Here is a 226,190-nt window from a genome sequence, read left to right on the forward strand (position 1 = left end):
CCGGGACACGGCGCCCGCGACCGGGGCGGCGTCGGGCGCGGTCCGTCAGCCACGTGCCCCGCGGCACCCGCGCGCCGGGACCGTCGCACCCCCGGCCGCCGCGCCCGCACCCGTCGGCGACCGCATGTCGCGGCGCGACCGCAAGCAGCACAACCTCGCCGTCAAGGCCGCCGCGAAGGCGGAGAAGCGCCGTCGCCGCGGGCGGATGCGGCGGATCGCCGGGACGGTCCTGGTCCTCGGCATGCTGGCCGCCGGCGGTGCGGGCGCCGTCATCGCGACCTCGAGCGACCCGACCGCGGTGGACCTGCGCAAGGTCGGCGGCGACACGGTCGACGACGTGGTCAACTCGATCTCGAGCCTGGTCGACGGCAACACCAAGTAGCCGCTGCCGCAGGGCCCCCGCGGCCGGTCACCCCGGCGTCAGGACCGTCCCCGGCGCCGCCCCCGCCCGCAGCGCCGCCTGCACCTGCGGCAACGTCCCGGCGTGGATCGCCCCCCGCAGGTCGGCCATCAGCCGGCTGACGAAGGCCAGGTTGTGGATCGTCAGCAGCCGCATGCCGGTGAGCTCGCGGGCGTGCACGAGGTACCGCAGGTAGCCCCGCGACAGGCCCACCGCGCACGCCGGGCACGGGCAGCCGTCCATGATCGGCGCGTCGTCGTCCTTGAAGCGACCCGCCGTCAGGTCCACCCGCCAGCGCTTGTCGGGATCGGGGATGAGGGCGACGCCGTGGCGGCCCAGCCGGGTCGGCATCGCGCAGTCGAAGGTGTCGATGCCCAGGCCGACGGCGGTGATCAGGTCGTCCACGTCGCCGATCCCGAGCAGGTGCCGCGGCTTGTCGGGCGCGTGGACGTCGAGCGCTGCCGTCGACCAGCCGACGACCTCGTACATCTGCGGCTTGTTCTCCCCGAGCGAGCCGCCGATCGCGACCCCCGGCGCCCGCGAGGCGGCGATGTGCTCGGTCGACTCGACGCGCAGGTCCTGGTAGACGCCGCCCTGGACGATGCCGTAGACGAGCTGATCCCGCGGACCGTGCTGGTCGTGCCAGGTCAGGCAGCGCTCGAGCCAGCGGTGCGTGCGCTCGGTGGACCGGGCGGTGTACTCGCGGTCGACGTTGAACGGGGTGCACTCGTCGAAGACCAGCGCGAGGTCGCTGTGGAGGTTCGCCTGGATCTGCATCGACGTCTCCGGCCCCATGAAGCGCTCGGAGCCGTCGATGTAGGAGCGGAAGCGGACGCCCTCCTCCTCGATCGAGAGGACTTTGCCCGCCCGGTCTGCGTGCGTGTTGCGACCCTTGATCTCGTCCGCCACGGTGCCGTGGCCCATCGAGAAGACCTGGAAACCGCCGGAGTCGGTGACGATCGGCCCGTCCCAGCCCATGAACTTGTGCAGCCCCCCGAAGCGGGCGATGCGCTCATCCCCCGGGTCGAGGAACAGGTGGAACGTGTTGCCCAGGACGATGTCGTAGCCGAGGTCCTTGACCTCCTGCGGCAGCAGCCCCTTCACCGTGGCCTTCGTCGCGAGCGGGACGAAGGCCGGTGTGCGGACCTCCCCATGAGCGGTGCTGAGCACCCCGGCACGGGCCTGCGAGGCGGGGTCACGAGCGTCGATACGCAGCGGGGTCACCCGCGGCATGGTAGGGCGCGACGCGCGATGGCCGGCAGGCGGGGCGGCGAGGACGCCGTCAGCAGGCGGGCTCGGCGCAGGCGCCTGGGGCACCGGGCGCGCCGGCACCGGGGAGCACGCGCTCCCAGGCGTCGCCGAGGAGCTCCTGCTCCTGCGGCGTGAAGCGGGAGAGGAACAGGCGGCGGACGCCGGCCAGGTGCGTGGCACGGGCCGCGGCGAGCGTCTCGACGCCGGCGTCCGTCAGCACCGCGTAGGCGCCGCGGGCGTCGCTCGAGCAGGACTGCCGGGCGACCAGGCCGTCACGCTGCAGGCGGTCGATCAGCCGCGTCAGGCCCGAGCGGCTCAGCAGGATGCAGTCCGCGAGGTCGCACATCCGCATCTTGCGGGACGGCGCGTCGTGCATGTACATCAGCACCTCGTACGTCGTGAGCGGCAGCCCGTGCTCGGCCTCGAGCTCGGCGTCGAGCGCCTTGCACATCGAGGCGTGAGCGCGGAGGAGCCCGCGCCAGGCGCGGAGCTCGCGCTCGTCGAGCGGGGCGGATGACGTGGAGGTCTGTTCGATCGTCGACATGGGGTCCCGAGGTATTTGCGTACGCAACGACCAAGGTAGCAGCAGGGGCCGCCATTGGCGACCCCATTACCGCACACCAGCCAGACGAATGCTCAGATCTTGTGACGCTGGAGCAGCTTCTTCCCGATCACCATGCGCTGGATCTCGCTCGTGCCCTCGCCGATCAGCAGCAGCGGCGCGTCGCGGTACAGGCGCTCGATCTCGTACTCCTTCGAGTAGCCGTACCCGCCGTGGATCCGGAAGGACTCCTCGACGCAGAACCGGCCGCACTCGGACGCGAACAGCTTCGCCATGCCGGCCTCGAGGTCGGAGCGCTCGCCGTTGTCCTTCATGCGGGCGGCGCGCATCGTCAGCAGACGGGCGGCGTCGATCTGCGTCGCCATGTCCGCCAGCTTGAACTGGATCGCCTGGTGCTCGGCGATCGGCTTGCCGAACGTCTTGCGCTCCTGCGAGTAGCGCAGGGCCAGCTCGAGGGCGCGCTGGGCGATGCCGACGCCGCGGGCGGCGACGTTGACACGGCCGACCTCGAGCGCGTCCATCATCTGCGGGAAGCCCTTGTTCAGGCCGCCCTCCTCGCCGCCGAGGATGTTGTCGGCCGGGCAGCGGTAGCCGTCGTACACGAGCTCGGTGGACTCGACGCCCTTGTAGCCCATCTTCTTCAGCTGGGGCGGGACGATGAGGCCCTTCCAGTCGCCCTCGTTCTCGTGCACGCCCGGGGCCTTCTCGGTGATGAAGCAGGTCATCGCCGCGTGGCGCTTCGGGTTGTCCGGGTCGGTCTTGACGAGGACGAAGACCAGGTCGGCCATGAGGCCGTTCGTGACCCACATCTTCTGGCCGTTGATCTCGTAGTGCGTGTCGTCGACCTTCTTGGCGGCCGTCTTGATGGCCTGCACGTCGGAGCCGAGCTCGGGCTCGGAGAGCGAGAACGCGGCGCGGATCTCGCCGGTCGCCATGCGCGGGAGGTAGCGCTGCTTCTGCTCGTCGGTACCGAACTTCTCGAGCAGGTAGATGCCGATGAAGTGCGTGTTGATGACGCCGGAGATCGAGATCCAGCCGCGGGCGAGCTCCTCGACGACCATCGTGTAGGTCGTGAGGTCCAGGCCGAGTCCGCCGTACTCCTCGGGGATCGTGATCCCGAAGAGGCCGAGCTCCTTCATCTGCTCGACGATGGGCTCCGGGTAGAGGTCCTCGTGGTCGTAGTGCTCGGCGTTCGGGAGGATCTCCTTGTTGGTGAACTCCCGGACCATCTCGATGATGGCCTGCTGGTCTTCGGTCATGTCCGTGGCGGACGGGACTGCGGTGGCCATTGCGGCTCCTGACGTCGTGGGCGCTGCCGAAAGAAGGCCTGGAATCCTACCGGGGGACATCGCACCAGGCGCGCCGCGTCTGCAGGACGCCCGATCGCCTGCGCGAACCGGTCGATCGTCTGGACGATCGGACGATAGCCACGCGCCCGCGCCGCGGTGAGCATCGCTCCGGAATGAGGACCGAAACGCTTCGTCTAGCCGGCGCCGCGGCCGTGTCGGCCGCCGCCCTCTTGCTCGCTGCGGTCCCGGCCGCCCCGGCCGCCGTCGCCGTTCCGCCGCCGGGCGCGCTGGTCACCGACGAGCCCGTCGTCGACCTCGCCGCGTTCGGGGACCGCATCTACGCCCGCGGGGAGTTCACCCACGCCGGCGAGTACACCGGGCCCGGAATCACGATCGACACGGGCAGCGGCGCGCTCGCCCGCTCGGTCGTCCCGCTGAACGGCCAGATCTCCGACGTCGAGCCCGACGGCGCCGGCGGCTGGTTCGTCGGCGGGTCGTTCTCGGTGTCGGGCCGCATGCCCCACCGCAACGTCGCGCACATCAGGGCGGACGGCACGACGGACGAGGCGTTCCAGGCGGGGACGAACGGCCTTGTGACGGCGCTGGCGTACGACGGACGGCGGCTGTTCGTCGCCGGCGGCTTCACCACGGTGAACGGCACGAACCGTGGCGGCGTCGCAGCGGTGGACGCCGCCACCGGGGCGACGCTGCCGTTCGACGCGAAGCAGTCGGGTGCGGCCACCGAGATGGTGCTCGCCCCCGCGACGGCCGTGCGCCCCGCGCGCCTGTTCGTGGGGATGCGCCAGATCCTGGCGCTCGACCCCGAGACGGGCGCACCGGTGCGTGGCTTCACGTCGAACATCAACGCCGACATCCGCGCCCTCGCGGTGGACGACCAGCACCTGTACGTCGGCGGCAACGGGATCGCCGCGCTGAACCCGGACACGGGCGACCGCGACCCGGCGTTCAAGGCCGACCCGCGCAACCTGGCCGACGACCCGATCTTCACCGGCACCGTGCAGACGCTGGTCCGCGACGGCGGCCGCCTGCTCGCCGGCGGGCAGTTCAACGCGCTCGGCGGTGCGGCTGGGCCGCTCGTCGCCCTCGACCCGGCCAGCGGCGTCGCCGACCGCACGTTCCGGCCGCAGATCACGGCCAGCACGGTCCCCGACCCGGACGGTGACGGCGACAGCGGCAACGACGTCCCGGACGTCGGCGTCTTCGACATCACCCGCGTCGGCAGCGCGCTCTGGGTCGGCGGGTTGTTCCAGACCGCCGGCGGCTCGACTGCCGAGAACCTGGCGGCGCTGGACCCCGCCAGCGGCGACCGGGCCGCGCCGCACTCGCTGCCGTACCTCGGCGGTCAGGTGAACGGCGTCGCCGGTGGTGCGGGCGGCAGGCTGTTCGTCGGCGGGTACATGTCGATCGCGGGTGCCCGCGAGGTGCGCTCGGGGCTGATGGCGCTCGACGGCCGGACGCTCGCGGTCGACCCGCGCTTCTCGCCGTTCGGGGACATCAGCTTCCTGCCGATGCTCCCGGGCCCGGGCCATGTCGTCTTCGCCGCGAACCGGTTCGACGGCTACGCGCACGTCAAGCGGGCGCGGTTCGAGCCGACCCGGACCACCATCGCGGTGCGCGACGCCCGCACCGGCGAGCCGGCGCCGGGCTTCGCGAAGGTGCGCAACCTGACGGGCGTCGCGCTGCTGGGCGGCAACGTCCTCGTCGCCCGGCGACTGCAGGATCGCCTGCGCTTCCCACGCAACCTGATCGAGGTCCGATCGCCCGCGACCGGGAAGGTCCTGCGGCAGTTCGTCCTCCCGCTGCCCGGATACGTCACCGGGCTGCACACGACGCCCGCCGGCGCGCTGTACGTCACCGGCAGCTTCCGGCGCTACCGGCCCGGCGGGCGGCCGGCGCACCTCGCGGTGATCCGCGTGAACCCGCTGACCGGCGCCCTGGACCCGGGCTTCGACCCGCACGCGCACGGCCCGGTGTACAGCTGGGCGACCACGAAGGGCCGCGTCTTCCTGTCCGGCCTGTTCGACCGGCTCGGCGCGCGGCGGCGGCCGGGGCTCGGGGCCGTGGCCCCGGCGACGGGCGCGGTCGACGTCGGCTTCCGCCCCACGCGGCGCCTGCAGGGCGACGCGAGCACGGTGCTCACGGGCCTGCCGAACTCGCTCCTCCAGGCCGGCTACTTCGGGGACGGCGGGCGGGTCATCGATCCCGTCACGGGCCGCCTGCAGCTGACGGGCCTCGCCGCGCTGCAGGGGCGGACGGCGGTCACGGCGCGGGCAGGCGGCGGCCTGGTCGTCGCCCAGAGCATCTCGCTGCCGCTGGGCGGCTACGACTCGGGCGAGCTGGGCTACCTGACGACCCTCCCCCGCTGACCGTCTTGCGAAGCTGAACCAGGGTTCCGCCGCTCCTGCCGCCGCAAATCTCCGGACGACGCCGCGGGCGACCGGCCCAGCGAAGCTGAACCAGGGTTCCGCGGCTTCTCGTGCCGCAAATCTCCGGACGACGCCCTTGGTCACCGGCTGCGGCGCGCGCGACAGCAGGCAGCGGCCCGGGCCGGGCACGGAGTGCCAGACTGCGCGGCGATGAACTTCGCCTGCGACGTCGTGGAGGCCGCCGACCCGACCGCGACCGCGCTCATCGAGCTGGCGCGCGACGGGAGCCGGACCGAGCACACCTTCGCCGCGGTCGCGACCGCCGCGCAGGCGTTCGCCGCCACGCTGACCGGCGCCGGCCTCGCCCGCGGCGACGTCGTCATGACCCTCGTGGGGAACCGCCCGGACTGGGTCGTCGCAATGGTGGCGTGCTTCCGGCAGGGGTACGTCGTCCTGCCCTGCACCGAGCAGCTGCGGGCGAAGGACCTCGCCCTGCGGCTGGCCGTCGCGCGCCCGGCCGCCGTGGTCGCGGACGAGCGCAATGCCGCGGTCCTCGCCGAGGCCGGCTGGGACGGGACGACGTTCTGGGTCCCCGGCCTGATGGACGCGGCGGCGCCGGACGTCGTCCCCCCGCCCGCCGACCTCACTGCCACCGACCCGTGCCTGGTCACCTTCACGAGCGGCACGTCCGGCGAGCCGAAGGCCGTCCTGCACGCCCAGCGCTACCTGACCGGGCAGCACGTCCAGGCCGAGCACTGGCTCGACGCCCGGCCCGGTGACGTCGTCTGGTGCACGGCCGCGTCCGGCTGGTCCAAGAGCGCCCGCAACGTCTTCATCGCGCCGTGGATCCGGGGCGCGACGGCACTGCTGCACGATGCGCGCTTCGACCCCGCCGAGCGGCTGGACCTGCTCGAGCGCGAGGGCGTCCACGTCCTCTGCATGGCGCCGACCGAGTACCGCGTCATCGCCAAGCGCACCACCCTGCGCGCGTTCCCGGCCCTGCGCGGGCTGGTCGCCGCGGGCGAGGCGCTGAACCCCGAGGTCCTGCGGGCCTGGGAGGCGGCCACCGGCCTGCACATCCGCGACGGCTACGGCCAGACGGAGACGGGCCAGCTGACGGGGGCGCCGCTGGGCGAGGCGGTCCGCCCCGGCTCGATGGGCCGTCCGCTGCCCGGGGTCGAGCTGTGGATCGACGACGGTGAGCTGGTCGCCGACCCGGCCACGGTCCCCACGTTCTTCGTCGGCTACCTGGGCGACGAAGACGACGACGCGTCTGTCCCCGCGATCTGGCGGACCGGGGACCGCGTCCACGAGGACGAGGACGGCTGGCTGTACTTCGAGGGCCGCACCGACGACGTGATCATCAGCTCGGGCTACCGGATCGGGCCGTTCGAGGTCGAGAGCGCCCTCGTGTCGCACCCCGCGGTGGCGGAGGCGGCGGTGGTCGCGGCGCCGGACGAGGAGCGCGGCTCGGTCGTCCGGGCGGTCGTCGTCCTGCGGGACGGCTTCACGGGCGACGCGGCGCTGGCGGGCGAGCTGCAGGACCACGTCAAGGGCCAGACCGCGCCCTACAAGTACCCGCGGATCGTGGACTTCGCGGCGGAGCTGCCGAAGACGACCAGCGGCAAGGTCCGCCGCGCGGCCCTCCGGGACGCGCCCACCACCCCCTGACCGACCCCCAGCCGCGACGAGACCCGACGGGCATCGGGCTGGGTGATGAACAACGGATCTCGGCGCCGATCGGGGGGCGGCGCGCTCGGCGGGTCCCGGCGGGTGGGGCTACGAAGAGGGCGAGGCGACGACCAGGCGGGCGTCGAGGGCGTCCAGCACCGGGCGGACCGGGGTGAAGCACATCAGGGCCTGCGGGCCGCTGATCAGCGTCACGATCCCGACCGCGCGCACCGCCCCGTCCGACCCCGGCGCGGTGTAGACCGGGCCACCGCTGTCCCCTTCACGGGCGCGGATCGTGGTGCAGCGGACCACCAGGCCCTGCAGCGCGAAGAGCGACTCCAGGGGACGCGCGACCGAGCCCCGGATCCGCCCGCACTGGTCGGCGCCGCTGGTCCGCCCGGTGAAGCACACGCGCCGCCCGGACAGCGTGCGGGCCGAGCCGACGACCGGCAGCGGCGGCTTGCGGATCCCGCGGTCGACCACCGCGGTCGCGGTCCGGCTGGTGGCGCGCGAGGCCGGGACCAGGAGCGCGTCGAGCGGCAGACGCCGGGTCAGGATCTGCAGGACGCGCCCCAGGACCACCCCGGGTTGCGGCGGCCGCCGCAGCGCGACGTTCCGCCGCTGGACCCGCCCGTCGGACCGCAGCCCGCCGCAGTGCGCGGCCGACAGGCCGGCGAGGGCGCCGCTCTTCTGGCGGACCAGGAACGCCGACGTGCAGAAGGCGGCGTCGCGCGGGATCGGCCGGCCGCCGACGATCGTCGAGCGGGACAGCACCAGCTCGCGGCCCGCGGACCAGCCGTCCAGGCTCGGCGACGTCCCGACCCGGCGGATCCGCAGTGCCCCGCGCCCGCGGACGGCGATCAGGTCGTGCGAGGACCCCGTCCGGCCGACCGGCAGCGCGCGCATCGGCGTCCAGCCGGCGGCCTCGAGCGCCGACAGCTCGCCGGCAGGGGTCTGCGCGGCGCCGACGGCAGCGGCGACCTCGCCGACAGCGCTGCAGCCCACGCGAGCCGTCCCGACGTACGTCGTCCCCGGCGCGTCGTCGCACCGCGTGTAGCTCGTGGCGCCGGCCTGGGCGACGGCCGGGACGACGGCCAGGCCGGCCACGCCGGCGGCAAGACACGCCGTGAGGCGGCCGGGACGGCGGAGGCTCATGAATCCAGTGTGGCGCCCGCGCGAGCAGCCCGTGGTGCGGAGACGAACGACGGGTCGGCCTGGCGCAGGTACCACCCGAACGAGCGCCGCACGAGCCAGCGGCGGCCGAACGCACGCAGCCCGATGGCGAGCAGCCGCGGCGGGATGGTCGGCAACAGGCGCTGCAGCTGCAGCCCGCGGCGGAAGGCCCGGGCGTGCCCTGCGCTGAAGTCGTGGTAGCGGACCAGCGCCTGCTCGGCCGTCTGCTCACCGCCGACCACGGCGCGCAGCTCGCGCCCGCACGCGAGCCCGAAGTAGAGCGCCGTGCGGATCCCCTCACCCGACAGCGGGAAGCAGTGCCCCGCGCTGTCGCCGGCGAAGAAGACGCCCGGCTCTGTCGCGTCCCGCAGGCGGTGCGGGAACCAGTTGCCCTGGTAGCGGACGGCGTCGACATCGAGGCGCTCGGCCAGCGCGTTCGTCGGGTCCTTCACGTGGTCGCGTGGCGCGTACGAGCCGACGCCGACGCGCTGCTCGCCGGCCGCGGGGACTCGCCAGCCGTAGCCGCGGCGGATCAGGTCGCGCTCGATCCAGACGTCGAGCGCGTTGTCGGGCGCCTTGTGGTGCGGATGGACCTCGAGGCCGCGCGAGAGAGGAGCGTCCGGCGGCTGGTAGCCGTCCGCCGCCAGGACCCGCCGCCAGCCGAGCGCGTCGACGATCAGCGGCGCGTGCAGGTCGCCGCGGTCGGTGTGGACGATGTTGCCGGTCCGGCCGCTCACCTTGGCCGTCTCGAACCGCGCGTCGCCCTGCGCGGCCAGGAGCAGGCAGAGCTCGCGGTAGTCGAACGCGGTCCAGCTCCACGGCAGCCGGTAGCGGGCCGACCCGTGGGGCGTGGTGAAGGTCATGTCCGGCAGCTCCTGCCGGCCGGCGGCCTGCAGCCCGAGCGCGTCGAGCCACGGTGTCGGGATCGCGCACGCGGACGTCGCCCGCTCGCCGATCTCGTAGCGGTCGATCAGCAGGACGCTGGCGCCGCTGCCCGCCAGCTCGCGGGCGACCGCCAGGCCGGCGAAGCTCGCTCCGCAGATGAGGACGTCGGCACGCGTCCCGTCGAGGGAGGTGCGGTCCGCGCCGCGGGTGGTCGCACGCTGGGCCATCTGCAGGACACTACGCGGCGCCGCGCGCAGCGGATCGCACGGCGGCGCGCCCACGTACAGGCCGGCCGCCGCGGCAGGCGCGGGGAGCGCTACGCGGTGAGATCCGCCGCCAGCTCGGCGAAGACCTCGACGTAGCGGTCGATCGCCGCCTCGGTGTGGGTCACCGACAGCGTCCACTCCTCTTCGCGGCCCGGCGTCATGAAGATGCCGCGGTTCATGTTGAAGAGCCACGCCAGGTCGGCCATCTCGGCGTCCTGATTGGCCTTGAACGTCTCGTAGTCGACGACCTTCGCCGTCGAGAACGTCACGCAGCCCTTGGAGCCGATCCCGACCGCGTAGCCCGGCAGGCCGTGCCGCTCGATGACGTCGGTGCAGCCGGCCAGGATGCGCGTGTTGAGCGCGTCGAGGTGGGCGTAGGCCTCCGGCGTCATCACCTCCAGGAGCGACGCGCGCGTGGCCGCCATGCCGAGCGGGTTCCCGTTGTAGGTGCCCACCTGGTAGACCGAGCCGTCCTCGACCGCCGACATCGCCCACTCGCTGCCGCCGATCGCGCCGACCGGCAGCCCTCCGCCCAGCGCCTTGGCCAGCGTGACGAGGTCGGGCTTGACGCCGAACTTCTCGGTCGCGCCGCCCGGCGCGATGCAGACCCCGGTCTTGACCTCGTCGAAGATCAGCACGATCTCGTGCTTCGTGCACAGCTCACGCACGGCCTGCAGGTAGCCGTCCTCGGGCAGGACGACGCCGAGGTTCATCATCGCCGCCTCCATGATCACGCAGGCCGGCTTGCGCCCGTCGGCGATCAGCCGGTCGATCCGCCGCTCCATCGCGCCCGCGTCGTTGAACGGGACCGCGACGGTCATGTCCACGGTCGCCTGCGGGATCCCGGCGCCGTACGGCAGCGACGCGAGGTTCTCGTGGTCGCCGATCTTGTCGTACTCGATCCCGATCGACACCATCACCGTGTCGTGGTGGCCGTGGTAGGAGCCGAAGATCTTGACGACGGTGTCGCGGCCCGTCAGCCCGCGGGCGATCCGGATCGCGTCCATGGTCGCCTCCGAGCCCGAGTTGACGTAGCGCCACTTCGGCAGGTCCCAGCGCCGCTGCAGCTCGGTGGCCACGACGATCGCGTCCTCGGTCGGCGCCGCGAAGTGCGTGCCGGACGCGTAGCGGGCGGAGATCGCGCGGCCGATCGCCGGGTGCGCGTGCCCCTGCACCATCGACCCGAAGCCGTTGTGGAAGTCCCACATCTCGTTGCCGTCGACGTCCCAGACCTTCGGGCCGTCCCCGCGCTCGAGGTAGATCGGCCACGGGTCGCGGGCCTGGTAGGAGGACGCGACGCCGCCGCTCAGGACCTGGTTCGCCCGCCCGTACATCGCGAGCGAGCCCTGGGTGCGCTCGTCCAGCCGCTTGGCCTCACGGGCGGTGAGCTCGGCGATGCGGGCGCGGTCGAGCGTGACGGTCGCGGGAGCGGACATGCCCCGATCGTCGCACGCGCCGCGCGGTCTTTCAGGCGGAGGCGCCCTCGGGCGCCGCGCCGGAACGGCGCACCTGCACCGGCGACACGTGCCCGGACGACGGTCCTTCGGCGATCCCGCGCTCGGGCGCCGGCGGGACCAGCGACATCGCGCGCTCGGCCAGCGCCGTGATCGACAGCGACGGGTTCACGCCGACGTTCGCCGGGATCACCGAGCCGTCGCAGACCAGCAGGTTCTCGTAGCCGAACAGCCGGTGGCGGGGGTCGACGACGCCGGTCTCGGGCGAGCCCGCGATGACCGCGCCGCCCAGGATGTGCGCGGTCGACGGGATGTTCGCCAGCGCCTCCATGACCGCCGACTGCGGGATCCCGCCGTACTCCTTGGCGATCCACGCGGCGGCCTGGTTCGCGACCGGGATGAACGTCGGGTTCGGCTTCTCGTCGTTCTGCTCGGTCTGCAGGCGGTAACGGCCGGACCGTGTCTTGACGGGACGCAGCGCGATCGCGTTGTCCAGCGTCTGCATGACGAGCAGGATGATCGTGTTGCGCGACCAGCCACGGGGGTTGAAGGTCTTCGCGGCCTGAACCGGGTGGCGCGCCATCGCCGCCAGCCACTTCAGCGGCCGCGTGGTCCGCGTCCCGTCGCCCACGAGGACGGTGTAGAGCAGGCTCATCACGCCGCCGTCGTGGCCGAAGTGGCAGGTCTCGATGTGGGTGTGGGCGTCCGGGTAGATCGAGCTCGTGATCGCGACGCGCTTGGTCATGTCCCCGATCGCGCCCTCCGGCAGCGTGACCGTGAGAATCGACTCGCTGTTGGTCCGGACGAGCTCACCCAGGCGCGGGGAGATGTTCGGCAGGCCGCCGGCCAGCCGGCAGTTCTGCAGCAGCTTGTTCGTGCCGAGCGCGCCGGCCGCGACGACGACGCCGCGGGCCGTGAAGGTCTTGCGCTGCTTGCGCAGCCAGGCGCCGGAGCGCTCGGTCGTGATCTGGTAGCCCTCGCTGCCGTCGGGCGCGCCGATCGGCGCGATGTCCATGACCTCGCGCTCGGCCATGACCTTCACGCCGAGCTTCTCGGCGAACCAGAGGTAGTTCTTGCGCAGCGTGTTCTTCGCGCCGACCGGGCAGCCGACCATGCAGCGCCCGCAGCGGGTGCAGCCCGTGCGGGCCGGCCCCTCACCGCCGAAGTACGGGTCCTGGACGGTCTTGCCGGCCTCGCCGAGGAAGACGCCGACGCGGGTCTTGCCGTAGGTGTCCTGCACGCCGAGGTGCTCGCCCAGGGCCTTCAGGACCTGGTCGGCCGGGTCGTCCTCGTCGTAGGTGACGACGCCCAGCATCCGCTCGGCCTCGGCGTAGTGCTCGGCGAGCTCCGCCTGCCAGTCGTCCGCCAGGCCGGCCCACTGCGGGTCCTCGAAGAACGCCTTCGGCGGGACATAGAGCGTGTTCGCGTAGCCGAGCGAGCCGCCGCCGACCCCGGACCCGCTGACGATCGTGACGTGCTTGAAGAAGGTCAGGCGCAGGATGCCGCGCAGGCCGGCCTTCGGCGCGAAGAAGTAGCGCTTCAGGTCCCAGGTGTTCTTCGCGAACTCGTCGTCCTCGAAGCGGCTGCCCGATTCGAGCACCGCGACCGAATAGCCCTTCTCGGCCAGGCGCAGCGCGCTGGTGGATCCCCCGAAGCCCGAACCGATGACGATCCAGTCGAAGTCGTGGGAGGTGGACTGACCCGTGGGCGACACCTGAACAGCCTAACCCGAACATGACGGAGGCGTCAACTTCGTCGATGGATCGTGTCGCACCCGCACCCGCGCCCGCGCGCCAAGCCGCAGGCCCGGGGTCGTCGCGGACCGACGAACGGTCAGACTGCGCCCATGACGCGACACGCCATGGCGGTGATCGCCGCCGCCTGGATGCTCGTCGTCCTGGGGGCGTGCGGCACCGACGACGACTCAGGTGCTGCTCGTGGCGGTGCGGGCGCGACGATAGCGAACACGGCGTCCGGGTTCGCGGCGATCGAGCGGGCGGCCCAGGGGCAGACCGTGCGCTGGTGGATGTACGGCGGCGACGACCGCCTCAACGCGTACGTGGACGACGTCGTCACGCCCGCGGCTGCGCGCGCCGGCATCACGCTCAGGCGCGTGCCCGTGACCGACACTGCTGATGCCGTGCAGCGCGTCGTCGCCGAGCGCCGCGCCGGCAAGCGGTCGGGCGGCGGCGTCGACCTGGTCTGGATCAACGGCGAGAACTTCGCCGCCGGCAAGCGCGCCGGCCTGTGGCTGAAGGACTGGGCGACCACGCTCCCCAACCGGCGGTTCGTCGATCCCGCCGACCCCACCATCACCACCGACTTCCAGACGCCCGTGGACGGGCAGGAGTCGCCGTGGAGCCGTGCCGCGTTCGTCTTCGCCGCAGACGGGGCCCGGGTGCCGGCCCCCCCGCAGAGCTTCGACGCGCTGCTGGCGTACGCCAAGGCGAACCCGGGCCGCGTGACGTACCCCGCACCCCCGGACTTCACGGGGTCGGCGTTCGTCCGCCAGGTGGTCGCGGCCAAGGGGCAGGACGGCGCGTTCGCGTACCTGAAGGCGCTCAAGCCCTTCCTCTACCGTCAGGGCCGCACGTACCCCAAGTCCGAGGACGAGCTCGCGCAGCTGCTGGGCAACGGCAAGGTCGACTTCGCCATGAGCTACGACGCCGCCTTCGTGCGCAGCCAGGTCCGCAAGGGGACGTTCCCGAAGACCGTCCGCCCGTTCCTGATCGAGGGCAGCTCGCTGCAGAACGTCTCGTTCGTGACGATCCCGGCCAACGCGTCGAGTCCTGCCGGCGCCCAGGTGCTGGCCAACCTGCTGCTGGACCCGGCCCTGCAGGCGAAGAAGGCCGACCCCGCCGTGCTCGGCATCCCCACGGTCCTCGACGCGGCGAAGGTCCCGCCCGCGTCACGCCGTCCGCTCACGGCAAGCACGTCGGGGCCGTACGTCCTGCGCGACCTCGGCCGGCCGCTGAGCGAGGTCGCCGCGGATGAGGTCGCGCCGCTGGAGGCCCGCTGGAAGCGCGAGGTGCTGCGCGGGTGAATCAGGTCTGGCGCGACCGCGCCGCAGTCGTCCCGGCCACGCTCGTGATCGCGGTGCTGTTCGGCGGCGCGATGGCGGGGGCGGTGCGGACGAGCGTCGTCCCGCTCGACGGAGCGCCGTCGCTCGACGTGTGGCGCGCGCTCTTCGACGACCCCGCGTTCCTCGACAGCCTGCGGTTCACGGCGCAGATCACCGCGCTCTCGACGGTGCTGAGCGTGCTGCTCGCGCTCGCTGCCGCCCTCGCGCTGCGGCGGAGCAGCACCCTGCTGCGGACGCTGCTGGCGCTCCCGGTCCCGGTCCCGCACCTGCTGGTCGCCGTCACCGCGGTGCTGTGGCTCGCGCCGGGTGGCCTGGCCGAGCGCGTCCTGGGCGGGCTCCCGTTCGACCTGGTCGGCGACCGCCACGGCCTGGGCGTCGTGCTGGTCTACGTCTACAAGGAGACGCCGTTCCTCGCGCTGCTGCTGCTGGCCGCGATGGGCGACGAGCTGGCGGGCCGTGAGGAGGCGGCGGCGGTCCACGGCGTGCGGCCGCTGCAGCGCCTGCGCTGGGTCGTGTGGCCCGCCGTCCGGCGGCCGCTGGTCACCGGCGCGCTGATCGTCGCGGCGTTCGTCCTCGGCGCCTTCGAGGTCCCGCTGCTGGTCGGCCCGGCCTATCCGGGCACCGTCGCCGAGTACGCCCAGCAGGCCACGAAGGGCGACCTCATCGCCGGTGAGGGGACGGCGGCGGCGGCGCTGCTCGTCACCGCTGCAGTCGCCGCGGTGCTCGCGCTGGTCGCCGTCCGTGTCGCCCGGGGTGGCCGGCGTTGACGGCCGCATCGGTGACCGTGCCGCGGTCCGGACGCGCCTGGGGCGTGGCGGTCGCCGTCGTCTTCGCGGCGCCGGGGTGCCTGCTCGTGGCCCGCGCGCTGGCGGACGTCTGGCGGGCGCCCGCCATCCTGCCGCAGCGCTGGGGGACGCGCGGCCTGGACGTCGCGCTCAGCGGCCGCGCCCTCGATGCGCTCGCGACGTCCACGGCCGTCGCCGTCACGACGACCGCGCTCGCGCTGCTGCTGGCGTGGCCCGCGGCGCGGGTCCTGGGGGAACGCCGGCTGCGCCGCCCCGGGCTCGTGCTGGCGGTCCTGGCGCTGCCGCTGCTCGTGCCGCCGTACGCGACCGGCCAGGGACTCACCGAGTGGTTCGTCCGGCTCGGCCTCGTCGACACGGCGGCGGGCCTGGTCCTCGCCCACCTGGTCGTGGTCCTGCCCTACGTCGTCGCCGCGCTGACCCCGGGCTTCGGCCCGCGCCTGCATGCGCTCGAGGAGATGGCCGCGACCGCCGGTCTCCCGCCGCGGCTCGTGTGGCGGACCGTGACGCTGCCCGCGGTGGCGCCGGCGCTCGGCGCGGCGGCGTTCCTCGGGTTCCTCGTCAGCTGGAGCCAGTACGGATCGTCGCTCGCGGTCGGCGGCGGGCGCCCGCTGCTGCCGCTGCTGCTCGTCCCGTTCGCCGGCTCGGACCCGCAGGTCGCGGCGGCCCTCGGCCTGCTGTTCGTGCTGCCCGCAGTGCTCGTCCTCGCGCTGGCCACGCGGGCGGCGCGGTCGCCGCTATGAGCGCGGAGCTGGCCGTCGAGGACGCGTGGGTGACGCTCGGCGGCACGCCGGTGCTGCGTGGCCTGTCGCTCGGCGTGGCGAGCGGGACGCGGAGCGCGCTGGTCGGGCCGAGCGGCGCGGGCAAGACGACGCTGCTGCGAGCCGTCGCCGGACTGACGCGGCTGGACGCCGGCACCGTCCGGCTCGGCGGCCGCGTGATGGACGGCACTCCCGCCCACACCCGCGGCGTGGCCGTCGTCTTCCAGGAGCCGCGCCTGCTGCCGCACCTGGACGTCGCCGAGAACGTGGCGCTGCCGCTGCGGGCGTCCGGGACGTCCAAGCGCGAGCGGCGGCAGCGGGCGGACGAGCTGCTCGGGGAGGTCGGGCTCGGGGCGCTGGCGCGGCGGCCGGTCGCCGGGCTGTCGGGCGGCGAGCAGCAGCGGGTCGCCCTGGCCCGCGCCCTGTGTGCCGATCCGCAGCTGCTGCTGCTCGACGAGCCCCTTGCGGCACTGGACCCGAACCGCCGCGACGAGCTGCGCGCGCTGCTCGTCGCGCTCCAGCAGGAGCGTCGGGTGACGATGCTCGTCGTCACCCACGACCGCGCCGAGGCCGCCGAGCTCGGGGACCGCGTCGCGCTGCTGATGGACGGCCGCATCGTCCAGGAGGGCGAGCCCCGCGCGCTGTTCGAGCGGCCGGCGAGCGTGGCCGCCGCCCGCTTCCTGGGCATGTCCAACCTGATCGCAAGCACGGTCCGCGACGGGCGCGCGGTCGTCGGGGGCGTGCCGTTCGACTGCCCGGGACCGGACGGGCCGGCGACGCTCGCCATCCGTCCGGAGCACGTCCGCCTCGGCGGCGACGGACCGCTGCGGGCCACGGTGCTGGAGGCCGTCTACACCGGCACCGCCGTGCGCGTGCTCCTGTCCGCCGCCGGCGCGCTCGAGCTGACGGTGACGGTGCCCACCGACGTCGCACCGCGGGCGGGCGAGGTGGTGCGGGTCGACCTCCCGCCGCGATCGCTGTGGCGCATCCCGGGCGAGGCGGACCCGTCGTGAACCACCGTCGCAGCGGCGCCGCGTCGTGACGGATCGCCCCGGTGCGGCTGCCGTGTGGGACCGGCAGGCCGCCCGGTATCCGGCGCAGGAGCACCGGCAGGCCCGGGCGCTGGCAGTCGCGGTCCGCCTGGCAGCGACCCGCCCGGGTGATCAGGTGATCGACCTGGCCACCGGCACCGGCGCGATGCTCCGCGCCCTCGCCGCGCTGCCGGCGGACCGCCGCCCGGCGGGTGTCGTGGGCGTCGACCGGTCGGCGGGCATGCTCGCGCGCGCGGCCGCCACAGCGCTGCCGGACGGGTGGACGACCGTGGCGGCCGACGCCCGCGCGGTGCCGCGTCCCGCCGCGGCGGCCGACGTCGTCACCTGCGCCTACCTGCTGCACCTGCTCACCGCCGACCAGAGCGCCGCCGTCCTGGCCGAGGCGCTGCGGCTGCTGCGACCCGGCGGGCGGCTGATCGTCGTCACCGTCTGGATCGACCGCTCGCGGCCGGGCGGCCGGCTGGCCGGCCTGGCCTTCGGCGCCGCGGCACGCGCGGCCCCCGCGACGCTCGGCGGGCTCAGGCCGCACGATCCGTCCGCGCTGCTGACGGGCGCCGGCTTCGTCCTGCGCCGCCGCGTCCAGGTCCCGCGCCCCGGCTACCCGTCGCTCGTGATCGCCGCCGGCCGTCCCGGCGACGGGCCCCCTCTGCGAGGGTCCGTGTCACCGTGAGCCGCGACCGACGCTACGACCTCGTGATCCTCGGCGGCGGGACGGGCGGGCTCGTGAGCGCGTTCGTCGCGGCCGGGATGGGCGCGCGGGTGGCGCTCGTGGAGCGCGACCGGGCGCCGGGCGGCGACTGCCTGTGGACCGGGTGCGTTCCGTCCAAGAGCCTGCTCGCGGCGGCGGCCATCGCCCACGACGTCGGCCGCGCCGGGGAGTTCGGCCTGCAGGCGAGCGTCGCCGCGGTCGACCTCGGGGCCGTCATGGCGCAGATCCGCGAGATCCAGGCGCGGATCGCGCCGCACGACTCGGCGGCGCGCCTCGAGGCCGCCGGCGTGACGGTCGTGCACGCGGCCGGGCGCCTGGAGGCGGGGTCGGTCCTCGTCGCGGGCGACCGCCGCCTGCGCTACCGCAAGGCGATCGTGGCGACGGGCTCCGCGCCCATGCTGCCCGACGTCCCGGGGCTCGCCGCCGCGGCGCCGCTGACCACCGACAGCGTGTGGGAGCTCACCGTCCTGCCGGAACGGCTGGTCGTCCTGGGCGGCGGCCCGATCGGCTGCGAGCTGGGGCAGGCGTTCGCCCGCCTGGGTTCGGACGTGACGATCGTGGAGTCCGCGGACCGCCTGCTGCCGCACGAGGACCCGGCCGCCTCGCGGCTGCTGACGGACGCACTCCGCGGCGAGGGCCTGACCGTCCGGACCGACGCACGCGCGGCACGGGTCGAGGCGAACACGGACGCGGGCGCCGCAGGTGCCGTCGTCACGCTCGAAGGCGGGGAGCGGCTGGCCCCCGCGACGCTGCTGGTCGCCACCGGCCGCAGGCCGCGCACCGGCGGGCTCGGCCTCGCTGCGGCCGGCGTGCAGACCGGGGCGAGCGGCGCGATCGTGGTCGACAGCGCGCTGCGGACGACGGCGCGCCACGTGTTCGCGGTCGGCGACGTGACGGGCGGGCCGGCGTTCACCCATGCCGCCGCGCACCAGGCGCGGACCGCCACGGTCAACGCCCTCGTCGGCCTGCGGCGCCGTGCCGACACCGCGCTGATCCCGCGCGTCACGTTCACCGATCCCGAGGTGGCGCACGTCGGCCTCACCGCGGCGCAGGCGCGCGAGCGCTGGGGCGAGCGCGCCGTCATCAGCGCCGTCGAGGGCCACGGACAGCTGGACCGCGCGCTGACCGCACGGGCGCAGACCGCGGCGGCGACGCTCGTGGCCGACCCGAAGCGCCGGCTGGTCGGGGGGACGATCGTCGGCCCCGCGGCGGGCGAGTCCATCGCGGAGCTCACGGCGTGGATCACCGCGGGCGAGCGGATCGCGGCCGTCTCCGAGACCGTCCACGCCTACCCGACCTTCACCGAGGCGGCGGCACGCGCCGCGGACGAGCATCTCCGCGCGCGCTACGCGGCCCCCCGGGTCCGCGCGCTCCTCCGGGTGCTGCTCGCGGGCGCGCGCCTGGTCCCCCGCCGTCGCTGACCTGCGCCGGAACCGGTCCGGCCCGGTCAGCGGAGCAGCGCCACCGCCATCCGCACCCGCTGGCCGACCGTCAGCATGACCATCGCCGCGAAGACCCACATCACGGTCGCCGCGCTGCCCGGCAGCAGGCAGAGGACGACGTAGGCGAGGATCGTCTCGGTCCCCTCGGTCAGCCCCGCGGTGAACCGGAGCGACCGCTCGTCGCCGAGGTCGAGGCCGCGCTTCTCGATCAGCGAGGCGAAGCTCAGCAGCGCCACGTTGTTCAGCAGATAGGCCGCGAGCAGCACCGTCGCCGCCACACGCGCGTCCGGCTCGGCGATGCCCACGGCGACCACGAAGCCGCCGTAGACCACGAAGTCCGCGAGGAAGTCGAGCATGCCGCCCAGGTCGGAGGGCGTCCCCTGCCGGGCGATCGCGCCGTCAAGCCCGTCGAGCGCCCGGTTCAGCAGCCACAGCACGAGCGCCGCCCACCACAGCTCGAGCGCCGCCGCCACGCAGGCGCCGACCCCGACGAGCAACCCCGTCACGGTGACCAGGCCCGGCCCGACGCCGGCCGCGGCCGCCCGCGCGGCCACGCGGTCCAGCGGCCCGCTCACCATCCGCCGCGTCCTGGCGTCGAGCATCCGGCGCGTCAGGCCTGGCCGGGAGGGCGCACGCGCGGCATCGTACCCCGGGCGACCGGGCCCTGGCCCGGGCCGCAACCTTCGCGGGCCCGGCGGGGTTGCGTCTTCGATGCCCGTCCCCCGCCTGCTGCGCCCGTTGTCCGCCGCCGTCGTCGTCCTCGCCACGGGCGCCGTCGGCACCCAGAGCGCGTCGGCGGCCTGCCCGGGCGCGCTGCCCGCCGGCACCTGCGCCTACACGGCCTCGAGCCAGATCGGCGAGCGGACCGGAGGCGTGCTGCGCTTCCCGCAGGCGGTCAGCGTCGCCGCCGACGGCGCGGTCTACGTCGCCGACCAGAAGACGCACGCCATCACCGTCTTCAACCCGGACGGCAGCTTCCGCCGCGACTACGGCTTCGCAGGCTCGAAGCCCGGGCAGCTGACGTCGGTCGGCGGCGTCGCGGTCGCGGGCGACGGCAGCGTGTTCGTGACGACCGGCGCCAATCGCGTGGATCGCTTCGCGCCCGACGGCAGCCTGATGCTCTCCTGGGGCAAGACCGGGCAGGAGGTCGGGCAGTTCGTCTTCGGGTCCGGCGGCGGCAACGACTCGCCGGCCGGCGGCGGGGTCGCCGTGACCGGGGACACGGTCTACGTCGCCGACTCCCGCAACGACCGGATCCAGCGCTTCGCCCTCGACGGGTCCGGCGGCAGCGTCATGGTCCCCCCGGGCATCCTGCAGACGCCCATGGGCGTCGCGGTGCGCAAGACACGGGTCTTCGTCGCCGACGACGAGAACCACCGCATCGCCGTCTTCGACACCGGCGGGCGGTCGCTCGGGTTCATCGGTGAGGGCGAGGGCTCCACCGGCGGCCAGCTGAAGAACCCGTACGACGTCGCCCTCGACGCGCAGGGCCGGGTCTTCGTCGCGGACGACCTGAACCACCGCATCGTCCGCTACGGCCCGCTGCCCGACTACAGCTACAAGGCCCGCTGGGGCGCGTACGGCACGGCGCCCGGGCGGCAGGCGTTCCCGCGCGGCATCGCGACGGACGCCGCAGGACTGATCTACGTCACGAACACGGGCAACGACCGCATCGACGTCTACGACAACAGCGGGCGGCTGCTGCGGTCGATGGGCCGCTCGGGCCGGGCCAGCGGCCAGTGGGACACGCCGACAGGCGTCGCGGTCGACCCGAGCGGCGTGCGCGCGGTCGCCGACAGCGTCAACGGGCGCGTCCAGTTCCTCGGTCCCGACGGCGCGATCGTGTCGATCATCGGATCCCCCAACCCGGGGCCGACGATCCTCGGCGACCCCGTCGCGACGGCGTTCGACGGCAACGGCAACGCCTACGTCCTGGACCAGCGCGGCGGCAAGATCGTCGTCTTCTCCCGCCAGAACGGGCGACCGTTCCGGACGATCGGGTCGGAGGGAACCGGCAAGGGCAAGCTGCTGAACCCGTCCGCGATCGCGATCTCCCCCGGCGGGACGATCTACGTCGCCGACACCGGCAACCAGCGCATCTCGCGCTTCACGAGCACGGGCACCGCCCTCAGCGACTTCCCGTCCGCGACGCAGGGCAAGAGCCCGCGCGGCCTGGCGATCACGCCCGACGGATCGCGGATCTACGTGGCGACGGCGTCGGACAACCGCATCCGCGCCTACGACCAGCAGGGTCGCCTCCAGGTCGAGTTCGGCGGGATCGGCAACAAGATCGGCAAGCTCGTCTCCCCCGCGCAGATCTCGCTCGACCCGGCCGGCAACGTCTGGGTGGCCGATCGCGGCAACAGCCGCGTGCAGAAGTTCGGCCGCGACGGCGAGCGCCTCGCGGCCTTCGGCGCCCGCGGCACCGGGCCCGGCGAGTTCCTGCGGCCCGAGAGCGTCGCGGTCGACTGCCGCGGCACGGTCACCGTCAGCGACACCGACAACAACCGGGTGCAGCAGTTCACGCTCGCCGAGCCGCCGTCGGGGACGTGCGACACCGCGCTGCCGCCGTTCGCGGTGCCGCCGACGCCGAAGTACCCCGTCCTCCCGGCGCCGGACGGCCCGGTCATGAAGATCAAGGTGCTGCGGCGGTCGAGCCTGCTCGGCACCCGCAACCTGCCGCTGCGCGTGCGCTGCGACACCGCCTGCACGGTCACGGCGAGCGCGACCGTCACCCCCCACGCGGCCCCGATCCGGCCGAAGAAGCCGAAGAAGGGCAAGCGGCCGCCGACCCCCAAGCGCGTCTTCGTCACGCTGAAGTCCGCGCCGAAGACGATCACCGCGGCGGGGACGGCGCAGCTGCGGCTGGCACTCGGCGCGGCCGATGCCGCCAAGCTGCGCAAGGCGCTCGGCCCGTATCGCGCGATCGACGCCGAGGTGCAGCTGACGGCCTCGGGGGACGCGGGCGACCCGACCTCCCAGGTGCTGAAGCTCAGGCTGACGCGGTAATCGCTACCGCGACAGGCCGTCGATCCGGAAGCCGTCCGGCGTCCGGACGAAGGCCACCTGCCGGCCGATCGGCTTGCCGTCCGGGCCGTTCGTGTTCGTCCCGTCGACGACCACGCGGTCCGGCAGGTCGAGGCCCAGGCGCGGGTAGACCCCGCCCAGACCCGCGACGTCGAAGCCGAAGCTGCGCGCGTACTGCTCGCACGTGGTGCCCGGGACGACGCCCATGACCGCGCGGCGGCCGTTCTCCGTCAGCAGGTCGCACGCCGCCTCGCCGTCACGGTCCCCCGCTGCCGTGACGAAGTCGCGCAGGACGTTGCGCACCTGGTCGGGATCGCGCTCGGTGGACTGGCTGGCGAAGGCGATGACGGCGACCACCGCCGCGAGGCCGAGGCAGGCCGCGGCGGCCTTCCACCAGAAGCGGTCGATGAGGGTGCAGGCACGGTCGATCATGCCCCTCGCAGGCTACCCGCGGGTCGCCCGGATCGCCGCACCGCCCCCGCCGCCAGCGGCGCGACGCGCCGGCGGACTACGATCCGCCGATCGTGAGCGACGTCGCTGACCGCATCGATCGGGGCCACCCGGCCGGGTACTTCGTCCTCGGCGACGCGCTGCGCGGCATCGCGTGCGCGGTCGTCGTGATCTACCACGCGACCCTCCTGCCGGCAGTGCGGTTCGACTCGAACCAGTTCGTGCACGACTTCGCGTTCGTCGTGCTGCGGCTGGGCTCGCCGACGGTCTACGTGTTCTTCGCCCTGTCCGGCTACCTGGTCGGCGGACCGTGGGTGCGCTCGTGGCTCGGCGACCGACCACCGCCGAAGGTCCCCAAGTACCTGGTCCGCCGCGCCCGCCGGATCCTGCCGGCGTTCTGGCTGATCCTCGCCTTCCGCCTGCTGGACAAGGGCGCCGGCGAGTACGGGCTCAGCGACGCGCAGGCGCTCGGCAGCTTCCTCGGCATCCAGACGTTCTACGGGGCCGACCACCAGGCGCTCATGTCGCAGGGCTGGACGGTCAACGTCGAGCTGTTCTTCTACCTCGTCGTCCCCGTGCTGTTCCTGACCGCCGCGCAGCTGCCCGGCCTGGCCACGGCCGAGCGGGAGACGCGGCGCCGCGCGCTGATCGGCTTCCTCGCCGCATGGTCGGTCGCGGGCATCGCGCTACGCACCCAGACCGAGCCGGACGGGCCGGTCGGCCACAGCGTCCTCGCGCTCGGCTGGGCGTTCGCGCCGGGCATGGTCGCCGCGGCCTACGAGACCGAGCTGAAGGCGCTCCTGCCCACGCGGCAGGCGCTCGGCCGAGCGTGCGGCCTCGGCCTGATCGCCGCCGCCCTCGCCGCCGAGGCCCTGGTCGTCGCCTTCCAGATCGACGACGGCAAGCTGAGCTCCGAGCTCGCGCACCTCATGTGCGGCGCCGGGTTCGTCGGCGGCGCGCTCATCTACGAGTGGTCCGGGGTGCGGATCCCACGGGCGCTGGACAACCCCGTCGTCCACGCGATGGGCCGCTGGTCCTACGGCGTCTACCTGCTGCACCTGACCGTCGGCCAGAAGCTGCTGCAGTACGGGCCGGACGACCTGGGCCCGCTGAAGCTGCTCGCGTACCTGAACATCGGGATGCTGTTCGGCACGGCGCTGATCGCCGCGGCGATGTGGCGCTACTGGGAGGAGCCGTGGCTGGACGGCTTCCTGCCCTGGCGACGGCCCGCGCCGAAGGACGAGGCCCAGCCCGCCGTCGTCACCCGATGACGGCGCCGGGGCCGCTGCTGTCCGTCTGCGTCCCCTCCCACGAGCGGCCGCTGCGCCTGCGCTGGCTACTGAACGCGCTCGCGGACCAGACCCTCGCCCGCGACCAGTGGGAGCTCGTGGTCTGCGACGACTCGCGTTCGCCCGCGGTTGCCGCGTTGCTCGACGAGCACCCGCTGCTGCGCGACGGGACCCTGCGCGTGCAGCGGCTGCCGCCCGGGAGCGGCGGCTCGGCCGCACGCCAGCGCAACGTCGCCTGGCGGGCCGCCCGTGGGCCCGTCGTCCTCTTCACGGACGACGACTGCCGCCCGCCCCGCGGCTGGCTCGCCGCCGCGCTCGCCGCCGCCGACCGTCACCCCGGCGCGATCGTCCAGGGCGCGACCCGGCCCGATCCGGACGAGGTGCACCTGATGGCCGCGCCGCACGCCCGGACGCAGAACATCGACCCGCCGGTGCCGTGGGCGCAGACCTGCAACGTCCTCTACCCGCGCGCGGTCCTGGAGGCCGCCGGGGGCTTCGAGGAGCACATGGACGCCGGCGAGGACACCGAGCTCGCGCTGCGCGCACGAGCGGGCGGCGTCCCCTACGTCGGCGACGCGGACGTCCTGACGCACCACGCGGTCGAGGCGGGGTCGCTGCGCGGCAAGCTGCGGACGATCCCGCGCTGGCGCGGCCTCGCGCTCGTGGTCCGGCGCCACCCGGAGGTCCGCGAGCACCTGAAGCTCGGCGTCTTCTGGCGCGCGTCGCACCCGCTGCTGCCGGTCGCGGCGCTCGGGCTGGCCGGTGCGCGCCGGACCCGCGGGCTGAGCCTGCTCGCGGCGCTCCCCTACGTCGCGGCGGCACGCGGCTCGTACGGCAGCAGCGTCCGTGGCCAGGTCCGCGGGCTGGCCGAGGTCCCGGGCCGCGCGGCGGTCGACGCGGCCGAGATCGTCGCGCTCGCCCGCGGCAGCGTGCAGCAGCGCACGCTCATCCTCTGACGCGTCGGACCACGCAGGACCGCCGGTCGGTTGCCATCAAAGGTCGGGCAGGGATACCTTCACAGTCCATGACCCTCGAGGAGCTCCAGGCTGCGGTCGACGAAGGCACGGTGGACACCGTCCTGCTCGGCATGACCGACATGCAGGGGCGGCTGATGGGCAAGCGCCTGCACGCGCACCACTTCCTGTCCGAGGTCGCCGCGCACGGGGCCGAGGCGTGCTCCTACCTGCTCGCCGTCGACGTCGAGATGAACACGGTCGACGGCTACCCGCTCGCCTCGTGGGAGAGCGGCTACGGCGACTTCGTCCTGACCCCGGACATGTCGACGCTCGCCGACGTCCCCTGGCAGGAGGGGACGGCGATGGTCCTGGCCGACGTCTCCTGGCCGGGCGGCGAGCCGGTAGGCCCCTCCCCGCGGCAGATCCTGCGCAGGCAACTCGAACGCCTGGCCGAGCGCGGCTGGGGCGCCCTCGCAGCCACCGAGCTCGAGTTCCTGATCTACGAGGACAGCTACGAGCAGGCCTTCGACGGCGGGTATCGCGACCTCACGCCGGCCAACCGCTACAACGTCGACTACTCGTTGCTCGGGACGGCGCGCGTGGAGCCGCTGCTGCGCCGGATCCGCAACTGCATGCACGGCGCCGGGATCACGGTGGAGGACTCCAAGGGCGAGTGCAACTTCGGCCAGCACGAGATCAACTTCCGGTACGCCGACGCGCTCACGACCGCCGACCAGCACGTCGTCTACAAGAACGGCGCGAAGGAGATCGCCGCGCAGGCCGGCCAGTCGATCACCTTCATGGCGAAGGTCGACCAGCGCGAGGGCAGCTCCTGCCACGTGCACCTGTCGCTGCGCGAGCTGGACGGCGACGCGCCCGTCTTCGCCGACCAGCCGGACGTCTTCGACGCCTTCCTCGCGGGCCAGCTGGCGTGCGTCCGCGAGCTCACCCTGCTGCTCGCCCCGAACATCAACTCCTACAAGCGCTACGCGGACGGGTCGTTCGCGCCGACCGCGGTCGCCTGGGGGGACGACAACCGCACCTGCGCGATGCGCGTCGTCGGCCACGGGCCGTCCCGCCGGATCGAGTGCCGCGCGCCGGGCGCCGACGTCAACCCCTACCTCGCGCTCGCCGCGCTGATCGCCGCGGGACTGCACGGCCTCGAGGAGCAGCTCCCGCTCCCGCCGCGGTGCGAGGGCAACGCGTACACCGCGGAGGGGACCGAGCGGCTGCCGTCGACCCTCCGCGAGGCCCGCGGGCTGTTCGCGGAGTCGGCGCTCGCCCGGGCCGCGTTCGGGGACGAGGTCGTCGACCACTACGTGAACATGGCCGACGTCGAGCTCGCCGCCTTCGACGCCCACGTCACCGACTGGGAGCGCGTCCGCGGCTTCGAGCGCCTGTGACGACCGTCGAGCCCACACCGAGCGCCCTGGGCGACACCCAGCTCCCCGCCGAGGGTCCGCTGTCGCTCGAGTCGATCTTCGCGCCCGTCCGGTCCCAGACCGCCTTCGAGGAGACGGTCGACCGCCTCGGCACCGCCATCAAGCTCGGTCTGCTGCCCGCCGGGGAGCGCCTCCCGGCCGAGCGCGAGCTCTGCCAGCGCCTCGGGATCGCCCGCTCCACGCTGCGCCAGGCCCTGACCGCCCTGGGGCAGTCCGGCTACCTGCACGCCGTGCGGGGCCGCGGAGGCGGCACGTTCGTGGTCGAGGCGCCGCCGCGCTCGGACCGGCCGGACGACGTCACGCTCGCCACCTGGCACGAGATCTGCGACGAGCGGCTGGCGATCGAGGTCGGCGTCGCGGTGCTGGCCGCCGCCCGGGCGACCCCCGACCAGCTGATGGCGCTGGACGCGCTCGTCATCGGCCTCGACGACTGCGTCGACGACTACCCCGCGTACCGGCACGCCGACGTCCGCTTCCACGTCGGGCTCGCCGAGGCGACCGGCAGCAGCCGCCTCGTGGCCGCGATGACGCAGTGCCAGGGCGCGATGAGCGACCTCATCCACCACATCGCGCACCCACCGGAGGTCCTCGCGCACGCCAACGCCCAGCACGCCCGCCTGCTGGCGGCGATCCGCGCGCAGGACGTCGGGCAGGCCGTGCAGACGATGACCGAGCACCTGCAGGGCACCGAGCACATCCTCGCGGGCCTGCTCCCACGCTGACCGGCACGCTTTGGACAACCGGTCGGTTGACGGCCGTCCGTCCCCCGGCGTACAGTCGCGCCCAAGAGGACGGACGACCACACCTTTATGGGTGCTGATCGGCACTTGCCACCACGACCGACGGGAGTTCGCATGTCCACGCTGGACAAGGGCGCGCAGCAGAGCGCCGACGAGAAGCGCCTGGCCGAGCTCGGTTACTCGCAGGAGCTCGAACGCTCCTGGACGGGCTTTCAGAACTTCGCGATCTCGTTCACGATCATCTCGATCCTGGCGGGCTGCTTCACGACCTACGGGCAGGCGTGGAACAACGGCGGCCCGGTCGCCATCTCCTGGGGCTGGCCGCTGATCTCGATCCCGATCCTGGTCATCGGCTTCTGCATGTCGGAGCTCGTGTCCGCCTACCCGACAGCCGGCGGCATCTACTGGTGGGCGGCCAAGCTCGGCGGCCCGGTCTGGGGCTGGTTCACCGGCTGGTTCAACCTCATCGGCCTGATCGCGGTGACGGCGTCGGTCGACTACGGCGCGGCGAACTTCATGAACGCGCTCTTCGGCCTCTTCGGCTTCAACCTCTTCAACGGCGAGGAGACGGGGACGCCCTACCTCCACGGCGTCTTCTTCCTGTTCCTCATCGTCCTGGCCATCCACGCGACGATCAACATCCTCGGCAGCCACCTGGTCGCCCGTGTGAACTCGATCTCGGTCTGGTGGCACGTCGGTGGCGTCGCGGTGATCCTGCTCGTGCTCATCTTCGTCCCCGAGAACCACGCGAGCGTCGACTTCGTCTTCACCGACCGGATCAACAACTCCGGGTTCGGCGGGAACATGTACTGGTTCTACGTCCTGCCGCTCGGCTTCCTGCTGACGCAGTACACGATCACCGGCTTCGACTCGTGCGCCCACGTCTCGGAGGAGACGCAGGGCGCCTCCGACGCCGCAGCGAAGGGCGTCTGGCGCTCGATCTTCTACTCCGCGGTCATCGGCTACTTCCTCCTGCTGGCGATCACGTTCACGATCACCGACGTCGATGCGGTGAACGCGGGCTTCGGCTCCTCGATCGAGGTCCTGAAGGCGGCGATGAGCGAGAGCTGGGTCAAGCTCATCCTGTTCATCTCCGTCGTCGGCCAGATGTTCTGCGGCGCAGCCTGCCTCACCAGCGCGTCACGCATGTGCTACGCCTTCAGCCGCGACGGCGCCATCCCCGGCTCGAAGATCTGGAGCAAGGTCAACTCGCGGCGGATCCCGGTCAACGCGGTGCTCTTCATGGCCGGCTGCGCCGCGCTGCTCACCGTCCCGGCGTACTTCCCCAACAGCGACGGCGTCACGGTCGCGTTCTTCGCCGTCGTCTCCATCGCGGTGATCGGGCTCTACATCGCGTACGTCATCCCGATCTACCTCCGCTGGCGGATGGGCGACACGTTCGAGCCCGGCCCGTGGAACAACGGCGCGAAGTACAAGTGGATGAACCCCTTCGCCTGCGTGTGGGTCGCGATCATCACGGTCATCTTCATCCTGCCGACGACGCCCGCGGGCACGCCCGGCCGGGACGAGTTCAGCTGGTCCGCGGTCAACTACGCGCCGCTGGTCACCGGCGGCGTCATCCTCGCCGTCGGCCTCTGGTGGGTCCTCGGCGCGAAGAACACGTTCACCGGGCCGAAGAAGACGGTCAAGGAGATCGACGCCGAGATCGACGTCCTATGACCCGGACGGCGTCCCCCGTCCCCCCGAGCAACTAGTCAGCCAGGTCCCCACATGTCAGAGACGTTGACGGTCATCGAGCCGGCCACCGAGGCCGTGCTCGCGGAGATCCCCCGGGCGGGGGCGGCGGAGGCGGACGCCGCGGTCGCCCGGGCGAAGGCGGCGTTCCCGGCGTGGCGGGCGGTCGCGCCGGCCGACCGCGCGCGGCTGCTGGCCCGCGTCGCGTCGCTCGTCCAGGACAACCTCGAGCCGCTGGCGGTGCTGGAGGCGCGCAACGCCGGCAAGCCGATCGGGGACGCCCGCGGGGAGATCGGCATGGTCGTCGACACGTTCGCCTACTACGCGGCCGCGCCCGAGCGGCTGCTGGGCGACACGATCCCGGTCGCCGGCGGGCTGGGCTTCACGGTGCGCGAGCCGCTCGGCGTCGTCGCGCTCATCACGCCGTGGAACTTCCCGCTGTGCATCGCCGCGTGGAAGATGGCGCCGGCGCTGGCGGCGGGGAACACCGTCGTCCTGAAGCCCGCCGAGCTGACGCCGCTGACCGCGCTGCGCTTCGAGGAGCTGGCGCTGGAGGCCGGGCTGCCGCCGGGCGTGGTCAACGTCGTCGCCGGGCCTGGGTCGACCGCGGGCGCGCGGCTGGTCGAGCACCCGGACGTCGCGAAGGTGGCGTTCACGGGGTCGACGGCGGTCGGCCGGTCGATCGCCGCCTCCGCGGCGCAGACCATCAAGCGCGTGACGCTGGAGCTCGGGGGCAAGTCGGCCAACATCGTCTTCGCGGACGCCGAGATCGAGCGCGCGGCCGCCGCGGCGCCGATGGCGGTCTTCGGCAACGCCGGGCAGGACTGCTGCGCCCGCTCGCGCGTCCTGGTGCAGTCGTCGGTCTTCGACACGTTCATGGACGCGCTGCACTGGGCGGCGTCGGAGGTCGTCGTCGGCGACCCGCTGGACGAGGCGACCACCATGGGCCCGCTGATCAGCGCGGCCCACCGCGATGCGGTCGCGTCGTTCGTGGACGCGGACTCACCGGTCTCGATGCACGGGGAGATCCCGGACGGCCCGGGCTTCTGGTACCCGCCGACCGTGCTCTCGCCCGTGGACCCGGCGTCCCGCGCGGCCACCGAGGAGATCTTCGGACCCGTCGTCTGCGTCATCCCGTTCCGCGACGAGGAGGAGGCGATCCGGCTCGCGAACGACACGATCTACGGCCTGTCGGGGTCGATCTGGACGCGGGACGGCGGCAAGGCGCTGCGGGTGGCGCGCGCGATGGACACCGGCGTCCTGTCGATCAACTCGAACAGCTCGGTGCGGGTGAGCACGCCGTTCGGCGGCTTCAAGCAGTCGGGGATCGGGCGTGAGCTCGGCCCGCACGCGACGGACGCCTACACCGAGAGCAAGACGATCTACTACGCCACCGAGGAGCACTGACATCGCCATGGCCGGACGACTTGAGGGAAAGGTCTGCGTCATCACCGGCGCGGCGGGCGGCATCGGGGCGGCCACGGCCGCGGTCTTCGCCGCCGAGGGCGCGACGGTCGTCGGGGTCGACCTGCACGACGGCTCCCCCGGCGACCTCGCGCTGGCGGTCGACGTCACCGAGGAGCACGCCGTGACGACCATGTTCGCGACGGTCCGCGAGCACTTCGGGCAGATCGACGTCCTCTTCAACAACGCCGGGATCAGCCCCGACGACGACGTCTCGGTCCTCGACACGTCACTCGAGGCGTGGCAGCGCGTGCAGGACGTGAACCTGAAGTCGGTCTTCCTCTGCTGCAAGCACGGGATCCCGCACCTGCTGGAGAACCCCGGCGGCGGATCGGTCATCAACACCGCGTCGTTCGTTGCGGTGATGGGCGCGGCGACCTCGCAGATCTCCTACACGGCATCCAAGGGCGGCGTCCTGGCGCTCTCGCGCGAGCTGGGCGTCGAGTTCGGGCGGCGCGGCGTGCGCGTCAACGCGCTGTGCCCCGGCCCGGTCGACACTCCGCTGCTGCAGGAGCTGTTCGCGAAGGACCCGGACAAGGCGGCGCGCCGGATGGTGCACCTGCCCATGGGCCGCTTCGCGCGGTCGGAGGAGATCGCGAAGTCGGTGCTGTTCCTGGCGTCGGACGATTCGTCGTACGTGACGGCGTCGACGTTCCTGGTCGACGGCGGCCTGTCGGGGGCCTACACGACGCCGGAGTGACCCGTTGCGGGCCTGCCCCGGGGAAAGCTGAACCCGGGTTCCGCCGCACGACGAGCCGCAGATCTCCGGATGACGCCGGCGTCATCTTCCCCGATTTAGCTGACCGAGGGTTCTGCGTTTTCCAGGGCCGCGGAACCCTGGTTCAGCTTCCCTCAGCGGCCGACCAGGGTGACGCCCGGCGCGGCCTCGCCGGCCCGTGCCAGCTCGATCGCCGCCCGGGCCTCGGGGCCGATCCCGATCACCGTCGAGTACCCGTGGGCGACCAGCGCCAGCACGGCGCCCTGCGCCTCGAGCGGACCGGTCACCCGGCGGACCTCGGCGGCCGGCGGGACGACGGCACGGGCGTCCGAGACGACCACGGCGGTGCGGACGGGGGTCGACGGGACGGGCGCCGACCCCGGTCCGGCAGCGGCGGCCACCGCCACGATCGCGGTGAAGGCGGCGGCGGTCGAGGCGGCTGCGTGAGACTTGGTAATCCACTTCATACGTATGAATCATACGTATGAAGTCAAGGGCGTGCGTGCCGCCCAAAGGCGGCGGGCCGCTGCGGGACGGCTTGCGCGGCTGGCGCCGGGGACCCCTGCCGTGGTGTGATCAGCCGCATCGGCTCCTCCCGCGTGACCTCCATCGACGTCGCCCAGCGCGCGGGCGTGTCGCAGTCGACCGTCTCACTCGTGCTGTCCGGCAAGGGCGAGGGACGCGTCGCCGCCGCCACCGCGGACGCCGTGCGGACCGCTGCCACCGAGCTCGGCTACCACCCGAACGCGGCCGCGCGCACGCTCAAGTCCGGGCTGTCGCACACCGTCGGCCTCGTCGTCCCGGACATCACGAACCCGGTCTTCGGGCTCGTCCTGCGCGGCGCGCAGCAGGCCGCGACCGCGGCCGGCTACACCGTGATCCTCGTCGACGTCGCCCGCGGGGACGGCGAGGAGTCGGTCCGCGCGCTGCGGGCGGCGTTCGTCGACGGCCTGCTCGTCTTCGCGATCGCCCCGCCCGCCGCGGCGCTCGGTCCCGGGGGTCCGCCGGTCGTCCTCATGGACATGCCCGCGACCGACCTCCCGTCCGTCACCCTCGACCTCAAGGGCGGCGTCCACGCGGCGATGGAGCACCTGCTGGGCCTCGGGCACCGCCGCATCGCCCACCTGCGCGCCGACGTCCCGACGCCGACGTTCGTCGCCCGCGCCAACGCCTGGGCGCGCGCGCTGCTGGACGCCGGGATCGACCCGGCGGACGACCTGATCGTCGGCAGCCTCTTCTCCCATACCGCCGCCCGCGTCGCCGGGCGGGACCTGCTGCAGCGCAGCCCCCGTCCCACCGCGGTGTTGTGCGACGACGACGTCCTCGCGGCCGGCCTGCTCCTCGCCGCCCGGGACCTCGGACTCACCGTCCCGGGCGACGTGTCGGTGGTCGGGTTCGACGACATGCCGCTGGCGGAGATGGTCACCCCGCCGCTGACGACCGTCGCGTTCGACGTGCCGCTGTTCGGGACGCGCGCGTTCGAGGTCCTGCTCGCCCACATCCGGGGGGACGCGGACGCGCCGCGCAGCACGTGGCTCGCGACCCGGCTCGTGATCCGCGAGTCGACCGCCCCACCCCCCACTTCCTGACCGCTCGATGTGCCACCGGGCGCCGATGTGGCGCCTGGTGGCACATCGACCGCCTTGTGCGTCGTCGGTCAGCGAGTCAGCGGCTCAGCGGCTCAGCGGCTCAGCGGCTCAGCGGCGTGTCGTCGCTGCGACCGCGCCGATCACCTCGCGCCACCACGCGCCCTCGGCGTGCGTCTCGGCCCGCTGCAGCCGCCGCTGCGCGTTCAGCGTGACCGCCTGCGGCCGACCGACGATGACGACCGGACCGGTCACCGCGTAGCGTCCGTCCTCGAGCTCCACCAGCGCTCCCGCCACGCCGTCGCGCCGCGTCCGCAGCCGCGTGATCACGGCCAGGCCGTTGATGGCCTGCGGGCGGCTCGGGTCGCCGTCGTCCTCCTGCCAGGGGCGAATCGACGAGACGGACGGCATCGACCGCCAGGCGCGAGCCGGCCGCGGCTGCGGACCGAGCGGACCGCTGCGCCACAGGTCCAGCAGCTCGGAGAACTCGATGGCGACCTCCTGGCGCACGAGCACGTGCAGCCGGTCGCCCTTCGCGATCTCGGTCGACCCACGCGGCGGGATCGCCTGCTCGCCACGGACGATCACGTTCAGCAGCGCCTCGCGCGGCAGCTGCAGGTCGCGCACGCGCACACCGACCGCCGCATCGTCGGGCAGCACCTCGTACTCGACGACCTCCGCACCCAGCCGCCGGATCGCGCCGGCGTTCGTGAGCGGGGTCGGGACGGCCTTGACGTTCGTCGTCACGCCGAGCTTCTTCGCGAACCACTCGAACGTCATCCCCTGCAGGACCGTCGACACGATCACCGCGAAGAACACGATGTTGAAGAACCGCTCGGAGTTGGGCACCCCGGCCAGCACCGGGAACGTCGCCAGCACCACCGGGACGGCACCCCGCAGACCCGCCCACCCGAGGACGAGCTGCTCGCGGACCTCGAAGCCCTGGAACATCGTCGAGACGAAGACCGACGCCGGGCGGGCGACCACCACCGCGGCGATCGCCAGCACCGTGCCCTCGAGTGCGATGTCCCCGAACTCGCTCGGGAAGACCAGCAGCCCGAGCGTGAAGAACATCGCCAGCTGCGCCACCCACGCGAGGCCCTCGTGGAAGGTGACGATCGTCCGCTTGGCCGGCAGGTCCGACGTGCCGATCGCCAGGCCGGCGAGGTAGACGGCGAGGAAGCCGGAGCCGTGGATGAAGTCGGCCGAGCCGTACGCGAGGGTGCAGATCGCGATCGATGCGACGGGATACAGGCCGGCGGAGCTGAGCCGGATGGACCCGAGGGCACGCACCGCGAGCCAGCCGATCAGCAGGCCGACGACGGCGCCGATGGCCATCTCCTCGCCCATCGCCACGAGCATGTCGACCAGGCCGTAGTCGGGCTGCTCGATCCAGTCGACGAACCCGATCACGAGCAGGATGGCCACGGGGTCGTTGAAGCCGGCCTCGCCCTCGAGGGTCCGTGCCAGGCGCCGGCGCAGCGTGGATCCGCGCAGCAGCGAGAAGATCGCGGCGCCGTCGGTGCAGGAGACGATCGAGCCGAGCAGCATGCCCTCGAGGATCGAGAGGTCGAACAGCCACGCCGCGATCAGGCCACCCCCGATCGCGGTGAGCGCGGTGCCGACGGTCGCCAGCGCGAGCGACGGCTTCAGCACCGGCCGGATCTCATTCCAGCCGGCCGCGAGCCCGCCCTCGAACAGGATCAGGACGAGCGCGATGATGCCGATGCGCTGCGTCAGCTCGTAGTCGGAGAACTTGATCAGCGCCAGCCCGTCGCTGCCGAGCAGCATCCCGAGCCCGAGGAACAGCAGCAGGCCGGGGACGCGGATCCGGGACGCGAGGACGGACGCCGCGATGCCGGCCCCGAGCAGCGTGCCGGTGACGAGGAGCAGCTCGCCGGTGTTCATGCCGGCACCCGCTCGGCGGATGGTGCGCTCGCCGGCTCGACGACCACCAGCGGGGACGTCCCGGGGTAGAGCCCGGCGATCAGCTCGCCGAGGAGCCGGAAGTCGCGGACGTTGTCGGTCGCCACCTCGCGGCCGTGCACCCAGGCACAGGCTGCGATCTGCTCGTCCAGGCGCCAGCCGGTGCGCGTGCGGCCCCGGGGCTGTCCGGCGGCGGCCGGCGCGGCGGGATGCAGCGCGCGCAGCCGGCCGGCGACGATCGCCGCCTCGCGGTCGAGCGACAGCACCTCGACGAGCTCGCCGCAGACGAGCTCGACGAACCAGTCCAGGCAGGCGGCGAGCGCCGGCCGGCGGCCCACGGCGGCCTGCAGTCCCTGGACGACCTCCATGACCGTCGGCTCGGCGATCGCCACCGGCGCGCCCATCTGAGCGCGGTGCACCAGCTCGTCCTCCAGGGCGCTGCCGGGGTGCAGCCGGGCGACGACGGTCGTGTCCCAGACCGGCATCAGCGCGGGTGCCGCCCGCCGAGCATCGCGGTATGCAGCTCGTCCGTGGCGGCGTCCGACCCGACCTCGAGGACCCGACGCCGCCCCGAGCCGGCGACGGCGGCACGGCGCTCCGCGGCCACCGCGGCGATGTGCGCGCGGCGGCTGCGTGCCTCCGCGCCCTCCTCGGCCAGCCGGACGATCGCGTCGTTGGCGGTCGTCCCAAGCTCGTCGGCGAGGCGTTCGGCCGCCTCGACGAGCGCATGCGGGACGGTCAGCGTCGTCCGGTGGCCTTCACGGCGGGGGGCACGGCGACGCTGATCCATTAGCGCATCATACGGCATCAAAAGGCGAATGTAAGTCCCAGCTTAAGCCGAGAAGCGCGCCGTCAAGACACGATGCGCGCCGCGTACCCGCCCTCGGTGACGGCGTGCTCGACGACCGCCGCGTGCGCCCGTCCGCGCGTCTGGAGGACGAGCTGCACCGCCGTCTCGCGGACGTGCAGCCCGACGCCTTCGCGCAGGTGCTCGACGTCGACGATGTTCGCCCCGGTGCCGGCGACGAGGGCGAGCAGCGTGGCGAGCGCGCCGGGGCGGTCGGGGACGCGGGTGAACAGGACCAGGCGTCGCCCCGCCTCGGTCTCGTGACGCCGCGCGACCTCGGCCAGCAGCCCCGGGTCGACGTTGCCGCCGGAGAGGATCACGCACGTCGTCCCCTCCCCGGAGGCGATGGCCTGGCCGCCGATCAGCGCAGCCGCGCCCACCGCCCCGGCGCCCTCCACCACGAGCTTCGCCTTCTCGGCCAGCTGGACGATGGCCTCGGCGATCGCGTCCTCCCCCACGACGACGACCTCGTCCACCCACTCGCGGACGAGCGGCAGCGTCAGCTCACCCGGCCGCTTGACCGCGATGCCGTCGGCGATCGTCAGCGCGCCGTCGACCCCGACGGGGGCACCCGCCGCGAGCGACCCGGGGAACGCCGCGACCGTCGCCGCCTGCACGCCGATGACGCGGACGTGCGGCAGCGCCGACTTCACGGCGATCGCCACGCCGGACGCCAGGCCGCCGCCGCCGATGGGGACGATCACCGTCGCGAGGTCCGGGATGTCGTCCAGCAGCTCGAGGCCGAGCGTGCCCTGCCCCGCGACGACGTGCGGGTCGTCGAACGGGTGCACGAAGACCAGGCCCGCGGCCGCGGCGCGCTCGCGGGCGGCAGCGACGCACTCGTCCACCGAGGCCCCGGCGAGGCGGACGACCGCGCCCAGCTCCGCGGCGCCCTCAGCCTTGGCGATCGGGGCGAGCTCGGGCATGAAGACCTCGCACCGGACACCGCGCTCGCGCGCGGCGAACGCGAGCGCCTGGGCGTGGTTCCCGGCGCTGCCGCAGACCACGCCCGCCCGGCTCGCGTCCCCGACCATCGCCAGCTTGGTCAGCGCGCCGCGGACCTTGAACGACCCCGTGCGCTGCAGGCTCTCGGCCTTCAGCACCACCGCACCGCCCCCGACCGCGCTGAGCGTGGCCGACGGGAGCACCGGGGTGTGACGGACCACGTCGCGGATGGCCGCCCGCGCGGCCGCGATGTCCGCTGCCGTCACCCGCGGGGCCGGCGGCGGCACGTCCGTCGCCTCAGCCGGCCGGCAGGGCGATGACGGCGTCGATCTCGACGTCCGTGCCCAGCGGCAGCGCCGCGACGCCGATCGCCACCCGTGCCGGCGGGTCGGCGGGGAAGTACGCCGCGTAGGCCTCGTTGATCGCCGCGAACTGGCCCATGTCGGTCGTGTAGACGGTCAGGCGCACCGCGTCGCCCAGCTGCGCACCGGCGGCGGCGCAGACGGCGGTGAGGTTGTCGAGGCAGCGGCGCGTGCGGTCCCCGATCGTCCCCTCGATGAGCTTGTTCGTCTCCGGATCCAGCGGCACCTGGCCGGAGCAGAACAGGAACCCGCCGCTCACGATCCCGTGGCTGTAGGGGCCGACCGCGCTGGGCGCGCCGAGGGCAGTGACGGGACGGCGCTGGTCGGACATGGGAGCGAAGGCTATCCGGTCGCCCACGTGGGTACGGTGGCGTGCATGCGCTTCCCGCGTTCCCTGCTCATCGGCGCCTCGGCGGCCGTCCTCGGCGGCCTGGCCGGTGCTCCCGCGGCCGGCGCCGCCCTGCCGTGGAACGAGTGCGCACCGTCCGGGTTCGAGTGCAGCACGCTCTCGGTCCCGGTCGACCGGACCGGCGGCGTCCCGGGGACGATCATCCTCTCCGCCCACCGCGCGCCGGCGCTCGCGGGCGACCGCTCAACGGCCGTCGTGGCGCTCGCGGGCGGCCCCGGCCAGGCGGCCCAGCCGATCGCGAAGGGCTTCCGGGAGCTGCTCGCGCCGCTGCTGAGCACCAGCGACCTGCTCGTGTTCGACCAGCGCGGCACCGGCCTCTCGAACCCGCTGCAGTGCGCCGCGCTGAAGAGCAACGGGGCGATCCGGACCGTGACGCGCAAGTGCGCCGAGCAGATCGGGCCCGCGCGCGCCTTCTTCACGACCGCCCAGTCGGTCGAGGATCTCGAGGCGCTGCGCATCGCCGGCGGCTACGCGAAACTGACGCTGTACGGGGTCTCCTACGGGACGAAGGTGGCGCTCGCCTACGCGGCCAGGTACCCGGCCACCACGCAGGCGCTGATCCTGGACTCGGTCGTGCGGCCCGACGGCCCGGACGCGTTCCGGCGGTCGACGCTGGCGGCGATCCCCCGGGCGCTGGGCACCGACCTCTGCGGCGGCTCGGAGTGCCGGGGCATCACGACCTCCGTGGTCGCGGACGTCAAGAAGCTCGCCGCCAAGCTGGCGGCGAACGATCTGCGCGGCCCCGTCTACAGCGGCAGCGGCCGCCGGTTCACCGCGCGCCTCAGCGTCGAGGGCCTGCTCGGCATCCTGGTCGCCGGCGACCTGGATCCCACCCTGCGCGCCGAGCTCCCCGGCTCGCTGCGCGCCGCGCTGACCGGCGACGTCAAGCCGATCCTGCGACTCAGCGCCAGGTCAGCTGGGCTGCAGAACGTGGCACGGGTCCCAGGCGACGCGCTGTCGCCCGCCCGCGGGTTCCAGCAGGCCGCGGCCGACAACGACCCGCTGTTCTTCACCACCCTCTGCGAGGAGAACACCTCGCTGCCGTGGACCCGCGGCGCACCGGAGCTCACGCGCCTCGCCCAGGCCAACGCGGCCGCGAAGGCACTGCCGGCGTCCACCTTCGCCACCTTCCCGCGCGCGGTCGCGCTGGGCGGTATCCCCTCTCTCTGCGCCGGCTGGCCCGTCGCGTCCGCCGCACCGGCGGCCCCGGGGGCGCTGCCCGACGTCCCCGTCCTGATCCTGGACGGCCAGGGCGACCTGCGCACCCCGGTCGAGGACGCCCAGGCGGTCGCGGCGAGCTTCCCGCGTGCCCAGGTCGTCGCGGTCCCCCACACCGGCCACTCGGTCCTCGGGACCGAGGCCGCCGACTGCGCCAAGAAGGCCCTCGCGGCCTTCGCGGCCGCTGCGCCCGTCGCCGCCTGCCCCGCCGTCGACAACCCGTACTCGCCCACCCCGCGCCCGCCGCTCAAGCTGAGCAAGGTCAGCGGCATCAAGGGCTACACGCCGAAGGTCGGGCAGACCGTCATCGCCGTCAACGGCACCCTCACGGACGCCCGCCGGCAGGTCATCGGCAGCGCGCTCGGCAACGGGCGCGTCCCGCAGGCCCTCGGCGGCCTGCGCCACGGCTCGCTCCGCGTCCTCAGCGCCTCGCCGCTGCGGATCCAGCTGCGGGCCTACGAGTACGTCCCGGGCGTGCGCGTGACCGGCACCTACGCGCCGTCGACCGGCGCGCAGCTGACGATCAGCGGGACGGCTGCGGCCCGGGGCACGCTCCGGTTCACGTTCACGTCCGGCCGCGACACCGTCAGCGGCACCCTGGCCGGCAAGCGCGTCAGCGCATCCAGCGGCCGGTCGCTCCGCATGCGTTCCACGGACGACGCGCTGCCGTCGCTGACCGAGGCGCTCGCCCGCGGGCGCCTCGCGGCGGCGGGTCGCTGATGCGCGGTTAGGCTGGCCGCATGGCCGACGCCAACGCCCTCGCGCAGGAAACGTCCCCCTACCTGCTGCAGCACGCCCACAACCCGGTCGCCTGGATGCCGTGGGGCGCCGCGGCGCTGGAGCGGGCCGCCACCGAGGACAAGCCGCTGCTGGTCTCGATCGGCTACTCGTCGTGCCATTGGTGCCACGTCATGGAGCGCGAGTCCTTCGAGGACGAGGCCGTCGCCGCAGTCATGAACGAGCACTTCGTGTGCGTGAAGGTCGACCGCGAGGAGCGGCCCGACGTCGACGCGATCGCCATGGAGTACGTCCAGGGCGCGACAGGTCACGGCGGCTGGCCGCTGAACGTCTTCCTGACCCCCGACCAGGTGCCGTTCCACGGCGGCACCTACTTCCCGCCGCAGGAGCGCCACGGGCTGCCGTCCTGGCAGCAGGTGCTGCTCGCCGTCGCCGAGGCCTGGCGGACGCAGGCCGACGAGATCCGGGCGACCCGGGGCAAGCTCGCCGAGCGGCTCGGCGGCGGCGCGCGACTGCGTCCCGCGCGGCGCACCTTCGACCCGGCGGCACTCGACCAGGCCGTCGGGTCGCTGAGCGAGCTGCACGATGCCGTCAACGGCGGCTGGGGCACCGCGCCGAAGTTCCCCGCCGCGTCGACGATCGAGTTCCTGCTCCGCCGCGGCGACACCAGCACGACCGTCCAGACGATGAAGTGCATGGCCGGCGGCGGGATCAACGACCAGATCGGCGGCGGCTTCGCGCGCTACAGCGTCGACGCCACTTGGACCGTCCCGCACTTCGAGAAGATGCTCTACGACAACGCCCTGCTGGCCCGTGCGTACCTGCACGGCTGGCAGCTGACCGGCGACGAGGACCTGCGCCGTGTCTGCGAGGAGACGCTGGACTGGGCGCTGCGCGAGATGCACGCGGAGGACGGCGGGTTCTTCAGCGCGCTGGACGCCGACAGCGAGGGCGTCGAGGGGAAGTTCTACGTCTGGACCGTCGACGAGCTGCGCGCGGTCCTCGGCGAGGACGCAGATGCGGCCATCCGCTGGCTCGGCGCGACCGAGCAGGGCAACTTCGTCGACCCGCACCACCCGGCCGACCCCGGCGCGCCGGGGTTGAACGTGCTCGAGGACCGCGGCCCGCGCCCGGACGACGAGACGGTCGAGCGGATCCGCGCGACGCTGCTGCGTGTCCGCGGCGAACGCGTCTGGCCCGGCCTGGACGACAAGCGGCTCACCGCGTGGAACGCGCTGATGATCAGCGCGCTGGCCGACGCCGGCGCCGTCCTGCACCGCGCCGACTACGTCGACGCCGCGCGGGACACCGCGCAGTTCCTGCTGGACCGGCTGCGCGACGCGGACGGGCGGCTGCTGCGGACCTACAACCAGGGGGCCGCCAAGCTGCCCGCCTACCTCGAGGACCACGCCTTCCTGCTCGAGGCGCTGATCACGCTCCACGAGGCCACCTTCGAGGCCCGCTGGCTCCACGAGGCCACCGCGCTGGCCGACGTGCTGCTCGCCCGGTTCATCGACAGCGAGAACGGCGGGTTCTTCTCGACCGCGGACGACCACGAGCAGCTGCTCGCCCGCCGCAAGGACCTGGAGGACTCCCCGATCCCGGCCGGCGGGTCCGCGGCGGCGTTCGGCCTGCTGCGCCTCGCCGCCCTGACCGGCGAGCACCGCTACGAGGAGGCGGGGGTGTCGCAGCTGACGCTGCTGCACGAGATCGCCGCGCGGTACCCCAGCGCGTTCGGCCACCTGCTGCAGGCGCTCGACTTCCACCTGCGGCCGACCCGGGAGGTCGCGATCGTCGGCCCCGCGGAGGGCCGGGCGCCGCTCGTCGCGGCGGTCCGGTCGACGCTCCGCGGCGACCTCGTCCTGAGCGGTGGTGACGGGACGGACGCCGCCGGGCTGGCCCTGCTGGAGGGTCGCGTCCCGGTGGACGGCCGGGCTGCCGCCTACGTCTGCGAGAACTTCGCCTGCCAGCGACCGGTGACCGACCCGGACGAGCTGCTCGCGCTGCTCGACGCGTAGCGGCTGCGAGACGACCCCGGCGCAATCTAAGGTCCCCGCAGATGCCGACGGCAACGAGGTTCTCGATTCCCCGCCACACCCGCCGCGCCGCCGTGCTCGCGGGCAGCCTGTCGGCCGCGGTCCTCGTCCCGGCCGCCGGCGCCCACGCCGCGACCGTGACGGTCAGCCAGCCGTGCCAGCTCGTGAGCTTCGGGCTGACCGCGACGCTCGCCGGCTTCACGCCGAACACGACGGTCACGCTGAGCGGGGACGGCGTGTCCGGGTCGACGCTCGTCGACGCCGCCGGCAGCGGCCGGATCCTGTTCAACGCGCCGTCGCTCGGCGCGAGCGGCCCGCTGTCCCGGCAGCTCACCGTCACCGCCCGGGACAGCACCCCGAACCCGCAGCAGGGCTTCGCGCGCTTCCGGGTCGCGACCTTCGCCTTCAGCAGCGGCGGTGGCGTGCAGTCCCCTAAGGCCCGGCGCAGCTGGCGGTTCTCGGGCCTGCAGCCCGGCCGCCCCGTCTTCGGGCACTTCCGGTTCGGCGGCAGGACGCGCGCGAACCACCGCTTCGGCGTGGCCAAGGGCCCGTGCGGCGAGCTCACCGCGACCGCGCCCGGCATCCCGGTCAAGGGCCGGGTCGACACCGGCCGCTGGACGATCCAGATCGACCAGCGGCCGGTCTACGACCGCGCGACCAAGCCCCGCCTGACCGGGAGCACGAGCGTGGTCGTCGTCTACAACCGCTGAGCGGCACCGGCGCCGGCGCCGGCGGCCACGACTGCGGGCGCGGAGCCGGGCTCCATCGGCCGGTGCAGCCGCCGCACCGCGCCCTGGCAGGCCCCGCAGTGCCGCAGGTGCCCGCGGACCGCGGTGAGGTCGGCCGCGGACACGTCTCCGGTGCCCAGCGCCCGGATCGTCGAGGCCCAGCGCGCGCACTCGCGGCCGGACTCGAGCTCCTCCCGGTGGGTCGCGATACGGCGGCGCCCTTCGACGAGCGCGCGGTTGACCTTGGTGTGCGACCAGCCCTCGCCGGTCGCGATCTCCGCGTACGAGCGACCCGCCGCCTTCAGGCAGAGCGCCCGCAGCTCGTCGGCCTTCAGCCGGGTGAGCGCTTCGCGGGTCTGGGCGATGCCCTCGCGCGTGATCGCCTGCTCCTCCGGCGACGGCAGGTGCCGTGCCTCGACCTGGTCGACCGCGAGCTCGATCTGTCCCACCGACCTCGCCCGCTGCTCGCGCAGCGCCAGCGCCTCGTTGCGGACCACCCGGAAGAGCCACCGGTCGGCGGTGGCGGGGTCCAGGCGGCCGGCGTTGCGGATCAGGATCTCGAGGCCGCGCTGACAGGCGTCCGCGGCGTCGTCGTCGCAGCTCGAGTGACGCCGCGCGACCCGCAGGAGGGTGTCCGCGTGGCGCTGCAGGATGCCCATCACGAGCGCCTCCGCCGCCGGCGTCGACCGCCGTCCCGCCTGCGTACCCGCCCCGCTCCCCGCGTCCTCCACCCCGTCCCCCTGATCTCATCCTCGGCTCTCGCCCCGCTGGTGTCCTCTCCAGCGGGGCGGCCGCGATGTGTGTCAGGAGTGGGGCGCGGCCTCGTCGTCGACGTCGCCTTCGCCGTCGTCCTCCGGCTCGGCCACGCCCAGCGCCTGCGCGACGCGGGCGGCGACGGCCGGGTCCTCCTCCGCCGCCGAGCCCGCCCGGATGCGGTCCCCGGTCGGCCGTGACCAGTTGACGAGCGCGAGGTCCAGGGCCGCCGCGGTGACGCCGCCCGCCTGCAGGAGCTCGCTCGCGCGGCGCTGCAGGTTGATCGCGTCGCCGATGCCGAAGATCCGCTTGGCGGCGAGCAGCGTGGGGTCCATCGGCTCGGCGTGGGCCAGCAGCAGCGACGACGGCTGGACGTCGAGCAGGCCGAGGCCCCCGGCGAGGACCAGGAACTCGTAGCGGGCGGCCCGCGGGAAGCGCGGCAGCGAGAGGCGCTCGAAGGCGCGCTCGAACCGGCGGGCCGGGGTCAGGGACGCCTCGGCGGAGAGCAGCGGCACCTGCCCGCCGGCCTTCTCGGCGCGCGACCGGTAGGCGGCCAGGGTGTCGGCGGCGCGGCGCGCGTCGTAGGCGGTGCGCGGTCCGGTCGCGACGCCCTCGAGGGCGGGGAGCTCGCCGCCGGCCCACGGCGTGCGGACGTCGGCGATCGCGCCGAAGGGGTCGGCGTCGTCCTCCACCGGCGAGAGGTAGGCGACGAGGAACAGCGTCCACAGCGCCTCCTCGCGGTCCTCGACGACCGCGGCGTCGGCCAGCAGGCCGGGCGGACCGGACCGCAGCTCGTCCAGGCGCGCGGTGGCGAACGCGAGCTCGGCGGCGAGCCGGCGCGCGTCCTCGGACGCCTTCAGGCCCGGGACCAGGCCGTGCTCGTAACCGTCCTCCACCGCACGGTGCTGGCGGCGGACCTTGACCTCGCCGGTGCGGGAGGTGCGGCGCTTCGCCGGCGACCCGCCGCCGGCCGTCTTCTTCGGCGGGTTGGCGCGGTCCTTGGCGAGGCGCGCAGCCGCCTGCCCGGTCACGGTGCCCGGCCTGACCCGCGGCTTGCGACTGCAGATCGGGCAGTTCTCTTCGAGGCGACCGTGACGGCAGAACGTAGGCACGACCACACAGCTTATGCGCCGGGCACCGGCGACCGTGTGTCGCCGGTGCGCACCCGCTGTGAGCTACGCAGGTCCTACTTGTTGCACTTGCGCGCCTTGCGCTTCTGGACGACCGCGTAACCGGGGCGCTTCGTCGTCCCGGCCGCGTCGACCAGGCCGGAGTCGAAGAGCAGCCCGACGTTCTCCGGGGTGCCGTTGAAGCTGTACACGTAGATCCGCTTGATCTGCTTGTACTTGTTCGCGATGTGGAACATGCAGCCGAGCGCCTTGGCGGCGAACGGCGCACCGGCGGCGACCGACCGCTTCTTGAAGGTGACCTGGCCGCCGGTCTCGGTGAGCCAGACCTGGGCCTTCGTGCCGATCTCCTTGAGGATCTCCTTCGTGCGCTGCGTCTTGTCGTCGTAGCGGTTCGTGTCGGAGTAGTTGTGCAGGCCCCAGATGGCGTTGCTCTTCGGCTTGTAGGCCTTCTTGAACGCCTTGACGTACTTGATCGCGGCCCGCGGGCTGTTGCCGTCCAGGAAGTCGAGCACGACGATCGACTTGCCCTTGAACACGCGCGCGCCGGCCTTGGTGATGTCGGACGCGAGCTTCGGGTTCTTGCAGATCTCGACGGGCTGGCCCTCGGTGCGGCCGTTCTTCTGGCAGACGTTGACCTCGTTCCAGGGCGAGATGTCCTTGATCTGGCTGCCGTAGACGGCCTTGACCTTCTTGAGCGCCGCGGTGTACTCGGCGATCGACGGCATGACCGTCTCGCGTCCCGCGGTCCGGGAGTGCTCGAAGGAGACCAGGATGCGGGCCTTCGTCAGGCGGGCGCCGATCATCCAGTCGTCGAAGCGCTTCAGCTGCGCCGCGTCGTCCATGACGTCCCACGGCGCGATGTAGCGCGCGGTCTTCATCTTCAGCGGCGCGTACAGCGGGTTGACGAACGTCTTGGCCAGCTGGTCGGAGATGCCGACGGTGACGGCCGACTGGGCCGGCGGGGCGGCAGCGAGACCGCCGACGGCGAGCGTGCAGAGCAGAGCGAGACGGCGCATGTATGCGGGTTCCCTGGGTCGAGGTCGGGTGGGGCGATCGGGTCGCGGTCGTCAGACTAATGACACGGACGCCGGGGACGCACCACTGCCCCTGCGCTTCAGCGCAGGCGCCCGATGCCGCCGACGACCAGGTCAGAGATGAACGCGACCGCTCCATCCACATCGGCGGGCTCGCGCTCGAGCATGAGCACCGCGATCTCGAACGCCGCGCCGACCATCGCCCGGGCCATGTACTCGACGTCCAGATCGGGCAGCAGGCCGGCGGCGATCCCGACACGCAGGTCCTCGGCCAGCTCGACGGTGCCCGCGCCGATCACCGGCTCGTCGTAGAGCGCGCGGATGGTGCCGGCGTTGCGCCGCAGCAGCTCGAACAGGAGCGGGTCGGACGCGAGGAACTCGAAGTACGCGCGGAAGCCGGACTCGACGAAGGACTCGAGGTCCGTGGACGACCGACGCGCGGCGCGGACGAGCACGCGGCCCTCCATCGCCGCCTGCTCGACGAGCGCCCGCAGCACGGACTCCTTGTCCGGGAAGTAGTTGTAGAACGTCCCGGTCGCGAGGTCCGTCCGGCGGACGATGTCGCGGACGGTGGCCGCGCCGTAGCCCAGCTCGCCGAAGATCTGCAGCGCGGCGTCCAGGATCGCCGCGCGGTTCGCCGCCTTCGTCTGCTCGCGCTTGCCGGCGGGCGCGTGCTCGTCGGACTCGGCCTGGGCTGCCATCGCGTGGACCCTACGGCAAAGTTGACGCAGGCGTCAATTTACTGGCGGAGCAGAACTTCGCGCAGCGGCGGGAAGGAACCGCCGTCGCCTGCGTCTTGGGGGTTAGACACCGGCCGGGCACCAGCGCCTCAGGCCCCTCACCACCTTCAGGAGAACCATCATGTCATCGCCTTCCGCCGGACGCCGTGCCCGCCGCGCCCTGGTCCTGACCGCCCTCGCCGGGGGCGCCGTCATCAGCGCGCCGGCCGCCGCGAACGCCGCCGCCGTCCCGACCGCGGCCGCCGGCGCCAACGCCGCCGCGATCCAGTCGGCCGTCGACGGCTATCGCGCGTCGCTCGGCGGCGCGCTGAACCCGAACGCCGGGGCGTCCTTCGCGAACGGGCGGCGCGAGATCAACTGGGACGGCGTCCCCGACGGTGTCGCGTCCCCCAACGCCTTCCCGGCCGGGTTCTTCTCGGTGACCTCCGCCCGCGGCGCGCAGTTCTCGACGCCCGGGGCCGGCTTCCGCGTCAGCTCGACCGAGGCCTCCGGCGTCCCGGTCCGCTTCGGAGAGCTGAACGCCAGCTACACCGCGCAGTTCTCGACGTTCTCGGCCCAGCGGCTGTTCGCGCCGGTCGGCTCGAACATCACCGACGTCGCGTTCTTCGTCCCCGGGACCCAGACGCCGGCGACCACGACGGGCTTCGGCACCGTCTTCACCGACGTCGACACCGCGGGCACCTCCAAGATCGAGGCCTTCGACGTGGACGGCCAGCTCATCGCGACCGTCGCCGCGCCGCCGAGCCCCGACCACGGGCTGTCGTTCGCCGGCGTCACCTTCAACCAGGGCGAGAAGATCCAGCGCGTGCGCATCACGACCGGCAACAAGGCGCTCGGTGCGCCGGAGGCCGGGACGGACGACCTCGTCGCGCTCGACGACTTCGTCTACGCCGAGCCGCAGAAGCAGGACGTCCGGCCGCCGGTGATCATCGAGACGAAGGTCCCCGGCCCGACCGTGGAGGTCCCGGCGCCGCCGAAGGCCGACGAGGACGCGCCGCGGCTGAGCCTGCTCGCGTTCGGCGCCTACCGGGCGATCCTCGGCGCGTCGGAGTCGTGCACCTACACCGCGACGCTGAAGCTCGACGCCGCGACGGCGCGGAGGCTGAAGCTCAAGACGACGCTGGCCACCCACGCGAGCACCAAGTGCGTCGCCGGCTCGACGGTGATCGTCTCGAAGCTGAGCAAGGCGACCGTGGCGAAGCTCCGCGCCGCGAAGGCCCGCCCGACGCTGACGGTCAAGGCCCAGGACGCGGCGCGGAACAGCCGGACGATCAGCTTCAAGCTGAGCTGACCGATCGGGCCTGCTGCGGCACTGCTCAGCGCAGGCCGGCGCGGGTGATCACCTGGTCCCGCGCGGTGATCACCTTGTCCGCCAGGCCGTAGGCGACGGTGTCCTCCGCCGTGAAGAAGCGATCGCGCTCCATGTCGGCGTGGACGCGGGACTGGTCCTGGCCGGTGTTCTCGGCGTAGATCTCCTCGAGGCGCTCGCGCAGTGCGAGCGCCTCCTTCGCGTGGATGCCGATGTCCGTCGACTGTCCCTGGAAGCCGCCCGACGGCTGGTGGATCAGGATGCGGCTGTTCGGCAGGACCATGCGCTTGCCGGGCGCGCCGGCGGACAGGATCAGCGAGCCGCCGCTCATCGCGATCCCGCAGCAGATCGTCCGCACGTCGCAGCGGATGAAGTTCATCGCATCGACCATCGCGAGCGCCGCGTAGGCGCCGCCGCCGGGGGTGTTGATGTAGAGCGAGATGTCCTTGTCGGGGTCGTCCGCCTCCAGGTGCAGGAGCTGGGCGACGACGAGGTTCGCGATCTCGTCGTCGATCTGGCTGCCGAGGAAGACGACGCGGTCGTTCAGGAGCCGGGAGTAGATGTCGAACGAGCGCTCGCCGCGCGGGGACTGCTCGACGACCATGGGAATGAGGGGCATGCGGATCTCCGGGGGTTCGTGGGCTGCGGCTATTCGCGCAACCATTTGGTTGCGTGTTCCCGAGACGCTAGCATGCGCAACCATGGAGTTGCACCAAGACATCGTCCGCCGCGAGGTCGTCCTCGACGCCGACCTCGACACCGCCTGGTCGGCGCTCGCCAGCGCCGACGGCCTCCAGACCTGGCTCGCGGAGTCGGTCGACGTCGAGATCGCCCCCGGCGCGAAGGGCACGATCACCGACCACGACGGCGTCGTCCGCGACGCGACGGTCGAGGAGGTCGTCCCCGGCCGGCGCGTGGCGCTGCGCTGGGCGGCGTCCGGCCACGAGCCGACCGTCGTCGACCTGACGCTCGAGCCGCTGGGTGACGACCGCACGCGGCTCGTCGTGGTCGAGGTCCCGGCGGCCGTCGTGCACGCGGTCAGCACGCAGCTCGTGATCGCGGGGACGTCGGCCTTCCGGGGCCCGGCGCTCGTGGCGGCGTAGGCGGTGGACGACCGCGCCGCGGGGGCGGTGTTCCACGCCCTCAGCGATCCCACCCGCCGGCAGGTGGTCCAGGCCCTCGCGCAGCGCGGCTCGCTGACCGCATCGGCGATCGCCGCCGAGCTGCCCGTCAGCCGCCAGGCCGTGACCAAGCACCTCAGCGCCCTCCGCGACGCCGGGCTCGCGACCGCCACCCCGTCCGGCCGCGAGGTCCGGTACGACCTCACCCCCGCCCCCATGGCCGAGGCCGTCGCCTGGATCACCCAGACCGGGGCCGCCTGGGACGACCGCCTGGCGCGGCTGCAGCGCTCGTTCGAGCAGCGCGCGAGCTGACCCGGTCAGGTCGGAATGGGAATCGACCGGCTGTAAGACTAGAAACGGAAATCGACTTGGTCTAAGTTCGCGCTTATGCGCTCCGCTTTCCGTCCTGTCGTGTGCGGCACCGTCCTGAGCTGCTGCCTCGCCCTCGCGGCGTGTGGCGGTGACGACTCGTCCTCGCCCGGCTCGTCGACGACCACCCCCGCGACGTCGTCCAGCACGTCGACGGCGGCCGCGGCCGCCGCCACGGCGCCAACCGTCGCCGGTGTGCTGAGCTGCCTGCAGAGCGCCGGCGTGAAGGCGGAGACGCAGACCAGCGTCGACGACTCCGAGTACGTCGGCATCGACTACGGCAGCGACCGCACGACCATCTACGTCGAGCCGGACGCAGAGGCCGCCGAGCTCAAGGCCAGCCTGGGCGAGCAGTACGGCCAGGTGGTCCGCGAGGGGAACGTCGTCGCCGTCATCGATCCGGCCGGCACGGACGACCAGGACGCCGTCGAGGCCTGCATCAAGCCCGGTGCGTCCGCCCCGGCCGCGGCCACCGCCCCCAGCACCGCGGCCTCCGACACCGACGAGGCAGCCGCCGCGGGCACTGACGACGACCCGGCGTCAGCGTCGACGACGCTCGAGGAGCCCTACGCCGTCGGTGCGCTCGCAGCGGACTTCCCCACCGACGAGCAGCTCCGCCGGTGCCTGCTGGCCAGCGGCGTCCCGGCCCGCGACAAGGGGGCCACGAAGACCGCCGGCACGGTGGAGATCGCCCACCCCGACGACACCCTCACGAGCATCTCGTTCGAGACGAACGAGGGCGAGGCGAAGGCCGTCGAGGCGGCGGTCCAGGAGTTCGGCAAGGTCCTGCGCATCGGGACCATCGTGGCCGTGATGGCCCCGGCCGGCGAGAAGTACGCGCCGGCGATCGAGGACTGCGTGCAGGGCGGCGAGTAGCCGCCCCCACCCAGCCAGGCTTAGAGGCCGGGGTTCGCCTTCGCCGGCGGGCCCTCGGGGCCCTCGTCCGCGTCCCCGCCGCCGACCAGCGCCGGCTCGGCGCCCGCAAGCGTGCTCAGGTAGCGATCGGCCATCCGGGCCGCCTGCCGACCCTCGTTGATGGCCCACACGATCAGCGACTGGCCACGGCGGCAGTCGCCGGCCGCGAAGACGCCGGGCTGCGACGTCTCGTAGGTCGGCGCCTTGATGTTCCCGCGCGGGTCCTTGCCCAGGCCGAACTGGTCCAGCAGCCCCGGCTCGGGGTGCAGGAAGCCCATCGCGAGCAGGACGAGGTCGGCCTTGAAGACGCCCTCGGTCCCCTCGACGGGCGCGAACGGCGGCGCGGGTGCAGCGCTGGCGTAGTGCAGCTCCGCGACCCCGCCGGACTCGTTGCCGACCAGGTGCGTCGTGACGATCGAGTAGTCCTGCTCGGCCTTCTCGACGGCCTTGCCCTCCTCCATCGCGTAGGAGAGCCGGTACTTCTGCGGCCACAGGGGCCACGGCGTGCGGTCGTCGGGACGGCTCGAGGGCGGTTCGGGCAGGAGCTCCAGCTGGATGACCTCCAGCGCGCCCTCGCGCAGGGAGTTGCCGACGCAGTCCGCGCCGGTGTCCCCGCCGCCGATGACGACGACGTTCTTGCCGGCGGCGGTGATCTCCTTCGGCGACACGTCACCGGCGGCCACCGCGCGGTTGCGGACGTAGAGGTAGTCCATCGCGGGGTGGATGCCGTCGAGCTCACGGCCCGGGACGTCCAGGTCGCGCGGGACCCGCGAGCCGGTGGAGAGCACGATCGCGTCGTACTCCTCCTGCAGCTGGTCGGCGGTGACGTCGACGCCGATGTCGACCCCCGTGCGGATGTCGACGCCCTCGGCGCGGAGCTGGTCCGCGCGGCGCTCGATGACCCACTTCTCGATCTTGAAGTCCGGGACGCCGAAGCGCATCAGGCCGCCGACCGCCTCGTCGCGCTCGAACAGCACCACCGTGTGGCCGGCGCGGCGCAGCTGCTGCGCCGCCGCGAGGCCGGCAGGACCGCCGCCGATGACGGCGACCTTGCGCCCGGTCTCGACGGACGGCGGTTCGGGGACGACCCAGCCGTTCTCCCAGGCGGTGTCGATGATCGAGTTCTCGACCTGCTTGATCGTGACGGCGTCGCCCTCGCGGATCTCCAGCACGCAGGCGGCCTCGCACGGGGCGGGGCACAGGCGGCCGGTGAACTCCGGGAAGTTGTTCGTCGCGTGCAGCTGGCGGATCGCGTCCTGCCAGCGGTCGCGGAACACCAGGTCGTTCCAGTCCGGGATCAGGTTGCCGAGCGGGCAGCCGTTGTGGCAGAACGGGACGCCGCAGTCCATGCAGCGGGCGCCCTGCTCGCGCAGCTCCTCGACCGGCTTGGGGACGAGGAACTCCTCGTAGTTGGAGAGCCGCTCGCTCGCGTCGCTGTACTTGACGTTCGAGCGCTCGATCTTCAGGAAACCTCCGAGCTCACCCATCAGGCGATCGCCTCCTCGGCCGCGATCTCGGAGAGCACGCGCTTGTAGTCGGTCGGGAAGATCTTCACGAACTTCTCGCGGTAGCTGTCGAAGTCGCCCAGGATGCGCTCCGCGACGGTGGATCCCGTCCGCTCGGCGTGCTCGGCGACCAGCGCGCGCAGCGTCTCGGCGTCGCCGTCGGTCAGCTCCTCGAGCTGGTCGAGCATCGCCGGGTTCACGCGCGTCTTGAACGTGTCGTCCTCGTCGAGGATGAACGCCAGGCCGCCGCTCATGCCGGCCGCGAAGTTGCGCCCGGTCATTCCGAGCACGACAACGGTGCCGCCGGTCATGTACTCGCAGCCGTGGTCGCCGACGCCCTCGACGACCGCGCTGGCCCCCGAGTTGCGGACCGCGAAGCGCTCACCTGCGAGGCCGCGGAAGAACGCCTTGCCCTTGGTCGCGCCGAACAGCACGGTGTTGCCGACGATGACGTTGTCCTCGGGCGGGAACGTCGTGCCGTCGGGCGGGGTCACGCTGACGGTGCCGCCGGAGAGGCCCTTGCCGGTGTAGTCGTTCGCGTCGCCGTGCAGCTCGAAGACGACGCCGGGCGCGAGCCAGCCGCCGAACGACTGCCCGGCCGAACCGGTGAACGTGACCTTGACGCTGTCGGGCGGCAGGCCCTCGGCGCCGCGGAGCTCCGCGATCTTGGAGGACAGCATGCCGCCGACACAGCGGTTGACGTTGCGGACGCTGGCGTCGATCTCGACGGGCTCGCCGCCGTCGATCGTCGCCATGGCCTGCTCGATCAGCTGGTGGTCGAGCGCGTCGGTGAGGACGGCGGGCGGCGGGCCGAGGCGGTTGCGGGGCGCCGACGGGTCGACGTCCTCCGGGAACGCAAGCAGGCCGGACAGGTCGACGCCGCGCGCCTTCCAGTGGTCGATCGCCGGGTCGGTGTGGAGCAGCTCGGTCCGGCCGACCAGCTGGTCGAACGTGCGCACGCCGAGCTTCGCCATGATCTGACGGACCTCTTCCGCGAGGAAGAAGAAGTAGTTGACGACGTGCTCGGGCTTGCCCTGGAACCGCTTGCGGAGCTCGGGGTCCTGCGTCGCGATGCCGACCGGACAGGTGTTCAGGTGGCAGGCGCGCATCATGATGCAGCCCGTCGCGATCAGGGGGGCGGTGCTGAAGCCGAACTCGTCGGCCCCGAGCAGCGCGCCGATGACGACGTCGCGGCCCGTCTTCAGCTGGCCGTCGGTCTGGACGACGATCCGGTTGCGCAGCGAGTTCTTCAGCAGCGTCTGCTGGGTCTCGGCGAGGCCGATCTCCCACGGGACGCCCGCGTTGTAGATCGAGCTGACCGGCGAGGCGCCGGTGCCGCCGTCGTGGCCGGCGATGACGACGTGGTCGGCGTTCGCCTTCGCGACGCCGGTGGCGACCGTCCCGACCCCGACCTCGGCGACGAGCTTGACCGAGACCTGCGCCTTCGGGTTCGCGCAGCGCAGGTCGTAGATGAGCTGCTTGAGGTCCTCGATCGAGTAGATGTCGTGGTGCGGCGGCGGCGAGATCAGGCCGACGCCCGGCGTGGTGTGGCGGACCGACCCGATGTACTTGTCGACCTTGTGGCCGGGCAGCTGGCCGCCCTCGCCGGGCTTCGCGCCCTGCGCCATCTTGATCTGGATCTGGTCGGCGTTGACGAGGTAGTGCGCGGTCACGCCGAAGCGGCCGGAGGCCACCTGCTTGATCGACGAGCGGCGGGAGTCGCCGTTCTCGTCACGCGTGAAGCGGCGCGGGTCCTCCCCGCCCTCGCCCGTGTTCGAGCGGCCGCCGAGGCGGTTCATCGCGATCGCGAGCGTCTCGTGCGCCTCGGTCGAGATCGATCCCAGCGACATGGCGCCGGTGGCGAAGCGCTTGACGATCTCGGACGCCGGCTCGACCTCGGAGATGTCGATCGGGGTGATGCCGTCGGTCTTGAAGTCGAGCAGCCCGCGGAGCGTCGCGCGGCGCGCGGCATCCGTGTTGATCAGGCGCGCGAACTCGTCGTACTTCTCCTGCGCGTTGCCGTTCATCGAACGGACCGCGTGCTGGATCAGCGCGATCGACTCGGGGTTCCACTGGTGGTGCTCCCCGTCCCGGCGCCAGGCGAACACGCCGCCGACCGGCAGCATGTCCATCGTCTCCTGGCGGGGGTAGCCGGTCGCGTGCCGCTGCAGCGTCTCCTCGGCGATGATCGGCATGTCGATGCCGCCGATCCGCGACGCCGTCCCGGTGAAGTGCCGGTCGATGACGGTCTTGTCGAGGCCGACCGCCTCGAAGATCTGCGCGCCGCAGTAGGACTGGACCGTCGAGATCCCCATCTTCGAGATCGTCTTCAGCAGGCCCTTGCCGATGCCCTTGACGATGTTCTTCTCGGCCGTGGCGACGTCGTCGACGCCGCGCACGCGGCCCTCCTCGACGAGCTGCGCGACCGTCTCGAACATCACGTACGGGTTGATGGCGCTGGCGCCGAAGCCGATCAGCGTGGCGAAGTGGTGCACCTCGCGCGGCTCGCCGGACTCGACGACCAGGCCGGTCTGCAGCCGGTTGCCCTCGCGGACCAGGTGGTTGTGGACGGCGGCGGTGGCCAGCAGCGACGGGATCGCGGCGCGGTCCTTGGCCAGGTTGCGGTCCGACAGGATCAGGACGTTGACGCCCGACTCGATGGCGTCGTAGGCCTCATCGCAGACGGCGGCCAGGCGCGCCTGCATCCCGTCCGGCCCCTCGGCGACCGGCCAGGTGATGTCGACCGAGTGGGCCTTGAACCCGGGGTGGTCGACCTGGCGCAGCGTCTCGAGCTCGTGGTTGCGCAGGATCGGCTGGTCCATCGCGAGCTGCCGCGCGTGCTCGGGCGCGTCGTCGAGCAGGTTGCCCTCGGCGCCGACGCCGGTCGCGAGCGACATGACGACCGCCTCGCGGATCGGGTCGATCGGCGGGTTCGTGACCTGGGCGAAGAGCTGCTTGAAGTAGCCGAAAAGCGCGGGGCGCTTGTCGGACAGGACGGCGAGGGCGTTGTCGTTGCCCATCGAGCCGAGCGGCTCCTCGCCGGCGGCGGCCATCGGGGCCAGCGTGACGCGCAGGTCCTCCTGCGTGTAGCCGAAGGCGAGCTGGCGGACGGGGAGCGGCTCCACGCGCGGGACCAGGGGCTCGCGGACCGGCAGGTCGTCGAAGTGGACGACATGGTCGGCGTACCATTTGCCGTACGGCTTGGCGGTGGCGACCTGCTCCTTGATCTCCTCGTCCTCGACGATGCGGCCCTGCTCGAGGTCGATGAGGAACAGCTTCCCGGGCGCGAGGCGGCCGAGGCGCTTCACCTGGGCGGCGGGGATGCCGAGCATGCCGGCCTCCGAGCCGAGGATGACGTGGCCGTCCTCGGTCAGGACCCAGCGGCCGGGACGCAGCCCGTTGCGGTCCAGCGTGGCGCCGACGACGCGGCCGTCGGTGAAGCAGACCGCGGCGGGCCCGTCCCACGGCTCCATGAAGCAGGAGTGGAAGGCGTAGAAGCCCTTCAGGTGCTCGGGCAGGTCCTCGCGGCCGGCGTAGGCCTCGGGGATCATCATCATCACCGAGTGCGGCAGCGACCGGCCGGCGAGCATCAGCAGCTCGAGGACGTTGTCGAACGTCGCCGTGTCCGAGCCGCCGGGGCGGACGATCGGCATGACCTTCTGCAGGTCCCCGGCGAACAGCTCGCTGGCCAGCTGCGACTCGCGGGCGCGCATCCAGTTGGCGTTGCCCATCAGCGTGTTGATCTCGCCGTTGTGGGCGATCACGCGGAACGGGTGCGCGAGGTCCCACGACGGGAACGTGTTCGTGGAGAAGCGCGAGTGGACCAGCGCGACGGCGCTCTTGAAGCGCTCGTCGACCAGATCCGGGAAGAAGCCCCGCATCTGGGTCGCGATCAGCATGCCCTTGTAGACGATGGTCCGCGACGAGCAGGACGAGGCGTAGAAGTCCGGGCCGGCGGCGAGCTCGACGATGCGGCGGATCACGTAGAGCTTGCGCTCGAACGCGTCCTGGTCGTGGCAGTGGCCCTGGCCGGCCTCGATGAACAGCTGCTTGACGTACGGGCGCGAGCGGTTGGCGGTCTCGCCGACCTCGTTCTCGTCGACCGGGACGTCGCGCCAGCCGAGGACGATCTGGCCCTCGACGCGCACGTTCAGCTCGATCAGGCGCTCGACCTGGGCGCGCAGGTCCGCCGCCTGCGGCAGGAAGCACATGCAGACGCCGTAGCGACCCGGCTCCGGGAGCTCGAAGTCGACGACTCCCCGGAAGAAGTCGTGCGGGATCTGGGTCAGGATGCCCGCCCCGTCGCCCGTTCTGACGTCCGCCCCCTCGGCACCGCGGTGCTCGAGGTTGTCGAGCGCGGTGAGCGCCTTCTCGACCACGTCGTGCGTCGCGACGTTGTCGAGCTTGGCGACCATGGCCACGCCACAGGCGTCGTGCTCGTAGCGCGGGTCGTAGAGGCCATCGGCCCCGGGGCGGAGAAGTCGTTCAGTCATATAGGGCGTTCGGCGAGGGGGGAAGCGCGCCGTGGCGCGGAAGGGCGAGCCCCCGATATTACCGCAGCTTTAGCTCGCGCCGAAGCGCACGACGCCCGCTACTTCGTGGCCGGGGTCTTCGCAGCCTTTGGCGCCGCGGGCGCCTTGCGCTTCGCCGGGGCCTTCTTTGCGGGCGCATCGGCGTCATCGCCCGCGCGCGCGGCGTCCAGGGACGCCTTCAGCGCCGCCATGAGGTCCGGCGCGGGTGCCTCCTCGCCCTCGACGGGCGCCTCGACCGAGACGACCTCGCCGTTGGCCTTGCGCTCGATCATCGCGAGGATCTGCTCGCGGTAGGTGTCGCGGTAGCGCCCCGGCTCGAACGGGTCGGCCAGCGACTCGACCAGCTGGCGCGCCATGGCGAGCTCGCGGTCGCTGCTCTGGATCTCGTCCGCGTTCGGGATCTCGTCCAGCGTCTTCGGGTCCACGACCTCGTCGGGGAAGACCATCGTGGTCATCGCCATGACGTCGCCTGCGGCCCGCAGGGCGACCAGCTGCTCCTTGGAGCGGATGACGACGGTGGCGATCGCGACCTTGCCGGTCTCCGCCATGGTGTCGACCAGCAGGCGGTACGGCTTCGCCCCGCCCGGCGCCGGCGCCAGGTAGTAGGCGTGGTCGTAGTGGATCGGGTCGATCTCGGCCAGGTCGACGAAGGCGTCGATGTCGATCGTCTTCGTCTTCTTCGGGTCGAGCGACTCGAGCTCCCCCGGCTCGATGATCACGTAGCGGTCCTTTGCGAGCTCGTAGCCCTTGACGATCCGGGCGTACGGGACCTCCTCGCCGGTCGCCGCGTTCACCCGCTTCATCTGGATCCGCTGGTGGTCCTGCCCGTCGAGCTGGTTGAACTTGACGGACTTCGACTGCACCGCCGCATACAGCTTGACGGGGATGGTGACGAGCCCGAAGGAGATGGCTCCGGTCCAGATCGCGCGTGCCATGGGGAGTGAAGTCTTCCGCATCGGTCCAGCGCGGCCTTCCGGTGGGCGAGGGATTTCATGCCGCCGGGCTGTATGCCGGTGTGCTCGGGCCTCGTTGCATGGTTGGCCCTCGAACCTGCCGGGTAGGCGAACGGGAGACCCGCGAACGACCTTGAGAAGGAGGCCACATGACCACGTCCGCCGCCCCCCGCAGTGCCGCCCAGGGCATCCTGTCCGATGACAAGTCCGAAGCCCGCGAGCGCATCCTGGAGCTCCTGAAGAAGGCGTACTGGATGGAGATCGAGACGGTGATGAGCTACATCACGAACTCGATCAACCCCGACGGCGTCCGCGCCCAGGAGATCATCGAGTCGCTCCAGGAGGACATCCAGGAGGAGCTCGGCCACGCGATGCAGTTCGCGAACCGGATCAAGGAGCTCTACGGCGTCGTCCCCGGTTCGCTCGAGTTCACGCCTGAGCAGACCTACCTGCAGCCGCCGTCCGAGCAGACCGACATCGTGCACGTCATCAAGGGCGTCATCGAGGCCGAGACCGGCGCGATCGAGCACTACAACCTCGTGATCGAGGAGACCGAGGGCGTCGACCCGGTCACCAACGACATGGTCATCGCGATCCTCCGCGATGAGGAGGGCCACCGCCGGCTCTTCGAGGGCTACCTGCGCGAGTACGAAGCCGAGGGCCGCGCCTAGCGCCCACCGCCGGCGCGTCGTGCGGTGACCGGACCTGCCGGTCCGCCATCGCCGACGCCGCCGGACCGGTCACGATCTCGTCCGATGGACACCGCGTCACAGCCCGAGGACGTCCTGCCGGACCGCCCGTCGCCGCCCCGCATCGCGTGGCTGGCGTTCAAGCGGTACCAGGACCACGGCATGACGGACAACGCGGCGTCGCTGACGTACTACGCGATGCTGTCGCTGTTCCCGTCACTGCTGATGGTCGTGTCGCTGCTGTCGCTGGCCGGCAGCCCGGACCTGCCGCTCGACGCAGCGCAGTACCTCGCCGACAACGGCGCGGCGCCGAACACCGTCAACTCCGTGCGGGACGTCCTGGAGAAGATGGTCCAGACCTCGTCCGGGCAGTCGATCGTGACGTTCGTGGTCGCGGTCGCCTTGGCGCTGAACGGTGCCTCGGGTGCCTACGCCGCAGCCGGCCGGGCCCTGAACAAGGTGCACGGGGTCGACGAGGACCGCTCGTTCATCCGCCGCAAGCTCACCGACCTCGCCGCGACCCTCGTCGTGATCCTGCTGCTGATCCTGGTGCTCGTGGCGTTGTTCCTGGGCGGCGGGCTGGCGGACGACCTGTTCGGGACGATCGGCCTGGGGTCCACGGGGGCGTCCATATGGTCGATCGCCCGTTGGCCGGCGGCGTTCTTCGCTGCGCTGGTCGCCTACAGCCTGATCTACGCCTACGCCCCGGATATCGAGCCGCGCAAGCTCGCGTGGCTCTCGCCGGGGGCGATTGTCGCGGTCGTCGTGTGGCTCGCGGGGTCGGCGGGCTTCGGCCTCTTCCTGAAGGCATCGCCAGGCTATGGCGCCGCGTATGGCGCGTTCACCGCGGCGATCCTGCTGCTGCTGTGGCTGTTCATCACGACGAACGCGTTCCTCTACGGCGCGGAGCTGAACGCGACGATCCGCCGGCTGGCACTGACGGCCGACGGCGGACCGCCGTTCGTCACCCCGCCCCCGGGCGAGCCCGGAGTGCCGGTGGCCGGCGTCACGGCGTCGACCGACCGCTCGTAGGCTCCCGGTCCGCCGGACGCCGGTTGCGCCTCGCCCCGGCGGCCTCGGTCACACCGCGGTGCGACCACCGTCCGCCGGCACGATCGCCCCGGTGATGTAGCCCGAGCGCGGGGACGCAGGGAGGGCGATGACCTCCGCGATCTTGGCGCGCCGGTCCGCGTCACCTCCCGCGGGACCGCGCAATCGCCAGGCGGATGCTCCCGCCGATCACCGCGGAGATCGCCGTGACGATGATCGCCCCGAGGATCGCCTCGCCGACCCCGGCGCCCGTCGCCAGGAAGATGACGCCGGCGATCGCCGACGAGACCACCAGACCGCTTGCTGACATGTCGAGCTTCACGAAGTGCCTTCCCAGACGGATGTCGTTGAGGGCACCCTGCCCCGAACGGCTGGCGATGAACCCGGGCGACGCGGTCAGCGCGGTTGCCGGGGGCGGTGATGGCGAACCGGACCTGCCGGCGGCACGCAACCAGCCGCTGCGACGTCCGGGCAGCTTGGCTGGCCTACGCTCCCGCCATGCACCACTGGTGGCACGACGAGGTCGTCGACGGGCACAAGCTGCCGCTCATGCTCTGCTTCGTGGCCTTCGTCGTGACCTTCGTGGTGACGCGGACGGTCACGCGCATGATCCGCTCCGGGCGCGGGCCGTTCCACGACAACGTGAGCTCCGGCGGGACGCACGTCCACCATGCGGTGCCGGGGATCGTCGTGCTCTGCGTGGGCGCGTTCGTCGCCGTCGGCTCGGCGACGGACGGCGTGTGGCGCCCGGTCGCGGGGATCCTGGTCGGCGTGGGAGTCTCGCTGGTGCTCGACGAGTTCGCGCTGATCCTGCGCCTGCAGGACGTCTACTGGAGCGGCGAGGGCCGGCTGTCGGTGAACATCGTCAGCCTGACTGCCGCGTGCCTGGGGCTCAGCCTCGTCGGCCTGTCCCCGGTCGGCACCGAGAGCCCGGGCGGCGGGGAGCTCGTCGCCCGCATCGGCCTGAGCGCGGCCTTGGTCGTCCACGGCTGCGTCGTCGTGTGCGCGCTGGCGAAGGGGAAGTACCGGGCTGCGCTCTTCGGCCTGTTCATGCCGCCGGTGGCGCTGGGCGGCGCGATCCGCATCGCGCGGCCGGGCTCGCGGTGGGCGCGGCGCTGGTACGGCCCCAAGGAGGAGGCGCGGGCGACCCGGCGTGCAGCGGAGTTCGATGAGCGCTGGGAGCCGGTCGTTCGCCGCTGGGACAACCTCGTCGGTGGCGCGCCGACTCCGGGCTCACCGGCCTGACCCAGTCGGAAAGGACGGGCAAGCGACGGCGGCCGCCGGTCAGGTCACGCGGTCGGGACGGTCCGACAGGCGCAGCGCGGTCTCCAGCAGGAAGCGGTCCCAGCCGAGGCCAGGGTCGCGACCGGTGATCTCGCGGATGCGCTTGAGGCGATAGCGCATCGTCTGGGCGTGCACGCCGAGCCGATGCGCGGCGGACACCGAGTTGCCCGTGAGGAAGTACGCGTCCAGCGTCTCCAGCAGGACCGCATGTGCCGGGGTCAGCAGGTCGCCCAGGATCGCGCTGGTCGCCGGCTTGGTCAGCGCGTCGCCCCGCGCCTTCGCGAGCACCGCCAGCAACGACGCCTCGTCGCCGGCGACCACGGTGCCGGCGGACACCACCGCGGTGCGGAGGTACTCGTGCACGTGGCGGGCCTGCTGGTACGCGCCGGCGAGGTCCACGAGGTTCTCGACGGTCAGGACGACGCCGGTCAGCCCCGCGGCGTCGAGTGCGCGCCGGACGTGCGCGGGGTCCGCCGCCTGGTCGATCAGGACGAGCTGGCCCCGCGTGATCAGCTGCAGGCGGAACGGCGTGTCGTCGTCGGCCTGGTGCGACCGGTCGAGTTCCCGTAGCGCGATCCGGGCGTGGTCGACGAGGCCGCTGCCGTCCCCCAGGCGGGGCGCGGCGACGATCAGGCGCGGGCTGCGCGGGAGGACCAGACCGAGGGTCGACGCGCGTTCGTCGACCTCCGCGGCGCCCAGGAGCCGCCCGGCCAGAAGATCCTCGAGGAACTCGCGCCGCGCCCGGCCCTGCTGATTGGCCAGCTGGCCGGTCGTCTCCACGTAGCCGAGGGTGACCTCGTTGGAGAGCTGGTCGACGAACGCCATCGTGAGGCGGGCGAAGTTCCGCTCCTCCTCGGGGTCCAGCCGGACCTCCGGGTGGTCCACGACGTAGTCGTAGATGCCGAGCCCGCTGACGCGATACGCGCGCAGGACGAGCGGCAGCGGCCGTCCCTCGGCGGCCCGGGTGGCGCCGTTGTCCCGGAACGGCGGCAGCTGCTCGGGCGCCGCGAGCCGCCCGGCGGCCCACAGCTCCAGCGTGGCCTCGTAGCCGATGCGCACCGTCTCGCGCACGTCGGCGAGCTGGACGGGGTCCAGCGTGCGGTAGAGCGGGATCTCCTCGAGGACGCGTTCGAGGACGACGGCGGTCGCCCGCTCGGTCTCGTCTCGCAGGCGCGCCGGGAGGTCCGGGTGCCGGCACGGATGTAGGTCGTGGAACACTCGTTGTCACCCGGTGATAAGCCGCATGCGCAATCTACGCGGGATCCGTTGGCAGCGGGGAACGAGTTCGTCATTGTCTCCCCCGAGTGTCGGCACGGGGTCGAGCCGACAGGGTCAGCAGCGGCGAGGGGTCACGGATGAGGAGCAGGATCGCGCGGGTCGAGCCGACGGGGCAGGACGTGGTGACGGGGAACCCCGCGGGTGTTCCCGACCGGACACCGCTGCTGCAGCGGTGTCGATCCGGCGCCGACAACCAGCCCATGGGGTGGCTCAGGGGTCTGCTGATCGTGATCGTCCTGGCGTGCGCGGTGCCCGCCGCCGCGGACGCGCAGGTGGGGGCGGTCGCGCCACTGCCGGGTACCGAGAAGGCGGGCTACGTCCCGCTGCCGGACGGCACGAAGCTGAAGTACACGGCGCTGCTGCCCGAGGGCAAGGGACCGTTCCCGGTCCTGCTGCAGTACGAGGGCTACTCGGCGGGCAGCGACCCGACGCGCGCCAACGACACGTTCGTCCCGGCGATGCTCAAAAAGGGCTACGCGGTGGTCGGCGTGAGCCTGCGCGGGTCGGGCTGCTCGACCGGGGTCTGGGACCTCTTCGACAAGCAGCAGGCCAAGGACGGGGCGTTCGCGATCGACTGGATGGCCGAGCAGCCCTGGGCCAACGGCAAGGTCGCGATGTACAGCTACTCCTACGGCGGCATCATGCAGCTCTGGGTCGCCGCCGAGCGCCCGAAGCACCTCGTCGCGATCACCCCGGCGAACGTCGTCTCCGACACCTACCGCGACATCGGCTACCCCGGCGGCATCCTTAACGCGGTGTTCCCGCCGGAGTGGGGCGCCACCCTGAACGTCGACTGGACGCTGGGGATGCAGCGCTCGTCGAAGGCGGGCGACAACGAGTGCCTCGGGAACTACCTCGCGCACGCCGCGCCCAACAACCTGAACCAGCTCGCGGTCCAGATCCCGCAGCACCCGTACGACGACCAGTGGCACCACGACCACAGCAGCATCAACTGGGTGAAGGACATCGACGTGCCCGCGCTCGGCGTCCGCACGTGGCAGGACGAGGAGACCGGGTCCCGGCAGGCGTCCTACTGGGACCAGCTGGATCCGGAGCGGACGTGGCTCATCTCGTCCAACGGCAACCACCTCGTCTACCAGCACTCGAGCGTGATGCTGAAGACCCTCGGGGGCTTCTACGACCACTTCCTGAAGGGCATCGACAACGGCTTCGAGAAGACGCCGCGCATGCAGGTCTGGCACGAGACGGGCCTGGACAGCGACCCGCGCTCAATCACCACCGTCGACCGCCTGCCGGGGACGGTCGACCAGGCGGACCTCTACCTGGGGCCGGACGGGCGGATGGGCGGACCGGCGGACGGCCCGTCCGGCTCGGCGTCCTACGTCTACCCGCTTCCGTCGCCGCCCGTCGTCGACACCTCCTCGCAGGGGCTGCAGGAGGCGCTGAACGTGAGCACGTGGACCGTCGTGCCCGATCTGGCGGCCGGCCGCGCGGCCTTCACGACGCCGCCGCTGAGCAACACCGCGACGACGTACGGGCCGTCCAGCGCCGACCTCTGGGTCTCCACCACCGCGCCGGACGTCGACCTGCAGACGACGATCACCGAGGTCCGCCCCGACGGCCAGGAGGTCTACATCCAGCGCGGCTGGCTGCGCGCCTCCCACCGTGCGCTCGACGCGAAGCGCTCGACCGCCCTGCAGCCGTGGCACCCGCACACGAAGGCGTCGACCGCCGACATGCCGGCCGGCAAGCCGCAACTGCTGCGCGTCGAGCTGTTCCCGTCGGGCCACACGTTCCGCCCCGGGTCGAGCGTCCGCATCTACGTGGAGCAGCCGAGCATCACCGGCCTCTGGGGCTACACGAGCGTCCTGACCCCGCAGACGGTGAAGGTCCACTACGGCAAGGACCACCCGTCGCGCCTCGTGCTCGGGCTGCTCCGCGACGCGAACGTCAGGTCGGACCGGCCGGCGTGCGGCGCGCTGCTCAACCAGGCGTGCCGGCGCAACCCGGTCCCGCAGCCCGGCGGGAGCTACGCGCTCGTCGGCACCCGCGCGGCCGCGCCGGCCACGGCGGCGAAGCCGAAGCTCACCGTCCGCTTCCGCGGCCGGACCGCGCGCCGGGGCGTCCGCATCGACGTGCGCGTCCAGCGCGGCCCGGCGGTCAGGCGCGTGACGGTGCAGCTGCGCCGCGGGACCACAGTCCTCGCCCGCTCCGCGTCGATGACCGTGGGCAGGCGCACGCGGGCCGTGACGCTCAGGCGGACCGGCGGCCGGGCACTGGCCAAGGGCACGTACTCGCTGGTCGTCCGCTCGGGCAACACCGTGCTCCTGAAGCGGACGGTGCGCCTGGGCCGGTGACCCCGCGTCGCTGAGCAGGGCGTCGTGCCTCGGGCCGCGAACCAGTCGGCGACGATGAACCCGCGGACCGACCGGTCATCGAAGATCAGGTCGGCAGTCGCTCACGCTCCGGTGCGGCGGCCCTCCGTCCGCCGCACCGCCGTGATCGTCCGGACCGCCTGCCCGCCCGCGATGTCACGAGTGAGGCTCCCGGTGTAGCCGACGGTCAGGGTCCCGCCGGGGGGCGTTCCGTTCGGGAGGGTCCGGTCGATCTTCCAGGTGCCGCGGACGATCAGGGCTCGCAGGTCGAGGTTGAAGACGCGATCGTCCTTCACGTAGGCGTAGCGGAATCGGATGGTGCCGGTCGCCCGCCGGGCGACGGTCCCCGAGGCCGTGAGCCGCCCTGTGGCGATCGCGGCGGCGGTCACGACCAGTGCCGCCGGGGAGTCGGCGGACCGGGCCCGCAGGTCGTCGGGCCCGAGCGAGCGGTTGCCGGCGTACGCGAGCGTGAGGATGCCCGTGCCCAACCGCGCCATCCGCGGCGGCAGGGACGTGGTCAGGCGGAGCAGCCCGGGCGTGGCGGGGATCGGGACGGCGAACGACCGGACCATCCCTGCGGCGCGGTACGTCGCACGGACGATGCCGGTGGCGCGGCGGTCGATCGAGGCCAGGATGTCCAATCGTCCGTCGGTGACGCGGGCGCGGTAGAGCCGCAGGCCGGCCGGGAGCTGACCGAGACGGGTGGTCGCAGCGAGCGTCGGCAGGCCGGTTGCGCCGCTCGTGCCGGAGACCGTTGCGGACGCAGCCGGCGCGGTGCCGGTGGTCCCCAGCCCTGACGGCGGGCCTGGAACCGGTAGGCCGCCCGGTCCGGGGGTTGCACCGCCCGGGGTCGCACTGCCGGGGGTCACCGGCGCCGTCGGCGTGGCCGGGGTGGTCGTGCCACCACCGCCGCCACCGCCGGGCCCGCTGCCTCCGCCTCCGCCGCCACTGCCGCCGCCACCGCCGCCTGTGGCGGTCCCGCTCCCGGTCAGCGTCGCAGTGTGCGGTGAGCCCGCGGCGGAGCTCGGGAGGCTGATCGTGGCGGTCTTGGCGCCGGTGGTCACGGGCGTGAAGGTGACCGTGATCGTGCACGTCTGCTGGAACGCCACGGTCTTGCCGACGCAGCCGTCGTTCGCGATCGCGAACGACGTGGCGTCGGCCCCGGACAGGGCGGCCGGACCGCCGATCGCCGGCTTGCCTGCCGTGCTCGTGAACGTCAACGTCGAGGCAGCTGAGGTGGTGCCGACCGTGCGCGCGCCGAACGCCACCGCGGGCGGAGTCAGCGTCGCCGTCGTCGCACTGGCCAGGTGCGGCAGCAGGGACAGGCTGCGATCCTGGAAGTTCGACGTGACGAGGTCGGGCAGCCCGTCGCTAGTGAAGTCGCCGACGGCCACGGCGATCGGCCCGGCGCCCGTCGGGTAGCCGGTCGCGAGGCCCAGGGCTCCGGTGCCGTCCCCGGTGAGCACGGAGGCCCGCGCGCCCAGGCGGTCGGCGGTGACGACGTCGAGCTTGCCGTCGCCGTCCAGGTCGGCGATCGCCACCCCGAAGGGGCGCGTGCCCACGCCGTAGTCACCCTTCTGGGTGAACCCTCCGGCTCCGTCGCCGAGCAGGACCGTCACGGTGTCGCTGGCGATGCCGTTGGCGGTGACGAGGTCGGGCCTGCCGTCCCCGTTGAGGTCGCCGATCGCCACGTCGCGCGAGCCGTTCACCCCGCCGGGGTCTGTCCCGAAGGTGAACGTGGCGGCGGACGCCGGAAAGGTGCCGTCGCCGTTCCCGAACAGCACCGAGACGTTCTTCGGCCGGTCGTTCGCGGTGACGAGGTCGAGCCTGCCGTCGCCGTTCAGGTCGCCGACGACCACGACGAGCGCCCGGTCGCCGGCCACGTAGACCACGGGTTGCGCGAACGTGCCGTCACCGTTGCCGATGAGCACGGCCACCTTGCCGGCCGTGAGATCGGCGACGGCGAGGTCGGCGTCACCGTCGCCGTCGAAGTCGCCGGTCGCGACCGACTGCGGACCGAGCCCGGACGCGACCGAGACCGTCGCACCGAAGGTCCCGGCGCCGCTCCCGAGCAGCACCGACACATCGCCTCCCACGTTCGCGATCGCCAGGTCGGCGTGACCATCGCCGTTGAGATCGGAGATCGCCACCGACTGCGGGTTGTTCCCGGTGGGGTAGTCCGTCTTGGCGAACCCGCCGTTGCCATCGCCGAGCAGCACCGAGACCTTGTCGTTCCCGGGCTGGACGACGGCCACGTCTCGCGTGGTGCCGCCGTCGAGGAAGCCCGTCGCGAGCGACGCCGAACCGGAGATGGCGATGTCGGCCGGCCTGGAGGTCGCGGAGCCGAGCGTCCCGTCGCCCCGGCCAACGAGCACGGTCACGGTGTTGCCGACGCCCAGGCCACCGTCGGCGGTGGCGACGTCGGCATCCCCGTCACCGTCGAGATCACGGATGAGGACCGCCTTCGGGCCGCTGCCGGTCGCGTAGTCGACGTGGGTCGCAAACGACCCGCTGCCGGATCCGAGCAGCACCGACACGGTGGAGTCGGCGACGTTTCCGGTCACGACGTCGGGCTTGCCGTCGCCGTTGAGGTCGCCGATCGCCAGGCTGTCCGGCTCGAGGCCGGTGATGTAGTCGGCCTTGAACGTGAAGTTCCCCGTGCTCCCGTCGTACAGGAGGACCGAGATGGTCTTGGCGCGTTGCGTGTTCGCGGTGACGAGGTCGGAGTCGCCATCGCCGTCGAGGTCCGCGATCGCCACGCCCGTCGAGCCGCCGCTCCCGGTCTGGATGATGACGGCCGGCGAGAAGACGCGGTTGGGCTGTCCGTAGAGAACCGCGACGTTGTTGCCGTTGTCGCTCGCGGTGACGATGTCGAGCGTGTTGTCGCCGTTGAGGTCCTTGAGCGCAACGGAGAAGGGACTGCTGGCCGTGGTGTGGTCGATCCGCGGCGCGAAGGTCCCATCGCCGACGCCGTAGAAGGCGGACACCTTGCCGGCGGTGAGCGCGGTCACCGCGAGGTCGGCGTTGCCGTCGCGGTCGAGGTCGCCGATGGCCACTGAGTACGGTCCGCCCGGCGCGACGACGGTCGTCACCGCACCGAAGGTGCCGGTCCCGTCGCCAAGCCGCACAGACAGCGAGTCGGCCGCGAGGTTGGCCGTGACGAGGTCGAGTTTGCCGTCGCCGTTCAGGTCGCCGATCGCCACCGACTCGGGACGAACGCCGGTCGGGTAGTCGGACTTGGGCGCGAAGGCACCGTTGCCTGTCGCGAGCAGCACCGACACCGTGTTGCTCCCCGCGTTCGCCGTGACGAGGTCGGGCTTGCCGTCGCCGTTCAGGTCCTCGGTCGCCACCGACGCAGGACTGCTCCCGGACGTCAGCGTCGTGAGGGTGCCCGGGTACAGCGGTGCTGCAGCGGCGGGGCCTGGGCTGCTGAGGCACATCAGGGCCAGGAGGCCCAGGGCCGACGCCGCGCGTCGCCACCCCTCCGGCCGGAGGCGGGTGCGGCGGGATGATACGGGCATGATGCTTCTCCTCCTGGGCGCAGCAACGGGCGGCCGCACGCACCGCGGAGGAACCGCTCGCGGCGACCGGCGGGACGGCCATGGGAGCGTCCCGCCGGTCGACCGTAGCCCGCGCAGCCGAGGCCGTCTGTCCAATCCTGGACCTCTGCAGCCCGCAGGCCGCGTGCTCTGCGCGTCGACCCTCGGCGGCACCACTCAGGGGTCGGGGCCCTCGTAAGACGCCCGTCGGCGGTGTGAGCGGTATCCGGCTTACCGCCCGATGGTGCGGATCACGCCGCCGGGGCACACGTCCGTGACGACGCTCCCGCGTCGGTCAACCGACTCAAGGAGAACCATGCCCGCGCGCCTGCCCTACGGACCCGAGCCCGACGCCCCCGTTCGCTTCACGCTGCGCTTCGCGCTCGTCCTGCTGGCCATCCCGGCGATCACCGTGCTCCTGTTCTTCATCGACCCGGAAGGCCCCGTGCTCGTCGGCCTGCTCGCCCTTCTGTTCCTCGCGGTCGTCTTCGCCGGGGTCGGCTCGGCGCTGACCCGCAAGAGCCTCAGCCGTGGCCCGCGCCGGACGACCGGTTCCTGACCGCGGCGCCCGGGCCGGGGGCTACCGGCGCGCCCGCGGCCCTCAGGACCCCTTCGCGCAGGTGCGGAACGCGCGGGTCCGCGAGACGACCACCGGCTTCCCGGCCCGGACGCCGCGCAGCACGATGCGGACGATCGCCACGGTGGCGCCGCGGCCACGGAGGTCGATGACCGCGGTCATGCGTCCGCGCGACGTCTTCACGCGCACCCGGCGGCCGTCGAGGCGGACGTCCACACGCTGGACGGTCATCCCCTTCGGCCTCGCGATCGCGAGCGTCAGCCGGCGGCGGCTCTTGCAGGCCGGCTTCACCTTCGTCGGCGACGCGGCCGGCGCGGCCTTGCCGTCGAACCAGGGCTCGCGCAGGTCGGGTGCGTACTCACTCGCGCGGTAGGCCTTGCAGAAGCCGGCTTCGTCCCCGGCGTAGACCGGGTCGAACGGGAGCATCGCCGGCCGGATCGCGTTCCAGACGGTCTTGTGGCTCGAGAAGCCCTCGATGAGCTTCCCGCCGTCGCCGACGCTCAGGAGCCCGTTGCGGGTCGCGATCACGATGTCCAGGCCGCGGTAGACGATCCACTTCTGCCCACCGGTCCCGGAGGAGAAGACGTGCGCGATGTCGAGCTTCTGGGCGCGGTTGTCCGGGACACCCCCGTTGGGCCCGGTGGACTGGAACAGCGGGCGGTGCGGGTAGCTCGGCCACTCGCCGAACGGCGAGCAGTTCTGGTCGGCGGAGCTCGTCGGCCAGGCCCAGCCGGACGCCGCGTTGACGTAGGTCAGGTAGCCGTAGCCCGTGTTCGTGTCCTCAAACGACGGATGGGTCATGCGGTACAGGTACTCCTCGCTGATGACCCGCTCGCCCTGCCAGAGGCCGCGCTGCAGGATCAGCTGCCCGAGCCGTGCCATGTCGTGCACGCTCGTCGTGAGGTTGCCGCCGATGGCGCCGCCCGGCCAGTGCGACGCCGACATCCCGAGGGGATCGAACAGCGCCTTCTGCGCGAACTCGGCGGCGTCCTTGGCACCGCCGAACCGGTCCGGCTCGGCGGCGATGGCCTTGTCCATCGCCAGCGCGAGCACGTCGATCTCCCGCGTGCCGTCGGTGTCGTAGGACCACTTGCGCTTCTTGCCGAAGCTGAGGTCCGCGTTGGTGGACACCATGCCGAGCACATGGACCATCAGCGCGTCCGGGTTGATGGTCTTGCGGTCGGCCGCGGAGACCCAGTCAGCGACCTTGGACGTGTCGCTCAGGAGGCTGCTGCGCGTGACCACCATCCCGAACAACATCGCGCCGAACGTCTTCGTGGCGGAGAACACCGGGTAGCTCTCGGTGGTGGCGTTCGGCTGCAGGCTGCCCTCCCAGCAGAGCTTGCCGTGGCGGATCACGACGAACGGCGAGAGCAGCAGGTTCGGGGCGTAGGCGTTCAGCATCGCCGGGTCCAGGCCACACTCGGCGATGAGCCGGTCGCGCGGGACCTGCTTCCACGGCGCGCTGCCGGGATCCTCGGTGCCTGCCGCGCCGGCGACCCCGCTCGACATGGCGAGCACCCCCGCGGTGGCGAGCAGGACGAGCAGGGACCTCAGAGCGAGCCTGCTGCAGCGGACGACGACACGCATTCCCATCATCGGGGGTGAGCGTAGTCCCGGACCGTCCGCCAGTCAGCTGCAAGAACCACCAAACATCGCCTCGGCGCCCTGTCGGGTCCGCGCAGGACCGTCGTCCCGCGGCCATCGCAGAGCCTCGTCCCGTGTCGGTGATCGACTGCTGACAGTTGGCGCAACGGGCAGTTCGATCTTTCGTCCAAGGACGGTTCAGCGACCGGACGCCCGGCCATCCTGAGCGACATGGTCAAGGTCTTGGTCGCCGCTGTCGTCGTCGGTCTGGGATGGGGCGCGGCGCCGGCGGGCGCAGCGCCCGTCTCAGGGCCGATGCGGTCCGATGCCCCGAGCGTCCGCGTCACCGGCGGCGACGTGCGGTTCAGCGACCCGGGCGTGGCGGGTGCGACGCGACGGTTGCGCGGCGACCTGGTCGAGGCGTCCGGCGGCCCGCAGCGGTACTTCGTCCAGACCCCGTCGGGTCGGGTGGTCGACGTGGACTTCGGTGGTGCCGAGCTTCCGGGACGCGTGCGGGGCGCGTCGGTGCAGGCGGAGGCGACCACCGACGGTGACGTGCGTTCGGCGACGTTCACCGCCCCCGCGCGGGCCGTGACGGCGACCCCGAGCGCCCATCGCGCCTACGTGGCGAAGGTCTCGAACAAAGGGGCGTTCGGATCGTCTGACGCGACGATCCAGGCGACGATCGATGCGGCGCTGACCCGATGGAAGGAGGAGAGCAACGGCGCGATCACCGCGTTCACCCGGGTCGACTTCAAGTCACTGCCGACCACCACGGACTGCTCGAGCGGATCGGCCATGTACAACGAAGCGGCGTCGACGCTCTTCCCCGGGGTCAGCACGAGCTCCACCTCCGGCAACCACGTCATCGTCATCAGCCCGCCCGGCTGTGCCGGCGGCGTCGGGACCGTCCAGGCGGGCATCGCCAGCGGCGGGCGCCTGAACTCCGGCTGGAACCCGAAGTCGACGATCCAGACGCTGATGCACGAGCTCGGGCACAACTTCAGCCTCGATCACGCCAACGCGTGCTACGCCCCGGTCGGGCCGAACTGCGTGACGCAGGAGTACGCCAACACCTACGCCCTCATGGGCTACACGCTCAGCAACGACCCGGCCTTCACGCCCGCGGCGCTGGACTCCTTCGAGCGCACCCGCCTCGGCATCACCGACGCCGGAGAGGTGGCGCCGGTCACCCTGGGCGCGGGACAGCGGACGACGACCGGCACGTACGACCTCCGTGCGCGCGGAACCTCCGCGGGGCTGCGCGGCCTGCGGGTCACGGACCCGACGACGCAGACCGAGTACTCGGTCGACTGGCGCAGCGGCGGCGGTCGCGACGCGCTGTCCTCCTACGCGCTGGATCCCGTGAAGGACAACCCCGGGATCACCGTCCAGCGGATCGCGACCGACGGTGAGAGCGCGGCGGTGCTGGGCCACCCGAACCCGGACCCCGCCAAGCAGCCCCAGTTCGGCCTGCTGGCCGGCAGGACGTTCACGGCCGGCGGGGTCACGATCACCGTGACCTCGATCGGGAACAAGGACGACCCGAACGCCACCAGCCGCGTCGGCGTCACCCTCACCGATCCCTCCGTGGCCCCCGACACGACGATCACCGCCGGCCCCGCCGACGCCACCACGACGACCAGCCGCGCGGCCACCTTCTCCTTCGCGGGGGTGCCGGCCGACGCCGCCGTGGGCTTCGACTGCCGGCTCGACGCAGGGGCCTGGACCGCCTGCACCGCGCCGAGGCAGCTGAGCGACCTCGCCGACGGGGCCCATAGCTTCGCGGTCCGCGCCCGCGACGCCGCCGGCAACGTCGACGCCACGCCCGCGGAACGCACGTTCACCGTGAGCGCGACGCCGGCACCCACCACTGGTGGCGGCACGCCCGGTGGGGGCTCGGGCACGACCGGCGGCACCACGGGCGGAGGGACCGCCGGTGGCACCACCGGCGGCGGAACGACCGCGGAACCGGTCACGCCGACCGTCCCGGGCCCCGGCGGCCCCGGCCCAGGCGGCACTGGAAGCACCGGGAGCACCGGCCCGGCCGGCACCGCGCCGACGACCACCGGCACCTCCCCCACGAGCCCGATCACGACCGTGCCGGCGGCGACCGCACGCCGCCGGACGCTCGAGGCGGCCAAGCTCCAGGTCGCCCGCGCACAGGTCGACCGCAGGGCGCGCCGCCTCAGCATCCTCGCGCCGATCACGGCTCGCGCCTCCGGCCTGCTGCGCGGCGAGTTCCGCGCCGCCGGCCGTACGACGTCGTTCGCGGTCAAGGTCGACGCGGCCAACCGGCGGGTGCGCGTCGACCAGCCGCTGACCCCGGCACAGGTCCGCCTCGGAACCGGGATCGTCACGTTGCGCTACGCCGGCGACACCGACACCCAGCCGCAGACCGTGCGCCTGCGCGCCGCCCCGCGGGCCGCCCAGCTCACCGCGGCGCAGCCGACCGTCGCCGACGGACGCGTGCGCGTCGCCGGCACGATCCAGCGCCGCGTCCGCGGCGTGGTCCGGCTGCAGCTGGTCTACGAACCCGTCGGACAGCCGACGCGGACCGTCTCCTTCACCGCCCCGATCGTCCGCGGGCGGTTCGCGCTCGACGCCGCCCTGCCGGCCGACGTCATCGCCGGGATCCGGACCCGCCAAGGTGTCCTGCAGTCCTACCTGCTGTTCACGGGAGACCAGCGGACCGCGACCCGCGGCGAGCTCCTCAGCCGGCAGGTCCTCCCGGCGCCCTAAGCGTCCGGGCGGGCGCCCAGCTGGGCGACGATCCGCAGCGCGAGCTCGACCTCGAGGCGCCGCGACTCGGCGAGGAGATCCTCGTGGGCCGCGAGCCGGTGTCGCACGGTGTTGCGGTGCACGCCGAGCCGCTCGGCGGCGCGCGACGGGCTGCCGCCCGACGCGAGGAACGCCTGCAGCGTCGTGCGGGTGCGCTGGGCACCGCGCGTGTCGGCAACGAGGGAGCCGAGCGTCCGGCGGACGAAGCGGTCGCGGGCGTCGGGGTCCCGCGAGAGCAGCGCGACGAGCTCGAAGTCCTCGTAGACCGCGACGCTCCCGGCGGGCAGGGAGCGGTGTTCCCGGGCCACGCCGGCCGTCTGGACCGCCTCGGCGTGCGCGCGCACGAAGCCGTCGATGTCGTCGTGGACGCTCGAGACCGCGACGTGCACCTCGGCCGGGGTGCTGGCGGCGTGCAGCGGCGCGGGGTCCAGGCGACCCATCGTGCTCATCCACGCGTAGACGCGGTGGCGCGCCGAGGTCGTGAGGACGCGGACCCCGCCGACCGCCGCGGCAAGGTCGGCCAGCGTGACCTCCAGCAGGTCGTCGGACCCCGGCTCGTCCCCGCGCCAGAGGACGAGCGCGACGTGGCGCCCCGCGAGCGGGTGGTTGAGGGTCCGGGCTGCCGCCGTCGGGTCGAGCTGCTCGCCGGCCAGCAGCTTGCGGATCAGGTGCGCCCGCCGGCCGTCGACGCTGTTCTCGTGGGCCTGCCGCTCGGTCTCGTACGAGGCGCGGATCTGCCCGGCCGCCGCCCCGATGTAGGTGACGATCAGCTGGTTCAGGGTCTTGGTCGCCTGCGCCAGCAACCGCGGACCCGCGGTCGGGGCGAGCCTGTCCTGCCACCAGTCCGCGGCCAGCCCCTGCGCGCTGCGGTAGGCCTCGAGCAGCGAGATCAGCGGGATGCCGTGCTGGATCGTGCTCTGCAGCAGGTCGCCCGCCTCGACCGGCAGCGCCTCGCGCATCGCCTCGGCCGGCGTGTTGGCGATCAGGCGCTGGACGCGGGCGACGTTCGCATCGACCGCGGCCGCCATGTCGTACGCGACGTCGTCGTCCGCGAAGAACTCCGGGACGGTCTGGCGCAGGCGCTCCAGGATCGCGGCGGAGAGCTCCCCGAGGGCGCCCTCGTGCTCGACAGCGACGCTCCGCAGCAGGGCGTCCGTCTTCGCCTGCGCAGCGCGGGCACGGTCGGTGGCCATCGCCGGAGTATCGCCGACGACGGGTGCTCTAGATGCACTACGTGGTGGCCACCTATGCAGCATCATGCACAAGTCTGCGCCCGGCGCCCGGGTTAGCGTCGTCCCCATGCCCGGGACCCGACACTCCCCCTTCGAGACACGGCTCGGCGACCTCGACACGTTCGCGGACGGCCCGCCGCACCCGCTCTATGCGCGCATGCGCGACGAGGCGCCCGTGATGTGGACGGACGCGCCCCCCGACTGGCCGGACTCCGACCAGCCCGGCTTCTGGAACGTCACCCGCGCCGCCGACGTGGAGCGGGTGGGCAAGGACCCGGAGACGTTCTCCTCGTGGCGCGGCGGCTTCACGATGCGCGCGGCCGAGGTCGGCTCGCTCGAGGTGCAGCGCAGCGTGATGATCGGCAAGGACGGCGCGGATCACGTCCGCATGCGCGGGACGGTGAACAAGGCCTTCACGCCGTGGCGGGTGCGCGAGCTCGAGGCGCGCATCCGCACGGAGGCGATCGCGCTGATCGACGGCATCCTCGACGCCGGATCCTGCGACGTCGCCGCCGACCTCGCGGGACCGCTCGCGAACGGCACGGTGTGCGGGCTGCTCGGCGTCCCCGTCGCGGACCGGGAGCAGATCAACCGCTGGACCGACGCGTTCCTGTCGGGCGACGACGAGGTGGCCGGCGGCATGCGCGGCGACGAGGCGCTGATGGCGGTGGCGCAGTACCTGATGGGCCTCATGGCTGCGCGCGCGCAGCAGCCGGAGGAGGACCTCGTCACGGCGCTCGGGCTGGCGACGTACAACGGCGAGCCGATGCCCCCGGAGGAGCAGGTCGGGGTCTTCACCCAGCTGTTCGCGGCGGGGATCGACTCGACGAAGGGCACGATCTGCAACGGCGTCCTCGCCCTGATCGAGCACCCCGACCAGTGGGCGCTGCTGAAGGCGGACCCGTCCCTCGTCCCCGGCGCCGTCGAGGAGATGCTGCGCTGGGCGCCGGCCTTCACGCACCAGCGCCGCACCGCGACGCGCGACGTCGAGCTCGGCGGTCAGCTCATCCGCGAGGGCGACTCCGTCATCGTCTGGCTCCAGTCCTCGAGCCGCGACCCCCGCGCCATCGACCGTCCCGACACCTTCGACGTCACGCGCGGACCGAAGCGCTGCCCGCACCACGCGTTCGGCGGCGGCGGCCGGCACTTCTGCCTCGGCGCCGGCCTCGCGCGGGTCGAGCTGACCGTGTTCTTCCAGGAACTGCTCGCGCGCACCGACGATCTGCGCATGATCGGGACGCCGGTGCGGATCCGCTCGGGGTTCGTGGACGGCTTCAAGCACCTGCCCATCAGCTTCACCGCCGTGCGGGACGCTCGCGCTGCGGCCCTGTCCTGAACCGAACGGAGCCCGATCCCATGTCCCTCGCCACCGCGACGCTCATCGACCGCGACGCCAGCACCAACTCCGACGCCGCGTCGATCGCGTCCCTGCAGGAGACCATCGCGCTCCAGAAGGCCGCCTTCCGCCACGACCCCTACCCGTCGCTGGCCGATCGCGCCGAGCACATCGGCGCGCTCGCCGGGATGCTCATGGGGGCGCGCGACCGCATCCGCGCCGCCGTCGCCGAGGACTTCGGCAGCCACCCCGACGCGTTCACCGACCTGATCGAGATCCTGGGGCCGGCGGGCCGCGCCGCGATGGCGATCGGCGACCTCGAGGAGTGGGCACGCGCGTCCGAGCGTCCGGTCGACCCGGCGCTGTACGGGACCGCCCGCGCGTCGATGCGCCTGGAGCCCAAGGGCGTCATCGGGAACATGGCCCCGTGGAACTTCCCGTTCGAGATCGGCTGCGGCCCGGTGGTCGAGATGCTGGCCGCCGGCAACCGCGTCGTCATCAAGCCGTCGGACCTGACGCCCGCCTGCGGGGAGCTGCTCGCCGAGCTGATCGCGGCGACCTTCGACCGGGACCACGTCGCCGTCGCCGTCGGTGGGCTGGAGCTGGCGAAGGCGTTCCCGCGCCAGCCCTGGGACCACCTGCTCTACACCGGCAGCCCGGGCATCGGCCGCGAGGTGATGCGCGGCGCGGCCGAGCACCTCGTCCCCGTCACGCTCGAGCTCGGCGGAAAGTGCCCGGCGGTCCTCACCCCCAGCGGGGTGACGCGCGCGGCGGCCGAGTCGATCGTCGGGACCAAGCTCATCAAGAACGGCCAGATGTGCATCTCCGTCGACCATGTCCGTGTCCCCCGCGAGCAGCTCGACGACTTCGTCGCGCTGGCGGTCCAGGCCGGAGTGGCCGGGCACTCGGCGAGCGCTGACTGCACGGGCCTGATCGTCGACCGCCACCTCGCGCGCATCGAGGCGCTGCTGGACGAGGCGCGGTCCGCCGGCGCGCGCCTGGTCGAGCTCGAGCCGGGGGTCGGCGCCGACCGGCAGACGCGCCGGATGCCGCTGACGCTGGTCGTGGATCCGGACCCGTCCCTGCGCATCTGCCGCGAGGAGATCTTCGGTCCGATCCTGCCCGTCATCCCCTACGACACGCTCGACGAGGCCGTCGCGGCGATCGACGCCGACGACCGCCCGCTGGGCCTCTACGTCTTCGGGGACGACATCGAGGAGTGCGAGTCGATCGTCCGCGCCGCGCGGTCGGGCGGCGCCTGCATCAACGCCTGCGCGCTGCAGGGCGCACTTCCGAACCTCGGGTTCGGCGGCAGCGGCACGAGCGGCATGGGCCGCCACCACGGCATCGAGGGCTTCCGCGAGTTCAGCACCGCCCGCGGCGTCGTGGTCCGCGGCGAGGGGGACCACATCGACATCCTCTACCCGCCGTACGGGGACAAGGTCCAGGCGATCGTGGAGGCGGCCTTCGCAGGGTGACGGGCAATCCCGCGAGCCCCGGCACGGACGTTCAGTCCGGGATGTACGGCGGCGCGACCCCCCAGCCCCAGCGGGGCACGGGCGCGTGCTCGGCCACCTCGGCGCCCGGCTGCGAGTTTCCCAGCGCCAGCCGCGAGCCCCACTCCGCGTAGCCCATCAGGGCTGCGCGGAACTCGGGGTCTGCGGGCAGCCCGCTGTCGTCGGCTGCCTGGCTCATGAGCGTGACGAATCGCAGCCGTTGCTCGGCGCTGATAGCGAGTCCGACGTGCTGTTCGAGCATGTGCTCATAGCCACCCTCGCCCGCGCTGTAGCGGGCGGGACCGCCCATGACCTCGGTCCACCAGAGCGTCACCGCGCGCCGGTGGTGCTCGCTGACCGACCCACCGAAGACCGGCCCGAGCAGCGGGTCGCGCTCCACCAGGTCGTAGAACACGTCGAGCCACCGGCGGAACGCGTCGTCCCCTCCGGCCCAGTCGAAGATCGTCGGCGTCACCTTCGGCTGCATGGCTGCCACCTCGTGGTCGGGTTCACCCGCGCCGCTGGGTGCGCGCCGTCTCGGTGTCCTGATGGGACGGCTCGCACCGAGAGCATGACCGGACCCTATCCGCCGCGACGCACGGCTGGTGCGGGCTGGGAAGGCGACGGGGTCAGCGGAAGTAGTGCCCCTGCTCGAGGTCGTCGAGCAACCCCGGCCCCGTCGGCTCCCAGCCCAGCAGATCCCGCGTCACGGCGCTCGAGGCCCGGATGTCGAGCGCGAGGAACCCGCCCACCCAGCCGAAGTGGTCCGCCGCGTCGGCGGCGGCGACCGATGTCACGGGGACGTCGAGACGACGGCCGACGACCTCGGCGATGGCGCGCACCGGCACGCCCTCCTCGGCGACGCCGTGCAGCGCAGAGCCCGCCGGCGCCTGCTCGAGCGCAAGGCGGAACAGCCGCGCCGCGTCTTTGCGGTGAACGGCGGGCCAGTGGTTGCCGCCGTCGCCGATGTACCCGGACACGCCCCTCTCGCGGGCGACCGCGACGACGGTCGCGACGAAGCCGTTGTCCCCGTCGCCGTGGACCGTCGGCGCCAGCCGGACGCTCGCCGCACGGACCCCGGACGACGCGAGCGAGTGGACGTACTGCTCGGACCGCATCCGCTCGCTCACGCCGGACGCCGGGTCCGGCGTGTCGTTCTCGGTGACCAGCGACCCCGTCGCGTGCCCGGCCAGCCCGGTCGCGATCACGAGCGGCCTGTCACTCCCCTCGAGGGCCGCGCCGAGCGCCTCGATGGCGCTGCGGTCCGCAGCAGCCGCGGCGGCGAAGTTGCCGGAGAACGCCTCTTCGTGCTTGAACGCGAGGTGGATGACGCCGTCGGACGCGGCGGCGGCCGACCGCAGGCGGTCGAGGTCGTCGAGCGAGCCGCGCAGGACGGTGGCGCCGCTCGCGGCGAGTGCCTGCGCGGAGGCGTCTGAGCGGGCGAGGCCGGTGACCTCATGACCCGCCGCGAGCAGTTCGGGGACGACGGCCGAGCCGATCCAGCCGGTGGCGCCGGTGACAAACACGTGCATTCCTGATCCTCCAGGGTTGATGACATCTTGTGTCATCACGGTAGCACGGGTGATGACACTCAGTGTCATCTATGCTCTGGGCGTGACCCGATGGGAACCGAACGCCGGCGGCCGGCTCGAAGAGGCAGCGCTCGAGCTCTTCGGGGAACACGGGTACGATCAGACGACAATCGAGGACATCGCCACGCGCGCCGGGGTCACGAAACGCACGTTCTTCCGGCACTACGCCGACAAGCGCGAGGTGCTGTTCGGCGGTGGTGATGCGTTCCAGCGCTTCTTCGTCGAGAGCCTCGCCGCCGCGCCGGCGGCGGCGACGCCGCTGGAAGCGGTCGCTGTCGCGCTCGACGCCGTGGCGGGCGCCTTCGCCGACCGCCACGAGCACTCGGCGCGGCGCCATCGCATCATCGCCGCCAGTGCGGAGCTGCGGGAGCGCGAACTGGTGAAGCTCGCCGCGGTCGCCACCGCGCTCGCGGCGGCCCTGCGGGAGCGCGGCGTCCCCGAACCCGTCGCCGGCCTGACCGCCGAGACGGCGGTCGTGGTCTTCCGCAGCGCGTATGACCGCTGGGCCACCGCGGACGGTGACGAGGCGCTGCCGGCGCTCATCCGCGAGGCGCTAACGGCACTGCAGGCGCTGACCGCCGCGCCCGGCAGCTGACACGGCGGCGCGGAGCGCGCCCTGCCGCCGTGCCGCGCCCCGACCGCGATGCTGCCGACGCGCGTGGTCGGCAGCGGCTGGGTCAGGCGGTGGCGCGCACGCGGTCGGCGGCCTTCATGACGCCGGCCCGGGCCTTGTGGCCGCGCTCGTAGTCGCGCACCTTCACGGCCTGCTCGTCGGTGCCGTCGTCGAGCGCCTTCGTGATCTGCGCCGCCGTCTGCTCGTCGTATCCCGGCCACGGCTCGTCACCGCGCAGCGTGGTGGCCCGCGCAGTGATCGTGCTGCGGTTCTGGTTCTTGCGCTCGTAGGCCTCGACCTTGGCCAGGTCGATCTGGGAGAGGCCGGGCAGCTTGCTGGTGACCTCGTCCGCGGTCAGCTTGTCGTAGCCGGTGATCGCGAGGTCCTGCTGGCGGGCGACAGCGCCCTTGACCCCGCCCTCGGCCTGGGCGACGCCCGGGACCTTGCGGGCCTGCCGCGCCCCGCTCTTGGCCTTCGCTGCGGTCTTGCTCGCCGCCGTCTTGGTCGAGCGGGTCGTCTTGCGCGCCGCGGTCCTGGTCTTGGTCGCGGCGGACCGAGCGGCGTCGGCCGCACCGGTCGTGGTGACGTCGTAGACGTGGTCACCCTCGACATCCGCCGAGACGACGTCCTCGGTCAGGGTCGGGATCAGCTCGAGGACCCGCCGCAGCATGGCCTCCTCGTCCTTGAGGATCGACGCCGCGAGGTCGGCGGTCTGCGTGTCGCCGACCGTGCGGGCGAGGCGCTCGAGCGCGGTGTACGTGGCGATCTCCAGCGCTTCGGTCGCGCAGGTGTCCTTGGCGTTCTTGAGGATCTTCTCCTCGCCGCCCGTCCCGCGGAGCATGTCCAGCGGCGTCTTCGTCAGCGCGAGTGCCTGGCCGATGATCGTCTCCGCCAGGCCCACCGCGGCGAGCAGCGGGTTCTGACCCTGCTCGAGCTCCTGCAGGCGCTTGCCGACGCGCTCGGCGTGGTCCTGCGTCTCACCGAGGTGCTTCTCCAGGCCGGTGCGGTAGGCACCGCGCGGCGTGATCGCGATCTGGGACTGCAGCACGCGCACGAGCGCGTGCTCGCTGGCGTGGGCTTCGTTGAGGTACTGCACGACCTTCTGGTCAGCGGTGTCCATGCGAGATTCCTGTCTGTTGTTGCGGGAAGGGGGCCTTCCGGCGCACTGTCAGCCGGGAAGAACATGCGACCGCCGGCGCCGGGCGCAGCAGCGATCACTGAAGGTCTGCCCGACACCGACCGGGCGCACGCATGGATGTGCCGGGGTCGTCCGACGCCTGCGGCAGATCGTCACCCGGCCGGGAACGACGTGAAGCGCTCGGTCGCAAGGGGACGCCCGGTGGCGCGCAGCTGCGCGGCGGCGTCGCTCGCGGCCCAGGCGCCGAAGTCGGCGAACACCCGCCGGACCAGTGCCTCGGCGTCGCCCTCCGGGCCGAGCGCCGACCGGGCGACGGCGTCCAGCGCGTCCTGCTGGGACAGCGCAGGCGCAGTCCGCCGCGCCGCCGGGACCGCCGACAGCGCGAGCGGTGTCCCGTCCGGCGCCTGGACACCCGACCGGGAGGCGAAGAGCAGGACCGCGCCCGCGTCGGTCCCGGGCTCGTCGCCGGCGAACCGGGCCTCCAGACGTCCGAGGCGATACGGGACCTCCGACCACGTGAGCTGGACGAACTGGGCCTGCGTCAGCCAGAGGACCGCGCTCCGGACGGCGGTGCCCGGGCTCGCGAAGACGGTCGCCGGGAGCGAGCCGTACGGTGCCAGGTGGGCGGACGGGCCGACGTCGAAGTCGTGCAGCTGACCGGCGAGGGCGAGGACGTCGCGGTCGGCCGGGGCGTCGAAATGGGCGAACTTGAGGCGCAACGTCGCCGGCGCGCCGTTGGACCCGATCGCGAGCATCGGCAACCGTCCCGCCGTGGGCCCGGAGTACGCGGCGATGGTGCGCTCGCGTTCGGCCGCCGGGAGGTCCGCGAGCAGGCTGACCTCGTCCGCCTCGAGACGGTAGGAGCCCACCGGACGATCCCACGGGTACCCGAACGCGTGGGCAAGCGTCGCATCCTCGTAGGGGCGCGGGCCGACGTTGCTCATCAGGCGTGCATAGAACCGCCAGAAGTCGTCGTCCGGCATCGCGAAGCGCTCGCGCAGCAGCGGCTCGTCGATCGCCGGCCATGGGGTCACCCGGCCGACGGTACCGCCGGCGGCGTCCCGTGTCAGGCGGACGGCGCGGGGCGCAGGCTCATCGCCTCGGGCCATGAGCACATCCCGCCGCGGCCGGGGCAGTAGGCGCAGAGGTCGCGGTGGGGCCGCTCGGAGACGGCGAACACCCCGTCGAGCAGCGGGGCCGCCTGGGTGATCAGCTCGCCGGTGAGGACGGGTGCGTCGGCGGCGTCGTAGGTGGTGCTGACGGGCTCGTCGGCGCGCTGGAGGAAGACGTAGGCCACCTCGACGCTCGGCGCGCCGGCCCGCAGCGCCGCGAGCGCGTAGATGCGGCGCTGTGTGGCGTAGTCGCCCTCGACGATCGCCGTGAGGTCGGCGTCGTCGACCCGGTTCGTCTTGTAGTCGACGATCAGCCAGCTGCCGTCGGCGAGCACCGCCACGAGGTCGATGAAGCCGTTGACTAGCGGCGAGCCCGGATCGGCGTCGTCGAGCGCGAACGCGAAGCCGTCCTCGCGGCGGACCGTCGTCGCGCCCGCCACCCGCCGGCCGAGCGCGGTCGACCCGAACGCGCCGGCGAGTCGCAGCAGGTCCGCGACCTCCTCGTCGGTGAGCTCGACGTCGTGCTCCGAGGCGAGCTCGCGGACGTCGTCGGCGGTCGCGGCGGCCGGGTCCGGCCCCTCCAGCAGGGCGTGGGCGAGGCTCCCGCGCAGCAGCGGGTCGATGCCCGCCGGCGGGACGGGAACCACGGGTCCGTCTGGGCCGTCGACCGCAGGCAGCGGCGGCGGCTCCTGGCGCGGAAGCCCGAGGACGCGCCGCAGGTAGTAGCGGTACCCGCAGCCGGCGTGGTCGGAGAGCGAGGAGTAGCTGAGCGTCGCCGGCGGCGCGGGCGGGGTCGACACGGCGGCGGCGGCGCTTGCCGCCGGCACGGCCTTCCGCCCAGCTGCGGTCCGCCGGGACCGGTGCGCCGGCGGCGCGGTGGGCTCGACGTGGGTCAGCGAGAGCTGGACGTCCCCGGCGTCCCCCGCGCCCCCCGTCGCGAGTCCGGCCCTCTCCCGGGCCGCCGGCACCTGCGCGTCGGCGTCGGCCTGCTCGTGCTCCGTGAGGTCGCGACCGGCGTCCGCCGCGTCCGGGTCGGGGTCGGGGGCGGGGTCGTCCGCAGTCGCGCCGGGATCACCGACGACGTCGGGCGAGACGAGCCGCACGGCGACCGCGAGCCGGTCCGCTCCGACCTGGCGGTCGACGGCCGCCGCCGGATCGTCCGGGGTCAGGCGCTCCTGCAGCAGCGGATCGATCCGCACCCCCACCCAGGTGAGCGGGGCACCCCCGGCGCGCTCGGCCGGCGGCGTCTTCCCGGGCGTGACCGCGCCGCTGATGATCAGGCGCTCCTCGGCGCGCGTGAAGGCGACGTGCATGATCCGCCGCTCCTCCTCGATCTGCGCCTGCTGTGCGCGCTGCTTCAGCTCGGCGTAGTCGAGCGCGTCCGCGTTGACGGCGTGCAGCCGGGGCAGCCGCAGCCCGACCCGGTCGCCCGCGACGAGGATCGGGTTGACGCCCGCCTGCCCCTGGCGCCCCAGCCCAGCGACCACGACGACGCCGAACTCGAGTCCCTTCGCCGCGTGGATCGTCATCAGCTGGACGGCGTCCAGGTCGCCCAGCTCCACGGGTGCGTCGGGCTCGCGCGCCTGCGCGTCGACCTCGGCGGCGACGTGGTCGATGAAGGCCCGGACGTCCCGGCCGGCCCGCAGCTCGAACTCGGCGGCGAGCCGCTCGAGCTTGTGGATGTTCGCCAGCCGCCGGCGCCCGCCGCTCAGGCCGAGCACGTGCAGGTCGTATCCGGTCCGCTGCACGACTCGCGTGATCAGCTGGTCCAGCGCCAGCAGCGGCGCCTGCGCCCGCTCCGCCGCGAACCATGCGGCGAACGCCGTCACGGCAGCACGGTCGGCCGGCGGCAGCCCGATCCCCTCGGCGCCGTGGGTCACGAGCGCCCATGGACCGCGCCCCTGCTCGCGGCCCGCCTGGGCGATCGCGGCGAGCGCGTCGCTGCTGACGCCGACCAGGGGCGACGCCAGCAGGCCCAGGAGCGCCGGCTCGTCCATCGGGTTCGCGAGCGCGGCCAGGTAGGACGTCAGGTCCTGCACCTGCTGGCGCAGCCAGAACCCGCGGCCCCCGCTGGCCAGCGTGGCGAGCCCCTCGAGCTCGAGCGCGCGCTCGAAGACGTGCAGGTCTGAGGCTGCGCGCAGGAGCACGGCGACCTCGCCCGCCGCGACGTCGTCGCCGTTGATCAGCGCCCGCACGCGGGCCGCGACGGCACGCGCCTCGGCCAGGAGGGTCAGGTTGCGGGCCTGCGGCATGCCTGCCTGCAGGGCGGCCGCCGCGGGCGCGGCCAGCCGCTCGGGGTCGTCGTGGGCGTCGTCGATCAGCAGCAGCTCGACCAGCGGGCCGTCCCCGTCGCTCTCACGCGCTGCGACCAGCGGCACGTAGTCCTCGTGCAGCCCGCCGAACGCGGCGTTGATGGTGCTCAGCAGGCCGGGCCGCGAGCGCCAGTTGGTGGCCAGCGCCGGCGCGACCCCGAGCGCCTCGTGGCGACGGCGCTGCGCGCGGAAGACGCCGACGTCGGCGTGCCGGAACCCGTAGATCGACTGCAGCGCGTCGCCGACCAGGAAGACGTTGCCGGCGTCCAGGTGCGAGAGCAGCTGCAGCTGCAACGGGTTCGTGTCCTGGAACTCGTCGACCATGATCCGCGCGAAGCGCTCGCGGTAGGCGCCGGCGACCGCCGGGGCGCGGCGCAGCAGGTCGTTGGTGAGCAGCTCGAGGTCGTCGTAGTCGACGGCCGAGCGGCCGCGCTTGGCGCCTGAATACGCCTCGGCGTAGAGCCCGAGCACGCGGTCCAGGTGCCGGTGGACGACGACGGCCTCGGCGTCGACCTCGCCCTGCAGCACCGCGGCGAGTGCCCCGCGCAGCTCGGCGCAGGCGTCCGTCTTGAGCTCCTTCGCCTGCTTGGCGAGCTTGAGCCCGCGCAGCCGGGAGGCCAACGCGGGATCCGCGGTGCTCGCGGCCCCCGACCCCCCCGTCGCCGCGGCGTCGAGCGCCGCGCCGATCACGTCCAGGGCGACCTGCGCTGCGTCCAGGCTCACCAGGCCGGTGCGCCACGTCGCGCGCTCGGCGTCGACGGCGGCGAACGCGGCCCGCAGGCGCGCGGCCTGGGCGGCCGGCGGGTCGAGCGGCGGCACCGGCGGCAGGCGCGGCACGGTGTGCCCGGTGCTGCGCAGCTCGTCGTGGACGGTCGCGATCGCGTCGTGCAGGCGGTCGACGCCCCAGGTGGCGACCAGCTCGAGCTCCGCGGCCGGCGGGCTCGCGGTCCCGGACGGCGGCGCCATGAACGCGGCCAGGGCGGTCGTGAAGGCCTCGGTCCGTGCCTGCCGCGCGGTCGCCTCGTCGAGGACCACGAAGGCCGGGTCCAGGCCGGCGGTCACCGCGTGGGAGCGCAGCACGCGGGCGCAGAAGCCGTGGATGGTGGAGATCCAGGCGCCGTCCATGTCCCGCGCGGCCTCGCGCTCGCCGAGCTCCATGAAGCGCGTGCGGATGCGGCCGCGCAGCTCGCCGGCCGCCTTCTCGGTGAACGTGATCGCCAGCAGCTCGCCGGGCCGGCAGCCGTCCTCGACGACCGCCCGGACGAAGCGCTCGGCAAGGACCGCGGTCTTGCCCGAGCCGGCGTTGGCGGACAGCAGCATCGGCCCCTCGCGCTGCAGGACGGCGACGGACTGCTCGTCGGTGAACGCCAGGCCGCCCCGGCCCAGCGGCCGGCCATCGGCGTCGTACAGCGGCGGTGACGCGAGCGCCTGCGCCATCACGTCTCGCAGCGGCAGATCGAGGGGTACGAGCAGCCGCCGTCGCGCCAGCCGCACGTCGTCGGGCGCGGGGTCAGGCGGCCGGCGCGCAGCTCGGCGATCGCGTCCAGGGCCGTCGCCTTCGCCGTGGTCAGCGCGAGCGCAAAGTCGCCGTCGTCCGCCCGGTCGGCGGGGACGCCGTCGAGCGCCGTGTCGGCGCCCTCGCGCACTATGCCGCGCGGCCGGGGGTCCTGCCCGCTGAGCGGCTGGTACAGCCCGCCGTCGACCGCGACCCCGAGCAGCTGCGGCACGGCGAGCAGGTAGAGCGGCAGCTGCAGCCGGCCGTCGGCCTCCCACTTCGCGCGCGCGGTCGCGGTCGCGCCCTTGTAGTCGTAGACGATCGCGCGCCGTCCGTCCGGCGAGACGTCCACCCGGTCGATGCGGCCGCGCAGCGCGAGGTCGTCCGTCAGGGGGACCGCGGGCAGCTCGTCCCCCGGCCCGCCGAAGGTCAGCTCGAAGGCGGACGGCGCGTAGGTGGACCCGGAGTGGGCGGCGTAGTCCAGGTACCGCAGGATGTCCGCCTGGAGCCGGTGCAGCGCCGCCGCCAGGCGCTGCGGATCCGGGGAGATGCGGTGGTCGGGCGCGTGCTCCTGCAGTGCGGCCAGCGCGAGCCGGCGGGCGCGGGGCAGGTGCTCGGGGGTGAGCGGGCCGGTCGTGGGCTCGCCGTGCTCGCCGCCGTCGCGCAGCGCGGTCAGCGCCTGCTCGAGGACCTTGTGCGCCAGCTCCCCGCGGACGATCGGCTCGGGGTCGGGCAGCAGCTCCTGGGGGGACAGCAGCCGCTCGACGAACCAGCGCACGGGGCACGCGATCCACGCCTCGAGTGCCGAAGCCGACCATGTCGTGCGGTCGGCCAGGGCCCGCAGCACCGTCGGGTCGCGCAGGATGCCGATCGGCTCGGCGGCGACGTCGGGCTCGGCGTCACGGGCCGCCAGCGCGGCCGCGTGGGCGGTCGGCGGCGGCAGCGTCCCCGCGCCGGCACGGGCCTCCGGGAATCCGGCCGCACCCAGGGGCCGGCGCTGCGCGGTCGCGGCGACCGCCGGGTCGAACAGGTCCAGCACGTCGTCGACGAACAGCGAACGCACCGCCGGCCGGCCGTCGTCCGTCGCGTCGTGCCAGCTCAGCGCCAGCAGGTCGGTGGGCCGCGAGAGCGCCGCGTAGAACAGGTAGCGCTCGGCGCCGAGCGTGTCCTCCCGCAGGCCGAGCCGCAGCCCGGACGCGGCGTTGACGGCGCGGCGCTCGGCGTCGCCCAGGAACGCCTCCGGCCGCCCGGGGGCCGGGAACGCGCCCTCCTGCAGGCCGCAGACGAACAGCGCGGTGACGCGGCGAGCGCGGACCGCCAGCGGGTCGGCCACCGTGACGGCCCCCGCGCCGGCGGCGCCGTTGGTCCCCTGGCGCGTGGGGACGCCGCCGTCGACGAGCACGTCCTGCGCCGCGAGCAGCGCCAGCAGCTCCGCCGGCTCGGGGACCAGCGCGGGGTCGGTCTCCGCCAGGCGGCCGAGCTCGTTCAGCGCCGCGCGCAGCTGGCCCGCGACCCTGGCCTCGTGGCGTTCGGCGTCCGTAAGGATGCGCCCGGTCCCGTCGTGCGGCCGGGTGAAGAGCCGCATGACGTCGGCGGCGAGCTGCTCGCAGAGCGCGCGCGGCCCGTCCCGCCGCGCTGCCCGTAGCCGGTCGAGCTCGTGCAGCTTCCACGGCCCGCGCTCCCACTCGGCACGCGCCTGACGCGCGCTGGCCAGCCCCTGGCGGCGGACGTCCGCCTCGAGCCGGTCGACGCGGGCGCTGTCGCGGACCAGGCCTGGCGTGCGCAGCCAGGTGAGCAGGTCGTCGGCGGTCCCGTCCAGCAGCGCGCAGCGCGCCATCGCCAGCAGCCCGCGACCGAGCGCCGTGTGGCCGAGCGGCAGGGTCCGCCGCAGGACGAACGGGATCTCGTAGCCGGCCAGGACCCGCTCGACGAGCGCCGCCTGCGTCTCGGGCCGGCGCAGCACGATCGCGATCTCGCCGGCGGGCGTCCCCTCCGCGATGAGCCGGGCGACGTGCGCGGCGACGAGCTCGAGCTCGGCCCGCTCACCGCCGCCCTGCAGGAGCAGCAGCGCGTCCCCGGCGGCGGGCAGGCGCGGGGCGTCCGGCTCCAGGACCGCGCGCTCGAGGTGGTGCAGGACGGGGCGCGAGGCGGGCGAGTAGTGCGTGTCGACCGGCGGCAGGACCTGCTCGGTCGCGCCCAGCGCCATGAGGTCCTGGTAGGTCGCGGCCCGGCCGGCGAAGGCGGCGCGGCCGGCCTCGAACGGCAGCGACACCATCACGTCGGCGCCGCAGTGCACGGCGAGCGTCTCGATGGCGTCGAGCTGCAGGACGTCGAGGTCGTCGAACCCGTACAGGAACACCGGGCGGCCCGGCCAGGACGCCGGCGCCGTGCGCAGCGCGTCGTGAGCGGCGACGGTCCGCATCGGCGCGTCGACCCGGCCGAGCGCCTCCAGGCCGCGCTGGTACGCGCCGTAGAGGGCGGCGAGGTCAGTGGCGTAGTCCGCGCGGGGCGGGTCGGCGGCGGCCCAGGCCCGCATCGCGACGTGCCAGCGGGCGGGCGTGACGCGCCGCTCGCCGAGCTCGTCGAAGAGGCGCAGCAGCGTGCCCGTGAAGCCCGGGGTGCGCGCGCTCGCGCCGAGGACGCGCAGGGTCGTGCGCTGGACGGCGAGCGCCGCGACGCGGTCGCGCGACAGGCCGCCGACCGCTCGCGGCAGCTTCACCTGGCTCGACGCCGCCCGGGTGACGGCGCGGCTGAGGCCCGACCACGTCTGCACGTCCGCACCGAACACCAGGCCACGCGCGGCGAGCTCGCGCCGGTAGACGAGGACGTCCTCTCGAGTGGGGACGACGAGCAGTGGCTCGCGAGGGGCCGCGAGCTGCACGGCGTCGAGGACGATTCTGGCCTTCTCGGCGTTCGCCGGTCCGGTGACGAGGGTCAGGGGCAAGACTCCTGATGGTCGCAAGTGCGCCGGTCGCCCTGACACGGACGCTGCCGTCTCGAGACCTGCGGACCGCTTCACGTTCGGTTCATGTGCCCTCCTCGATGCTCCTCGACATCACCTCCCCCACCGCCTCAGGAGCCTTCGCCATGACCGTCGCCGCACGCCTCGCCCGCTGTACCGCCGCCGCCCTCGTCCCGCTCGCCCTGGCCGCCGCTGCGTTCGGTCCGGCTGAGGCGTCCGCCGCCCCGCTGCGCGTCAACGTCCCGTCGTTCACGGTCGTGGAAGGGAGCCTGGCCAACATCAGGGTCCCGCTCAGGTGCCCCTCGGGCGGCAGCGCCAAGTGCGTGTTCTCGACGAAGCTCGAGGGCGGGACGGCGCGCGACGCCGCGAAGCCAGGGGGCGACTTCTCCGGCCTGGACCCGTCGCGCTACACCTTCTCCCCCGGGAAGTCCTGGACGATGCTGATCAAGATGTTCACCAAGGACGACAACGTCTGCGAACCGCCCGAGTCGTTCGCGGTCAAGGTGACGACGGTCCAGGGCAGGCAGTTCCGGGCGGACATCGGACGCATCACGATCGTGGACAAGGACGACTGCCGGCCCGTCATCAAGCCGTCGGACCCGGTGCAGCCGAGCCCCATCGTCCCCGCGCCCGCGCCGGTCCTCGAGCCGTCGACGCCGGTCCAGCCGAGCCCTGTGAGTCCCCAGCAGCCGACATCCGCGTCCGCCGACAGCGGCACGCCGACGATCACGAGCACGCCCACGTCGACGGGTGCGATGCAAAGCTGCCGCACCCCGCTCTGGATCGGCGACAACGGGGCGTTCGGCGCACACGGCTTCTACAACTCCGGCTGCATCGTCCAGGTGACCTGCCCGCAGGCGGTCCAGGTCTGCTCCGCCTCCGCGGAGTCCGGGATCAGCTCGGAGCGGGGCGTCGGCGACCAGGTCACGCTGAACTCGCGCATCCGCGTGTTCTCCGCCTCGATGTCGGAGTTCTTCCACCGCGACCAGAGCTGCGCCGGCACGAACTTCTGCCGCACCGAGGACAAGGTCATGATCCGCGGCGGCGAGACCGCGTCCGTCCAGTGCAACGGCGTCCGGGTCACGCCGACCCAGGCGAACCGGTCGGCGGTGACCTGCTCGCTCGTGGTCGAGCGCGCCGGCTGACCGCTGCGCCGTCCCCCACTGCCTGCGACAGGCCCCGGCAACCGCCGGGGCCTGTCGTCGTTCTGAGGCGCCGGCGCGCGCCCGGCGACGCGGCCACCCGCGCCCGGCTCCGCTTCATCTTCGCTTCATGGGCGCTGTTCGATGCTCCGTCTCGTCAACCACCCATCAGCCTCCAGGAGCCCGCCCGCCATGTTCGCCACCACCCGCTTCGCCCGTCGTGCCACCGCCGTCCTCGCCCCGTTCGTCCTCGCCGCCGGCGTCAGCACCGCTGATGCGTCGGCCGCCCCGCTCCGCGCCAAGGTGCCGTCGTTCAAGGTCGCCGAGGGCGGGACGGCGAGGATCGTCGTCAACCTCAACTGCCGGGTCAGCGACGGCCGCTGCTCGTACGAGGCCGGCCTCAGCGGCGGCAACGCCCGCAACACCGCGGTCGCACGCCGCGACTTCGTCGGCAGGGACCCCGCCAAGATCGTCCTGCGCGGTGGTCAGCGCCGGACGCTGCGCATCAACGTTGCCGTGAAGGACGACGGCGTCTGCGAGAAGCCCGAGTCGTTCGGGGTGTCGGTGTGGACCACCGTCAGGGACGACCTGCGCACGGACGAGGGCCGCATCACGATCATCGACGGCAACGACTGCCGGCCGGTGCTGAATCCGAACGTCCCGGTCAAGCCGAGCCCGGTCACCCCGGCCCCCCGGCCCCCGCTGGATCCCGCGGTGCCGGTCACGCCGAGCCCGGTGACGCCGAAGCCCGCCCCGGCCCCCGCCCCCGCGCCGGCCCCGGCACCCGCACCCGCACCGGCCCCGAAGCCGGCTCCCGTCCCCGCACCCGCCCCGGCCGGACTCCCGGCCGACAGCGGCGAGCCGACCATCACGGACACCACGTTGACCAACGGCGCCATGCAGACCTGCCGCACCCCGCAGTGGATCGGTCAGGACGGCCTGGCCGGCGCGAACGGGTTCTACAATTCCGGATGCACCGTGCAGGTCAAGTGCCCGCCGGCCGCCCGGGTCTGCAGCGCCTCGTCCGAGTCCGGGATCAGCTCCGAGAAGGGCGTCGGCGACAAGGTCACGCTGAACTCGCGCATCCGGGTCTTCTCCGCCTCGGGCACGCAGTTCTTCTTCCGCGACCAGAGCTGCGCCGGCACGAACTTCTGCCGCACCGAGGACATGGTCATGATCCGCGGCGGCGAGACGGCGTCGGTGCAGTGCAACGGCGTGCGGGTGACGCCGTCGCAGCCCAACCGCTCGACGGTCACCTGCTCGGTCACGGTGGAGCGCGCCAGCTGACGGTCCGGCCCGGCACTGCACCCTCGACGCGACGGGCCCCGGCGACTGCCGGGGCCCGTCGTCGTTGCACGGTTGCCCGCCGCGTGTCGCCGTCCGCAGCCGGGCGGGGTCCCGCAGCCGCACCGACTACGGCCGGGTCACGATCCTCTCCGCCGAGGACTGCGTGAGCCCGGGCGCGATCTCCGCGCCGCCCGTCGACTGACCGACACCACCACCGCAACCCGAACGTCGATTCCCCCACGCCCAGCGACGGGAAACGGACGCTCACCGGCCAACCCAGCACCCCCGCACGCCGAACGGCGATTTCCCGCGCGTGGCGACGGGGAAACCGACGCTCGCTGCGTCCCGGGCGGATCGCCACTCCGCGGTCGACCCCGGCTGCCCGGCGGCCGACGCCGTCGAAGGCGTCAGGCCGGCGTCGGGCGGTACAGCGGCACGCGCAGGTGGAAGCGCGCCCCGGGGCGCGACTCGACCGCATCCAGGAGCTCGAGCGACCCGTCGTGCGCCTCCACGACCAGTCGCGCGATCGGCAGGCCCAGGCCCGAGCCGCCCGCGACCGACGAGGCCCGGTGGAAGCGGTCGAAGATCGCTGCCCGCTGGGCGGGGGCGACGCCGGGACCGTGATCCTCGACGACGACGACCGCCTCCTCGCCCTCGACCAGGACGGACACGTCGATCTCCCCGCCGACCGCGCCGTAGCGGATCGCGTTCTCCACGAGGTTCGCCACCGAGCGCGCGAGCAGCCGCTCGTCGCCCTCGACCACCGCCTCCGCCGTCGCGAGCACGCGCAACTGAGCCCCGGCCGCCTGCGAGCGCTCCTCGTACTCCTCGGCGAGCTGCTCGACCAGCAGGTCCAGGCGCAGCGGCTCCCGCTCCATCCGCCCCCGCTTCGCGTCCAGCCGCGCGAGCTCGAGCATGTCCGCGATCGTGCCGGACGCGCGCTCGGCCGCGTGCTCGATGGCCTTCAGGGCCGTGCCGGCGGGCGAGTCCTCGCCCTGCTCGCGCAGCGCCTGCTCGGCCCGCGCGCGGATCACCGCGACCGGGGTGCGCAGCTCGTGCGCCGCGTCCGCCAGGAACGCCTCCTCCCGCCGGGCGACCGCGGCGACCGGCGCCATCGCGCGGCCGGTCAGCAGCCAGCCGACCGCGACGGTCAGCAGCCAGAGCACCAGCGCGAACCCGGCGATGAGCAGGGTGCGGTCCCGGATGTCACGGTTCGCCGCCTCGACCGGGCGGACCGCGACGACGGCGGCCAGCAGCCCGTCGTCGCCCTCGATCGGGCTGACGGCGAGGCGGACCTCCACCCCGTCCGACGTGTCGGAGTACACCTCCGGCTTGCCGGCGGTCGTCTTGTCCGCGACCGCGAACGCGCGCTTGCCCGCCGCGGCGTCGAGCGCGTCCGGCTTCCCTGCGCTGGTCTGACCGGACTGCAGGACGACCACGACCGGCGTCCGCGTCAACGGCCGAGGCCCGAAGAAGCCATCCGGGGACCGGTCGATCGTCAGCTTGCTGGGCTCGCCCTGGGGATAGGCGTAGCCGTCGGCGGCGAGCGACGTGCGCTCCACGTCGCGGTCGGTCTCCTCGTGGCGCTGGCTGGTCTCGGCGCGGACGGCGATCGCCGCCAGCAGCGCGAGGACGACGAAGGTGACGAAGGCGCTGGTCGCCGTGAGCCGGATCCGCAGCCGGCGCAGCTCATCGGCGTTCATTCGCAGCTCCCGGTCCCACCTGCACCACCCAGGCCCGACCGAACCCGAGCGCGCCGCGCGAGCGATTCGGCGTTCACTCGTCCACCAGCCGGTAGCCCGCCCCGCGGACCGTCTCGATCACGCCGGCGCCGAGCTTGCGCCGCAGCGCGGCGACGTGGACATCGACGACGTTGGACTCCGGCTCGTACGCGTGGTCCCAGCAGTGCTCGAGGATGTCGTAGCGGTCGACGACCTCGCCGGCACGGTCGGCGAGGAACGCCACGAGCGCGAACTCCTTCACCGTCAGGGGAACGATCACGCCGTCCTTGCGCACCCGGCGGCGGGCGGTCTCGACCCGCAGCGTGCCGACGTCGACCACCGGCTGTCGGCGCGCCGGCGCCCGCCGCAGCAGCGTGCGGACCCGGGCGACGAGCTCCTCCGTCGCGAACGGCTTGGTGAGGTAGTCGTCGGCGCCCGTCTCCAGGCCGGCGACCCGGTCGTCGATGTCGTCCATCGCGGTGAGCATCAGGATCGGGACCTCGGAGCCGGCGGCACGCCACTCGCGGCAGAGCGTCAGGCCGTCCCCGTCCGGCAGGCGCCGGTCGAGGATCGCGAGGTCGTACTCGTGCAGGTCGGCGTGGGACCGCGCCTCGGCGAGCGTCCCGGCGATGTCCGCGCCGAACGCCTCCTCCCGCAGGCGCTGCGCGACCGCGGTGGCGATGTCGGTCTCGTCCTCCACCACGAGGATGCGCATCGGCGGAGCATATCCGAGGCTCCCACGGGCGACCGCCGTGTCGCGCGGCGGCCGCTGCGGACGGGTGAGGGTCATCGGCACTACCGCGCCGGGGCGGTGTCGACCGCCGCCAGCAGCAGGATCGAGCCGGCCGCGTAGTCGATCGCCGGCTCGGACGTCACGTAGTCGTCGGTGCGGTCCTCATAGGTCGCTGCCGGCGTGTTGAACTGGCTCGGCACGAGCGGGCCGACCGGCTGCTCGGCGATGTCCTTCAGCGGGGCCGGTCCGCCGACGACCGCGCCGACGGGCAGCCCGTCGCCCGCCACCGACGCCCAGTGGTGCAGGTGCCGAGGCGCGTTCGGCCCGAGGCCGGCGACGAAGCTCGCACCCCAGGGATTGCGCCCCAGGAGCCAGTCGCGGGCGGTAGCGCCGAGCTTCAGGGCGCCCGGGTGGACGCCCACCCGACCGGCCAGCGCGGCCAGCGCGCCGGCGCCGCCGTTCTCCCCCGTCTGCCCCCACGTGAAGGCGCCCGGCGTCCCGAACGCGCCCCCCTTCGCCCGGGCGACCGCAGCCGCCGCCTGTGCCCGCAGCGCCTTGCAGGCCACGTCGGAGGCGAGCGGGTCCGCCGTCACCGTCGGCCGACCGAGCGCGCCGCACAGGTCGGCGGCGGCGAGACCCGCGACGCTGTTCCACGACAGGCGCCCGTCCGGGACGATCGCAGCGAGGTTGCGCAGCGCGTCGTCCAGGTAGGTCCGCTCCCCGGTCACGCGCCACAACGCGACCGCGCCGGCCGCGAGGGCGTCCTCGGCGGTGTCGCCCAGGTAGAAGTCGCCGCTGCGGCCGCCGAGCGACGGCATCACGCCGCCCGCCGCGACCCCGGCCGCGTACCACTCGCGGGCCTGCTGCAGCAGCTGCTCGCGCGGTGCGCCCGTCGCGCGGTCGGCCGCCAGCGCGAGCGCCAGCGCGGCCTTGCCGCCGAGGTCGCCGCCCATCCCGGGGTAAGCGAGGCGCGTCTCGATGCCGGGCAGCCCGGACGCGTCGTCGCCGACGGGGTCGCGGAAGCCAAGGTCGTGGTCGCGGGCGTCGCCCACCTGTGCGATGAACAGCCCGGCCGAGGGATGCGCCCTGACGAGCCAGCGGATCCCGGTGTCGGCGGCGGCGTGCAGGCGCGCGGCGTCGGTCGCGTCCAGGCGCGCCGCGTACTGCAGCATCGCGGCGGCGTAGGCGGTGGTGTGCGTGAACTTCAGCATGTCGCCCGCGTCCATCCAGCCGCCGGCGACGTCGATCCGCTCGCCGTCGTGCGGGCCCCCGGCGACGATCGCCGCGGCGTCGTTGCGGTGGGCGGGCCTGTGCGTGGCGGACGGCTCGTCGCCGTCGCGGTTGGCGTCGAAGTACCGCAGGATGGTGGTCACGCCCTCGCTCGACGCGCGGCTGCGGACCGTCCACGGCCGGCCGCTCAGCGCGCCGACCCGCACGACGTACCGTCCCGGCGTGCGCAGCGAGGAGAGGTCGGCGATCGCGCCGCGCTTCCACGGCGCGGCCGTCCCCGTCGCCGCGGTGAGGCGGCCGGTCAGGACGACGCGCCCGCGGGCGTCGGTCACCCGGAACGCCCTGCCCACCTTGGACACCCGCGACCCGACGAACGCGAGCTTGGCGTCCGCCGGCGAGCTGGGTCCGCCCACGCGGATCGCGTCGGGCGGCACCGCAGCCGCCGACGCGCCGGAAGGAGCGACGGCACCGGTCAGCGACAGGGACGCGCCGACCACGGCGGCGGAGCAGAGGGTGCGGCGGAGCATGGCGGGCCTTTCGGGGCGGGGCGGGGGCTGCGGACAGCACGCACCCTGCTCCACCCCGCATGAAGCGAACGTGAAGCGCGACCTCATCCCCGCAGCCCGACGCCCCACCGGCAGCGCCCTCGACCGGTCCGATGCGGCCAGGCCAAGCTCCGCCGGCCCAGCCCGACGGGGTCCTCAGCGGTAGCCGGTGCGCTTCAGGAACGCCAGCAGGTTCGTCTGGAAGCCCGGGGCGGTGAGCCCCCGCTTGCGCGCGCGGACGATCTCGGCCTTCCCGACCGCGCCCTTGCCGAGCAGGTACTGCTCGGCGACGTAGGCGGCGATCGCGCCTTGGATCTCGCGGTTCTCTTCAGGCTTGGCGGCGCGGATCGCCTTTAGCAGGCGCGCCGCGTCGCTGCGGATCATCGCGGGGAACCGCCGCGTGATGTCCTTGACGGCGGCCTTGCCGGTCGCCGCGTTCAGGCTCAGGCTCAGGACCTTCGGGGGGAACGCCGACGCGGCGTACGAGGAGAAGGCGTACGCGAAGCTGTCGTCCGCGCCGGACAGCTCGGCCGTCCCGTCGCCGTCGAGGTCCTTGACCTCGTAGCCCACGTTGCCCCAGTACAGGCTGAGGACCCGCCGGTAGGAGTTCGTCGCCGGGCGGTACGCGTAGATCCGCTGCGTCGTGCAGCAGTGCGCGCCGTTCGAGAAGGTGTCGAAGGAGACCTCGGGCTCGCCGTCGCCGGTCAGGTCGGCGACGTGCATGATCGTGAAGACCTCGTCGGCGTTGCCGGCGGTGTCCTCGACGAGCAGGCAGTCCTTGCAGACGTCGCTGACGTCGAGGTCGCTCACGACCGTGCCGCCCCGGGCGATCGTCAGCCGCGGCTTCGTGACGGCGAACTGGCCCGCCTTCCAGCTGAGCGTCGCGGTGACGGCGCCCGACGTCTTGGCCACCGCACCGGCCTGGACGCGGTTCTGCGCCTGTGCCGCGGCCGGACCGGCAACGCCGCCGGCGACCAGGCCGACGCAGGCGACGACGAGGACGACCAGGCCACGCATGCTCATGCGGCCTCAGTTCCCTTCTTGTCCCCGGACTCCTTCGCGACAGCGGCGATGGCCTCCTTGGCGGCACCGCTCGCGGTGACCGCACCCGCGGCGGGCGGCGTGGTCTCGTCCTCGCCCTCGGGGGGCTTCGCGCCCTCCTTGGCCCAGGCCTCGTCGAACTCGACGCGCCACTTGCCGTCCTCGCTCTGCTGCAGCGCGAGCTTCGCCCGGAACGACCGGCCGCTGCGGCCCTTGAAGCCGGTGACCTGCTTCGCGGTGACGCCGGTGGCGATCAGCTCGCGGGCGATGGCCGGCGGCAGCTGCTTGCCGGCCTTGCCCTTCCAGATGACGAACCCGCAGCCCGGATCCTCACGCGCCCAGCACGAGTAGCCCTTGCGGTTCTCGATGATGTCGTGGCCGCAGACGGGGCACGGACCGAGGTTCGCCCGCGGGATGCGCACGTCCTTCAGCGTCGTGTCGAGGACGCCCACCGTCTCGCCCGCGAACTTCGCGATGTCCTCCATGAACTTCTTGCGCGTCTCGGTCCCGCCCTCGATCGCGGCGAGGCGGTGCTCCCAGTCGCCGGTCAGCGACGGTGACGTCAGCGGGTGGTTGTCCAGCAGCCGGATGACGTTCAGGCCCTTCTCGGTCGCCACGAGCGCACGCCCGTCGCGCTCGGTGTAGCCGACGTCGATCAGCCGTTCGATGATCGCCGCGCGGGTCGCGGGCGTGCCGATGCCGGTCTCGGTCATCGCCTCGCGCAGCTCCTCGTCGTCGACGAGCTTGCCGGCCCCCTCCATCGCCCCGAGCAGCGAGGCGTCGGTGTAGCGCCGCGGCGGCTTGGTCTGCTTCGCGGCGGACTCGACCTTCTTCGTGTCGACCGCCTCCCCCTGCTCGAGCTTCGGCAGGGACTGGTCGCGGCCCTCGTCCTCCTCGGCCGAGGTCTTGTCGCCCTCGGGGATCTCCCCGTAGACGCCGCGCCAACCGGGCACGATCAGCACCTTGCCGCTCGTGCGGAACTGGTGCTCGAAGACCGTCGTCTCGATCTTCGTGTTCTCGAAGACGGCCTCGGGGTGGAAGATCGCGAGAAACCGCCGGACGACCATGTCGTAGATGCGCCGGTCGTCCGAGCTCATCTTCTCGAGCTTGTGCGGGGAGTTCGTCGGGATGATCGCGTGGTGGTCGCCGACCTTCTCGTTGTTGACGACCCGCTCGAGCGGCAGCAGGTCCAGCGAGCTGACGTAGGCCGCGGCGGCCGAGTACTCGTCGTGCCGGCCGACGTGCCCGACGATGTCCTTCAGCTCCGGGACCATGTCCGTCGTCAGGTACTTCGAGTTGGTTCGCGGATACGTGAGCGCCTTGTGCTCCTCGTAGCAGCGCTGCGCCGCGGCCAGCGTCCGGCGGGCGCTGAAGCCGTGCCGCGTGTTCGCGTCGCGCTGCAACGACGTGAGGTCGTAGAGCAGCGGCGGGATCGTCTTCTGCTCGGTCTTGGTGAGCTTCGTGATCGAGCCGCTCTGCCCGCTGACGGCGTCCACCACGGCCTGCGCCAGCTCCGCGGACGCGATCCGCGGCTTGTCGCTCTTCTTGGTGAGGTCCTGGTAGCGCCCCTCGTAGCGGCGGCCGTCCGCGGTCGCGAACGTCGCGTCGACGAGCCAGTAGTCCTCGGGGACGAAGGCCCGGATCTCCTCGTCGCGACGCGCGATGATCGCCAGGGTCGGCGTCTGCACGCGGCCGAGGGAGACGGCGCCGTCGAACGAGGACCGCAGCCGGATCGTCGCCGCGCGCGTCGCGTTCATGCCGACGATCCAGTCGGCCTCCGACCGCGACCGGGCCGCCTGCTCGAGCTTCGCGGTCTCCTCGGAGTCCCGCAGGTTCGCCAGCGCCTCGCGCATCGCGTCGTTGGTCATCGACGACAGCCACAGCCGCTTCACCGGCTTCTTGGCCTTCGCCTGCTCGAAGAGGTAGGCGAAGATCAGCTCGCCCTCGCGGCCGGCGTCGCAGGCGTTGACGACGAGGTCGACGTCGTCGTCCCGCAGGAGCTTCTTCACGACGGCCATCTGCTTCTGCGAGCGCTCGTCGCGGACCACGAGCTTGAACGTCTTGGGGACGATCGGCAGGTCGGCCATCCGCCACTTCTTGTACTTCTCGTCGTACTCGTCCGGATCGGCGAGCTGAACCAGGTGCCCGACGGCCCAGGTGACGATGTGCTCGGGACCTTCGAGCCAGCGCTCGGTCTTGTCCTGCGTCCCGGTGTGCTTCTGGAACGGGCCGGGCAGGACGCGCGACAGGTCCTTGCCGACGGAGGGCTTCTCGGCGATGACGAGGGTCTTTGGCATTCGGTGGCGCAGCGTAGCGCCGTGCCGCGCCGTCCGTGCCGCGGGCCGCCGTCTGCGAACGGCTCCGGCGCACTCCGGTCCGGAACGGCCGGCGCCGCGTCAGGGTGCGCAGGGCCCGGTCGACACGCGGTCGCCGGCCCCGTCCAGGAGGTCCTTGACCACCTCGTTCGGGACCCCGTAGCCGGTGCGCCTCCGGGCCGCGTCGCGCGACGTGGCGAAGACCGTCGTGATGACGCGTCCCCGCGTGTCGACGACCGGGCCGCCGGAGTTCCCGGACCGCACGAGCCCGCGGAACGTCACGATCGACCGCCGCACCCCCTCGTTGCCGTAGGCGTCGGCGCTGATCACCGACCGGGTCGGCCCCAGCCGCGCGGACCGCACGTCGTACGGCCCGTTCCCGGGGAAGCCGAGGATGGCTCCGAGGCGCCCGACCGGCGGGTCGTCCGCGAGCGGCAGCGACTCGGCGTCCAGGCCGCCGACCTCCAGCACCGCGATGTCGTTGCGCGGGTCGAACGCGATCGCCCGGGCGGGCAGGCGCGAGCCGCTGCCCCGGACCTGCACGACGGTGTCGTCCTCGCCGGCCACGACGTGCGCGTTCGTCACCACGATCCCCGGTCCGGCGACCCACCCGGAGCCCTCGATGCCGAGCCCGCAGGCGGTGCCGGTGATCCGGACGATGGAGTCGGCTACGGCCTGGATGTGCGGGTCGCGGCCGACGCCCGCCGGGGGCGCGGGGACGTTGGCGTCCGGCCCGTCGAACGCGGGGAACGGGTCGAAACGGGCGAGTGCGTTCAGCAGCCCGCCCGACGGGGGCAGGACGTCGTTCAGCCGCGACAGGATCTCCGAGCGCTGGATGTCCGCGCGGTACTGGCGCGCGCCCGGGGTCTGCAGCGTGACCGCGCCCGCCACCCAGCAGATGCCGAGGGCCAGCGCGGCCCCCAGCGCCGAGCCGAGGACGCCGTCGACCGACGCCAGGCCCGGGACCGACGACAGCCGCCGCCGCAGCCCGATGCCCAGCACCTCCAGGCCCGCCGACAGCGCCGCGCCCACCAGCAGCGCGCCGCCCAGGCCGAACAGCGGCGCGTACGGGGACGACGACCCGCCGTCGACGACCGCCGCGGCCAGGCGGGTGCCGGCCAGCGCCCCGGCCGCGAACCCGACCAGCGACAGCGCGCCGACGATCAGGCCCTGGCGCCAGCCGACGGCCGCCATGAACACGCAGAAGACGAGGATGACGATGTCGATCGTGGTCATGGCCGGGGACCGCCCCCGTCCGGCCGGGTCGGCAGCCGCCCATCCTAGAACCTGACCCCGAGCCCGCCCCGACGTGGCGCGCGGGGCCACCAGTAGGTGCGCGCGTGTGACAATGCGCGCCCATCGGCCCATGGATCTGCGACCGACGGGTACCCTCCGCCGTGGTTTGACCGGACCGCCGCACGCAAGGAAGGGTGCACCTGCCGCCCGCCGCAGCGCCCCCTCCGGCCCGGAAGCGGGCGGCTCCGCCCGTGATCAGGCCGTTCTGCGCCGCCGCCGGGTCGCGGGCGCCGGGATCCTGGTCGTCGTCCTGGCCGGCGGCTACCTGCTGGTGTCCGGCCTCGGCGGGCGCGCCGGGAGCGTCACCGTCGCCGAGAAGTACGCCCGCGCCTACGCCGCCCAGGACCCGGCGGCCATGTACCCCCTGCTCGACGGGGACGTCCGCGAGCGCCTGTCGCTCGCCCGCTTTGTCGAGCTGCACCGCGAAGCTGCCGCGACTGCCACGGCGACCCGGTTCGTCGCCGGCCCGGTCGAGGCGGTCGACGACACGCACGTCGACATCCCGGTCACGGTCCGGACCCGGGTCTTCGGCCTCGTCCGCGGCAAGCTCCGCCTGGAGTTCGCCGGCGACGGGGACAACCCGGGGGTCGCGTGGACGCGCAACCTCGTGTTCCCCGACGTCCCCCAGGGCGCGGAGCTCACCCGCACCGTCGAGCTGCCGCCCCGCGGCAAGCTGCTCACCCGCGACGACCAGGTGCTGGCCGAGGGCGACGCCCGCACGCCCGAACCCGATCTCGCCGACGTCGCCGCCCAGACGGTGGGACAGCTGGGACCGGTCCCGAAGGACCGCCTGGAGGAGCTGACCGCGCTCGGCGTCCCGACCGACGCGAAGGTCGGCATCTCGGGGCTCGAGCGCGCGCTCGACAGCCGGCTGCTCGGGACCCCCGGCGGGACCCTGCAGGCGGGCGGACGGGTCCTGGCCCAGCGGACGCCGCGCCAGGCCAAGGCCATCCGGACGACGATCGCCCCGTCGGTCGAGCGGGCCGCGGTCGCCGCCCTCGCCGGCCGGCTCGGCGGCGTCGTCGCCCTCAACCCGCGCACCGGCGAGCTGCTCGCCTTCGCGGGCATCGCCTTCAGCGGCCTGCAGCCGCCCGGGTCGACGTTCAAGATGATCACGCTCGTCGGCGCCCTGGAGAACGACGTCGCGAAGGAGTCCGACAGCTACCCGATCCAGACGGCGGCCGTGCTCGAGGGCGTCGACCTGCAGAACGCCAACGGGGAGTCGTGCGGCGGCACGCTGGCGCAGAGCTTCGCGAAGTCGTGCAACTCGGTCTTCGGCCCGCTCGGCGCGCAGCTCGGCGGGGACCGGCTGGTCGCCACCGCCGAGGAGTTCGGGTTCAACAAGGCGCCGGACATCCCCGGCGCGGCGACGTCGACCATCCCCGCCGGCGGGGACATCGGCGACGACCTGGCGCTCGGGTCCACGGCGATCGGCCAGGGCCGCGTGCAGGCCACCGCGCTCCAGATGGCCAGCGTCGCCGCGACGATCGGCCTCGGTGGCCGCAAGCCGCACCTGACCGTCGCGATGGACGAGCGCGCCGACAACACGAAGCTCAAGCCGGTCGTGGACCCGTCGGCGGCCCGCACGGCCGGGCGCATGATGCTGGACGTCGTCGCCTACGGCACCGGCACGGCCGCCGCGCTGCCGGGCGTCAAGGTCGCGGGCAAGACCGGCACGGCGGAGCTCGAGAGCACCCAGGACTGCGTCCCGACCGAGGACAACCCGGAGAGCTGCGCCGACCAGGGCTCGATCACGACCGACACGTCCGCCTGGTTCGCGGCCTTCGCCCCCGGCGGGTCAGGGCCGAAGGGCGGCGCGATCACGCCGAAGGTGGCGGTCGGCGTCCTGCTGGTGCGGGCCGGTGCCGGCGGGGACACCGCAGCGCCGGTCGCGCGGCAGGTGCTCGCCGCTGCGCTGGGGTAGCGGCGCAGCCGGCCGGAAACGAAGGTGGCGGGCCGCGACGGCCCGCCGGTCACACGTCGATGCGGATGTCGCCCTCGTCACCGTCGGGCGCGGTGATCTTCAGCTCGAGCGGGCGGTTGTCCAGCGTCTCGTTCGTCAGCTTGAACAGCAGCAGCTTGCCCTGGGTCGGGCCGTAGGCGGACGTCTCGTTGCTGTGCGGGAAGAGGTCGCCCGGGGTGAGGGTCGTCGGCTTGTAGCCCACGATGCTCGTCGTCTCGATCGGGCGGTACTCGTCGTCGATCGTGTCCTCGAGCGTGAACTCCTCGGCCGTCTCGAGGGTCTGGTCGCTCGGGTTCTTCACGCGGATGAAGATGCCGAACCAGACGTCCTCGGGCTTGAGGTCCTCCTGGACCGGCGGGACGCCCTGCAGGTAGTCGCGGTCCTCGACGTCGGTCGGGTTCAGCTGACGGCTGATCTGGACCTGGTACTCGAGCTTGCCGATGGTCACCGAGGTGCCCTCGGACTCGGCCACCTTCTGGGGGCCGTCGTCACCGCAGGCCGACAGGCCGGTGACGGCCGCGGCGGCGATGATGGGCAGGGCGAGGCGACGGAGCTTCATGATCGCGCGGGAGCTTATCTAGCGAAGGGGCGTGCCGGTGGCCGGCTTGCGTGCCCCGCCCGCGATGCTGGCGCGCGTACCGCGGTCGTGGCCGTCCTCGAGGATGCCGGCCAGCCGCCGCAGGCCCTTGCCGAACTGGCGCTTGTAGAAGCCACGCCGGTCGACGAGCTTGTCGGACGGGTACTTCGGCTCGGTCTCGAAGCTCACCGTGACGCGCGTTCCGCTGCCCGACGGCTCGATGGCGTACGCGGTGACGGTCCGCACGCGGTTGTACTTCCCGCCGCGGCCCGCGAGGACGATCCGGCGCGGTGCGTCGCACTCGAGGATCGTCTGATCGACCCACGGGAAGCGGTTCCCGCGCTGGTGGAACTTGAAGCGCGCGCCGGCACCGGTGCCGTAGGTGTCCTCCCGGGTCAGGTTCCACTCCGAGGTGAAGTGGTCCAGGAACTCCGGGTGGTTGGCGATGTCGGCGAGGTAGTCGAAGACCTCGGCGACGGGCCGGGACACCAGGACGGTCTGCGTGACGGGATCCATCGGAGCAGCAGTCTACCGGCGGGGTGGGCGGGACCGGAGTCCCGGCGAGCTCGGCTAGGCGACGAGCCGTGGGCGAAGCCGCACGCTGTGCCCGCGCTCGCTGTGACGCACCAGATCGGTCGAGACGGGCTCGGCGGAACGCTGCGGACGGCACAGCGCGCACACGGTCTCCCCGCGCGGGTAGCGATGGACGCGCTCGCCGATGAGCGGGGTGCGCCCGCAGTCGGCGCACGAGTGGCGGCACGCGGTGAGCTCGTCGACGCTCTGCCGCAGCAGCTGACGCTCGAGGTCACGTTCCTGCAGGGCCAGCAGCGGGCGGAGCATGTTCTCTTCTTCGGCAGCTGGGCGGGTGACCCTGCACCGGCGCGCCCACGCAACGGACGTTGCGTCGATGGGTGAGTTTGCGTCCGGCGGACCCCGGGTACCGACCCTGCCTAGGTCAGCCTGGTGTCCGTACGCACGTCGCTTTAGACATGGCTTACGGCGTTGGGCGATGCTCAGCACCCCCACTTGCGGTCGGCCGCACGGCGTGAGTCGTGCGAGAGGAGACGGTCACATGGAGTCTTTGACGTCGGGCACGATGGCTGGCACCGGGTCGTTCAGGTGCGAGAACTGCGGCTACGTGGTCACCCTGGCCGCGACGGAGAAACTCGGCGCCTGTCCCAGCTGCGGCGAGAACGACTACGCCCGGGCGTCGCTGTTCGCCGCGGGTCGCTTTCAGCGCCGCGCCGCCAGCGGCCTCGACGAGCACGACGACTTGCTCCGGCGCGCCCGCGAGCTCCGCGACCCGTCGATCGCCGCGCACGTGGCGTTCCTCGACGGCGAACAGCTCCGTGTCGTTCCGCTGACCGTGGAGACCACCCGCATCGGCCGCACGCTCACCGCGGAGATCCGCTTCGACGATCCGACCGTGTCGCGCCGCCATGCCCTCCTGGTCCAGCGCGAGGACGGGCTCTACGTCCTGGACGACCGCTCCCTGAACGGCGTCTTCGTCGACGGCGAGCGCATCACGTCCCGCCGCGTCGACGACGGCGACGAGCTCGTGGTCGGCCGGCATCGCCTGCTGGTGCTGATCGGCGACGGCAGCGGACAGGCCCACGCGGGCGCCGACCTGTCGTCCCCGTCCACCGCCTGACAGGCCCGATCGACCGCCTGAACGGCGGGTCCGGTTGCAGCAGCGTCGGCCGCGTCCGCGATACTCCGCGGCTGTGGCCGACAAGATCGCGATCCTCTCCCAGAAGGGCGGCACCGGGAAGACGACCACGGTGCGTACGCTCACCGACGTCCTCCGCCTGGCCGGACTGACCGTCCTGGCGGTCGACCTCGACCCCCAGGGCAACCTCTCGGACTACTTCGACGTCGCCCCCGACGCGGATCCCACGATCGCCGACGTCCTCACGGGCCGGGCGAAGGCCAAGGACGCGATTTACAACGACGTGATCCCGGCGAACCTCACCCTCGCCGAGGCGGAGCTGCAGCTCGCCGGCAAGATGGGCCGTGAGCTGACGATGCGCAAGGCGCTGCGCGACGTCGAGAAGAAGTACGACGTCATCCTGATCGACTGCCCGCCGGCGCTCGGGCTCCTCACGGTGAACGCCCTGGTCGCCGCGGACTATGCGCTGCTGAGCTCCGAGGCGCAGTACTTCGCCCTGCAGGGCGTCGAGCAGGCGCTGGAGGTCATCGACCTGGCCCGCGACGGCCTGAACCCCGACCTCACCTGGCTCGGCGTGTTCTTCAACATCGCCGACATGCGGACGGTGCACTCGCGGGAGGCGTTCGTCTCGCTCCGCGAGCACGTGGGCGACAAGCTCTTCGACACGACGATCCGCTCGTCGATCGCCTACGCGGGCTCGGCGGAACGCGCGGTGTCGATCCTCGAGTACCGGCCGGACCTGGCCGAGGACTACCTGCTGCTGGGGGACGAGGTCCTGCGGCGGCTGGGCCGCGAAGAGGCCCGCGAGCGGCTGGCCGAGCACCTGCCGGCCGCGCCGGCGACCTAGCCGACCGACGTCACCTGCGCGCCCATCGTCTCCAGGGGCGCGCGCAGGACCTGGGCCCAGCCCTCGGCCTCGCCGCGCAGCGCGTCCACCAGCATCGGCGTCTGCTCGTAGTGGCTCCAGAACAGGACGGTCGGCCCGGCGCCGGAGATCGTCGCGCCGAGCGCCCCCAGGGACGCTGCGCGCCGGACCAGGTCCATCGACCGCGGGAACAGGTGCGCGCGGCGGTCCTGGTGGAGCTTGTCCTGCAGGCCGCGCGCGATCAGGTCGTAGTCGCCCGTCGCCAGGCCGAGCACCAGCAGCGACGCGTGCGCCGTGTTGAAGACGGCCTCGGACATCGGCACCTCGGCCGGCAGCGCGGCGCGGGCGAGCTTCGTGCGGACCGCCTCGTCGGGGACGAGGATCACCGTCTCGAGGCCGGTCGGCGCGCCCATGCGGGTCGACGTCCCGTCGGCACACAGCGCGATGCCGCCGTGGAGCGCCGCGGCCACGTTGTCCGGGTGGCCCTCGAGCTCGGTGGCGTGCTGCAGCAGCGGTGCGTCCAGCTCGAACAGGTGGTCCGCCGCCATCAGGCCCGCGACGTAGGCCGCGGCGCTCGTCCCGAGCCCCCCGCTGAGCGGGATGCCGGACGTGATCCGGAACTCGAACGTGTCCGCCGGGTGCAGGTGCTCGAACCCGCGCACGCAGAGGTTGCGGCGGTCCGTCGCGATCGGCAGATCGGTCACGACGGCGAACTCGCCCGTCTCCACCACCTCGAGCTCCATGTGCAGCCCGAGCGCTGCGGCGAGCACGTCGAAGCCGGGCCCGAGGTTGGCGGAGCTGGCGGGGACCTTGACGGTGCGACGTCGCTGCATCCGCGCAAGGTATCTGGCCCGCCTTCGCCGAGGTCCTACGCTGGATGGCATGCGAGCCATCTGGAACGACACCGTCATTGCCGAGTCCGACGAGACCGTGGTCGTCGAGGGCAACCACTACTTCCCCTCGTCGGCGCTCAAGCGGGACCTCTTCACCGAGACGCCGACCACCTCGATGTGCCCGTGGAAGGGCACCGCGAGCTACTACACGGTCACGGTCGACGGCAAGGACAACGCGGATGCGGCCTGGTACTACCCGGACCCGAAGGACGCGGCGAAGGAGATCAAGGACCACGTCGCCTTCTGGAAGGGCGTCACGGTCGTCGAGTAACTACCCGCCCAGGACCGCCTTCTCCACCGCGCCGAGCGTCGGCTCGCACGGGAGGACGGAGCCCGACTGCTCGAGGGCCGTCTGGGGGTCCTTCAGCCCGTGGCCGGTCAGGACGCACGCGACGCTGCTCGCTCCGTCCGTCCCGTACTTCAGGAGGCCGGCGACCGAGGCCGCGCTGGCGGGCTCGCAGAAGACGCCCTCCTTGCCGGCCAGCAGCCGGTAGGCGTCCAGGATCTCCTCGTCCGTGACGGCGGAGATGCGGCCCTTGGACTGCGTCATCGCGGCCATCGCCTCCTCCCAGCGAGCCGGGTTCCCGATCCGGATCGCGCTGGCGACCGTCTCGGGGTTCTCGACCCGGTGACCGGACACGAGCGGCGCTGCGCCCGCGGCCTGGAAGCCCAGCATTCGCGGGGCCTTCTCGGCCTCGGTGAAGCCCTCCCAGTACGCGGTGATGTTGCCCGCGTTGCCGACGGGGATGCACAGCGCGTCGAGGTCGCCGAGCTCCTCCAGGATCTCGAAGGCCGCGGTCTTCTGGCCGGCCAGGCGGTACGGGTTGACCGAGTTCACCAGTGCGATCGGGTGCTTGTCGGTCAGTTCGCGGACGAGCTCCAGGGCCTGGTCGAAGTTGCCGCGCAGCGCGATAACGCGGGCGCCGTGCATCAGCGCCTGGGCGAGCTTGCCGGTGGCGATCTTGCCGTCGGGGACGATGACCGCGCCGCGCAGGCCGGCACGGGCCGCGTACGCCGCGGCGCTGGCGGCGGTGTTCCCGGTGGACGCGCAGATGACGGCCTCGGCCCCCTCCTTGACGGCCTGGGTGACCGCGCAGCACATGCCGCGGTCCTTGAAGGACCCGGTCGGGTTCGCGCCCTCGATCTTCAGGTACACGTCCGCACCGACGCGTGCGGACAGGTACGGCGCGTGCACGAGCGGCGTGGAGCCCTCCTGCAGCGTGACGATCGGGTCGTCCGCCTCGAACGGGAGCCGGTCGAGGAAGCGGTGGATGAGGCCTGGACGGCGTTCAGTCATGGGTTTCTCCAGTTGCGACGTTCGCCCCCTGGGCGAACTCGCGGCGTGATGTCGAGCGCTCTGCGCGAGGCATCACGCGTACTCCTCCTCGATCACACGGATGACACGCGGCCGGCCGCGCACGAACTCCAGGCCGCCGATCAGCTCGACGGCGGCCAGCATGCGGGACTCCAGCAATGGGTGGACGACCATCACCAGGCGGGCGTCCGTCCCCAGGCCCTTCTGGACCACGGACTTCACGGACGCGCCCTGCAGACCCAGGACCTGGGCGACCTGGGCCAGCACGCCGGGGCGGTCGGCGACCTCCAGGTGCAGGTAGAACGCGGATTTCACGTCGTCCACGATCGGCAGCGACTGCGTCGTCTCGGGCGTCGAGGCCGGCGGGATCATCGCGCTGATGATGTCCCCCAGAACGGCGCTCGCGGTCTGCGGGCCGCCGGCGCCGGGCCCGGACATCGTGATCTCCGTGATCGCCTCGGACTCGACGGTGACGGCGTTGTACGGGCCGTTCACGGACGCCAGGGGGTGCCCCTTGTAGAGGAACGCCGGGTGGACGCTGACAGCGATGCCGTCCCCCACCCGCTCGGCCGTCCCGATCAGCTTCAGGCCGAGGCCGAAGTCCTGCGCGTACGCCATGTCGTCCCCGGTGAGGTGCTCGATGCCCTCCCAGGTGACGTCGTCGATGTGGACGGGCGTGTCGAACGCGAGCCGGGCGAGGATCGCCATCTTGGCGGCGGCGTCCTTGCCGTTGACGTCGTCGGTCGGGTCGGCCTCGGCGTAGCCCAGCGCCTGCGCCTCCTTCAGCGCGTCGGCGTAGGAGGCACCGGTCTCGGCCATCCGCGTGAGGATGAAGTTCGTCGTCCCGTTGACGATCCCGGTGACGCGGTCGACGTGGGCGCCGGCCAGCGACTCCTGCAGGACGCGGATGACGGGGACGACGCCGGCGACCGCGGCCTCGAACCGCAGCTGGACGCCGTTCTCGCGCGCAGCGGCCCACAGCTCCTCGCCGTGATGGGCCAGCAGCTGCTTGTTCGCGGTGACGACGTGCTTGCCCGCGGCCATCGCCTCCAGGCAGTAGGTGCGGGCCGGCTCGAGGCCGCCGATCATCTCCGCGACCAGGTCGGCGCCCTCGAGGATGTCGGCGAACGTCGTCCCGTTGGAGCGCGTGTGCACGCCGGTGATGACCGGGCGCATGCCGGTCACCGCGGCGATGTGGTCCGCACGGCCGGGCAGCAGCTCGGCGAGCGCGCCGCCCACCGTGCCGTGCCCGATCAGGGCGATGCGGAAGTCCTCGGGCTCAGACGTCACGGGCGAACAGATCCTCTCGGGTCTCGCGGCGGACGACGACACGGGCGTCGCCGTCCTTGACGAAGATCACAGGCGGCCGGGGGCTGCCGTTGTAGGTGTTGGCCATCGCGTGGCCGTAGGCGCCGGTGACGGGAGTCACGAGCACGTCGCCGGCGCGGGGCGCGTTCAGGCGGGCGTCCTTCACGAGCAGGTCGCCGGACTCGCAGTGCTTGCCGGTGACGTGGGCGACGACGTCGTCGCCGGCCGGCTCGTTGCCGACGAAGCGATCGGCCACGTCGATCTCGTACCGGGCGTCGTAGAGCATCGGACGCAGGTTGTCCGACATGCCGCCGTCGACGGCGACCCAGTTGAGGACGTTCTGCTTGACCGACTGCACCGTATAGAGGGTGACGGTCGAGCGGGCCGTGAGCGCCCGGCCGGGCTCGTCGATGACCTTCTTGCCGGGACCGAAGATGTCGTGGACCTGCTTGACCTTCGCGGCGGCGTACTCCTCGACGGTCGGCGGCTCCACCCCGTCGGTCGTGTACTGCACGCCGAGGCCGCCGCCGAGGTTGTAGGTCGGGAAGTCGCCCAGCTCGCAGACCGCTCGCAGTGCAGCGCCGAAGGGCGCGAGCTCCATGATCTGCGAGCCGATGTGGAAGTGGATGCCCTCGAGGTCGATGCGCTCCTCGGCCTCCAGGCGAGCGATCGCGTCGCGGGCCGCGTCGACGTTGAAGCCGAACTTCGTGTTCGGGCCCCCGGTCGAGATCGACGGGTGGGTGTCCGGGCTGACCCCGGGCGCCACGCGGATCAGGACGGTCTGCCGCGCGTCGCGCTGCGCGAGGACGCGGATCAGGCGCGTGATCTCGTCGTCGTTGTCGACCACGATCGCGCCGATGCCGGTCTCGACGGCGAACGCGAGCTCCTCCTCGGACTTCGCGTTGCCGTGCAGGTGGATGTGCTCGGGAGCGAACCCGCCGCGCAGGGCGCTGGCCAGCTCACCGCCGCTGGCGACATCGCACCCGATGCCCTCCTCGGCGAGCACGCGGTAGACCGCGGTGCAGGGGAAGGCCTTGGAGGCGAACACGACCTCAGCCGTCGGGCTCGCGGCCCTGAACGCAGCGACGAAGTGCTGGGCGCGGGTGCGCAGGTCGTCCTCGACGACGAAGTAGGCGGGCGTCCCGAACTCGCGGGCCAGGTCGAGCGCATCGCAGCCGCCGATCTGCAGGCGCCCGCGCGCGTCGAGCTCGCTCCCGAGCGGGTAGATCGCGGCGAGGGCGGGGTCGAGGTGGACGGCAGGCATGGCGGCCCGGGATCATGCCACGCCATGCGCGTCGTCCACGGCCAGCCACCCTCGGAGACCGGACGGCACCACGGCCTGGCGTGGGCGCGGTTCGACCCGGACCCGTCCCGGCCGGCCCACGGGGCCGTCGTGATCCTGCACGGCGCCGACTCCTGCAAGGAGAACCAGTTCGACTTCGCGCGGACCGCGGCGCTGGCCGGCCTGGTGGCAGTCGGCTTCGACGCCCGCGGCCACGGCGAGACCGGCGGCGAGCTGGACGGCCGGGTGCTGGACGACGTCGCGGCGATGTGCGACCGGGCCTGCGGGTGGCTCGCCGGGCTGGCCGACGGCCCGGCTGCGGCCCGCCTGGCACTACGCGGGTCCAGCATGGGCGGCTACCTGGCGCTCGTGACCGCTGCGGAGGTCGGCGCCGACGCGGTGGTCGCCGTCTGCCCGGCCGGCGACGAGGGCCTGCGCCGAGGCCTGCGCGAGGGGCGTTTCGCCTTCGCGGTCGACCGGCCCGCGGTCGAGCTGCTCCTGGACCGGCACGGCGTGCACGCGGCGGCGGCCGGGCTCGACGTCCCACTGCTGCTGATGCACGCCACCGGCGACCTGTCGGTCCCGGTCGAGCAGTCGCGGGAGCTGGCGGCGCTGGCGCCCCAGGCGAAGCTCGTCGAGATGCCGGGCGGGCACCACCAGTCCATCCAGCACGACGGCGAGCTCACGGGCGTCTCCGTCCGGTTCCTCACGCGCGCCCTGCGCGCATCCGCTGACAGGTTGTGACGCGATAGCGGTGCACAACCTGTCAGCGGGCGGGGGCGTCAGGGCTGCTTGCCCGTGGTGTCCCCGCCCAGGCGGCGGACGATCGCGGCCAGGATGTCCGTCGTCGCCGACACGATCGTGCTCGCGCCCGCGCCGACCTGCTTGAGCGTCTCCCCCAGGCCCGGGACGACCGCGCCGACGATGTTTCCCAGGCCGTCCGTCGTGGCCTTGACGGCACCGCCCAGGCCGCTCCCGGTGGCGGCGGTCGTGTCGGCCAGGGCGTCGGTGACGGGCTTCAGCGGCGCTTCGGCGCTCCCGAGGACCGGCCTCACGGGCGGTGGCGTGGTGGGGGTCGTCGCCTGCGTGGACGGGGGCGGCGGCGCGGTGGTGGTCGTGGCCGGCGGGTCGCCGGCGGACTGCGTCGTCGTCCTGGAACCGCCGACCTGGACCCGGGGATCGCGCGTCGCGCTGCTGCCGGAGGTCAGCGCGGACGGCGCCGCGGGGGCCTCCGCGCCGGCGGCGACCGTCGTGGCCGGCGGCAGGACGAGCGCGACCGTCGTCCCGGTGCCGGACCCCGGCGCGGTGCCGGTCACGGTCGACGGGAGGGCCAGCGACGGGGCGCCGCTGGAGATCGGGCCGGCCGGGGACGCGGTGAAGGCGACGAGACCGCCGACGAGGACCGACACCGTGATGACGGCCGCCAGCATGACGGCGGTCGTGCCGACCCCGGCGATCGTGGCGCGATGGGCGGTCAGGCTGGGCATGGGGCGACGGCGCTGCCGCAGAGCTATCGGCAGGCCGCCGGCCGACCTTTAGGCCGGGCGGCACTATTGGCGCGTAGGCGCTCGTCAGGTCGCGCGAGCGGCCGCGGCGGGTCCAGCGGCCGCGGGGCGTGCCGGCGGGCGCAGGCCACCGGGCTTGCGGGAGAGCCACAGCAGCAGCGCCGTACCCGCGACCGCCATGCCCAGGCTCTCGAGCTGCGCGGTGGTCAGCCCGGCGAAGGTGTCCTCGTTCCTCCGCAGGAACTCGACGAGGAAGCGCTCGACGCCGGCCCCGAGCAGGTACAGCGCGAAGAGCGCCCCTGGCCGGAGGCGGTCCCGGAGCGACCACAGCACGTACGCCCACAGGCCCATGGCGAGCGTCTCGTAGATCGGCGTCGGGTGGACCTCGACGGTCGTCGGAACGGTGCCCTCCGGGTAGGCCATCGCCCAGGGCCCGTCCCACGGCTTGCCGTAGTCGCCGTCCCCCGAGATCTGGCAGCCGACCCGGCCGATGGCGTAGCCGAGCGCGAGCGGCGGCGAGCACAGGTCCAGCAGCGAGGCGTTGAGCATCCCGCGACGCCAGGCCCAGATCAGCACCGCGATCGCGCCGCCGATCGCGCCGCCGTACCAGACGAGCCCCGCGCCCCCGAAGATGCCGCCGAGCAGGTCGTCCTTGACCTTGTCGTAGTTCTGGACGAGGTAGTAGAGGCGCGACCCGACCAGACCGCCGATCAGCGCGGCGAAGACGATCTCGTAGGCCCAGTCCGGGGACTTGCCGAGCTCGCGCAGCCGCCGGGCGAGCACGGCCCCGGCGGCCAGGAAGCCGAGGGCGAACAGCAGCCCGAAGGTCTTCAGGGAGAGGCCGAGGATGTCGATGTCGGGCTGCATTCAGCCCGGGAGCGTAGCCCGGCGCGTCCTCAAGGGGGTCACCACCTCCCCCTATCCTCGATGGATGGCCCCACCTCGATCGTTCGGCCGCGACACCGGCCTGCAGGTCCGGATGCTCACGACGATGTTCCTGCTGGGCCTCGTTTATGTCGTCCTGGTCGGCGCCCTGTTCGCGTCCGGCGCCAGCGGCATCACGATCGCGCTGATCGCCGGCGGGCTGTTCCTGTTCCAGGCCTTCGCCTCCGAGAAGCTCGCGATGCGCGCGATGGGCGCCCGCGAGGTCACGCCCCAGGAGGCGCCGGAGCTGCACGGCATGATCGAGCGCCTGTGCATCAGCGCCGACCTGCCGAAGCCGCGGATCGCCGTCGCCCAGAACGCGATGCCGAACGCCTTCGCGATGGGCATCCGCAAGGACAACGCCGTGGTCTGCGCCACGACGGGGATCATGGACCTGCTCTCGCCCGCCGAGCTCGAGGGCGTGATGGCGCACGAGCTGACCCACGTCGCCAACCGCGACGTCGCGATCATGACCTTCGCGAGCTTCTTCGCGTCGATCGCCTCGATGATCGTGCAGTGGGGCTTCTACTTCACCGGCGGCGGGCGGGACAACGACGACGACAACATCGGTGCCCTCGGCCTGATCCTGATCTCCGCCGTGGTCTACGTCGTGAGCTTCCTGCTCATGCAGGCGCTGAGCCGGTACCGCGAGTTCGCCGCCGACCGTGGCGCGGCCGTCATCACGGGCCGGCCGTCGGCGCTGTCGAGCGCGCTGCTGAAGATCAGCGGCCAGATGGACCGGATCCCCACGCAGGACCTGCGCACGCAGGAGCTCGCGGCGTTCTTCATCTTCCCGCCGAAGGTGAAGGCGGGCATCGGCTCGCTGTTCGCGACGCACCCCCCGATGGAGAAGCGGATCGAGGCGCTCAGCCGCCTCGAGGGCCAGCTGCAGGGTGCACCGAGCGGCGGGCGCTGGGAGTAGCGTCCGCGCCGGCTGCCGCCCGCAGGCGACCGAGTCACGACCGGACGAGCGCGCCCGGGTCGAGGTCGCGGCGGCTCGCGACGCCGGCGATCGCCAGGGTGATGTCGAGCTCGGCGATCAGCGTGCGGAGCATGTGGCGGACGCCGCCCTCCCCGCCGAGCGCCAGGCCGTGGACGTAGGGGCGGCCGACGACGACGGCGTCGGCCCCGAGGGCCAGCGCCCGGTAGACGTCGGTCCCCGTGCGGACACCGGAGCCGAACAGCACCGGGACCCTGCTCCCGACGGCGTCGGCGATCCGCGGCAGGATGTCGATCGTCCCGGCGGGCTTTGCGCCGCGGCGTCCGCGCTCGTTCGACACCACGATCCCGTCGAGGCCACGGCTGACGGCGTCCCGCGCGTCCGCGACGTTCTGGATGCCGCTGAGCACGATCGGCCCGCTCCAGGCGCTGCGGATCTGCGCGAGCGCCGACCAGCTCCCGCCGGGTTGCGGCGGCGCGAGCACGAGGTGGGTGCAGCCGGCAAGCCGCGCCCGGCGGAGCAGCGCGACGTCGGGGGCGCCGTCGGGCCAGTCGACGGCGAACCAGCGCGAGCCGCTCGGCGCCGTGGGCGCACCCGCTGCGATGCCCTCGACCGGGGTGCTCGCCTGCGCGGAGTGCACGTAGGTGAGCCCCAGGCCTGCTGCGGCCCGGGCGGACCCGGCCTCGGCGTCGGCGTGCGCCAGGGCCTGCCGACCGACCGGTCCGAGGATGATCGGGGTCGGCATCGTGACGCCGAGCAGCGAGGTGCGCAGGTCGCGCTTCTCGCGGTCGATGAACATCCGCGGCACGATCCGCCAGGCGTCGAGCGCCCGCACGTTCGCGTCCGCAGCGGCCGCACCGCCGGCCGCGGCGATCAGGTGCCGCCTGGCGGACTCGGGGAGCACCCGTGCCGCGGCCGCCTCCAGACCCGCCAGGTTGGTCGTGAAGGGCGGCTTGGTGCCGAGTCCCATCCCGCCGATGTAGATCTCCGACTGGTAGCTCGAGTACGGGGCGGTCGGGCCCAGCGGGAGCGCAGGCAGGGGCAGCTCCGGGGCCGCCCGGACGGGTGTCACACGGCCGCTCGCCAGCGCGGACGGAGCGAGGACGGCGGTGGCCGCGGCGGCGCCGGCGACCTCGAGGAACTGACGACGGGTGCGTTCGGACATGAGCGGCCTCGGCCTACGGTGTGCGGATCAGGGAGGAGCGGGACAGGCTGCGATGGCTGCGGCGGCCGGCCTTGCGGACTTCCGTCTCGAGCTCGTCGACCAGGCGCTGCATGACCGTGTGGGTCCCGGCCTGCCCGCCCAGGGCGAGCCCGTACAGGTAGGGCCGACCGACGAGCACGGCGTCGGCGCCGAGCGCCAGCGCCTTGAACACGTCGCGGCCCGTGCGGATCCCGGAGTCGAACAGCACCGGCAGCTCGTTGCCCACCGCCTTGACGATCGGGCGCAGTGCGTCGAGCGACGCGATCGCCCCGTCGACCTGACGCCCACCGTGGTTCGAGACGATGATGCCGTCGATCTTGTGCTCGACGGCGAGCTTCGCGTCCAGCGGGCTCTGGATGCCCTTGAGCAGGATCGGGCCGTCCCAGCTGGAGCGGATGAGCGGGAGCTGATCCCAGCTGAGTCCGGGGTTCTGGAAGACGCCGGAGAAGATGATGCCCGCCGGCAGCGGGGCCACGTTCGCAGGTGCGACGAGCTTGCGCTGGAAGACGGGGTCGCTCGTGTAGTTCGCGATGCCCTTGTTCTCGAGGAACGGCGAGTACCCGCGGTCGAGGTCGCGCGGCCGCCAGCCGAGCAGCGTGGTGTCGAGGGTGATGACGAGGTGCGTGTAGCCGGCCGCCTTGGCCCGGCGCAGGAAGGACTTGGTCAGCTCGTCGTCCGTCGGCCAGTACAGCTGGTACCACCGGGAGCCGTCGCCGTTGGCCGCTGCGACGTCCTCCATCTTGTACGCGGCCTGGGTGGAGTGCAGGTAGGTCAGGCCGAGCTCGGCCGCGGCGCGCGCGGTGGCCAGGTCGCCCTCCGGGTGCGCGAGCGTCTGCACCCCGACCGGCGCGAACAGCACCGGCGCGGGCATCCTCGTCCCCAGGATCGTGGTCGAGAGGTCGACCTTCCGCGGCCGCCGGCCCTTGCGCGGCTTGATCTTCCAGCGCCGGAACGCCGCGGCGTTGGCGCGCGTGGTGCCGGCATCACCCGCCCCGGCGAGGATGTACGCGAGCGCCTCCGGGCTGAGGACCCCGGCAGCCTGCGCCTCGAGGCGAGAGAGGTCCTTCGGGATGGTGGCTGCGGCGGTCGCCATGAGCCGGAGTCTCGCAGGCCGACCGTCGCCCACGCGCCGACTGTCGAGTTTCTGGGAGAACGGCGGGACCCGAGGTCACGGGAACACCCATCTAGGCTCCTGCCATGGGCTTCCTCGACGCACTGCTCGGCAAGCGCAAGGCCACCAAGAACGCGCCGGACCGGCTGTTCGCGATCACGACGGCGGCGATCACGCTCGAGACTGGGCACGACATCCGGCCGCGCGGGTCCGCCGCCGTCGTCTTCCAGCCGCTGGCGACCGGCGACTTCCAGCAGATCGCAGCCGACGTCGAGGAGCTGGTCCGCGCGACCGGCCAGGAGACGGGGACGACCGTCGCCACCAGCGAGGACACGTTCGGCTACCGCTGGTTCGAGCTGCACGACCCGGACGTCGAGGACCTCGCGGTCGCCATCAACGCGGTGAACGACTCGCTGACCAGCGGCGGCTACAGCGACCGCCTCCTGTGCGCCGTCTTCGCCTTCCAGGACGCCTCCGACGCCGCGATCTACTTCATCTACAACTTCAAGCGCGGCGGCTGGTACCCGTTCGTCCCGGCCGGCGGCGCGCAGCAGCGGTCGAACGAGCGCGAGCTGCAGCTGAAGGCTCAGCTGACCGGCGAGCTGCCGTTCGAACCCGAACTGGAGCGCTGGTTCCCGCTTTGGGGCACGCCCATCTGATCTGACGCGCGTCAGGACCGGGCACGGACGGCGTGTCCGAAAATGCGTGCTGCCCCGTCGAACCTGCCATGCTCATGTCGGGTCATGAGTGTTCAACCGCGTCAACCGACGGTGCGTGAGGTCGTCTCCGCGCCGATCGACATCGCTGCCGGGATCGTCACGGAGGTCGTCTCCACGACGGCGACGATCGTCCTGGCGCCGGCCCGCGCGGTCGCCATCGTGGGGACCGCCATCACGCGACTGCAGCGCACGCTGGACCACCTCGACGACATGGCGGACGGCGTGACCGCCATGGAGCGCGAGATGCGCGGCATGCGCGCCGACCTGGCCGAGGTCATCGGCGAGCTCGAGGGCATCCGCGACCTCAACACGCGCCTGCACCTGATCGGGGACTCCGTCGTCGACATGAACGACGGCGTCAAGACGATGGGCGCAAGCGTCGACTCCCTGAACACGTCGATCGACAACATCGACGCCCTCGCCGCGAAGTTCGCCCGGTTCGGCGGCCGGCGTAAGCCGGCGTAGAAGCGGAGGCCGACCCGCCGAACTGGCGGCCGGCGTAAGCCGGCGTAGAAGCGGAGGCCGAACTGGCGGCCGGCGTAAGCCGGCCGCTGATCAGTCAGGCGGTCGCCGCCGGCGGGTCCGGGATCAGGCCCTCGCCGGTGAACTCCTCGGCCGCCTCGGCGAACGACAGGTCCGCCGGCGGCAGGATGAAGTCCGACGCCTCGAGCTCGTCGTCCCCGAGCGCGGCGCCGTTCTTGCGCACGTAGTCCAGCAGCTCCTCGAACGACTCATGGAACTTGTCCTCGTCGTCCGCGTCGACCGCCGCGACGATCACGTCGTCGAGCTCGTCGAGCTTCGCATGATGGCTCTCGTCGAGCCGGTACTGCGTCTCGGAGAAGATCCGGACGATCATGCGGTGCCTTCCTGCTTCTTGAGCGGGTCGGCGGCGGGCGCGGACTCGCCACCGGCGAGCTCGCCCTGGGCGGGGGCCGACGCGATGCCGAGCTCGGCCTTCATCTTCGCGAGGTCGTCGTCGACCATCGAGCCCGACGAAAGCTGCGCGAGCTGGCGGTCGATGTCGTCCCCGCCGCCCTCGCCGAGCGCCGTGATGTCGCCGAGGACACCGGCCGCCTCGAGCTCGCCGACCGCGTCGGCGCGGGCCCGCATCTCCTCGGTCTTGTCGACCGCACGCTGCATGGCCATGCCGACGTCGGCCATCTGCTCGCCGACGCCGCTGGCCGCCTCGCTGATGCGCACCTGGGCCTCGGCGGCGGAGTACTGCGCCTTGATGACCTCCTTCTTGGTGCGGAAGGCCTCGACCTTCTGCCGCAGCTTCTGCTCGGAGGCGATGAGCTTCTCCTGCTGGGACTCGAGCTCCGCGACCTGCTGGTCGAGCGACTGCAGCTCGGTCTGGGCGACGTTCTTGCGCTCCAGCGCGGTGCGGGCCAGGGCCTCGTTGCCCGCGGCCAGCGCCTGACGCGCCTGCGTGTCGAGCTTGACCACCGACTGCTCAATCTTGCTGGCCTGCATCTGCAGGCGCTTCTTCGCCGTCACCACGTCGGCGATGCCCTTCTTGACGTTCTGCAGGGACTCGAGCTGCTTCTGGTACCCGTAGTCGAGCGTCTCGCCCGGATCCTCGGCCTTGTCGAGCATCCTGCTGATCTTCGCCTTGATGATGGTGGTGAAACGTCCGGACTGACCGGCCATCGGGCCTCCTGAAGTCTGCTGGGGAACGTGTGCTGGCAGCCTAGCGTGCCCCGGGCCCCCGCCCAGCGCAGCACGCAGGGCTTTCCGGCTAAGGTCAGCGCGCCTATGACGGTCCCTTCATCTCTGCCTGCCCGCCCCCTGGCGCTCGTCCTCGCCGCCGCCCTCGCGCTCGGTGCGGCCGGCTGCGGGCGGCCACAGTCAGCCGACCAGGGCAACGCGAAAGGCACGAAGTCCAGTGCCCGCGGCGACGCACCCGACGCGGCGGCCGACCTCGGCTTCCCGACGCTGGCCACCAAGAACACCACCCGCGTGGCGGGCGCCGACCCCGTCGCGGACGCCGCCGCGGTCAGCCAGATCGTCTTCCCGGGCACGCGTCCGGCCGACCGGCCCTCCTCGGTCACGCTCGTCGACGCGGGGGACTGGCGCGCCGCGCTCGCGGCGTCGTCGCTCTACGCCGCGCCGCTGCGGTCGCCCACGCTGTTCACCAAGGGGACGTCGATCCCGGGGGCGACGTCAAAGGCGCTGTCGGTCCTGAGCCCGGCGGGGTCGAAGGCCGCCGGCGGCGCCCAGGTCATCCGGGTCGGGACGACCGCCAAGCCGGGCCTGCTGCGCACGACGGACATCCAGGCCAAGCCGGCCAACGCGTTCGCCCTGGCCCGCAAGATCGACGCGTTCGTGACCGCCGCCCGCGGCGCCCCGACGTCGCGGATCATGCTCGTGTCGGCCGACGACCCGAAGTTCGCCGCCCCCGCCGCCGCCTGGGCGGCCGCCTCGGGCGACACGATCCTCTTCACGCACAAGGACAAGGCGCCGCCGGACACGATCGCCGCGATCAAGTCCCACCGCAAGCCGACCATCTACGTGCTCGGCCCGAGCAGCGTGATCTCGCCGAAGGTCACGCGCCAGATCCGCAAGCTCGGGACCTATCACCGCGTCGGCGGCCAGGACCCGGTCGCGAACTCGATCGGGTTCGCCGTCTACGCCGACGGCGACTTCGGCTGGGGCGCCACCACCCCGGGCCACGGCATGGTGCTGATCCCCGCCACGGCCGACCCCGCCACGGCGGCCGCCGCGGCGCCGCTGTCCGCCAGCGGGACCTACGGCCCGGCGCTGCTGCTGTCCTCCTCGCTGGCCCTCGACGGGCCGCTCGGCGGGTACCTGAAGGACATCCAGCCCGGCTTCGACATGAACGCCGCGCGCGGCTTCTACAACCACGCCTGGCTGATCGGGGACACCAAGGCGATCTCGCCGCAGCTGCAGGCCGCCGTGGACACCCAGCTCGAGAGCCTCCCGATCACGGACAAGAGCGCCGGCACCGAGCCCGCCCAATAGAATCCCACCGGCCATGAGCGAAGCCGAGAACCCCGCCCGCCGCAGCCCGGACCACGTCGTCACCGTCGACGACGTCCGCAAGCTCATGGGCGCCTCGACGCCGCACTTCGCGCTGCAGATCCGCGGCCGCATCGCGCGGCTGATCCGCGGGCTCGCGGCGGACGACCCGGCCCGGCTGCTCGGCGAGCACGAGATCGCGCGCCTGACGGCGCTCGGCTTCTCGGGCGAGGTCCGCGGCACCGCCCACGAGCCGGCCATCCGCCCGCTCGCCTCGGTGGACGACGTGGCCGCCGCCGAGGCCGCCGCGCACGCCGGTCCCGGTCACTAGTCCGCCGGCCGGGCGCCCGCCCGGCGCCGCTGGGGCGAGCTACTTCTTCGCGCCCTTGGAGGGCTTGCACGACTTCGTGACGAAGCCGGCGTGCCGCAGGCAGACCTCGACCTCGGCGCTCTTGCCCTGCAGGGAGAACGAGGCGTCGTTGGCGCCGCCACGTCCACTGGCGGGCCACTCCCACCAGGAGATCCCGTTGAACCAGCCGGCGGACGCGACGTCCGACCAGACGTCGAACGCGGCCTGCACCGCGCGCGCCTGCGGCGAGCGTGACGGCCTGCCGCCCGACTTCGCGTTGTCGAACGCCGACTTCTCGGGGAACGTCGCGGCCCCGGTCTGGCTGAGGTAGCCGAGCGTGAAGCGGACGGGCTTCGCGTACTTCGCCTGCAGCGCGCGGACGAGCTCCACGGGCGGCTTCGGCAGCCCGCCGAACGCCGTCGTCGTCCACCCCGCCTTCAGCGCGTCGACCGTGGGGTTGCCGCCGGCCGACCCGTCCGCCACCGGGAAGTAGGCGTCGATCGAGATCGCGTCGAGCAGGTCCCAGAAGAACGGCTTGGTCAGGGGCGTGTTCGCGTCCTCGACGACCGAGTCCCACTGCGCCGCATACGTCAGCTCGCCCTTGTAGCCCTTGTCGTCGCCCATCAGGGCGCCCGAGCGGAGCTGCTCGACGATCCCGCGCCACTGCTCGCGGTCGCTCTCGGTGTCGGTCATGCCGGACAGCCCGGCGCCGATCACCAGGCCCTCGGCGCCGGTGTCGCGCGCGACGCGGGCGTAGCGGCTGAGCATCGCCTTGTAGCTGTCGAACCACTTCGGGGCCTGGTCGTCGGGGAGGTTGATCCGGTCGCGGTCGGTGCTCTGGGACGCGATCCGGCCCACGTCGACCTGGGGCCGGACGACGACCCGCAGACCGAGCGCGTGCGCACGGCGGACGGCGGCGGCGAGCGCCTTCAGGTCCGGGGTCTTGCAGAAGCGGAAGTCGCGGCCCGACTTCCCCTTGCAGAGCTTCTTCGACCCGAACGACGTGTGGATCTCGGTCGCGTTCAGCTGGTCGCTGCGCTGGAGGTTGCCCCAGTACTGGTAGCCGGTCATCACGAAGGTGACCTCCCGCGCCCGGACGCTGGTCCGCGCCCGGCCGAGCCACTGCAGGAACGGCTTGCCCGACAGGTCCTGCCACCAGTAGGCGCTGACCGTGACGCCCTTCTGCCACTGGGCCGGCAGCGGGGTGATCGTCCGCGCGCCGGCACCCTGCGCGGTGGCGGTGAGGAGGACCGCGACGAGGACGGCGGTGAGGGACAGGCGGCGGACCATGGGACCGGCCCAAAGGTATCGCGCGTCCCGGAGCCGTCGCGCCGAGTCTCTAATGTCGCAGGCCGATGGCCGACGTCCGTGCCGACACCCCCGCCGGCATCCCGGGCAGCCGGCTGCCCGGGCCGTTCGGCGTGGGTGCCTACGCCCGCAAGCTCCAGGCCGAGCTGCGCAAGCGCGCACGGCTGCAGCTCGTCGGGGAGGCCGTGGGCGTGCGGCGGTCCAAGACGAAGGTCTACTTCGAGCTCCGGGACGCGGACGGCGCGCTGCCGTGCTCGATGTGGTGCACCGACTTCGACCGGATGGCGCTGCCCGGCGGCGTCCTGGCCGACGGGACGCAGGTCGTCGCTGCGGGCGGGCCCGACTACTACCCCGGGACGCGGACCTCCTCACCGTCGTTCTCCTTCCACGTCACCGCGCTGCGGGTCGCCGGCGAGGGCGACCTGCTCGCCCAGATCGAGCAGCTGCGGCGGCGGCTCGCGGCCGAGGGGCTGCTGGAGCCGCAGAAGCGGCTGCCACGGGCCGCCCTCCCCCACACCATCGGCGTCGTGACCGGCGAGGGTGGCAAGGCGCGCGACGACGTCCTCGCGGGCCTCGCCCGCCGCGGCTGGCAGGGCCGGCTCGTCTGGGCGTTCGCCCCGGTGCAGGATCGCCACGCCGCACCGCGGATCGGCCGGGCGCTGCAGGACCTGGCCGCGACCGGGGAGGTCCAGGTGATCGTCGTCGCCCGGGGCGGCGGGTCGCTCTCCGACCTGATGGCGTTCAGCGACGAGACGCTCTGCCGGACCGTCGCGCTGTTGCCCGTCCCCGTGATCGCGTCCGTCGGCCATCACACCGACCGGCCGCTGATCGACGACGTGGCCGCCCACGCGTGCTCGACCCCGACCCATGCAGCCGAGGCCGCCGTTCCCGTCCACTGCGGCGAGGCGCGCGCCGCGACCCGGCAGGCGGCGGTCCGGCTGCAGACGCACGGCCGCCGTGCGGTCGTCGAGCGGGCCCGGACGCTGGAGCGCCTGGCGCGCGCCCCCGCCGACCACGTCGCGCGCCATCGCCGGCAGCTGCACCAGTGGCTACGGGAGATCCGCGCCAGCGCCACCCGCGGCCGGGCGCGGCGCGCCGAGCGCACGGCGCGGGCCGGCCTCGTCCTCGAGCGCAAGGCCGCGGCCGGGCAGGGCGCGGAGCAGGCTGCCCGCCGCGCCCGCCTCGATGCCCTCGCGTCCGCGCTCACCGCCCACGACCCGGGCCGCGTGCTCGAGCGGGGCTACGCGATGGTCGAGGACGACGACGGCGGCGTCATCACCAGCGCCGCCGACGCGCGGCACGCCGGCCGCGTCCGCCTCGCCTTCCACGACGACCACGTCGACGCCACGGTCGACCCCGCGGCCACCCATGACCCCACGCCGCACACGGAGCCCACGCCATGACCGAGCAGCACGCCGCCGCACCCCCGGGGGCCGCGCCCGCCTCCTACGAGGAGGCAACGGCCCGCCTGGAGCAGATCATCCGTCGCCTGGACTCCGGCGACTCCGGCCTGCGCGAGACGCTCGACCTGTGCCGCGAGGGCCGCACGCTGGTGGAGTACTGCGCGGCGGAGCTCGACGCCGTGGGACAGGGGCTACAGGAGCTCAGGCTCGACGAGCTGGTGGCGCGACTCGAGGCCGGGGCTGCGCCCCAAGGCCGACAGTAGGATCGGGTCGTGCCCACCGAATCCTCGCTCTGGTCCCGCGTGGCCGACCTGCCCCTGACCATCGAGGACTACGCCCTCGAGCGCCTCGAGCGGGACGTCTCGTCGGACTTCACCCGCGTCTCCACCGTCATCCGCCTGCAGGGCGGCGGGACGGACGGGATCGGCGAGGACGTCAGCTACGACGCCGAGGACCAGGACGCGCTGCAGCGCACCGGCCCGACGCTGCCGCTCGCGGGCGAGTGGACGCTGGCCACCTTCGCCGACCACGTGCGGACCCTCGAGCTGTGGCCGGAGCCCGCCCGGCACGACGCGTCCGTCCTGTACCGGCTCTGGGCCTACGACTCGGCGGCGCTCGACCTCGCGCTGCGCCAGGCCGGCCGGCCGCTGCACGAGGTCCTGGGGCGCACCCCGCAGCCGGTCCGGTTCGTCGTCTCCCTCCGCCTCGGCGAGCCGCCGACCCTCGCGCCGCTGCGCTCGCGCCTGGACCGCTACCCGGACCTGCAGTTCAAGCTCGACCCCACGAACGAGTGGACGCCGGACCTGATCGCCGAGGTCGCCGCGACCGGCGCCGTCGAGTCACTGGACCTGAAGGGCCGTTACGTCGGCTCGATCGTCGACGTCGCCGCCGACCCCGACCAGTACGAGCGGCTGCTCGCCGCGTTCCCGGACGCCTGGCTCGAGGACCCGCACGACGACCCGCGCGTGCTGCCCCTGCTGGACGCCGTCCAGGACCGCATCACATGGGACGCGATCATCCACTCGATCGCCGACATCAAGGCGCTCCAGCCGCAGCCGAAGATGGTCAACGTGAAGCCCTCGCGGGTCGGCGGGGTGCAGTCGGTCTTCGACACGTACGACTTCTGCGAAGCCCACGGGATCCGCATGTACGGCGGCGGCCAGTTCGAGCTCGGGTGCGGCCGCGGGCAGATCCAGTACCTGGCGTCGATCTTCCACGCGGACGGCCCGAACGACGTCGCGCCCGGCGGTTACAACGACCCCGAGCCGGCCGACGGCCTCGAGTCCAGCCCGCTCCCGGCCGCCTGCCAGCCGACGGGCTTCCGCTGGGGGTCCGACGCGTGAGACCCGGCTCGGTCGACCGCTGGCCGTTCTCGTTCCTGGACACGATCCGGTACGGCGACCTCGACGCGAACCGGCACCTGAACAACGTCGTCTACCTGCAGTTCTTCGAGGACGCGCGGATCGCGTACGTCGCCTCGCTCGTCCCGGGGCGGGACGTCGCGGAGTCCGACGGCTTCGGCGTGATCTTCGCCGAGGCGCACATCAACTACCGCGCGCCCGCCTTCTACGAGGAGACCATCCGCACCTGGATCCGGCCGTTCGCGCTGCGCCGGTCGAGTTTCCGGATGGCGTTCCGCATGGTCGCCGAAGGGGACGGCCGGCTGCTCGCGGAGGGCTGGGGCGCGCTCGTCGGCTACGACTACGCCGCGGGTCGCGCGGCCCCGCTGGCCGACGAGCTGGTCGCCGCACTGCGCCGTGCCGGGGCCGCCGACAGCGAGATCGACGCCCTGAGCGACCTGCACGAGCATCCGTCGCAGCCGGCTCCGCCGGCGCCCCCCACCCCGACGCCGCCGCCCGCCCCGCGCGACCCCCTGCCCAACCTGGAGGCCTGACCCATGACCCCGACCGATCTGCCGGCGGTCGTCCGCGACCTGCTGCCGGGGCTCCGCGACGACCTCGCCCGCCTCGTGGCCATCCCGTCCGTCGCCTTTCCCGGCTTCCCCACCGAGCCGGTCGCCGAGGCCGCCCAGGCGACGCTGGAGATCCTGCGCGACGCCGGGCTGCACTCCGCCGAGCTGCTCGAGATCCCCGGCGCCCCGTCGGCGGTCTTCGGCGAGCTGCCCGGGCCCGAGGGCGCGCCCACCGTCCTCCTGTACGCCCACTACGACGTGCAGCCGGCCGGCGACGAGTCCGCCTGGACCAGCCCGCCGTTCGAGCTGACCGAGCGCGACGGGCGCCTCTACGGCCGCGGCGCCGCGGACGACAAGTGCGGCATCGTCCTGCACGCCGGCGCGCTGCGGGCGCTCCTGGCGGGCGACGCGGAGCTCCCCGTCACGATCAAGGTCATCATCGAGGGCGAGGAGGAGACGGGCCGCGGGACCTTCGAGAAGGCGATCACCGCCGATCCGGACCGGTTCGCCGCCGACGTCATCGTGGTCGCCGACAGCGGGAACTGGAAGGTCGGCGAGCCTACGCTCACGACCACCCTGCGCGGGATCTGCGTCCTGGACGTCGAGGTCCGCACGCTGGCGGGCGGACCGGTGCACAGCGGCCTCTTCGGCGGGCCGGTCCCGGACGCGCTGCTCGCCCTCGCCCGACTGCTCGCGAGCCTGCACGACGACGCGGGCAACGTCGTCGTCGACGGCCTCAAGCAGCACGACTGGCAGGGTCGCCCGGTCGACGAGGCCGAGGTGCGCGCGTCGGCCGCGGTCGCCGACGGCGTCGCGATGATCGGGTCCGGCACGCTCGCCGACCACCTGTACATGCGGCCGTCCCTCACCGCGATCGGCCTCGACGTGCAGCCGATCCAGGGCGCCGCGAACGCCCTTGTCCCGGTCGCCCGCGCCCGCATCAGCGCACGCCTGGCCCCCGACGAGGACCCGGTGGCCGCCCAGCAGGCGATCATCCGCCACCTCGAGGCCCACGTCCCGTGGGGCGCACAGCTCAGCTGCACGACGCTCGAGGCCGCCAGCGGCGCGGTGCTGGCCGAGGACGGCGCCGCCGCGGCCGCCGCCGAGCAGGCGCTGCTCGAGGCCTACGGCAAGCCGTCGGTCAAGGTCGGCTCCGGGGGTGCCATCCCGCTCTGCGTCACGCTCGCGACCGCGTTCCCCGACGCCGAGATCGTGCTCTGGGGGGCCAGCGACGACGCTGCCCGGATCCACTCGGCGGACGAGTCCGTCAACCTCACGGAGCTCGAGCATGCCACGCTCGCCGAGGCCCTCCTGCTGCGCCGGCTCGGGTCGGGGAACCGCGCCTGACACCGTGACGAGCGGCGCGCCCGAATGAGGCGCACCGCAATGAACGCCAGCGTTTGCTTGGATGCCCGCCATGCAGGAGACCATTGCCATCGCCGGAAGCGGCGCCATCGCCACCGGCTTCGCCGCCACGGCCGCCGGCCACGGGGACGTCGTCCTCTGGGCCCGCTCGGACGCTTCCGCGGCCCGCGCCCGCGCGGCCATCGACAAGCTCACGAGCCGCATGGAGGGCGTCGACGGCGCCCGCGTCCGGATCGTGACCGACCTGGCGGAGCTCGCCGGCGCCACGGCGATCGTCGAGGCGATCTCCGAGGACCTCGAGGCCAAGGCGCCGCTGCTCAAGCAGCTCGCCGAGCTGTCGGGCGACGACACGATGCTGTGCACGACCACGTCGTCGCTCAGCGTCCACGTCCTGGCCTCCGCCGCCGGGGTCCCGGAGCGGTTCGTCGGCCTCCACGTCTTCAACCCGGTCACGCGGATGGAGCTCGTCGAGCTCGCCTACTCCGATGACACGACCGACGCGATCCGCGCCCGGGCGCGCGACCTATGCGAGCTGCTGGGCAAGAAGGCCGTCGAGGTCCCGGACATCGCCGGCTTCGTCGTCAACCGCCTGCTGTTCCCGTACCTGTTCAGCGCCGTCGACCTGATGGAGACGTCCGGCCTGAAGCCCGAGGCGATCGACACGTGCATGAAGCTCGGCGCCGGGCACCCCATGGGCCCGCTGGCGTTGCTGGACTACGTCGGCCTCGACGTCTCGTCCGCGATCGGCGAGGCTATCGGCGTGCACGTGCCGCACCGCATCCATGACCTGGTCGCCATCGGGTCCCTGGGCAAGAAGTCCGGGAAGGGCTTCTATACCTACGACTGACCCCTCAGCCGAGCGCGGACCGGACGTCCCGGAGCCGCGCGACCCGGAGGAGCAGGTCCCGCCCACGGCCGCGGCGCTGGCCGACGCCATGGGCGGCGTGCGGGGGACGATCGAGTCCTCGGTCCCCCCCGTCGCGTTCGTCGCCGCCTACACGGTCACGGGTCAGAACCTCGAGGCCTCGGCCATCGCCGCGGTCGCCGTGGCGATCGTCCTGGCGATCGCGCGGATCGCGCGCCGCGAGACCCCGCAGTACACGCTGACCGGACTGGTCGGCGTCGGCCTGGCCGCGTTCATCGCCACGCGGACCGGCAAGGCCGAGAACTTCTTCCTCCCGGGGCTGCTGATCAACGCCGCGTACGCCGGCGCGTACCTCGTGTCGATCCTGATCCGCCGGCCGCTCATCGGCCTGATCGTGAGCGGGCTCAGCGGCGGCGGCAAGGCGTGGCGCGAGGACCCGGTGCAGCTGCGGATCTACACCCGCGCCAGTTGGCTCTGGGTGGGGCTGTTCCTCACGCGGCTCGCCGTCCAGCTGCCGCTGTACCTCGCCGGGGCGGTCACGCTGCTGGGCGTGGCACGAACGGCGATGGGCCTGCCGCTCTTCGGGATCGGGATCTGGCTCACGTGGCTGTTGATCCGTGACCATCACGCGATCGGCGATCAGGCGGACGGAGACACGCCCGGGGACAGCGACCCGGGTACCCCAGGCGGCCCCGGGGACTCCGGCGACGAGGACCCGGACGCCGCCGCCAGCCTCGTGCGGTAGCGGATCGCGGCAGGGTCAGCCCGGTGGAAGGTGCGGCGCCACCGCAGGGTGGCGGGCGACGAGGCCGCTGCGGCCGCGCCACTCGACCAGCGCCGCGGCCAGCCGGCCGTCCGGGTCGCCGGCCCGCAGCGCGCCCAGCAGCGCTCCCCCGCCCGGAAGCGGCCGCGCCACGTCCTCGGGGGCCAGTGGGCGGATCCCCTGCAGGCCGAGCGGGTGGACGCCCGCCTCCAGACGCTCGACCGTCGGGACGACCGCATCGGCCGGCAGCGTGATCCGGGCCCAGGGCGCCGCCACTTCGATCGCCGCCGGCGTGTCGTCGCGCTCCGCGTAGCAGAGCCAGACCGCCGCCCCCCCCGGGGCCGGTGGCCAGCTCGCAGGCAGTGGCGGGGTGCGCCGCAGCTCCCAGCCCGGCGGGGCGGCGAGGTCCGCCCAGGCGGCGATCGCCGCCTGCTGCACCGCGGCGGCCACGGCGTGCAGGTCCGGCTCGCGCGCCGGCCGGGCCCGCCGCACGCCCCGGACCACCGAGGCCCCGGGGGACCAGCCGACCACGGGCGCCACGAACCACCAGAGCCACAGCCCCCACGCCGGTGCGCCGCCGTCGTCGAGCATCGCCAGCAGGGTCAGCACCCCCTGCGCCAGCCAGAACGGCCCGGCCACCACGACCGCGCCGAAGCCGACGGCCACGCCTGCCTCCCAGACCATGCTCGGGTCGCTGCTCCGGCCCGGCGGGTCCAGCTGCGAGGCGAGCACCGCCACGAGCACGCAGACGGCCGCGCCCAGCCCTATGGCGACCGGGTCCATCGCGTGCTCAGCCCCGGTTCCCGTGCATCGGCGGGAGCCTACCCGGCCGGGTTTTTTAGGCCGGATTCAGAAAACGCGCGGATACTTCCCCTTGCGAACGTACCTCGCAAGTGCACCTCCTCCCAGAAGCACGACCGGCCCGCGCAAGCGGGCCGGTTGCTTTAAGAAGCGGAACGGCCGACTCGTCTTCACGAGCCGGCCGTCCCCGCACGTTGGGCGGACCCACCCCGGTCCACCACTGCTGTTCCCTCACCGTCGTCCCACCGATCGGCGAGGTGGTTCCTGCAGCCCGTCCGCCGTCCCACCGGCGGCCGGACAAGAGCTGGAACGCCGTCCCCCGCCCAAACTTGCGCCGAAATCGTCTTGGCGCGTCGGCGTCCGTCAGGAGGGGTCGGCCGTCGAGCCGGGCAGGCGGCTCTCCCGGATGCGCACGGCCTCGATGCGGTTCTCCCGCACCGACTCCACCCGGATCGTGTAGCCGTTCGCGTTGACCGAGTCGCCGCGCTTGGGCAGCCGCCCCAGCTCGGCGAACACGAAGCCGCCGACGGAGTTGTAGGCGTCGGTGTCGACCGGGAGCTCCAGGCCGTGGTCCTCGAGGTCGGAGATCGCGACGTGCCCGCGGACGAACCAGTCGCCGTTGGCCAGCCGCCGGATCTCGCCGCCCGCCGGATCGGTCTCGTCGTCGATCTCGCCGACGACCTCCTCGATGATGTCCTCCACGGACACGATCCCGGCCACGCGGCCGTACTCGTCGACCACGACCGCCATCGACGAGCGCGTGCGCTGCAGGTCGGCCAGGAGGTCGTCGAGCGGCTTGGTCTCGGGCACGATCGGCGCGTCGGTCACCAGCGGCTCGATGGACGCGGTCGGCCCTTCGGCCATCAGGGCGCGGGCGAGGGAGTTCGAGTGGACGATGCCGCGGACGCGGTCCTGGTTCTCGTCCTCGGTGACCAGCAGCCGCGTGTGGCCGGAGGACACGCAGCGCCGGAGCGCCGTCTCGACGTCCTCGCTCGTGTCGACCGTGATGACCGCCGGGATCGGGGTCATGACCTGGCGGGCCTCCTGCTCGTGCAGGTGGAAGACGCCGTGCAGCATCCCGGCCTCGCCGGCGTCGAGCTGGCCGCCGGCGCGGGCCTGGCCGATCATGATGCGCAGCTCCTCGGGCGTCGCCCCCTCCTCCATCGCCGTGTCCGGGTCGATGCGGACCATCCGCAGCATCCCGTTCGACGTGCCGTTCAGCGCCGTGATGAACGGGCGCATGACCTTCGTGAAGATGATCAGCGGCCGCGCGACGACCATGGCGTCCGCTCCGCCTTGACGATCGAGTAGATCTTCGGGACCTGCTCGCCGACCGTGATGTGGACGGCGGTGACGATGATGTACGCGATCAGGATCGAGAGGGCGACGGAGAAGCCGTGCGAGAGGCCGCCGAACGCCGGCTCCACGAGCTCCGCAATCGCCGGCTCGCCGAGGAAGCCGATGCCGAGCGACGCGAGCGTGATGCCGAACTGGCAGGCGGAGAGGTACTGGCTGAGGTCGTCCAGCAGGTGGATCACCCGCCGGGCCGAGGCGTTGCCGTCCTCGACGAGCTCCTCGAGCTTCCCGCGGCGGCAGCGGACCAGCGCGAACTCGGCCGCGACGAAGAACCCGTTGATCAGGACCAGCACCAGGACGGCCAAGAGCAGAAGCGCGCTCATGGCAGGCGTCCGTCAGGCCGGAGGTCGGAGGGTCCGGGCTGTCGCCACGGACTTCGGGGGGGTTCTTCAGGCATCGGTCCGACTGCGGTGAACCGTAGCAGCGCGTCCGGTGGACCGCCGAAAAGCGGTGCGCTCCCGGTCAGGGGATGCGGCGAGCGACCACGCCCGCCGCGTAGACCTGGGACGGGCCGTCCCGCTCGTCCTCCCAGGCCACGACGGCGCGCGGACCGGCGATGACCACCCGTGGCCGGGCGCGGCCGGCCCCCGCTCGCCCCGCGTCGTCGACCCGCAGGGTGCGCCCGCGCACCACCGGGCCCTCGCCGGCGGCCGGCGCCCCGGCCGCGCCGTCCGGGGACGCGGGCGGGCGCAGCCGCGCGAGGCGGATGCGGGCCGGGCCGGCGGCCGCGTCCTGCCACGCGACGAGCGCGCTTCCGCCCCCCGCGGCCGCCAGCGACGGCGCGAAGGTCGAGACGTGGCCGGCGCCGTGGTCGTCGGCCTGGGCGGACCGTGGGCCGAGGCCGGCGAGCTTCGTGTCGTAGAGCCGGCTCGGGGCGGCCGCCGACGTGGCGTCCAGCAGCCAGTCGGTGTACGCGACCAGCGGCCGGCCGGCGGGGGTGATCGCCGCCCGCGGCGTGTCGGCGATCGCCTCCGTGCCGTCCGGGGTGTCGTCGACGCGTCGCTCGGCGCCGAAGGTCGCGCCGCCATCCGCCGACTCCCGTGCGGCGACCGTCCACTGGTACTCGCGGAAGTCCACCCAGGTCACCAGCACGCGGCTCCCCCGTGCGGCGACGTCGGGAGCCCAGGCGTGGTCGAGGGTCGCCGCGAGCGGCGCGACGGCGTCGCGGCGGTCGAGCCGCACGGCGGCCCCGATGCCGTCCGGGGTCACGCGGGCGCCCAGGACCGCCGCCTGCGGCAGGTCGTCGCCGGTCAGGCGCGCACGCTCGTCGACCCAGGCGAGGTAGGCGGTCCCGGGCCCGGTGGCGGCGACCGACGGGCGCCACTGGCGCGCCTCGCCGACCGCGGGCGCGGTGCGCGGCGTGCCGAACCGCAGCACTGCACGCAGGCCCGCCGCGCCGGCCGCGCCCGCCGCGCTGCGGACCACGCGCACCCGCCGGCCGTCCTGCCACGCGACCCAGACGGTGCCGTCGCCGGCGATGGTCGCGGACGGCCACCACTGGGGCCCGGGCCCCGCGGCGCTCACCCGCACCGGGCGCTCCCAGTGCAGTCCGCGGTCGCGCGAGCGGGCGACGAGGACGCGCCCGGCCTGCTCGAACGCCGCCACGACCACGTCGCCACGCGACGCGAGCGACAGGTTCCGCTGCGGCTCCCGCGACGGCGCGATCGGCCGGGCGGTGCCGAACGGCGCGGCGGCCCGCCGCCGGGGCTGCGTCCGCCGGTAGCGCGGTGTCGCACCGATCGGGACGTCGGCGAAGACCACGTCCTCCACCTGGCCGCCGCGGCACGGCCCCGCGACCAGCGGATCGGGACACGCCGTGGGGCCGGTCGGCAGCATCGCCTCGCCGGCGGCGCCGAGCCGGGCCCGGCGCGCCGCGATCGACTCGCCTGCCTGCGCGACGTCGGGGACCGCCCAGCGACCGACGGCGGAGAGCCCCGGCGCGGCAGGCTGACCCACGAGGGCGCCGCCCGGCGTCCCGCGCCGCAGACCGGGCTTGACCGCGATCGCCAGCTGGCTGTCGGCGGAGAAGTCGAACACGTTGCCGGTCAGCTGCGGCAGGACCAGGGCCTTGATCGACGGGTGCCGCAGGACGTCCGAGAAGCCCGAGCCCTTGATGTTGTCCGGCGCCCAGGCGGCGCCCCGGCGGACGGTGTCGTTCACGAAGAACTCGGGCTGTACCAGGATCTCGGCGCCCTGCTGGTCGAGCTTGGCGGTGACGTCCGGCATCCAGGCGTCCTTGGAGGTGACGATCCCGAGCCGGCCGACCGGGGTGTCGACAGGGACGACCCCGCTGACCTCGCCGGGGACCAGGTCCAGCTGGCCGGGGAGCTCGACCGGCGTCAGGTAGGCCTTCACCGTCTTGGCGACGAGCTTCCCGTCGGGGTCGAAGACGAGCGCCATGGTGGACGGCTTCGGGGTCGTCGCCTCGTAGGCGTAGGTGCGCCCCGGCTCGTCGGGGTCCCGCAGCTGCGCGACCAGCGCGGGGCTCTCGGCCGCGCACGGGCCGGCACCCGGAGGCGGCCGGTAGGTGGCACGCGACGTGCACACCACCCGCCAGTCCTGGACGAGCGTGACGCCGGCGACGAGGTAGGCGTCGAGGTCGTCGGCCAGCTGCGCGAACGTCTCGACCCCTGTCCGCACGAAGGTGTCGGTGAGGGACACGGCCAGCAGCCGCGTGGGCGGGAACGGGCGCTGCAGGAGCGCCGGGAAGCGCGACGCGTAGTGGGCGGCGACCGTGCCGTAGGTGCCGATCAGCGCCAGGATCGCGGTCGGCAGGTCAGGGGCGCTGCGGGCGAGGCGGCCGCGGCTGCCCGTGAACGCCGCCAGCAGGCCGAGGTCCTCGGGGAGGGTCACGAGGTCCCGCGCGGTGCGCACCGGGTCGGCGGGGTCGGCCGGGCCGCGCAGGTGCGAGGCGACGTCCCCCGCGGCCCGCTGGACGCCGGGCGCGTCCGGCGTGCGGCGGCGGGCGTCGGCGAGCGCGAACAGCTTGTCGCGGAAGTGCGCCGGGTTGTCGACCCAGTCCAGGCCGAACTTCGGGCCGAGGGCGAACACCCGGACGTCCTTCGCCGCGGCGCCGGCGGGCGCCGCCGTCCCGGCGGCGACCAGGGCCCACATCAGCACCGCGGTGGCGAGGAGGCCCGCCGCGCGCGCCCCCGGCCGCCCTTCCATCACTCAGGCAGGTCGTCGATCGCCGCGGCCATGGCGTGGTCCGCGTCGGTGACCGTGCCGCCCGCGTCGTGCGTGCTGAGGGTGAGCCGGACCTTGTTCCAGCCGTGCAGCAGGATGTCCGGGTGATGGTTCTGTTCCTCCGCGAGGGCGCCCACGCGGTTGACGTACGCCAGGGCCTGCGCGAAGTCGGCGAACTCGCGGTCGCGGGTCAGCGCGTCACCCTCGGTCTTCCAGCTGTCGGCCATGCACTACCTTCCTCTGTGGATGCGGATCGTCAGCCTCGTGCCCCACGCGACCGAGCTGCTGTACGCGCTCGGCCTCGGCGACCAGGTCGTCGCCGTGACGCACGAGTGCGACTATCCCACGGACGCGGCCGGCAAGCCGCACGTGACGCGCGACAAGCTGCCGCCGGGCCTGAGCGCGGCGGAGATCGACCGGGCGGTCCGGGAGCGCACCGAGGCCGGCGAGGCGATCTACGAGCTCGACGAGGAGCTCCTCCACGAACTGCAGCCCGACCTCATCGTGACCCAGGCCCTGTGCCCGGTCTGCGCTGTCAGCTACGACGACGTCGCCGAGGTCGCCACGCGCATCGCCACCTGCCCGAAGGTCATCGCCCTGGACCCCAAGACGCTCGGGGAGACGATGGGCGACATCCGGACGCTCGCGCAGGCGACGGGGGCCCGTGACGCCGGCCTGGACCTCGTCGCGCGGCAGCGGGCGCGGATCGACCGCGTGAAGCTCGCCGTGCGGGACGCGCCGAAGGTGCGGGCGGTCGCGATCGAGTGGCTGGACCCGGTCTTCATCGGCGGCCACTGGACGCCGCAGCTGATCGACCTCGCCGGTGGCGTCGACCTGCTGGGACTTCCCGGCGAGCACTCCGAGCAGCTGACCTGGGAGCAGGTCGCCGCGGTGTCGCCCGACGTGGTGGTCTGCATGCCGTGCGGCTACGACGCGCCGCGCGCGCACCTGGAGTGCGAGCTGTACGCGCACGAGCTCCGGCGCCTCGGCGCGCAGCGTGTGGTCGCCGTCGACGCGTCGGCGACGTTCTCGCGTCCCGGTCCTCGCCTGGTCGACGGCCTCGAGCTGCTCGCCCACATCTTCCATCCCGATCTCGTCGGGGCCCCGGCGTACCCCCCGATCCCGGTCGCGCTGTAACCGCACCGCGCACCATCCTGTACCTGCACTCGTCCGCAGGCCGTTACGGCGCGGACAGGCAGCTGTACGCCATCGCTGCCGGCCTGGACCCGGACCGGTACCGCGCGCTCGTCGTGCTCCCGGAGTACGGGGAGCTGGGCGGCGACCTGGAGGCCGCGGGCATCGAGGTCCTCGTCCGGCCGCTGGCCGTCCTCCGGCGGTCGCTCATGTCGCCGGCCGGCGTCTCGCGCGTCGCCGTGGCGTGGGCGGCGGACGCGGGTGGCCTCGGCCGCCTGGCCCGCCTGCGGGACGTGTCGCTCGTCCACACGAACACGTCCGTCACGCTCGGCGGCTCCGCCGCGGCGCGGGTGGCGCGCGTCCCCCACGTCTGGCACGTGCGGGAGATCTACACCGGCTTCGACCGCTGGTGGCCCGCCTACCGCCGCCTGCTGACGACCGCCGACGCACTGCCCTGCGTCTCGCGGGCGACCCGGGACCAGTTCACCGGCCTCGGCCCGGCGACCGTGCTGCACGACGGCCTGGCCGTCGTCCCCCGGCGCGCGGACCGCGCGGCGTCGCGCGCGGCACTGGACCTGCCCCAGGACGCCACGGTCCTCGCGGTGCTGGGCCGGATCAGCGGCTGGAAGGGGCAGGACGTCAGCGTCCGCGCGCTCGCCTCCCCGGCGCTCCGCGATCGCAAGGACGTCGTCCTGGCGCTGGCGGGGGACCCGTGGCGCGGCGAGGAGCGCCACCTGCGCGAGCTCCACGAGATCGCCGCCGCGTACGGGCTGGACGATCGTGTGCGCCACATCGGGTTCCAGGACGACGTCGATGCCGTGTACGGCGCGGCCGACATCGTGCTGGTCCCGTCCAAGCAGCCCGACCCGTTCCCGAACGCGGCGCTGGAGGCGGCGGGCGCCGGCTGCTGCGTGGTCGCCAGCGGACACGGCGGGATCCCGGAGATGCTGCGCCACGATCAGACCGCTGTCCTCGTGGCCCCGGACGACCCGGAAGCGCTGGCCGAGGCGGTCGCCGCGCTGGTCGACGACCCGGCCCGACGCGAAGCGCTCGGTGCCGCCGCGGCGCTCGACATCGCCGAGCGGTTCTCCACCGCAGGGATGCTGCGGCACGTGCAGGCGCTCTACGACCTGCTGCTGGCCCGCTGAGGCGCGGCCCGGCGTCAGGCGATGCCGGACGACCGGCCCGCCACCGCGATCGCCCCGCCGACCGCGACCACCGCCATCGCGCCCATCGCCACGTAGCCGAGGATCGGCTGGCGGCGCTTGTCCGCCTCGTGCCAGGCCAGCATGGCCAGCGAGCCGCCGATCAGGCCGCCGATGTGGCCGCCGATCGAGATGTTGTTCAGCACGAAGCTCAGCACAAGGTTCAGGAGGATGAGCCCGCCGATCCCCGCGTCGAACGGGTCGATGCCGCGCGAGCGGAGCTCGAAGAACGCCGCGCCCATCAGCCCGAAGATCGCTCCCGAAGCGCCGACGGTGACGGCGGTCGGATCGACCAGCAGCGCCCCGAAGGACCCGCTCAGCAGGCCGACCACGTAGATCAGGGCGAACTTCACGTTGCCCAGCACCGGCTCGAGCATGTTGCCGAGCGTGTACAGCAGGTACATGTTGAACGCGATGTGGATGAAGCCGGCGTGCAGGAAGCCGCTGGTCACCAGGCGCCAGTACTCGTGCTCCTGGTCGACGAGCGGCCCGAACAGCGCACCCTCGTTGAAGACGCGGTTGTTCACCGAGCTCGAGCCCGTGTCGAACTGCCCGCTCGCCAGGAACGCCACCGCGTTGATGATCAGCAGCGCCATCATCACGGTCGGCGCCGCGTTGAGCGACGACAGCGTCCGGACCTGCGTCTTCTCCCTCGAGCAGTCCGGGCAGCGCATCCCGACGGGGGTCGGGGTCATGCAGTCCGGGCAGATGAACTTCCCGCAGTTGGAGCAGGACACCCCGGTCTCGCGGGACGGGTGCCGGTAACAGGTATGGGTGCTCATCGCGTTGGGATCGACGCTAGCAGGGCACGTCAGGGCGGTGACCGGAAGCCCGGCAAGGCCCCGTTCAGCTGAGCTGCGCGGAGATCACCGGATCGGCGGACGGCTGCTCGCTGCCGCCATCCGGCTCGGCCGTGACCAGGATCTGCCCGACGCCCTCGACGCTCTCCTCGATCGGGACCGTGGAGCGCCCGTCGTTCTTGCGCACGCTGAAGAGGGTGTGGGTCGGCTCCGGCGTCGTCGAGCCCTTACGGGTGAACCACACCTGGTAGACCTGCCCGGCGGGCGCGCTCGGGAGGTTCGCGACGTGCAGCGTCGCGCGATCGTTCTTGAGCGAGACCTTCACCGTCGCACCGGGGGAGCCGGGGACCTGCGCGGCGAGCGTCCGGCCGGCGGAGCCGCCGTCGGAGTCGCTGAACACCACGCCACCGGCGACGCCGACGGCGAGCAGGACGCTGGCGATGCCGCCGGCGAGCGCCGGCCGAACCGACAGCCCGGAGCCCCAGCGCCACAGGCGCCGCTCGCGAGCGGCCTCGGCCCGGACGGGGACGCGGTCGGCTTCGGGACCGGCCGCGCGCAGCAGCTCGGCCTCGGCGTCGACGACGCGCATGATGCGGTCCTTCAGCGCGGCGGGCGGCGCGAACTGCGGCGCGGCCATGGGCAGGGTGTCGACGACCAGCTGCAGGTCCTCCACCTCGCGCTGGCAGCAGTCGCAGGAGCGCAGATGCGCGATGAACGACGCGTGGTCCTCCGGGGGGAGGGCGCTGAGGAGGTAGGCACCGGCGTCGAGCCCGCGCTCGCAGTCGGGAAGGCTCATGACGGCAGATCCTGTAGCCCGCCGAGCTGATGGCGCATCTTCTCGAGACCGAGGCGCATGCGCCCCTTCACGGTCCCGATCGGCGTGTCCAGCATCTTGGCGATCTCGGAATGGGTGAATCCACCGAAGTACGCGAGCTCGATGACCCGGCACTGCTCGCTCGGAAGCGTCTCCAGCGCCGTCCGGACCTCGCGGGCCTCCTCGCGCCGGCCGGCCTCGACCTCGGTCCGCTCGCGGGCCTCGAACCGCTCTTCCAGACCCTCGTCGCTCGCGCGGCGCTTGTCGTGGCCGATCGACCGGCGCAGTGCGTCGATCGCCCGGTTGTGGACGATGCCGAGAACCCAGGTGCGCACGCTGCCGCGGGCACGGTCGTAACGCGCGTTCGAGCGCCAGAGGCTCAGGAAGGACTCCTGGACGACGTCCTCGGCGGCGTTGCGGTTCTGTGTCATCCGGTAGGCAAGGGAGAAGGCGGCGGTGGAATGTCGCTCGTAGATGATCGCGAACGCAGCGTTGTCGCCCTTGCGGACGAGCTGCATCAGGTCCTCATCCGGCATATCGACGAGCGCCATTAGCTCGTTCTTCGCATCAGCCATGGGTACGGATCATCGCTTTCAGACCATTCTCAAGGGTGGCACCGGGACGCTGCACCGGTTGGGACATACCCGCGGTCAGCGGTCAAGAAGCTTGCGCGCCTCGTCGGCGACCGCTCTGACGGTCTGCTCGGCGTAGTCCAGCGGGTCGTTCGCCCGCGCCTTGCGCCGGCCGCGGCCCTGGTGGACGCGCAGCGCGACGAGCGCCGCGCCCGCGGCACCGCCGACCGCAGCGGCGACCGCGGGCCGCGCCAGGCCGTCCACCCAGCGCCGCGGGTCGCCGATGGCCGCGAGCTCCCAGGCCTCGAGCTCCTCGGCCACGAGGTCGGTCAGCGAGGTCAGCGTCTCGTCGAGGCGCGCAGCGAGGTCCTCGGGCGGGTCGACGGGCTTCAGCGCCCGCCGCAGCATCGCCTCGAGGTCGATGGACTCCGGCTCGTTGCGGGCGCGGTCGGCCACTAGGCGGCCGCTCCCTGCGTCTGCACGATCTGCTCGAGCTGCTTGATGGCGCGGTGGATCAGGACCTTCGTGGCGCCGTCGGTACGTCCCATGGCGCGGGCGATCTCGCGGTTGTCCATCCCCAGCGCGAACCGCATGATCAGGGCCTCGCGGCGGTCGTCCGGCAGCTGCTGGACGCCTTCGAGGATGCGGGCGAGCTCGTCCCGGCCCTCGACGAGGTCCTCCGTCGTGTGAACGGTCCGCAGGTGCTGCGTGTCGTCGATCGGCGTCTGCGGCTTGCGCGACCGGTCGCGGTACAGGTTCGCCGCGAGGTTGTGCGCGATGCGGATCAGCCACGGCCGCAGCGGCCGCCCGTCGGACTCGGCGACGGCGCGCTCGAAGTGCCGGTAGGCCTGCAGGAACGTCTGCTCCGTGAGGTCCTCGGCGTCGTGATGGTTGCCCACGCGGTAGTACGCGTAGGAGTACACGTCCTTCAGGTGCGCTCGGTACAGATCGGAGAACTCACGATCGAGGGTGGCCTTGTCCACCCGCCAAGCCTACGCGCTCAGCGTTGCGCCGCGCGGAGCCGGCCGCGGACCTGCAGCACCACGAGGGCTGCGCCGGCGACGCCGCCGATCGCGGCCGCGGCCACCGGGCGCGTGATGCCCGGGATCCAGTTCTTGGGGTCGCGCATCGCCGACAGCTCCCACGACTCGAGCTCCTGCTCGGCGAGGTCGGCGATCGAGGTGAGCGTCTGCTCGAGGTGCTTCGACAGGTTCTCGGGCGGGTCGACCGGCGCGAGGGCGCGCTGCAGCAGCGCCTCGAGGTCGAACTCGCTGCCGAACAGCGTCTCGGCCATCACGCCACCCTCCGCGCCCGGCCGCGCACCGACGGGTCGGTGACGGCGGTCGCCCAGGCGGCGGCCGGCGCGTCGCCGTCGATGACGGCGGCGAGCCCGGCGAGGGTCGGCGCACGGACCCCGGCCTGCTCGAGAGCCTGCGCCAGGAGCGGCACCGCGTGGAGCGCCTCGGCAGTCTGGCCGAGGGCGGGCTCGATCTCGGCCCGCGCGACACCGCGGCCCAGCAGCTCACCGGCGCGCCGGTTGCGGGAGCCCGCCTCGACGACGGTGGCGACGAGGTCGCCGGCGCCGGCCAGGCCGGTGAACGTCTCCGGACGGCCGCCGCGGGTCAGCGCGTAGGCACCGATCTCGCCGAAGACCTTGCCGGCCGCGGCTCCGGCGGCGTTCGGCCCACCCGCGGCCGCCGCGGACGCGGCGAGGACGGCGGCGTTCTTGGCCGCCGCCGCCAGCTCGACCCCGACGACGTCGGTGCTGGTCTCGATCTGGAAGCCGGCCGCGACGAAGACCTCGCGGAGCTGCTGCAGGAAGGCGGGATCGGCGCTCGCGGCGACCAGGGAGCCACCGTTCGCGACGGCGTCCGCGGCGTGGCCGGGCCCGGCCAGGCAGCCCACGGCCTCGGTGCCGACCCGCGCGCTCACGTAGTCGACCGGGGTCTGGCCGTCGCCGGTGACGAGGCCCTTGGAGAGCACCAGGACACCGGCGCGGGAGCGAACGCGGGCGCCGTGCTCGGCCACGGCGGCGGGCAGCGCACGGGCGGGGACGGCGAAGACGACGAGGTCGGCGGCGTCCAGGTCGAGGTCCGCGGCGCGGACGACGCGCAGCCGCTCGGGCAGTGCGACGCCCGGCAGGTAGCGGGCGTTGACCCCGGCGGCGGTGACCGCGTCGGCCTGGGCGGACGTCCGGCAGCCGAGCTGCGTCTCGATGCCCGACCGCTGCAGCGCCACGGCGATCGCGCTGCCCCACGACCCGGCGCCGACCACGACGGCGCGGCGGACCGGCGGCAGGCCACCGAGCCACTCCCACTGGAGCATGACGTTCGGCCAGATGCGGTCGGCGACGGCCCCCGCGAGCTCGGCGCTGGGGTTCTCGACCTTGGGGAAGTGCAGCGGCTTGCCCGCGCGGATCCGGACCTTGTGCGGCCGGATCTTCCAGCCGCTGCGGATCCGCTCGGTGCCGATGACCGCGAGCGGGACGATCGGCGCGCCCGTCTCGAGCGCGAGGCGACCGACGCCGCGCTTGGGGCGACCGAGTGCCCCGGGGCGCACCCGAGTCCCCTCGGGGAAGATCAGGACGCAGTCGCCGCGCTCGAGGATGGCGCGGGCGGTGCCCATCGCGTCCTCGTCGGCGTTGCCGCGGTTGATCGGGAACGCGCCGAGCGAGTTCAGGAACCAGCCCTGCAGCCGCTGGCTGAACAGCTCCCGCTTGGCGACGTAGTACATCGGGCGCCGGACCATCGTGGCGATGACGAACGGGTCCAGGAAGGAGCGGTGGTTGGCCGCGAAGATGATCGGGCCGCTCTCCGGGATGTGCTCGCGGCCGATGCGGCTCAGGCGGAAGTACACATGGAAGAACGGCTGGAAGAGCCCGCGGACGAGCCAGTACACCAGCGGGTTGACCCCGTTGTTGCGTGCTCGATCCAGGTGGGCGTTGCTCGGCATCGATTGGCATACCCATGCCGGGCGTCGAGGGTTACAGTGGGCGGCATGCCGATCGACCGTGCCAAAACCGCCCGCGGGGCCATTGCCGGAGCTGTGGCGGCGGTGGTCTGGGCTGCCCAGCAGCCGCTGGACAAGCGGGTCTTCGACGTCGACTACGACGACTGCGAACTGCTTGGTGCGGCGGTCACGGACGGCGCCGCGGTGACCCCGGTCGGCTGGGCGCTGCACACGCTGAACGGGGCGGCGTTCGGCGCGGCCTACGCCGTCGCGGCGCCGCGGCTGCCGCTGCCGTCGTGGGCGCGCGGCCCGGCGGTCGCGCTCGTCGAGAGCACCGCGGTCTGGCCGGGCACGGCGTTCATCCCGTCCCTGCACCCGCGTGGCAGCCGTTTCCCGAAGCTCTGGGGCTCGCGCAACGCCTTCCTGCAGGCCACGTGGCGCCACCTGCTCTTCGGCGTCGTCCTCGGCGAGCTCGAGCGGCGCCTGAACGCCCCCGACGTCGAGGAGGTCCCGCCGTCGTACGAGCACGTGGTCTCCACCAACGGGCACGGCAGCATCGAGCACGCGATGGTGACCATCACCCCGGTCGCGAACGGGGCAGCCGACGACGACGACGAGGACGACGAGTAGCCGTCGCCGTCAGAGGTCGAGGTGCAGCTGCGCCGTCGGCTTCAGGGGCTCGGGACGCGGCGGGGCGTCCGGCGTCCCCGCGGGCTTGAACACCTGCAGGACGTCCCGTAGCGCCAGCGGCCGCGCCGGCCGGCCGTCACAGCGCTGCACGGTGATGCGCCCCAGGCGCGTGCCCTGGACGACTGCGTGGAACCGGCCCGCGCTGTCCTGGGCGAGGACGAGGTCCCCGGGGCTGATCCGCACTGAGCTCATGAGTCCATCCGAGAGGGTACGGCGTGGGCAGGCGGCGGGCCGGGCGGACGCGTTCAGCGGGTGAGCATGGTGTCCAGGAGGACGTCCGGGTTGCGGTCCTGGAAGAACTGCAGCACGAACGGGCTCTGGAAGACCGCGAGGCGCGTGCCGTCCGTGCGGACGAGGACCTCGGCCTGGGAGTGGTGCTTCAGCGCCGCCTCCCCGGTCTCGTCGGTGCGGCGGGCGGTGGTGTAGGGCGTCGGCTCCAGGCGGATCGCGGCCCCGAACTCGGTCTTCATCCGCTCCTGGGCCACGTCGAACTGGAGCTGGCCGACACCCCCGAGGACCGGGGTCGGGTCGCCGTTCACGCGCGAGAGCAGGTGGATGACGCCCTCCTCGTCGAGCTGCTGCAGGCCCTTGCGGAACTGCTTCACGCGGCCCGTGTCGGCGTTGCGGGCGAAGGCGAAGAGCTCGGGGGCGAGGCTCGGGATCGGAGGGAACTCGACCGGCCCCTCCGCGTAGAGCGTGTCGCCGATCGTCAGGTCGAGCGCGTTGACGACGCCGATGACGTCGCCCGGCCAGGCCTCTTCCAGCGCGCTGCGCTCAGCGGCGAAGACCTCGTGCGCGTAGGACATCGTGAACGGCTTGCCGGTCCGCTGGTTGATGACCTTCATGCCGCGCTCGAAGTGCCCGGAGCAGATCCGCAGGAAGGCGACGCGGTCGCGGTGGCGCGGGTCCGAGTTGGCCTGGATCTTGAAGACGAAGCCGCTGAACGGCGCCTGCAGGGGGCGGTGGCCGCCGTCGACGTCGATGTGCGGCGCCGGGGCCGGGGCGAGCTCCATCAGCGCCTCGAGCAGCAGGCCGACCCCGAAGTTCGAGACCGCCGAGCCGAAGAAGACCGGTGTGGTCTCGCCGGCCATGAACGACTCGTGGTCGTGGTTCGCCCCGATCGCGTCGAGCAGCTCGACCTCCTCCTGCGCGGTCGCCCAGGCCTCGCCCTCGGTCGCCGCGGCCTCCTCCGGCGTGAGGATCGTCGTCGGGACGATCTTGCTGCCGCCGGCGACCCGCTCGAAACGGTGGAAGCTGCCGGTGCGGCGGTCGATCACCCCGCGGAACGCGCCGGGGATGCCGACGGGCCACGTGAGCGGCGTCGGCTTCAGGTGGAGCGTCTCCTCGATGTGGTCCAGGAGGTGCAGCGGGTCCAGGCCGGGCCGGTCGTACTTGTTGATCAGCGTCAGCAGCGGGATGTTGCGGGCCTTGGCGACCTCGAACAGGCGCAGCGTCTGCGGCTCCACGCCCTTCGCGCCGTCGAGCAGCATCACAGCGCTGTCCGCGGCCGCGAGCACCCGCAGCGTGTCCTCGGAGAAGTCGCGGTGGCCCGGGGTGTCGAGCAGGTTGAACGTGACGTCGCCGACGGTGAAGTGCAGCGCAGTGCTGGTGACCGAGATCCCGCGGCGGCGCTCGAGCTCCATCCAGTCCGACGTGACCTCCCGGCCGCGGCTCTTCGAGCGGACCGACCCGGCCTCCTGGACGGCGCCGCCGTACAGCAGCAGCTTCTCGGTCAGCGTGGTCTTGCCGGCGTCGGGGTGGGAGATGATCGCGAACGTCCGGCGGGACGACGCGGCCTCGAGCGTCGCGCGGTCGGCGTTGCTCGTGGGCTCCTCGGGGCTGCTGGTGGTCGGCGGGGTCGACATCGGCGGTCGCCCACGGTAGAGGACGGCCCGTCGCCGCGGTCTCCGCGCAGCCGGCGAAAGCCTCCACCGGGAATCGAACCCGGGTACCTCGTTTACAAGACGAGTGCTCTACCACTGAGCTATAGAGGCGCGCGGCGGCAGTCTACGCCAGCGCTTCAGAGCGTCCCGCCCACCGCCTGCGTGATCCGCAGGGCCACCTCCGGTTCGAGGTCCCCGAAGTCCAGACGGCGACCGGCCTTCGTCCGGACCCGCACGCTCGCCGTCTTCCGGCGCCGCGGCCAGGCGAGCTTCGACTCGACCCGCTGCACGTCGCGGAAGCGCAGCGACCGGACGCGGTGGGTGGGCTGGTCGTCGGCGAGCCACAGCAGGCGGCGGTCGGTGAGCGCGAGCAGTGCCTCCGGGCTCGCCCAGGTGGCGACGGGGACGACGAGCGCCACCTGCTCCTGCCGCTCGAGCGCAGCAAGAAGCTCGTGGCCGAGGGCGCGCCGGGTCGCCTCGGGCAGCCAGTCGCCGCGCGGCGGCCGCCCCGGCGCCGCCGCCGCGTCGCTGCCGCCTCCGTGCTGCTCGCCGGCTGCGCTCTCGACGCTGCCGGCGGTGCCCGCCCGGTCGCGAAGCTCATCGAAGGCCGCGTTGATGCGGGCCATGACCTCGGCCGACCGCGGGTCGCCGGCGACGTCGGGGTGGTGCGCCTTGGCCAGCGCGCGGTAGGCCGCGGTGGCCTCTTCGATCGAGGCGTCCGCAGGCAGGCCGAGGACGGCATGGGGGTCCATCGGCGCGGGTGTCCCGTTCAGGCCCGTCGGCGGCCGGTCATCGCGGGGACGGTAGCGGCCGCGGTCCGGTTCCGGGGGCGTGCCGGCCCCGATCCGGGGGCAGGCCCCACCCCGCGGTGCGCCACAATGCGGCTCGATGGCCACACCCCTCCCGCCGGACGCGCTCGTGCCCGTGAAGCCGAGCCTGCGCGGTGTCTCGCACCAGATCGCGTTCTTCGTCGCGATCGGGCTGGGCGTCGCCCTGGTGCTCACGGCCCCCGGTGGCCGCGCGACCGCGACCGCCGCGGTCTACGCCGCCGGCGTGTGTGGCCTGTTCGGCATCAGCGCCCTGTACCACCGGCGGACGTGGGCCACCGAGCGCGCGCGGGCCTGGATGCGCCGGCTGGACCACTCGATGATCTTCGTCTTCATCGCGGCGACCTACACCCCCGTGGCGGTGCTGGCGATGCACGGGACGCTGGGGACCGTGATCTTCGTCGTGGTCTGGTCGGGCGCGCTGGCCGGCGTGTCGATCTCGCTGATCTGGCCGCACGCGCCGAAGTGGCTGAGCGCCCTCGTCTACATCTCGCTCGGGTGGGTCGCGGTCGCGGCGATGCCCCAGCTGTGGGACGAGATCGGGCCCTGGAGCGTCCTCGGTCTGGCGCTGGGCGGGGTCCTCTACACGGCGGGCGCCGTGGTCTACGCGCGGGGACGACCCGACCCGCGGCCTGCGGTCTTCGGGTACCACGAGATCTTCCATGCCTGCGTCGTGGTCGCAGCAGGCGTGCACTACGCGGTCATCGCGTTCGCGGTCCTCCCGCGCGGCTGACGCCACCCGCCGTCCCCCAACCGTCTGACGACCAGTTTTGGCCGTCCTGGCAGCCAAGACTGGTCGTCAGACGAAAGAACGTCGCCTGCCGCTCGCCTCCTGGCGCTCGACGACGACGTCGACGTGTGACATTCTTACGTTGGATGTCACAACGTCACGCACAGTTGCCGCCCGCCGCGCCGGGACCCGATCCGCTGGACCCCGCCGACGGCGCCCTCCTCGATGCTGCCGAGGCGTGCGTCATGGCCGTCGGCATGAAGCGCACCACGCTGACCGACGTCGCCCGCCGCGCCGGTGTGAGCCGCATGACCGTCTACCGCCGCTTCCCCGACGTCGAGGCGCTGCTGCAGGCGCTCATGACCCGCGAGTTCCTCGCCGTCCTGGGGAACACGGTCCGCGAGGACGGCTCCAGCGCCCGCGAGCGCCTCGCCCGCGGATCCGCCCGCGGCGTGAAGCTGCTCAGCGAGCACGCGCTCTTCAACCGCCTGATGGACGTCGACCCCGAGCTGCTGCTCCCCTACGCGTTCCACCGCTACGGCGCCTTCCAGCGTGCGGTCCTGGGCGCCTACGGCACGGTCATCCGCGAGGGCATCGCCGAAGGGTCCATCCGCGACGCCGACCCCGAGCTGCTCGCCGCCACGCTGGAGCTGATGCTGCGCGGCCCCGTCCTCGCCGCCCGGACCGAGGAGGTCAGCGCGTCCCGCGACGCCATCTGCGCCCAGCTCGAGACGATCATCGACCTGGGGCTGCGGCCATGATCCGCCACACGCCCGGCCGGGGCTCCGCCACGCTGAACGGCGACCGCCGCACCCGCGAGCTCGAGGCCCTCGCCGCCGGTCGCGCGGTCGACGTCCTCGTGGTCGGCGGCGGCATCACCGGTGTCGGGGTCGCGCTCGACGCCGCCACCCGCGGCCTCTCGGTCGCCCTCCTCGAGCGGGACGACCTGGCGAGCGGGACCAGCCGCTGGTCCTCCAAGCTCGCGCACGGCGGCCTGCGCTACCTCGCGAAGGGGGACGTCGGCGTCGCCTGGGAGTCCGCGGCCGAGCGCGCGATCCTCGTCGACCACACCGCGCCCCATCTGATCCGCGCGCTCCCGCAGGTCCTGGCGCTGCGCGACGGGGTCTCGCCCGCGGTGGGTGCGATCTGCGAGGCCGGCATCCGCATGGGCGACGGACTGCGGTTCGCCGCCCGCACCAGCGGCCGGCGCCTTCCGCGCGCCCGCCGCATCTCCGCCGCCGAGGCGCTGCGCTGGGTCCCCGCACTCGATCCCCATGGCCTCCGCGGAGCGCTGCTGAGCTGGGACGGGCAGCTTGAGGACGACGCCCGCCTGGTGGTCGCCCTCGCCCGGACCGCGGCGCAGCACGGCGCGCGCATCATCACCCACGCACCCGTGACGGCACTGCACGCGGACGGCGCCGACGCGGTCTGCGCGCTCACGGGGCAGGCCGTGCGGATCCGGGCGCGCCACGTCGTCAGCGCGACCGGGGTCTGGGCCGGCGAGCTGGCCGCCGGCGTGAGCCTGCGCCCCAGCAAGGGCTCGCACCTGCTCTTCCACGCCGGGCGCCTGGGCGATCCGGCGGCCGCGCTGAACGTCCCGGTCCCCGGGCACTTCGGCCGCTTCGTCTTCGCGCTGCCGCGGCCGGACGGCCTCGTCCTGGTCGGCCTCACCGACGAGCCGTACGACGGGCCGCCCACCGCCGCCCCGGCGGTCGAGGAGCACGAGGAGCGCTTCCTCCTGGAGACCATCTCCGCCGCGCTCGACCGGCCGCTCGCCGCCGAGGACGTCGTCGGCCGCTTCGCCGGCCTCCGTCCGCTGCTCGACACGAGCGAGGCGGACGGGGACGGCGCGACCGCCGACGTCTCGCGCCGCCATGCCGTCATCGAGGACCCCGGCACCCGCGCGCTGACGATCGTCGGCGGGAAGCTGACGACCTACCGCCGGATGGCGCAGGACGTCGTCGACCGGATCGCCGCGCGGCCCGGAGTCGCCGCCGGCCCGTGCCTCACGCACCACCTCCCGGTCGTGGGCGCGCAGCCTCCGCAGCATCGCGAGCCCGGCGTCCCGGCCGGCCTGACGCGCCGCTACGGCGCCGACGCCCCCGCCGTGCTCGCCCTCGCCGACGGCCGCCCCGAGCTGCTGGAGCCGCTGGCGCCCGGCGTCCCGGCGATCGGCGCCGAGGTCCGCTGGGCGATCGAGCAGGAAGGCGCGCTGACGGCGGAGGACGTGCTCGACCGCCGGACGCGCATCGGCCTGATCCCCGCGTGGCGCGCGGCGGCGGAGCCTGCCGTCCGTGCGCTCCTGGCCGAGGCCGGCCTTCCGGTGGACCCTCCGCCCACGGCTCCGGTCCGCTCGCCGGACGCGACCGGACCTGCCGCCTGGGCGCCCGCCCGGAGCTCGGGGACGCTCAGGTGAGCGTCGACGGACTCGCCCGGGCTGCCGACGCGAAAGGACTCCGATGAGCGCTGAGCCCGCGCCCGCGACCGCCGACGCCGCGACGCCCGCTGCTGACACCGGGACCCGTCCCGGCCCGCCGCAGCCGCGCCAGCGCTGGTGGGGCTGGGGCGTGGACGGCCATGACGGCCCGCTCCCCGAGGGCGCGGCCAAGCTCCTGGCTGCCGAGCTCGGCGACGGCGGTGAGCGAGTCGAGCCCGTCGCGCTGGACGCGGTCGTGGTCCCGCCGTCGACCCTCGCCGCCGCCGCACGGACGGCGCTCCAGGACGTCGTCGGCGCGCCGTTCGTCACGACCGACCACGCGCAGCGCGTCTCCCACGCGGCGGGCCGGAGCTACCCGGACCTCGTCCGGCTGCGGACCGGTCATCTGGAGCACGCCCCGGACGCCGTCGTCTTCCCCGCGGACGCCGTCGAGGTGGCGGCGGTCCTACAAGTCTGCGTCGCGCACGACGTGGCCGTCGTCCCCTTCGGCGGCGGCAGCAGCGTGGTCGGCGGAGTGGAGGCGCTGCGCGGCGGTAGGTCCGCCGCCATCTGCCTGGACCTCACGCGGCTCGACCAGCTCACGTCCGTGGATCCGGTGTCCGAGCTCGCGACGCTCGGCGCCGGCGTGTACGGCCCGGATGCCGAGGCCCTGCTCGGCGAGCACGGCCTCTGCCTCGGCCACGCGCCGCAGTCGTTCGAGTTCTCGACGGTCGGCGGCTGGGTCGCCACGCGGTCGTCCGGCCAGTCGTCGACGGGCTACGGCCGGATCGACGCGCTCGTCCGCGGGCTGAAGGTCGCCACGCCGTCCGGCGAGGTCACCGTGCACCCGTTCCCGGGGACCGCGGCGGGGCCCGCGCTGCGTGAGCTGCTCGTCGGCTCCGAGGGGACGCTCGGCGTCATCACCGAGGCGACGCTCCGGGTCCGCCCGACCCCCGCCGAGCGGCACAGCGAGGCCTACGCCATCGGGAGCTTCGCCGCCGGCGTCGACGCGGTCCGCGACCTCGAGCAGGCCGGGGCGGCCGCCGACGTCACCCGGCTCGCCGACGAGGAGGAGACACGGTTCAACCTCGCCGCCGGCGGGACCGCGGCGAAGGCGCTCGGCCTCTACCTGAAGGCCCGCGGCCGCGGCCGGCCTTGCATCCTGATCCTCGCGTTCGACGGGGACCCGGACACCGTCCGCGAGCGCCGCCGGCGCGCCGGCCGGATCCTCGCCCACCACAACGCGGTCGCGCTCGGCCACGAGCCGGGGGCCGCCTGGGAGTCCGGGCGCTTCCACGGCCCGTACCTGCGCGACGAGCTGATGAGCGCCGGCTACCTGGTGGACACGCTCGAGACGTCCGCGCCGTGGTCGTCCCTGCTGGACGTGTACCGCGGCGTGGGCGCGGCGCTGCGGGCCGCGCTCGAGGCACGAGGCACGCCGGCGCTGGTCGGCTGTCACGTCAGCCACCTCTACCCGACCGGCGCCTCGCTCTACTTCACCTACCTCGCCCGCTCCGAGCGCGGGTCGGAGCTCGCCCAGTGGCAGGCGGCCAAGCACGCCGCGAGCGACGCGATCGTAGCCGCAGGGGCGACGATCACGCACCACCACGCGGTCGGCGTGGACCACGCGCCGTGGCTCGGCGCCGAGGTCGGCCCACTGGGCCTGGAGCTCCTGCGGGCCACGAAGGCGACGCTGGACCCGACCGGGATCATGAACCCGGGGAAGCTGCTGCCGTAGCCGGCTCGGCGGCCGGTCGCCCCCGGCGGCGATCTGGAACCATCGGTCAGATGCGCATCACGAAGACCACCGCAGCCTCCGTCCTCGCCGCGATCGCCCTCCTGGGCGCCGGCTGCGGGAGCGACGACGACGACGGCAGCAGCGCCGGGGGCAGCGCCGACACGGCGCTCGCGAAGGCCGAGCTCGCCAAGCAGGCCAACGCGATCTGCCGGAAGTTCAACGCAAGGATCAAGGCGCTCCCGGCCCCCAAGACCGAGAAGGGCCTGCCCGCGTACTTCGACAAGGCGCTCCCGATCACGCAGGAGGCCGGGCGCGAGCTGAAGGCGCTCGAGCCCGCGGACGACGTCAAGGCGACCTGGGACGGACTGCTGAAGGACTACGACACGCTCGTGGCCACCACCGCCAAGGCGACCGCCGCGCTCAAGGCGAAGAAGCAGAAGGAGTACGACGAGATCCGCGGCCAGATCGCGCTGCTGAACGGCAAGTCGAACCAGAAGCTCGACGCCTTCGGCGCCGTCGACTGCGGCAGCAAGGCCGACGCCTGATCGCAGCCGGGGGCCTGCGGGTAGCGTGAGGGGATGCGGACCGCGATCGCCACCTGTGCCCAGATGCCGGACGGCTTCCAGGAGGACGACCTGGCGGCGGCACTGCAGTCGACATGGGTCGTCTGGGACGACCCCGAGGCCGACTGGGCGGCGTACGACACCGTGCTGGTCCGCTCGGTCTGGGACGCGGACCGGCGCCGGGACGAGTTCGTCGCGTGGGCACACCGGATCGCGGGCAGCACCCGCCTGCTGAACCCGGCGGCCGTCCTGGAGTGGAACACCGACAAGCGCTATCTCGCCGAGCTGCCCGCGGCGGGGCTGCCGACCGTGCCGACGGTGTTCCTCGAACCGGGCCGGCCGTTGAGCGATGACGTCCTGGCCGAGCTCGGCACCCCCGCGGAGCTCGTGGTCAAACCGGCCCAGTCCGCCGGCGCGCGCGACACCGGCCGCTTCGCGCTGCCTGCGGGGTATGGGGACGCGGCCGCGCTCGCTGCGCGAATCCACGAGCAGGGCAAGGCCGTGATGGTCCAGCCCTACCTCGCCGCCGTCGACGAGATCGGCGAGACGGCGTTGCTGTACTTCGGGGGCGCCTACTCGCACGCGATCCGCAAGGGCCCGATCCTCGAGGTCGGTGCGGAGCTCGTGACGGACGACGGCGCGGCCGACCCGGACATCAGCGCGCGCGAGCCCTCGCGGGCCGAGCGCCGTCTGGGGGATGCGGCCATCTCCTGGCTGATCACGCGCTTCGGCGGTCCGCTGGCGTACGCCCGGGTGGACCTCCTGACGGACGGCGACGGCGAACCGGTCGTCATCGAGCTCGAGCTCACCGAGCCGCAGCTGTACCTGCCCTACGGCGACGGGGCAACCGCGCGGCTGGCCAGCGCGGTCCGTGCGCTGTCGAGCGCGCGCTGACCCAGCCGCGGCGGGCTCAGCCGGGTCTGGGGCTCAGACCGCGAACCACGTGTCGCCGGTCCGGCCGAGGCGGATCTCCCGCGTCTCGTCCCCGAAGACCGCCTGGAAGACGGCCTCGTCGGCCTCGGTCCCGGGCTTGTCGATCACCTGGACGAGGTGCAGCGCGTCCGGGGTCGCCGGGCCGGCGGCTGCGAGCGCCGCGGCGTCGAGCGCCTCGCGCGCCCAGCCGTTGTCCTCGGCGTGCGCGGCCGCCAGAGCGGCGTTGGCGGCAGCGAGTCGCTCGAGCAGCAGCGCCTCGCGCCCTTCGGCCCGGCGGCGGGCGATGCGCGCCCCCACGACGACCACCACGACGACGAGCGCGGCGACGGCGAGCAGGACGATGTCGAGCGTCTTCACCGCGCCAGCGTATCCCGGCCGCCGCAGCTGCTCCCGCGCGGGACTCCGCTAGTTAAGGACGGCGCGGCTGCCGAGGTGCAGCCCGATCTTCCGCTTCACGCGCTGCAGGGCGTTGTCGACGGTCTTGGTGTCGCAGCCGATGCGCTCACCGACCTGCTCGTACGAGTAGCCGTCGAGGTAGAGGGCAAGCACGCGCGACTCGAGCTCCGACAGCGCGCTGGACAGGCAGTCGACGAGCGAGCGCAGCTCCTCGGAGCTGATCACCTGGTTGACGGGGTCGTGGACCGACGGCCCGGGGATGATCTCGTCGAGGGTCGGCTCGCCGTCCATCGCACTCGACGGGCTCGAGGAGAACGACACGTACTGGTTCAGCGGCGTGTGCTTGTTGCGCGTGGCGGTCTTCACCGCGGTGATGATCTGCCGCGTGATGCACAGCTCCGCGAAGTTGCGGAAGCTCGACTCGCGGTCGGTGCGGTAGTCGCGCACCGCCTTGTAGAGGCCGACGAGGCCTTCCTGGATGAGGTCGTCGCTGTCCCCGCCGGCCAGGAAGTACGAGCTGGCCTTCAGCCGTACGAAGCCGTAGTAGCGCCGGACGATCCGGTCGTACGCGGTGGGGTCGCCCTGCTTTGCGAGGGCGATCAGGTAGCCATCTTCAACCTGAAGTTGACCCTGAGTTTGGGAGGAAATACGAGCCACGAGTCGGTCCTTTCGACCTGCCTCACGGCAGGGTGATTGACTCAGTGGCGCACTCCTCCCCTGGCGCCAGCTGAACAAACCTGCAGGTTTCTCAACCTCAGGTTGACAGTTATTGCGGCGAACCTAACTGTCTCGAGGGACCGCGTCAAGGGCATCGGGACGATATGCAAGGTCCGTTGCACCGCCGGGCAGGAAAACGGGGTCCGACGGCGTCCGCGGCGGTGGTCGGGCGGACCGCCGCGCCCGCCGGGCACCTCCCGGTCGCGGCACCCGAGTCCGCGTGGTGCTCGTCAGGCGGCGTCGGGCGCGCAGCGCAGGCAGGCGCGAAGCCCGTAGCGCCGCGCAGCCGCCGGGTCGGGCAGGTAGACCACGCTGGCGCGCAGCGGCCGCCCGGCACACGAGGGTCGGCAGTAGACGCCGGTCGTCCTGACCCCGACGACGAAGCGGCCGTCGGCCGTCGCATCGCGCCGCTCGACGGCCGCCCAGCAGGTGTCGTCGTCCAGGTCGAGCGCAGCACCCGCGACACGCGCTTCATGGGTCAGCAGGCGCCGTTTGGCCTCCACGCCGCCGGCGTACCCGGTCAGCGCACCAGACGCACCCACGACCCGGTGGCAGGGGACCACGATCGAGATCGGGTTGCGACCGTTCGCGGTCCCGACGGCGCGGGCGGCTCCCGCCCCCAGCCCGAGACCGGCGGCGATGCGGCCGTAGGTCGTCGTGGTGCCGTGCGGGATCGCCCTCAGAGCGGCCCAGACGCGCTCCTGCAACGGGCTGCCCGCCGTCCGCAGCGGGACGTCGAAGTCAGTGAGCTCGCCCGCGAAGTAGGCGTCGAGCTGCCCCCGGACCACGCCGAGCACCCCACCCGCGTCGCGGACGCCGGGGCCGCGGTCCGGGCCGCCCCTGTGCGCCGGCAGGTAGAGGCCGCGCAGGTGGTCGGTCGCGTCCGCGACCAGCAGGAGCGCGCCGAGCGGACTGGCGACGGTGTCGTGGCGGAGCTGGCTCATACGGGGAGAACGCCGAGCAGGCCCGATCCGTGAGGTGTGCCGTCGGCGCTCGATGTGCCACCACACGCCACCGGCGCACGTGGTGGCACATCGACGGCGAGTCAGCCGCGGGCGCGGACCGCCTCGTAGAGCAGTGCCGCCGCGGCAGCGCTGACGTTGAGCGACTCGATCGACCCGCGCAGCGGCAGCGCGACGAGGGCGTCGCAGCTGGCCGCGACGCGCGGCCGCAGGCCCTTCCCCTCGGCGCCCATCACCAGGACGACCCCGCCGGTCCAGTCGATCTGGTCCCACGGGCGGGCGGCTTCCTCGCCGGCGGCCCCGTAGATCCACAGGCCCGCAGCCTTGGCCTCGGCGAGGTAGTCGGCCAGGTTCTTCACCCGCGCGATCGGCAGGTGCTCCACCGCGCCGGCGGACGCCTTGCCGGCGGCCGCTGTGACCTCGGCCGAGCGGCGCTCGGGGATGACGAGCCCCGTCGCCCCGGCGCACTCCGCCGTCCGCACGATCGCCCCGAGGTTCTGGACGTCCTGCACCTCGTCGAGGGCCACCAGCAGCGGCGCGTCGCCGCGCAGGAGTCCGGCCGCGTCGGCGTAGGGGAAGCGCCCGGCGATCGCGCAGACGCCCTGGTGTCCGTCCGAGCCGCAGCGCGCAGCGATCTCGTGAGACGCCGCCACGCGCACGTCGGCCCCGCGCAGCCAGGGCTCGCGGGCCGTCGGCTCGGTCGCCCAGATCGAGCGGACCGGCCGCAGCTTGGCCCGCAGCGCCTCGTGGACCGCATTGCGCCCGTAGATCACATCCGGGGACGACGCGCCGCCCTCGCCGCCGCTGCGCTCGCGCTCCCCGGGACGCCCCTGGCCGCGCTCGCCCGGACGGGAGTCGCCGGCCTCACCCGCGCGGCCACCCGCTCGCTTGTCGGCCCAGGGCGGAGCGCCGGCGTCGTCGTGCCGGCCGCCGCCCTTCTGCTGCGGGCGTCCGCCACCGCTGCGTCCGCCTCCGCCGCCGGGACGACCACCCGGACCGCCGCCGGCCGAACGTCCACCGGAACCGGCACCGCCCGCTGGGCGCCCACCAGGACCGCCGCCACCAGCCGGACGTCCACCCGAACCACCGCCACCGGCGGGACGGCCACTGCCACCCGCCGGGCGTCCACCCGAGGCGCCGCCCCCCGCAGGACGGCCGCCGGAGCCACCCGGGCGTCCGCTGCCACCGCCGCCGGACCGCCCACGGCCCCCGCCGCCCCCGCCGGAACCCGAGCCCGAGCCGCCGCCGGAACCCGGTCCCGAGCCACCACCACGCGGGCTCATGCCCTGATCAGTTCGTAGCCGGCGGCAACGTCGCGCACGACCCAGCCGAGCGCAGCGATCGCGTCACGCAGCCGATCGGATTCCGCGAAGTCCTTCGCCGCGCGTGCCGCGACACGCTCCTCGGCCAGCGCCACGACCTCAGCGGGCGGACCGTCCACCTCCGCGTCCAGGAGGTTCGCCAGCCCCAGGACGTCGAGCATCTCGCGCAGGTCAGCGCCCCCGACTGCGGTCTCGGACGAGTTCGCGGTCCGCACCCAGTCGAAGACCGCCGCGAGGGCCCGCGGGGTGTTGAAGTCCTCGGCGAGCGCGGCGAAGAACGTCTCCTTCAGCGGCGCGGACCACTCAGGTGACGGCCCGTCCCCCAGGCGGCGCCCCGCCTCCCGGACGCGGCGCACGCGGGCCGCCGCGTCGGCGAGCGTCGTGTCGTCCAGCTGCAGCGGCCCGCGGTAGTGCCCGCCGCAGAAGAACATGACCGTCGCGTCGCGGCCGTGAGCCTCGAGGATCTCCGGCAGCAGCGCGATGTTGCCGACCGACTTCGCCATCTTCTCGCCGCCGAGCTGCAGCATGCCGTTGTGCATCCAGATCTGGGCGAGCTCGGCGCCGCGGCCGCAGCGGGTCTGCGCGGCCTCGTTCTCGTGATGCGGGAACGTCAGGTCGTTGCCGCCGCCGTGGATCTCGAAGCCGACCCCGAGCAGCCCCTCGGCCATCGCCGAGCACTCGATGTGCCAGCCGGGCCGGCCGCGGCCCCAGGGCGTGTCCCAGGCCGTGTCCTCGCCCTCCTTCTGCGCCTTCCAGAGCGCGAAGTCCAGCGGGTCCTCCTTGCGCGACAGCCCCTCGCCGCCCTCCCCCTGGTCCATGTCCTCGATCTGCCGGTGCGAGAGCGTGCCGTACGCGCTGTCCGCGCGCACCCGGAAGTAGACGTCGCCCTCGACGGCGTAGGCGGCGTCGCGCTCGAGCAGGGCGCCGATCAGGTCGACGATCCCGTCGACGTACTCCGACGCGAGCGGCTCGTGGTCGGGTCGGCCGAGGCCGAGGCCGTCGGTGTCGGCGAAGTAGTGCGCCGTCATCTCGTCTGCCAGCTGCTGCGACGGCACGCCGAGCGGCCGCGCCGCGTCGTAGATCTTGTCGTTGACGTCGGTGACGTTCGCCACCAGCGTCACGGCGTAGCCCTCGTGCTCGAGGAACCGCTTCAGCAGGCTGTAGACGACGAACGGCCGCGCGTTGCCGATGTGGATGCGGTTGTAGACCGTCGGCCCGCAGGCGTAGATGCCGACCCGGCCGGGCTCCCGCGGGGTCAGGGGCGCGAGGGCCCCGCTGTGGGTGTCGTGCAGGCGGATCGGACGCATCGCTCCCGCAATCTACGCGGGTCCGGCGACCCGTGGCGTGCCCCGGGTCAGCGTGGACCGCGGTCGACCGGCCGACCGGCCACCGTGTAGTACCGGCGGAAGTTCTCCGTGGTCCACGTGCGCTCGTCCAGGACCTGCTTGACCTTCGCGATGTAGGTCTCCGCGGACCCGTCGTGCCAGCGGCCGGACGCCCACACCCCCAGCGAGCCCCAGAGGTCCCCGGACGTGTAGCCGCGGCCGTTCCCGTCGACCGTGTTCAGCCACGTCTGGCGACCGTCGTAGAACGCCCGGACGATGGCGCCCCAGTAGTCGGCGTTGAACGCGGCGTCGCGCTGCATGAACGGCAGGCAGCAGTGGTACGGGCGCCGCATCTGGAAGAGGCCGAACGAGTCGCCGTTGTCGCCCAGCGTGCTCATCACCCAGTAGCTCTCGACGACGGCGACGGCCCGCGCGAGGTCGACCGGGATCCGGTGCTTGAAGGCGGCCCACTGGATGACCTGGTCGGTCGTGCCGGCGTACTGCCCGCTCACGCGGCTGCGGTAGGGCATGTCCGACTGCCGCCGGAAGCGGGCCAGCTGGGCCTTCGTGGGCCGGCGGTGGGTCGCCGCACGGTTCTCGGGCCGCAGCTCCGGACGCTTGAAGACCAGGCGCGCGGCGGCACGAGCGCTGCGCGGCGGCGCGCCGACCTTGCCCATCCGGGCCTCGGCGTTCGCGGACGTCGTGACCGGCCGTGCCGCTGCTGCCGCCGCGGGGGCGCCGACGCCGGCGGTCATCAGCAGGAGCGGGACCAGGATGATGAGCAGCGCGCGGCGCACCACCCCATGGTGACGCAGTGCGGACGTGAGCCCGCCGGTTCCGCCGCCGGGCTGTCAGTCCTCGAGCCGGGCGTCCTCGAGGTCGAGGTCGCGCTCGATGCGCCGCATCATCTCGTCGTTGATGAAGCCCTGGTTGCGCAGCCGGATGATCTCGCCCCGCTCGGCGTTCAGCACCTCCCGCCGGAGTCGCTGGTACGCCTGGGAGCGGCGCTCGATGTCGCCGTCGTCCTCGTCGTCGAAGTGTGCGCTGAAGCGCTTGACGCGGTACTCGTAGAGTCCCCGCATCCGGTCGGCGGTCTCGTTGCGGACCCACGCCTCGTCGGCCAGCTCGTCGATCCGCGAGATCGCGGCGTCTGCAGCGCGCAGTCGCGCCTTGCTCTCCCGCAGGCGGTGGGCGTCCTCGTCGTCCTCGACGTTCAGGGCTCGGATCAGCGGCCCGAGCGTCAGGCCCTGCACCACGACCGTGACGAGGATCGTCACGTAGACGATGAAGATGATCAGGTCCCGGCCGGGGAACGGGACCCCGGCGTCCGTGGTCTCGGGGATGGCCAGAGCCGCGGCCAGCGACACGGCGCCGCGCATGCCGGTGAACGCGACCAGGAAGGTGTGACCGATGTCGGGGACGGGGGTGCGGTCGCGGATCCGCGCGCTGAGGATGCGCGGCAGGTAGGTGGTGGGAAAGACCCAAAGGAAGCGGACCACCACGATCGTGGTCGCGATCAGCAGGCCGTAGAGGACGAGCGTGCCGTCGTCGGTCCCCTCGCGGGCGGCCTCGACGACGTGCGGCAGCTCCAACCCGACGAGGACGAACAGCGCCGCGTTCATCAGGAACACGAGGATCTCCCAGAACGCGAACGCCTGCATCCGCGTCGCCGGCGTGATCAGCTGCGGTGAGCGCCAGCCGAGCCAGATGCCCGCGACCACGGCCGCGAGCACCGCGCTGACCCCGAGCGCTTCCGCTGGGAGGTACGCGAAGTACGGCGTGAGCAGGGAGATCGTGATCTCGGTCGGAGGATCGTCGAGCCGCGCGCGCAGCCAGGCGATCACGACGCCGACGCCGATCCCGATGGCGATGCCGGCGGCTGCGCTGTAGGCGAACGTCCCGAGCGCGTCGACCACAGAGAACGACCCCGTCAGCACCGCGGCGACGCCGAAGCGGTAGGCGATCAGTGCCGTCGCGTCGTTGACCAGGCTCTCGCCCTCCACCACGGTGATGAACCGGCGGGGCGCCCCGGAGCGGCCGGCGATCGCGGTCGCGGCGACCGGGTCGGTCGGCGACAGCACCGCTCCGAGCGTGAACGCCGCCGCCCACGACAGCTCGTCGATGACGAGCTTTGCGACGACGCCGACCACGAGCGAGGTCACCACCACCAGCCCGATGGCGAGCATCGAGATCGGCCGGATGTTCGCGCGCAGATCGCTGAGCGAGCTGAAGAACGCGGCCGAGTACAGCAGCGGCGGGAGGAAGATGACGAGGACGAGGTCCGGGTCCAGCGACGCGTCCGGCGACCCGGGCATGAAGCCGAAGAGCCCGCCGCCGACGACCAGCAGGATCGGATACGGCAGGCCGGACCGCTGCGCGGCCAGCAGGAACAGCGCGACGGCGACGAGCACCCCCAGCAGCACGAGGTCCAGGTGGTGGCCCTCGGAGGTGGCGAGCGTCAGCACGGACAAGCACTGCAGGCTATTAGCCGCGGTTCGCGCGCGCACCCACGACACCCTGACGCACTACCAAAAAAAGGCCAATCGTCAGCCCAGGTGTGTGGGCATACGAACACCATCTCGACCCTTGGAGGGGCCATGCACCGTTCGCTCGAGGCGCGCTCGCTCGTCGCGCTGACCACCACTGCGGCCATCGCGGCCGGCGCCGCGATCGCCGTCGCGCAGGAGTCGGCGCCGGCGGCGCCGCCCGTCGTCGCGTACACGCTCGGCAAGCTGAAGAGCACGCCGTCCGGCCCCGCGACCGTCCCGGCCGGCGCGGTCCGCTTCAAGGTGTCCACCAAGGTCAAGGGTGAGCACGGCTTCCAGGTCTTCCGGCTCGCGGACGGGGCCGACGTCGCGGCCGCGCAGAAGGCCGTCCGCTCGATCAGCAACGGCACGGCGTTCGAGAAGCTCAAGGACATCACCGCCGTCGGCGGGACCGAGGTCAGCGTGGCCAAGCCCGGCGAGGCGACGTTCGAGCTCACTCCGGGCAACTACCTCTTCGCGGACTTCAGCGACGAGAAGGTCAACCCCACGACCCCGTTCGTCGTCCCGGCCGCCGGCGCGACGCCGCCGGCCGCGCTGCCCGCGGCGACCGCGACGCTCTCGATGTTCGACTACAAGTTCGAGGTCGCCGGGAGGCTGCCGCGGAACGGCGATCTGCGGATCGTCAACAAGGGCAAGCGCAACCACATCCTCGTCACGTTCAAGGCCCAGAACCCGGCCGGCGCAGCGCGGCTGGCCAAGGCGTTCAAGGCGAGCAACGAGAAGGCCGCCGGCAAGGAGATCCGCGGGAACGCCACCGGGGCGAACATCATCGGGCCCGGCGTGACCCAGGACCTGGCGTTCGACGCCAAGCCGGGCAGCTACGTCTTCGTCTGCTTCTACGAGAGCAAGGCGTCCAAGGGCAAGGAGCACAACGTCCTCGGCATGGTGAAGACCGCGACGGTCAAGTAGCGACGCGGGCGACGGTGACGGTCGCGAGGGCGGCGACGCCCTCCTCGCGGCCGACGAAGCCGATCCGCTCGCCCGTGCTCGCCTTGATGTTGACCTCGTCGTCGGCCAGCCCGAGGGCCGCGGCGAGGTTCGCGCGCATCGTGGCGCGGTGGTCCTTCAGCTTCGGGCGCTCCATGACCACCGTCGCGTCGGCGAACGTCGGCCGCCAGCCCGCGGCGGCGGCGCGGGCCACGCTCTCCCGGAGGAGCGCCAGCGAGTCGGCGCCGCGGAACGCCTCGTCGGTGTCCGGGAAGTGCTGCCCGATGTCGCCGAGGCCGGCCGCGCCCAGCAGCGCGTCGGTGATCGCGTGCGCGAGGACGTCGGCGTCGGAGTGGCCGTCGAGGCCGAGGCCGTCGGGATGCTGCAGCTCGACCCCGCCGAGGATCAGCGGACGGCCGGCGGCGAGCCGGTGGGAGTCCCACCCGATCCCGGACCGCACGGTCATCGCGTCATCCGATCGGCTCCATGATGCGCATCCGGCGGTCGAAGGTCGCGAGCTCCGTGACGCCGAGGTCGGCCAGGTACAGCAGCGCGTCCTGGTAGCCGTACCCGAGGTGCTCCGGGGTGTGGGCGTCCGAGCTCAGCGCGATCGGGTTGCCGGCCTCGATGCACATCTCGAGGAACCCGGGGGCCGGGTAGATCTCGTTGACCGGCTTGCGCAAGCCGGCCGTCGACACCTCGATCGTGATGTTCGACGCCGCGATGCCCTCCATCGCGAGCTCGTAGTAGTTGCGCAGGTCGTCCTCCGGGAAGGGCCGCGTCCGCCCCCAGTGCTTCACGAGGTCGGGGTGGGCGAGCACGTCGAAGAGGCCGCTCATCGCCGCCTCGCCGAGCCAGGTGAAGTACGTCCCCCAGACCTTCTCCGGCGAGTTCTTCGAGTCCCAGATGTCGTAGGTCGCCATGTCCAGCGCGTAGTCGCCGAGGAAGTGGATCGACCCGATGACGTAGTCCCAGTCGCGGGCGTCGAGGAGGTCCGCCATGCGGTCCTCGGTCCCCGGGATGAAGTCGGCCTCGATGCCGAGGCGCAGGTCGGTGTCCTCGCGGACGAACGCGCAGTACGCGTCGATGTCGTCCTTCGCGCTGCCCCGCCAGAGCTCGTGCTGCCAGACGTCAAGGGCGGCCGTGAAGCGGTAGATGTGCTCGCTCACGCCGAGCTCGGCGATGCCGCGCTCCTCGGCGTGCTCGCGGTAGACGGCGGCGTTCTCGGGGGTGAAGAAGTCGGCGGCGTCGCTGCCCGGCCCGTCCGGGCGCAGGTGGACGTGGTAGTCGGTCAGCATGCGCGGCGGATTATCCCGGTCCGGCCGTGGCGGCGTCCGCGCGCAGCCGCTCGGCGAGGACGAGCTCGGCGAGCCGCAGGTCCTCGGGCGTCGTCACCTTGAAGTTCTCGCGGGAGCTGGGGACGACGCGGACGGTGCCGCCGGCCGCCTCGATGAGCGAGGCGTCGTCGGTGGCTGCGGCCAGCACCGCGTCGTCCTGGGCGAGGACATCCCGGAGCGCCGGCGCCCGGAAGACCTGCGGTGTCTGGATCGCCCACAGACGCGAGCGATCGAGGGTCCGGACGACGTCGTGGCCGTCCGCCTCCTTGATGGTGTCGGTGACCGGTGCCGCGGCGATGGCGGCGTCCACCCCGTCCCCGAGGCCGTCCAGGCACGCCCGCACGATGTCGGCCGTCAGCAGCGGCCGGGCCGCGTCGTGGACGAGGACGACGGCGGCATCGGCCGCCGCGGTCAGCGCCGCGCGGACCGAGTGTGAGCGCTCGGCGCCGCCGTTGACGCCGATGCACCCGTCGGGCGCCGCGTAGCCCTGCGGCAGGGCTACCACGATCCGCTCGACCCCGGCGGCACGGAAGGCGTCCACCGACCAGTCGAGCATCGGGCGCCCCCCACAGACGACGAACGCCTTGGGCCCAGAGGACCCAAGGCGCTCGCCACGGCCGGCGGCGACGATCAGCGCAACCGGCTCACGCATGTGTCGGGCGGTCCGGCCGGCGGCTCAGACCTTCGCCGCTGCTGCGGCGGCGGCCACGTGCCCGCCGGCGGACTCGGACAGCAGGTCGTCGAGGTACGCCTCGGCCTCGTCCTCGGACTTCTCCAGCGCGTACATCAGCTCGGAGGCGAGGATCTTCTTGGCACGGGTGTACATCTGCTTCTCACCGGTGGAGAGGCCCTTGTCGTGCTCGCGGATCGCCAGGTTGCGCACGACCTCGGCGAGCTCGTGGATGGAGCCCGTCTTGATCTTGTCGCGGTTGTGCTTGAAGCGGCGGTTCCAGTTCTTCGGCATCTCCGAGAGCTCGTCCTGAAGGACCGCGAGGACCTCCTGGATCGTCTTCTCGTCGATGATGTGACGCAGGCCCGCGATCCCGGCGTTCTCGCACGGGACCATCACGGTCATGTCGTTGTGGAGGATCTTGATGGTGAGGTACTCGCGCTCCTCACCGAACATCTTCTTGACTTCCTTCTTGAGCACCTTGCCTGCTCCGTGATGCGGATAGACGACGTGGTCGCCGATATCGAAGTCGATGTTCACGATCACCGGGAGCTCGAGGTCCTCGTCGGTGAACTGGTCTTCGGTCATCTCAGGAATGGTGTGCTCCTTGGTCATCCGGCCGCGGTCCCGCGGTCGGTGGTGCGGTGGTGCAAAGCCGCCTGCGTCTTGCCGGCGGGTGGGTGCGGCTGGTCCTACGTCTGCAGATAGCGGTCCACGAGGTTGATCTCTTGCAACCGGCGAAGACCCTCGCGGATGTCCTTCGCCCGGATCTCTCCCACTCCCTCGACCGTCTCAAGCTCTGCGTCGGTCGCAGCGAGCATCTCGTCCAGACCGCCGAACTCCTTGACGATCTGCTGCACGACGAGCTTGGGAAGGCGGGGAATGCGACCCAGGATCCGGTAGCCCCGCGGGGAGACCGGATAGTCCAGGGTGTTGAGCTTGCGGTCGTACCCCATGAGCTCGGCCAGGCGGCCGAAGTCCAGGAGGTCCTGGTGCGGAAGTCTGCCCACCTGGTCGAGGGCGGAGGCGAAGGCCTCGTCGCTGTCCTCGGCGAGGTAGTCGTGGACGAGGGCGGCCTTGTCGGCGGCGGTGCCGACCATGGTCTCCTCGAGCTGCATCTCGATCAGACGGCCCTCGCGGCCGAGCTCGACGATGTAGCGCTCGATCTCGACGGCCATGCGCGTCACGAGCTCGGAGCGCTGGAGGACCGTCAGGACGTCGTGCAGCGTGGCGCCGCCCTCGAACTCCAGGGCGGTCAGGCGGGTGGAGACCTGGTCCAGGCGCGTGCGGTACTTGTCGAGCGTCGCGAGCGCCTGGTTGGCCTTCGCGAGCACCACCGGGATGTCCTCGAGGATGTACTTCGCCCCGTCGACGTACAGCGAGACGACCTCGCGGCGCTGCGACACGGCGATGACGAGCGCGTCGGTCTGCTTGGAGACGCGCTCGGCGGTGCGGTGGCGCGTCCCCGTCTCGAGCGTGAGGATGGTCGGGTCCGGCATCAGCTGGACGTTCGCGATGACGATCTTCGTCGCGTTGGCGTTCAGCGCGATCGCGCCGTCCATCTTCGCGACCTGGTAGAGCGTCGCCGGCGTGTAGTCGATGTCGAGCTTCATGCCGCCGGAGAAGAGGAAGCTCAGCTCCTCCGGGTCGCCGATCATGATCAGACCACCCGTGTGGGCGTGGAGGATGTCGTCGATACCCTCACGGAGCGCCGTACCGGGTGCCACCATCTCCAGTGCCTTGACGAGCCGGGGCTCTTGACGAGTCTCGAGCTCGTTGGGTTCATCCCCGGATCGCTGCGCCATCTAGGTCGATTCTACCAGGCTTTTCGACCTTTCTTGATGTCGCGTTTAGGCCCGGCGCAGGGCACGGACGCGCCAGAAAGTCAAGCCCGCCGGGTTTCGCCCGTGCGGTCAGGCCCAGAGCCCGCCGCCGCGCCGGGGGCGAGGACGGACTTCAGCGCCGCCCGCAGCGTCGGGGTCCGCGCCGGGGACACCACGGTCGCGAGCCCGAACTTGCGCGCCTCGTCCATGCGCCGGTCCGCGTGGGCGACGGTCCGCAGCTCGCCGGTCAGGCCAACCTCGCCGAAGCAGGCCGCGGGCAGCTTGCCGTCCGCGCTGCCGAGGGCCACCCCGCGCTGGGCGCTGGCGACCGCCAGCGCGATCGCGAGGTCCGCCCCGGGCTCGTCGACGCGGACCCCGCCCACGACATTGACGAAGACGTCGGCAGTCCCGACCCCCACGCCGGCGTGGCGGCCGAGGACCGCCAGCACGAGGGCGAGCCGGTTGCGGTCGATGCCGTTCACCACCCGCCGCGGCGGGACCAGCTCGCTCGGCGAGACCAGCGCCTGCACTTCGACCAGGAGTGGGCGCGAGCCCTCCATCGCCGCGAGGACGACGCTCCCCGGCTTGCGCGTCGCCTCGGACACGAAGCGCGCACTGGCGTCGAGGACCTCGACCAGGCCGCCGGACATCATCTCGAAGACCCCGGCCTCGTTCGTCGAGCCGAAGCGGTTCTTGAGCGCGCGCAGCGTCCGGTACATGCGCTCGCGCTCACCCTCGAACTGCAGCACGCAGTCGACCAGGTGCTCGAGGACCCGCGGGCCGGCGAGCGACCCCTCCTTGGTCACGTGGCCGACGAGCAGCACCGCGGTCCCCGACGGCTTGGCGACCTGCATGATCCGCGCCGCGACCTCGCGCACCTGGCCGACGGATCCCGGCGCGCCGCTGAGCTCAGCCGCGTGCAGGGTCTGGACCGAGTCGATGACCACGACGTCGGGCTTCTCCGCCTCGATCGTCGCCAGGACGGTGCCGAGGTCGGTCTCCGCGAGGACCGGGACGTCGAGGGCCGCGCACGACGGCGTGAGCAGGCGCTCGTGGCGCAGGCGGATCTGCTGGGCGGACTCCTCACCGGACACGTACAGGACGTCCCGCCCTGCCGCCGCGAGGTTCCCGAGCGCCATGCCGGTCAGCGTCGACTTGCCGATGCCGGGGGAGCCGCCGAGCAGCACCAGCGACCCGGCGACGAGACCCCCGCCGAGCACGCGGTCGACCTCGCCGATCCCGGTCTTCAGCCGTGGGGCCCGGCTGGTGTCGACGTCCTTCAGCCGTGTGACCGCGGCCGGTCTGGCCCCGCCGCTGCCGCGGAGCCGCGACCCGCCCCCGGCTGCCGTCGCGACCGGGGCGGAGCGCTCCTCCACCATCGTGTTCCACTCGCCGCAGCCCGGGCACTGACCCATCCAGCGGGGCTCGCGCTGGGCGCAGGTGGAGCAGACGTGGATCGTGGTCGGGCGGGCCATGAGGTCGCTCCACGGTAGGCCGCGGACCGGACGATTCCACGCTTCCGGCACAGCTCCGCAGCGGTGCCGGCACGAACGCGCCAGCTAGCATCCCCCGCCATCCCGTCGTCCCCAACGCCCCAGCCGCAGATCCGCCTCGCGCGTCGCGCCGACCTGCCGGCGATCGTCGACCTCTTCAACGCGACGATCCCCGGCCGCACGGCGACCGCGCAGCTCGAGCCCTTCACGGTCGAGGAACGCGTTCCGTGGTTCGAGGCCAGCACGCCACACGAGCGGCCGTTGTGGGTGGCCGAGGATCCGGCCGGCGAGGTCGTCGCCTGGGTGGGCCTCAGCGACTTCTACATCCGCGCCGCCTACAAGCCCACGGCGCAGGTCAGCATCTACCTCAGGGACGACCAGCGCGGCGCAGGCCTCGGTGGCCGCCTCCTGGACCACGTGATCGCGGAGGCGCCGAAGGCCGGCGTCCACGCCCTGATCGGCCTCGTCTTCGCGCACAACGCACCGAGCCTGCGGCTGTTCGAGAGCCGCGGCTTCGAGCGCTGGGGCCACATGCCGCGCGTCGCGAACATGGACGGCGTCTGGCGCGATCTGGTGCACGTCGGCCGCCACGTCTCGTAGCCCCGCGACCGCGCGTGGTCTGCTGAGTCCGTCGCGGAGTTGCTGGGCTCGCCGCGCGGGACGAGTGGTGGATCGCACGGCTCCCACCCGGGCGGGACGCCACTGACCACCGCCGGGCGGACGAGTGGTGGATAGCACGGCTCCCAGCCCGGCCGGACGCCGTTGACCGCTGTCGTGTCGCGACGCGGGCGGCGCCGGCGTCACGGCCGCAGCGGTTTGCCCATCCGCCGGCTCGCGGAGCGCGAGCCGCGGACTCGCTCAGATGCCGCCGGGACTGACCGCCGCCGCCAAGAGGCCTGCGACGACGCAGAAGGCGACGAGCCACGCGATTGTTGATCCGTTCTGTGCCTGCATCACCCACCGCAACGCGGCCCTTCCGTGAGAGTTGCGCCTACCCACGCGCATCCTGACAGCCCGTCAGGACACCGGACATCGGGTCAGGACCCCACGCGCTCCCGGCTGGTGAACCCGCCGGCCTTGTGCGAGCCGTCGCAGAACGGCTTGTCGGCGCTGAGGCCGCACCGGCAGAGGACGACCGTGTCGCCCTCCGCCACCGACCAGGCCGCCCCGTCGACGTCGACGAGGCGCACCGGGCCGGTCAGCTTGTAGGGCCCGTCGTCGCGGACCTTGATCGTCGTGACGTCGTCCGCCACGGGGCGGCGCTCAGGCGTGGGCGCGGCGCTCCTCGATCAGCTGCTTCAGGTCCGCCACGACGGTCGGGGCCTGCTTGGCGAGCCGCTTGACGTCCCAGCGGTCCATGGTGACGAGCAGCATCGGCGAGGTCGCCGTGACGGTCGCGGTGCGCTGTGCCTTCTCCAGCACGCCCATCTCCCCGATGATGTCGCCGGGTCCGAGGTCGGCGAGGTGCTCCCCGCCGCGCTCGACCTTGGCCGTGCCTTCCTCTATCGCGAGCAGGTCGTACGAGTAGTCGCCCTCGCGGACGAGCTCCTTCCCGGCCGGCACGGAGACCTCCGAGGCCAGTCCGGCGATCGTGTTCAGCGCGCTCTCCTCGAGCGCGGCGAACACGGAGATCTTCTTCAAGCGTGATGCGTCCACAGAAACGTTCCTCCCTCGATGTCGAGCGATCTTCTCCCAAAACATGACGCTTGTGGAGAAAGCTGGGGGTGCGCCATCTCACACGCACGAGGGGCCCCGCTTCCACGGGGCCCCTCGCACTGCATCTGGTCGGCGCGGGCGGTCCGCGCCGTCGCTGTTACTTGGCGTCCTCGGCGGGGGCCTCGGGCTCCTCGCCCTTGGTCAACGCGACACCCTCGGACTCGCCTGCGCCGACACCGGCCGGGACCTTCGGCTGGATGACGGACAGCTGGACGGGCGGGTCGACGCCCTCCGGAGCCCGCTCGACGAGGACCGTGCCACCGGGCGTCAGCTCGGAGCGCAGCACGAAGTCCGCGAGCGGATCCTCGATGTAGCGCTGGATCGCGCGGCGGAGGGGACGGGCGCCCATGGCGGGGTCCCAGCCCTTCTCGACGAGCAGGTCCTTGGCGTCCTCGGTCAACTCCAGCTGCAGCTCGCGCTCCGCCAGCGACTGGCGGATGCGGGTGAGCAGGAGCTCCACGATCGTCTTGATCTCCGCCTTCTGCAGCTTGTGGAAGACCAGCACGTCGTCGATGCGGTTGAGGAACTCAGGCCGGAAGACCTTCTTGAGCTCGCCCATGACACGCGACTTCATGTCGTCGTAGGTCATACCCGCGTCGTCGTCGCCGACGGAGAAGCCGAGCGGGGTGTTCCGCGCGATCTCCGAGGCACCGATGTTCGAGGTCATGATCACGATCGCGTGCCGGAAGTCCACCGTGCGGCCCTGGGAGTCGGTCAGGCGACCGTCCTCCAGGATCTGCAGGAGGATGTTGAACACGTCCGGGTGCGCCTTCTCGATCTCGTCGAGCAGGAGGACGCAGTACGGCTTGCGCCGCACGGCCTCGGTCAGCTGACCGCCCTCGTCGTACCCGATGTAGCCGGGGGGCGAGCCGACGAGCCGGGACACGGCGTGCTTCTCCATGTACTCCGACATGTCGATGCGGATCATCGACTCCTCGTCCCCGAACAGGAACTCGGCGAGCGTGCGGGCCAGCTCGGTCTTGCCGACGCCGGACGGGCCGAGGAACACGAACGAGCCGGTCGGCCGCTTCGGGTCCTTCAGGCCGGCGCGGGAGCGGCGGATCGCCTTCGAGATGACCTCGACGGCGGCGTGCTGCCCGATGACGCGCTTGTGGAGCTCGTCCTCCATCCGCATCAGCTTGGCCGTCTCGGCCTCGGTGAGCTTAAAGACCGGGATGCCGGTCCACATGGAGACGATGTCGGCGATCTCCTCCTCGCCGATCGCGGGACGCTCCTGGCCTTCGGCCTCGCCCTGCTCCCAGGCCTCCTCGAGCTCGCGCTTCTTGTTCGTCAGGCGCCGCTCCGTGTCACGGAGGTTGGCGGCCTTCTCGAACTCCTGCGCCTCGATCGACGCCTCCTTCTCGCGGCGCGTCTTCTCGATGTCCTCCTCGAGCTCCCGGTACACGGGCGGGGAGGTCATGGACTTGATGCGCATGCGGGACGCGGCCTCGTCGATGAGGTCGATGGCCTTGTCCGGGAGCTGCCGGTCCGCGATGTAGCGGTCGGCGAGCTCCGACGCGGCCAGCAGGGCCTCGTCGGTGATCTCGACCTTGTGGTGCTGCTCGTACCGGTCGCGCAGGCCCTCCAGGATCTGGACGGTCTCCTCGACGGACGGCTGCTCCACGCGGATCTGCTGGAAGCGGCGCTCCAGGGCGGAGTCGCGCTCCAGGTACTTGCGGTACTCGTCGAGCGTCGTCGCACCGATCGTCTGCAGCTCACCGCGCGCGAGCGCGGGCTTCAGGATCGAGGCGGCGTCGATCGCACCCTCGGCGGCACCCGCGCCGACGAGGTTGTGGATCTCGTCGATGAACAGGATGATGTCGCCGCGCTGGGTGATCTCCTTCATCACCTTCTTCAGGCGCTCCTCGAACTCACCGCGGTATTTGGAGCCGGCGACCAGGGCAGCGAGGTCGAGCGTGTAGATCTGCTTGTTCTTCAGCAGCTCCGGCACGTCCGAGTTCGTGATGCGCTGGGCGAGGCCCTCGACGACGGCCGTCTTGCCGACGCCCGGCTCGCCGATCAGAACCGGGTTGTTCTTGGTGCGGCGGGAGAGGATCTGCATGATCCGCTCGATCTCGGTCTCGCGACCGACCACCGGGTCGAGCTTGCCGTCGGAGGCGAGCTTGGTGAGGTTGCGGCCGAACTGGTCCAGGAGCTTGGAGGACTTCTTGCCCTCGCCCTGGGCGCCACCGGCGCCGCTGGTCGTCCCGGAGCCCGTGCCGGACGCCGCGCCCGAGCCGGAGCCCTGACGACGGCCGCCGGGGCCCGAGAGCATCCGGATGACCTCGTTGCGGATCTTCTCGGAGTCCGCGTCGAAGTCGAGCAGGATGCGGGCGGCGACGCCCTCGTTCTCACGGACCAGGCCGAGCAGGATGTGCTCGGTGCCGATGTAGTTGTGGCCGAGGCTCAGCGCCTCGCGGAGCGCGAGCTCCAGCACCTTCTTCGCGCGGGGCGTGAAGGGGATCTGGCCGGAGGTCACCTCCTCGCCGGAGCCGACGATCCGCACGACCTGCGCGCGGACGCGTTCGACGGTGATGTCCAGGCTTTCGAGCACACGCGCGGCGAGACCCTCTTCCTCGCGCAACAGGCCGAGCAGGATGTGCTCGGTCCCGATGTAGTTGTGCTTGAGCGTCCGCGCCTCTTCCTGCGCGAGAACTACGACCTGGCGGGCCCGTTCGGTAAATCGCTCGAACATGCTGCTAGTCCTTCCTGCCGGTGCGCTGCTGCGTCCGGCTTGGGTAGTGCCTGGTCTCGATCCCAGAGAAGATCAGGGGACGGCGAAGTCCCCGGGCACCCGTGTATTCGGCCGCGGGGGCCAAATAGATGAGAGACCGGGGGTGATCGACGCCCATAGGCCAGTCTACCAACGGGGACGGCTCGCGCAGACCATCCGGAGGGAGGAAAGGCGCCGGGCTCTGCGCACCACCAGGTCGAGCGGCAACGCGCCAGCGACGGACCTCCCGCCGGCGTCTCGGCTCAGTCGCGCATGGCGGGGAAGAGGACGACCTCGCGGATCGTCCGCACGCCCGTCATCAGCATCACGAGGCGGTCGATGCCGAGCCCGAGGCCGCCGGTCGGCGGCATGCCCTGCTCGAGCGCCTGCACGAACACCTCGTCGTACGGCTGCGCCTCCTCGTCCCCGGCCTCGGAGAATCGGACCTGCGCCTCGAAGCGCTCGCGCTGGACATCCGGGTCGTTGAGCTCGGTGAACGCGTTCGCGATCTCCATGCCGTCGCAGAACGCCTCGAAGCGCTCGGTCAGGCCCGGCTTGGTCCGGTGCGCCTTGGCGAACGGGGAGATCGCGACGGGGTAGTCCATGACGAACGTCGGCTGCTTGAGGTTCGGCTCGACGTGCTTGGAGAGCAGGTCGTCGACCAGCTGCGGCCACGTGAGGTCGTCGACGCCCTTCAGCTCCAGGCCCGCAGCCTTGATCGCGGCGGCCAGGTCGGCCGACTCCGGGTGGGCCATGATGTCGACCCCGGTCGCCTCCTGGATCGCCTCGACGAACGACACGCGGCGCCACGGCGGGCTGAAGTCCAGCTCCCCCTCGTAGCCGACCGCCACCGACACGGCGTGCACGATCGACTCCAGGCGCGCGGCGGCGTCCTCGTAGTCGGCGTAAGCCTCGTACCACTCGAGCATCGTGAACTCGGGGTTGTGCTTGAACGAGACGCCCTCGTTGCGGAAGTCCTTGCCGAGCTCGTAGACGCGCTCCAGGCCGCCGACGATCAGCCGCTTGAGGTACAGCTCCGTGGCGATCCGCAGGTAGAAGTCGCGGTCCAGCGCGTTGTGGTGGGTGACGAAGGGACGCGCCATCGCGCCGCCGTACAGCGGCTGCAGGATCGGCGTCTCGACCTCGACGAAGCCGTCCTCGTCGAGCGCACGGCGGACCGTCGAGATGACCTTCGCGCGGGTGACGAAGAGCGCGCGGCTCTCGGCGTTGCCGATCAGGTCGAGCTCCCGGCGGCGGAAGCGCTGCTCGACGTCCTGCAGGCCGTGGTGCTTGTCCGGCGGCGGCCGCAGCGACTTCGCCAGCACGTCCAGCGACTCCACGCGCAGGGACAGCTCGCCGCGGCGCGAGCAGAAGACCGTCCCGTCGACGCCGACCAGGTCGCCGAGGTCAAGGTCGTCCAGCACCCGGTCCATGAGCTCGTCCCCCAGGACGTCCCGCTTGGCCTGCAGCTGCAGGCGGCCGGAGCGGTCGTCGAGGTCCAGGAACGCCATCTTGCCCTGGCCGCGGCGTGCGTGCAGCCGCCCGGCGATGCGGTAGCGGATCTCGGTCTCGGCGCCGGCCTCGAGGTCCGCGTGCGCGCTGCGGACGTCCCCGATCGGGGTCACGCCCGTGTACGCGTGCGGGAACGGGTCGACGCCCGCCGCGCGGAGCCGGTCGAGCTTGCCGCGGCGGACCGCCAGCAGCTCGTGCTCGGGCGCGGCGCCCTGGGGGTCGTCGCTCATGGCGACGGACCTAGAGCCCGAGGTCGATCTTGGTGATGGTGAGCTTGCGCGACTTGCCCGTCGGCAGCTGCACGGTGACCTCGTCGCCCTTCTTCTTGCCCATCAGCGCCTTGCCGACCGGCGACTCGTTGGAGAGCTTCTCCGGCGGCTTGGACTCGGCGGAGCCGACGATCGTGAACTTGCTGTCCTTCCCGTCCTCCGACTTCACGGTGACGGTGACGCCCACGCCCACCACGTCGGTGGAGACGTCGTCGGCCGTGACGACGCGCGCCGAGCGGATCTGCTCCTCGATCTGGGCGATCCGCGTCTCGAGCATGGCCTGCTCGTTCTTCGCGTCGTCGTACTCGGAGTTCTCCGAGATGTCACCGAACTCGCGGGCTTCCTTGATGCGGTCCGCGACCTCGCGACGCTTGACGGTCGACAGCTCCTCGAGCTCGGTCTTGAGCCCTTCGAGGCCCTCGTGGGTGAGGATGACGTCCTTCGGCATGGTCTGGTCTCAGTCGTCGGGGGGCCCCGGTCAGCTCACGAAAAACCCGCCACGAGCGGCGGGAAGATCACTGACCCGGTGTGAGCGACGGCGCAGTATAGCGGCGGGCGCTCAGACCGCCGCCGGGACCGTCCGCAGCGGCTCCAGCACTGCTCGGGCGCCGTCCACCCCGTCGGCCTGCTGGAGCGCCGACTGCAGCCGCTTGGCCGCCTGAGGCTCGAGGTCCATGCGCTCCACGTACCAGGGGTAGCACTTGCGCAGCCAGCGGCCGGCGCGCTCGGTGCCGAGGTGCTCGACGCAGCGCGCGATGGTCCAGTCCAGCTCGTCGAGGATCTCGGCGTGGGTCGGCGCGAGGTCGACGGGACGCAGGCCGAGCAGCTGCTCGAAGAGCCACGGGTTGCCCATGCTGCCGCGCGCGAGCATCACGGCCTCGACCCCGGTGTGCTCGTACGCCCGCAGGACGGACTCCGGGTCGTGGAGCCCGCCGGTGAGGATGACGGGCGCGCCCAGCGACTGCACGAGCTTCGCCGCCAGGTCGTAGTCCGGGACGCCCTTGTGGTGGACGGCCGCGCTGCGCGGGTGGAAGGTGATCGCGGCCACGCCGGCCTCGTCGACCAGGCGGTGAGCCAGGCCGAAGCCGTCCGTGTCCCCCGGCTTGGTCCCCGACCGCAGCTTCACCGTGACCGGGAGGCCGCTGCCCTCGTGTGCCGCGCGCGCGACCGCGACCGCGGTGTCCGGGTCCTTCAGCATCGCTGCACCGGCGCCGGTCTTGCAGACCTTCGGGACGGGGCAGCCCATGTTCAGGTCGATGATGTCGACGCCGGGGACGTGCTCGCCGACGTACGCCGCGGCGCTGCGCATGACCTCGGGGTCCTGGCCGAACAGCTGCAGCGACGTCGGGGACCAGACCCCACCCACCCCAGCGGTGGACTCGTCCGGGTGGACGCGCAGCAGCTCCTGGTGCGTCTTCTCGTTGCCGTAGTGGATCGCGAAGCTCGAGACCATCTCGCTGACCGCCATCCCCGCGCCGTGGCGCTTGGCCTGCAGCCGGACGAACCAGGTGCCGATGCCGGCCAGCGGCGCGAGCATCACCCGGTTGGGGACGTCGAGGCCGGCGAGCTTCCAGGGGTCGGTCAGGGACGGCATACCGCCCCCATGGTACGGAGCGGGCTACCGGTTCCGCTCGTGGATGAGCTTCAGGCCCTTGAGGGTCAGGAGGTTGTCCGTGTGCTCGATCGTCTCCGTGTGCGGGACGATGAGCCGCGCGAGGCCGCCGGTGGCGATGACCTCGCACTCGTCCCCGAGCTCCTCCTGGAGCCGGCGGACCAGGCCGTCGGCCTGCGCCGCGTAGCCGAAGACGATGCCCGACCGGATCGCCTCGACCGTCGACTTGCCGATCGGGTTGCGCGGGGCGATCAGGTCGATCTTCGGCAGCTTGGCGCCGCGCTCGGTGAGGGCATCCAGCGACACCTCGACACCGGGGGTGATGACGCCGCCCAGGTACTCCCCGCGCGGCGAGACCACGTCGTAGGTGACGGCGGTCCCGAAGTCGACGGAGATGCACGGGCCGCCGAGCTGCTCGTAGGCCGCGACCGCGTTGACGAGCCGGTCGGCGCCGAGCTCGCGCGGGTTGTCCATGCGGATCGGCATGCCGGTCTTGATGTTCGGCCCGACGGCGAGCATCTCATGACCGAGGTAGCGGCGGCCCATCTCGACCCACTCGGGCTCCAGCGACGGGACGGTGGACGACACGATCGACCCGTCGAGGTCGGCGAGCCCGACGCCGCGCAGCTCGAGCAGGTTGCGCAGCGCGGCACCGAGCTCGTCCGCGGTGGACGTGCGGACGCTGGCGAAGCGCCAGTGCTCGACGAGCGCGTCGTCCTGGAACGTGCCGAAGTGCGTCTGGGTGTTGCCGACGTCGACGACCAGGAGCATGAACGGGGCAGTCTACGTCGGCGCGGGCGGCGGGCCGGTCACCCCGGGCAGGCGCGGCGCAGGACGTCGTCCGTCTCGTCCGCCTCGTCGACCGCGCGCTCGGCGTCGACGTCGACCACCAGTGCCGACCCCGGGACGCACGGCGGGGCCAGGAAGGTGAGGACGGACGTCGCCCCGGCCGCCAGGTCGGGAAGCCGGAGTGCCGTCTGCTGGACGCCGTTGACCTGCAGCCGTGTCAGGAACGGGACGGCGACGAGGGTCGGTCCCGCGTTGCGCACCGTCACCGCGTAGGGCACCCGGCCGTCGCTGCGCGCGACGCCGACGGCGACCTTCGACGCCCGCAGGTCCGGACGCAGGTCGGGCTGCTTGCAGGCGGCGCTCGTGCGCCGGGCGGTGCGGACGACCTTCCCGCGGCTGTCGTACCAGCGGTAGCGCACGACGACGCGGTAGGCGCTCGGCGCGGCGAGCTGCTCGACGCGTTTGTCGTACACGAAGCCGGACACGTTCTTCTCGGACCGGACCCAGGCGCTGAAGGAGGCGAGCTTCACGCGCGTGAAGGTCTTCCCGTCGCCGGCGCGCTGCTGCAGCTCGAAGCGCATCCCCATGCTCGTGGCCTTGGCGATCGCCGGCATCGACCCGGTGAAGGTCGCCGCGCGGTCGGCCGGCGCGAGGCCGGTGGAGCACGCCTTCACGGTGACGCCGAGGGCCGGCTTGTCCGCGCTCCCGTCACTCCCGGCGACCTGTGCGGCGGCGGCCGGAGCGCACGCGAGCGACAGCCCGCCGGCGGAGGCGAGCAGGATGGAGCGGAGGCGGCGGACCCGTGACGGGCGCGGGCTGTGAGGCAGGCGAGGCACGCGTCCATACAACCACGTGCGGACGGCAAGGTTGCGGGCCCGGGGCGCCCCGATCGAGGCGCCCCGGTCCGCGCAGAAACTAGGTCAGCTGGTACAGGGGACCGTCGCCGCCCTCGGGGGTCGTCAGGCGACCGCCCTTGGCGGTGATCGCGCCGCACTGCACGCAGTTGGTGTAGTTGACGATCACATCGACGGGGCCGGTCTCGGGTGCGTCCTCCGGGATCTCGTACACACCGGCCGGGCACATCCAGCGCCACGTCTCCGCGATCTCGCGGGGGACGCGCTTCTGGACCCGGATGTGGTTCGGCGCGTCGTCCCGGGTCGAGTTGCCCGTGATGAACACCGACGACAGCTTGTCGAACGTGTACTTGTTGTCCGGCTTGGGGTAGCGGCTGGACGTCTTGCCCATGAACATCGGCTTGGCGTCCTGCCGGTGCCACGACCAGCGGCCGCCGGGCAGCTTGCCCTTGGTGATGATGTTCAGGTTCACCATGGGCGTGCCCTTGATGAAGCCCTTCTGGAAGGGCTGGCGGCCGTTGCGGACCTGGTAGAGCTCCTTGCCGACGAGGGACTCCTCGATCATCTCCTCGTAGGCCTCGACGCTCGACTCGCCGTTGACGAGCGACTTGTAGATCGCCTCCGCGGCGAGATGGCCGGACTTGATCGCGTGGTGCACGCCCTTGAGCGAGACCGTGTCGACCATGCCACCGGCGTCGCCGACGATCAGCGCGCCCGGCATCGTCAGCTTCGGCATCGACCAGTAGCCGCCGCCCGGCAGGGCCTTGGCGCCCCAGCCGACGCGCTCGCCGCCCTCGAGGATGCCCTTGACCAGCGGGTGCTGCTTGAACAGCTGCAGCAGGTCGTGGGCGCTCGTGGTCGCGTCCGCGTACTCGAGGTCGACGACGAAGCCGATCGAGACCAGGTCGTCCCCAGTCTTCTCGTCCTTCATCGGATAGATCCAGGAGCCGCCGATCTGGCCGTACTTGGCCGACAGGCTGAGCGGCCACGGGCCGATCGTGTGGATGACGCGGTCCAGCGGCTTGGTGACCTTCCAGACCTCCTTGACCCCGAGCTCCCAGGTCTGGGTCTCGCGACCCTCGCCGAGGTTGAACTCGCGGATCGCGGCGCCGGTCAGGTGGCCCCAGCAGCCCTCGGCGAGGACCGTCACGGCCGCCTTGATGTCGGCGCCGGGCTCGAAGTTGCCGAGCTCCTGGCCCTCCTTGCCGCGGCCCTTGTCGCCGGAGCGGACGCCGACGACGCGGCCGTCCTCGACGACGAGCTGCGACGCGGCGGTCTCCGTGAGGATGTACGCGCCGGCCTCCTCGGCGATCCGCGCCTGGTAGCGGGCGAGCGCGGCGACCGAGATGACCTCGTTGCCGTGGTTGCGGAACGGCGGCGGGACGGGCCAGATCGGCAGCTTCGTCTTCGCCGTGGGCGTCAGGTAGACGGACTCCTTGTGGACCTCGCCGAACGCGAAGCCCTCCTTCCGCCACTCCTCCCGGGTGAGGTCCGGGAAGAGGTCCTGCAGCGGCTCGGGACGCATGACCGCGCCGGACAGGTTGTGCCCGCCGCAGGTCTTGGCCTTCTCGATGACCGCCACGGGAACCTCCCCGAGGCGCTCCATCGTGTCCGGGTCGTCCGCGAGCAACTGCAGGAGCCGGTTCGCGCAGGCGAGACCGGCCGTACCGCCACCAACGATGGCGACGCCGACCTCGATGATCTCGTCCTCGCCGTCAAGTCCGTGCTTGACGAACTCCTTCTGGGTGTCGACGGGCGGCGGGAATGCGCCGGGAGCCGTCTGCACCTTGCCGTTGGTGGCGGCCATGATCAGCCCTTCTTGGCCTTGATGGCCTCGGTCAGCTTGGGCAGGATCTTGTTCAGGTCCCCGACGATGCCGAGGTCCGAGAACTCGAAGATCGGAGCGTTCGCGTCCTTGTTGATCGCGACGATGTTCTCCGAGGCCTGCATGCCGACCTTGTGCTGGATCGCGCCCGAGATGCCGGCCGCGAGGTACAGCTTCGGGGCGACCGTCTTGCCCGTCTGGCCGATCTGGCCCGCGTACGGGTACCAGCCGGCGTCGACGACCGCGCGGGTCGCGGCGACGGCGGAGCTGCCACCGAACGCGGCGGCGAGGTCGTTGCAGAGGTCGAAGCCCTCGGCCTTGCCGAGACCACGGCCACCGGCGACGAGGATGTTCGCGCCCTCGATGTCGACGTCGGCGCCGCGCTGCTCGCCACGGGTGACGATGGTCGCCTGGGCCGACTGCGAGCTCGCCTCGTAGGAGAGCGCCTCGACCGGGGCCGCACCGGCGCCGTCCTTGGTGATCTCGAACGCGTTCAGGCGGCCGATGATGATGCCGACGTCGGAGCGGTACTTGATCTCCGAGATCGACGAGTCGCCCAGGATCGGGCGCTCGGCGACGAGCTCCCCGCCCTCGACGCGGACCGTCGTGATCTCCATCGCCACGCCGGCACCGATACGAGCGGCCAGGCCGGCGCCGATCTCGAAGCCGAGCAGGCCGCCGCCGAACAGCGCGTACATGTAGCCGCCGCTGCCGATGGCCGCGGCCATGGCGTCGACGACCGGCTGCGCGAGGCCGTCGGGGCCCTCGGCGGTGAGGACCTTGGCGGCCCCGTACTCGCCGAGCGACGCCGCGAGGTCCTCAGGGACGCCCTCGCCGACGAGGATCGCGTGCGCCTCGCCGCCGAGCTCCTTCGCCAGGCGGGCACCCTCGGCGACTGCGCCGAGGGAGTTCTTGTTGATCGCGCCTTCGTAATGCAGCGCGTAGACCAGGATGTTGGACATGTGTGTCAGTTCCCTTTCTGCTCTAAAGGAGCTTGCGCTCGTCGAGCCAGGCCACGATCTTCTCGACGGTCTCGGCGGTGTCCTCGTCCTCGATGATGAGGCCGGCGGCCTTCGACGGCGGCGCCTTGGCCGACGTCCACTGCGCGTTGGAGTTGTCGCCACCGACCTTGGAGGCGTCGATCTCGACGTCGCCGGTCGCGACGGAGTCCAGCGGCTTCTTCTTCGCACCCATGATCGCCTTCAGCGACGGGTAGCGCGGCTCGTTGATCGCGTCGCCGACCGAGATCACGGCGGGCGTCTGGATCTTCACGGTGTCGTAGCCGTACTCGGCCTGACGCTCGCAGGTGAGCTCGTTGCCCTCGAGGTCGAGCTTGATGACCTGGGTGAGCGACGGCATCGACAGGAACTCGGCCACGACGGCGCCGATCGTGTAGCACTCGCCGTCGTCAGACTGCTGACCGAGCAGGACGAGGTCCGGGTTCTCGCGCTTCAGCGTCTGCGCGAGCGCGTAGCCGGTGGCGGCGACGTCGGAACCGGCGAGGGCGTCGTCGCTCAGGTGCACCGAGCGGTCGGCGCCGAGGGACACGGCCTTGTGCAGCGCGCGGACGGCGGAGCTGGGGCCCATCGTGACGGCGACGATCTCTTCGACCTCCGCGCCCCCCTCCTTGATCTGCATGGCCGCCTCGATGGCGTGCGTGTCGTACGGGTTCAGGTTCTTCTCGCCGCCACGGTCCATACGACCGGTGGACGGGTCGATGCGCTTCTGGACCGCCGCGTCAGGGACCTCTTTGACGAGGACACAGATCTTCACGTCAGACCTCCTGTGTTGATTGCCTTGGCCGCCTGGTGACGGGCGGCGCGGGTTGTGGGACTGGGTTCCGCAACAGGGAACTCAAGATGGGGCCGCCGAGTTTACCGACCGGGTTGACTGACGAGTCAATCGGGCACGGCGACGATGGCGAAAGTGCGGTCTTGCAGGGACCTTTCGAGCCCAGACGGGCGCGCTGGGACAGGCGGCGGAGGCCTTCGCCTCAGTCGCGCACCTTCACGGCGCCCTGGATGAAGTCGATGATCGCCTGGGTGGGGGCACCGGGCGTGAAGACCTCGGCCACGCCGAGCTTCTTGAGCTCGGGGATGTCGTCGCTGGGGATGGTGCCCCCGACGGTCACGAGCACGTCCGTGATGCCCTGCGCCGCCAGCAGGTCGACGACCTTGGGGACGAGGGTCATGTGGGCACCGGAGAGGATCGACAGCCCGACGGCGTCGGCGTCCTCCTGGATCACGGTCTCCACGATCTGCTCGGGCGTCTGATGGAGGCCCGTGTAGATGACCTCCATGCCGGCATCGCGAAGGGCGCGCGCGATGATCTTGGCCCCCCGGTCATGCCCGTCGAGGCCAGGCTTGGCGACGACGACGCGGATCTTGCGCTGGACGGCAGTGGCGGCTGACATAGCGCGCGGGATCATATTCCCCTAACGCTCGTTCCGTCTTGCGGCTCGCGGCCCTGCAACGGTCGGCTCCGGGGTGCGTCGTTTGACGTGAGCACGCGAACACGCAACTCTTTGCGGACATCGCTGTTCGGGGGCAGCTGCGGTGCGACGGATGCCCCACCTCACGGAAGAGGAAGGGACGACTCAGGTGGGAGCATTTGCGTGCTCGTTGGTGGCACTTGTCCTCGCGGGGACCGGCGCCGGGACGAAGTACATGGAGACCGTCGTGCAGGACGACGCACAGTTCCTGCACCGCTCGCCCGCGGCCGTCAACAGCAGCGCGCGGCGACTCGCCGAGCTCGGCGCGACACGCCTCAGGCTGACTGCCGGCTGGTCGGCGCTGGCCCCGAACCCGACGAGCCGCAAGGTGCCCCCGGCGCCATTCGACTCGAGCGACTCGAAGACCTATCCGAGGGGCGCGTTCACCACCCTCGACACGGCGGTCAAGGCCGCGACCGGGAACGGGGTCGACGTGATGATCGATCTCGCCTTCTGGGCGCCGCGCTGGGCCGTGGGGCAAGCCGCGCCGAATCCCAAGCGCGAGCGGTACTTCGTGGACGCCGCCGCGTTCGGCGACTTCGCGACCGCGGTGGCCCGCCGCTACTCCGGGGCCTTCCCGGACCCGGCCAACCCCGCGAAGGACCTGCCGGCGGTCCGGATGTACACGACCTGGAACGAGCCGAACCACCCGTCGTTCCTCAAGCCGCAGTGGGTGCGGACCCCGGACGGCGGCTTCCGCCCCGAGTCGCCGCACGTGTACCGCGCGATGCACAACGCCGGGTACGACGCGGTCAAGCGGGTCTCGCGACTGAACAAGGTCCTGGTCGGCGGGACCGCGTCGGGCGGCTCCACGGTCCCGGGCAAGGGCGGGGTCCCGCCGCTGCAGTTCGTGCGCGCCATGGCCTGCGTCGACGACCGGCTGAAGCCGCTGAACGTCCCGGAGTGCGCCAACTACGCCCCCGTGAAAGCCGACGGCTACTCGCACCACCCGTACTCGCGCCTCGTCACGCCGGCGACGTCCGACCCGTACGGCGACAACGCTCCCATCGCCGACTCCGGGCGCCTGGCAGACCTGCTGGACACGCTCCACGAACGTGGGCGGCTGGCCAACCGCCTGAACATCTTCAACACCGAGTACGGCTACGAGTCCCGTCAGGACGACCCCTTCCAGCCCTTCGAGCGTGACCAACAGGCGGCCTTCATCGGCTGGTCGACGTTCCTTGCGTGGCGGGACCCGGACACGTCGATGATGGCCCAGTTCCTGCTGCGCGACATCGATCCGGCCGAGTCCGGCAACAAGCGCGGGACACGCAAGTACTACCGCGACTGGCAGACCGGGCTGTACGACAAGCGCGGCGACGCGAAGCCCGCGGCAACCGGGTTCAAGCTGCCGTTCTGGGCCCAGCTGCAGGAGATCGGCCTCGGCACGAAGGTCGTGCTGCTCTTCGGCCAGGTCCGTCCCGGGAAGGGGGCGCGGACGGCCCACGTGGAACGGCAGGACCCGGCCAGCGGGGTGTGGTCCCCGATCGTGACCGGCGGCCCGAGCTGCCTGGATCCGACCAAGCCCGAGTTCCTGACGAACCCCGCCGGTTTCTTCCTGCGCACGGCGAAGGCGGACGGCGCCGCCCGCTACCGGATGGTCTGGCACCACGAGGACGATCCCGGCACCGAGGCGAGCGTGCCGATCGACGTCGCGGCGAACCTGGGCGACCCGTCGCCGGTCGGCATCACCCGGCCCGGGCAGCGCAAGTAGCGCCGCCCTGGCCGGCGGTGGCGACCGGTCCCCCGGTCCCGCCCGGCCAGGCGGTCCGACCGCCGGCCCGCCGGCTGTGCCCGGTGGTCGGTATCCAGGCGCCCGCGGGGCGGCGAGGATCGGTCGCACGATGGCACGCAGCCGGCTGACTCCCCTGGACTCCTCGTTCCTCCGCGTCGAGTCCCCCACCGCTCACATGCACGTCGGCTGGAAGGGGATCTTCAGTCCCCGCTCCGACCCACGCCATGGCTGGGGTGGCCCATCGATCGGCGAGCTGCGACAGGCCGTCTCGGGCCGGCTGCGGCACGCCCCCCGCTTCCGCCAGCGGCTCGCCTTCCCGCCGGCCGGCCTCGGCGAGCCCGTCTGGGTCGACGACGAGCGGTTCTCCGTCGAGCACCACGTCGTCGCGATGTCCGGCGCCCACGAGGCCCTCCCCCGCGCGCGCTTCGACGCGCTGGCGGACGACTGCCTCTCCCGGCCGCTGGAGCGCGACCGCGCCCTGTGGCGGATCGAGCTCGCGCCGATGCTCGAGGACGGGAACGTCGGGCTCGTCATGAAGGTGCACCACGCGATGGTCGACGGCAAGTCCGCGGTGGAGCTTGCGCTGCTGCTGCTCGACATGGCCCAGGACGCCGACCTGCCGCAGTCCGGCGACGACTGGACGCCGGCCGTCGCCCCCGGTGCGCGGCGGCTGGCGATGGAGGCGATCGCCGACGCCGGCGGCGAGTCGCTGCGCGCGGTCCGCAGCGCGGCGCGGCTCGCGTCCTCCCCGCGCGGCGGGGTCCGCCTGGCGGACACGCTGCGCCGGGCGGCGCTCGCCGTCTCCGAGGACGTCATGCGGCCGGCGCCGTCGTCCTACGTGAACGTCGCGATCGGCCCGCGCCGGACGCTGGTCCACCACACGACCCCGATCAAGCCGCTGCTCGCCGCGCGCAAGGCGCTCGTCGGGGCGACGCTCAACGACGTCGCGCTGACGGTCGTCGCCGGCGCGCTGCGGGACCTCTCGCTGCGGTCGGACCGGGTCCCCGAGCCGATGAAGATCATGGTGCCGGTGTCGACGCGGACCGCGGAGGAGACGGTGGATCTCGGCAACCGCATCTCGTTCGTCTTCATCGAGCTGCCGGTCCACCTGCACCGCCCGGCCGACCGGCTCGTCCGGATCCAGGAGGCGACGGCCCGTTTCAAGAAGGACGACCGGGCGTCCGGCGGCGAGGCGATCCTGGGCGCGCTGGGCGTCCTCCCCGACCCGCTGCGCGACGCTGCGGCCAAGCTCGCCGCGTCGCCGCGGATGTACAACCTGACGGTCTCGAACGTGCCCGGGCCGCGCTTCCCGGTCTACCTCCGCGGCTGCGAGCTGCAGGAGGCGGCGCCCGTGATCCCGCTGCCCGACCACCACGCGCTCAGCATCGGGATCTTCACCTACCGCGACCAGGTGACGTTCTCGGGCTACGCCGATCCGGCGGCGCTGCCGGACGTCGTCCACCTGCCGGACGCGATCGCCGCGGCGATCGCGCAGCTCGATCAGCTCCAGCTCACCGCCGCGCCGGCCCCGCCGCCGCTGCCGGCGAACGTCCGGCGCATCACCGCCGCCTGACGGTCAGGCGGCGTCGGCGTCCTTGGGGGCGTCCGGCAGGCGGTAGCCCTTGTCGAGCTTGAGGATGTCGCCCTGCTTGTCCAGCTTGTGGATCTGCGACGCGATGGTGCTGCGGTTGGCGTCCAGGCCCTTGGCGACCGCGCCGATGGTGCTGCCCGGATGCTCCTTGAGGAACGCGACGATCCGCTCGGCGGGATCGGGCTTGATGGCCCGCGCGACGTGCCGGCGGTTGCTCGCCCGGGCGGCCGTCCCGCGGCGGACCGCGCGCTTGGGCTTCGGCGCCGGCGGCACCTCGACCTGCGGCGGAGCGCTCTCGCGGGCCTGGAAGTCCTCGATCGTCTGATCGAGCCAGGCGAGGCGCTCACGGACCTCTTCGCGCTCGGCCTCGAGCGCCTTGATGACCTGCTGCATACGGGACAACGCACGACCTCCGTCTCGGTTGGAGCGGACCCTATTGGGTCCGCTGCAGCGACGAGGGCCCTGCAATGCAGGGCCCTCGGCACGACGTGATGCTCTGCCCTGCTCGGGCCGTGGCTAGAAGACCGGGGTCTCCCGGTAATCGCCCCAGACCTCCTGCATCGCGTGGATGATCTCGCCCTCGGAGACGTGCGAGCGCGCGGCCTCGATCAGCGGGTGCATCAGGTTCTCGTGGTCGGTCGCGCAGGCGCGCTTGAGCTCGCTGAGGCGGGCCTCGACCTCGGTCGTGTCGCGGGCGGCCTTGACGGCCTTCAGGCGGTCGACCTGCTTCTTCTCGAGCGCCGGGTCGATCTTCAGCAGGACCTCGTTGTCGTGCTCGTTGCCCTCGGTGTAGGCGTTGACGCCGACGACGATGCGGCGCTTGTTGTCGATCTCGCCCTGGAGCTCGTAGGAGGCGTCCGCGATCTCGCGCTGCGGGTAGTTCTGCTTGACCGCCTCGACCATGCCGCCGAGCTCGTCGATCTTGGCGAAGTACTCGTACGCCTGCTCCTCGAGCTTGTCGGTGAGCTGCTCGACGAACCACGAGCCGCCGAGCGGGTCGATGGTGTTCGTCACGCCGGTCTCGTGGGCGATGATCTGCTGGGTGCGCAGCGCGATGCGGACCGCGTTCTCGGTCGGGAGCGCGAGTGCCTCGTCGTGGCTGTTGGTGTGCAGCGACTGCGTCCCGCCGAGGACGCCGGCGAGCGCCTCGATGGCGGTCCGCGCGCAGTTGTTCAGCGGCTGCTGGGCGGTCAGGGAGACGCCGGCGGTCTGCGTGTGGAAGCGCATGAGCCACGACTTCGGGTTCTTCGCCCCGAACGTCTCGCGCAGCTCACGGGCCCAGATGCGGCGCGCGGCGCGGTACTTGGCGATCTCCTCGAAGAAGTCGATCTGGGCGTTGAAGAAGAACGACAGGCGCGGGGCGAAGTCGTCGACGTCGAGGCCGCGGGCGACCGCCTCCTCGACGTAGGTCAGGCCGTCCTTGAGCGTGAAGGCGAGCTCCTGCGCAGCGGTCGCCCCCGCCTCGCGGATGTGGTAGCCAGACACCGAGACCGAGTTCCAGCGCGGCATCTGCTCGGTCGAGTACTGGATCATGTCGCCGAGCAGGCGCATCGCCGGATCGATCGGGAAGCACCACTCCTTCTGGGCGATGTACTCCTTGAGGATGTCTGCCTGGATCGTCCCGTTCAGGTGCTCGGGGCCGACGCCCTGGCGCTCGGCGGCGACGATGTAGTTGGCGAGCATGATCGCGGCCGGGGCGTTGATCGTCATCGAGACGGAGACCTTGCCGAGGTCGATGCCCTGGAACAGCGTCTGCATGTCGTCGACGGTGTCGATGGCGACGCCCTCGCGGCCGACCTCGCCGAGAGACAGCGGGTGGTCGGAGTCGTGGCCCATCAGCGACGGCATGTCGAACGCGGTGCTGAGCCCGGTCTGGCCGTGGTCCAGGAGGTAGCGGAAGCGCTCGTTCGTCTCCTCGGCGGTGCCGAAGCCGGCGAACTGGCGCATCGTCCACATACGGCCGCGGTACATCGACGGGTACACGCCGCGGGTGTACGGATACTGGCCGGGGTAGCCGATCTGCGGCGGGACGGGCGAGCCGTCCTGCGGGACGTAGAGCGGGTCGATCTCGAGGTCCGAGAGCGTGGTGTACCGCTCCTTCAGGTCCTTCCCGAGCCCGTACGCCTCCTCCCACTGCTCGTGCGTGGTGGGGGTGCTGCTGCTCGTGGTGTCTGCGATTGCCATGTGACCGATCCCGAATTAGGTGGAAGTCCGCGTATCTCCTGAACCCGATTGTAGAGCAAGGAAGCGCGCACTTCCACCTATCGCCGTCCGGGGGGTGTCAGGCGTCGCCGAAGTCGCCGACGTCGCGGCGCAGGTCCTGCAGGATCCGGACGAGCTCCTCCTGGTCCGGCGCCTGGAGCGCCGACAGGCCGAAGAGGTCCGCGTTGAGGACCTCGGTGGCCGCGGACGCGACGTCCCGGCCCTGATCGGTGATGCGGACCAGCGTCGCCCGGCCGTCCGTCGGATGCCGCGCGCGGGCCGCGAGGCCGTCGCCCACGAGCTTCTCGACGACGTTGGTCACCGAGCTGCGATGCACCTGCAGGCGCTCCCCCATCTTGCCGATGGGCAGCTCGCCCTCGCGGGTGAACGACAGCAGCATGAGCGCCTCGTAGCGGGGGAACGTCAGGCGAAAGGGCTTGAGCAGCTCGTCGTAGCGGGCGAGGAGCAGCTGCTGGCAGCGCATGATCGAGGTGATCGCGGCCATCGCCCGGGACGGCTCGACCGGCCAGCGCTCGGCCCAGTGGCGGCGCGCTTCGGCGATCGGGTCGAGCTCGAGCGTCACTGCGCTCAAGCTTAGTCCGGGCGCCCGATGTGACCGTGCGAACCGCACCGGCCGCCGAAGGGCGCTTTCTAAGAGGTCATTCACGGATCGTTGACCGGACGTTGACGTCCGGCGCCCCGGCCGGCGGGAGCATCACCGCCTCCCCCACCTCTCAGGAGAACCGCATGCGCAAACTCAGTAGGGGCCGGCTCACCGTCGGCGGCCTCGGCACGGTGGCCGTCCTCGGCGTCGGCGCGTCCCTCGCCCTCGGCGGCACGGCCAACAAGACCCAGGACCTCCGCGCCGGCCTCGACGGCAACAAGCCGCGGAACGTCATCTTCTTCCTCGGCGACGGCATGGGCACGCAGGAGATCACGGCGGCCCGCTACTACCAGGGCGTCGCCAACAGGCTGAACGTCGACAGCCTGCCGTTCACCGGCTTCGACACGACCTACTCGGTCAAGGCCGACGGGGTGAAGCCGGACTACGACCCGGACTCGGCCGCGACCGGCACCCAGTGGGCGACCGGCAAGAAGACGATCGACGAGCGCGACTCGCAGGGCCCGAGTGCCTCGTTGACCACGCCCGGCGACAACACCGGCTACAAGACGATCCTGGAGTACGCGCAGGAGGCCGGCAAGAAGGTCGGCAACGTCACGACGGCGGACTTCACGGACGCCACGCCGGCTGTCCTCTCCGCCCACATCTCCAACCGCAACTGCGGCGGGCCGGACAACATGACCGCCACGGTCGTGGCGGCGACGCCGAAGTGCCTGCAGGAGAGCAAGGAGGTCGGCGGCCTGGGATCGATCGCCGAGCAGCAGGTCGACCACCGCATGGACGTCGCGCTCGGCGGCGGCTACTCGCGCTTCGCGCAGACGATCACCGGCGGTGCCGACAAGGGCAAGACCGTGATCAATGCCGCGCAGGACAAGGGCATCAACGTCGTCACCGACGCGGCCGGGCTGGCCGCGGCCGACGCCTCCAAGCCGGTGTACGGCTTCTTCGGCAAGGACGGCGCGAACAAGCCGAACATGTCGCTGGAGTGGAAGGGCACGCAGGCGAAGGTCGGGGACGGCGCAGCGACCGAGACCTGCCAGGAGAACCAGCGGCCGGCCAACGAGCCGAGCCTCGCGGAGATGACGACAAAGAGCCTCGCGCTGCTCGACAACCCCAAGGGCTTCTTCCTCCAGGTCGAGGGGGCGTCGATCGACAAGCAGGACCACTCGGCGAACGCCTGCCAGCAGATCGGCGAGACGGTCGCGTTCGACCGGGCCGTCGGCGTGGCGATCGAGTACCAGAAGACCCACCCCGACACGCTCATCGTCGTGTCGGCCGACCACGGGCACTCGAGCCAGATCGTGTCCGAGGACAGCACCGGCACGGGCAACCCGACCGGCTACTCGAACAACCTGACGACCAAGGACGGCCAGGTGCTGCGGATGACGTACGGCACCGCCGGCTTCCAGGCCGACAAGGCGCCCGCCGACGCTCCGCCGAGCCAGCAGCACACCGGCACCGTCGTCCCCGTCTGGGCGTCCGGGCCGCAGGCCGCGAACGTCCTGGGGACAAACGACCACACCGACCTGTTCGACCTGCTGCGTGGCAACAAGGACGCGCAGGCGACGCCCGGTCCCGTGACCACCACGGTCACGAACACGGTGACCACACCGGCGAGGACCGTCACGACCCCGGCCGTCGTGACCCCGCGTGTCGGTGCCGCCGTCCTGCGGACCATCACCGCGAAGGCGCTGAAGTCCTCGGGGATCGCGGTGTCGATCGCCCAGGTCGGCGTGAAGTCGCTGGTCGTGACGCTCAAGCGCGGGACCCGCACGGTGACGCGGAAGACCCTCGGCGCGTCGGCCACCGCGACGACGCTGAAGGACCCCAAGGCGAAGAAGGGGACCTACAAGGTCACCGTCGCCGGCGGGGGGAAGACGAAGAGCTACACGATCACGGTGTCGTAGCGGCGTCCTGAGCCGCCACCGAGGCGGCTCGATGTGCCACCAGGCGCCGATGTGGCACCTGGTGGCACATCCACTGCGCTACTTCTTGACGCTGGCCGGACGGGAGGTGGTGCGCTCGTTGCCCGCCCTGTCCCGCGCGGTGACGACGATGCGCTCGGCGATGATGTCCGCCCCCGAGCGGGTCAGCTGCAGCCGGGCCAGGACCGACGGCTTCAGCCGGACCGTGAACTTGCCCTTCGAGCGCTTGACCTTGGTGGTCCCGAGCGTGGTGTTGCCGATCGTCCGGGTGCGCCGGCCGTCGCGGTAGCGGATGCGGCCGCGCAGCTGGACCTCGACCGTCGCGGCCTCGTCGATCTCGATCGTCACGGCGATCCCCGCGCCGCGGAGCTGCTTGACCGTCACGGCCTTCGGCGCGGCGATCTTGACGGCCGGCGGACGCGTGTCGGCCGTGGGCGCGGGCGGCGCCGGCACATTCGGGCCCGGCACGACGGGCGCCGGGGTCGGGATGACCGGGGCCGGCGTCGCGGCCCGCGGGCGGAAGATCGCGATCAGCGACGGCCGCGGCTCGGCCGGGTTCGTGCTCGTGGTCTTGTTGCCCGCCGGCCAGTAGGACGCGAACGTGGTCGGGTCCGTCAGCTTCGCCGTGTCGCTGTTCTTGGCCTCCTCGCCGGGGTGCTGGACGGTGAGGAACAGCGTCGACTCGTCGGGGGTGAAGTACGGGCCCGTGCCCTCGGCCTGGACCGGCATGTTGGCGAAGCGGTAGGCGACCCCGGACTGGCCGCGCGGGATCATGAAGACCGCGTTGTTCTTGTGGTAGGTGTACGCCGCGCCGCTCCCGGAGGTGCTGTTGAGCGAGCTCGACGAGATGTCCGTGACGACCCAGATGTTCTCGTTCGAGTCGAACGTCAGGTTGTCGGGGCTGGCGAAGCCCTGCTCACCGGCCGGCGCGCCGGGCTTGGATCCGCCGGCGGCGAACTCGTCCCAGGTGAACGCGAGCGACTCGGGGTCGTTGCCCGCCTCGTTGATGCGGCGCACCGAGCCCTGCGTGTCGCCCACCGTGGAGTTGTTGGTGAGCGCGACGAAGACCGTGCCGTCCGACGCCACCTCGACGTCCTCAGGGCGGTTCGTGGCGAAGTGGGTGTCCCATTCGTTCACGTAGCCCGCCGGGACGGGGTCCTCGCCGAGGTAGACGTAGTCGGGGGCGTCCGGGGCCTTGGTCGGGTCGACGAGGCGGTTGTGGCGACCGGCGAACGTCGCCTGATCGGCGGCGTCGAGGTTCGCCGCCGCCGTGCGCTGGCGCGGCCGGCGCGCGACCGCGGTCGTCCCGTTGAACTCGTTCGTGGGGAACCCGGCCAGGCGCAGGCGCGTGTCGAAGAGGTCGCTGGTGGCGACCGGCACCCAGCGACCGGTGCCGCTCGTCGCGGTGACGACGGCCCCGTTGACGAACCGGCGACGGCCCTCGGGCGCGAAGCGGGCGACGTACAGCTGGCCCTCGGTGAGGATCTTCAGGTGCTCCTCGCGGGAGGCGTCCTTGTCGAATGCCCGCGCGGAGACGAACTTGTAGATCGCCTGATTGGCCTGGTCGTCGCCCATGTACAGGACGAACTTCTTCCCGCGGGCCACGCGGAACGCCGTGTTCTCGTGCCGGAAGCGGCCGAGCGCGGTGTGCTTGCGGCCGGACGACGCGGGGTCGTAGGGGTCGTGCTCGCAGACCCAGCCGTACTTGCGGGTCTCGCGCGGGGAGCCGGTGGTCGGGTCGTACTCGGTGGCGCCGACCGGCGGGACGTAGGAGCCGTCCTGCTGCTGGGTCCGGGGCAGCGACGGGTCGACGCTGTCCCACCCGTACGTGAAGTCGGCGGTCGAGCCCTTGAAGGTCAGCCCGTAACCGTCGTAGTTCTCCTCGCAGGAGAGCGCGGTGCCCCACGGCGTCGTGCCGCCGGAGCAGTTGGCCATCGAGCCCTGGGCGAGGTTGTCGCTGCCGTGGACCTTGGGGTCCGGGGCGGACGACCCCGGCGCGCCGGCGCGGGCGAGCGGACCGGTGAACGAGAGCTTGGTCGACGGCTTGCCCGGCACGGTCCCGCCGAAGATGCGGCGGTTGTACGGCGACGGGGTGACGAGCGCCCACGCGCCCTCGGCGGTGCGGCGGATGTGGATGATCGAGTTGCCGGTCGCCTCCTTCTCGAGGTCGACGTCGGCGAGCGACTTCGTCGTCTTGCTGTTGTCGCGCGGGACGGCGGCGCCGTTCACGGTCTTCAGCGGCTTGAAGCCGTGCTGGAAGAACGGGTCGGGGTACTCGTGGTTGACGAACAGGATCCCCTCTTCCGAGCCCTTCAGCGGGAAGTAGCCGATCCAGTCGTTGTTGTAGCCGAAGGTGTAGGTCGTACCGTCGGTGTTCGCGAAGCTGTCGCCGTACTTGACGACGACGGAGGACGCGATGCCCGCGGGGGTCTCGACGAGGTCGGCGGCGGACGGCGCGATCGCGGTGAACTCGGAGAGCGGCGCGGTTGCGTCGGCGGCCTGGGCGTCGCCGACGAGGTCGGTGAGCCCAGCCGCGTCGACGCCGTAGAGGGCAGCCGCGGTGCTGGTGCCGGCGAGCGCGAGGTCCCGGATGAAGTGCCGGCGCGTGGCGCCGGACAGCGCCTCTTCGGCCGGGCCGCTGCCGGCCGGCTCCGGCGGCGCTTCGAGGTTGACGTGCTGGGCGAGATCCGCTGTGTGGTCCATGACCGGGCGATTATTGAGAGCCTGCTTATCCAGGATGTGACCATCCCGTGCCCTCTGCGCTCCCGGCGCGCCTGCATTGTCCCTACGGTCGGCCGGCGACCTCGCCCAGCAGGGCGCGGGCGATGACCAGGCGCTGGATCTCGCTCGTGCCCTCGTAGATCTCGGTCACCTTCGCGTCTCGGTAGTACCGCTCGGCCGGGAACTCCTTGGTGTAGCCGTAGCCGCCCAGCACCTGGATCGCCTCGCCCGTCTGGCGGCGGGCGACAGCGGACGCGAACAGCTTCGCCTGCGCGCCCTCGACGGTATGGGGGTGGCCGGCGTCCTTCAGGCGCGCGGCGCGCCAGGTGAGGGCGCGAGCCGCCTCGACCTCGGTCTGCATGTCGGCGAGCTTCTGCTGGATCGCCTGGAAGCCCCCGATCGCCCGGCCGAACGCGTGCCGCTCCTTGGCGTAGCCCGTGGCGCATTCGAGCGCTGCCTGCGCGATCCCGACGGCCTGCGCGGCGATGCCGATACGGCCGCCGTCGAGCGTGGACAGCGCGATCCGCATGCCGGCGCCCGGGGCCCCGAGCGGCTCGCCGGGCGTGTCCTCGAACTGCAGATCCGCGGTGGACGATGAGTTGAGGCCGAGCTTCTCCTCCTCCCTCGTCACCCTGAATCCGGGGGCGCCGCGGCGGACGATGAACGCGCTGGGCCGGCCGTCGGCACGCGGGTCCTTTGCGAAGACGGTGAAGGTGTGGGCGTAGGTGCCGTTGGTGATCCACTGCTTGGTGCCGGTGATGCGGTGCTCGTCGTCCGCCTTCGCGAGCATCGCCCCGGCGTCCGAGCCGCTGCCGGCCTCCGTGAGCGCGAAGGCCGCGAGCTCGTGCCCCTGGGCCAGCGGCGGCACCAGCCGGCCCACCTGCTCCTCGCTGCCGTTGAGCAGGATGGGCATCGTCCCGGCGCCGGTGTGCACGGCGAGCGTGACCCCCACACCCGCGTCGGCCCGCGAGAGCTCCTCCATCACGAGGCAGTAGCTGAGGTAGTCCGACCCCGAGCCGCCGTGCTCCTCGGGGACGCAGACCCCCATCAGGCCGAGCTCGCCGAGGTGCTCGAAAACCTGCTTGGGGAACGTGTGGTCGCGGTCCCACTGCGTGGCGTGGGGCGCGACCTCGTCGTCCGCGAAGCGCTTGGCCAGGTCGCGGACGGCGCGCTGCTCGTCGGTCAGCTCGTGGAGGCTCATGGGCGGAGCCTACGAGTGGCCTCAGCGCGGCGCACCGCTCCGGGGCCGGCGGGTGCGGGCGGCGGCCTTCGCGACCGAACCCGCGACCGCAGCGGTGCGGGTCGGCGGGACGACGGGCACCGGGACAGCGCGACGCGCCGCGCGGCTGCGGCCGGCCGCCCCGCCCGCGGTGCCGACCAGGGCGGCCGCGACGACGGCCCCACCCGCCTTGAGCCGGCGGCCCAGCTGCTCGAAGCGCAGGACCTCCCAGCCCTCCTCGCGGGCGATGCGCGCGAGCTCCGGGTCGGGGTTGACCGCGACCGGGTGGCCGACGACGCGCAGCATCGGCAGGTCGGACTCGCTGTCGGAGTAGGCCCAGCTCTGCGCGAGGTCGATGCCCTCCGCGTCCGCGAGCTCGTGCATCGCCAGCGGCTTGCCGTCGCGGTAGGTGAAGATGCCGGCGTCCTGCCCGGTGTAGACGCCGTCGACGACCTCGTAGCGGGCGCCGAGCGCGCCGTCGAAGCCGACGATCTGGGCGATGACCGCGGCCAGGTCCTGCGAGGCGGCGGTGACGATGTAGACCGGCCGGCCGGCGTCCTGGTGCTCGTAGGCGACGGCCAGCATCTGCGGGTACAGCCGTGGCAGCACGCCCGCCAGGACGCTCGGCGCCAGGCGCTGCAGGTCGCGGACGCGAACGCCCTTGAGCATCGAGGCGACCTCGGCGCGGACGGCGTCCGTCTCCTCGTCGGTCGAGCCGCGCAGGCGGAACTTCACGTTCCGCCACGCGTACTGCGCCATCTTGCGGCGGCTCACGAGCCCGCTCTTGCGGGCCGCCCGCGCCCAGTGCAGGCCGGACGAGCCCGCCATCAGGGTGCGGTCGAGGTCGAAGAAGGCGGCGCTGGTCATCCCCTTCACCGTAGAGCTACACCTTGACGATGATCGCGTCGCCCTGGCCACCGCCGGAGCAGATCGCCGCGCAGCCGTAGCCGCCGCCGCGCCGCTTCAGCTCGGCCACCATCGCCCCGATGATGCGGGCCCCGGACGCGCCGATCGGGTGCCCGAGGGCGACCGCGCCGCCGTTGACGTTGACCTTCTCCTCGGCGACGCCGAGCAGGCGCAGCGAGTGGAGGGTGACGGACGCGAACGCCTCGTTGATCTCCCAGACGTCGATCTGGTCGGCGGTCAGGCCGGCCTTCTCGAGCGCCTTCTTGGCCGCGGACGCGGGGGTCGTGTGCAGCGTCGCGAAGTCGTTGGCGGACTGGGCGTGCGCGACGATCTCGGCAAGGACCTCCTTGCCGTTCGCGGCGGCCCACTCGTCGGAGGCGAGGACGATCGCGCCGCCGCCGTCGTTGACGCCAGGCGAGTTGCCGGCGGTGTGCGAGCCCTCCTTGCCGACGAGGCCCGGGAGCTTCGCGAGCGACTCCAGCGTGGAGCCGCGGCGCGGGCCCTCGTCGACCTCGACGACGGTGTCGCCCTTGCGGCCCGAGATCGTCACCGGCGCGATCTCCTCCGACATGCGGCCGTCGTCGATCGCGGCCAGCGCAAGCTCGTGCGAGCGCAGCGCCCAGCGGTCGAGGTCGGCGCGGGAGATCTCGAAGTTGTCGGACGTCTCGGTGGCCTCGTCGAACATCTGACGGCCGCTGAACGGGTTCGTCAGGCCGTCGTGGACCATCGCGTCGAGGGCCTTGGCGTCGCCCATGCGGTAGCCGAAGCGCGCGTTGTCCAGGATGTACGGCGCCTGGGACATGGACTCCATGCCGCCACCGACGCCGACCTCGACGTCCCCGGCGCGGATGGCCTGGTCGAGGATCACGACGGCCCGGACGCCGGACGCGCAGACCTTGTTGACCGTCTCGGACGAGACGCCCTCGGGGATGCCGCCGTTGATCTGGGCCTGACGCGACGGGATCTGGCCCTGGCCGGCCTGCAGGACGGTCCCCATGACGACGTGGTCGACCTGCTCGGGGGCGACGTCGGCACGCTCGAGCGCGGCCTTGATGGCGATGCCGCCGAGCTCGACGGCCTTCAGGGAGGACAGGCCCCCACCGAGCTTGCCGATCGGGGTGCGGGCGCTGCCGAGGATGACGGTCTTGGGCATGGCTGAAGGATCTCCGAAGGTCGTTTCGCGGTGACTCTGCGAGGGTCGCGGAGGATAGTGGCTTTCTGCTACGGACACCCTGTCCGGGGCTCCGGGCCGGGGCGTGCCCGGGACCGTCGGTAGCCTGCCGCCACATGCTTGTGCGCGCGACGACGACCGCCCCCATCGACACTGCGGCGGACACCGTCGCGATCGGCGTCTTCGACGGCAAGCGCGTCGCGCACGACGTGGAGGGCGGGGCGCTCCAGCGGCTGCTCGACAGCGGCGAGGCGCAGACGAGCTTCCGGCACCTGGCCCAGACGCACGCTGCCGGCAAGCGCTGGATCCTCGTCGGGCTGGGCGACCGCGACCGCTTCGACGCCGAGCGCGCCCGCGTCGCCGCCGCCACGGTCTACGCCCGCTGTCGCGACCTGGGGACCACCGTCCTCTGCTGGGAGCTGCCGCATCGCCTCGACGACGACCAGGCGGGCGGCTTCGTCGAGGGCACCGTCCTCGCGTCCTACCGCTTCACCGCCTTCAAGTCGGGGGCGAAGGACGACGCCGCGGCCCCGGCGGAGCTGCTCGTCAGCGATCACGAGTCCCGCGTCGTCACCGTCGACCGCGCGGCCGTCGTGGCGCGCGCCCAGAACGCGACGCGCGAGCTGCAGGACCGTCCCGCGAACGACCTCACCCCGACCGCGCTGGCCGAGTTCGCGCTGACGCTCGCGGACGCGCACGACCACATCACCGCCCGGGTCGAGGGCCGCGCGGAGATCGTCGCCCGCGGGATGGGCGCGTTCGCCGCGGTCGCCCAGGGCACCGACGTCGAGCCTGCGCTGATCGTCCTGCGGTACGAGCCGCCGGACGCGACCGGCCCGCTGCTCGGGTTCGTCGGCAAGGCCGTCACCCACGACACCGGCGGCCTGTCGATCAAGCCCGCGGGCAGCATGCACCGGATGAAGTTCGACATGAGCGGCGGGGGCGCGGTCCTGGGCGCGATGCAGGCGATCGCGGCGCTGGCGCTGCCGGTGCGGATCGTCGCGGTCGTCGGCTCGACCGAGAACACGATCAACGGCTCGGCGGTCAAGCCGGGCGACATCGTCCGCGCGATGAACGGGCTGACGATCGAGGTCGACAACACGGACGCCGAGGGCCGCCTCGTGCTGGGCGACTGCCTGACGCACGCGATCGAGCTCGGCGCGGAGCGGCTGGTCGACGTGGCCACGCTGACCGGCGGGGTCGTGACGGCGCTGGGCAGCACCTACGCGGGCGTGTTCGCCAACGACGAGCGCTGGTTCGACGTCGTGCAGGCCGCGGGTGCGCGCAGCGGCGAGCGGCTGTGGCGGCTGCCACTGGACCCCGAGTACGCCGACCGCGTCAAGGGCCGTTACGCCGACCTGACGAACTCGCCGGAGGACAAGAAGGCGCACCCGATCTCCGGTGCGGAGTTCCTGCATCGCTTCGCCGGCGACGACGTCCCGTGGGCGCATCTGGACATCGCGGGGGTCGGCTACGACCTCGGCAAGCCGTGGGCGCCGAAGGGCGGCAGCGGGTTCGGGGTCCGGCTGCTCGTGGCGCTTGCGCAGGCGCACGCGGCAGCCTGACGACGCGGTGGCCGCTCGCCCGCCGGTTGGGACGTCGTCGTCCGTCCCGGTGACTGCCTCCGGCCGAGGGGCCGGCGGTCTGGGGCCGGGTCGCCGTCCCGGTCCCGGCGCACTGGAGGCCGGAGCCGTGTTCGCGGGCGGTGTGGTCGGCGCGCTGGCCCGGGCATCGCTCGCGGAGCACTGGGGCCACGGCGGCGGCGACTGGCCGTGGGCGACGTTCCTGGTGAACGTCGTGGGCGCGTTCGTGCTGGGGGCGGTGGCGGTGCGGTTCGCCCGCGGGGTGCCGGGCGACGCGCGGCCACAAGCGGGCTCGATGTGCCACCACCTGCCACCGGCGGACGTGGTGGCACATCGAGTGACCCCGGGGGTCCCCCGCGCGCTGCTCGGCACCGGGTTCTGCGGCGCGCTCACGACGTTCAGCACGCTCCAGCTGGAGCTCGTGTCGATGCTGCGGGACGGGCACACCGGCCTGGCCGCCGGCTACGGCGCCGCGTCGCTGGCCGCCGGGCTGGCCGCGTGCTGGGCGGGCGGCCGGCTCGTCGCCCCGGAGGCAGGCCGTTGAGCGCCGCCACCTGGGTCGCGGTCGGGGCGGTCGGCGGCGCGGGATCCGTGGCGCGCGTCTACGGGACCCTGCTGCTGGGCCGTGGCGTCCCGTGGCGCGGGACGCTGGCCGTCAACCTGATCGGGGCCTTCCTCCTGGGGGTGCTCGCGGGCTGCGACGTGCGGTCGACCACGTACCTCATCGCCGGTACCGGCCTGCTGGGGGCGTTCACCACGTTCTCGACCTGGATGCACGAGTGCCTGGCGCTGTGGCAGGGCGGACGGCGCTCGGCCGCGGCCGCCCTGCTGCTGGGCGCGTTGGTCGCGGGCCTCGTCGCGGCGGCGGCGGGCCGTGCGGCCGGCGTCGCCCTTTCGTGAGAGAAGCGTGAGACGCGGGTGGCGCGCCGGCGCTCCACGGAGAGGACCAGGGCATGCGCATCCTCGAGACACGCCGCACCGCCATCGCGACCGCCGCCCTGGTCGCGGCCGTTGCCGCTGCCGCCGGGACCACCGGCGCGGCCGCGGCCGGCGGCAAGCCGTTCGACCTGACCACCGCGAAGGGCGGCAACGGCGGCCAGGCCCATGGCTACGGCAAGATCGCCTTCAGCGGCCCCAAGAAGGTGAAGGTGACCGGCCGCATCAACGACATGTGCCCCGGTGACGGATACGGCGCCTACATCGAGTTCAAGGTCAACTTCGTCGGCGGCGGGTACGGGACGACGGTCCGTAGCGACGAGAAGAAGTGCAAGGCCAGGAACGGCGTGGGCTACTCGTTCACGAAGAGCTTCCCGCGGAAGGTGAAGAGCGTCGGCGTCACCGTCATCGAGCTCGACCGCGCGACGGGCGGCACCCGGGTCGGCGACGCTGCGCGCGTGCTCGTCCGCCGCTGATCCCGACGTCATTGCGGGGGCGGCGCGGCGTCCGCGGTCACCCGTCCTGACACACTGCCGCCGGTGCGGCGCTGGCTCGCCATCTTCCTGCTGCTGCTGGTCGCCTACGCGGCGACCATCGGCCTGCGCGCCGCGCCGGGCCAGCGCTACAGCGGCGCGGAGGCGCACCGGCTCCTGACGGCCGCGTCGATCTCCGAGGACGGTGACCTCGACCTCCGTGACCAGTACGCGCAGCGCACCTGGGACCGCTGGGACGGTCCGGTGCTGCGCCCCACCGCCGGCCTCACCGAGGGCCGGCTCGTCGAGCCGCAGGGCATCGGCTTCCCGTTGCTGATCGCCCCGGCCTACGCCCTGGGCGGGCCGACCCTCGTCGAGCTGCAGTGCGCCCTGCTGCTGGCACTCGCGTTCACGCTCGGCGCTGCGCTCGCCCGGCGCCTCGTCCCCGAGCCGTGGGCCACGCGCAGCGCGCTCCTCGTGGGACTGTCACCCCCGGCGCTCGCAGCGTCGACCACGGTCGCGCCGGTCGCCGCGGGTGCCGTCCTCATCACCGGCGGGGCACTGCTCGCGCTCCGGATCCGCGAGCGCCCGCGCCTGCGCTGGACGTTCTGGTGTGCGGCCTGCCTGGCGCTGACGGCCTGGCTCGACGTGCACCTCGCGCTGCCCGGCGCGGTGATCGCGGTCGCGCTCTGGCGCTGGCTGCGGCGGCGCGGGCGCGCGTTCACGGGCTTCGTGGCGCTGGAGGTCGTCCTGACGTCCGCCGTCGTCTTCATCACGGTCAACGACCGCGTCTTCGGCGGTCTGACGCCGGTGTCATCGCGCCTGTCGGGCGGCTCCCCCACGGGTGCTGAGGACGTCGCGCAGCAGCTCGAGCGGCTGCCTCGGATCCTCGGCGTGTTCGTGGACCGCGAGGCCGGCCTGATCCGGTGGGCGCCGGTCGTCGTCCTGGCGCTGGTCGCGCTCGTCGTGCTGGTCCGCTCACGCCGCGAGCGGCTGGCGAGCTTCATCGCCGACCAGATCGACGTCGAGGTCACGAGCACGCTGCTGGCGCTGATCGCAGCCGCCGGGGTGGCGTGCGCGGTGTTCGCCCGTCCGTCGCTGCACGGGCCGTGGCTCGCGCCGCCGGACGTGGTCGTGATCCTGCCGTGCGCCGCCGCGTTGGTGGCGCTGGGGCTGCGCCGTCAGCCGCGGGTCGGCGCGGCGCTGGCGGCGGTCACGGTCGCCGGTGCGGTGTGGTTCCTGGCGGGCGCGCGGCTGGACGACGGTGCGGGGACCGCGCCGCCGCGGGGCCCGCTGCCCCTGGGCGGGGCCGAGCGGGTGCTGCCGGACCTGGGTTGACGCGTCCCGGCGATCCTCGGCAGACCGATGGCGCGCGGCCGTCGGTCAGTCGCCCTTGAGGTCCGACAGGACCTGCGTCGCCGCGCTCGCCGGGTCGAGCTCCCGCTTGACCACGCGCTCGAGCAGCGCGGCGTAGGACTCGTCCTTGGACAGGCGCTCCTCGAGCTCGCGGCGCAGGCGCGCCGTGCAGATGGCCAGGACCTCGTTCTCCAGGTTGCGGCGACGGCGGTCGGAGAGCGTGCCCTCCTCCTCGATGAACTTGCGATGCTCGTCGAGCTTCTCGACGAGCTCCTCGATGCCCTTGCCGCGGACGGCCTCGGTCTTGACGATCGGGACGCGCCAGCCGACCTGCGGCGCCAGCGACAGGACGCCGCGGATCTCGCGGACCATCGTGTCCGTCAGCGGGTGGTCGGCCTTGTTGACGACGATGACGTCCGGGATCTCCATGATCCCCGCCTTCAGGGCCTGGATCGAGTCGCCGCTGCCCGGCATCAGGACCAGCACGACGGTGTCCGCGTGGTCGATGACGTCGATCTCGGCCTGGCCGACGCCGACGGTCTCCAGGAAGACGTCCTCCTTGCCGGAGGCGTCCATCAGCAATGCCGCCTGGAGCGCCGCCTCGCTGAGCCCGCCGAGCGCGCCGCGGTTCGCCATCGAGCGGATGAAGACGCCGGGGTCGAGGAAGTGCTCGGTCAGCCGGATCCGGTCGCCGAGCAGCGCGCCCTTCGTGAACGGCGACGAGGGGTCGATGCTGAGGACGGCGACCTCGCGCTCGAGCGCGCGGCGGTTCTTGACGAGCGCGCCGATCAGCGTCGACTTGCCGGCGCCGGGCGCGCCGGTGAAGCCCAGGATCGACGCCTTGCCGGTGTGCGGGTAGACCTCGCGGACCAGGTCCCAGCCGGCAGGATCGTCGGACTCCACCAGGGTGATCGCGCGGGCGAGCGCTCGCTTGTCCCCGTCGAGCAGGCGCTGCGCGAGGCTGGGCTTCGGGTCGTCGGTCATCCGGCGGCGGATCATGCCAGGGGAGGCGCGCACCCGGGGTGTCGGTGTCGTCCGCCCGGGCGGTCGTCCGGCGATCCCGCACGTCCACGTGTGGGAGCATGTCGCGCCGTGGAGCCCGTGCTCACCATCCCCGACGACGGTCCCGTGACCGCTCAGGTTCCGCCTCGGCGCGGCCCGGCTCCGCTCAGCGGCGGGCCGCTGGCGTTCGTGCGGTTCGCCCGCAGCCACAACATGGTCAACCGCTATTACGTGGTGCTGATCGCCCGCTGGCTGTGGCTGAAGCTGAAGTTCCGCGGTCGCCTCAAGACGGATGGGCTCGCGTTCATCTGCCCGGGCGTGCACTTCGAGATCGGGCCGAACGCCGTCGTCCACCTGGGGCGCTGGGCGTGGCTCGGGCACGGGACGAAGGTCCGCTGCCACGAGGGCGAGGTGCACATCGGCGCGAAGTCCGTGCTCGGACAGGAATGCACGATCAGCTGCTACCAGCACGTCTCGATCGGCCGCGAGTGCATCATCGCCGACCGCGCGATGTTCATCGACTTCGACCACGGCGTCGTCGAGAGCGATCGGCCGATCCGCAACCAGGGCATCTACATGCGCGACGTGCGCATCGGGCACAACGTGTGGATCGGGTACGGCGCGTCGTTCCTGCGTGGGGTGACGGTCGGCGACAACGCGGTCGTCGGGACCAGCAGCGTCGTGACCCGGGACGTCCCGGCGAACGCGGTCAGCGCGGGCGTGCCGGCGCGGGTCTCGCGGATGCGGGACACCCCGGCGACGATGCGCTGGGAGTAGGCGGCGTCCATGGCGGCACCCGGCGACTCCGCTCCGGCTCCCGACGACGCCGCGATCCGCGAGTCGATCGAGCGCTTGCTGGCGGCTCGGGACGAGGGGAAGACGATCTGCCCGTCCGAGGCCGCCAGGGACCTGGCCGGCGACGCCGACTTCCGCCCGTTGATGGACGACGTGCGGCGGGTGGCGTTCGGGCTGGTGGACGCGGGGTCGCTGGAGGTGACCCAGGGTGGCGAGGTCGTCGACGGCCGCGAGGCGCGCGGGCCGATCCGGCTGCGGTCGGTCCCGGCAGCGGACTGACGGGTCGGTCCTCCGCGCTCGAATTGATGGCGTGGTCGGCCTGGTGGTGGGGGGTCTGTGGCGCTGACGCCGAGGACCGACGTGGTCCTGACGGCCTCGGAAACGGCGGGCCGGGACGGGGTGAACGCGTCGTTGCGGGTTCACCCCTGGGTGCGGGGCCGAGGCTGCGGTCGCCGCGACACCGGATGCCGTCAGTGACGCTGAGCGTCACTCGGGGCATGCCGTTTGGTCTGCGCGCAGCGATCGACGCCCTGCGGGAGACGAACGTCGATCCTGCTCTCTCTGGCGACGAATGATCGACGTTCGGCGCCACGGTGCCGGGACTTCGTGCAGCAGAACTCGTATGACGACCTGAGCGCACACGGTCCCTGAGCCCGCCGCCCCGAGTGACGCCCCGCGTCCAGGCCCGGACAGCCACCCAGCGCACACCGCCGTCCCGGCCCGCTGTAAAAGAGCGATCGCCTCCGTGCGGCGATCAACGTCAGCGCCACCGAACCTCGCGTCCTACGAGAGCGCGCCTCCTGCCACACAGCGCTACCCCTCTTCGCCCGGAACCGACCAAGGCGGTCAGGGGGCCAGGAGTGTCGCCGCGCGCGCGTACGGTGCCAGCGACCGGACCGCCGGATCCGCCGAGCCCGGCGAGCGCAGGGCATCGACCAGCGCGGTGTGGTGGCCCGCCGCCCGCTCGACCGGGTACTCGCCCGCCAGCGTCCGCGTCACCATGAACGCCCAGTCGCTCGACTGCAGCGCGAGCAGCTCGCGGACGGCGCGCGGGTCTGCGTCGGGCCCGGCCGCGACCACGGCGAGCTCAGCCGACCGCGCCTGCCAGGCGAGGTCGGCGACTGCCGGCGCGTCCCAGGTGCTGAGGTCGCGCGGCGTCCCCCACGACGTCGTTCCCGGGTCGATCGGATCCGCTGCCGGGAACTCCGCGAGGGCGTCGTCGAGGTGGACGATCCGCAGCCCCTGGACGCGCGCCTCGTCGAGGACCGCTGCCAGCCAGTCGACGCCCTCGTACCACCAGTGCCCCAGCAGCTCGGTGTCCAGCGCGCACACGCTGAGCCCGCCCTCGGCGACGCGCTCGCGGGCGGCGGCGACGAAGTGCGCGGCGTCCGTCCGAACCCTGTCCAGCGCGCGCGAGCGGTCGTACACGCTGCCGTCCACCGACCACGGGTGGTGGTCGTGGGTCGTGCGATGGTGGTAGTCGCGGTAGCTGCCGTGGGCCGGGTACCCGCCGTCGGACCACACGAGCTCCATCACCGCGCGGTCGATCGGCACCAGCAGCGGGCCGGCCGCGGTCCGGTACGGCGTCAGGTGACCCGGTGCGCCGTGGCCGCCGAGGACGTCGGTCAGGTCGACGCAGGTCGCGTGGACCCCGGCCCCCTCCAGCAGCGGGTCCAGCCACGGGGCGTGCGCGCACTCGGGCAGCCAGAAGCCGCCGCGCCACGGCCGCGCGGCGTCGAACCGCTCGCGGTGCCCGTCGATGCCGGCCCGCAGCTGCAGCTGGACGCCGGCCTCGGTCGCGATCAGCGGCAGCACGGCGTGCGTCGCGCTGCTGGTCCACGCCGCGTGGGGAGCCAGCGCCCGGACGACGCCGAGCTCGTCGCCGGCGGTGAGCGTCCCGAACCGCTCGAGCGCGCGCTCGTAGTCGCCGGCCGCCAGCTCGAGTGCGGCAGCGAGGTCGTCGTGGCCGGACGCGCGGCAGCCGTCGACGTCGAGCGCGTGCGAGGCGCGGCGCACGTCCTTCAGGAAGGCGGCGAACCGCTCCCCCAGCCCCGGCGCGCTCAGCTGGTCCACGAGGACGGGCGTCAGGCTCAACGTGACCGCGTCCCCGCCCGGTCCGTCGAGCACGTCGAGCAGCGGCAGGTAGCAGGTGGCGAGCGCCTCGAAGAGCCACTCCTCCCCGAACGGCCACGTCCCGAAGCCCTCCACGTACGGCATGTGGGAGTGCAGGACGATCGCGAGCGCGCCCGGGCCGTCGCCCGCGGCGCTCATGGCCGGCAGACGGCGAGGAAGTCGAGCGCGCCGTCCAGGTCGCACTCGTCCGCCGGCCGGATGGCGAAGTCGCCCGTCGAGATCGCCGGCGTGAAGCGGTCGTAGAACGGCTTGGAGAACCGCAGGGTCTTGTGGACCCGGTCCCACCCGAGGTTCTCGATCGCGAACTGGTGAATGCCCAGCTTGCCCGCGTGGAAGAGCCCGTACAGCTCCACGGTCCCGTAGTGCGCCTCGCACAGCGCGCGGAACTCGTCGGCGCGGTACTCCTTGATGTGCCACGGGTTCTCGGACTTCTCCGCACCCTCGGGCGCGAGCGTCAGCAGGTTCGGCGTCGTGACGTACGCGGCCGGCGCGGCGCTGGCGGCGGTCATCGACTTGAAGTGCTCGAGGATCTCGTCCGGGTTGCGGACGTGCTCGATCGTCTGCAGGAAGACGACGACGTCGGCGGGATCGGCGAACGTCTCCACGAGGTCGCGGGCGAAGCGCACGTTCGCGCCGGTGTACCTCAGGCGCGCGTGCTCGTGCGCCTCCGGGTTGGCGTCGACGCCGACCACGGACTTCGCGGTGCGGGCGAGGACGTCGGACCCGTAGCCCTCGCCGCAGGCCATGTCGACCACGTCCAGGCCGCCGACGCGGGCACGGATCCACTCGTAGACGACGAGGTGGCGGCGGAACCAGTAGTTCTCCAGCGGGACGTCCGGCAGCGTGCGCTCGCCGGTCAGCGCGAGCGGCGGCACGCCGTCCGGCTGGTCCTGCTGGAGGTAGAGCGTCTGGGTGTCGGACACGGCGGGAACAGTAGTCGCGGACGCTCGGCCGCGGCCGGGCGGTGGGCGGGCCGACGGCCGATGCTGAACGCGGGCGTTCGCCCGGCGGCGTACCCTTCCGCGCCATGGCCGCACCTGAGACCGCCGAGGAGATCCGCGACGTCAACACCCGCTACCACGACGGTGCGGCGGCGGACTACGACGCCAAGTGGGGCATCGACTACGGCGAGATCGGCCGGCGGCAGGTCCTGCAGAAGGTGCGCAAGGCGCTCGGCGCCGGCCACGGCAGCTTCGACCGCGCGCTGGAGATCGGCGCGGGCACCGGCTACTTCACGCTGAACATGATGCAGGCCGGGGTCATCCGCGAAGCGGTCTGCACCGACATCTCGACGGGGATGATGGAGACGCTCGCGGGCAACGCGGAGCGGCTCGGTCTCGAAGTGACGACGCAGGTCGCGGACGCCGAGGCGCTGCCGTTCCCGGACGCGTCGTTCGACCTGGTCCTGGGTCATGCCGTCCTGCACCACCTGCCGAACCTCGACCGCGCGTTCGACGAGTTCTTCCGCGTCCTGCGACCCGGCGGCTCGGTCATGTTCGCCGGCGAGCCGTCCCGCGTCGGCGACCGGATCGCGGCCTACCCGAAGCGCGCCGCGACCCGCGTCGCGCCGGCCTGGCGCGCAGCTCTGCGTGCGCGTCCCGCCGCCGAGGGCTGGTCGGACGGCGGCGCCGAGAACCACCAGCTCGAGGGCTCGGTCGACGTGCATGCGTTCGTCCCGAGCGACCTCTCGGCGTTCGCCCGCGGCGCGGGGTTCACCGACGTCGACGTGATCGGCGAGGAGCTGCTGGCCAACTGGTTCGGCTGGACGAACCGCGCGCTGGAGGCCTCCGCCGACCAGCAGGACGTCCCGAACTGGTGGCGCCAGTACGCCTACCGCGGCTACATCGCGCTGCAGGCGGTCGACCGCACGCTCCTCGAGTCCCGCCTGCCGCCGGCGATCTTCTACAACCTGATGATCGCGGCCCAGAAGCCCGCCTGAGCGACGCCGCCGGACGGGCTCGTCAGACGCCGTCGAGGAAGGCGAGCAGCTCGCGGGCGCCCGTCTGCGGGACCTCGGCCTGCCAGAAGTGCCCCGCGTCCGGCAGCAGCGTCGGCGCGTCCGGCGCGGTCGGGAGCGTCGTCGCGAGCTTCACGGCCCAGCGGACCGGGAGGAACCGGTCGTCGGTCGCCCACAGGACCCGGGCGGGCTTGTCCCACGCCGCGAGCGTCGGGACCGCGTCGATCGTCCAGCGCGGATCCTGGGCGCCGACGTAGGCGCACCAGGCGTCGAGCCCGTCGCCGGTGTCCAGCGCGTGGAACCAGTCGTCGACCAGGGCATCCGCGATCCGGCCGCGCCGGACGGTCTGCGGCAGCGGCCAGACGGCCCGCATGGGGGCCTGGATCAGCCGGCCGCGCCCGAGGATCCGCGCCAGCGCGGGCCGGGCGGCCAGCTGCTCCATCGCCGCGATCGCCGGGACCTTCCAGTTGTCGAAGCAGACGACGTCGCAGAACGCCACGGCGCGGACGCGGTGCGGATGGCGGACCAGCAGCTGCTGGCCGTGCGCGCCGCCCTGGTCGTGCAGGACGAGCAGCACCTCCTCGATCCCGAGGTGGTCCAGCAGCGCGGCGAGCATGTCCGCCTGTCCGGGACTGCCGAGGTCCGCGCCCGGGGCCGGACGTGAGCGCCCCATGCCGTTGAGGTCGACGGCGATGCAGTCGTAGCGCTCGCCGAGCGCACCCAGCAGCGGCTCCCACAGGCGTGCGGACGTCGGGATGCCGTGGACGAGCAGCAGCGGCGCCCCGCTGCCGTGGCGCAGGTACGTGATGTCCCCGCAGTCCAGCGGCGCGCTCTGCCGCGCGAGGGAGCCGACCGGCAGGGTCGGCGCTTCGGGTGCGGGTGGTTGCGTGCGGCGGGCCTCGAGCATGCGGGCGAACCTACCCGCGACCGTCGAGCTCCACCCGTGCCGCGACGGCCCGCTCGCGGACGGCTTCCCGCGTGGGCTGGTCGAACCGCCGCCACGTGCTGACCGCCCGGGCGGTGCGGTTGTTCGCCGCCAGGCGCTCGGTGTGCGTGTCGACGAAGTCCCAGTAGAGCGCGGTCACCGGGCAGGCGCGCTCGCCGTGCTTCTCGGTCGGCTTGTAGCGGCAGCCCTTGCAGTGGCCCGACATCTTGTTGATGTAGTTGCCGCCCGCGGCGTACGGCTTGGTCACCATCTCGCCGCCGTCGGCGAAGAGGGCCATGCCGGCGGCGTTCGGCGCCATCACCCACTCCGCGCCGTCCACGAACGCGGTCTGGAACCAGCGCACGAGCTCCCACGGGCGGATGCCCGCCGTCAGGCCGATCGTGCCCAGGACCATCAGCCGCTCGATGTGGTGCGCGTATCCGTTGGCGGCCACGCCGCCCACCACGGTGTCCAGGCACTTCCAGCCCGTCTCGGTGCCGCGGTACCCGTCCGGCAGCGGGAGCTCCGCGCCGAGCGCATTCGCGTCCGGCCACGTCTCGGCCCGCAGCCAGTACATCCCCCAGACGTACTCCCGCCAGCCGATGACCTGCCGCACGAAGCCCTCGACCGAGCTGATCGGGAGGTCGTGCTCGTGGTAGGCGTCCTCCGCCGCGCGCACGCAGGTGAGCGGGTCCAGGACGCCGAGGTTGAGCGGGATCGACAGCAGCGAGTGGAACAGGAAGGGCTGGGACGGGTCCGCCATCGCGTCCTGCCACGGGCCGAAGTCGCGCAGGCGGTGATCGACGAAGTCCGCGAGCGCGCTGCGGGCCTCGTCCGGGGTAACGGCGTAGCGCCGCGGCGCGTCGTCGCCGAAGAACGCAACTCCGTCGGCTGCGAGCGCGTCGAGGTCGGCACGGACCGCCGCATCGATGTCGTCCTCGTCCGGCGCCCACGGCTCGGGGGCCTCCAGGCCGGTCTTCGGCGGCGGCTGCCGGTTGTCGGCGTCGAAGTTCCAGCGGCCGCCGAGCGGCTCGCCGCCATCGTCCAGCAGGACCCGGTGCGCGCGGCGCTGGTCACGGTAGAAGTCCTCCATCCGCAGCCGCCGGCGGCCGCCGGCCCAGCCCGCGAACGCCTCGGGCGCGATCAGGAACTGCGCCGACGGCAGCTGCCGGACGCCGAGCCCGTCGAGCGCCCGTCGCGCGCCCAGGTCGTTCGGCTCGGCGGCCACGATGTCCTCCCCCGCGTGCGGCTCGAGGGCGCCGGCCAGCGACTCTGCGCCGCGGTGCTCCACGACCTCGATGCCGTCCGCGCGCAGCCGGTCGGCGTGGTGGCGCATCGCGCTCAGCACCACGTGGGCCCGCTGGCGGTGGACGGGCCGGCGGCGCAGCATCGCCGTGGACTCGATGAGCACGACACGGTCGGCGCCGTCGAGCGCGGGATGGTCCGGCAGGAGCTGGTCGCCCAGGATCAACGCGGTGTGGCCCACACCACGGGTACGCCCCGGGGCGGGCACGGCGATCAGCGCGCGAGCGACTTCAGGTAGTCGGCGCGCTGCTGGAAGGACGAGCGCATCTCGGCCGTGAGCTCGGTCAGGAACTCCTCACGGTAGGTCCCGTCCGTCAGCACCGCGATCGAGTAGTAGAGGCCGCTGAGCGCCGCGATCGCGGTCGACACGCGCAGCAGCTCGCGGGAGACGCGCGCGTCGATGCCGAGCAGGTCCAGGCGCACGATGCGGTGGCTGCCGTGGCCGATCCACGACTCGATGACGTCGTCGGAGATGGTCAGCGTCCCGAAGACGAGGAAGAAGCCGCCGATGGCGGCGCTGACCACCAGCACCTGCAGCGCCTGGCTGACGAACATCACGAGGCCGACGTTGATGCGCTGGCGCGGGTCCAGCGGCGGCCCGGCGCCGACCTGCTCCTCGAGCGTCGCGACCTCGCGCGGGAGCCGGACCGCGATGAACCCGGCGCCGAGCGTGGTCAGGAGCAGGACGGTGGCGATCAGGGTCGCGTCGGGCATGTCGGAGAACACCTGCCACATCTCCGTGTTGACGAACAGCACGACGCTGAACAACAGCAGGAGCGGGACGGCGCGCACCGCGAGCTGCAGCGATACGGCCAGCTGACCGAGGAGCCGCCGCCCCGTCCACACGACGATGTACACGAGCCCGAAGCCGATCACGCCGTAGAGCAGGGCGAGCAGCAACAGGTTGGCCGCAGCGGTGACCACGGCGCTCGTGGTCTGCCCGTTGAGGACGAGCGGCAGCAGCGCCGGCACCACGACGAAGGCGCCGAGCTCGACCGGGCCGACCGTGTCCGGCAGCGCGAGCGCGGGGCGGCGGCGCAGGCGGTTGATGACGGCGAACGAGCCGACCAGGATCGCCAGGCCGGCCGTCAGCGTCGCGAGGTTCTCGAGCCAGGTGAAGTCGAGGTCGACCGCACCCAGCACCTCCACGAAGAACACGAGCGACAGGACCGGCAGCGCCCGCGTCCAGACGTCGCGGGCCGCGCGGCGGTCGTCGATGAAGAGCGGCAGCCCGGCCCGGCGGAAGGCAGCCTCCTGGGTCGCGCGGTCGGCGGCGGGCACTGCCCCAGGATCACCGCTGCGGCGGACGACCCCGCCGGCGCGGGCTCAGCTGTCGGAGGACGGGCTGACAGCCCGGTAGCGCTCCATCGCGCGCTCGCGCTCCGCCTTGTGCTCCACGATCGGCGCCGGATAGTCCTCGCCGATGACGCACTTTGCCGCCTGCTGCTCGTCGTCGCTCATCCGCCACGGCTCGTGGACGTGCTTGTCGGGCACGCCTTCGAGCTCCGGGACCCAGCGCCGGATGTACGTCCCCTGCGGGTCGAACTTCTGCGCCTGCAGCGTCGGGTTGAAGATCCGCCGGAAGTAGGGCGCCGGGTCCACGCCGGTGGACGCCACCCATTGCCAGTTGCCGTTGTTCTGCAGCGGCTCGCCGTCGAGCAGCTTGTGGGCGAACCAGCGCTCGCCGGCGAGCCAGTCCAGGTGCAGGTCCTTCGTCAGGAACGAGCCGACGACCATGCGGGCGCGGTTGTGCATCCAGCCGGTCTGATCGAGCTGCCGCATCCCCGCGTCCACCAGCGGGTAGCCGGTGCGGCCGGCCTTCCACGCCTCCATGCTCTCCTCGTCGTCCGCCCACTCGAGCTTGCGGAAGCGTTCTTGGAAGGCCGCCTGCGTGTTCCCCGGGTGCAGCAGCAGGACGTGCGCGTAGAAGTCCCGCCACGCGAGCTGACGGGTGAACGCCGCGGCGCCCTCACCGCTACGGGCCCCGGCGCGCTCCTCCATCTCGCGGACGGACAGCGTGCCCCACCGCACGTGCGGGGAGAGCACGGACGTGCCGCCGCTGAGGTCGTCGTGACGCGCGGCGTAGTGGTCGATCGGACCGTCGAGCCAAGCGGCGAGCGTCGCGCGGGCCGCCGCCTCGCCGGGCTCGCAGACCGGTGCCGGGACGTCGTCCTCGAGCCCGAGGTCCGCCAGCGACGGGATGCGGCCGACGGCCAGCGACGACGGCAGCGGCGGAAGCTCCTTGGGCGCGCGGTGCACGGTCCGGCGCTCGAGCTTGCTGTGGGTCTTCCAGAACGGCGTGAAGACCGTGTACGGCTTGCCCTGGCCGGTGCGCGGCTTGGACACGTCCGCACAGAAGTTCCCCGGCTGCGGGCGCGGCGCGATACCGGCGTCCTTGAGCGCGTCCATCACCTCGCGGTCGCGGGCGAGCGCGTAGGGACCGACGTCGCTGGCCCAGAGGACGGCCTCGGCGTCGACCTCCTCCGCCAGGGCCAGCAGCTCCTTCGTCGCTTCGCCGTCCCGCAGGACGAGGCCGCCGCCGAGGTCCTTCAGCGTGGCGCGCAGCTCACGGAGGCAGCCGAGCATGAACGCGGTCCGGGCGGGCGAGGCGTAGCGTCCCGTCGCCAGCCGGCGGTCGAGGACGAAGACGGGGACGACGCGGTCGTAGTCCGCCAGCGCGGTGACGAGCGAGGGGTGATCGTGGACCCGCAGATCGCGGCGAAACCAGACCAGGGCGGTGGAACCGGGCACGTCTGGACTACGGTGCGCACAGCCGCGCGGATCGCCGGCAGCGGCGTCGTAGACTCGGGCATATGCCCGACCGCGTGGTCCAGGACTTTCCGCTGTTCCCGCTCGGACTGGTGGCGCTCCCCCATGAGTACGTGCCGCTGCACATCTTCGAGGAGCGCTACCGCACCATGATCGGGGAGTGCCTGGAGCGCGGCAGCGAGTTCGGGATCGTCTGGGCGCGGGACCCCGACGACGACGATGACGAGCCCCGCATCGGCTGCGCCATGGAGGTCGCGCGCGTCCTCGAGCGCATGGACGACGGGCGGCTGAACATCCTGTCGCGCGGGACCCGGCCGTTCCGGATCGTCGAGGAGCTGCACCACCTGGCCTATCCCGCGGCGACGGTCGAGTTCCTCGAGGACGTCGACGAGCCCGCCGACCCGGACGCCGGCGAGACCGCGCACGAGGCGTACCGCTCGCTCGTCGAACAGGCCACCGACAACGAGCCCGACGACGCGGACCTCGACCAGATGAACGCGTACGCGATGGCGGCAACGGTCGAGTTCGGCCTGCAGGCCAAGCAGGGTTTGCTCGACCTGCGCTCCGAGAACGCCCGCCTGCGCCTGGTCACCCGGCTGTTCCGCGCGGCGACCAAGCGCCTGGAGTTCATCGAGAAGGCGCAGGTGCGCGCGCGGTCGAACGGCAAGGTCCGCTTCGGCTGAGCTCCAGGGCCGCCGTCGCCCCTGTCGGCTGTCGCCGCGGTCGCGGGGACGCCGGTCTGCGTAACTCGCGCAGGGGGAGGTCGTTGTCCCTGCATGCGTGCGTCAAGGTTCCTGCCGATCGTGGTGCTCGGCCTGCTGTCGGCCGGGCTGCCGGTCGCTCCCGCCGGAGCATCTGTCGTCGAGCTGAAGCTCCGCGCGGTGCCGGATGTCGACGAAGGCGAGACATGCTTCGACGACTACCAGCGCGAGGACCTGTGCACCGACGACGACCGCGCGTTCACCCGCTACGAGGCGGTGCTCGACATCCGTGCCGCACCAGGCGAGCGCAACCGCGTGCGGATCCGCTCGCTGGGCGGTAGTCGCTGGACCGTCCAGGACACCGGGTCGCGGGGCGGCCTGCAGGTCGCGCACGGCTGCCGCCGGGTGACAAGCGCGCGGGCGCTCTGCCGGACGCGCGCGGACGTTCTTTCCACACGGGTGCGCACCGGCGACGGCGACGACGCCGTGGACGCCGGGCCGGGAACCCCGGACCTCGTGGCCGAGCTCGGCCCGGGCGCGGACCGCGCCCGCTCGGCGGTGGCCGGCACCCTGCGCGGCGAGGCGGGGGACGACGACCTGCGCGGCAGCGGCGGCGACGACAAGCTGTCCGGCGGGCCGGGGGACGACCGCCTCGCCGGCGGCGCCGGGGACGACGTGGTGGCGGGCGGCCCGGGCGCGGACCGCATGCTCGGCGGTCCGGGTGCCGATCGCCTGGAGGCGTTCGAGCGCATCGCCCCCGGCCGGGACTTCATCGACGGCGGCACCGGGCGCGACGCCGTCTCCTACTCCGGCCGCCGCCGGGCTGTGCGCGTCACGCTGGGGCCGCGCGGGCACAGCGACGGGACGGGCCGGGAGGACACCCTGCGTGCCCTCGAGGACGCCACGGGCGGGCGCGGGAGCGACACGCTCGTCGGCAGCGTGGGCCCGAACCGGTTGTTCGGCGGGGCGGGCGGCAACGACCTGCTGCGCGGGCTGGCCGGCACCGACACGCTGATCCTGAGCTCGCCGCGCGACCGTGCCGACGGCGGGCCGGGGAACGACCTGATCGCCGCCGAGGAGGGTCAGGGTCGCGCGCGCTGCGGCACCGGGTCGCGCGACCGCGTCAGCGGGCCGCTGCGCGTGCTGGTCGACCCGAGCTGCGAGCTGGTGGTCGACGTCGGCTACGACGACGCCGGCAGCGTGCCCACGCCGGTGACCGTCACGCCGGACACCCTGACGTTCGCCGTCGCCTGCCCGGGCTACAGCTGCGGTCGCTGGTCCTTCGTCCTGACGCGCGCGCCGCGGGACATCTGGTGGGCCGGCGCTGCGGGCGCCGGCCCGAGCGCACCGGTGGGGTCGAACGTGCTCGCGCGGGCCGACGCCCCGGCCAACGCGGGGAACAGCCGCGTCCTGCTGACCGTGCCGCGGGCCGCGCTGACCCCGGGGCTGCCGCTGATCGCGACGATCGAGGTGACCGACGGCTACCCCCGGTCGCAGCCGTACACGCGCTTCCAGTGGGGCCTGCGCGCGCCCTGATCGCTCGCTCGCGGCGCGTGGCAGGCCCCTCCTGCGCGGCCCTGACGACACACGACGGGCCCCCAGCCACCGTGCTTGCCCCCACGCCTGGCGCAGGCCCGTCCTGCGTTGCCGCGACGACACACGACGGGCCCCCATCCACCGTGCTCGCCCCCCAACCCGGCGCCCCACGCCGCCGCTCCGGCCCGCAGCGGTCGGTCGCTCCGCCCGCGCTGGCTCCTGCCACCGCCCGGAGGACGTGCGGGGCTGGTCCGCTCAGCCCGCTCGAGCCGTGCGGCTGCGGTCGGTCCCCGCCGTGGCTCGGTACGTCCCCGCCCGCCGCGGGACGAGCGCACGGAAGGTCCGGTCGGCCGCGACGGTCAGCGTCCTGGTCGTCCCGCCCGGTCCGGTCAGCGTCACCGTCCGCGCAGCGCCGGCCACGGTCCCGCTCCCGGCCCCCGTCCCGGCGCGGCTCCCGGTCCCGGCACCGACACCAGCACCGGAGGCGGCCGCGGCCCGGGGCGGGACGCGACCCCACACGGCGAGCTGCGTGCGCGACGCGGGCCGCACGTCGAGCGGGAACCGGTACGCCGCGTAGGCCGGCTTGTGGACGCCGCTGGTCCGCCAGAGGCCGCTCTGGAACGTCCCGCCCGCCGGTTCGTCCCGCAGCAGGTACTGCGCGAAGGACCGCACGCCGGGCGTGTGCCAGAGCAGGTTCTCGCTGCGGTTCAGGAACGCCGCCTGCTTCGCGAACGACACGCCGAACACGCGGTCCGGAGGGTTCGTCTGGACGCCGCCCTCGGTGTCCCAGACGTCGGTGCTGCCGATGCGGCCCGCCCGCTTGCCGGCGGCCAGCGTCCGCCGCAGCCGCACGAGCCCTGCGGGCGTGATGTCCCCCCGGAGCCGCGGCGCGAGGTCCGGTCCGGCCTTCAAGTAGTACAGGTGGACCGCGAGCCCCGCGACCTCCAGCCTCGGCATCGTCGCGCGGCAGCCCGCGTGGCCCCGGAGGGCGCGGCCCCGGAGCGGGCGGTCGCTGCGGTCCAGGCACAGCAGCTCGCGCAGGAACGGGATCGGCCCGATCGCCGTCGTCTCCCCCCGGCGCGTGCGGCCGGTGGCCAGCAGGTCGCCGATCAGGACCTCGCGGCCGCGGTGGCCGGTGGCCGCCAGTCCCGCAAGGCCGGCACGGACCAGCCGCCGGTACTGCCCCGGCGCGTGCAGGGCCCCGGCCCGGGACTGCGGACCGAGGTGCCGCGGGTTGTTCGGCTCGTTGACGATCGACCACCGCGACACGCGCCCGGGCGAGTCCGCGCTGCCGTCGTATCGCCGCCCGGCGGCCTCCGCGAACCGGCCGAAGGCCGCGGGGTCGGGGTCGCGCGCCCCGGGGAAGCGCTTGGTGAGGTCGTCCGCCGCCCACGCCGGGCCTGGCGTCGTGACGGTGAAGAGCACCTCGACGCCACGCACCGCTGCCTCCCTGACGAGCTGGTCGTACGGCGCCCACGACCCGGTGTAGGTGGCCGAGTCGCGCTGGTCCCGGGGCCGGCGCGGTGCGAGCTCGTTCCAGCGGACGTTCACCCGGACGATGTCGACGCCGAGCGCCGGCAGGTCGTCGAGCGCCCGGGTCCGCAGCGGCTCGGGACCGTGGACGAGGGTGGCGTCGTCCTGCAGGACCCGCAGCAGCCCAGGCGCGGCGACCGCTTCCGCCGTCCCCACCCCGACGAGCGCCAGGACGGCGGCGATCGACAGCGACGGCGTGCGGCGCAGAGCGCACATGAGGAGCTCTGGACCGCACGCCGCCGGTGGGTGGGGCGGGCGCATGTCCCCCACTCAACGGGTCGGCGCGCCCCGGGTTGCGGATCCGCGCCCCCGACTGCGGCGTTTGACGCAACCGGCTCCCGCTGCAACCGACGGTCTGAGACGGTCGGCGGATGCGAAGCCGCGCGCTGCTCGTCGCCCTGCCCGTCCTGGGGGGGGCTCACGCTCGCCTGGTCGACCCCGGCGACCGCCACCACGGTCAGCCTGACCCGGGAGGTCGTGACCGAGACCCTGGAGGGCGACGACTGCTACGACGACGGCCGCGAGGACGTCTGCGACACGTACGAGGTCCCCGTCGGCTCGCGGGTCGCCGCCCTTCGCGTCCAGGCCGGCCCGCGGGAGAGCAACCGCATCAGCATCCTGCAGCTCGGCGGGACCCGCTTCCGCATTACGGACAGCGGGGCCCGAGGACGCATCAACGTGAAGCCCGGCTGCCGGCGCGTCGCCCCGAAGCGGGCGATCTGCACCGTGCCCACCGCCGCACGCCGGGTCTCGGTGTCGACCGGTGACCTCCGCGACTCCGTGACGATCGAGGCCCAGCGGCTGCGCGCGATCGTCAACCTGGGCGGCGGCAGCGATCGGCTGCGGTCGACCGGCCCGACCACGGCCCGCGGCGGCACGGGCGACGACGCGATCACCACCGGCGTCCACGCGGACCTGCTGCTCGGCGACGCCGGCGACGACACGCTCAACGGCGCCCGCGGCCGCGACAGGATCGCGGGTGACGCGGGCGACGATCGGCTGATCGGCGGCGCCGGCAACGACCGGCTGCGCGGCGGCGGCGGCCGCGACCGCGTGGTCGGTGGTGGCGGGAGCGACGTCCTGTACGGGGACGCGGGCCGCGACCGGGTCTTCGGTGGCACGGGCCACGACGAGCTGCTCATGGACGATGGCCGCGTCCCCGCCGCCGACACCGTCGACGGCGGTCCGGGGACGGACACGGCCGACTACGACGGACGCCGGACCGGGGTCAAGGTCGTCCTGAGTGGTCCCGGGGGCGAGGACAGCATCAAGCGGGTCGAGGACGCCGCCGGCGGCGCCGGCCCCGACACGATCACCGGCGACACAGGCCCGAACCTCCTGTCGGGCGGCGTCGAGGTCGGCGCCTACGCCGATGACACCCTTGTCGGCGGCGGCGGTGACGACGGCCTGGTGGTCGACAGCGGCGACACCGACCCACGCGTGGACGCCGGCGCGGGCGACGACGTCGTCTACGCCATCGGAGCGGCCGGACGCATCGCCTGCGGCGCCGGCCGCGACCGCGTCCAGTCGGGCGCCATCCCCGTCAGTGCGCGGACGTCGGCGCCGCTCGTGGACCGGACGTGCGAGGAGGTCGGCACCTCGGGCGACCCGTGGCTCGCCGCCCCGGCCACGGCCACGGCGGACTCCCTCACCTTCACGGTGCGGTGCTCGGCCGACGTCTGCGACGACTGGCGCCTGAGCCTCCACCGTGCACCGGCGCGGCTGGCCTGGGCGGGAGTCGGTGCGCCTGCGGCCCCGGTGGAGCTTGCGCGTACCGACCTGCCGCCGGGCACCAGACGGCGAGCGACCGTCAGGGTCGACGTGCCGCGCCCGGCGACCCTGGCCCCGGGGACACCGGTCCTGGCGCTCATCACCACCGCGACGACGACCACCTCCGGGACCGTGACCCGCACGACCGAGATCCCGAGGGTGGTCGTCGGCCTCCTCGCCCCGTGACCGACGGCGGATGGACATCGATGCGGCCACGGCCGCACCGGCGCGGCGCGCGCCTACGCGGACCCGGCGGTGCTCGCGGCCTTGGCGGGCGGAACGGCCACCGCGGCCACCGGCTCGGTGGCAGGCGGGGTGCCGCCGGGCGGGGCGGACCGCCGCTGCCAGGGCGCTCGGCCCTCCGCACCCATCCACGACCCCGCCAGGATCAGGACCAGTCCGCCGATCGTCGCGGCCGTGATCCGCTCGTCCAGCAGCGCCGCGCCGTAGACGACGGAGAACCCGGGTGCGATGTAGGCGACCAGCGACGCCTTCCGCGGTCCGAGCTCGGCGATCAGCGTGTAGAAGATCAGGAAGGCGAGGCCGGTACCCAGGACCCCGAGCGCGAGCAGGCTGGCGGCCGCGTCGAGCCCGAGCGACGTCGGCGGGTGGATCAGGGCGAACGGCAGGGTGAGCAGCGCGCTGATCGTCATCGTCGACGCGACGACCCCCGCAGGCGGGACGCCGGCCATCTCCCGTTTGATCAGCATCGCGCCGATGGCGTAGCAAAGGCCTGCGATGAGGATGCCGCCGCCGGCCAGCAGCGTCTTGCTGTCGCCACTGAGGTCGACGCCGAAAAGCAGCGCGACGCCCAGGATGCCGACACCAATGCCGACCGTGCCCCAGCCGCTGGAGCGCTCCGCGTGATCGAAGCGCAGGGCGATGAGCGCGGTGAAGATCGGCGCGCTGGCCACCAGGATCCCGGCGAGCGCCGAGTCGATGTGGTGCTCCCCCACCGTGATCAGCGCGAACGGGATGACGACCTGGATGATCGCGATGACCACCGCGGCCCGCTTGCGCTGGAGCAGCATGGCGAGCGTTCCGCCGCGGAGCGCGATCGGCAACAGGACCAGCGCGCCGAGGGCCGTCCGCGAGCACACCACCTGCGCCGAGTCGAAGTCCCGCAGGCCGACCTTGATGAACAGGTAGGACGCGCCCCAGGTGGCGGCCAGCACGGCCATCAGGATCCACGAGCGCCGCCCCATTGCCGTCGAGGATCGCAGCATGCCGTCGTAAGCACCAACGATCTTTCCGGGCCGTCTCCATCAGCTGCGCTGATGGCACCGGGGTCAGCGCGGGAGCTTGCAGACCGACTTGGCCAGGTCGCGCACCAGGCGCGTGACCTTGAAGAAGCCCTCCGGCTGCTTGGCCGAGCTGTCGCTGAAGGCGATCGTCCCCTCCTCGGCACGCAGCTCGAACCGCAGGATCGACCGCGGGCCGGGCGGCAGGACGAGGTCGCGGTCGAGCGGGCCGCTGTCCGACGTCTGGTCGTTCTGGCGGTCGACCTTGCCACCGCTGAGCTCCCGGATCAGCTCGCGGGCCGTGATGAGCTGATCGGAGCTCATCATGCCGGCCGACTTCCCGTTGCAGGTGACCTCGCCGCCGTCCTGGACACGCAGGTCGAGCTTCGCCCCGGGGACGGCGCCCGTCCGCTCGACGACGAACAGGTCCGGGGACGGGGTCCCGCACGCGGCCAGCGCGATCGCGACCACGCCGAACCCGAGCGCGCAGCGTGAGCGATGTGGCGTCATGCCCACGCCGCCGCTCCGCCGCGTCGCGGGTCGCCGCCCGCGGTGACCGTGCCGTCCGCGCCCCGCACCACGGCCTGCACGCCGCCGAAGAAGAGGTTGCGGTCGCGGAACGGAAGGACCGGCCGCCCGGCCGCCGCCAGCGCGTCCACGGCGACGCCCGGCTCGGCGTACACGGTGCCCGCGTCGAAGTGCAGCCGCGGCGCGTCGACCGCGTCCTGCGCCGGAAGTCCCTGGTCGATCACGCCCACGATGGTCTGCAGGATCGCGGATCGGATGCGGCTGGAGCCGGCCGACCCCACGACGAGCTCGACGCCGTCGGCCCCGACGAGCACCGTCGGCGCCATCATCGACGGCATCCGGCGGCCCGGCGGGAACGCGTGGAAGCCGAGCGGGTTCAGGTCCTCCTCGCCCATCATGTTGTTGGGGTGCATGCCCGTCCCGGGGACGACGACACCCGATCCCTCGCCGTTCGTCACGGTCACCGCGCATGCGCGGCCCTCCGCGTCGAGGACCGAGACGTGGGTGGTGCTCCCGAGCCGCGAGCTCAGGAAGCGCGCCGCGAAGCCGTCCTCCGCGAGGCCCGCGACGAACGCGTCGGTGCGTGCCGACTGCGCCGACTCCATCGCGTCCACGAGCAGCTCCGGGGTGACGGCGCCGCGGTCCAGATCGGTCAGCGCGCCCGCCAGCAGGATCCCGCCGGCGTTCGGCGGCGGGTTCGTCAGGACGGTCCGGCCGCGGTAGGCGGTGGTGGTCGGGGGGCGGTCGACGGCCAGGTAGACGCCGAGGTCGACCGCCGACAGGGCGCCGCCGCGCGGCGTGAGCCAGTCCACCACGGCCGCGGCGACGGCGCCCCGGTAGAAGGGCGCGGCCCCCTCGGCCGCCAGCAGCTCCATCGCGTCCGCGAGGTCCGGCCAGCGGAAGTCGTCCCCCGCGCGCAGCGACCGCCCACCCGGCGCGAACACGGCGGCGCACTCGGGCGTGGCGACCAGGATGCCCTCCAGGATCTCCGAGACGTAGCCCTGCGAGGCGTTGACGGGGACGCCGGCGCGGGCGTGCGCCGCCGCGGGGCCGACGAGGCCGGCGAGCGGGACCGACCCCCAGCGGTACGCGGCCTCGGCGATGCCGGCGGGCATGCCCCACACGCCGACCGAGCCGGCACCGACGTGGAAGACCTGGGTTGCGTCGCCGAAGTCGACGACGACGGGCGTGAGCTCCGGCGCGGCCGGCGGGACGGGCGGCGACGCGGCCGGGAAGGCGGACGCCCGCGCGTCGACGGCTCCGGGAGCGGCGACGAAGAAGTCGAGCAGCACCGGGTCGGCGTCGAAGCCGACGGTCAGCATGTAGCCGCCGGCGCCCATCCCGGTGAGCAGCGGCTCGGCCGCGAACGACGTGAGCATCGCGGCGATCGCGGCGTCGACCGCGTTGCCGCCGTCCCGTAGGACGTCGGCGCCCGCGCGCGCCGAGAGCGGGTGTCCGGCGGCGACGACCCCGCCGCTGCCGGACCGGGGCACGACCTAGCCGCGCGGGATGAACTCGGGCACGTCGAGCTCGCTGACGCCGAGGCCCGTCTTGCGGGTCGAGCCCGAGCGGACGGGCTCACGGCCACGCGCCGGCTCGCGCCGCTGGACGCGGACCTCGCCGGCCGGCTCCTCGAGCGGACGGCGCTGGGTGCGCGTCGCCGCCGGGCCGTAGCCCGTCGCCACGACGGTGATCCAGACCTCGTCCTCGAGCTTCTCGTCGACCATCGCGCCGAAGATGATGTTCGCCTCGGGGTGAGCCGCCGCGGCGATCGTCTTGGCCGCCTCGTTGACCTCCCACAGGGACAGGTCGGTGCCGCTGGTGATCGAGAGCAGGATCTTGCGCGCGCCCTCCATCGACGTCTCCAGCAGCGGGGACGACACGGCGGCCTCGGCGGCGGCCAGCGCGCGGTCCTCGCCGCGGCCCATGCCGATGCCCAGGAGCGCGTTGCCGGCCTCGGACATGATCGTCCGGACGTCCGCGAAGTCGAGGTTGATCAGGCCCGGCAGCGTCACGAGGTCGCTGATGCCCTGCACGCCCTGACGCAGCACGTCGTCCGCGACGTTGAACGCCTGGACCATCGACGTCTGCTTGTCGAGCACCGACAGGAGCCGGTTGTTCGGGACGACGATCAGCGTGTCGACCTCCTCGGAGAGCGACTGGATGCCGACCTCCGCCGCGCTCGCACGCCGCGAGCCCTCGAAGCCGAACGGCTTGGTGACGATGCCGACGGTCAGCGCGCCGAGCTCGCGGGAGATCCGCGCGACCACGGGCGCCGCACCGGTGCCCGTGCCGCCGCCCGCGCCGGCCGCGACGAAGATCATGTCGCTGCCCTTGAGCAGGCTCTTGAGCTTGTCGTACTCCTCCATCGCCGCCGCCCGCCCGAGGTCCGGGTTGGACCCGGCGCCGAGCCCGCGCGTGACCTGCGGGCCGATGTGCAGCGTGATGTCCGCGGTGGACTGCTGCAGCGACTGCACGTCCGTGTTGACCGCGATGAACTCGATGCCCTCGATGCCGGCCTCGACCATGCGGTTGACGGCGTTCACGCCGGCACCGCCGACGCCGACGACGCGGATGACGGGCTTGCCGACCTCCATCGCCTGGCCCCAGGCGGGGGCCGCCGGGGTCGGACGCGCGTACGGGTCGTCGTAGAAGGACGTGCGGGCCGGCAGCGGGTTGGCCGGCGGCTCGGTCTTGCTGAAGCTCGCAGGAGCAGATGCGGGTGTCGCTGCGGGGGCAGGGGCGGGCGTCGGCGCGGTGTCCTCCGCGCGCGGGTCGGCCATCGCGGGATGCGGGAAGCCGGGCGTCTCGCGCGAGTCGACGGGGAGCGGCGGGACCGCCTGCTGTGCCGCCGCCGTCGCGGGACCGCTGTGGGACGGTGCGCCGTCGCGGCGCGCCTGCTCCTCCTGGACCTCGTCGGTCTTGCGGAAGAGGGCCGCCAGCGGGCCTTCACGCATGGATGCGCGCTTACCGGATTCCATGGGAGAGGACCTCCTTCGCGAGATCGCGATAGGACCGGGCGGCCATGCCGTCCGGTTCGTACTTCAGGACGGACATGCCCTTCACCGGCGCCTCCGCGAAGCGCACGGTCTTCTTGATGCGGGACGCGAACACGCGATCACCGAAGTTCTCCTCGAGGATCTCGATCGCTTCCTTCGCGTGAAGGGTGCGGGAGTCCATGAGCGTGGGCAGGATGCCCTCGATCTCGACGTCCGGGTTGAGGTTCTCGCGGATCATGTGGAGCGTGTTCTGGAGCTGGATCAGCCCCCGCATCGACAGATACTCGCACTGCACGGGGACGATCACCTTGGAAGCGGCCGTCAGGGCGTTGATCGTGAGCAGCCCGAGCGACGGCGGCGTGTCGATGCAGATGAAGTCGTAGTCGTTGATGATCGGCCTGAACGCCTTCTCCAGCGAGCGCTCGCGGCCGATCTTCATCGACATGGCGATCTCGGCGCCGGCGAGGTCGATCGAGGCGCAGGCGATGTCGATCTCGCGCTTCTGGATGACGTCCACGATAGGCAGGTCGTGGACGAGGACGTCGAACATCGACTGCTTCAGCCCGTCCGGGTCAATGCCCTGCGACATCGTCAGGTTCCCCTGGGGGTCCATGTCGACGCACAGCACCCGGTACCCGCTCTCGGCGAACGCCACCGCGAGGTTCAGGGTGGTGGTCGTCTTGGCGACCCCGCCCTTCTGGTTGGCGAAGACGATGACCTTGGCTTTTTTGGGCGTGCTGTTCACGGGGATGCTCGTTCGTCCGGGAATGGACCGATCGCCGGTCTTGTTCGCGCGCGCCGCGGGTTCTCCTCCTCCGGCCCGGTACATAAGATCGTCGCCATGTCAGGCACTGCCCACCCGAACGTCGTGCACCTCGACGAGCTGCCCGTGCAGCGCCGCGAGGCCGAGGACATCGCGGTCGACTACGTGCGGCTCGCGTCGGCTGCGGGCGCGATCGGGATCGGCGCCACCCGCTACGTCGTCCCGCCCTCGCGGCGCATGATGCCCGTACACGTCCACAGCGACGAGGAGGAGCTGTTCTTCGTCCTCGAGGGGTCAGGTCTGCTGTGGCAGGACGGCGTGACCTACGCCGTCGGTGCCGGCGACACCATCGTCCACCTCGCGCAGACCGAGGCGCACACCCTCGTCGCCGGCCCGGACGGGCTCACCGTCGTCGCGTTCGGCGAGGGCTCGCGCACGAACATCACCTACCTGCCCCGGCCGCAGGCCTGGTGGCTGGGGACGCGCTGGATCCCGGCAGACGGGCCGAACCCGTTCCGGCTCGAGGCCGCCCTCGGCCCCTTGGAGCTGCCCGGCGCGCCGCAGACCGAGCGTCCGCCGACGGTCCGCCACCTCGACGCGATCGAACTCAAGGTCGAGGTCCGGCCGGGCTACGACATCGCCGAGCGCAACCTCGGGCGTGCCGTCGGCTCCGTGCGGATCGGCCTGCGCCACGACACGCTCGCACCCGGCACCCGCTCGTGCCCGCCCCACTGGCACACGGGCGAGGAGGAGCTGTTCCTGGTCCTCGACGGCGACGGGACGGTCGAGCTCGGCGACCAGCGGTTCGGGGTGCGCACGGGGAGCGTCGTTGTCCGGCCGCCGAACTCGGGGGTGGCGCACAGCCTCCTGGCGGGTGCGGGGGGCCTGACGTACCTCGCCTTCGGCACGCGCGACCCCAACGACATCTGCTTCTACCCGCGGTCGCAGAAGGCCAACGTCGGCGGGATCACGTTCCGGCTCGACGTCGTGGACTACTGGGAGGGTGAGGACGAATCCCCGGCCTGATCAAGGACCAGCGCCTGATCGACCGGCTCGTCGCCAAGGAGCTGCTGTTCGTGACGGGGAAGGGCGGCGTCGGGAAGACGACGGTGGCGGCCGCGCTGGCGAGCGCCGCCGCCGCGCGCGGGCTGCGAACGATCGTCGCCGAGGTCTCCGCGCGCGACGACGCGGCACGGCAGCTGGGTGCGGACACGGGCGATCGGCCGGTCCGGGTGTTCGAGGAGCGCGAGGTCGCCCCCGGCCTGCACCACATCTCGGTCGATCCCGAGCACGCGATGCAGGAGTACCTCGTCGACCAGATGCCGGTGAAGGCGCTCGCGGACGCGCTCGTCTCCTCGCGGCTCTTCAGCTACCTGGCAGCCGCCACCCCCGGGCTGCGGGAGCTGCTGACGGTCGGCAAGCTCTGGGAGCTGGCGCAGCCGGACCGCCGCACACCCGGTGCACGGCCCTACGACCTCGTGATCGTCGACGCGCCCGCGACGGGCCACGGGCTGGCGCTGCTTGCGGCGCCGCGGACCTTCGCCCAGGCCGCGCGGGTTGGCCCGATCGCGCGCCAGGGCCGTACGATCGATCAGATGCTGTCCGATCCGTCCCGAACCGGCGTGCTCGCCGTCACCACCGCCGAGGAGACGCCGGTCAGCGAGACGCTGCTGCTGCGTGACGCGCTCCTGTCCCAGGCCGGCCTCGACCTCGACGCGGTGATCGTCAACCAGCTGCTGCGGACGACGCTCACGGGCGCGGAGACGACAGCGGTGGAGACGGCGCTGGCGCGCGTCCCGGCCGCCGTCGCCGGCGGCGGCGACCGCAGGGCCACCGCGCCGCACCGCAGCGCCGCGCTGCACGCGGCCCGCGCGCACCAGAACCGCGCCCGGCACCAGCGCGCCCAGCTGGCGCGGCTGCGGCGCGGCCTGGCAGTCCCTGCGGGCTCGGCCGGCCGGCCGGCGCCGACCGTCGCGAGCCTGCCCGCCCTGGCCGGCACCGCCGACCTCGTCCCCGCCCTCGTGCGCCGGCTGGCGGCGCGATGAGCTCGCTCTCGGAGCGCCTGGACGGCCGCCGCGTCGTCATCGTCGCCGGCTCCGGTGGCGTGGGCAAGACCACGACGTCCGCCGCGATCGGGCTCGGCCTCGCCGCGGGGGGGCAGCGGGTCTGCGTCATCACGATCGACCCGGCCAAGCGCCTGGCCGACGCCCTCGGCCTGGAGGAGCTCGGCAACGAGCCGCGCCGCGTGGACCCGTCGCGCTTCAGCGACCACGACATCGAGGTCGAGGGTGAGCTGTGGGCGATGATGCTCGACGCCAAGCGGACCTTCGACGACCTGATCGAGCGCCTCGCGCCGGACGCCAAGACGCGCGACGAGATCCTCGAGAACCGCATCTACCAGGAGCTGTCGTCCGCGGTCGCCGGGTCGCAGGAGTTCACCGCGATCGCAAAGCTCTACGACCTGGACCGCGACGGTGGGTTCGACGTCCTGATCCTCGACACGCCCCCCTCGCGCAACGCGCTCGACTTCCTCGACGCCCCGGACCGCCTGACGAACTTCTTCGAGGGGCGTGCGCTGAAGGTCTTCCTGGCGCCGTCGGGGATCGCGGCGAAGGTCGTCGGGCGCGGCACGAGCGTCGTGTTCTCCGTCCTGCGCAAGGTCACGGGCGTCGACCTGCTGGACGACGTCAGCGTCTTCTTCCGCGCCCTGAGCGGGATCATGGACGGCTTCCGCGAGCGGGCGTCCGGCGTCAAGGCCCTGCTGGGCGACCCGGCGACGACGTTCCTGATCGTGAGCTCGCCACAGCATGAGCCGATCGAGGAGGCGATCCACTTCGCCGGCAAGCTGCGCGAGGCCAGGCACCGCATCGGCGCGCTGATCGTCAACCGGGTCGACCCGGGGGTGGCCGATGCCGACCCGCCGGACGCCGAAGCGCTCGCCGCGCTCGAGGAGGAGCTGACGGCCGAGCTCGGCGCGCCGCTCGCGCGGAAGGTCGCGCGGACCATGGCCGACGCGCGCCTGCTGGCTGACCGCGATGCCGCGTCGATCGCGCACCTGCAGGACGCGCTCGGCGAGGCGGAGGCGCTGCTGGTCCCCCAGCTCGACGACGACGTCCACGACCTCGAGGGCCTGACGCTGATCCACCGGCACCTGTTCGCGTCCGACCCGGACCGCGCGTCGATGATGCGCGCGGCGGCCGGCCTGGCCTGACGGTCCACGTCGGCCGCGGGGGGGGTCAACGGCCGGCGGCTGACGACCGCCCGGCGCCGTCTGACGACCAATTTTGGTCGCCGCAACGACCAGAATTGGTCGTCAGACGCCGGAGCCAGGTATCGGCCCACCGGCCACCGGGCACCGGCCACCCACCACTGACCGCGCGCCCGCGCGCACTCCGGCCCGGCGGCTAGGCCTGGGTCGGGGCCTCGACCAGGTCGGCGGCCAGGAGGCCGTCCGCCACCCCGCGCAGGTCGGCGTCCAGGTGGCCGCACAGCACGTCGCGCAGGACTGCGCGCAGGTGGCCGCTGAGCTCGTCGACGACCGCGGTCAGCATGGCCGCGTCGGGTGCGGTCGACCCGTGGATGAGGGTCCGTTCGAGGGCGACGATGTGCGCGACCCGGCTCGTGAACGCGGCGCGCTCGTGCGGCTGGGCGCAGAGGGCCGCGAGCCGTCCGGCGAGGCGGCCGCTCTGCGGGCCCTCGGGCTCGAGCAGCGCGCGCAGCGCCATCAGGTGGTCGCTGAGCGCGTCGTCGTCACGCTCGCGGGTGCAGCCGAGCTCGAAGCGGCGCACCGCCCAGGCCAGCTCGCCCGAGCGCGGCATCCGGCGGCCCACCAGGTTGCAGAACGCGCGCAGCTCGTCCTCCTGCGCAGCGGTGATCAGGCAGCGGCCGTGGACGATGCCGCCCGCCGCGGCGCCGAGGCTGACGAGCTGCCACGGCCCGCCGGCGGCGCGCGTCCAGCCGACCGGCGTCAGCGCGGCGCCCGCCTCGTCGAACAGGCGCAGCGCGGCGATCAGGCGCTCGAGGCGCAGGCGGCCCGGATCGTGGCCCCCTGCCTCCGCCCCGCCCGCCCACAGATTCCCGTCCCAGCGCAGGACGGCGAGGGTGCGGGCGCCGTCCCCGCGGACCGCGTCGGCCGGACCGTCCTCCAGGACCTCGGCGCGCATCAGCGTCAGGCCGTCCCCCATCGCGACCTCGCCCGACTCGAGCTCGAGGCCGAGGACCGCACAGACGAGCACCGTTTCCGCGACGCCCTCGTGGACGACCTCCTCGAGCTCGTCGTACGCGCGGTCGAACCGCTCGGACTGCAGGACGAAGTCGGTCGAGTCCTCGAAGATGCGGCCGAGAAACGCGCGCAGGCCGAGCTCCGCGCAACGCCGCGGGTCGCGCGGGATGCCCTGCGCGACGTGTGTCTGCAGGTAGCCGTCGAGCCCGCCGCAGGCCTGCAGCGCGTGGACCGCGGGCAGGTAGGACTCCAGGCGGGACAGGATCGAGCGGCGCTCATCGATGAACGCCGCCGTCAGCGGGCGGTAGCAGTAGAGCGTCGGCTGGCGACGGCTCGACGCCGACTCGACGATCTCGAAGGCCAGCTCGTGGCCGTCCGCCATGTCGGACGCCAGCTGCCACGCGGCCTCCTCTGCAAAGGTGGCAAGCACGGCGCGCAGCTGGCGGTTTCGCATGTCGACCGGTTCGGGCCGCCTGGCGCCTGTCCTCGTCCGTGCAACAGACGTTGCAGTCCGTCCGGGCTGCAGCTTCGGGGCCCGGATCTGCAGCTTCGAGGCCACGAAGGTGCGCACAGATGGGGAGTTTCGGGGAGCGATGTGCAGGTTTGCCGAAATCCGGGCACATGACCGCATTCCGCCGCACCGCCGGGCTCCTGGCGTGCATCCTGATCGCCTGCGCAGCGGCCCCTCGTGCGCAGGCGCAGGCGGCGACCTACCGGCTCGGTGAACGCGTCCTCCGCGTCGGCGCGACCGGCGGCGACGTGAAGAGCCTGCAGCGGCTGCTCACCAGGGCCGGGCACGCGGTCGGTGCCGACGGCGAGTTCGGCCCCGGGACGCGGACCGCGGTGCGCGCCTTCCAGCGGGCCAAGCGGCGGCAGCAAACCGGGGTGGTCGGGCCGGGGACGGTCCGGGTCCTGCGGGCTGCCGCGGCGGCGGGGCCCGCCGCTCGCAACCCCGAAGCCGCAGGCGACGCCGCGGCCGTCGCCGCGAAGGGGACCCGTGACGGCGGCGTGACCTTCGGCACCGTGCCACCGCCCACTGCGGACGCCGCGGCGTCGCCGGCGCCTCCCCCGCCGGCGGCGGCCCCGGCCGCCGCCGCGACCGGCCCGGTCGGGAAGGCGACGTTGACCAGCGGCGGCCTGGCCGTCGCGCCGGCCGGCGCACCGCCCGAGGTCGTCGCGATGATCGCCGCCGCCAACAGGATCGCGAGAACGCCGTACCGCTACGGCGGCGGACACGGGGACTTCGACGACACGGCGTACGACTGCTCGGGCTCGGTCTCCTACGCGCTGCACGGCGCCGGCCTGCTGGACAGCACGCTCGACTCCTCGTCGCTGGCGAAGTGGGGCGCCGCGGGCGCGGGCCGCTGGGTGACGATCTACGCGAACGCCGAGCACGTCTACATGTACGTCGCCGGCCTGCGGTTCGACACGAGCGGGCAGAAGACCTCGGGCTCGCGCTGGCAGGACGCGGCGCGGTCCAGCAGCGGCTTCACGGTCCGGCATCCGGCCGGCCTGTGACTCGCGGCGGCCCGGAGCACCGAGCGCCGGCTGACGCGAGCGCGCGAGCTACCGCTCGACGCGACGGCCGGGCTCGGCGGGAGCCGGCGCGACGTCCACCACCCGTGTGGCCAGCAGGCGTGCGGGAGTCGCGCCCGTGAGGGCGTGCCAGTCGCGCGTCAGGTGGGCCTGGTCGGCGTACCCGGCCTGCGCCGCCAGCGCCGCGAGCGGGACCGCGGGCTCGCGGCGGTGCAGCTCCAGGCCACGCTGGAGGCGGACGATGCGCTGCAGCCGCTTGGGCCCGTAGCCGACGGCGGCGTCGAACCGGCGCAAGAGCTGGCGGGTCGTCAGCCCCGTCTCGGCCGCGAGCGACGTCACGCTTGGCGCTCCGTGGCGGATCCGGGCGACCGCATGGCGGACCAGGTCGTCGGGCGGCGCGGCGTCCGGCAGCCGCGTCGCCAGCAGCGCGTACAACGCGCGGAGGCGCCCGCCCGGCCCCGATGCGGCGATCGCGTCCGCGTCCCAGCCGTGCCGCCGTGCCAGCGCGGGCCACAACGCGGCGAGGTCGACATGCTCGTCGCGGACGGCGGACGCGGGGACGCCGAGCAGCGCGGTCGCCGTCCCGGGACGCAGCCGTACCCCGGCGACGGCCTCCCCGGGTCCCAGCCGGGAGAGCTGGACGACGGTGGCGGGGCCGGCCAGCTGGACGCCGCCGGCGGTCGCGACGATGTCCATGTGCGCGTCCGGGAGGACCGGCCAGCCGAGCACGCCGCGCGGTCCGGCGCGCAGGGTCCAGCCGCACGCAAGGGCCCAGCGGAGGGCGGGCGGGACCGGATGCTCGCGGTAGACGACCACGCGCCGCAGTATGCCCACGTCCGTTTCGTCCAAGACACCGCGGGCGCGGTCCGGGATGCTGCCCCCATGTTCCTCGGACTGCGCACGACGATCTACCCCGCCCCGGACCTCGCGGCCGCCACGGCCTGGTTCACCGACGTCCTCGGCAAGCCGCCGTACTTCGACGAGCCGTTCTACGTCGGCTTCGAGGTCGGTGGCTACGAGCTCGGCCTCGCGCCGGACGCACCGGTCGAGGACGGCGCCGTCACGTACTGGGGCGTGCCGGACGCCGCTGCCGCCCACGCGCGTCTGCTCACCGCCGGGGCGACCGAGCACAGCGCCGTGGCCGAGGTGGGCGGCGGGATCAAGGTCGGCGCCGTCGTCGTCGCCGGCGGCGCGCTGCTGGGGGTCATCGAGAACCCGCACTTCGCGCTGTCCCCCGTGACCGACGCCGGTGACGGCCCGGGCTGCTGAGCGCCCTCGGCCGGCGCCGCCGGCCCGTCGTGCGTCGCCCCTGCGACGGCGGACGGGCCCGCTCGGCCGACGGAGCGGCCGCGCCCGTGGGCCGATGGACCCGCGCGGTTGCCTGCCCCGCGCCCACCGGCGGGTCGGCATGATGCAGCCGACGTGCGCGCTGTCGCCCTCTCCGCCGCCTGCGGCGTCCTCCTCGTCCTCGGCGCCTGCGGAGGGGCGGGCCGGCCGGCCGCCCATCCCCCCGGCGCGCTCGCCGGCGGCAGCGTGCCGTCCGTCCCCACGCCGGTGCCTATCGGCCGGGGCGACCGCCTGCGGCCGGGGCCCGGCCCGGGCCCCGGCCCCGCGACCGCCGACCGCCTGCCCTGCCGCACCGCGCCCCCGCCACGCACGCATGACGCCGTCCACATCGAGCTGTTCGCCGCCGGGCACACGGTGATCGTCCCGGCGGGGATCGGGATCGCTCCTCCGCGGCGCCGCGCCGGCGCCTTCGTGACGGGCGGGCGCTGCGTGACGCCGCTGCGCACGACCGAGCCGACCGGCGTCATCGAACTGCTGCCCGGGACGCGCGCGACGCTGGGCGACCTGTTCGCCGTCTGGGGACGTGCGCTCGGGCCGCGCCGCCTCCTGAGCTTCGACGGCCCCGTCCGCGCCTGGGTCGACGGGACGCGGTGGCGCGGACCCGTCGCGGCGATCCCGCTCCGCCACCACGCGCAGATCGTGGTGGTCACCGGGCCGGACGTCCCGGTGCACGCAACGTACGGGTTCCCGCCGGACGGCGTCACCCACCTCCGTCCGTGACTACGCTGGCCCTGCCATGCGCCGCGCCCGCCTCCTTGTCGTCCTCTGCTTCGCGCTGGCCGCCGCCCTTCCGGTCGCCCCCGCCCGCGCCGACGGCGACCCGGCCAGCGATATCCTCCTCGCGCAGGACGCCTACTACCCGTACGCCCCGCTGAGCGTCGCCAAGGAGCTGCAGGTCGCACTCGACGGCATGCTCAAGGCCGCGAAGGCGAAGCGGTTCGAGGTCAAGGTCGCGCTGATCGCCGCCCCGGTCGACCTGGGCGCGGTCCCGCAGCTGTTCACCGACCCGCAGCGCTACGCCGACCTGCTGACGTCCGAGATCTCCTTCAACACGAAGCCGCGTGTGCTCGTCGTCCTGCCCGCCGGCCTCGGCGGGAACAACCTCGGCGACAACGCCGCGACGGCCCTCGACGGCATCGCACCGGAGGAGGCCGCCGGCTCCGACGGCCTGGCCCGTGCGGCCATGCTCGCGGTCGGCCGGCTGGCCGCGGCCAACGGCACGCCGATCCCCATCCCGGCGGTCGCCCGGGACAAGGGGCGCGCGACCGGGGACCGTGACAAGGGCGGCGGGACCTCGCCGCTGATCGTGTTCGGCGTCCCCGTGCTGCTCGTGGCGCTGATCGCCGGCGGCGCGGCGATCGCGGGGCGGCGCGCCGAGAACGAGGACGGTGAGACCGAGGTCGGCGAAACCACGGGCGGTGAGACCGAGGTCGGCGAAACCGCGGGCGGTGAGACCGAGGTCAGTGAAACCGCGGGCAGTGAGATCGACGGCGACAGCGGGGACCCAGACGTCGCCGGAGGCAGCGACAGCGACGACGCTCCATCGTCCGGGTCCGGCGAAGCCGTCGTGACGCGTCTCCCGGCGACCACCGCGGACCCGGCCCCCGAGTCGCCGGTGGAGCCGCCGTCCGATCCTCCGGCGGCGCAGTAGCATCGATGGGGATGTCCGAAGAGCTGGCCAACCTCGATTGGGCCGATCACGCGTCGGAGCGCCTCGCCGAGGCCGGCTACCGGCGCGGCGGTGCGCGTCAGGCCGTCATCGACCTCCTCGCGCGTCAGGCGTGCGCGCTCTCGGCGTTCGAGATCGAGGAGGCGCTCAAGGGCAGCGGCACCCGCGCCGTGGCCCGGGCGAGCGTCTACCGCGTCATCGACGAGCTCGAGCAGCTCAAGCTGATCTCGCGTATCGAGGTCGGCCACGGGATCTCGCGCTACGAAGCCGTCCACCCGGACGGTCATCACCACCACCATCACCTCGTGTGCGACGACTGCGAGAAGGTGATCCCGTTCGAGGACGACGAGCTCGAGCGGACGATCCATCGCGTCGCCGACCGTGTGGCGTTCGACGTCGCCGAGCACGAGATCGTCCTGCACGGCTCGTGCGGCGACTGCGGCGCTCTGGCCGCCAAGCGCCGGCAGAACTAGCGCGGGCGTCGCCGCAGGGCGAGGATCCAGCGGACCGCGAGCGGCGCGAGCAGCACCATCACCACCACCCGCAGCGACTGCACCGCGACGACGAACGTCGTGTCCGCCCCGGCACCGGACGCCACGGCGAGGACCGCGTACAGCCCACCCGGGGTCGTCGCGAGGTAGCTGTCCATGAGCGACGCGGACGTCGCGGCGTCCAGGATCAGCGCCAGCCCGAAGCAGGCGACGAGCAGTCCGAGGATCGCCAGCGAGACCGGCACCAGCAGCTTGCCGAGCAGCCGGATGGTGTCCGGCGTGAAGCGCAGCCCGACCTGCAGGCCGATGATCCCGAAGCTCGCCTCCCGCAGCAGCGGCGGGACGCCGAACTCCCCGCCCGGGACGGCGAGGACGACGACCCCCGTCAGGATCATCGGGCCGAGCAGCCCGCCGGCCGTGAGGCGCAGCCGCAGCGCGATCAGCGCGCCGGCCAGAGCGAGCACGGCGGTCAGGACCCAGCCGCGCAGCGCGCCCAGGATCGGCTGGGCGTCCGCCGCCAGCGCGCTCGCCGACTCGTGGTGCCCCGGGAACGCCAGCGCGATGAACAGCGGGGTCGACGCCACCACGACGAGCACACGGAGGTACTGCATGAACGCCACGAGGCGGTCGTCGGCGCCGAGCTCCTCCGACATCCCGACGATGCCCGACGCGCCGCCGGCGATCAGGCCGAGGGCGGCCGTCGGCTCGTCCAGCGTCGTCGTCCGGGCGAGCGCCAGCCCGGCCGCGAGGCTCAGCGCGAGCGTCGCCGCGCTGACCAGCGCCACCGGCAGCCACGCGTGCGTGAGCTCCCGCAGCGCGGACGCCTGCAGGTAGGCGCCGAGCGTCACGCCGGCCACTGCCTGCGCCCAGCGGAACCAGGCCGGCGGGACGTCGATGGCGTCCGGCCGCCCGAGGGCGACGCCGAGGCCCAGCAGCAGCGCGGCGAACAGGTACGACGACGGCAGCCCGACGCGGTCGAGCGCGAGCCCGCCGAGGACCACGCCCGCGGTGAGCCCGGCCCACGCGGCCACGGAGACGCGCCGGGCGCGGGGTGGCTGGGTGGTGGGTGCGGACGCCAAGGCCCGCCCGATCGTAGGCGGTCGACGCGCACACGTCTGCGCGCCGAACGTCGGATTCCCCGCGCCAGGGGACGGGGAAACGGACGCTCGAATCCGCTGGGCCGGTCGCGTGCCCGGGCCGCTGCCGACGACCCCGCCGGCCCGACCCAGCGGCAGACCCGCCCGCCCCGCCCGCGGACCGCCGTCAGGCCGACGGCTGCGCCAGCGCGCGATCGCGCGGGACCACCGCGCGCACCAGCCCGCCGCCCAGCGCGAGGATCACGTAGACCGCCACCAGCATTCCGGCGATCGACGCGCCGGCAGCGGTGCCGGCGTAGTAGCTCAGGTACAGGCCGCCGGTGCCGGCCAGGACCGCGATGAGCCCTGACACCAGCAGCATCGGACCCATGCGACGCGTCACGAGGCGGGCCGCGCTCGCCGGTGCCATCAGCACCGCGACGACGAGCAGGTTGCCGAGCCCCTGCACCGCCACCAGCAGCGCCACGGCCAGC

General features: G+C 73.0%; 204 protein-coding genes, 1 tRNA gene and 1 pseudogene (2 of these 206 only partly in view). 86 read left to right on the plus strand and 120 right to left on the minus strand.

The window, feature by feature from the left end; translation table 11 throughout:
* Positions 1–382: the 3' end of a protein kinase gene (locus DSM112329_RS19075; RefSeq protein ID WP_354698143.1), read on the plus strand. It extends 938 nt beyond the left edge of the window; only the last 382 of its 1,320 coding nucleotides appear in the window; its start codon lies off the left edge, out of view; its stop codon occupies positions 380–382.
* 27 nt (positions 383–409) lie between these two features.
* Here the strand turns inward: DSM112329_RS19075 and tgt are convergent, their stop codons facing one another.
* The 3 genes from tgt to DSM112329_RS19090 all read right to left on the minus strand — a co-directional run bounded on the left by tgt (position 410) and on the right by DSM112329_RS19090 (position 3,502).
* A complete protein-coding gene (gene tgt, locus DSM112329_RS19080) occupies positions 410–1,624 on the minus strand; it encodes a tRNA guanosine(34) transglycosylase Tgt (protein WP_354698144.1) in 1,215 nt (404 codons plus the stop codon).
* A gap of 58 nt (positions 1,625–1,682) precedes the next feature.
* Positions 1,683–2,195, minus strand: a complete 513-nt coding sequence (locus tag DSM112329_RS19085) for a MarR family transcriptional regulator (protein WP_354698145.1) — start codon at positions 2,193–2,195, stop codon at positions 1,683–1,685.
* 92 nt (positions 2,196–2,287) lie between these two features.
* Positions 2,288–3,502, minus strand: coding sequence for an acyl-CoA dehydrogenase family protein (locus tag DSM112329_RS19090; protein WP_354698146.1), 1,215 nt, complete (start codon positions 3,500–3,502; stop codon positions 2,288–2,290).
* 173 nt (positions 3,503–3,675) lie between these two features.
* Between DSM112329_RS19090 and DSM112329_RS19095 the strand changes: the two genes are divergently transcribed.
* The gene (locus DSM112329_RS19095) at positions 3,676–5,889 is read left to right on the plus strand and encodes a hypothetical protein (protein WP_354698147.1); all 2,214 of its coding nucleotides are present in this window, start codon (positions 3,676–3,678) and stop codon (positions 5,887–5,889) included.
* Between the two features lie 210 nt (positions 5,890–6,099).
* Positions 6,100–7,560 (plus strand): AMP-binding protein, encoded by a 1,461-nt coding sequence (locus tag DSM112329_RS19100; protein ID WP_354698148.1) that lies wholly within the window; start codon positions 6,100–6,102, stop codon positions 7,558–7,560.
* Positions 7,561–7,668: 108 nt separating this feature from the next.
* Here DSM112329_RS19100 and DSM112329_RS19105 read toward each other — a convergent pair whose 3' ends face one another.
* From DSM112329_RS19105 to DSM112329_RS19120, 4 genes are all read right to left on the minus strand, one after another.
* On the minus strand, positions 7,669–8,715 hold the full coding sequence (locus DSM112329_RS19105) for a hypothetical protein (RefSeq protein ID WP_354698149.1): 1,047 nt from the start codon (positions 8,713–8,715) through the stop codon (positions 7,669–7,671).
* The gene (locus DSM112329_RS19110) at positions 8,712–9,845 is read right to left on the minus strand and encodes an NAD(P)/FAD-dependent oxidoreductase (protein ID WP_354698150.1); all 1,134 of its coding nucleotides are present in this window, start codon (positions 9,843–9,845) and stop codon (positions 8,712–8,714) included. The genes DSM112329_RS19105 and DSM112329_RS19110 overlap by 4 nt, the downstream gene beginning before the upstream one ends.
* 89 nt (positions 9,846–9,934) lie before the next feature.
* Positions 9,935–11,320 (minus strand): aspartate aminotransferase family protein, encoded by a 1,386-nt coding sequence (locus DSM112329_RS19115; RefSeq protein ID WP_354698151.1) that lies wholly within the window; start codon positions 11,318–11,320, stop codon positions 9,935–9,937.
* A 31-nt stretch (positions 11,321–11,351) separates the two neighbouring features.
* Positions 11,352–13,052, minus strand: coding sequence for a GMC family oxidoreductase (locus DSM112329_RS19120; protein ID WP_354698152.1), 1,701 nt, complete (start codon positions 13,050–13,052; stop codon positions 11,352–11,354).
* Positions 13,053–13,184: 132 nt separating this feature from the next.
* Here DSM112329_RS19120 and DSM112329_RS19125 point away from each other — a divergent pair, with 132 nt between their 5' ends.
* From DSM112329_RS19125 to DSM112329_RS19150, 6 genes are read left to right on the plus strand one after another with little or no spacing between them, the layout of a single operon-like run.
* Positions 13,185–14,381, plus strand: coding sequence for an ABC transporter substrate-binding protein (locus DSM112329_RS19125; protein ID WP_354698153.1), 1,197 nt, complete (start codon positions 13,185–13,187; stop codon positions 14,379–14,381).
* Positions 14,378–15,187 carry an ABC transporter permease subunit gene (locus DSM112329_RS19130; protein WP_354698154.1) on the plus strand — a complete coding sequence of 270 codons (810 nt, stop codon included), beginning with the start codon at positions 14,378–14,380 and terminating at the stop codon, positions 15,185–15,187. The genes DSM112329_RS19125 and DSM112329_RS19130 overlap by 4 nt, the downstream gene beginning before the upstream one ends.
* Positions 15,188–15,204: 17 nt before the next feature.
* On the plus strand, positions 15,205–15,966 hold the full coding sequence (locus DSM112329_RS19135) for an ABC transporter permease (protein WP_354698155.1): 762 nt from the start codon (positions 15,205–15,207) through the stop codon (positions 15,964–15,966).
* Complete coding sequence (locus DSM112329_RS19140; protein WP_354698156.1) at positions 15,963–16,997, plus strand: ABC transporter ATP-binding protein; 1,035 nt, start codon at positions 15,963–15,965, stop codon at positions 16,995–16,997. Before DSM112329_RS19135 ends, DSM112329_RS19140 begins: the two co-directional genes overlap by 4 nt.
* Before the next feature lie 25 nt (positions 16,998–17,022).
* Positions 17,023–17,706, plus strand: coding sequence for a class I SAM-dependent methyltransferase (locus DSM112329_RS19145; protein ID WP_354698157.1), 684 nt, complete (start codon positions 17,023–17,025; stop codon positions 17,704–17,706).
* On the plus strand, positions 17,703–19,166 hold the full coding sequence (locus tag DSM112329_RS19150; RefSeq protein WP_354698158.1) for an FAD-dependent oxidoreductase: 1,464 nt from the start codon (positions 17,703–17,705) through the stop codon (positions 19,164–19,166). Before DSM112329_RS19145 ends, DSM112329_RS19150 begins: the two co-directional genes overlap by 4 nt.
* A gap of 26 nt (positions 19,167–19,192) precedes the next feature.
* On the opposite strand, the gene DSM112329_RS19155 is transcribed toward DSM112329_RS19150, so the two are convergent.
* Positions 19,193–19,789, minus strand: a complete 597-nt coding sequence (locus DSM112329_RS19155) for a CDP-alcohol phosphatidyltransferase family protein (protein WP_354698159.1) — start codon at positions 19,787–19,789, stop codon at positions 19,193–19,195.
* 109 nt (positions 19,790–19,898) lie between these two features.
* On the opposite strand from DSM112329_RS19155, the gene DSM112329_RS19160 reads away from it, so the two are divergent.
* The gene (locus DSM112329_RS19160) at positions 19,899–22,196 is read left to right on the plus strand and encodes a beta-propeller fold lactonase family protein (protein WP_354698160.1); all 2,298 of its coding nucleotides are present in this window, start codon (positions 19,899–19,901) and stop codon (positions 22,194–22,196) included.
* A gap of 3 nt (positions 22,197–22,199) precedes the next feature.
* On the opposite strand, the gene DSM112329_RS19165 is transcribed toward DSM112329_RS19160, so the two are convergent.
* Positions 22,200–22,646, minus strand: a complete 447-nt coding sequence (locus DSM112329_RS19165) for a hypothetical protein (protein ID WP_354698161.1) — start codon at positions 22,644–22,646, stop codon at positions 22,200–22,202.
* 92 nt (positions 22,647–22,738) lie between these two features.
* Between DSM112329_RS19165 and DSM112329_RS19170 the strand changes: the two genes are divergently transcribed.
* The 7 genes from DSM112329_RS19170 (at position 22,739) to DSM112329_RS19200 (ending at position 30,950) form a co-directional block, all read left to right on the plus strand.
* Positions 22,739–23,935, plus strand: coding sequence for an acyltransferase (locus tag DSM112329_RS19170; protein WP_354698162.1), 1,197 nt, complete (start codon positions 22,739–22,741; stop codon positions 23,933–23,935).
* Positions 23,932–24,909, plus strand: coding sequence for a glycosyltransferase (locus DSM112329_RS19175; protein WP_354698163.1), 978 nt, complete (start codon positions 23,932–23,934; stop codon positions 24,907–24,909). Before DSM112329_RS19170 ends, DSM112329_RS19175 begins: the two co-directional genes overlap by 4 nt.
* A gap of 68 nt (positions 24,910–24,977) precedes the next feature.
* Positions 24,978–26,312, plus strand: a complete 1,335-nt coding sequence (locus DSM112329_RS19180; RefSeq protein ID WP_354698164.1) for a glutamine synthetase family protein — start codon at positions 24,978–24,980, stop codon at positions 26,310–26,312.
* Positions 26,309–27,073, plus strand: a complete 765-nt coding sequence (locus DSM112329_RS19185; RefSeq protein WP_354698165.1) for an FCD domain-containing protein — start codon at positions 26,309–26,311, stop codon at positions 27,071–27,073. The genes DSM112329_RS19180 and DSM112329_RS19185 overlap by 4 nt, the downstream gene beginning before the upstream one ends.
* A 132-nt stretch (positions 27,074–27,205) precedes the next feature.
* A complete protein-coding gene (locus DSM112329_RS19190; protein WP_354698166.1) occupies positions 27,206–28,771 on the plus strand; it encodes an amino acid permease in 1,566 nt (521 codons plus the stop codon).
* A 51-nt stretch (positions 28,772–28,822) separates the two neighbouring features.
* Positions 28,823–30,193 (plus strand): aldehyde dehydrogenase family protein, encoded by a 1,371-nt coding sequence (locus DSM112329_RS19195; protein WP_354698167.1) that lies wholly within the window; start codon positions 28,823–28,825, stop codon positions 30,191–30,193.
* Positions 30,194–30,200: 7 nt separating this feature from the next.
* Positions 30,201–30,950 (plus strand): SDR family oxidoreductase, encoded by a 750-nt coding sequence (locus tag DSM112329_RS19200; RefSeq protein WP_354698168.1) that lies wholly within the window; start codon positions 30,201–30,203, stop codon positions 30,948–30,950.
* 152 nt (positions 30,951–31,102) lie between these two features.
* Here DSM112329_RS19200 and DSM112329_RS19205 read toward each other — a convergent pair whose 3' ends face one another.
* Complete coding sequence (locus tag DSM112329_RS19205) at positions 31,103–31,435, minus strand: hypothetical protein (protein WP_354698169.1); 333 nt, start codon at positions 31,433–31,435, stop codon at positions 31,103–31,105.
* Positions 31,436–31,567: 132 nt separating this feature from the next.
* Here DSM112329_RS19205 and DSM112329_RS19210 point away from each other — a divergent pair, with 132 nt between their 5' ends.
* On the plus strand, positions 31,568–32,557 hold the full coding sequence (locus DSM112329_RS19210) for a LacI family DNA-binding transcriptional regulator (RefSeq protein WP_354698170.1): 990 nt from the start codon (positions 31,568–31,570) through the stop codon (positions 32,555–32,557).
* A gap of 108 nt (positions 32,558–32,665) precedes the next feature.
* On the opposite strand, the gene DSM112329_RS19215 is transcribed toward DSM112329_RS19210, so the two are convergent.
* The 5 genes from DSM112329_RS19215 to DSM112329_RS19235 all read right to left on the minus strand — a co-directional run bounded on the left by DSM112329_RS19215 (position 32,666) and on the right by DSM112329_RS19235 (position 36,965).
* Positions 32,666–34,462 (minus strand): potassium/proton antiporter, encoded by a 1,797-nt coding sequence (locus tag DSM112329_RS19215; RefSeq protein ID WP_354698171.1) that lies wholly within the window; start codon positions 34,460–34,462, stop codon positions 32,666–32,668.
* Positions 34,459–34,965, minus strand: coding sequence for a hypothetical protein (locus tag DSM112329_RS19220; RefSeq protein ID WP_354698172.1), 507 nt, complete (start codon positions 34,963–34,965; stop codon positions 34,459–34,461). Before DSM112329_RS19220 ends, DSM112329_RS19215 begins: the two co-directional genes overlap by 4 nt.
* Positions 34,965–35,270 carry a hypothetical protein gene (locus DSM112329_RS19225; RefSeq protein ID WP_354698173.1) on the minus strand — a complete coding sequence of 102 codons (306 nt, stop codon included), beginning with the start codon at positions 35,268–35,270 and terminating at the stop codon, positions 34,965–34,967. Before DSM112329_RS19225 ends, DSM112329_RS19220 begins: the two co-directional genes overlap by 1 nt.
* Before the next feature lie 62 nt (positions 35,271–35,332).
* Complete coding sequence (gene ilvA, locus DSM112329_RS19230; RefSeq protein WP_354698174.1) at positions 35,333–36,559, minus strand: threonine ammonia-lyase; 1,227 nt, start codon at positions 36,557–36,559, stop codon at positions 35,333–35,335.
* 10 nt (positions 36,560–36,569) lie between these two features.
* Positions 36,570–36,965 carry a Rid family detoxifying hydrolase gene (locus tag DSM112329_RS19235; RefSeq protein WP_354698175.1) on the minus strand — a complete coding sequence of 132 codons (396 nt, stop codon included), beginning with the start codon at positions 36,963–36,965 and terminating at the stop codon, positions 36,570–36,572.
* A gap of 45 nt (positions 36,966–37,010) precedes the next feature.
* On the opposite strand from DSM112329_RS19235, the gene DSM112329_RS19240 reads away from it, so the two are divergent.
* From DSM112329_RS19240 to DSM112329_RS19250, 3 genes are read left to right on the plus strand one after another with little or no spacing between them, the layout of a single operon-like run.
* The gene (locus DSM112329_RS19240; protein ID WP_354698176.1) at positions 37,011–38,981 is read left to right on the plus strand and encodes an alpha/beta hydrolase; all 1,971 of its coding nucleotides are present in this window, start codon (positions 37,011–37,013) and stop codon (positions 38,979–38,981) included.
* A gap of 20 nt (positions 38,982–39,001) precedes the next feature.
* A complete protein-coding gene (locus tag DSM112329_RS19245) occupies positions 39,002–41,017 on the plus strand; it encodes a thioredoxin domain-containing protein (RefSeq protein ID WP_354698177.1) in 2,016 nt (671 codons plus the stop codon).
* Positions 41,018–41,058: 41 nt separating this feature from the next.
* Complete coding sequence (locus DSM112329_RS19250) at positions 41,059–41,745, plus strand: hypothetical protein (protein WP_354698178.1); 687 nt, start codon at positions 41,059–41,061, stop codon at positions 41,743–41,745.
* On the opposite strand, the gene DSM112329_RS19255 is transcribed toward DSM112329_RS19250, so the two are convergent.
* The 4 genes from DSM112329_RS19255 to DSM112329_RS19270 all read right to left on the minus strand — a co-directional run bounded on the left by DSM112329_RS19255 (position 41,733) and on the right by DSM112329_RS19270 (position 45,381).
* Positions 41,733–42,494, minus strand: a complete 762-nt coding sequence (locus tag DSM112329_RS19255) for a sigma-70 family RNA polymerase sigma factor (RefSeq protein WP_354698179.1) — start codon at positions 42,492–42,494, stop codon at positions 41,733–41,735. The genes DSM112329_RS19250 and DSM112329_RS19255 overlap by 13 nt on opposite strands.
* Positions 42,495–42,566: 72 nt before the next feature.
* Positions 42,567–43,628, minus strand: coding sequence for a hypothetical protein (locus DSM112329_RS19260; RefSeq protein ID WP_354698180.1), 1,062 nt, complete (start codon positions 43,626–43,628; stop codon positions 42,567–42,569).
* A gap of 74 nt (positions 43,629–43,702) precedes the next feature.
* Positions 43,703–44,662, minus strand: a complete 960-nt coding sequence (locus tag DSM112329_RS19265) for a hypothetical protein (RefSeq protein ID WP_354698181.1) — start codon at positions 44,660–44,662, stop codon at positions 43,703–43,705.
* Positions 44,663–44,760: 98 nt separating this feature from the next.
* Positions 44,761–45,381, minus strand: coding sequence for a TetR/AcrR family transcriptional regulator (locus DSM112329_RS19270; RefSeq protein ID WP_354698182.1), 621 nt, complete (start codon positions 45,379–45,381; stop codon positions 44,761–44,763).
* A 160-nt stretch (positions 45,382–45,541) separates the two neighbouring features.
* Between DSM112329_RS19270 and DSM112329_RS19275 the strand changes: the two genes are divergently transcribed.
* Positions 45,542–46,711: a hypothetical protein gene (locus tag DSM112329_RS19275; protein WP_354698183.1), complete on the plus strand. Its 1,170-nt coding sequence runs from the start codon at positions 45,542–45,544 to the stop codon at positions 46,709–46,711.
* Between the two features lie 25 nt (positions 46,712–46,736).
* Here the strand turns inward: DSM112329_RS19275 and DSM112329_RS19280 are convergent, their stop codons facing one another.
* Complete coding sequence (locus DSM112329_RS19280) at positions 46,737–47,348, minus strand: ATP-dependent Clp protease proteolytic subunit (protein ID WP_354698184.1); 612 nt, start codon at positions 47,346–47,348, stop codon at positions 46,737–46,739.
* A gap of 82 nt (positions 47,349–47,430) precedes the next feature.
* On the opposite strand from DSM112329_RS19280, the gene DSM112329_RS19285 reads away from it, so the two are divergent.
* The 3 genes from DSM112329_RS19285 (at position 47,431) to DSM112329_RS19295 (ending at position 49,095) form a co-directional block, all read left to right on the plus strand.
* Positions 47,431–47,832, plus strand: coding sequence for an SRPBCC domain-containing protein (locus DSM112329_RS19285; RefSeq protein ID WP_354698185.1), 402 nt, complete (start codon positions 47,431–47,433; stop codon positions 47,830–47,832).
* 3 nt (positions 47,833–47,835) lie between these two features.
* Positions 47,836–48,162 (plus strand): metalloregulator ArsR/SmtB family transcription factor, encoded by a 327-nt coding sequence (locus tag DSM112329_RS19290; RefSeq protein ID WP_354698186.1) that lies wholly within the window; start codon positions 47,836–47,838, stop codon positions 48,160–48,162.
* 75 nt (positions 48,163–48,237) lie between these two features.
* Positions 48,238–49,095 carry a hypothetical protein gene (locus DSM112329_RS19295; RefSeq protein ID WP_354698187.1) on the plus strand — a complete coding sequence of 286 codons (858 nt, stop codon included), beginning with the start codon at positions 48,238–48,240 and terminating at the stop codon, positions 49,093–49,095.
* A gap of 20 nt (positions 49,096–49,115) precedes the next feature.
* Here DSM112329_RS19295 and DSM112329_RS19300 read toward each other — a convergent pair whose 3' ends face one another.
* The 3 genes from DSM112329_RS19300 to DSM112329_RS19310 form a co-directional block, all read right to left on the minus strand.
* Complete coding sequence (locus DSM112329_RS19300) at positions 49,116–50,621, minus strand: glutamate synthase subunit beta (RefSeq protein ID WP_354698188.1); 1,506 nt, start codon at positions 50,619–50,621, stop codon at positions 49,116–49,118.
* Positions 50,621–55,132, minus strand: a complete 4,512-nt coding sequence (gene gltB, locus DSM112329_RS19305; protein ID WP_354698189.1) for a glutamate synthase large subunit — start codon at positions 55,130–55,132, stop codon at positions 50,621–50,623. Before gltB ends, DSM112329_RS19300 begins: the two co-directional genes overlap by 1 nt.
* A gap of 98 nt (positions 55,133–55,230) precedes the next feature.
* Complete coding sequence (locus tag DSM112329_RS19310) at positions 55,231–56,106, minus strand: Ku protein (protein ID WP_354698190.1); 876 nt, start codon at positions 56,104–56,106, stop codon at positions 55,231–55,233.
* Between the two features lie 167 nt (positions 56,107–56,273).
* On the opposite strand from DSM112329_RS19310, the gene DSM112329_RS19315 reads away from it, so the two are divergent.
* Positions 56,274–56,795 carry a ferritin-like domain-containing protein gene (locus DSM112329_RS19315; protein WP_354698191.1) on the plus strand — a complete coding sequence of 174 codons (522 nt, stop codon included), beginning with the start codon at positions 56,274–56,276 and terminating at the stop codon, positions 56,793–56,795.
* An 84-nt stretch (positions 56,796–56,879) separates the two neighbouring features.
* Complete coding sequence (locus DSM112329_RS19320) at positions 56,880–57,845, plus strand: YihY/virulence factor BrkB family protein (protein ID WP_354698192.1); 966 nt, start codon at positions 56,880–56,882, stop codon at positions 57,843–57,845.
* Positions 57,846–58,005: 160 nt separating this feature from the next.
* Here DSM112329_RS19320 and DSM112329_RS19325 read toward each other — a convergent pair whose 3' ends face one another.
* On the minus strand, positions 58,006–58,173 hold the full coding sequence (locus tag DSM112329_RS19325) for a hypothetical protein (protein ID WP_354698193.1): 168 nt from the start codon (positions 58,171–58,173) through the stop codon (positions 58,006–58,008).
* A gap of 188 nt (positions 58,174–58,361) precedes the next feature.
* Between DSM112329_RS19325 and DSM112329_RS19330 the strand changes: the two genes are divergently transcribed.
* On the plus strand, positions 58,362–59,108 hold the full coding sequence (locus tag DSM112329_RS19330) for a hypothetical protein (protein ID WP_354698194.1): 747 nt from the start codon (positions 58,362–58,364) through the stop codon (positions 59,106–59,108).
* Between the two features lie 39 nt (positions 59,109–59,147).
* Here the strand turns inward: DSM112329_RS19330 and DSM112329_RS19335 are convergent, their stop codons facing one another.
* Entirely contained in the window at positions 59,148–60,365 is a 1,218-nt protein-coding gene (locus DSM112329_RS19335) for a helix-turn-helix domain-containing protein (protein WP_354698195.1), read from the minus strand.
* Positions 60,366–60,502: 137 nt separating this feature from the next.
* Here DSM112329_RS19335 and DSM112329_RS19340 point away from each other — a divergent pair, with 137 nt between their 5' ends.
* Positions 60,503–62,743: a CocE/NonD family hydrolase gene (locus tag DSM112329_RS19340; RefSeq protein ID WP_354698196.1), complete on the plus strand. Its 2,241-nt coding sequence runs from the start codon at positions 60,503–60,505 to the stop codon at positions 62,741–62,743.
* Positions 62,744–62,844: 101 nt separating this feature from the next.
* Here the strand turns inward: DSM112329_RS19340 and DSM112329_RS19345 are convergent, their stop codons facing one another.
* A complete protein-coding gene (locus tag DSM112329_RS19345; protein WP_354698197.1) occupies positions 62,845–66,111 on the minus strand; it encodes an FG-GAP-like repeat-containing protein in 3,267 nt (1,088 codons plus the stop codon).
* Between the two features lie 505 nt (positions 66,112–66,616).
* On the opposite strand from DSM112329_RS19345, the gene DSM112329_RS19350 reads away from it, so the two are divergent.
* Positions 66,617–66,859 carry a hypothetical protein gene (locus DSM112329_RS19350; protein WP_354698198.1) on the plus strand — a complete coding sequence of 81 codons (243 nt, stop codon included), beginning with the start codon at positions 66,617–66,619 and terminating at the stop codon, positions 66,857–66,859.
* A 42-nt stretch (positions 66,860–66,901) separates the two neighbouring features.
* Here the strand turns inward: DSM112329_RS19350 and DSM112329_RS19355 are convergent, their stop codons facing one another.
* Positions 66,902–68,476, minus strand: a complete 1,575-nt coding sequence (locus DSM112329_RS19355) for a hypothetical protein (RefSeq protein ID WP_354698199.1) — start codon at positions 68,474–68,476, stop codon at positions 66,902–66,904.
* A gap of 219 nt (positions 68,477–68,695) precedes the next feature.
* On the opposite strand from DSM112329_RS19355, the gene DSM112329_RS19360 reads away from it, so the two are divergent.
* Positions 68,696–71,206, plus strand: coding sequence for a hypothetical protein (locus tag DSM112329_RS19360; protein WP_354698200.1), 2,511 nt, complete (start codon positions 68,696–68,698; stop codon positions 71,204–71,206).
* On the opposite strand, the gene DSM112329_RS19365 is transcribed toward DSM112329_RS19360, so the two are convergent.
* A complete protein-coding gene (locus DSM112329_RS19365) occupies positions 71,203–72,438 on the minus strand; it encodes a helix-turn-helix domain-containing protein (RefSeq protein ID WP_354698201.1) in 1,236 nt (411 codons plus the stop codon). The genes DSM112329_RS19360 and DSM112329_RS19365 overlap by 4 nt on opposite strands.
* Before the next feature lie 106 nt (positions 72,439–72,544).
* On the opposite strand from DSM112329_RS19365, the gene DSM112329_RS19370 reads away from it, so the two are divergent.
* Entirely contained in the window at positions 72,545–73,813 is a 1,269-nt protein-coding gene (locus tag DSM112329_RS19370) for a cytochrome P450 (protein ID WP_354698202.1), read from the plus strand.
* A 20-nt stretch (positions 73,814–73,833) separates the two neighbouring features.
* On the plus strand, positions 73,834–75,291 hold the full coding sequence (locus DSM112329_RS19375) for an aldehyde dehydrogenase family protein (RefSeq protein WP_354698203.1): 1,458 nt from the start codon (positions 73,834–73,836) through the stop codon (positions 75,289–75,291).
* Positions 75,292–75,322: 31 nt separating this feature from the next.
* Here DSM112329_RS19375 and DSM112329_RS19380 read toward each other — a convergent pair whose 3' ends face one another.
* Together DSM112329_RS19380 and DSM112329_RS19385 are read right to left on the minus strand one after the other, a co-directional pair.
* Positions 75,323–75,796 (minus strand): group II truncated hemoglobin, encoded by a 474-nt coding sequence (locus DSM112329_RS19380; RefSeq protein ID WP_354698204.1) that lies wholly within the window; start codon positions 75,794–75,796, stop codon positions 75,323–75,325.
* Positions 75,797–75,938: 142 nt separating this feature from the next.
* Positions 75,939–76,841, minus strand: coding sequence for an SDR family oxidoreductase (locus tag DSM112329_RS19385; RefSeq protein ID WP_354698205.1), 903 nt, complete (start codon positions 76,839–76,841; stop codon positions 75,939–75,941).
* Positions 76,842–76,923: 82 nt separating this feature from the next.
* Between DSM112329_RS19385 and DSM112329_RS19390 the strand changes: the two genes are divergently transcribed.
* Positions 76,924–77,496 carry a helix-turn-helix domain-containing protein gene (locus tag DSM112329_RS19390; protein ID WP_354698206.1) on the plus strand — a complete coding sequence of 191 codons (573 nt, stop codon included), beginning with the start codon at positions 76,924–76,926 and terminating at the stop codon, positions 77,494–77,496.
* Between the two features lie 82 nt (positions 77,497–77,578).
* Here DSM112329_RS19390 and DSM112329_RS19395 read toward each other — a convergent pair whose 3' ends face one another.
* From DSM112329_RS19395 to DSM112329_RS19410, 4 genes are all read right to left on the minus strand, one after another.
* Positions 77,579–78,634 (minus strand): DUF892 family protein, encoded by a 1,056-nt coding sequence (locus DSM112329_RS19395; protein ID WP_354698207.1) that lies wholly within the window; start codon positions 78,632–78,634, stop codon positions 77,579–77,581.
* A 170-nt stretch (positions 78,635–78,804) separates the two neighbouring features.
* Entirely contained in the window at positions 78,805–79,686 is an 882-nt protein-coding gene (locus DSM112329_RS19400; RefSeq protein WP_354698208.1) for a hypothetical protein, read from the minus strand.
* Between the two features lie 32 nt (positions 79,687–79,718).
* A complete protein-coding gene (locus tag DSM112329_RS19405; protein ID WP_354702500.1) occupies positions 79,719–83,513 on the minus strand; it encodes a UvrD-helicase domain-containing protein in 3,795 nt (1,264 codons plus the stop codon).
* Complete coding sequence (locus tag DSM112329_RS19410; RefSeq protein WP_354698209.1) at positions 83,513–86,515, minus strand: PD-(D/E)XK nuclease family protein; 3,003 nt, start codon at positions 86,513–86,515, stop codon at positions 83,513–83,515. The genes DSM112329_RS19405 and DSM112329_RS19410 overlap by 1 nt, the downstream gene beginning before the upstream one ends.
* Positions 86,516–86,658: 143 nt before the next feature.
* On the opposite strand from DSM112329_RS19410, the gene DSM112329_RS19415 reads away from it, so the two are divergent.
* Both DSM112329_RS19415 and DSM112329_RS19420 read left to right on the plus strand, forming a co-directional pair.
* Complete coding sequence (locus DSM112329_RS19415) at positions 86,659–87,678, plus strand: hypothetical protein (RefSeq protein WP_354698210.1); 1,020 nt, start codon at positions 86,659–86,661, stop codon at positions 87,676–87,678.
* 189 nt (positions 87,679–87,867) lie between these two features.
* Positions 87,868–88,962: a hypothetical protein gene (locus DSM112329_RS19420; RefSeq protein WP_354698211.1), complete on the plus strand. Its 1,095-nt coding sequence runs from the start codon at positions 87,868–87,870 to the stop codon at positions 88,960–88,962.
* A 407-nt stretch (positions 88,963–89,369) separates the two neighbouring features.
* On the opposite strand, the gene DSM112329_RS19425 is transcribed toward DSM112329_RS19420, so the two are convergent.
* The 6 genes from DSM112329_RS19425 to DSM112329_RS19450 form a co-directional block, all read right to left on the minus strand.
* Positions 89,370–90,665: a HAMP domain-containing sensor histidine kinase gene (locus DSM112329_RS19425; protein WP_354698212.1), complete on the minus strand. Its 1,296-nt coding sequence runs from the start codon at positions 90,663–90,665 to the stop codon at positions 89,370–89,372.
* A gap of 73 nt (positions 90,666–90,738) precedes the next feature.
* Entirely contained in the window at positions 90,739–91,398 is a 660-nt protein-coding gene (locus tag DSM112329_RS19430) for a response regulator transcription factor (protein WP_354698213.1), read from the minus strand.
* Between the two features lie 80 nt (positions 91,399–91,478).
* The gene (locus DSM112329_RS19435; RefSeq protein ID WP_354698214.1) at positions 91,479–93,173 is read right to left on the minus strand and encodes a glycoside hydrolase family 9 protein; all 1,695 of its coding nucleotides are present in this window, start codon (positions 93,171–93,173) and stop codon (positions 91,479–91,481) included.
* Positions 93,174–93,347: 174 nt separating this feature from the next.
* Positions 93,348–94,214: a hypothetical protein gene (locus DSM112329_RS19440; protein WP_354698215.1), complete on the minus strand. Its 867-nt coding sequence runs from the start codon at positions 94,212–94,214 to the stop codon at positions 93,348–93,350.
* Positions 94,211–96,529 carry a DNA topoisomerase 3 gene (locus DSM112329_RS19445; protein WP_354698216.1) on the minus strand — a complete coding sequence of 773 codons (2,319 nt, stop codon included), beginning with the start codon at positions 96,527–96,529 and terminating at the stop codon, positions 94,211–94,213. Before DSM112329_RS19445 ends, DSM112329_RS19440 begins: the two co-directional genes overlap by 4 nt.
* A gap of 99 nt (positions 96,530–96,628) precedes the next feature.
* The gene (locus tag DSM112329_RS19450; protein WP_354698217.1) at positions 96,629–97,783 is read right to left on the minus strand and encodes a MarP family serine protease; all 1,155 of its coding nucleotides are present in this window, start codon (positions 97,781–97,783) and stop codon (positions 96,629–96,631) included.
* A gap of 166 nt (positions 97,784–97,949) precedes the next feature.
* Between DSM112329_RS19450 and DSM112329_RS19455 the strand changes: the two genes are divergently transcribed.
* Positions 97,950–99,767, plus strand: a complete 1,818-nt coding sequence (locus DSM112329_RS19455; protein WP_354698218.1) for a penicillin-binding transpeptidase domain-containing protein — start codon at positions 97,950–97,952, stop codon at positions 99,765–99,767.
* A gap of 49 nt (positions 99,768–99,816) precedes the next feature.
* Here DSM112329_RS19455 and DSM112329_RS19460 read toward each other — a convergent pair whose 3' ends face one another.
* The 3 genes from DSM112329_RS19460 to DSM112329_RS19470 are packed head-to-tail and all read right to left on the minus strand — an operon-like array spanning position 99,817 to position 101,223.
* Entirely contained in the window at positions 99,817–100,365 is a 549-nt protein-coding gene (locus DSM112329_RS19460; protein WP_354698219.1) for a hypothetical protein, read from the minus strand.
* 18 nt (positions 100,366–100,383) lie between these two features.
* On the minus strand, positions 100,384–100,899 hold the full coding sequence (locus DSM112329_RS19465) for an SRPBCC family protein (RefSeq protein WP_354698220.1): 516 nt from the start codon (positions 100,897–100,899) through the stop codon (positions 100,384–100,386).
* A 54-nt stretch (positions 100,900–100,953) separates the two neighbouring features.
* Entirely contained in the window at positions 100,954–101,223 is a 270-nt protein-coding gene (locus tag DSM112329_RS19470) for a hypothetical protein (protein ID WP_354698221.1), read from the minus strand.
* 232 nt (positions 101,224–101,455) lie between these two features.
* On the opposite strand from DSM112329_RS19470, the gene DSM112329_RS19475 reads away from it, so the two are divergent.
* The gene (locus DSM112329_RS19475) at positions 101,456–102,034 is read left to right on the plus strand and encodes an FHA domain-containing protein (RefSeq protein ID WP_354698222.1); all 579 of its coding nucleotides are present in this window, start codon (positions 101,456–101,458) and stop codon (positions 102,032–102,034) included.
* Between the two features lie 73 nt (positions 102,035–102,107).
* Positions 102,108–102,899: an AAA family ATPase gene (locus DSM112329_RS19480; RefSeq protein WP_354698223.1), complete on the plus strand. Its 792-nt coding sequence runs from the start codon at positions 102,108–102,110 to the stop codon at positions 102,897–102,899.
* Here DSM112329_RS19480 and thrB read toward each other — a convergent pair.
* A complete protein-coding gene (gene thrB, locus DSM112329_RS19485; RefSeq protein ID WP_354698224.1) occupies positions 102,896–103,750 on the minus strand; it encodes a homoserine kinase in 855 nt (284 codons plus the stop codon). The genes DSM112329_RS19480 and thrB overlap by 4 nt on opposite strands.
* Positions 103,751–103,799: 49 nt before the next feature.
* On the opposite strand from thrB, the gene DSM112329_RS19490 reads away from it, so the two are divergent.
* Complete coding sequence (locus DSM112329_RS19490) at positions 103,800–104,081, plus strand: DUF427 domain-containing protein (protein WP_354698225.1); 282 nt, start codon at positions 103,800–103,802, stop codon at positions 104,079–104,081.
* Here DSM112329_RS19490 and thrC read toward each other — a convergent pair whose 3' ends face one another.
* The 3 genes from thrC to lysA all read right to left on the minus strand — a co-directional run bounded on the left by thrC (position 104,082) and on the right by lysA (position 107,697).
* Positions 104,082–105,107, minus strand: a complete 1,026-nt coding sequence (thrC, locus tag DSM112329_RS19495; protein ID WP_354698226.1) for a threonine synthase — start codon at positions 105,105–105,107, stop codon at positions 104,082–104,084. It lies immediately after the preceding gene.
* Positions 105,108–105,179: 72 nt separating this feature from the next.
* Positions 105,180–106,415, minus strand: coding sequence for a homoserine dehydrogenase (locus DSM112329_RS19500; RefSeq protein ID WP_354698227.1), 1,236 nt, complete (start codon positions 106,413–106,415; stop codon positions 105,180–105,182).
* Positions 106,405–107,697 (minus strand): diaminopimelate decarboxylase, encoded by a 1,293-nt coding sequence (gene lysA / locus DSM112329_RS19505; RefSeq protein WP_354698228.1) that lies wholly within the window; start codon positions 107,695–107,697, stop codon positions 106,405–106,407. The genes DSM112329_RS19500 and lysA overlap by 11 nt, the downstream gene beginning before the upstream one ends.
* Before the next feature lie 24 nt (positions 107,698–107,721).
* On the opposite strand from lysA, the gene DSM112329_RS19510 reads away from it, so the two are divergent.
* On the plus strand, positions 107,722–108,459 hold the full coding sequence (locus tag DSM112329_RS19510; protein WP_354698229.1) for an alpha/beta hydrolase: 738 nt from the start codon (positions 107,722–107,724) through the stop codon (positions 108,457–108,459).
* 38 nt (positions 108,460–108,497) lie between these two features.
* On the opposite strand, the gene DSM112329_RS19515 is transcribed toward DSM112329_RS19510, so the two are convergent.
* Together DSM112329_RS19515 and DSM112329_RS19520 are read right to left on the minus strand one after the other, a co-directional pair.
* Positions 108,498–109,202 (minus strand): hypothetical protein, encoded by a 705-nt coding sequence (locus tag DSM112329_RS19515; RefSeq protein ID WP_354698230.1) that lies wholly within the window; start codon positions 109,200–109,202, stop codon positions 108,498–108,500.
* 84 nt (positions 109,203–109,286) lie between these two features.
* Positions 109,287–110,087, minus strand: coding sequence for a prolipoprotein diacylglyceryl transferase (locus DSM112329_RS19520; RefSeq protein WP_354698231.1), 801 nt, complete (start codon positions 110,085–110,087; stop codon positions 109,287–109,289).
* Between the two features lie 64 nt (positions 110,088–110,151).
* On the opposite strand from DSM112329_RS19520, the gene htpX reads away from it, so the two are divergent.
* The gene (htpX, locus tag DSM112329_RS19525; protein WP_354698232.1) at positions 110,152–111,066 is read left to right on the plus strand and encodes a zinc metalloprotease HtpX; all 915 of its coding nucleotides are present in this window, start codon (positions 110,152–110,154) and stop codon (positions 111,064–111,066) included.
* A gap of 34 nt (positions 111,067–111,100) precedes the next feature.
* Here htpX and DSM112329_RS19530 read toward each other — a convergent pair whose 3' ends face one another.
* On the minus strand, positions 111,101–112,249 hold the full coding sequence (locus tag DSM112329_RS19530) for an alpha-hydroxy-acid oxidizing protein (protein WP_354698233.1): 1,149 nt from the start codon (positions 112,247–112,249) through the stop codon (positions 111,101–111,103).
* Between the two features lie 13 nt (positions 112,250–112,262).
* Positions 112,263–113,381 (minus strand): alpha-hydroxy-acid oxidizing protein, encoded by a 1,119-nt coding sequence (locus DSM112329_RS19535; protein ID WP_354698234.1) that lies wholly within the window; start codon positions 113,379–113,381, stop codon positions 112,263–112,265.
* A 104-nt stretch (positions 113,382–113,485) separates the two neighbouring features.
* Between DSM112329_RS19535 and DSM112329_RS19540 the strand changes: the two genes are divergently transcribed.
* Both DSM112329_RS19540 and DSM112329_RS19545 read left to right on the plus strand, forming a co-directional pair.
* Positions 113,486–114,058, plus strand: a complete 573-nt coding sequence (locus DSM112329_RS19540; protein WP_354698235.1) for a hypothetical protein — start codon at positions 113,486–113,488, stop codon at positions 114,056–114,058.
* A gap of 84 nt (positions 114,059–114,142) precedes the next feature.
* Entirely contained in the window at positions 114,143–114,583 is a 441-nt protein-coding gene (locus DSM112329_RS19545) for a hypothetical protein (RefSeq protein WP_354698236.1), read from the plus strand.
* A 94-nt stretch (positions 114,584–114,677) separates the two neighbouring features.
* Here the strand turns inward: DSM112329_RS19545 and DSM112329_RS19550 are convergent, their stop codons facing one another.
* Together DSM112329_RS19550 and DSM112329_RS19555 are read right to left on the minus strand one after the other, a co-directional pair.
* Complete coding sequence (locus DSM112329_RS19550) at positions 114,678–114,974, minus strand: hypothetical protein (RefSeq protein WP_354698237.1); 297 nt, start codon at positions 114,972–114,974, stop codon at positions 114,678–114,680.
* Positions 114,971–115,768: a PspA/IM30 family protein gene (locus DSM112329_RS19555; RefSeq protein ID WP_354698238.1), complete on the minus strand. Its 798-nt coding sequence runs from the start codon at positions 115,766–115,768 to the stop codon at positions 114,971–114,973. The genes DSM112329_RS19550 and DSM112329_RS19555 overlap by 4 nt, the downstream gene beginning before the upstream one ends.
* A 105-nt stretch (positions 115,769–115,873) precedes the next feature.
* Here DSM112329_RS19555 and DSM112329_RS19560 point away from each other — a divergent pair, with 105 nt between their 5' ends.
* Positions 115,874–117,100, plus strand: coding sequence for a hypothetical protein (locus DSM112329_RS19560; RefSeq protein WP_354698239.1), 1,227 nt, complete (start codon positions 115,874–115,876; stop codon positions 117,098–117,100).
* A 13-nt stretch (positions 117,101–117,113) separates the two neighbouring features.
* Positions 117,114–117,428 (plus strand): hypothetical protein, encoded by a 315-nt coding sequence (locus tag DSM112329_RS19565; protein ID WP_354698240.1) that lies wholly within the window; start codon positions 117,114–117,116, stop codon positions 117,426–117,428.
* A 39-nt stretch (positions 117,429–117,467) separates the two neighbouring features.
* Here DSM112329_RS19565 and DSM112329_RS19570 read toward each other — a convergent pair whose 3' ends face one another.
* Positions 117,468–118,736 carry a glycoside hydrolase TIM-barrel-like domain-containing protein gene (locus DSM112329_RS19570; RefSeq protein ID WP_354698241.1) on the minus strand — a complete coding sequence of 423 codons (1,269 nt, stop codon included), beginning with the start codon at positions 118,734–118,736 and terminating at the stop codon, positions 117,468–117,470.
* 65 nt (positions 118,737–118,801) lie between these two features.
* On the opposite strand from DSM112329_RS19570, the gene xseA reads away from it, so the two are divergent.
* The 7 genes from xseA to DSM112329_RS19605 all read left to right on the plus strand — a co-directional run bounded on the left by xseA (position 118,802) and on the right by DSM112329_RS19605 (position 125,044).
* Positions 118,802–120,157: an exodeoxyribonuclease VII large subunit gene (xseA, locus tag DSM112329_RS19575; RefSeq protein ID WP_354698242.1), complete on the plus strand. Its 1,356-nt coding sequence runs from the start codon at positions 118,802–118,804 to the stop codon at positions 120,155–120,157.
* On the plus strand, positions 120,154–120,420 hold the full coding sequence (gene xseB / locus DSM112329_RS19580) for an exodeoxyribonuclease VII small subunit (protein ID WP_354698243.1): 267 nt from the start codon (positions 120,154–120,156) through the stop codon (positions 120,418–120,420). The genes xseA and xseB overlap by 4 nt, the downstream gene beginning before the upstream one ends.
* 9 nt (positions 120,421–120,429) lie before the next feature.
* A complete protein-coding gene (locus DSM112329_RS19585) occupies positions 120,430–121,500 on the plus strand; it encodes a hypothetical protein (protein WP_354698244.1) in 1,071 nt (356 codons plus the stop codon).
* Entirely contained in the window at positions 121,497–122,051 is a 555-nt protein-coding gene (locus DSM112329_RS19590; RefSeq protein ID WP_354698245.1) for a thioesterase family protein, read from the plus strand. The genes DSM112329_RS19585 and DSM112329_RS19590 overlap by 4 nt, the downstream gene beginning before the upstream one ends.
* Before the next feature lie 3 nt (positions 122,052–122,054).
* On the plus strand, positions 122,055–123,416 hold the full coding sequence (locus DSM112329_RS19595) for a M20/M25/M40 family metallo-hydrolase (protein WP_354698246.1): 1,362 nt from the start codon (positions 122,055–122,057) through the stop codon (positions 123,414–123,416).
* Positions 123,417–123,486: 70 nt separating this feature from the next.
* Positions 123,487–124,281, plus strand: a complete 795-nt coding sequence (locus DSM112329_RS19600) for a 3-hydroxyacyl-CoA dehydrogenase family protein (protein ID WP_354698247.1) — start codon at positions 123,487–123,489, stop codon at positions 124,279–124,281.
* An 88-nt stretch (positions 124,282–124,369) separates the two neighbouring features.
* A complete protein-coding gene (locus DSM112329_RS19605; protein ID WP_354698248.1) occupies positions 124,370–125,044 on the plus strand; it encodes a DUF3159 domain-containing protein in 675 nt (224 codons plus the stop codon).
* Positions 125,045–125,059: 15 nt separating this feature from the next.
* Here the strand turns inward: DSM112329_RS19605 and DSM112329_RS19610 are convergent, their stop codons facing one another.
* The 5 genes from DSM112329_RS19610 to DSM112329_RS19630 all read right to left on the minus strand — a co-directional run bounded on the left by DSM112329_RS19610 (position 125,060) and on the right by DSM112329_RS19630 (position 130,632).
* Entirely contained in the window at positions 125,060–125,845 is a 786-nt protein-coding gene (locus DSM112329_RS19610; RefSeq protein ID WP_354698249.1) for a hypothetical protein, read from the minus strand.
* 381 nt (positions 125,846–126,226) lie between these two features.
* Positions 126,227–127,144 carry a hemolysin family protein gene (locus tag DSM112329_RS19615; RefSeq protein WP_354698250.1) on the minus strand — a complete coding sequence of 306 codons (918 nt, stop codon included), beginning with the start codon at positions 127,142–127,144 and terminating at the stop codon, positions 126,227–126,229.
* Complete coding sequence (locus tag DSM112329_RS19620) at positions 127,123–127,542, minus strand: CNNM domain-containing protein (RefSeq protein WP_354698251.1); 420 nt, start codon at positions 127,540–127,542, stop codon at positions 127,123–127,125. The genes DSM112329_RS19615 and DSM112329_RS19620 overlap by 22 nt, the downstream gene beginning before the upstream one ends.
* A 139-nt stretch (positions 127,543–127,681) precedes the next feature.
* Positions 127,682–130,387, minus strand: coding sequence for a nitrilase-related carbon-nitrogen hydrolase (locus DSM112329_RS19625; RefSeq protein ID WP_354698252.1), 2,706 nt, complete (start codon positions 130,385–130,387; stop codon positions 127,682–127,684).
* Entirely contained in the window at positions 130,387–130,632 is a 246-nt protein-coding gene (locus tag DSM112329_RS19630; RefSeq protein ID WP_354698253.1) for a 4a-hydroxytetrahydrobiopterin dehydratase, read from the minus strand. The genes DSM112329_RS19625 and DSM112329_RS19630 overlap by 1 nt, the downstream gene beginning before the upstream one ends.
* Between DSM112329_RS19630 and DSM112329_RS19635 the strand changes: the two genes are divergently transcribed.
* On the plus strand, positions 130,631–131,542 hold the full coding sequence (locus DSM112329_RS19635) for a cobalamin-binding protein (RefSeq protein ID WP_354698254.1): 912 nt from the start codon (positions 130,631–130,633) through the stop codon (positions 131,540–131,542). The genes DSM112329_RS19630 and DSM112329_RS19635 overlap by 2 nt on opposite strands.
* 23 nt (positions 131,543–131,565) lie before the next feature.
* Complete coding sequence (locus tag DSM112329_RS19640) at positions 131,566–132,687, plus strand: glycosyltransferase family 4 protein (RefSeq protein ID WP_354702501.1); 1,122 nt, start codon at positions 131,566–131,568, stop codon at positions 132,685–132,687.
* A 14-nt stretch (positions 132,688–132,701) separates the two neighbouring features.
* Here DSM112329_RS19640 and DSM112329_RS19645 read toward each other — a convergent pair whose 3' ends face one another.
* The 7 genes from DSM112329_RS19645 to DSM112329_RS19675 all read right to left on the minus strand — a co-directional run bounded on the left by DSM112329_RS19645 (position 132,702) and on the right by DSM112329_RS19675 (position 137,882).
* Complete coding sequence (locus DSM112329_RS19645; protein WP_354698255.1) at positions 132,702–133,526, minus strand: rhomboid family intramembrane serine protease; 825 nt, start codon at positions 133,524–133,526, stop codon at positions 132,702–132,704.
* A gap of 64 nt (positions 133,527–133,590) precedes the next feature.
* On the minus strand, positions 133,591–134,340 hold the full coding sequence (locus tag DSM112329_RS19650) for an anti-sigma factor (protein ID WP_354698256.1): 750 nt from the start codon (positions 134,338–134,340) through the stop codon (positions 133,591–133,593).
* On the minus strand, positions 134,337–134,933 hold the full coding sequence (locus DSM112329_RS19655; protein WP_354698257.1) for a sigma-70 family RNA polymerase sigma factor: 597 nt from the start codon (positions 134,931–134,933) through the stop codon (positions 134,337–134,339). The genes DSM112329_RS19650 and DSM112329_RS19655 overlap by 4 nt, the downstream gene beginning before the upstream one ends.
* 75 nt (positions 134,934–135,008) lie before the next feature.
* Positions 135,009–135,386 (minus strand): hypothetical protein, encoded by a 378-nt coding sequence (locus tag DSM112329_RS19660; RefSeq protein WP_354698258.1) that lies wholly within the window; start codon positions 135,384–135,386, stop codon positions 135,009–135,011.
* A complete protein-coding gene (locus DSM112329_RS19665) occupies positions 135,386–135,913 on the minus strand; it encodes a sigma-70 family RNA polymerase sigma factor (protein WP_354698259.1) in 528 nt (175 codons plus the stop codon). Before DSM112329_RS19665 ends, DSM112329_RS19660 begins: the two co-directional genes overlap by 1 nt.
* A 17-nt stretch (positions 135,914–135,930) precedes the next feature.
* Positions 135,931–136,224, minus strand: a complete 294-nt coding sequence (locus tag DSM112329_RS19670; protein ID WP_354698260.1) for a hypothetical protein — start codon at positions 136,222–136,224, stop codon at positions 135,931–135,933.
* Complete coding sequence (locus DSM112329_RS19675) at positions 136,224–137,882, minus strand: 1-acyl-sn-glycerol-3-phosphate acyltransferase (RefSeq protein WP_354698261.1); 1,659 nt, start codon at positions 137,880–137,882, stop codon at positions 136,224–136,226. Before DSM112329_RS19675 ends, DSM112329_RS19670 begins: the two co-directional genes overlap by 1 nt.
* 45 nt (positions 137,883–137,927) lie before the next feature.
* Here DSM112329_RS19675 and DSM112329_RS19680 point away from each other — a divergent pair, with 45 nt between their 5' ends.
* Entirely contained in the window at positions 137,928–138,509 is a 582-nt protein-coding gene (locus DSM112329_RS19680; RefSeq protein WP_354698262.1) for a hypothetical protein, read from the plus strand.
* Positions 138,510–138,518: 9 nt separating this feature from the next.
* Here the strand turns inward: DSM112329_RS19680 and DSM112329_RS19685 are convergent, their stop codons facing one another.
* The 4 genes from DSM112329_RS19685 to DSM112329_RS19700 form a co-directional block, all read right to left on the minus strand.
* Positions 138,519–138,761 carry a hypothetical protein gene (locus DSM112329_RS19685; protein ID WP_354698263.1) on the minus strand — a complete coding sequence of 81 codons (243 nt, stop codon included), beginning with the start codon at positions 138,759–138,761 and terminating at the stop codon, positions 138,519–138,521.
* A gap of 53 nt (positions 138,762–138,814) precedes the next feature.
* Positions 138,815–140,434, minus strand: coding sequence for a peptide chain release factor 3 (locus DSM112329_RS19690; RefSeq protein WP_354698264.1), 1,620 nt, complete (start codon positions 140,432–140,434; stop codon positions 138,815–138,817).
* 58 nt (positions 140,435–140,492) lie between these two features.
* Positions 140,493–140,563: transfer RNA gene (locus DSM112329_RS19695), tRNA-Thr, on the minus strand.
* Between the two features lie 26 nt (positions 140,564–140,589).
* Complete coding sequence (locus tag DSM112329_RS19700; protein WP_354698265.1) at positions 140,590–141,204, minus strand: J domain-containing protein; 615 nt, start codon at positions 141,202–141,204, stop codon at positions 140,590–140,592.
* A gap of 136 nt (positions 141,205–141,340) precedes the next feature.
* On the opposite strand from DSM112329_RS19700, the gene DSM112329_RS19705 reads away from it, so the two are divergent.
* The 6 genes from DSM112329_RS19705 (at position 141,341) to DSM112329_RS19730 (ending at position 147,620) form a co-directional block, all read left to right on the plus strand.
* Positions 141,341–142,012: a hemolysin III family protein gene (locus DSM112329_RS19705; protein ID WP_354698266.1), complete on the plus strand. Its 672-nt coding sequence runs from the start codon at positions 141,341–141,343 to the stop codon at positions 142,010–142,012.
* A gap of 143 nt (positions 142,013–142,155) precedes the next feature.
* Entirely contained in the window at positions 142,156–142,770 is a 615-nt protein-coding gene (locus DSM112329_RS19710) for a TetR/AcrR family transcriptional regulator (protein ID WP_354698267.1), read from the plus strand.
* Positions 142,767–144,425, plus strand: coding sequence for a glycerol-3-phosphate dehydrogenase/oxidase (locus DSM112329_RS19715; protein WP_354698268.1), 1,659 nt, complete (start codon positions 142,767–142,769; stop codon positions 144,423–144,425). The genes DSM112329_RS19710 and DSM112329_RS19715 overlap by 4 nt, the downstream gene beginning before the upstream one ends.
* A gap of 43 nt (positions 144,426–144,468) precedes the next feature.
* Entirely contained in the window at positions 144,469–146,163 is a 1,695-nt protein-coding gene (locus DSM112329_RS19720) for an FAD-binding oxidoreductase (protein WP_354698269.1), read from the plus strand.
* Positions 146,164–146,213: 50 nt separating this feature from the next.
* Positions 146,214–146,708 (plus strand): hypothetical protein, encoded by a 495-nt coding sequence (locus DSM112329_RS19725; RefSeq protein ID WP_354698270.1) that lies wholly within the window; start codon positions 146,214–146,216, stop codon positions 146,706–146,708.
* A gap of 33 nt (positions 146,709–146,741) precedes the next feature.
* The gene (locus DSM112329_RS19730) at positions 146,742–147,620 is read left to right on the plus strand and encodes a hypothetical protein (protein WP_354698271.1); all 879 of its coding nucleotides are present in this window, start codon (positions 146,742–146,744) and stop codon (positions 147,618–147,620) included.
* A 33-nt stretch (positions 147,621–147,653) separates the two neighbouring features.
* On the opposite strand, the gene DSM112329_RS19735 is transcribed toward DSM112329_RS19730, so the two are convergent.
* The 8 genes and pseudogenes from DSM112329_RS19735 to DSM112329_RS19770 form a co-directional block, all read right to left on the minus strand.
* Entirely contained in the window at positions 147,654–148,016 is a 363-nt protein-coding gene (locus DSM112329_RS19735; protein ID WP_354698272.1) for a hypothetical protein, read from the minus strand.
* 48 nt (positions 148,017–148,064) lie between these two features.
* Positions 148,065–148,712 carry an RNA polymerase sporulation sigma factor SigH gene (gene sigH / locus DSM112329_RS19740; RefSeq protein ID WP_354698273.1) on the minus strand — a complete coding sequence of 216 codons (648 nt, stop codon included), beginning with the start codon at positions 148,710–148,712 and terminating at the stop codon, positions 148,065–148,067.
* 290 nt (positions 148,713–149,002) lie between these two features.
* A complete protein-coding gene (locus DSM112329_RS19745) occupies positions 149,003–149,275 on the minus strand; it encodes an Ada metal-binding domain-containing protein (RefSeq protein ID WP_354702502.1) in 273 nt (90 codons plus the stop codon).
* Positions 149,252–149,716: pseudogene (locus tag DSM112329_RS19750) on the minus strand (methylated-DNA--[protein]-cysteine S-methyltransferase); the annotation flags it as partial. The pseudogene DSM112329_RS19750 and the gene DSM112329_RS19745, both read right to left, overlap by 24 nt.
* Before the next feature lie 101 nt (positions 149,717–149,817).
* Positions 149,818–150,507: a 23S rRNA (guanosine(2251)-2'-O)-methyltransferase RlmB gene (gene rlmB, locus DSM112329_RS19755; protein ID WP_354698274.1), complete on the minus strand. Its 690-nt coding sequence runs from the start codon at positions 150,505–150,507 to the stop codon at positions 149,818–149,820.
* 506 nt (positions 150,508–151,013) lie between these two features.
* Positions 151,014–152,363, minus strand: a complete 1,350-nt coding sequence (cysS, locus tag DSM112329_RS19760) for a cysteine--tRNA ligase (RefSeq protein ID WP_354698275.1) — start codon at positions 152,361–152,363, stop codon at positions 151,014–151,016.
* Positions 152,364–152,410: 47 nt separating this feature from the next.
* Complete coding sequence (locus DSM112329_RS19765) at positions 152,411–153,178, minus strand: hypothetical protein (protein ID WP_354698276.1); 768 nt, start codon at positions 153,176–153,178, stop codon at positions 152,411–152,413.
* 54 nt (positions 153,179–153,232) lie between these two features.
* The gene (locus DSM112329_RS19770) at positions 153,233–154,846 is read right to left on the minus strand and encodes a Na+/H+ antiporter (protein ID WP_354702503.1); all 1,614 of its coding nucleotides are present in this window, start codon (positions 154,844–154,846) and stop codon (positions 153,233–153,235) included.
* Positions 154,847–154,978: 132 nt separating this feature from the next.
* Here DSM112329_RS19770 and DSM112329_RS19775 point away from each other — a divergent pair, with 132 nt between their 5' ends.
* Entirely contained in the window at positions 154,979–155,836 is an 858-nt protein-coding gene (locus DSM112329_RS19775; protein WP_354698277.1) for a hypothetical protein, read from the plus strand.
* Here DSM112329_RS19775 and ispF read toward each other — a convergent pair.
* The 6 genes from ispF to radA form a co-directional block, all read right to left on the minus strand.
* Positions 155,829–156,320, minus strand: coding sequence for a 2-C-methyl-D-erythritol 2,4-cyclodiphosphate synthase (gene ispF, locus DSM112329_RS19780; protein WP_354698278.1), 492 nt, complete (start codon positions 156,318–156,320; stop codon positions 155,829–155,831). The two genes, DSM112329_RS19775 and ispF, sit on opposite strands and share 8 nt — an antisense overlap.
* Before the next feature lie 4 nt (positions 156,321–156,324).
* Positions 156,325–157,152, minus strand: coding sequence for a histidinol-phosphatase HisJ family protein (locus DSM112329_RS19785; protein WP_354698279.1), 828 nt, complete (start codon positions 157,150–157,152; stop codon positions 156,325–156,327).
* Positions 157,153–157,162: 10 nt separating this feature from the next.
* A complete protein-coding gene (gene ispD / locus DSM112329_RS19790) occupies positions 157,163–157,843 on the minus strand; it encodes a 2-C-methyl-D-erythritol 4-phosphate cytidylyltransferase (RefSeq protein WP_354698280.1) in 681 nt (226 codons plus the stop codon).
* A gap of 24 nt (positions 157,844–157,867) precedes the next feature.
* Positions 157,868–158,449: a CarD family transcriptional regulator gene (locus tag DSM112329_RS19795; RefSeq protein ID WP_354698281.1), complete on the minus strand. Its 582-nt coding sequence runs from the start codon at positions 158,447–158,449 to the stop codon at positions 157,868–157,870.
* A gap of 104 nt (positions 158,450–158,553) precedes the next feature.
* Positions 158,554–159,666: a DNA integrity scanning diadenylate cyclase DisA gene (gene disA / locus DSM112329_RS19800; RefSeq protein WP_354698282.1), complete on the minus strand. Its 1,113-nt coding sequence runs from the start codon at positions 159,664–159,666 to the stop codon at positions 158,554–158,556.
* Between the two features lie 80 nt (positions 159,667–159,746).
* Positions 159,747–161,159: a DNA repair protein RadA gene (gene radA, locus DSM112329_RS19805; RefSeq protein ID WP_354698283.1), complete on the minus strand. Its 1,413-nt coding sequence runs from the start codon at positions 161,157–161,159 to the stop codon at positions 159,747–159,749.
* Between the two features lie 99 nt (positions 161,160–161,258).
* Here radA and DSM112329_RS19810 point away from each other — a divergent pair, with 99 nt between their 5' ends.
* Positions 161,259–161,777: an N-acetyltransferase family protein gene (locus DSM112329_RS19810; protein WP_354702504.1), complete on the plus strand. Its 519-nt coding sequence runs from the start codon at positions 161,259–161,261 to the stop codon at positions 161,775–161,777.
* A 437-nt stretch (positions 161,778–162,214) separates the two neighbouring features.
* Here DSM112329_RS19810 and DSM112329_RS19815 read toward each other — a convergent pair whose 3' ends face one another.
* The 12 genes from DSM112329_RS19815 to DSM112329_RS19870 all read right to left on the minus strand — a co-directional run bounded on the left by DSM112329_RS19815 (position 162,215) and on the right by DSM112329_RS19870 (position 174,880).
* Entirely contained in the window at positions 162,215–162,430 is a 216-nt protein-coding gene (locus DSM112329_RS19815; RefSeq protein WP_354698284.1) for a CDGSH iron-sulfur domain-containing protein, read from the minus strand.
* A gap of 10 nt (positions 162,431–162,440) precedes the next feature.
* On the minus strand, positions 162,441–162,818 hold the full coding sequence (locus DSM112329_RS19820; protein ID WP_354698285.1) for a cyclic nucleotide-binding domain-containing protein: 378 nt from the start codon (positions 162,816–162,818) through the stop codon (positions 162,441–162,443).
* Between the two features lie 172 nt (positions 162,819–162,990).
* Entirely contained in the window at positions 162,991–165,588 is a 2,598-nt protein-coding gene (locus tag DSM112329_RS19825) for an ATP-dependent Clp protease ATP-binding subunit (RefSeq protein ID WP_354698286.1), read from the minus strand.
* A 281-nt stretch (positions 165,589–165,869) separates the two neighbouring features.
* A complete protein-coding gene (gene lysS / locus DSM112329_RS19830) occupies positions 165,870–167,348 on the minus strand; it encodes a lysine--tRNA ligase (protein ID WP_354698287.1) in 1,479 nt (492 codons plus the stop codon).
* 10 nt (positions 167,349–167,358) lie between these two features.
* Positions 167,359–167,835, minus strand: coding sequence for a transcription elongation factor GreA (gene greA, locus DSM112329_RS19835; protein WP_354698288.1), 477 nt, complete (start codon positions 167,833–167,835; stop codon positions 167,359–167,361).
* A 111-nt stretch (positions 167,836–167,946) separates the two neighbouring features.
* On the minus strand, positions 167,947–168,981 hold the full coding sequence (locus tag DSM112329_RS19840) for a tRNA-dihydrouridine synthase family protein (protein ID WP_354698289.1): 1,035 nt from the start codon (positions 168,979–168,981) through the stop codon (positions 167,947–167,949).
* A 24-nt stretch (positions 168,982–169,005) separates the two neighbouring features.
* Positions 169,006–169,770 carry a type III pantothenate kinase gene (locus DSM112329_RS19845; RefSeq protein WP_354698290.1) on the minus strand — a complete coding sequence of 255 codons (765 nt, stop codon included), beginning with the start codon at positions 169,768–169,770 and terminating at the stop codon, positions 169,006–169,008.
* A gap of 38 nt (positions 169,771–169,808) precedes the next feature.
* The gene (locus tag DSM112329_RS19850; protein WP_354698291.1) at positions 169,809–170,624 is read right to left on the minus strand and encodes a CARDB domain-containing protein; all 816 of its coding nucleotides are present in this window, start codon (positions 170,622–170,624) and stop codon (positions 169,809–169,811) included.
* Between the two features lie 79 nt (positions 170,625–170,703).
* Positions 170,704–172,449 (minus strand): electron-transfer flavoprotein:ubiquinone oxidoreductase, encoded by a 1,746-nt coding sequence (locus DSM112329_RS19855; RefSeq protein WP_354698292.1) that lies wholly within the window; start codon positions 172,447–172,449, stop codon positions 170,704–170,706.
* A 2-nt stretch (positions 172,450–172,451) separates the two neighbouring features.
* Positions 172,452–173,429, minus strand: a complete 978-nt coding sequence (locus DSM112329_RS19860; protein ID WP_354698293.1) for an electron transfer flavoprotein subunit alpha/FixB family protein — start codon at positions 173,427–173,429, stop codon at positions 172,452–172,454.
* A gap of 22 nt (positions 173,430–173,451) precedes the next feature.
* Positions 173,452–174,240, minus strand: coding sequence for an electron transfer flavoprotein subunit beta/FixA family protein (locus tag DSM112329_RS19865; RefSeq protein WP_354698294.1), 789 nt, complete (start codon positions 174,238–174,240; stop codon positions 173,452–173,454).
* Between the two features lie 220 nt (positions 174,241–174,460).
* Positions 174,461–174,880, minus strand: coding sequence for a cobalamin B12-binding domain-containing protein (locus DSM112329_RS19870; protein WP_354698295.1), 420 nt, complete (start codon positions 174,878–174,880; stop codon positions 174,461–174,463).
* Positions 174,881–175,091: 211 nt separating this feature from the next.
* On the opposite strand from DSM112329_RS19870, the gene DSM112329_RS19875 reads away from it, so the two are divergent.
* Positions 175,092–176,672, plus strand: coding sequence for a cellulase family glycosylhydrolase (locus tag DSM112329_RS19875; protein ID WP_354702505.1), 1,581 nt, complete (start codon positions 175,092–175,094; stop codon positions 176,670–176,672).
* Between the two features lie 130 nt (positions 176,673–176,802).
* On the plus strand, positions 176,803–178,266 hold the full coding sequence (locus DSM112329_RS19880) for a wax ester/triacylglycerol synthase family O-acyltransferase (RefSeq protein WP_354698296.1): 1,464 nt from the start codon (positions 176,803–176,805) through the stop codon (positions 178,264–178,266).
* A 3-nt stretch (positions 178,267–178,269) separates the two neighbouring features.
* On the opposite strand, the gene DSM112329_RS19885 is transcribed toward DSM112329_RS19880, so the two are convergent.
* The 3 genes from DSM112329_RS19885 to DSM112329_RS19895 all read right to left on the minus strand — a co-directional run bounded on the left by DSM112329_RS19885 (position 178,270) and on the right by DSM112329_RS19895 (position 181,069).
* The gene (locus DSM112329_RS19885) at positions 178,270–178,686 is read right to left on the minus strand and encodes a hypothetical protein (RefSeq protein ID WP_354698297.1); all 417 of its coding nucleotides are present in this window, start codon (positions 178,684–178,686) and stop codon (positions 178,270–178,272) included.
* 114 nt (positions 178,687–178,800) lie between these two features.
* Positions 178,801–180,468 (minus strand): methylmalonyl-CoA mutase family protein, encoded by a 1,668-nt coding sequence (locus DSM112329_RS19890; RefSeq protein WP_354698298.1) that lies wholly within the window; start codon positions 180,466–180,468, stop codon positions 178,801–178,803.
* A 97-nt stretch (positions 180,469–180,565) separates the two neighbouring features.
* Entirely contained in the window at positions 180,566–181,069 is a 504-nt protein-coding gene (locus DSM112329_RS19895; protein ID WP_354698299.1) for a MarR family transcriptional regulator, read from the minus strand.
* Between the two features lie 164 nt (positions 181,070–181,233).
* Here DSM112329_RS19895 and DSM112329_RS19900 point away from each other — a divergent pair, with 164 nt between their 5' ends.
* Positions 181,234–183,015, plus strand: coding sequence for an alkaline phosphatase (locus tag DSM112329_RS19900; protein ID WP_354698300.1), 1,782 nt, complete (start codon positions 181,234–181,236; stop codon positions 183,013–183,015).
* 78 nt (positions 183,016–183,093) lie between these two features.
* Here the strand turns inward: DSM112329_RS19900 and DSM112329_RS19905 are convergent, their stop codons facing one another.
* The 4 genes from DSM112329_RS19905 to DSM112329_RS19920 all read right to left on the minus strand — a co-directional run bounded on the left by DSM112329_RS19905 (position 183,094) and on the right by DSM112329_RS19920 (position 189,032).
* Entirely contained in the window at positions 183,094–185,736 is a 2,643-nt protein-coding gene (locus tag DSM112329_RS19905; RefSeq protein ID WP_354698301.1) for an alkaline phosphatase PhoX, read from the minus strand.
* Positions 185,737–185,818: 82 nt separating this feature from the next.
* Positions 185,819–186,955, minus strand: coding sequence for an acyl-CoA dehydrogenase family protein (locus DSM112329_RS19910; protein WP_354698302.1), 1,137 nt, complete (start codon positions 186,953–186,955; stop codon positions 185,819–185,821).
* A 21-nt stretch (positions 186,956–186,976) separates the two neighbouring features.
* Positions 186,977–187,840, minus strand: a complete 864-nt coding sequence (locus tag DSM112329_RS19915) for an HAD-IB family hydrolase (protein ID WP_354698303.1) — start codon at positions 187,838–187,840, stop codon at positions 186,977–186,979.
* 16 nt (positions 187,841–187,856) lie between these two features.
* Positions 187,857–189,032: an acetyl-CoA C-acetyltransferase gene (locus DSM112329_RS19920; RefSeq protein WP_354698304.1), complete on the minus strand. Its 1,176-nt coding sequence runs from the start codon at positions 189,030–189,032 to the stop codon at positions 187,857–187,859.
* 134 nt (positions 189,033–189,166) lie between these two features.
* On the opposite strand from DSM112329_RS19920, the gene DSM112329_RS19925 reads away from it, so the two are divergent.
* The 5 genes from DSM112329_RS19925 (at position 189,167) to DSM112329_RS19945 (ending at position 193,380) form a co-directional block, all read left to right on the plus strand.
* Positions 189,167–190,615, plus strand: a complete 1,449-nt coding sequence (locus tag DSM112329_RS19925) for a leucyl aminopeptidase (protein ID WP_354698305.1) — start codon at positions 189,167–189,169, stop codon at positions 190,613–190,615.
* Between the two features lie 127 nt (positions 190,616–190,742).
* A complete protein-coding gene (locus DSM112329_RS19930; protein ID WP_354698306.1) occupies positions 190,743–191,177 on the plus strand; it encodes a CrcB family protein in 435 nt (144 codons plus the stop codon).
* Positions 191,174–191,533 (plus strand): CrcB family protein, encoded by a 360-nt coding sequence (locus DSM112329_RS19935; protein ID WP_354698307.1) that lies wholly within the window; start codon positions 191,174–191,176, stop codon positions 191,531–191,533. The genes DSM112329_RS19930 and DSM112329_RS19935 overlap by 4 nt, the downstream gene beginning before the upstream one ends.
* 53 nt (positions 191,534–191,586) lie before the next feature.
* Positions 191,587–192,045: a hypothetical protein gene (locus DSM112329_RS19940; protein WP_354698308.1), complete on the plus strand. Its 459-nt coding sequence runs from the start codon at positions 191,587–191,589 to the stop codon at positions 192,043–192,045.
* Between the two features lie 63 nt (positions 192,046–192,108).
* Positions 192,109–193,380, plus strand: coding sequence for a hypothetical protein (locus DSM112329_RS19945; RefSeq protein WP_354698309.1), 1,272 nt, complete (start codon positions 192,109–192,111; stop codon positions 193,378–193,380).
* A gap of 45 nt (positions 193,381–193,425) precedes the next feature.
* Here DSM112329_RS19945 and meaB read toward each other — a convergent pair whose 3' ends face one another.
* A complete protein-coding gene (gene meaB / locus DSM112329_RS19950) occupies positions 193,426–194,382 on the minus strand; it encodes a methylmalonyl Co-A mutase-associated GTPase MeaB (RefSeq protein WP_354698310.1) in 957 nt (318 codons plus the stop codon).
* A 108-nt stretch (positions 194,383–194,490) separates the two neighbouring features.
* On the opposite strand from meaB, the gene DSM112329_RS19955 reads away from it, so the two are divergent.
* Both DSM112329_RS19955 and DSM112329_RS19960 read left to right on the plus strand, forming a co-directional pair.
* Positions 194,491–195,177, plus strand: coding sequence for an acyltransferase (locus tag DSM112329_RS19955; RefSeq protein ID WP_354698311.1), 687 nt, complete (start codon positions 194,491–194,493; stop codon positions 195,175–195,177).
* A gap of 9 nt (positions 195,178–195,186) precedes the next feature.
* Positions 195,187–195,474: a DUF3253 domain-containing protein gene (locus DSM112329_RS19960; RefSeq protein ID WP_354698312.1), complete on the plus strand. Its 288-nt coding sequence runs from the start codon at positions 195,187–195,189 to the stop codon at positions 195,472–195,474.
* A 567-nt stretch (positions 195,475–196,041) separates the two neighbouring features.
* Here DSM112329_RS19960 and DSM112329_RS19965 read toward each other — a convergent pair.
* Entirely contained in the window at positions 196,042–197,466 is a 1,425-nt protein-coding gene (locus tag DSM112329_RS19965; protein WP_354698313.1) for a 1,4-alpha-glucan branching protein domain-containing protein, read from the minus strand.
* Positions 197,463–198,251: a methyltransferase domain-containing protein gene (locus DSM112329_RS19970; RefSeq protein ID WP_354698314.1), complete on the minus strand. Its 789-nt coding sequence runs from the start codon at positions 198,249–198,251 to the stop codon at positions 197,463–197,465. Before DSM112329_RS19970 ends, DSM112329_RS19965 begins: the two co-directional genes overlap by 4 nt.
* A gap of 104 nt (positions 198,252–198,355) precedes the next feature.
* Here DSM112329_RS19970 and DSM112329_RS19975 point away from each other — a divergent pair, with 104 nt between their 5' ends.
* Positions 198,356–199,267: a class I SAM-dependent methyltransferase gene (locus DSM112329_RS19975; RefSeq protein ID WP_354698315.1), complete on the plus strand. Its 912-nt coding sequence runs from the start codon at positions 198,356–198,358 to the stop codon at positions 199,265–199,267.
* Positions 199,268–199,289: 22 nt separating this feature from the next.
* Here the strand turns inward: DSM112329_RS19975 and DSM112329_RS19980 are convergent, their stop codons facing one another.
* Genes DSM112329_RS19980 through DSM112329_RS19995 form a run of 4 tightly spaced genes read right to left on the minus strand, consistent with a single transcriptional unit; the run spans position 199,290 to position 204,266 of the window.
* Positions 199,290–200,192 carry an alpha/beta hydrolase gene (locus tag DSM112329_RS19980; protein ID WP_354698316.1) on the minus strand — a complete coding sequence of 301 codons (903 nt, stop codon included), beginning with the start codon at positions 200,190–200,192 and terminating at the stop codon, positions 199,290–199,292.
* Between the two features lie 10 nt (positions 200,193–200,202).
* Positions 200,203–201,723 carry a cryptochrome/photolyase family protein gene (locus tag DSM112329_RS19985; protein WP_354698317.1) on the minus strand — a complete coding sequence of 507 codons (1,521 nt, stop codon included), beginning with the start codon at positions 201,721–201,723 and terminating at the stop codon, positions 200,203–200,205.
* Positions 201,724–201,728: 5 nt separating this feature from the next.
* Entirely contained in the window at positions 201,729–202,796 is a 1,068-nt protein-coding gene (locus tag DSM112329_RS19990) for a hypothetical protein (protein WP_354698318.1), read from the minus strand.
* A 45-nt stretch (positions 202,797–202,841) separates the two neighbouring features.
* On the minus strand, positions 202,842–204,266 hold the full coding sequence (locus DSM112329_RS19995; RefSeq protein ID WP_354698319.1) for a deoxyribodipyrimidine photo-lyase: 1,425 nt from the start codon (positions 204,264–204,266) through the stop codon (positions 202,842–202,844).
* 62 nt (positions 204,267–204,328) lie between these two features.
* Between DSM112329_RS19995 and DSM112329_RS20000 the strand changes: the two genes are divergently transcribed.
* The gene (locus DSM112329_RS20000) at positions 204,329–204,967 is read left to right on the plus strand and encodes an LON peptidase substrate-binding domain-containing protein (RefSeq protein ID WP_354698320.1); all 639 of its coding nucleotides are present in this window, start codon (positions 204,329–204,331) and stop codon (positions 204,965–204,967) included.
* A gap of 93 nt (positions 204,968–205,060) precedes the next feature.
* The gene (locus DSM112329_RS20005) at positions 205,061–206,521 is read left to right on the plus strand and encodes a calcium-binding protein (RefSeq protein WP_354698321.1); all 1,461 of its coding nucleotides are present in this window, start codon (positions 205,061–205,063) and stop codon (positions 206,519–206,521) included.
* Between the two features lie 255 nt (positions 206,522–206,776).
* On the opposite strand, the gene DSM112329_RS20010 is transcribed toward DSM112329_RS20005, so the two are convergent.
* Entirely contained in the window at positions 206,777–208,270 is a 1,494-nt protein-coding gene (locus tag DSM112329_RS20010; RefSeq protein ID WP_354698322.1) for a hypothetical protein, read from the minus strand.
* A 261-nt stretch (positions 208,271–208,531) separates the two neighbouring features.
* On the opposite strand from DSM112329_RS20010, the gene DSM112329_RS20015 reads away from it, so the two are divergent.
* A complete protein-coding gene (locus DSM112329_RS20015) occupies positions 208,532–210,010 on the plus strand; it encodes a calcium-binding protein (protein ID WP_354698323.1) in 1,479 nt (492 codons plus the stop codon).
* A 53-nt stretch (positions 210,011–210,063) separates the two neighbouring features.
* Here the strand turns inward: DSM112329_RS20015 and DSM112329_RS20020 are convergent, their stop codons facing one another.
* The 5 genes from DSM112329_RS20020 to DSM112329_RS20040 all read right to left on the minus strand — a co-directional run bounded on the left by DSM112329_RS20020 (position 210,064) and on the right by DSM112329_RS20040 (position 215,337).
* Complete coding sequence (locus DSM112329_RS20020; protein ID WP_354698324.1) at positions 210,064–211,029, minus strand: DMT family transporter; 966 nt, start codon at positions 211,027–211,029, stop codon at positions 210,064–210,066.
* Between the two features lie 84 nt (positions 211,030–211,113).
* Positions 211,114–211,575, minus strand: coding sequence for a hypothetical protein (locus tag DSM112329_RS20025; RefSeq protein WP_354698325.1), 462 nt, complete (start codon positions 211,573–211,575; stop codon positions 211,114–211,116).
* Positions 211,572–213,086: a gamma-glutamyltransferase gene (locus DSM112329_RS20030; RefSeq protein WP_354698326.1), complete on the minus strand. Its 1,515-nt coding sequence runs from the start codon at positions 213,084–213,086 to the stop codon at positions 211,572–211,574. The genes DSM112329_RS20025 and DSM112329_RS20030 overlap by 4 nt, the downstream gene beginning before the upstream one ends.
* Before the next feature lie 3 nt (positions 213,087–213,089).
* Entirely contained in the window at positions 213,090–214,190 is a 1,101-nt protein-coding gene (gene ftsZ, locus DSM112329_RS20035; RefSeq protein ID WP_354702506.1) for a cell division protein FtsZ, read from the minus strand.
* A gap of 370 nt (positions 214,191–214,560) precedes the next feature.
* Positions 214,561–215,337, minus strand: a complete 777-nt coding sequence (locus DSM112329_RS20040) for a ParA family protein (protein WP_354698327.1) — start codon at positions 215,335–215,337, stop codon at positions 214,561–214,563.
* A gap of 96 nt (positions 215,338–215,433) precedes the next feature.
* Between DSM112329_RS20040 and DSM112329_RS20045 the strand changes: the two genes are divergently transcribed.
* The 3 genes from DSM112329_RS20045 to DSM112329_RS20055 are packed head-to-tail and all read left to right on the plus strand — an operon-like array spanning position 215,434 to position 218,566.
* Positions 215,434–216,381, plus strand: coding sequence for a cupin domain-containing protein (locus DSM112329_RS20045; protein WP_354698328.1), 948 nt, complete (start codon positions 215,434–215,436; stop codon positions 216,379–216,381).
* Positions 216,382–216,431: 50 nt separating this feature from the next.
* Positions 216,432–217,400 carry an ArsA family ATPase gene (locus DSM112329_RS20050; protein WP_354698329.1) on the plus strand — a complete coding sequence of 323 codons (969 nt, stop codon included), beginning with the start codon at positions 216,432–216,434 and terminating at the stop codon, positions 217,398–217,400.
* Complete coding sequence (locus DSM112329_RS20055; protein ID WP_354698330.1) at positions 217,397–218,566, plus strand: ArsA-related P-loop ATPase; 1,170 nt, start codon at positions 217,397–217,399, stop codon at positions 218,564–218,566. The genes DSM112329_RS20050 and DSM112329_RS20055 overlap by 4 nt, the downstream gene beginning before the upstream one ends.
* 193 nt (positions 218,567–218,759) lie before the next feature.
* Here DSM112329_RS20055 and DSM112329_RS20060 read toward each other — a convergent pair whose 3' ends face one another.
* Positions 218,760–220,031 (minus strand): hypothetical protein, encoded by a 1,272-nt coding sequence (locus DSM112329_RS20060; protein ID WP_354698331.1) that lies wholly within the window; start codon positions 220,029–220,031, stop codon positions 218,760–218,762.
* 167 nt (positions 220,032–220,198) lie between these two features.
* On the opposite strand from DSM112329_RS20060, the gene DSM112329_RS20065 reads away from it, so the two are divergent.
* Positions 220,199–221,095: a peptidoglycan-binding domain-containing protein gene (locus tag DSM112329_RS20065; protein ID WP_354698332.1), complete on the plus strand. Its 897-nt coding sequence runs from the start codon at positions 220,199–220,201 to the stop codon at positions 221,093–221,095.
* 48 nt (positions 221,096–221,143) lie between these two features.
* On the opposite strand, the gene DSM112329_RS20070 is transcribed toward DSM112329_RS20065, so the two are convergent.
* Complete coding sequence (locus DSM112329_RS20070; RefSeq protein WP_354698333.1) at positions 221,144–221,929, minus strand: helix-turn-helix domain-containing protein; 786 nt, start codon at positions 221,927–221,929, stop codon at positions 221,144–221,146.
* Between the two features lie 66 nt (positions 221,930–221,995).
* On the opposite strand from DSM112329_RS20070, the gene DSM112329_RS20075 reads away from it, so the two are divergent.
* The 4 genes from DSM112329_RS20075 to DSM112329_RS20090 all read left to right on the plus strand — a co-directional run bounded on the left by DSM112329_RS20075 (position 221,996) and on the right by DSM112329_RS20090 (position 224,602).
* On the plus strand, positions 221,996–222,382 hold the full coding sequence (locus DSM112329_RS20075) for a VOC family protein (RefSeq protein ID WP_354698334.1): 387 nt from the start codon (positions 221,996–221,998) through the stop codon (positions 222,380–222,382).
* A gap of 153 nt (positions 222,383–222,535) precedes the next feature.
* Complete coding sequence (locus DSM112329_RS20080) at positions 222,536–223,180, plus strand: hypothetical protein (RefSeq protein ID WP_354698335.1); 645 nt, start codon at positions 222,536–222,538, stop codon at positions 223,178–223,180.
* A gap of 16 nt (positions 223,181–223,196) precedes the next feature.
* Positions 223,197–224,111 carry a hypothetical protein gene (locus DSM112329_RS20085; protein ID WP_354698336.1) on the plus strand — a complete coding sequence of 305 codons (915 nt, stop codon included), beginning with the start codon at positions 223,197–223,199 and terminating at the stop codon, positions 224,109–224,111.
* 11 nt (positions 224,112–224,122) lie between these two features.
* On the plus strand, positions 224,123–224,602 hold the full coding sequence (locus tag DSM112329_RS20090; RefSeq protein ID WP_354698337.1) for a Fur family transcriptional regulator: 480 nt from the start codon (positions 224,123–224,125) through the stop codon (positions 224,600–224,602).
* Here DSM112329_RS20090 and DSM112329_RS20095 read toward each other — a convergent pair.
* The gene (locus tag DSM112329_RS20095) at positions 224,599–225,699 is read right to left on the minus strand and encodes an AbrB family transcriptional regulator (RefSeq protein WP_354698338.1); all 1,101 of its coding nucleotides are present in this window, start codon (positions 225,697–225,699) and stop codon (positions 224,599–224,601) included. The two genes, DSM112329_RS20090 and DSM112329_RS20095, sit on opposite strands and share 4 nt — an antisense overlap.
* A 184-nt stretch (positions 225,700–225,883) precedes the next feature.
* A protein-coding gene (locus tag DSM112329_RS20100; protein WP_354698339.1) for a metal ABC transporter permease crosses the window boundary here: on the minus strand, positions 225,884–226,190 show its final stretch. Its footprint extends 566 nt past the window's final position; the window shows 307 of its 873 coding nt (coding positions 567–873); its start codon lies beyond the right edge, outside the window; it ends in the stop codon at positions 225,884–225,886.

The organism is Paraconexibacter sp. AEG42_29 (genome assembly GCF_040581415.1).
In the GTDB taxonomy this organism is placed as follows: Bacteria; Actinomycetota; Thermoleophilia; order Solirubrobacterales; family Solirubrobacteraceae; genus Paraconexibacter.

Bases quoted from the DNA above. Each gene is read 5' to 3' on its own strand.
- DSM112329_RS19085 (WP_354698145.1), bottom strand. From the start codon at position 2,195: ATGTCGACGATCGAACAGACCTCCACGTCATCCGCCCCGCTCGACGAG.
- DSM112329_RS19090 (WP_354698146.1), bottom strand. From the start codon at position 3,502: ATGGCCACCGCAGTCCCGTCCGCCACGGACATGACCGAAGACCAGCAG.
- DSM112329_RS19095 (WP_354698147.1), top strand. From the start codon at position 3,676: ATGAGGACCGAAACGCTTCGTCTAGCCGGCGCCGCGGCCGTGTCGGCC.
- DSM112329_RS19100 (WP_354698148.1), top strand. From the start codon at position 6,100: ATGAACTTCGCCTGCGACGTCGTGGAGGCCGCCGACCCGACCGCGACC.
- DSM112329_RS19105 (WP_354698149.1), bottom strand. From the start codon at position 8,715: ATGAGCCTCCGCCGTCCCGGCCGCCTCACGGCGTGTCTTGCCGCCGGC.
- DSM112329_RS19110 (WP_354698150.1), bottom strand. From the start codon at position 9,845: ATGGCCCAGCGTGCGACCACCCGCGGCGCGGACCGCACCTCCCTCGAC.
- DSM112329_RS19115 (WP_354698151.1), bottom strand. From the start codon at position 11,320: ATGTCCGCTCCCGCGACCGTCACGCTCGACCGCGCCCGCATCGCCGAG.
- DSM112329_RS19125 (WP_354698153.1), top strand. From the start codon at position 13,185: ATGACGCGACACGCCATGGCGGTGATCGCCGCCGCCTGGATGCTCGTC.
- DSM112329_RS19140 (WP_354698156.1), top strand. From the start codon at position 15,963: ATGAGCGCGGAGCTGGCCGTCGAGGACGCGTGGGTGACGCTCGGCGGC.
- DSM112329_RS19155 (WP_354698159.1), bottom strand. From the start codon at position 19,789: ATGCTCGACGCCAGGACGCGGCGGATGGTGAGCGGGCCGCTGGACCGC.
- DSM112329_RS19160 (WP_354698160.1), top strand. From the start codon at position 19,899: ATGCCCGTCCCCCGCCTGCTGCGCCCGTTGTCCGCCGCCGTCGTCGTC.
- DSM112329_RS19165 (WP_354698161.1), bottom strand. From the start codon at position 22,646: ATGATCGACCGTGCCTGCACCCTCATCGACCGCTTCTGGTGGAAGGCC.
- DSM112329_RS19175 (WP_354698163.1), top strand. From the start codon at position 23,932: ATGACGGCGCCGGGGCCGCTGCTGTCCGTCTGCGTCCCCTCCCACGAG.
- DSM112329_RS19180 (WP_354698164.1), top strand. From the start codon at position 24,978: ATGACCCTCGAGGAGCTCCAGGCTGCGGTCGACGAAGGCACGGTGGAC.
- DSM112329_RS19190 (WP_354698166.1), top strand. From the start codon at position 27,206: ATGTCCACGCTGGACAAGGGCGCGCAGCAGAGCGCCGACGAGAAGCGC.
- DSM112329_RS19195 (WP_354698167.1), top strand. From the start codon at position 28,823: ATGTCAGAGACGTTGACGGTCATCGAGCCGGCCACCGAGGCCGTGCTC.
- DSM112329_RS19200 (WP_354698168.1), top strand. From the start codon at position 30,201: ATGGCCGGACGACTTGAGGGAAAGGTCTGCGTCATCACCGGCGCGGCG.
- DSM112329_RS19205 (WP_354698169.1), bottom strand. From the start codon at position 31,435: ATGAAGTGGATTACCAAGTCTCACGCAGCCGCCTCGACCGCCGCCGCC.
- DSM112329_RS19215 (WP_354698171.1), bottom strand. From the start codon at position 34,462: ATGAACACCGGCGAGCTGCTCCTCGTCACCGGCACGCTGCTCGGGGCC.
- DSM112329_RS19220 (WP_354698172.1), bottom strand. From the start codon at position 34,965: ATGCCGGTCTGGGACACGACCGTCGTCGCCCGGCTGCACCCCGGCAGC.
- DSM112329_RS19225 (WP_354698173.1), bottom strand. From the start codon at position 35,270: ATGGATCAGCGTCGCCGTGCCCCCCGCCGTGAAGGCCACCGGACGACG.
- DSM112329_RS19235 (WP_354698175.1), bottom strand. From the start codon at position 36,965: ATGTCCGACCAGCGCCGTCCCGTCACTGCCCTCGGCGCGCCCAGCGCG.
- DSM112329_RS19240 (WP_354698176.1), top strand. From the start codon at position 37,011: ATGCGCTTCCCGCGTTCCCTGCTCATCGGCGCCTCGGCGGCCGTCCTC.
- DSM112329_RS19245 (WP_354698177.1), top strand. From the start codon at position 39,002: ATGGCCGACGCCAACGCCCTCGCGCAGGAAACGTCCCCCTACCTGCTG.
- DSM112329_RS19250 (WP_354698178.1), top strand. From the start codon at position 41,059: ATGCCGACGGCAACGAGGTTCTCGATTCCCCGCCACACCCGCCGCGCC.
- DSM112329_RS19265 (WP_354698181.1), bottom strand. From the start codon at position 44,662: ATGCGCCGTCTCGCTCTGCTCTGCACGCTCGCCGTCGGCGGTCTCGCT.
- DSM112329_RS19270 (WP_354698182.1), bottom strand. From the start codon at position 45,381: ATGGCAGCCCAGGCCGAGTCCGACGAGCACGCGCCCGCCGGCAAGCGC.
- DSM112329_RS19275 (WP_354698183.1), top strand. From the start codon at position 45,542: ATGTCATCGCCTTCCGCCGGACGCCGTGCCCGCCGCGCCCTGGTCCTG.
- DSM112329_RS19280 (WP_354698184.1), bottom strand. From the start codon at position 47,348: ATGCCCCTCATTCCCATGGTCGTCGAGCAGTCCCCGCGCGGCGAGCGC.
- DSM112329_RS19285 (WP_354698185.1), top strand. From the start codon at position 47,431: ATGGAGTTGCACCAAGACATCGTCCGCCGCGAGGTCGTCCTCGACGCC.
- DSM112329_RS19295 (WP_354698187.1), top strand. From the start codon at position 48,238: ATGCGCTCCGCTTTCCGTCCTGTCGTGTGCGGCACCGTCCTGAGCTGC.
- DSM112329_RS19300 (WP_354698188.1), bottom strand. From the start codon at position 50,621: ATGGGTGAGCTCGGAGGTTTCCTGAAGATCGAGCGCTCGAACGTCAAG.
- gltB (WP_354698189.1), bottom strand. From the start codon at position 55,132: ATGACTGAACGACTTCTCCGCCCCGGGGCCGATGGCCTCTACGACCCG.
- DSM112329_RS19310 (WP_354698190.1), bottom strand. From the start codon at position 56,106: ATGGCACGCGCGATCTGGACCGGAGCCATCTCCTTCGGGCTCGTCACC.
- DSM112329_RS19315 (WP_354698191.1), top strand. From the start codon at position 56,274: ATGACCACGTCCGCCGCCCCCCGCAGTGCCGCCCAGGGCATCCTGTCC.
- DSM112329_RS19320 (WP_354698192.1), top strand. From the start codon at position 56,880: ATGGACACCGCGTCACAGCCCGAGGACGTCCTGCCGGACCGCCCGTCG.
- DSM112329_RS19325 (WP_354698193.1), bottom strand. From the start codon at position 58,173: ATGTCAGCAAGCGGTCTGGTGGTCTCGTCGGCGATCGCCGGCGTCATC.
- DSM112329_RS19330 (WP_354698194.1), top strand. From the start codon at position 58,362: ATGCACCACTGGTGGCACGACGAGGTCGTCGACGGGCACAAGCTGCCG.
- DSM112329_RS19340 (WP_354698196.1), top strand. From the start codon at position 60,503: ATGAGGAGCAGGATCGCGCGGGTCGAGCCGACGGGGCAGGACGTGGTG.
- DSM112329_RS19350 (WP_354698198.1), top strand. From the start codon at position 66,617: ATGCCCGCGCGCCTGCCCTACGGACCCGAGCCCGACGCCCCCGTTCGC.
- DSM112329_RS19355 (WP_354698199.1), bottom strand. From the start codon at position 68,476: ATGATGGGAATGCGTGTCGTCGTCCGCTGCAGCAGGCTCGCTCTGAGG.
- DSM112329_RS19360 (WP_354698200.1), top strand. From the start codon at position 68,696: ATGGTCAAGGTCTTGGTCGCCGCTGTCGTCGTCGGTCTGGGATGGGGC.
- DSM112329_RS19365 (WP_354698201.1), bottom strand. From the start codon at position 72,438: ATGGCCACCGACCGTGCCCGCGCTGCGCAGGCGAAGACGGACGCCCTG.
- DSM112329_RS19370 (WP_354698202.1), top strand. From the start codon at position 72,545: ATGCCCGGGACCCGACACTCCCCCTTCGAGACACGGCTCGGCGACCTC.
- DSM112329_RS19375 (WP_354698203.1), top strand. From the start codon at position 73,834: ATGTCCCTCGCCACCGCGACGCTCATCGACCGCGACGCCAGCACCAAC.
- DSM112329_RS19380 (WP_354698204.1), bottom strand. From the start codon at position 75,796: ATGCAGCCGAAGGTGACGCCGACGATCTTCGACTGGGCCGGAGGGGAC.
- DSM112329_RS19385 (WP_354698205.1), bottom strand. From the start codon at position 76,841: ATGCACGTGTTTGTCACCGGCGCCACCGGCTGGATCGGCTCGGCCGTC.
- DSM112329_RS19395 (WP_354698207.1), bottom strand. From the start codon at position 78,634: ATGGACACCGCTGACCAGAAGGTCGTGCAGTACCTCAACGAAGCCCAC.
- DSM112329_RS19405 (WP_354702500.1), bottom strand. From the start codon at position 83,513: ATGGCGCAGGCGCTCGCGTCACCGCCGCTGTACGACGCCGATGGCCGG.
- DSM112329_RS19415 (WP_354698210.1), top strand. From the start codon at position 86,659: ATGACCGTCGCCGCACGCCTCGCCCGCTGTACCGCCGCCGCCCTCGTC.
- DSM112329_RS19420 (WP_354698211.1), top strand. From the start codon at position 87,868: ATGTTCGCCACCACCCGCTTCGCCCGTCGTGCCACCGCCGTCCTCGCC.
- DSM112329_RS19425 (WP_354698212.1), bottom strand. From the start codon at position 90,665: ATGAACGCCGATGAGCTGCGCCGGCTGCGGATCCGGCTCACGGCGACC.
- DSM112329_RS19430 (WP_354698213.1), bottom strand. From the start codon at position 91,398: ATGCGCATCCTCGTGGTGGAGGACGAGACCGACATCGCCACCGCGGTC.
- DSM112329_RS19435 (WP_354698214.1), bottom strand. From the start codon at position 93,173: ATGCTCCGCCGCACCCTCTGCTCCGCCGCCGTGGTCGGCGCGTCCCTG.
- DSM112329_RS19440 (WP_354698215.1), bottom strand. From the start codon at position 94,214: ATGAGCATGCGTGGCCTGGTCGTCCTCGTCGTCGCCTGCGTCGGCCTG.
- DSM112329_RS19445 (WP_354698216.1), bottom strand. From the start codon at position 96,529: ATGCCAAAGACCCTCGTCATCGCCGAGAAGCCCTCCGTCGGCAAGGAC.
- DSM112329_RS19450 (WP_354698217.1), bottom strand. From the start codon at position 97,783: ATGACCACGATCGACATCGTCATCCTCGTCTTCTGCGTGTTCATGGCG.
- DSM112329_RS19460 (WP_354698219.1), bottom strand. From the start codon at position 100,365: ATGAAGCTCCGTCGCCTCGCCCTGCCCATCATCGCCGCCGCGGCCGTC.
- DSM112329_RS19465 (WP_354698220.1), bottom strand. From the start codon at position 100,899: ATGGATCCCGTCACGCAGACCGTCCTGGTGTCCCGGCCCGTCGCCGAG.
- DSM112329_RS19470 (WP_354698221.1), bottom strand. From the start codon at position 101,223: ATGCTCCGCCCGCTGCTGGCCCTGCAGGAACGTGACCTCGAGCGTCAG.
- DSM112329_RS19475 (WP_354698222.1), top strand. From the start codon at position 101,456: ATGGAGTCTTTGACGTCGGGCACGATGGCTGGCACCGGGTCGTTCAGG.
- thrB (WP_354698224.1), bottom strand. From the start codon at position 103,750: ATGCAGCGACGTCGCACCGTCAAGGTCCCCGCCAGCTCCGCCAACCTC.
- DSM112329_RS19490 (WP_354698225.1), top strand. From the start codon at position 103,800: ATGCGAGCCATCTGGAACGACACCGTCATTGCCGAGTCCGACGAGACC.
- thrC (WP_354698226.1), bottom strand. From the start codon at position 105,107: ATGACTGAACGCCGTCCAGGCCTCATCCACCGCTTCCTCGACCGGCTC.
- lysA (WP_354698228.1), bottom strand. From the start codon at position 107,697: ATGCCTGCCGTCCACCTCGACCCCGCCCTCGCCGCGATCTACCCGCTC.
- DSM112329_RS19510 (WP_354698229.1), top strand. From the start codon at position 107,722: ATGCGCGTCGTCCACGGCCAGCCACCCTCGGAGACCGGACGGCACCAC.
- DSM112329_RS19515 (WP_354698230.1), bottom strand. From the start codon at position 109,202: ATGCCCAGCCTGACCGCCCATCGCGCCACGATCGCCGGGGTCGGCACG.
- DSM112329_RS19520 (WP_354698231.1), bottom strand. From the start codon at position 110,087: ATGCAGCCCGACATCGACATCCTCGGCCTCTCCCTGAAGACCTTCGGG.
- htpX (WP_354698232.1), top strand. From the start codon at position 110,152: ATGGCCCCACCTCGATCGTTCGGCCGCGACACCGGCCTGCAGGTCCGG.
- DSM112329_RS19530 (WP_354698233.1), bottom strand. From the start codon at position 112,249: ATGTCCGAACGCACCCGTCGTCAGTTCCTCGAGGTCGCCGGCGCCGCC.
- DSM112329_RS19535 (WP_354698234.1), bottom strand. From the start codon at position 113,381: ATGGCGACCGCCGCAGCCACCATCCCGAAGGACCTCTCTCGCCTCGAG.
- DSM112329_RS19540 (WP_354698235.1), top strand. From the start codon at position 113,486: ATGGGCTTCCTCGACGCACTGCTCGGCAAGCGCAAGGCCACCAAGAAC.
- DSM112329_RS19545 (WP_354698236.1), top strand. From the start codon at position 114,143: ATGAGTGTTCAACCGCGTCAACCGACGGTGCGTGAGGTCGTCTCCGCG.
- DSM112329_RS19550 (WP_354698237.1), bottom strand. From the start codon at position 114,974: ATGATCGTCCGGATCTTCTCCGAGACGCAGTACCGGCTCGACGAGAGC.
- DSM112329_RS19555 (WP_354698238.1), bottom strand. From the start codon at position 115,768: ATGGCCGGTCAGTCCGGACGTTTCACCACCATCATCAAGGCGAAGATC.
- DSM112329_RS19560 (WP_354698239.1), top strand. From the start codon at position 115,874: ATGACGGTCCCTTCATCTCTGCCTGCCCGCCCCCTGGCGCTCGTCCTC.
- DSM112329_RS19565 (WP_354698240.1), top strand. From the start codon at position 117,114: ATGAGCGAAGCCGAGAACCCCGCCCGCCGCAGCCCGGACCACGTCGTC.
- DSM112329_RS19570 (WP_354698241.1), bottom strand. From the start codon at position 118,736: ATGGTCCGCCGCCTGTCCCTCACCGCCGTCCTCGTCGCGGTCCTCCTC.
- xseA (WP_354698242.1), top strand. From the start codon at position 118,802: ATGGCCGACGTCCGTGCCGACACCCCCGCCGGCATCCCGGGCAGCCGG.
- xseB (WP_354698243.1), top strand. From the start codon at position 120,154: ATGACCGAGCAGCACGCCGCCGCACCCCCGGGGGCCGCGCCCGCCTCC.
- DSM112329_RS19595 (WP_354698246.1), top strand. From the start codon at position 122,055: ATGACCCCGACCGATCTGCCGGCGGTCGTCCGCGACCTGCTGCCGGGG.
- DSM112329_RS19600 (WP_354698247.1), top strand. From the start codon at position 123,487: ATGCAGGAGACCATTGCCATCGCCGGAAGCGGCGCCATCGCCACCGGC.
- DSM112329_RS19605 (WP_354698248.1), top strand. From the start codon at position 124,370: ATGGGCGGCGTGCGGGGGACGATCGAGTCCTCGGTCCCCCCCGTCGCG.
- DSM112329_RS19610 (WP_354698249.1), bottom strand. From the start codon at position 125,845: ATGGACCCGGTCGCCATAGGGCTGGGCGCGGCCGTCTGCGTGCTCGTG.
- DSM112329_RS19615 (WP_354698250.1), bottom strand. From the start codon at position 127,144: ATGGTCGTCGCGCGGCCGCTGATCATCTTCACGAAGGTCATGCGCCCG.
- DSM112329_RS19620 (WP_354698251.1), bottom strand. From the start codon at position 127,542: ATGAGCGCGCTTCTGCTCTTGGCCGTCCTGGTGCTGGTCCTGATCAAC.
- DSM112329_RS19625 (WP_354698252.1), bottom strand. From the start codon at position 130,387: ATGGAAGGGCGGCCGGGGGCGCGCGCGGCGGGCCTCCTCGCCACCGCG.
- DSM112329_RS19635 (WP_354698254.1), top strand. From the start codon at position 130,631: ATGCACTACCTTCCTCTGTGGATGCGGATCGTCAGCCTCGTGCCCCAC.
- DSM112329_RS19630 (WP_354698253.1), bottom strand. From the start codon at position 130,632: ATGGCCGACAGCTGGAAGACCGAGGGTGACGCGCTGACCCGCGACCGC.
- DSM112329_RS19645 (WP_354698255.1), bottom strand. From the start codon at position 133,526: ATGAGCACCCATACCTGTTACCGGCACCCGTCCCGCGAGACCGGGGTG.
- DSM112329_RS19650 (WP_354698256.1), bottom strand. From the start codon at position 134,340: ATGAGCCTTCCCGACTGCGAGCGCGGGCTCGACGCCGGTGCCTACCTC.
- DSM112329_RS19655 (WP_354698257.1), bottom strand. From the start codon at position 134,933: ATGGCTGATGCGAAGAACGAGCTAATGGCGCTCGTCGATATGCCGGAT.
- DSM112329_RS19670 (WP_354698260.1), bottom strand. From the start codon at position 136,224: ATGGCCGAGACGCTGTTCGGCAGCGAGTTCGACCTCGAGGCGCTGCTG.
- DSM112329_RS19675 (WP_354698261.1), bottom strand. From the start codon at position 137,882: ATGCCGAGCAACGCCCACCTGGATCGAGCACGCAACAACGGGGTCAAC.
- DSM112329_RS19680 (WP_354698262.1), top strand. From the start codon at position 137,928: ATGCCGATCGACCGTGCCAAAACCGCCCGCGGGGCCATTGCCGGAGCT.
- DSM112329_RS19685 (WP_354698263.1), bottom strand. From the start codon at position 138,761: ATGAGCTCAGTGCGGATCAGCCCCGGGGACCTCGTCCTCGCCCAGGAC.
- DSM112329_RS19690 (WP_354698264.1), bottom strand. From the start codon at position 140,434: ATGTCGACCCCGCCGACCACCAGCAGCCCCGAGGAGCCCACGAGCAAC.
- DSM112329_RS19700 (WP_354698265.1), bottom strand. From the start codon at position 141,204: ATGGACCCCCATGCCGTCCTCGGCCTGCCTGCGGACGCCTCGATCGAA.
- DSM112329_RS19705 (WP_354698266.1), top strand. From the start codon at position 141,341: ATGGCCACACCCCTCCCGCCGGACGCGCTCGTGCCCGTGAAGCCGAGC.
- DSM112329_RS19710 (WP_354698267.1), top strand. From the start codon at position 142,156: ATGTCACAACGTCACGCACAGTTGCCGCCCGCCGCGCCGGGACCCGAT.
- DSM112329_RS19715 (WP_354698268.1), top strand. From the start codon at position 142,767: ATGATCCGCCACACGCCCGGCCGGGGCTCCGCCACGCTGAACGGCGAC.
- DSM112329_RS19720 (WP_354698269.1), top strand. From the start codon at position 144,469: ATGAGCGCTGAGCCCGCGCCCGCGACCGCCGACGCCGCGACGCCCGCT.
- DSM112329_RS19725 (WP_354698270.1), top strand. From the start codon at position 146,214: ATGCGCATCACGAAGACCACCGCAGCCTCCGTCCTCGCCGCGATCGCC.
- DSM112329_RS19730 (WP_354698271.1), top strand. From the start codon at position 146,742: ATGCGGACCGCGATCGCCACCTGTGCCCAGATGCCGGACGGCTTCCAG.
- cysS (WP_354698275.1), bottom strand. From the start codon at position 152,363: ATGCGTCCGATCCGCCTGCACGACACCCACAGCGGGGCCCTCGCGCCC.
- DSM112329_RS19775 (WP_354698277.1), top strand. From the start codon at position 154,979: ATGCACCGTTCGCTCGAGGCGCGCTCGCTCGTCGCGCTGACCACCACT.
- ispF (WP_354698278.1), bottom strand. From the start codon at position 156,320: ATGACCGTGCGGTCCGGGATCGGGTGGGACTCCCACCGGCTCGCCGCC.
- DSM112329_RS19785 (WP_354698279.1), bottom strand. From the start codon at position 157,152: ATGCTGACCGACTACCACGTCCACCTGCGCCCGGACGGGCCGGGCAGC.
- ispD (WP_354698280.1), bottom strand. From the start codon at position 157,843: ATGCGTGAGCCGGTTGCGCTGATCGTCGCCGCCGGCCGTGGCGAGCGC.
- DSM112329_RS19795 (WP_354698281.1), bottom strand. From the start codon at position 158,449: ATGACCGAAGACCAGTTCACCGACGAGGACCTCGAGCTCCCGGTGATC.
- disA (WP_354698282.1), bottom strand. From the start codon at position 159,666: ATGGCGCAGCGATCCGGGGATGAACCCAACGAGCTCGAGACTCGTCAA.
- radA (WP_354698283.1), bottom strand. From the start codon at position 161,159: ATGGCCCGCCCGACCACGATCCACGTCTGCTCCACCTGCGCCCAGCGC.
- DSM112329_RS19825 (WP_354698286.1), bottom strand. From the start codon at position 165,588: ATGTTCGAGCGATTTACCGAACGGGCCCGCCAGGTCGTAGTTCTCGCG.
- lysS (WP_354698287.1), bottom strand. From the start codon at position 167,348: ATGAGCGACGACCCCCAGGGCGCCGCGCCCGAGCACGAGCTGCTGGCG.
- greA (WP_354698288.1), bottom strand. From the start codon at position 167,835: ATGCCGAAGGACGTCATCCTCACCCACGAGGGCCTCGAAGGGCTCAAG.
- DSM112329_RS19840 (WP_354698289.1), bottom strand. From the start codon at position 168,981: ATGCCGTCCCTGACCGACCCCTGGAAGCTCGCCGGCCTCGACGTCCCC.
- DSM112329_RS19845 (WP_354698290.1), bottom strand. From the start codon at position 169,770: ATGCTCCTGGTCGTCGACGTCGGCAACACCCAGACGCACTTCGGCACG.
- DSM112329_RS19855 (WP_354698292.1), bottom strand. From the start codon at position 172,449: ATGGCCGCCACCAACGGCAAGGTGCAGACGGCTCCCGGCGCATTCCCG.
- DSM112329_RS19860 (WP_354698293.1), bottom strand. From the start codon at position 173,429: ATGTCCAACATCCTGGTCTACGCGCTGCATTACGAAGGCGCGATCAAC.
- DSM112329_RS19870 (WP_354698295.1), bottom strand. From the start codon at position 174,880: ATGTCAGCCGCCACTGCCGTCCAGCGCAAGATCCGCGTCGTCGTCGCC.
- DSM112329_RS19880 (WP_354698296.1), top strand. From the start codon at position 176,803: ATGGCACGCAGCCGGCTGACTCCCCTGGACTCCTCGTTCCTCCGCGTC.
- DSM112329_RS19890 (WP_354698298.1), bottom strand. From the start codon at position 180,468: ATGGCAATCGCAGACACCACGAGCAGCAGCACCCCCACCACGCACGAG.
- DSM112329_RS19900 (WP_354698300.1), top strand. From the start codon at position 181,234: ATGCGCAAACTCAGTAGGGGCCGGCTCACCGTCGGCGGCCTCGGCACG.
- DSM112329_RS19905 (WP_354698301.1), bottom strand. From the start codon at position 185,736: ATGGACCACACAGCGGATCTCGCCCAGCACGTCAACCTCGAAGCGCCG.
- DSM112329_RS19910 (WP_354698302.1), bottom strand. From the start codon at position 186,955: ATGAGCCTCCACGAGCTGACCGACGAGCAGCGCGCCGTCCGCGACCTG.
- DSM112329_RS19915 (WP_354698303.1), bottom strand. From the start codon at position 187,840: ATGACCAGCGCCGCCTTCTTCGACCTCGACCGCACCCTGATGGCGGGC.
- DSM112329_RS19920 (WP_354698304.1), bottom strand. From the start codon at position 189,032: ATGCCCAAGACCGTCATCCTCGGCAGCGCCCGCACCCCGATCGGCAAG.
- DSM112329_RS19925 (WP_354698305.1), top strand. From the start codon at position 189,167: ATGCTTGTGCGCGCGACGACGACCGCCCCCATCGACACTGCGGCGGAC.
- DSM112329_RS19940 (WP_354698308.1), top strand. From the start codon at position 191,587: ATGCGCATCCTCGAGACACGCCGCACCGCCATCGCGACCGCCGCCCTG.
- meaB (WP_354698310.1), bottom strand. From the start codon at position 194,382: ATGACCGACGACCCGAAGCCCAGCCTCGCGCAGCGCCTGCTCGACGGG.
- DSM112329_RS19960 (WP_354698312.1), top strand. From the start codon at position 195,187: ATGGCGGCACCCGGCGACTCCGCTCCGGCTCCCGACGACGCCGCGATC.
- DSM112329_RS19965 (WP_354698313.1), bottom strand. From the start codon at position 197,466: ATGAGCGCCGCGGGCGACGGCCCGGGCGCGCTCGCGATCGTCCTGCAC.
- DSM112329_RS19975 (WP_354698315.1), top strand. From the start codon at position 198,356: ATGGCCGCACCTGAGACCGCCGAGGAGATCCGCGACGTCAACACCCGC.
- DSM112329_RS19980 (WP_354698316.1), bottom strand. From the start codon at position 200,192: ATGCTCGAGGCCCGCCGCACGCAACCACCCGCACCCGAAGCGCCGACC.
- DSM112329_RS20000 (WP_354698320.1), top strand. From the start codon at position 204,329: ATGCCCGACCGCGTGGTCCAGGACTTTCCGCTGTTCCCGCTCGGACTG.
- DSM112329_RS20005 (WP_354698321.1), top strand. From the start codon at position 205,061: ATGCGTGCGTCAAGGTTCCTGCCGATCGTGGTGCTCGGCCTGCTGTCG.
- DSM112329_RS20010 (WP_354698322.1), bottom strand. From the start codon at position 208,270: ATGTGCGCTCTGCGCCGCACGCCGTCGCTGTCGATCGCCGCCGTCCTG.
- DSM112329_RS20020 (WP_354698324.1), bottom strand. From the start codon at position 211,029: ATGGGGCGGCGCTCGTGGATCCTGATGGCCGTGCTGGCCGCCACCTGG.
- DSM112329_RS20025 (WP_354698325.1), bottom strand. From the start codon at position 211,575: ATGACGCCACATCGCTCACGCTGCGCGCTCGGGTTCGGCGTGGTCGCG.
- ftsZ (WP_354702506.1), bottom strand. From the start codon at position 214,190: ATGGAGGTCGGCAAGCCCGTCATCCGCGTCGTCGGCGTCGGCGGTGCC.
- DSM112329_RS20045 (WP_354698328.1), top strand. From the start codon at position 215,434: ATGTCAGGCACTGCCCACCCGAACGTCGTGCACCTCGACGAGCTGCCC.
- DSM112329_RS20055 (WP_354698330.1), top strand. From the start codon at position 217,397: ATGAGCTCGCTCTCGGAGCGCCTGGACGGCCGCCGCGTCGTCATCGTC.
- DSM112329_RS20060 (WP_354698331.1), bottom strand. From the start codon at position 220,031: ATGCGAAACCGCCAGCTGCGCGCCGTGCTTGCCACCTTTGCAGAGGAG.
- DSM112329_RS20065 (WP_354698332.1), top strand. From the start codon at position 220,199: ATGACCGCATTCCGCCGCACCGCCGGGCTCCTGGCGTGCATCCTGATC.
- DSM112329_RS20075 (WP_354698334.1), top strand. From the start codon at position 221,996: ATGTTCCTCGGACTGCGCACGACGATCTACCCCGCCCCGGACCTCGCG.
- DSM112329_RS20085 (WP_354698336.1), top strand. From the start codon at position 223,197: ATGCGCCGCGCCCGCCTCCTTGTCGTCCTCTGCTTCGCGCTGGCCGCC.
- DSM112329_RS20090 (WP_354698337.1), top strand. From the start codon at position 224,123: ATGTCCGAAGAGCTGGCCAACCTCGATTGGGCCGATCACGCGTCGGAG.